The organism is Agromyces mediolanus, assembly GCF_044917495.1.
In the GTDB taxonomy this organism is placed as follows: Bacteria; Actinomycetota; Actinomycetes; order Actinomycetales; family Microbacteriaceae; genus Agromyces; species Agromyces mediolanus_B.
Window position 1 is genome coordinate 1 of record NZ_JAVSSI010000008.1, and the last position, 198,308, is coordinate 198,308.

General features: G+C 73.3%; 198 protein-coding genes and 1 pseudogene. 101 read left to right on the top strand and 98 right to left on the bottom strand.

The features are described 5' to 3' along the window. Positions 1-456: 456 nt before the first annotated feature. Genes ROT00_RS12210 through ROT00_RS12220 form a run of 3 tightly spaced genes read left to right on the top strand, consistent with a single transcriptional unit; the run spans position 457 to position 4,140 of the window. On the top strand, positions 457-1,812 hold the full coding sequence (locus tag ROT00_RS12210; RefSeq protein ID WP_404775215.1) for an MFS transporter: 1,356 nt from the start codon (positions 457-459) through the stop codon (positions 1,810-1,812). After that, a complete protein-coding gene (locus tag ROT00_RS12215; protein ID WP_404775217.1) occupies positions 1,809-3,353 on the top strand; it encodes a sulfatase family protein in 1,545 nt (514 codons plus the stop codon). Before ROT00_RS12210 ends, ROT00_RS12215 begins: the two co-directional genes overlap by 4 nt. A gap of 28 nt (positions 3,354-3,381) precedes the next feature. Next, a complete protein-coding gene (locus tag ROT00_RS12220) occupies positions 3,382-4,140 on the top strand; it encodes a GntR family transcriptional regulator (RefSeq protein WP_404775218.1) in 759 nt (252 codons plus the stop codon). A gap of 75 nt (positions 4,141-4,215) precedes the next feature. Here the strand turns inward: ROT00_RS12220 and ROT00_RS12225 are convergent, their stop codons facing one another. Next, the gene (locus tag ROT00_RS12225; protein ID WP_404775220.1) at positions 4,216-5,016 is read right to left on the bottom strand and encodes an SDR family oxidoreductase; all 801 of its coding nucleotides are present in this window, start codon (positions 5,014-5,016) and stop codon (positions 4,216-4,218) included. A gap of 89 nt (positions 5,017-5,105) precedes the next feature. On the opposite strand from ROT00_RS12225, the gene ROT00_RS12230 reads away from it, so the two are divergent. Beyond that, positions 5,106-5,753: a TetR/AcrR family transcriptional regulator gene (locus tag ROT00_RS12230; protein WP_404775221.1), complete on the top strand. Its 648-nt coding sequence runs from the start codon at positions 5,106-5,108 to the stop codon at positions 5,751-5,753. Positions 5,754-5,796: 43 nt separating this feature from the next. Here ROT00_RS12230 and ROT00_RS12235 read toward each other — a convergent pair whose 3' ends face one another. Further along, positions 5,797-6,189, bottom strand: a complete 393-nt coding sequence (locus ROT00_RS12235) for a DUF2255 family protein (protein ID WP_404775223.1) — start codon at positions 6,187-6,189, stop codon at positions 5,797-5,799. A 137-nt stretch (positions 6,190-6,326) separates the two neighbouring features. Between ROT00_RS12235 and ROT00_RS12240 the strand changes: the two genes are divergently transcribed. The 3 genes from ROT00_RS12240 (at position 6,327) to ROT00_RS12250 (ending at position 8,217) form a co-directional block, all read left to right on the top strand. Then, a complete protein-coding gene (locus ROT00_RS12240; protein ID WP_404775225.1) occupies positions 6,327-6,878 on the top strand; it encodes a bifunctional nuclease family protein in 552 nt (183 codons plus the stop codon). Further along, positions 6,875-7,675, top strand: coding sequence for an alpha/beta fold hydrolase (locus ROT00_RS12245; protein WP_404775227.1), 801 nt, complete (start codon positions 6,875-6,877; stop codon positions 7,673-7,675). Before ROT00_RS12240 ends, ROT00_RS12245 begins: the two co-directional genes overlap by 4 nt. Positions 7,676-7,752: 77 nt before the next feature. Further along, positions 7,753-8,217: a recombinase family protein gene (locus ROT00_RS12250; RefSeq protein ID WP_404775229.1), complete on the top strand. Its 465-nt coding sequence runs from the start codon at positions 7,753-7,755 to the stop codon at positions 8,215-8,217. Between the two features lie 48 nt (positions 8,218-8,265). Here the strand turns inward: ROT00_RS12250 and ROT00_RS12255 are convergent, their stop codons facing one another. From ROT00_RS12255 to ROT00_RS12290, 8 genes are all read right to left on the bottom strand, one after another. Beyond that, positions 8,266-8,469 carry a hypothetical protein gene (locus ROT00_RS12255; RefSeq protein ID WP_404775231.1) on the bottom strand — a complete coding sequence of 68 codons (204 nt, stop codon included), beginning with the start codon at positions 8,467-8,469 and terminating at the stop codon, positions 8,266-8,268. 55 nt (positions 8,470-8,524) lie between these two features. Then, positions 8,525-9,799, bottom strand: a complete 1,275-nt coding sequence (gene ectB, locus ROT00_RS12260) for a diaminobutyrate--2-oxoglutarate transaminase (protein WP_404775233.1) — start codon at positions 9,797-9,799, stop codon at positions 8,525-8,527. Between the two features lie 115 nt (positions 9,800-9,914). Beyond that, complete coding sequence (locus tag ROT00_RS12265; RefSeq protein WP_404775235.1) at positions 9,915-10,994, bottom strand: ABC transporter ATP-binding protein; 1,080 nt, start codon at positions 10,992-10,994, stop codon at positions 9,915-9,917. Next, positions 10,991-11,824 carry an ABC transporter permease gene (locus ROT00_RS12270; RefSeq protein WP_404775237.1) on the bottom strand — a complete coding sequence of 278 codons (834 nt, stop codon included), beginning with the start codon at positions 11,822-11,824 and terminating at the stop codon, positions 10,991-10,993. Before ROT00_RS12270 ends, ROT00_RS12265 begins: the two co-directional genes overlap by 4 nt. After that, complete coding sequence (locus tag ROT00_RS12275; RefSeq protein ID WP_404775239.1) at positions 11,821-12,747, bottom strand: ABC transporter permease; 927 nt, start codon at positions 12,745-12,747, stop codon at positions 11,821-11,823. Before ROT00_RS12275 ends, ROT00_RS12270 begins: the two co-directional genes overlap by 4 nt. A gap of 2 nt (positions 12,748-12,749) precedes the next feature. After that, on the bottom strand, positions 12,750-13,877 hold the full coding sequence (locus ROT00_RS12280) for an ABC transporter substrate-binding protein (RefSeq protein WP_404775241.1): 1,128 nt from the start codon (positions 13,875-13,877) through the stop codon (positions 12,750-12,752). Positions 13,878-14,003: 126 nt separating this feature from the next. Continuing rightward, complete coding sequence (locus tag ROT00_RS12285; RefSeq protein WP_404775242.1) at positions 14,004-14,294, bottom strand: DUF4287 domain-containing protein; 291 nt, start codon at positions 14,292-14,294, stop codon at positions 14,004-14,006. Positions 14,295-14,323: 29 nt separating this feature from the next. Next, entirely contained in the window at positions 14,324-14,659 is a 336-nt protein-coding gene (locus ROT00_RS12290) for a cupin domain-containing protein (protein WP_404775244.1), read from the bottom strand. Between the two features lie 46 nt (positions 14,660-14,705). Between ROT00_RS12290 and ROT00_RS12295 the strand changes: the two genes are divergently transcribed. After that, complete coding sequence (locus ROT00_RS12295; RefSeq protein ID WP_404775246.1) at positions 14,706-15,695, top strand: ArsR/SmtB family transcription factor; 990 nt, start codon at positions 14,706-14,708, stop codon at positions 15,693-15,695. Here the strand turns inward: ROT00_RS12295 and ROT00_RS12300 are convergent. Beyond that, positions 15,692-16,606, bottom strand: coding sequence for a LysR family transcriptional regulator (locus ROT00_RS12300; protein ID WP_404775248.1), 915 nt, complete (start codon positions 16,604-16,606; stop codon positions 15,692-15,694). The genes ROT00_RS12295 and ROT00_RS12300 overlap by 4 nt on opposite strands. An 83-nt stretch (positions 16,607-16,689) precedes the next feature. Here ROT00_RS12300 and ROT00_RS12305 point away from each other — a divergent pair, with 83 nt between their 5' ends. Beyond that, positions 16,690-18,231: an aminotransferase class I/II-fold pyridoxal phosphate-dependent enzyme gene (locus ROT00_RS12305; RefSeq protein ID WP_404775250.1), complete on the top strand. Its 1,542-nt coding sequence runs from the start codon at positions 16,690-16,692 to the stop codon at positions 18,229-18,231. Here the strand turns inward: ROT00_RS12305 and ROT00_RS12310 are convergent. The 4 genes from ROT00_RS12310 to ROT00_RS12325 form a co-directional block, all read right to left on the bottom strand. Beyond that, positions 18,224-18,799, bottom strand: coding sequence for a GNAT family N-acetyltransferase (locus ROT00_RS12310; RefSeq protein WP_404775252.1), 576 nt, complete (start codon positions 18,797-18,799; stop codon positions 18,224-18,226). The genes ROT00_RS12305 and ROT00_RS12310 overlap by 8 nt on opposite strands. A 63-nt stretch (positions 18,800-18,862) precedes the next feature. Beyond that, the gene (locus ROT00_RS12315; protein WP_404775254.1) at positions 18,863-19,075 is read right to left on the bottom strand and encodes a hypothetical protein; all 213 of its coding nucleotides are present in this window, start codon (positions 19,073-19,075) and stop codon (positions 18,863-18,865) included. 10 nt (positions 19,076-19,085) lie between these two features. Continuing rightward, a complete protein-coding gene (locus ROT00_RS12320) occupies positions 19,086-20,003 on the bottom strand; it encodes a hypothetical protein (RefSeq protein ID WP_404775256.1) in 918 nt (305 codons plus the stop codon). A gap of 167 nt (positions 20,004-20,170) precedes the next feature. After that, complete coding sequence (locus ROT00_RS12325; RefSeq protein ID WP_404775258.1) at positions 20,171-20,728, bottom strand: TetR/AcrR family transcriptional regulator; 558 nt, start codon at positions 20,726-20,728, stop codon at positions 20,171-20,173. A gap of 129 nt (positions 20,729-20,857) precedes the next feature. Between ROT00_RS12325 and ROT00_RS12330 the strand changes: the two genes are divergently transcribed. The 8 genes from ROT00_RS12330 to ROT00_RS12365 all read left to right on the top strand — a co-directional run bounded on the left by ROT00_RS12330 (position 20,858) and on the right by ROT00_RS12365 (position 29,178). Further along, a complete protein-coding gene (locus ROT00_RS12330) occupies positions 20,858-21,871 on the top strand; it encodes an SDR family NAD(P)-dependent oxidoreductase (protein WP_404775260.1) in 1,014 nt (337 codons plus the stop codon). A 130-nt stretch (positions 21,872-22,001) separates the two neighbouring features. Further along, the gene (locus tag ROT00_RS12335; protein ID WP_404775261.1) at positions 22,002-23,105 is read left to right on the top strand and encodes an alpha/beta hydrolase; all 1,104 of its coding nucleotides are present in this window, start codon (positions 22,002-22,004) and stop codon (positions 23,103-23,105) included. A 228-nt stretch (positions 23,106-23,333) separates the two neighbouring features. Next, positions 23,334-23,822, top strand: a complete 489-nt coding sequence (locus ROT00_RS12340) for an FBP domain-containing protein (RefSeq protein WP_404775263.1) — start codon at positions 23,334-23,336, stop codon at positions 23,820-23,822. 47 nt (positions 23,823-23,869) lie between these two features. After that, positions 23,870-24,349, top strand: coding sequence for a GNAT family N-acetyltransferase (locus ROT00_RS12345; protein WP_404775265.1), 480 nt, complete (start codon positions 23,870-23,872; stop codon positions 24,347-24,349). Positions 24,350-24,432: 83 nt separating this feature from the next. Then, positions 24,433-25,011 carry a TetR/AcrR family transcriptional regulator gene (locus tag ROT00_RS12350; RefSeq protein ID WP_404775267.1) on the top strand — a complete coding sequence of 193 codons (579 nt, stop codon included), beginning with the start codon at positions 24,433-24,435 and terminating at the stop codon, positions 25,009-25,011. Between the two features lie 92 nt (positions 25,012-25,103). Further along, complete coding sequence (locus tag ROT00_RS12355) at positions 25,104-26,471, top strand: cytosine permease (protein WP_404775269.1); 1,368 nt, start codon at positions 25,104-25,106, stop codon at positions 26,469-26,471. Further along, positions 26,468-27,595: a DUF917 domain-containing protein gene (locus tag ROT00_RS12360; protein ID WP_404775271.1), complete on the top strand. Its 1,128-nt coding sequence runs from the start codon at positions 26,468-26,470 to the stop codon at positions 27,593-27,595. Before ROT00_RS12355 ends, ROT00_RS12360 begins: the two co-directional genes overlap by 4 nt. Beyond that, positions 27,595-29,178: a hydantoinase/oxoprolinase N-terminal domain-containing protein gene (locus ROT00_RS12365; protein ID WP_404775273.1), complete on the top strand. Its 1,584-nt coding sequence runs from the start codon at positions 27,595-27,597 to the stop codon at positions 29,176-29,178. Before ROT00_RS12360 ends, ROT00_RS12365 begins: the two co-directional genes overlap by 1 nt. A 25-nt stretch (positions 29,179-29,203) precedes the next feature. On the opposite strand, the gene ROT00_RS12370 is transcribed toward ROT00_RS12365, so the two are convergent. Then, entirely contained in the window at positions 29,204-29,593 is a 390-nt protein-coding gene (locus ROT00_RS12370) for a RidA family protein (RefSeq protein WP_404775275.1), read from the bottom strand. A gap of 104 nt (positions 29,594-29,697) precedes the next feature. Here ROT00_RS12370 and ROT00_RS12375 point away from each other — a divergent pair, with 104 nt between their 5' ends. Continuing rightward, entirely contained in the window at positions 29,698-30,117 is a 420-nt protein-coding gene (locus ROT00_RS12375) for a pyridoxamine 5'-phosphate oxidase family protein (RefSeq protein WP_404775277.1), read from the top strand. A 69-nt stretch (positions 30,118-30,186) separates the two neighbouring features. Here the strand turns inward: ROT00_RS12375 and ROT00_RS12380 are convergent, their stop codons facing one another. The 4 genes from ROT00_RS12380 to ROT00_RS12395 all read right to left on the bottom strand — a co-directional run bounded on the left by ROT00_RS12380 (position 30,187) and on the right by ROT00_RS12395 (position 33,164). Then, a complete protein-coding gene (locus tag ROT00_RS12380; protein WP_404775279.1) occupies positions 30,187-30,828 on the bottom strand; it encodes a GntR family transcriptional regulator in 642 nt (213 codons plus the stop codon). A gap of 53 nt (positions 30,829-30,881) precedes the next feature. Then, the gene (locus ROT00_RS12385; RefSeq protein WP_404775280.1) at positions 30,882-31,745 is read right to left on the bottom strand and encodes a cytochrome c biogenesis CcdA family protein; all 864 of its coding nucleotides are present in this window, start codon (positions 31,743-31,745) and stop codon (positions 30,882-30,884) included. Between the two features lie 3 nt (positions 31,746-31,748). Then, positions 31,749-32,615, bottom strand: a complete 867-nt coding sequence (locus tag ROT00_RS12390; RefSeq protein WP_404775282.1) for a DsbA family protein — start codon at positions 32,613-32,615, stop codon at positions 31,749-31,751. Positions 32,616-32,714: 99 nt separating this feature from the next. After that, complete coding sequence (locus ROT00_RS12395) at positions 32,715-33,164, bottom strand: DUF6389 family protein (RefSeq protein WP_404775284.1); 450 nt, start codon at positions 33,162-33,164, stop codon at positions 32,715-32,717. 156 nt (positions 33,165-33,320) lie between these two features. Here ROT00_RS12395 and ROT00_RS12400 point away from each other — a divergent pair, with 156 nt between their 5' ends. After that, positions 33,321-34,286 (top strand): hypothetical protein, encoded by a 966-nt coding sequence (locus tag ROT00_RS12400; RefSeq protein WP_404775286.1) that lies wholly within the window; start codon positions 33,321-33,323, stop codon positions 34,284-34,286. A gap of 10 nt (positions 34,287-34,296) precedes the next feature. Here the strand turns inward: ROT00_RS12400 and ROT00_RS12405 are convergent, their stop codons facing one another. From ROT00_RS12405 to ROT00_RS12415, 3 genes are all read right to left on the bottom strand, one after another. Then, a complete protein-coding gene (locus tag ROT00_RS12405) occupies positions 34,297-34,764 on the bottom strand; it encodes a VOC family protein (protein ID WP_404775288.1) in 468 nt (155 codons plus the stop codon). A 79-nt stretch (positions 34,765-34,843) separates the two neighbouring features. After that, entirely contained in the window at positions 34,844-35,356 is a 513-nt protein-coding gene (locus ROT00_RS12410) for a hypothetical protein (RefSeq protein ID WP_404775290.1), read from the bottom strand. Positions 35,357-35,427: 71 nt separating this feature from the next. Further along, on the bottom strand, positions 35,428-36,444 hold the full coding sequence (locus ROT00_RS12415; RefSeq protein WP_404775292.1) for a LacI family DNA-binding transcriptional regulator: 1,017 nt from the start codon (positions 36,442-36,444) through the stop codon (positions 35,428-35,430). 309 nt (positions 36,445-36,753) lie between these two features. Here ROT00_RS12415 and ROT00_RS12420 point away from each other — a divergent pair, with 309 nt between their 5' ends. Genes ROT00_RS12420 through ROT00_RS12435 form a run of 4 tightly spaced genes read left to right on the top strand, consistent with a single transcriptional unit; the run spans position 36,754 to position 40,824 of the window. Then, positions 36,754-38,046 carry a sugar ABC transporter substrate-binding protein gene (locus ROT00_RS12420; RefSeq protein ID WP_404775294.1) on the top strand — a complete coding sequence of 431 codons (1,293 nt, stop codon included), beginning with the start codon at positions 36,754-36,756 and terminating at the stop codon, positions 38,044-38,046. Beyond that, positions 38,043-38,987, top strand: coding sequence for a carbohydrate ABC transporter permease (locus ROT00_RS12425; protein ID WP_404775296.1), 945 nt, complete (start codon positions 38,043-38,045; stop codon positions 38,985-38,987). The genes ROT00_RS12420 and ROT00_RS12425 overlap by 4 nt, the downstream gene beginning before the upstream one ends. A gap of 1 nt (position 38,988) precedes the next feature. Continuing rightward, positions 38,989-39,876: a carbohydrate ABC transporter permease gene (locus ROT00_RS12430; RefSeq protein ID WP_404775298.1), complete on the top strand. Its 888-nt coding sequence runs from the start codon at positions 38,989-38,991 to the stop codon at positions 39,874-39,876. Positions 39,877-39,933: 57 nt separating this feature from the next. Further along, entirely contained in the window at positions 39,934-40,824 is an 891-nt protein-coding gene (locus ROT00_RS12435; RefSeq protein WP_404775300.1) for a nucleoside hydrolase, read from the top strand. A gap of 209 nt (positions 40,825-41,033) precedes the next feature. Here ROT00_RS12435 and ROT00_RS12440 read toward each other — a convergent pair whose 3' ends face one another. The 5 genes from ROT00_RS12440 to ROT00_RS12460 form a co-directional block, all read right to left on the bottom strand. Then, a complete protein-coding gene (locus ROT00_RS12440) occupies positions 41,034-41,273 on the bottom strand; it encodes a hypothetical protein (protein ID WP_404775301.1) in 240 nt (79 codons plus the stop codon). Positions 41,274-41,384: 111 nt separating this feature from the next. After that, a complete protein-coding gene (locus ROT00_RS12445; protein ID WP_404775303.1) occupies positions 41,385-42,464 on the bottom strand; it encodes a hypothetical protein in 1,080 nt (359 codons plus the stop codon). A 271-nt stretch (positions 42,465-42,735) separates the two neighbouring features. Then, positions 42,736-43,359 carry an HD domain-containing protein gene (locus ROT00_RS12450; protein WP_404775305.1) on the bottom strand — a complete coding sequence of 208 codons (624 nt, stop codon included), beginning with the start codon at positions 43,357-43,359 and terminating at the stop codon, positions 42,736-42,738. After that, complete coding sequence (locus ROT00_RS12455) at positions 43,356-44,537, bottom strand: DUF4303 domain-containing protein (RefSeq protein ID WP_404775307.1); 1,182 nt, start codon at positions 44,535-44,537, stop codon at positions 43,356-43,358. Before ROT00_RS12455 ends, ROT00_RS12450 begins: the two co-directional genes overlap by 4 nt. Next, complete coding sequence (locus tag ROT00_RS12460) at positions 44,537-44,923, bottom strand: VOC family protein (RefSeq protein ID WP_404775309.1); 387 nt, start codon at positions 44,921-44,923, stop codon at positions 44,537-44,539. The genes ROT00_RS12455 and ROT00_RS12460 overlap by 1 nt, the downstream gene beginning before the upstream one ends. A 161-nt stretch (positions 44,924-45,084) precedes the next feature. Here ROT00_RS12460 and ROT00_RS12465 point away from each other — a divergent pair, with 161 nt between their 5' ends. From ROT00_RS12465 to ROT00_RS12475, 3 genes are all read left to right on the top strand, one after another. After that, entirely contained in the window at positions 45,085-45,570 is a 486-nt protein-coding gene (locus ROT00_RS12465; RefSeq protein WP_404775311.1) for a hypothetical protein, read from the top strand. A 338-nt stretch (positions 45,571-45,908) separates the two neighbouring features. Continuing rightward, positions 45,909-46,538, top strand: coding sequence for a hypothetical protein (locus ROT00_RS12470; RefSeq protein ID WP_404775313.1), 630 nt, complete (start codon positions 45,909-45,911; stop codon positions 46,536-46,538). Beyond that, positions 46,535-47,368 (top strand): hypothetical protein, encoded by an 834-nt coding sequence (locus ROT00_RS12475; RefSeq protein WP_404775315.1) that lies wholly within the window; start codon positions 46,535-46,537, stop codon positions 47,366-47,368. Before ROT00_RS12470 ends, ROT00_RS12475 begins: the two co-directional genes overlap by 4 nt. Here the strand turns inward: ROT00_RS12475 and ROT00_RS12480 are convergent. Beyond that, positions 47,355-47,702, bottom strand: coding sequence for a hypothetical protein (locus ROT00_RS12480; RefSeq protein WP_404775317.1), 348 nt, complete (start codon positions 47,700-47,702; stop codon positions 47,355-47,357). The two genes, ROT00_RS12475 and ROT00_RS12480, sit on opposite strands and share 14 nt — an antisense overlap. A gap of 285 nt (positions 47,703-47,987) precedes the next feature. On the opposite strand from ROT00_RS12480, the gene ROT00_RS12485 reads away from it, so the two are divergent. Next, entirely contained in the window at positions 47,988-49,148 is a 1,161-nt protein-coding gene (locus ROT00_RS12485; RefSeq protein WP_404775319.1) for a Cmx/CmrA family chloramphenicol efflux MFS transporter, read from the top strand. A 56-nt stretch (positions 49,149-49,204) separates the two neighbouring features. On the opposite strand, the gene ROT00_RS12490 is transcribed toward ROT00_RS12485, so the two are convergent. Then, a complete protein-coding gene (locus ROT00_RS12490; RefSeq protein WP_404775321.1) occupies positions 49,205-49,480 on the bottom strand; it encodes a hypothetical protein in 276 nt (91 codons plus the stop codon). A 111-nt stretch (positions 49,481-49,591) separates the two neighbouring features. Between ROT00_RS12490 and ROT00_RS12495 the strand changes: the two genes are divergently transcribed. Continuing rightward, entirely contained in the window at positions 49,592-49,999 is a 408-nt protein-coding gene (locus ROT00_RS12495; protein ID WP_404775323.1) for a VOC family protein, read from the top strand. Here the strand turns inward: ROT00_RS12495 and ROT00_RS12500 are convergent, their stop codons facing one another. Then, positions 50,000-50,248, bottom strand: coding sequence for a hypothetical protein (locus tag ROT00_RS12500; RefSeq protein ID WP_404775325.1), 249 nt, complete (start codon positions 50,246-50,248; stop codon positions 50,000-50,002). It abuts the gene before it with no gap. 47 nt (positions 50,249-50,295) lie between these two features. Then, positions 50,296-50,781 (bottom strand): DUF6993 domain-containing protein, encoded by a 486-nt coding sequence (locus ROT00_RS12505; RefSeq protein ID WP_404775326.1) that lies wholly within the window; start codon positions 50,779-50,781, stop codon positions 50,296-50,298. Between the two features lie 153 nt (positions 50,782-50,934). Between ROT00_RS12505 and ROT00_RS12510 the strand changes: the two genes are divergently transcribed. Next, a complete protein-coding gene (locus ROT00_RS12510) occupies positions 50,935-52,527 on the top strand; it encodes an ABC-F family ATP-binding cassette domain-containing protein (protein WP_404775328.1) in 1,593 nt (530 codons plus the stop codon). Between the two features lie 30 nt (positions 52,528-52,557). On the opposite strand, the pseudogene ROT00_RS12515 reads toward ROT00_RS12510, so the two are convergent. Beyond that, positions 52,558-53,400: pseudogene (locus ROT00_RS12515) on the bottom strand (EamA family transporter); the annotation flags it as partial. Between the two features lie 72 nt (positions 53,401-53,472). On the opposite strand from ROT00_RS12515, the gene ROT00_RS12520 reads away from it, so the two are divergent. The 6 genes from ROT00_RS12520 to ROT00_RS12545 all read left to right on the top strand — a co-directional run bounded on the left by ROT00_RS12520 (position 53,473) and on the right by ROT00_RS12545 (position 60,157). Next, on the top strand, positions 53,473-54,438 hold the full coding sequence (locus ROT00_RS12520; protein WP_404775330.1) for a LysR family transcriptional regulator: 966 nt from the start codon (positions 53,473-53,475) through the stop codon (positions 54,436-54,438). 568 nt (positions 54,439-55,006) lie between these two features. Continuing rightward, on the top strand, positions 55,007-55,150 hold the full coding sequence (locus ROT00_RS12525) for a hypothetical protein (RefSeq protein ID WP_189085807.1): 144 nt from the start codon (positions 55,007-55,009) through the stop codon (positions 55,148-55,150). 8 nt (positions 55,151-55,158) lie between these two features. Then, positions 55,159-55,596, top strand: a complete 438-nt coding sequence (locus ROT00_RS12530; RefSeq protein ID WP_404775485.1) for an HIT family protein — start codon at positions 55,159-55,161, stop codon at positions 55,594-55,596. A gap of 465 nt (positions 55,597-56,061) precedes the next feature. Then, positions 56,062-56,553: a TIR domain-containing protein gene (locus ROT00_RS12535; RefSeq protein ID WP_189085985.1), complete on the top strand. Its 492-nt coding sequence runs from the start codon at positions 56,062-56,064 to the stop codon at positions 56,551-56,553. A gap of 13 nt (positions 56,554-56,566) precedes the next feature. Next, positions 56,567-57,043, top strand: a complete 477-nt coding sequence (locus ROT00_RS12540) for a hypothetical protein (RefSeq protein WP_404775333.1) — start codon at positions 56,567-56,569, stop codon at positions 57,041-57,043. Between the two features lie 468 nt (positions 57,044-57,511). Further along, on the top strand, positions 57,512-60,157 hold the full coding sequence (locus ROT00_RS12545) for an ATP-dependent Clp protease ATP-binding subunit (protein WP_404775335.1): 2,646 nt from the start codon (positions 57,512-57,514) through the stop codon (positions 60,155-60,157). 90 nt (positions 60,158-60,247) lie between these two features. Here the strand turns inward: ROT00_RS12545 and ROT00_RS12550 are convergent, their stop codons facing one another. Then, a complete protein-coding gene (locus tag ROT00_RS12550) occupies positions 60,248-60,766 on the bottom strand; it encodes a response regulator transcription factor (protein WP_404775337.1) in 519 nt (172 codons plus the stop codon). 831 nt (positions 60,767-61,597) lie between these two features. Between ROT00_RS12550 and ROT00_RS12555 the strand changes: the two genes are divergently transcribed. Then, positions 61,598-62,137: a TlpA family protein disulfide reductase gene (locus ROT00_RS12555; protein ID WP_404775339.1), complete on the top strand. Its 540-nt coding sequence runs from the start codon at positions 61,598-61,600 to the stop codon at positions 62,135-62,137. 67 nt (positions 62,138-62,204) lie between these two features. Here ROT00_RS12555 and ROT00_RS12560 read toward each other — a convergent pair whose 3' ends face one another. Then, complete coding sequence (locus ROT00_RS12560) at positions 62,205-62,426, bottom strand: DUF2283 domain-containing protein (RefSeq protein ID WP_404775341.1); 222 nt, start codon at positions 62,424-62,426, stop codon at positions 62,205-62,207. Between the two features lie 119 nt (positions 62,427-62,545). Here ROT00_RS12560 and ROT00_RS12565 point away from each other — a divergent pair, with 119 nt between their 5' ends. Then, on the top strand, positions 62,546-62,920 hold the full coding sequence (locus tag ROT00_RS12565) for a hypothetical protein (RefSeq protein WP_404775343.1): 375 nt from the start codon (positions 62,546-62,548) through the stop codon (positions 62,918-62,920). A gap of 9 nt (positions 62,921-62,929) precedes the next feature. Here the strand turns inward: ROT00_RS12565 and ROT00_RS12570 are convergent, their stop codons facing one another. Further along, positions 62,930-63,481, bottom strand: coding sequence for a hypothetical protein (locus ROT00_RS12570; protein ID WP_404775345.1), 552 nt, complete (start codon positions 63,479-63,481; stop codon positions 62,930-62,932). Beyond that, positions 63,478-64,128 (bottom strand): TetR/AcrR family transcriptional regulator, encoded by a 651-nt coding sequence (locus ROT00_RS12575; RefSeq protein ID WP_404775347.1) that lies wholly within the window; start codon positions 64,126-64,128, stop codon positions 63,478-63,480. The genes ROT00_RS12570 and ROT00_RS12575 overlap by 4 nt, the downstream gene beginning before the upstream one ends. Positions 64,129-64,198: 70 nt before the next feature. Between ROT00_RS12575 and ROT00_RS12580 the strand changes: the two genes are divergently transcribed. Both ROT00_RS12580 and ROT00_RS12585 read left to right on the top strand, forming a co-directional pair. Further along, a complete protein-coding gene (locus ROT00_RS12580; protein ID WP_404775349.1) occupies positions 64,199-65,605 on the top strand; it encodes an amidase in 1,407 nt (468 codons plus the stop codon). A 66-nt stretch (positions 65,606-65,671) separates the two neighbouring features. Beyond that, positions 65,672-66,118 (top strand): hypothetical protein, encoded by a 447-nt coding sequence (locus ROT00_RS12585; protein ID WP_404775351.1) that lies wholly within the window; start codon positions 65,672-65,674, stop codon positions 66,116-66,118. 10 nt (positions 66,119-66,128) lie between these two features. Here ROT00_RS12585 and ROT00_RS12590 read toward each other — a convergent pair whose 3' ends face one another. After that, positions 66,129-66,599: a DUF805 domain-containing protein gene (locus ROT00_RS12590; RefSeq protein WP_404775353.1), complete on the bottom strand. Its 471-nt coding sequence runs from the start codon at positions 66,597-66,599 to the stop codon at positions 66,129-66,131. Between the two features lie 150 nt (positions 66,600-66,749). Between ROT00_RS12590 and ROT00_RS12595 the strand changes: the two genes are divergently transcribed. Then, a complete protein-coding gene (locus ROT00_RS12595) occupies positions 66,750-67,115 on the top strand; it encodes a hypothetical protein (RefSeq protein ID WP_404775355.1) in 366 nt (121 codons plus the stop codon). Positions 67,116-67,172: 57 nt separating this feature from the next. Here the strand turns inward: ROT00_RS12595 and ROT00_RS12600 are convergent, their stop codons facing one another. After that, positions 67,173-67,877 carry an endonuclease/exonuclease/phosphatase family protein gene (locus tag ROT00_RS12600; protein ID WP_404775357.1) on the bottom strand — a complete coding sequence of 235 codons (705 nt, stop codon included), beginning with the start codon at positions 67,875-67,877 and terminating at the stop codon, positions 67,173-67,175. A gap of 92 nt (positions 67,878-67,969) precedes the next feature. Here ROT00_RS12600 and ROT00_RS12605 point away from each other — a divergent pair, with 92 nt between their 5' ends. After that, positions 67,970-68,683, top strand: coding sequence for an NUDIX hydrolase (locus tag ROT00_RS12605; protein ID WP_404775359.1), 714 nt, complete (start codon positions 67,970-67,972; stop codon positions 68,681-68,683). Positions 68,684-68,703: 20 nt separating this feature from the next. Then, positions 68,704-69,129 carry a pyridoxamine 5'-phosphate oxidase family protein gene (locus tag ROT00_RS12610; RefSeq protein WP_404775361.1) on the top strand — a complete coding sequence of 142 codons (426 nt, stop codon included), beginning with the start codon at positions 68,704-68,706 and terminating at the stop codon, positions 69,127-69,129. 14 nt (positions 69,130-69,143) lie between these two features. Here ROT00_RS12610 and ROT00_RS12615 read toward each other — a convergent pair whose 3' ends face one another. The 11 genes from ROT00_RS12615 to ROT00_RS12665 all read right to left on the bottom strand — a co-directional run bounded on the left by ROT00_RS12615 (position 69,144) and on the right by ROT00_RS12665 (position 81,778). Continuing rightward, entirely contained in the window at positions 69,144-69,428 is a 285-nt protein-coding gene (locus ROT00_RS12615; RefSeq protein WP_404775363.1) for a DUF1905 domain-containing protein, read from the bottom strand. A 51-nt stretch (positions 69,429-69,479) separates the two neighbouring features. Beyond that, positions 69,480-69,905: a VOC family protein gene (locus ROT00_RS12620; RefSeq protein ID WP_404775365.1), complete on the bottom strand. Its 426-nt coding sequence runs from the start codon at positions 69,903-69,905 to the stop codon at positions 69,480-69,482. A 139-nt stretch (positions 69,906-70,044) separates the two neighbouring features. Continuing rightward, complete coding sequence (locus tag ROT00_RS12625) at positions 70,045-70,962, bottom strand: ROK family protein (protein WP_404775367.1); 918 nt, start codon at positions 70,960-70,962, stop codon at positions 70,045-70,047. Beyond that, a complete protein-coding gene (locus ROT00_RS12630; RefSeq protein ID WP_404775369.1) occupies positions 70,959-71,765 on the bottom strand; it encodes a copper homeostasis protein CutC in 807 nt (268 codons plus the stop codon). Before ROT00_RS12630 ends, ROT00_RS12625 begins: the two co-directional genes overlap by 4 nt. Next, positions 71,762-73,543 (bottom strand): ABC transporter ATP-binding protein, encoded by a 1,782-nt coding sequence (locus ROT00_RS12635; protein WP_404775371.1) that lies wholly within the window; start codon positions 73,541-73,543, stop codon positions 71,762-71,764. The genes ROT00_RS12630 and ROT00_RS12635 overlap by 4 nt, the downstream gene beginning before the upstream one ends. Further along, positions 73,540-74,433, bottom strand: coding sequence for an ABC transporter permease (locus ROT00_RS12640; RefSeq protein ID WP_376933884.1), 894 nt, complete (start codon positions 74,431-74,433; stop codon positions 73,540-73,542). The genes ROT00_RS12635 and ROT00_RS12640 overlap by 4 nt, the downstream gene beginning before the upstream one ends. Further along, complete coding sequence (locus ROT00_RS12645; RefSeq protein ID WP_404775373.1) at positions 74,430-75,437, bottom strand: ABC transporter permease; 1,008 nt, start codon at positions 75,435-75,437, stop codon at positions 74,430-74,432. The genes ROT00_RS12640 and ROT00_RS12645 overlap by 4 nt, the downstream gene beginning before the upstream one ends. 47 nt (positions 75,438-75,484) lie before the next feature. Continuing rightward, a complete protein-coding gene (locus tag ROT00_RS12650) occupies positions 75,485-77,290 on the bottom strand; it encodes a peptide ABC transporter substrate-binding protein (protein ID WP_404775375.1) in 1,806 nt (601 codons plus the stop codon). 443 nt (positions 77,291-77,733) lie between these two features. Then, positions 77,734-79,209 carry a M81 family metallopeptidase gene (locus tag ROT00_RS12655; protein WP_404775377.1) on the bottom strand — a complete coding sequence of 492 codons (1,476 nt, stop codon included), beginning with the start codon at positions 79,207-79,209 and terminating at the stop codon, positions 77,734-77,736. An 80-nt stretch (positions 79,210-79,289) separates the two neighbouring features. Next, on the bottom strand, positions 79,290-80,501 hold the full coding sequence (locus tag ROT00_RS12660) for an ROK family transcriptional regulator (protein WP_404775379.1): 1,212 nt from the start codon (positions 80,499-80,501) through the stop codon (positions 79,290-79,292). 194 nt (positions 80,502-80,695) lie between these two features. Then, positions 80,696-81,778 carry a LacI family DNA-binding transcriptional regulator gene (locus tag ROT00_RS12665; protein ID WP_404775381.1) on the bottom strand — a complete coding sequence of 361 codons (1,083 nt, stop codon included), beginning with the start codon at positions 81,776-81,778 and terminating at the stop codon, positions 80,696-80,698. A 205-nt stretch (positions 81,779-81,983) separates the two neighbouring features. Here ROT00_RS12665 and ROT00_RS12670 point away from each other — a divergent pair, with 205 nt between their 5' ends. Further along, complete coding sequence (locus ROT00_RS12670; protein ID WP_404775383.1) at positions 81,984-82,856, top strand: PfkB family carbohydrate kinase; 873 nt, start codon at positions 81,984-81,986, stop codon at positions 82,854-82,856. 38 nt (positions 82,857-82,894) lie between these two features. Here ROT00_RS12670 and ROT00_RS12675 read toward each other — a convergent pair whose 3' ends face one another. The 4 genes from ROT00_RS12675 to ROT00_RS12690 all read right to left on the bottom strand — a co-directional run bounded on the left by ROT00_RS12675 (position 82,895) and on the right by ROT00_RS12690 (position 88,328). Beyond that, on the bottom strand, positions 82,895-84,049 hold the full coding sequence (locus tag ROT00_RS12675; RefSeq protein WP_404775385.1) for an FAD-dependent oxidoreductase: 1,155 nt from the start codon (positions 84,047-84,049) through the stop codon (positions 82,895-82,897). Further along, positions 84,034-84,798 (bottom strand): DUF2306 domain-containing protein, encoded by a 765-nt coding sequence (locus ROT00_RS12680; protein WP_404775387.1) that lies wholly within the window; start codon positions 84,796-84,798, stop codon positions 84,034-84,036. Before ROT00_RS12680 ends, ROT00_RS12675 begins: the two co-directional genes overlap by 16 nt. Before the next feature lie 66 nt (positions 84,799-84,864). Further along, complete coding sequence (locus ROT00_RS12685) at positions 84,865-86,631, bottom strand: ABC transporter ATP-binding protein (protein ID WP_404775389.1); 1,767 nt, start codon at positions 86,629-86,631, stop codon at positions 84,865-84,867. Next, complete coding sequence (locus ROT00_RS12690; RefSeq protein ID WP_404775391.1) at positions 86,628-88,328, bottom strand: ABC transporter transmembrane domain-containing protein; 1,701 nt, start codon at positions 88,326-88,328, stop codon at positions 86,628-86,630. The genes ROT00_RS12685 and ROT00_RS12690 overlap by 4 nt, the downstream gene beginning before the upstream one ends. A gap of 55 nt (positions 88,329-88,383) precedes the next feature. On the opposite strand from ROT00_RS12690, the gene ROT00_RS12695 reads away from it, so the two are divergent. From ROT00_RS12695 to ROT00_RS12720, 6 genes are all read left to right on the top strand, one after another. After that, entirely contained in the window at positions 88,384-89,211 is an 828-nt protein-coding gene (locus tag ROT00_RS12695) for a helix-turn-helix domain-containing protein (RefSeq protein WP_404775392.1), read from the top strand. Between the two features lie 77 nt (positions 89,212-89,288). Further along, positions 89,289-90,257: an ABC transporter substrate-binding protein gene (locus ROT00_RS12700; RefSeq protein WP_404775393.1), complete on the top strand. Its 969-nt coding sequence runs from the start codon at positions 89,289-89,291 to the stop codon at positions 90,255-90,257. Continuing rightward, complete coding sequence (locus ROT00_RS12705) at positions 90,254-91,153, top strand: siderophore-interacting protein (RefSeq protein WP_404775394.1); 900 nt, start codon at positions 90,254-90,256, stop codon at positions 91,151-91,153. Before ROT00_RS12700 ends, ROT00_RS12705 begins: the two co-directional genes overlap by 4 nt. Positions 91,154-91,160: 7 nt before the next feature. Beyond that, positions 91,161-92,273 carry an iron chelate uptake ABC transporter family permease subunit gene (locus tag ROT00_RS12710; RefSeq protein WP_472974911.1) on the top strand — a complete coding sequence of 371 codons (1,113 nt, stop codon included), beginning with the start codon at positions 91,161-91,163 and terminating at the stop codon, positions 92,271-92,273. After that, positions 92,270-93,331 (top strand): FecCD family ABC transporter permease, encoded by a 1,062-nt coding sequence (locus ROT00_RS12715; protein WP_404775396.1) that lies wholly within the window; start codon positions 92,270-92,272, stop codon positions 93,329-93,331. The genes ROT00_RS12710 and ROT00_RS12715 overlap by 4 nt, the downstream gene beginning before the upstream one ends. Further along, on the top strand, positions 93,328-94,227 hold the full coding sequence (locus ROT00_RS12720; protein ID WP_404775397.1) for an ABC transporter ATP-binding protein: 900 nt from the start codon (positions 93,328-93,330) through the stop codon (positions 94,225-94,227). The genes ROT00_RS12715 and ROT00_RS12720 overlap by 4 nt, the downstream gene beginning before the upstream one ends. Positions 94,228-94,275: 48 nt before the next feature. Here the strand turns inward: ROT00_RS12720 and ROT00_RS12725 are convergent, their stop codons facing one another. Further along, positions 94,276-95,256, bottom strand: a complete 981-nt coding sequence (locus ROT00_RS12725) for an NAD(P)/FAD-dependent oxidoreductase (protein ID WP_404775398.1) — start codon at positions 95,254-95,256, stop codon at positions 94,276-94,278. 79 nt (positions 95,257-95,335) lie between these two features. On the opposite strand from ROT00_RS12725, the gene ROT00_RS12730 reads away from it, so the two are divergent. Then, positions 95,336-95,953: a helix-turn-helix domain-containing protein gene (locus ROT00_RS12730; RefSeq protein ID WP_404775399.1), complete on the top strand. Its 618-nt coding sequence runs from the start codon at positions 95,336-95,338 to the stop codon at positions 95,951-95,953. 127 nt (positions 95,954-96,080) lie between these two features. Beyond that, complete coding sequence (locus tag ROT00_RS12735) at positions 96,081-96,758, top strand: GyrI-like domain-containing protein (protein ID WP_404775400.1); 678 nt, start codon at positions 96,081-96,083, stop codon at positions 96,756-96,758. Positions 96,759-96,850: 92 nt separating this feature from the next. On the opposite strand, the gene ROT00_RS12740 is transcribed toward ROT00_RS12735, so the two are convergent. Continuing rightward, complete coding sequence (locus tag ROT00_RS12740) at positions 96,851-97,480, bottom strand: TetR family transcriptional regulator (RefSeq protein WP_404775401.1); 630 nt, start codon at positions 97,478-97,480, stop codon at positions 96,851-96,853. Positions 97,481-97,692: 212 nt separating this feature from the next. Here ROT00_RS12740 and ROT00_RS12745 point away from each other — a divergent pair, with 212 nt between their 5' ends. Further along, the gene (locus tag ROT00_RS12745; RefSeq protein WP_404775486.1) at positions 97,693-99,126 is read left to right on the top strand and encodes a purine-cytosine permease family protein; all 1,434 of its coding nucleotides are present in this window, start codon (positions 97,693-97,695) and stop codon (positions 99,124-99,126) included. After that, positions 99,123-100,295 (top strand): serine hydrolase domain-containing protein, encoded by a 1,173-nt coding sequence (locus ROT00_RS12750; protein WP_404775402.1) that lies wholly within the window; start codon positions 99,123-99,125, stop codon positions 100,293-100,295. Before ROT00_RS12745 ends, ROT00_RS12750 begins: the two co-directional genes overlap by 4 nt. A 14-nt stretch (positions 100,296-100,309) precedes the next feature. On the opposite strand, the gene ROT00_RS12755 is transcribed toward ROT00_RS12750, so the two are convergent. Together ROT00_RS12755 and ROT00_RS12760 are read right to left on the bottom strand one after the other, a co-directional pair. Beyond that, positions 100,310-102,148: a DUF222 domain-containing protein gene (locus tag ROT00_RS12755; RefSeq protein ID WP_404775403.1), complete on the bottom strand. Its 1,839-nt coding sequence runs from the start codon at positions 102,146-102,148 to the stop codon at positions 100,310-100,312. Between the two features lie 308 nt (positions 102,149-102,456). Continuing rightward, positions 102,457-103,044 carry a helix-turn-helix domain-containing protein gene (locus ROT00_RS12760; protein WP_404775404.1) on the bottom strand — a complete coding sequence of 196 codons (588 nt, stop codon included), beginning with the start codon at positions 103,042-103,044 and terminating at the stop codon, positions 102,457-102,459. 170 nt (positions 103,045-103,214) lie between these two features. Here ROT00_RS12760 and speB point away from each other — a divergent pair, with 170 nt between their 5' ends. The 4 genes from speB to ROT00_RS12780 all read left to right on the top strand — a co-directional run bounded on the left by speB (position 103,215) and on the right by ROT00_RS12780 (position 106,936). After that, complete coding sequence (gene speB / locus ROT00_RS12765; RefSeq protein ID WP_404775405.1) at positions 103,215-104,231, top strand: agmatinase; 1,017 nt, start codon at positions 103,215-103,217, stop codon at positions 104,229-104,231. A 77-nt stretch (positions 104,232-104,308) separates the two neighbouring features. Then, positions 104,309-104,710 carry a nuclear transport factor 2 family protein gene (locus tag ROT00_RS12770; RefSeq protein ID WP_404775406.1) on the top strand — a complete coding sequence of 134 codons (402 nt, stop codon included), beginning with the start codon at positions 104,309-104,311 and terminating at the stop codon, positions 104,708-104,710. A gap of 44 nt (positions 104,711-104,754) precedes the next feature. Next, a complete protein-coding gene (locus tag ROT00_RS12775; protein WP_404775407.1) occupies positions 104,755-106,305 on the top strand; it encodes a purine-cytosine permease family protein in 1,551 nt (516 codons plus the stop codon). Then, positions 106,298-106,936 (top strand): cyclase family protein, encoded by a 639-nt coding sequence (locus ROT00_RS12780; RefSeq protein ID WP_404775408.1) that lies wholly within the window; start codon positions 106,298-106,300, stop codon positions 106,934-106,936. Before ROT00_RS12775 ends, ROT00_RS12780 begins: the two co-directional genes overlap by 8 nt. Before the next feature lie 40 nt (positions 106,937-106,976). On the opposite strand, the gene ROT00_RS12785 is transcribed toward ROT00_RS12780, so the two are convergent. Further along, entirely contained in the window at positions 106,977-108,701 is a 1,725-nt protein-coding gene (locus tag ROT00_RS12785) for an ATP-binding cassette domain-containing protein (protein ID WP_404775409.1), read from the bottom strand. Between the two features lie 253 nt (positions 108,702-108,954). After that, complete coding sequence (gene sigJ, locus ROT00_RS12790) at positions 108,955-109,878, bottom strand: RNA polymerase sigma factor SigJ (RefSeq protein WP_404775410.1); 924 nt, start codon at positions 109,876-109,878, stop codon at positions 108,955-108,957. Positions 109,879-109,995: 117 nt separating this feature from the next. Between sigJ and ROT00_RS12795 the strand changes: the two genes are divergently transcribed. From ROT00_RS12795 to ROT00_RS12805, 3 genes are all read left to right on the top strand, one after another. Next, positions 109,996-110,736 (top strand): SDR family oxidoreductase, encoded by a 741-nt coding sequence (locus ROT00_RS12795; RefSeq protein ID WP_404775411.1) that lies wholly within the window; start codon positions 109,996-109,998, stop codon positions 110,734-110,736. Between the two features lie 181 nt (positions 110,737-110,917). Next, positions 110,918-113,581, top strand: coding sequence for a purple acid phosphatase family protein (locus tag ROT00_RS12800; protein WP_404775412.1), 2,664 nt, complete (start codon positions 110,918-110,920; stop codon positions 113,579-113,581). A 139-nt stretch (positions 113,582-113,720) separates the two neighbouring features. Next, complete coding sequence (locus ROT00_RS12805; protein ID WP_404775413.1) at positions 113,721-114,932, top strand: amidohydrolase; 1,212 nt, start codon at positions 113,721-113,723, stop codon at positions 114,930-114,932. Here ROT00_RS12805 and ROT00_RS12810 read toward each other — a convergent pair. Both ROT00_RS12810 and ROT00_RS12815 read right to left on the bottom strand, forming a co-directional pair. Then, positions 114,929-115,810, bottom strand: a complete 882-nt coding sequence (locus ROT00_RS12810) for a 3-methyladenine DNA glycosylase (RefSeq protein ID WP_404775414.1) — start codon at positions 115,808-115,810, stop codon at positions 114,929-114,931. The genes ROT00_RS12805 and ROT00_RS12810 overlap by 4 nt on opposite strands. Beyond that, complete coding sequence (locus ROT00_RS12815) at positions 115,807-116,862, bottom strand: helix-turn-helix transcriptional regulator (RefSeq protein ID WP_404775415.1); 1,056 nt, start codon at positions 116,860-116,862, stop codon at positions 115,807-115,809. The genes ROT00_RS12810 and ROT00_RS12815 overlap by 4 nt, the downstream gene beginning before the upstream one ends. A 94-nt stretch (positions 116,863-116,956) precedes the next feature. On the opposite strand from ROT00_RS12815, the gene ROT00_RS12820 reads away from it, so the two are divergent. Both ROT00_RS12820 and ROT00_RS12825 read left to right on the top strand, forming a co-directional pair. Beyond that, on the top strand, positions 116,957-118,102 hold the full coding sequence (locus ROT00_RS12820) for an epoxide hydrolase family protein (protein ID WP_404775416.1): 1,146 nt from the start codon (positions 116,957-116,959) through the stop codon (positions 118,100-118,102). A gap of 100 nt (positions 118,103-118,202) precedes the next feature. Continuing rightward, a complete protein-coding gene (locus ROT00_RS12825) occupies positions 118,203-119,729 on the top strand; it encodes an ATP-dependent DNA ligase (protein WP_404775417.1) in 1,527 nt (508 codons plus the stop codon). A 10-nt stretch (positions 119,730-119,739) separates the two neighbouring features. Here the strand turns inward: ROT00_RS12825 and ROT00_RS12830 are convergent, their stop codons facing one another. Then, on the bottom strand, positions 119,740-120,351 hold the full coding sequence (locus ROT00_RS12830) for a dihydrofolate reductase family protein (RefSeq protein WP_404775418.1): 612 nt from the start codon (positions 120,349-120,351) through the stop codon (positions 119,740-119,742). 126 nt (positions 120,352-120,477) lie between these two features. Here ROT00_RS12830 and ROT00_RS12835 point away from each other — a divergent pair, with 126 nt between their 5' ends. From ROT00_RS12835 to ROT00_RS12850, 4 genes are all read left to right on the top strand, one after another. Beyond that, positions 120,478-121,269, top strand: coding sequence for a siderophore-interacting protein (locus tag ROT00_RS12835; RefSeq protein WP_404775419.1), 792 nt, complete (start codon positions 120,478-120,480; stop codon positions 121,267-121,269). 146 nt (positions 121,270-121,415) lie between these two features. Further along, positions 121,416-121,841: a VOC family protein gene (locus ROT00_RS12840; RefSeq protein ID WP_404775420.1), complete on the top strand. Its 426-nt coding sequence runs from the start codon at positions 121,416-121,418 to the stop codon at positions 121,839-121,841. A gap of 78 nt (positions 121,842-121,919) precedes the next feature. Further along, positions 121,920-122,858 carry a dioxygenase family protein gene (locus ROT00_RS12845; RefSeq protein WP_404775421.1) on the top strand — a complete coding sequence of 313 codons (939 nt, stop codon included), beginning with the start codon at positions 121,920-121,922 and terminating at the stop codon, positions 122,856-122,858. 91 nt (positions 122,859-122,949) lie between these two features. Next, the gene (locus ROT00_RS12850; protein ID WP_404775422.1) at positions 122,950-123,549 is read left to right on the top strand and encodes a class I SAM-dependent methyltransferase; all 600 of its coding nucleotides are present in this window, start codon (positions 122,950-122,952) and stop codon (positions 123,547-123,549) included. Between the two features lie 29 nt (positions 123,550-123,578). Here the strand turns inward: ROT00_RS12850 and ROT00_RS12855 are convergent, their stop codons facing one another. Then, positions 123,579-124,661 (bottom strand): trans-sulfuration enzyme family protein, encoded by a 1,083-nt coding sequence (locus ROT00_RS12855; protein WP_404775423.1) that lies wholly within the window; start codon positions 124,659-124,661, stop codon positions 123,579-123,581. Positions 124,662-124,743: 82 nt separating this feature from the next. Further along, on the bottom strand, positions 124,744-125,232 hold the full coding sequence (locus ROT00_RS12860) for an NUDIX hydrolase (RefSeq protein ID WP_404775424.1): 489 nt from the start codon (positions 125,230-125,232) through the stop codon (positions 124,744-124,746). Positions 125,233-125,285: 53 nt separating this feature from the next. Here ROT00_RS12860 and ROT00_RS12865 point away from each other — a divergent pair, with 53 nt between their 5' ends. Further along, on the top strand, positions 125,286-125,924 hold the full coding sequence (locus ROT00_RS12865) for an SDR family oxidoreductase (RefSeq protein ID WP_404775425.1): 639 nt from the start codon (positions 125,286-125,288) through the stop codon (positions 125,922-125,924). Positions 125,925-126,189: 265 nt separating this feature from the next. Here ROT00_RS12865 and ROT00_RS12870 read toward each other — a convergent pair whose 3' ends face one another. Continuing rightward, the gene (locus tag ROT00_RS12870) at positions 126,190-127,221 is read right to left on the bottom strand and encodes a PHP domain-containing protein (RefSeq protein WP_404775426.1); all 1,032 of its coding nucleotides are present in this window, start codon (positions 127,219-127,221) and stop codon (positions 126,190-126,192) included. A 194-nt stretch (positions 127,222-127,415) separates the two neighbouring features. Here ROT00_RS12870 and ROT00_RS12875 point away from each other — a divergent pair, with 194 nt between their 5' ends. Beyond that, the gene (locus tag ROT00_RS12875) at positions 127,416-127,718 is read left to right on the top strand and encodes a DUF1540 domain-containing protein (RefSeq protein WP_404775427.1); all 303 of its coding nucleotides are present in this window, start codon (positions 127,416-127,418) and stop codon (positions 127,716-127,718) included. A 100-nt stretch (positions 127,719-127,818) separates the two neighbouring features. Here ROT00_RS12875 and ROT00_RS12880 read toward each other — a convergent pair whose 3' ends face one another. Continuing rightward, a complete protein-coding gene (locus ROT00_RS12880) occupies positions 127,819-128,337 on the bottom strand; it encodes a MarR family winged helix-turn-helix transcriptional regulator (protein WP_404775428.1) in 519 nt (172 codons plus the stop codon). A 102-nt stretch (positions 128,338-128,439) separates the two neighbouring features. Between ROT00_RS12880 and ROT00_RS12885 the strand changes: the two genes are divergently transcribed. Beyond that, positions 128,440-129,012: an NADPH-dependent F420 reductase gene (locus ROT00_RS12885; protein WP_404775429.1), complete on the top strand. Its 573-nt coding sequence runs from the start codon at positions 128,440-128,442 to the stop codon at positions 129,010-129,012. A 21-nt stretch (positions 129,013-129,033) separates the two neighbouring features. Here the strand turns inward: ROT00_RS12885 and ROT00_RS12890 are convergent, their stop codons facing one another. Next, on the bottom strand, positions 129,034-129,759 hold the full coding sequence (locus tag ROT00_RS12890; RefSeq protein WP_404775487.1) for an MBL fold metallo-hydrolase: 726 nt from the start codon (positions 129,757-129,759) through the stop codon (positions 129,034-129,036). Between the two features lie 121 nt (positions 129,760-129,880). Between ROT00_RS12890 and ROT00_RS12895 the strand changes: the two genes are divergently transcribed. Next, complete coding sequence (locus tag ROT00_RS12895) at positions 129,881-130,621, top strand: NUDIX hydrolase (protein ID WP_404775430.1); 741 nt, start codon at positions 129,881-129,883, stop codon at positions 130,619-130,621. A 1-nt stretch (position 130,622) separates the two neighbouring features. Continuing rightward, positions 130,623-132,089, top strand: coding sequence for a phytoene desaturase family protein (locus ROT00_RS12900; protein WP_404775431.1), 1,467 nt, complete (start codon positions 130,623-130,625; stop codon positions 132,087-132,089). Positions 132,090-132,132: 43 nt separating this feature from the next. Here the strand turns inward: ROT00_RS12900 and ROT00_RS12905 are convergent, their stop codons facing one another. Beyond that, positions 132,133-133,515 carry an MDR family MFS transporter gene (locus tag ROT00_RS12905; protein ID WP_404775488.1) on the bottom strand — a complete coding sequence of 461 codons (1,383 nt, stop codon included), beginning with the start codon at positions 133,513-133,515 and terminating at the stop codon, positions 132,133-132,135. Between the two features lie 217 nt (positions 133,516-133,732). Between ROT00_RS12905 and ROT00_RS12910 the strand changes: the two genes are divergently transcribed. Together ROT00_RS12910 and ROT00_RS12915 are read left to right on the top strand one after the other, a co-directional pair. Continuing rightward, positions 133,733-134,875: an AI-2E family transporter gene (locus tag ROT00_RS12910; RefSeq protein ID WP_404775432.1), complete on the top strand. Its 1,143-nt coding sequence runs from the start codon at positions 133,733-133,735 to the stop codon at positions 134,873-134,875. A gap of 56 nt (positions 134,876-134,931) precedes the next feature. Further along, positions 134,932-135,588, top strand: a complete 657-nt coding sequence (locus ROT00_RS12915) for a hypothetical protein (RefSeq protein ID WP_404775433.1) — start codon at positions 134,932-134,934, stop codon at positions 135,586-135,588. Here the strand turns inward: ROT00_RS12915 and ROT00_RS12920 are convergent. Then, on the bottom strand, positions 135,572-136,924 hold the full coding sequence (locus ROT00_RS12920) for a GNAT family N-acetyltransferase (protein WP_404775434.1): 1,353 nt from the start codon (positions 136,922-136,924) through the stop codon (positions 135,572-135,574). The two genes, ROT00_RS12915 and ROT00_RS12920, sit on opposite strands and share 17 nt — an antisense overlap. 282 nt (positions 136,925-137,206) lie before the next feature. Here ROT00_RS12920 and ROT00_RS12925 point away from each other — a divergent pair, with 282 nt between their 5' ends. Continuing rightward, positions 137,207-138,490 (top strand): multidrug effflux MFS transporter, encoded by a 1,284-nt coding sequence (locus tag ROT00_RS12925; protein ID WP_404775435.1) that lies wholly within the window; start codon positions 137,207-137,209, stop codon positions 138,488-138,490. A gap of 23 nt (positions 138,491-138,513) precedes the next feature. Beyond that, positions 138,514-139,323, top strand: coding sequence for a phosphatase PAP2 family protein (locus ROT00_RS12930; RefSeq protein WP_404775436.1), 810 nt, complete (start codon positions 138,514-138,516; stop codon positions 139,321-139,323). Here the strand turns inward: ROT00_RS12930 and ROT00_RS12935 are convergent. The 4 genes from ROT00_RS12935 to ROT00_RS12950 are packed head-to-tail and all read right to left on the bottom strand — an operon-like array spanning position 139,311 to position 141,848. Then, a complete protein-coding gene (locus ROT00_RS12935) occupies positions 139,311-139,820 on the bottom strand; it encodes a MogA/MoaB family molybdenum cofactor biosynthesis protein (protein WP_404775437.1) in 510 nt (169 codons plus the stop codon). The genes ROT00_RS12930 and ROT00_RS12935 overlap by 13 nt on opposite strands. Then, positions 139,817-140,302, bottom strand: coding sequence for a cyclic pyranopterin monophosphate synthase MoaC (moaC, locus tag ROT00_RS12940; protein ID WP_404775438.1), 486 nt, complete (start codon positions 140,300-140,302; stop codon positions 139,817-139,819). Before moaC ends, ROT00_RS12935 begins: the two co-directional genes overlap by 4 nt. After that, entirely contained in the window at positions 140,295-141,569 is a 1,275-nt protein-coding gene (locus tag ROT00_RS12945; RefSeq protein WP_404775439.1) for a molybdopterin molybdotransferase MoeA, read from the bottom strand. Before ROT00_RS12945 ends, moaC begins: the two co-directional genes overlap by 8 nt. Before the next feature lie 33 nt (positions 141,570-141,602). After that, complete coding sequence (locus ROT00_RS12950; RefSeq protein ID WP_404775440.1) at positions 141,603-141,848, bottom strand: MoaD/ThiS family protein; 246 nt, start codon at positions 141,846-141,848, stop codon at positions 141,603-141,605. 71 nt (positions 141,849-141,919) lie between these two features. On the opposite strand from ROT00_RS12950, the gene ROT00_RS12955 reads away from it, so the two are divergent. Beyond that, on the top strand, positions 141,920-143,068 hold the full coding sequence (locus ROT00_RS12955; protein ID WP_404775441.1) for a ThiF family adenylyltransferase: 1,149 nt from the start codon (positions 141,920-141,922) through the stop codon (positions 143,066-143,068). Next, on the top strand, positions 143,065-143,535 hold the full coding sequence (locus ROT00_RS12960; protein ID WP_404775442.1) for a molybdenum cofactor biosynthesis protein MoaE: 471 nt from the start codon (positions 143,065-143,067) through the stop codon (positions 143,533-143,535). Before ROT00_RS12955 ends, ROT00_RS12960 begins: the two co-directional genes overlap by 4 nt. A gap of 27 nt (positions 143,536-143,562) precedes the next feature. Here the strand turns inward: ROT00_RS12960 and moaA are convergent, their stop codons facing one another. The 5 genes from moaA to ROT00_RS12985 all read right to left on the bottom strand — a co-directional run bounded on the left by moaA (position 143,563) and on the right by ROT00_RS12985 (position 148,043). Then, positions 143,563-144,654 (bottom strand): GTP 3',8-cyclase MoaA, encoded by a 1,092-nt coding sequence (gene moaA / locus ROT00_RS12965; RefSeq protein ID WP_404775443.1) that lies wholly within the window; start codon positions 144,652-144,654, stop codon positions 143,563-143,565. Positions 144,655-144,749: 95 nt separating this feature from the next. Further along, positions 144,750-145,907 (bottom strand): ABC transporter ATP-binding protein, encoded by a 1,158-nt coding sequence (locus ROT00_RS12970; RefSeq protein WP_404775444.1) that lies wholly within the window; start codon positions 145,905-145,907, stop codon positions 144,750-144,752. Continuing rightward, a complete protein-coding gene (locus tag ROT00_RS12975) occupies positions 145,904-146,740 on the bottom strand; it encodes an ABC transporter permease (protein ID WP_404775445.1) in 837 nt (278 codons plus the stop codon). The genes ROT00_RS12970 and ROT00_RS12975 overlap by 4 nt, the downstream gene beginning before the upstream one ends. Then, entirely contained in the window at positions 146,737-147,618 is an 882-nt protein-coding gene (modA, locus tag ROT00_RS12980; protein ID WP_404775489.1) for a molybdate ABC transporter substrate-binding protein, read from the bottom strand. The genes ROT00_RS12975 and modA overlap by 4 nt, the downstream gene beginning before the upstream one ends. A 2-nt stretch (positions 147,619-147,620) precedes the next feature. After that, entirely contained in the window at positions 147,621-148,043 is a 423-nt protein-coding gene (locus ROT00_RS12985; RefSeq protein WP_404775490.1) for a TOBE domain-containing protein, read from the bottom strand. Positions 148,044-148,277: 234 nt separating this feature from the next. Between ROT00_RS12985 and ROT00_RS12990 the strand changes: the two genes are divergently transcribed. The 3 genes from ROT00_RS12990 (at position 148,278) to ROT00_RS13000 (ending at position 151,645) form a co-directional block, all read left to right on the top strand. Next, entirely contained in the window at positions 148,278-148,808 is a 531-nt protein-coding gene (locus tag ROT00_RS12990) for a nucleoside deaminase (protein ID WP_404775446.1), read from the top strand. Between the two features lie 56 nt (positions 148,809-148,864). Beyond that, positions 148,865-150,310: an NCS2 family permease gene (locus ROT00_RS12995; protein ID WP_404775491.1), complete on the top strand. Its 1,446-nt coding sequence runs from the start codon at positions 148,865-148,867 to the stop codon at positions 150,308-150,310. A 147-nt stretch (positions 150,311-150,457) separates the two neighbouring features. Further along, positions 150,458-151,645 carry an MFS transporter gene (locus tag ROT00_RS13000; protein ID WP_404775447.1) on the top strand — a complete coding sequence of 396 codons (1,188 nt, stop codon included), beginning with the start codon at positions 150,458-150,460 and terminating at the stop codon, positions 151,643-151,645. 35 nt (positions 151,646-151,680) lie between these two features. On the opposite strand, the gene ROT00_RS13005 is transcribed toward ROT00_RS13000, so the two are convergent. The 7 genes from ROT00_RS13005 to ROT00_RS13035 all read right to left on the bottom strand — a co-directional run bounded on the left by ROT00_RS13005 (position 151,681) and on the right by ROT00_RS13035 (position 160,369). Next, entirely contained in the window at positions 151,681-152,910 is a 1,230-nt protein-coding gene (locus tag ROT00_RS13005; RefSeq protein ID WP_404775448.1) for a hypothetical protein, read from the bottom strand. Continuing rightward, complete coding sequence (locus ROT00_RS13010) at positions 152,900-153,463, bottom strand: RNA polymerase sigma factor (protein WP_404775449.1); 564 nt, start codon at positions 153,461-153,463, stop codon at positions 152,900-152,902. The genes ROT00_RS13005 and ROT00_RS13010 overlap by 11 nt, the downstream gene beginning before the upstream one ends. Positions 153,464-153,558: 95 nt before the next feature. Beyond that, positions 153,559-154,305, bottom strand: coding sequence for an SDR family oxidoreductase (locus ROT00_RS13015; protein ID WP_404775450.1), 747 nt, complete (start codon positions 154,303-154,305; stop codon positions 153,559-153,561). Next, entirely contained in the window at positions 154,302-155,243 is a 942-nt protein-coding gene (xdhC, locus tag ROT00_RS13020; RefSeq protein ID WP_404775451.1) for a xanthine dehydrogenase accessory protein XdhC, read from the bottom strand. Before xdhC ends, ROT00_RS13015 begins: the two co-directional genes overlap by 4 nt. 10 nt (positions 155,244-155,253) lie before the next feature. Further along, the gene (gene xdhB / locus ROT00_RS13025) at positions 155,254-157,632 is read right to left on the bottom strand and encodes a xanthine dehydrogenase molybdopterin binding subunit (protein WP_404775452.1); all 2,379 of its coding nucleotides are present in this window, start codon (positions 157,630-157,632) and stop codon (positions 155,254-155,256) included. After that, on the bottom strand, positions 157,629-159,266 hold the full coding sequence (locus ROT00_RS13030; RefSeq protein WP_404775453.1) for a xanthine dehydrogenase small subunit: 1,638 nt from the start codon (positions 159,264-159,266) through the stop codon (positions 157,629-157,631). Before ROT00_RS13030 ends, xdhB begins: the two co-directional genes overlap by 4 nt. Positions 159,267-159,619: 353 nt before the next feature. Beyond that, positions 159,620-160,369, bottom strand: a complete 750-nt coding sequence (locus tag ROT00_RS13035; RefSeq protein ID WP_404775454.1) for an IclR family transcriptional regulator — start codon at positions 160,367-160,369, stop codon at positions 159,620-159,622. 328 nt (positions 160,370-160,697) lie between these two features. On the opposite strand from ROT00_RS13035, the gene aceB reads away from it, so the two are divergent. The 13 genes from aceB to menC all read left to right on the top strand — a co-directional run bounded on the left by aceB (position 160,698) and on the right by menC (position 175,805). Next, positions 160,698-162,299 (top strand): malate synthase A, encoded by a 1,602-nt coding sequence (aceB, locus tag ROT00_RS13040; protein ID WP_404775455.1) that lies wholly within the window; start codon positions 160,698-160,700, stop codon positions 162,297-162,299. Next, complete coding sequence (locus ROT00_RS13045; RefSeq protein ID WP_404775456.1) at positions 162,299-163,603, top strand: DUF6986 family protein; 1,305 nt, start codon at positions 162,299-162,301, stop codon at positions 163,601-163,603. The genes aceB and ROT00_RS13045 overlap by 1 nt, the downstream gene beginning before the upstream one ends. Beyond that, a complete protein-coding gene (locus ROT00_RS13050; protein WP_404775457.1) occupies positions 163,600-164,412 on the top strand; it encodes a bifunctional allantoicase/(S)-ureidoglycine aminohydrolase in 813 nt (270 codons plus the stop codon). The genes ROT00_RS13045 and ROT00_RS13050 overlap by 4 nt, the downstream gene beginning before the upstream one ends. A gap of 365 nt (positions 164,413-164,777) precedes the next feature. Then, positions 164,778-165,563: a hydroxypyruvate isomerase family protein gene (locus ROT00_RS13055; RefSeq protein ID WP_404775458.1), complete on the top strand. Its 786-nt coding sequence runs from the start codon at positions 164,778-164,780 to the stop codon at positions 165,561-165,563. A gap of 91 nt (positions 165,564-165,654) precedes the next feature. Further along, complete coding sequence (locus ROT00_RS13060) at positions 165,655-166,536, top strand: 2-hydroxy-3-oxopropionate reductase (RefSeq protein ID WP_404775492.1); 882 nt, start codon at positions 165,655-165,657, stop codon at positions 166,534-166,536. Positions 166,537-166,589: 53 nt separating this feature from the next. Then, positions 166,590-168,383, top strand: a complete 1,794-nt coding sequence (gcl, locus tag ROT00_RS13065) for a glyoxylate carboligase (protein WP_404775459.1) — start codon at positions 166,590-166,592, stop codon at positions 168,381-168,383. Between the two features lie 2 nt (positions 168,384-168,385). After that, positions 168,386-170,905 carry an allantoinase AllB gene (allB, locus tag ROT00_RS13070; RefSeq protein WP_404775460.1) on the top strand — a complete coding sequence of 840 codons (2,520 nt, stop codon included), beginning with the start codon at positions 168,386-168,388 and terminating at the stop codon, positions 170,903-170,905. A gap of 144 nt (positions 170,906-171,049) precedes the next feature. Beyond that, positions 171,050-171,526: a peroxiredoxin gene (locus tag ROT00_RS13075; RefSeq protein WP_404775461.1), complete on the top strand. Its 477-nt coding sequence runs from the start codon at positions 171,050-171,052 to the stop codon at positions 171,524-171,526. Between the two features lie 171 nt (positions 171,527-171,697). Beyond that, positions 171,698-172,195: a 2-oxo-4-hydroxy-4-carboxy-5-ureidoimidazoline decarboxylase gene (uraD, locus tag ROT00_RS13080; protein WP_404775462.1), complete on the top strand. Its 498-nt coding sequence runs from the start codon at positions 171,698-171,700 to the stop codon at positions 172,193-172,195. A gap of 82 nt (positions 172,196-172,277) precedes the next feature. Beyond that, the gene (gene uraH / locus ROT00_RS13085) at positions 172,278-172,619 is read left to right on the top strand and encodes a hydroxyisourate hydrolase (RefSeq protein WP_404775463.1); all 342 of its coding nucleotides are present in this window, start codon (positions 172,278-172,280) and stop codon (positions 172,617-172,619) included. 3 nt (positions 172,620-172,622) lie between these two features. Continuing rightward, on the top strand, positions 172,623-173,570 hold the full coding sequence (gene pucL / locus ROT00_RS13090) for a factor-independent urate hydroxylase (RefSeq protein ID WP_404775464.1): 948 nt from the start codon (positions 172,623-172,625) through the stop codon (positions 173,568-173,570). A gap of 118 nt (positions 173,571-173,688) precedes the next feature. Next, entirely contained in the window at positions 173,689-174,519 is an 831-nt protein-coding gene (locus ROT00_RS13095) for a hypothetical protein (protein ID WP_404775465.1), read from the top strand. After that, entirely contained in the window at positions 174,516-175,805 is a 1,290-nt protein-coding gene (gene menC / locus ROT00_RS13100) for an o-succinylbenzoate synthase (protein ID WP_404775466.1), read from the top strand. The genes ROT00_RS13095 and menC overlap by 4 nt, the downstream gene beginning before the upstream one ends. A gap of 124 nt (positions 175,806-175,929) precedes the next feature. Here the strand turns inward: menC and ROT00_RS13105 are convergent, their stop codons facing one another. Next, the gene (locus ROT00_RS13105; RefSeq protein ID WP_404775467.1) at positions 175,930-176,916 is read right to left on the bottom strand and encodes an AraC family transcriptional regulator; all 987 of its coding nucleotides are present in this window, start codon (positions 176,914-176,916) and stop codon (positions 175,930-175,932) included. 86 nt (positions 176,917-177,002) lie between these two features. On the opposite strand from ROT00_RS13105, the gene ROT00_RS13110 reads away from it, so the two are divergent. Both ROT00_RS13110 and ROT00_RS13115 read left to right on the top strand, forming a co-directional pair. Next, positions 177,003-177,455, top strand: a complete 453-nt coding sequence (locus ROT00_RS13110) for an SRPBCC domain-containing protein (RefSeq protein WP_404775468.1) — start codon at positions 177,003-177,005, stop codon at positions 177,453-177,455. Positions 177,456-177,538: 83 nt separating this feature from the next. Further along, on the top strand, positions 177,539-178,156 hold the full coding sequence (locus tag ROT00_RS13115) for a GNAT family N-acetyltransferase (protein WP_404775469.1): 618 nt from the start codon (positions 177,539-177,541) through the stop codon (positions 178,154-178,156). On the opposite strand, the gene ROT00_RS13120 is transcribed toward ROT00_RS13115, so the two are convergent. Further along, positions 178,081-178,719, bottom strand: a complete 639-nt coding sequence (locus tag ROT00_RS13120) for a hypothetical protein (protein ID WP_404775470.1) — start codon at positions 178,717-178,719, stop codon at positions 178,081-178,083. The genes ROT00_RS13115 and ROT00_RS13120 overlap by 76 nt on opposite strands. A 274-nt stretch (positions 178,720-178,993) precedes the next feature. Between ROT00_RS13120 and ROT00_RS13125 the strand changes: the two genes are divergently transcribed. Next, positions 178,994-180,481 (top strand): MFS transporter, encoded by a 1,488-nt coding sequence (locus ROT00_RS13125; RefSeq protein WP_404775471.1) that lies wholly within the window; start codon positions 178,994-178,996, stop codon positions 180,479-180,481. A gap of 16 nt (positions 180,482-180,497) precedes the next feature. On the opposite strand, the gene ROT00_RS13130 is transcribed toward ROT00_RS13125, so the two are convergent. Continuing rightward, on the bottom strand, positions 180,498-181,226 hold the full coding sequence (locus ROT00_RS13130) for an NADPH-dependent F420 reductase (RefSeq protein ID WP_404775472.1): 729 nt from the start codon (positions 181,224-181,226) through the stop codon (positions 180,498-180,500). A gap of 101 nt (positions 181,227-181,327) precedes the next feature. Between ROT00_RS13130 and ROT00_RS13135 the strand changes: the two genes are divergently transcribed. Next, a complete protein-coding gene (locus ROT00_RS13135; RefSeq protein WP_404775473.1) occupies positions 181,328-182,434 on the top strand; it encodes an LLM class flavin-dependent oxidoreductase in 1,107 nt (368 codons plus the stop codon). A 67-nt stretch (positions 182,435-182,501) separates the two neighbouring features. Here the strand turns inward: ROT00_RS13135 and ROT00_RS13140 are convergent, their stop codons facing one another. The 8 genes from ROT00_RS13140 to ROT00_RS13175 all read right to left on the bottom strand — a co-directional run bounded on the left by ROT00_RS13140 (position 182,502) and on the right by ROT00_RS13175 (position 189,767). Beyond that, the gene (locus ROT00_RS13140; protein WP_404775474.1) at positions 182,502-183,692 is read right to left on the bottom strand and encodes a cation:proton antiporter; all 1,191 of its coding nucleotides are present in this window, start codon (positions 183,690-183,692) and stop codon (positions 182,502-182,504) included. Between the two features lie 13 nt (positions 183,693-183,705). Continuing rightward, the gene (locus tag ROT00_RS13145) at positions 183,706-184,200 is read right to left on the bottom strand and encodes a cation:proton antiporter regulatory subunit (RefSeq protein WP_189085917.1); all 495 of its coding nucleotides are present in this window, start codon (positions 184,198-184,200) and stop codon (positions 183,706-183,708) included. A gap of 41 nt (positions 184,201-184,241) precedes the next feature. Then, complete coding sequence (locus ROT00_RS13150) at positions 184,242-185,123, bottom strand: alanyl-tRNA editing protein (RefSeq protein ID WP_404775475.1); 882 nt, start codon at positions 185,121-185,123, stop codon at positions 184,242-184,244. A gap of 7 nt (positions 185,124-185,130) precedes the next feature. Continuing rightward, a complete protein-coding gene (locus ROT00_RS13155; protein WP_404775476.1) occupies positions 185,131-185,307 on the bottom strand; it encodes a hypothetical protein in 177 nt (58 codons plus the stop codon). 113 nt (positions 185,308-185,420) lie between these two features. Further along, entirely contained in the window at positions 185,421-186,578 is a 1,158-nt protein-coding gene (locus tag ROT00_RS13160) for an acyl-CoA dehydrogenase family protein (protein ID WP_404775477.1), read from the bottom strand. Between the two features lie 9 nt (positions 186,579-186,587). Further along, positions 186,588-187,463 (bottom strand): DUF4349 domain-containing protein, encoded by an 876-nt coding sequence (locus ROT00_RS13165; RefSeq protein WP_404775478.1) that lies wholly within the window; start codon positions 187,461-187,463, stop codon positions 186,588-186,590. A gap of 223 nt (positions 187,464-187,686) precedes the next feature. After that, the gene (locus ROT00_RS13170) at positions 187,687-188,514 is read right to left on the bottom strand and encodes an aldo/keto reductase (protein ID WP_404775479.1); all 828 of its coding nucleotides are present in this window, start codon (positions 188,512-188,514) and stop codon (positions 187,687-187,689) included. A 44-nt stretch (positions 188,515-188,558) separates the two neighbouring features. Beyond that, positions 188,559-189,767 (bottom strand): MFS transporter, encoded by a 1,209-nt coding sequence (locus tag ROT00_RS13175; RefSeq protein WP_404775480.1) that lies wholly within the window; start codon positions 189,765-189,767, stop codon positions 188,559-188,561. Between the two features lie 245 nt (positions 189,768-190,012). On the opposite strand from ROT00_RS13175, the gene ROT00_RS13180 reads away from it, so the two are divergent. Genes ROT00_RS13180 through ROT00_RS13190 form a run of 3 tightly spaced genes read left to right on the top strand, consistent with a single transcriptional unit; the run spans position 190,013 to position 192,728 of the window. Beyond that, positions 190,013-190,909, top strand: a complete 897-nt coding sequence (locus ROT00_RS13180) for an ABC transporter substrate-binding protein (protein ID WP_404775481.1) — start codon at positions 190,013-190,015, stop codon at positions 190,907-190,909. Positions 190,910-190,911: 2 nt separating this feature from the next. Beyond that, positions 190,912-191,919, top strand: coding sequence for an amino acid ABC transporter permease (locus ROT00_RS13185; protein ID WP_404775482.1), 1,008 nt, complete (start codon positions 190,912-190,914; stop codon positions 191,917-191,919). 56 nt (positions 191,920-191,975) lie between these two features. Continuing rightward, positions 191,976-192,728, top strand: a complete 753-nt coding sequence (locus ROT00_RS13190; RefSeq protein ID WP_404775493.1) for an amino acid ABC transporter ATP-binding protein — start codon at positions 191,976-191,978, stop codon at positions 192,726-192,728. A 55-nt stretch (positions 192,729-192,783) separates the two neighbouring features. On the opposite strand, the gene hrpA is transcribed toward ROT00_RS13190, so the two are convergent. Continuing rightward, a complete protein-coding gene (hrpA, locus tag ROT00_RS13195; protein WP_404775483.1) occupies positions 192,784-196,791 on the bottom strand; it encodes an ATP-dependent RNA helicase HrpA in 4,008 nt (1,335 codons plus the stop codon). Positions 196,792-196,911: 120 nt separating this feature from the next. On the opposite strand from hrpA, the gene ROT00_RS13200 reads away from it, so the two are divergent. Further along, positions 196,912-197,742 carry an aldo/keto reductase gene (locus ROT00_RS13200; protein WP_404775484.1) on the top strand — a complete coding sequence of 277 codons (831 nt, stop codon included), beginning with the start codon at positions 196,912-196,914 and terminating at the stop codon, positions 197,740-197,742. Positions 197,743-198,308: the final 566 nt, after the last annotated feature.

The window sequence follows — 198,308 nt, forward strand, 5'->3', positions numbered from 1 at the left end:
CGACTATTAGAAAAACACAAAACAAAAAAAAAATATATTTTGTTTTTTTTTTTTTTATTTTTTTTTTTTTAAATTACGGCGGGAGGTTTTAAAAACCGGGGGGGGGGGGGGTTGGTTGTAGAACTGGGTTTTGTTGTTTAACACGTGAACAAACCCCCCCCCGCGGTGTGGGGCAAGGGGGGGGGGGGGGTTGTGGGTTTGGGTTTTTTGCGGGGTTTATTGGGCGGGGGGGGGGGGGGGGAGGGGGGGGGGCCCCCCCCCCCCCTTCCGCGTGCGCAGACGCCGCGTGCACGGACACCGCGTGCATGGGCTCCGCGTGCACGGACACCGCGAGGCGGAGACATCCATACCTCTTCGAATCATCCTGCGAGAGGTCTTGACGTCCTCGTGCAGAGCGCTTACGCTCGCTCTGCACAAGACGTCTATACCTCTCGGCTTCGAATCGAAGGAGATTCCGTGACCAGCCAGCAAGCTTCCCCCGGCTCGCGCACCCCCATGGGTCGGCTCACCGCCGCCACGGTGGTCGGCAACGCGATCGAGTTCTACGACTTCAACGTCTACGGCACCCTCACCGCCGTCGTGTTCGGTCGGCTCTTCTTCTCCGCCGAGGACCCGGTGCTCGGCACCTTCCTCGCCTTCACGACCTTCGCCGTCGGCTTCCTCGCCCGCCCCATCGGCGGCATCGTCTTCGGGCACTTCGGCGACCGGATCGGCCGCAAGCCCATGCTCGTCGCGAGCCTGCTCACCATGGGCATCGCGACGATGCTGATGGGCCTCCTGCCGACGTACGCGCAGGTCGGCGCGCTCGCCCCCGTGCTCCTCGTGCTGCTGCGCTTCGTGCAGGGCCTCGGCATCGGCGGCGAGTGGGGCGGCGCCATCACCCTCATGATGGAGTCCGCGCCCGAACGCCGCCGCGGCATCTTCGGCTCTGCCGTGCAGACCGGCAGCGGCCTCGGCATCATGCTCTCCACCGGCGTCGTCACCCTGCTCTTCGTGCTGCTCACCCCCGAGCAGATCGACGCGTGGGGCTGGCGCATCCCGCTGCTGTTCAGCGTCGTGCTCGTCGCGGTGGGCCTGATCATCCGCTCGAAGATCGAGGAGTCGCCGGCGTTCCGCGAGCGCGAGGCCGTGGCCGCCCCGCCGAAGGTCCCCGTCCTCGAGACGCTCCGCAAGCACTGGCGCATGGTGCTCGTCGCGATCGGCATGTACATCTCCGTCGCCGCGTTCGGCTTCACCCAGGGCGTGTTCTTCGTCTCCTACCTCGTGAACCAGATGCAGATCGCCCCGGCGACCGCGACCCTCGCGAACCTCGTCGCGGCCGCCGGCTACCTGCTCGCCACGCTCCTCGGCGGCTGGCTCTCCGACCGGCTCGGCCGCACCCGCGCATACCTCGTCGGCGCCGTGCTCATCCTCGTCGCGCCGTTCCTCATGTTCGGCATCGGCTCGACCGGCTCGGTGCCGCTCATCCTCGCCGTGATGCCCGTGGTGGGCGCCCTCGGCGGCGTCGCGTACGGCGCGCAGGCCGCGCTCTTCTTCGAGCTGTTCCCCGCCCGGGTGCGCTACACCGGCATCTCGCTCGGCTTCCAGATCGCCGCGGTGCTCGGCGGCGGGCTCACCCCGCTCATCGCCGCGAGCCTCACCGAGGCCACCGGCACGACGACCTCCGTCTCGCTCTACCTCGGCGTGCTGACGCTCCTCATGATCGTCTGCACCCTCCTCGCGCCCCGGGTCGTGCGCGCCGAGGCGCGTCGCGACGACGCGGACCCGGATGCCGCAGCCGCCCGCCCGCTCTCCGAAGGGACCACCGTATGACCCGCCCCGCCGAGCCGCGCACGATCGTGCTGCTCATGGTCGACCAGCTCGCCGCCAAGTGGCTGGAGACGGCCCGCTCGGGCATCGTCGAGCTGCCGAACTTCGACGCGCTGCAGGCCGCGGGGGCGACGTTCCGGAACGCGTTCAGCACCAACCCGGTGTGCAGCCCCTCCCGGGCGAGCATCGCCACGGGCCTGTCGAACGCGAGCCACGGCGTCACCGAGTGCGGCTACGACCTCGACCCCGGCGTGCCGACGTTCATGCGGGGGCTCCAGCAGGCGGGCTGGCGCACCGGCGCCTTCGGCAAGCTGCACCACGTCACGCAGCTCGAAGAGCTCGTGCCCGATTACACGGTCTACGGCTACGACGTCGTCGCGAACACCGAGGACCTCCGCGCGGGCGAGTGGATCGACTGGGTTGAGCGCGAGCACCCCGAGCACTACGAGGCGGCGCTCTCGACGGTGTGGATGACGATGTCCGAGGACCTCCTCGACTACGGACCCGAGCACGTCGACCTGCGCGCACGCATCCTCGCCGCCCAGGAGCGCTTCCCCGAGTCGACCGAGGAGGCGTACGAGCTGCCCTTCCCGGCCGAGGTCTCGCAGACGGCGTGGATCACCGATCGGGCGTGCGCCTTCCTCGCGGAGGGCGGCGAGCGCGACCTCTTCGCGCACGTCTCCTACGTGCAGCCGCACAACCCCTTCGCACCGCCCGCCGAGTTCGTCGACCGGGTCGACGTCGACGCCATCCCCGCGCCGGTGCCCGCCGAGTGGGCCGAGCGGCCCATCCCGTACTTCGATCAGGAGCGCTACCGCGAGCCGAGCTACGCCCGCGACGACTGGCGCCGGCACCGCCGGCTCTACTTCGCCGACCTCGCGCACCTCGACCACGAGCTCGGCCGCATCCGGCAGGCGCTCGCCGACGCCGGCCGGCTCGACGGCGCCCTCCTCCTGTTCACCTCCGACCACGGCGAGATGCTCCACGACCAGGGCCTCCTCGGCAAGTGGGAGCGGCACTACGACCCGTGCATCCGCGTGCCGCTCGTGGTCGTCGCGCCCGGCGCCGTGCCGGGCGAGCGGCCGGAGCTCGCCGAGCACACCGACATCGCCGCGACCGTGTACGACTGGGCCGGGGTCGAGCCGCCGACCCTGCCGCAGCACACCCGGGACGGGGAGCGGCGGCTGCCGATGCTGCACGGGCGCTCCCTGCTGCCGAGCGTGCTCGGCCGGACGGACGTCGCGGCCGGGGCATCCGCCCGCGACGCCGTCTACGTGCAGTCGAACAACAGCCACGTCGAGGCGCGGCCGTCGTCGTGGGCGCGCACGGTGCGTACCGAGCGGTTCCGCTTCACGTACTACCCCGACGGCGGCGGGGAGCAGCTCTTCGACCTCGTCGCGGATCCCGACGAGCAGCGGAACCTGGCCGCCGATCCGGCCTGGCGGACGACCCGCGACGAGCTCTTCGCCCGGTTGACGGAGCTCATCATCGCCGAGGGCTTCCCGAACACGCCGCGCGAGCTCTTCCGCATCGGCGCCTGGTGAGCGGCGGGCCGCCGCGATAATGGGAGCCATGCCCGCCTCGAGCAAGGTCACCGCCGCCGAAGCCGCGATCCGCGCCCTGCTCGACGCGGGTGGCGCCGGCGAGCGGCTGCCGAGCGAGGCGGAGCTCGCCGAGCTGGCGGGCGTCAGCCGGGTCACGGTGCGCGAGGTGCTGGACCGGCTCTGGTACGAGGGCGCGATCGTGCGCCGCTGGGGCGCCGGCACCTTCATCGCGCCGCGCGAGCGGGATGCCTCGGCGGGCCCGTTCCGGCGCATCTACGTCGCGCTCGACGACATCGGCTCGCTCCCCGGGCAGATCGATGCGAGCGGTCGGGAGGCGAGTCTCGCGGCGTTCGCCGTCGATCACCTCGCGCCGCCGGAGTGGGTGGCCGCGGCCCTCGGGGCGGAGCGTCTCGGCGCCGACGGCAAGGTGTGGCGGGTCACCCGCACGCTCGCGATCAACGGGGCTCCCGCGATGGTGATGCGGGACTTCCTGCCGCGCGAGCTCGGCGGCGGACGGCTGAACCCCACCGAGCTCGCCGACCTCGGCATGGACCTGCCGCGATTCCTCCGGCTGAACGGCGCGCGCATCGTGAAGTACGAGTCGACGCTCGAGGCGGTCGCGTGCGACGAGGAGACCGCGCGGCTCCTCGGCCGCGAACCGGGCGCCCCGCAGCTGCGCACGCGGCAGCTCGCCATCTCCGACACGGGTGAGACGGTGAGCTGCGCCGAGCTCGCCTTCCGCGAGGACGCGATCAGCACGACCCTGGTGCGCGCGATCGGCGGCTGAGCCGGCACCGCTCCAAAGCGAGTTGCCCGACTTCCAGGAAAGTCGGGCAACTCGGAGGCGAGGTGGGAGTGCGGCTCAGGCCGGGTCGTTCCAGGACCAGATGTCGTCGCCGCGGAGCGTCGCGTCGGCGCCGCCGTCGCAGTAGATCGTCTGGCCGGCCATGTGTGTGTTCTGCTCGCTCGTGAGCCAGACCAGGAGGTTCGCGATCGACTCCGGCGGCTGGTGCGAGTTCAGCGGCATCGGCACCGCGGCATCCACCATCGCGCGGCCCTCGGGCGTCTCGAGGAGGCCGGCCGTCATCGGGGTGAGCACCGTGCCGGGGGCGACGGCGTTCAGCGGGATGCCGGCGCCGGCCCACTCGGGCGTGATCGAGGCGCGGCGCACCCAGCGGGAGAGCGCGCGCTTCGACGAGGGGTACACGAGGTAGCCGACCTCGGGGCCCTGAGCCGCGAGCTCGCCCGCGATGGCCCGTGCGGCCTCCTCGTCGCCCGCGAGCGCGGCCTCGACCAGCTCGGCGGAGTTCGGCTGCAGCGAGGCCATCGAGGAGACGACCGCCGCGCGCGGGGCGTCGGACTTCGCGAGCCCGGGCAGGAGCTGGGTGAGCAGCTCGACGACGCCGAAGTAGTTCACCGAGATCGTGGCGGGGACGGGCGCGGAGATGCCGGCGCAGGCGATGACGCCGTCGACGACGCCGCCGGCCAGCTCGAGCGCGCGTGCGGCGGCGTCGGTGCGGCCCTCGGGTGCCGAGAGGTCGGCTTCGACCTCGGCGCCGCGCAGGTCGATGCCGATGACGCGGTGGCCTGCGGCCTCGAGCGCGCCCTTCGTGGCGGCGCCGATGCCGGAGGCCGAGCCGGTCACGACGTAGGTGCGAGTCATGGGGAGTCCTTCCGATTTCGCGAGAACGGCGGGGTGGTGCCGTATATTTGACACGATACGCCAATAATCGTGGTGCGGGGGAGGTTCGCATGGAATCGGCAGCAGACGCAGACCCGGATGCCGCGACCGGCCCTGGTGCCACGACCGGCCCGGGCGCCACGACCGGCCGCGGCCGGGGCCGCCCGAGCATCGTCGACGTCGGTGCCGTGAGCGAGGCCGCGTTCCTGCTCTGGTCGGATCGCGGCTACGCCGAGACCGGCTGGAAGGAGCTCGCCGAGGCGACCGGTGTGAGCGCCCGCACCCTGATGCGCCACTTCGGCACCCGCGACCGCATCGCCTGGGCCGGCGTCGAGGCGGCGAACGAGCGCCTCGAGCAGGCCATCGCCGAGCTCCGCGCCGAGCCCGACCCCGCGGTCGCCGTCCGCCGGGCGATCGTCGCCTCCGTCTCGCACGACGAGCACGTCGCCCGGAGCGCCGCCGCTTGGTTCCGCCTCATCGCCGCGGAGCCCGAGCTCGTCGCCACCGCCGCCGCGGCCAACCGGCTCTGGACCGCCCGGCTCGCCGCGCACCTCGCCGAGCGGCTGCCCGGGGCGACACCCGCCGTGTGCGCCGCGCTCGCCGCGGCCTACGAGGCGGCGACCTTCGCCGCCCTCAGCGCCTGGGCCGAGGGCGGCGTGCCGGGCGACCCGGCCGACGCGGTCGACGCCGCGCTCGCCTGGATCCGGCTGGCGCGCTGAGCCGCAGGGGCGGGCTCCGCGCTCAGCCGTCGAGTCTCCCGGCTCAGCCGTCGAGCGGATCGAGACGCAGCGTCACGTCGTAGCGGTGCGGCCCGACGACCGTGCCCACGATGGCGGGGCCGAAGCGGTCGTACTTGCGGTGGTACTCGGCGTCGAGCGGCTCCTGCACCTCCGCCGCCGGCTCGGCCGGGACGACGGCGAAGCGGGCGTCGCGTTCGATCCCGTCCGCGACGATCCGCCCGTGCCCGCTCGCCACGGCGCGGCGGTACCAGCCGGCATCCGCGCCGTAGGCGGAGCGCACGTACAGCCCGTCGCCCACCCGGGCGACCCACATGATCACGAGCGGACGCACCGAGCCGTCCGCCCTGGTCGACGCGAGCTGCAGCTCCTCCGCCGCGCCGATCCGCTCCAGCTCCTCGTCCGTCCAGCCGCTCATCGCATCCCCCTCGCGCTCGGCGTCGCGCCCGCCGGGGTCGAGGGGCGCCCTCCCATCTCAGCGCATCCCGGCCCCGAGCGGGAGGGGGCTGACCGCATCCGCACCGCTCCGCCTACCATGGGAGGGGAGGTGGCGGCATGATCATGATGCGCGTGCTCGGGGTCGCGCTCGACCAGGCCGGGCAGCATCTCGTGCTGCTGAAACCCCTCGTCGACGGGCCCGGCGAACCGCGGGTGCTGCCCATCTGGATCGGCGCGCAGGAGGCGAACTCGATCCTCGTCGCGATCAACGACGAGCAGACCCCGCGGCCGCTCACGCACGACCTCACCACCACCCTCATCGACCTCCTCGGCGCGCGCATCGCCCGCGCCGAGGTGACGAAGCTCGACGCCGGCACCTTCTACGCCGAGCTCACCCTCGTCACGCCGAGCGGCCCGCGCCTCGTCGATGCCCGGCCGAGCGACGCGATCGCCCTCGCCGTGCGGGCGGGCGCCGACATCGTCGTCGACGAGTCCGTCTTCGAGGACGCCGCCATCCCCGCCGCGCTCACGGCGGGCGCCGACGAGGACGACGAGGACGCCGCATCCGCCGCCGATCCCGACGCGCCGCCCTCGGCCGCCGACGAGGCGAAGCTCGAGGAGTTCAAGCGCTTCCTCGACGACGTCGACCCGGAGGACTTCCAAGGATGACCGAGCAGAGGGTGCCGGCGCGCACCGAGCTGCCCGCGCCGCAGTTCGTGCTCGCCGCCGACGGAACGCGCATCGCCACCTACTCCTGGGGCGAGGACGACGCCCCGACCGTGCTCTGCGTGCACGGCTTCGCCTCGAGCTGCCGTGACAACTGGGTCGAGACCGGCTGGGTGCGGGAGCTCCTCGCCGCCGGCTTCCGCGTGCTCGGCGTCGACCAGCGCGGGCACGGGGCGAGCGGGCATCCGCACGACCCTGAGGCGTACCGGATGTCGGCCTTCGTCGCCGACCTCGTGACCGTGCTCGACACCTACCTCGTGGACGAGGTCCGCTACGCCGGGTACTCGCTCGGGGCGCGGGTGGGCTGGCAGCTCGCGGTGCAGGCGCCCGAGCACGTCGCGCGCGCGGTGCTCGGCGGCATCCCCGACGGCCGACCGCTCGCCCGGCTGAAGACCGAGCAGGCCCGCGCCTACGCCGAGCACGGCACCCCGGTCGAGGACCGGGTGACCCGCAGCTACGTCTCGCTCGCCGAGCGGGTGCCCGGCAACGACCTCCTCGCGCTCATCGCGCTCGCCGAGGGGATGGCCGGCGGCGACGCCGATCCGGATCCCGCCCGTCCGCCGCGTCAGCCGGTGCTCTTCGCGACCGGCTCGGAGGACGCCATCCTGCCGCAGTCCAAGCGCCTCGCCGAGGCGACGCCCGCCGCGAGCTTCCTCGAGGTGCCCGGCCGGCACCACTTCAACGCGCCGGGATCGAAGGTCTTCCGCGAGGGGGCGGCGGCGTTCCTCGCCGAGGGCTGAGCGGCGGATGCCCCGGGCGGGTGTCGGCCGGAGGCCGTACCCTGGAGGGGAGCGCGGAAACTGACGAGGAGCGGGCGATGAGCGAGACGAACACGGGATCCATGGCCGAGGCCGAAGCGATCCACGCCGCCATCGAGTGCCCCGACTGCTTCGTCGAGCTGCAGCGCGACGGGCACTGGTGGATGGCCCGCCCCGCGGGCTCCCGGCTCGTCGGGCTCGTCGTCTCGCGCGACGACATGCCGTCGATCGTCGAGCAGCGCGACGACCTGGCGCACTTCGGCGTCGCCATTTCCGACTTCCGCCACCCCGCGCCCGAGAACCTCTCGGAGTCGTGGGAGCAGCGCCTCGCCCGCTTCTTCGGCACGCTGAAGTCGGGTGACGTGCTCGTCGTCGCCACCGTGCACGCGCTCGGCCGCGACGTCGACGAGGAGCTCCGCACGCTCGCCGAGCTCCGCCGTCGCGGCGTCGTCGTCAAGGTGCTGAGCCACGGCGCCCGGCACCTGAGCGACACCGGGCTCGAGAGCACCGGGCTCGAGGCCTAGCGGCGCGCAGTTCTGAGGCCTAGCTCGGCTCGGGCAGCAGTGTCGGCGTCAGCCGAGCGCGATCGACCAGCTCACGCCCGCCACGATCACGAGCAGCAGTGCCCCGAGCGCGATGCCCGTGCGCACGATGCGCCGACGGCTGAGCGTGCCGGGGTCGAGCGACGAGCGCGAGAAGCGGTCGAGGTTTGGGCTGACGGCCTGGAACGGCGGCTCGGCCGACGGCGGAATGCCGCCGCCCTCGTTCCGGTCCATGCGTGCATGGTAGCTCCAGAACGGGGCGCGCGGTATCCTGCCGCGCGAGCCGGGGCTACTTCCCCTTCGCCTCGGCGAGGCTCTCGCGCACGATGTCGAGGCCGCGACGCAGCTCGTCGTCGGAGATCGTGAGCGCGGGCAGGAACTTCAGCACCTCGTCGTGGGCGCCCGAGGTCTCGATCACGAGCCCGCGCGCGAACGCCGCCTTCGAGATGCGGCCGGCGAGCCCGCGGTCGAGCTCGCAGACGAGCCCGTACATGAGGCCGCGACCGCGCACGCCGAACTCGAGCTCGGGGTGCTCGGCGGCGATCGCCTCGAGCTCGCTGCGCAGCAGCGCCGACTTGCGCGCGACCTCGCGCGTGAACGCGTCGTCGGCCCAGTAGCGCTCGAGCGCGACGCGGGCGGTGACGAAGGCGAGGTTGTTGCCGCGGAAGGTGCCGGTGTGCGCGCCCGGCTGCCACACGTCGACCTCGGGGCGCAGCAGCACGAGCGACATCGGCAGGCCCGAGCCCGAGATCGACTTCGAGACGGTCACGAGGTCGGGCACGATGTTCGCGGCCTCGAAGGCGAAGAAGGTGCCGGTGCGGCCGACGCCCGCCTGGATCTCGTCGAGGATCAGCAGGATGCCGCGCTCCGCCGTGATCGCCCGGAGCCGCTGCAGCCACGGCACGCTCGCGACGTTGATGCCGCCCTCGCCCTGCACCGCCTCGACGATGACGGCGGCGGGCAGGTCGAGCCCCGAGCCCGGGTCGTCGAGCATCTTCTCGAGCAGGTCGAGGGTGTCGACGCCGTCGCCGAGGTAGCCGTCGTAGGGCAGGCGCACGATGTCGTCGAGGCCGACGCCGGCGGCGCCGCGGTAGTGGCTGTTGCCGGTCGCGGCGAGCGCGCCGAGGCTCAGGCCGTGGAAGGCGTTCGTGAACGCGACGACCGTCTGCCGGCCCGTCGCCTGGCGAGCGACCTTGAGGGCGGCCTCGACGGCGTTCGCGCCGGTCGGGCCGGTGAACTGCAGCTTGTGGTCGAAGCCGCGCGGCTCGAGCACGAGGCGCTCGAAGGCCTCGATGAAGGCGCGCTTCGAGGAGGTGGCCATATCGAGGCCGTGCATGATGCCGCCGCGCTCGAGCTCGGCGATGAGGGCCTCGGTGAACGCCGGGTTGTTGTGCCCGTAGTTCAGCACGCCCGCGCCCGCGAAGAAGTCGAGGTACTCGCGCCCGTCGGCGTCGACGATGGTCGAGCCGCTCGCGCGGTCGAACACGGTCGGGAACGCCCGCACGTAGCCGCGCACCTCGGACTCGCGGCGGGTGAAGACGTCAAGGTTCGCGGCATCGCTCATGGCGGACGGGCTCCTCTGCAGGGTCGATCGGAAGGCGGTGCTCCGAGCCTAGAGCCTCACCCTGGGAGCGGGCGCGCAGCGGCCGGCGCCGGCTCGCGTCATCCGCCCGCCCGCCTCATCCCTCCCTGGCGCGCACCGCGACCGGGGCCGGCTCGATGCCGAGCGACACCCGCTCGCCGAACTCCACCCGCTCGCCGACGGAGTGCTGCATCCGGAGCAGCTGCCCGCCCTCGGTGCGGAGCACCGTGCGCCGTACGCTGCCGAGGAAGGTGCTCTCCAGCACGACGGCGTCGATCGGTCCGCCGAGGCGCACGTTCTCGGGCCGGACGAAGGCCTCGGCCGGCCCGTCGGCCTGCTCGCCGACGATCGGGAGGCGGACCCCGAGCACCTCGGCGACCCCGCCGGCGACCGTGCACGGCAGCACGCTCGAGAGGCCGACGAACTCGGCGACGTTGGCCGTGGCCGGGCGGAGGTACAGCTCCTCGGGGGTGCCGATCTGGTCGATCCGGCCGGCGTTCATCACCGCGATCCGGTCGGAGACGGCGAGCGCCTCCTCCTGGTCGTGGGTGACGAACACGGTGGTGATGCCGAGCCGGAGCTGGATGCGCCGGATCTCGTCGCGGAGGGCGACGCGCACCTTCGCGTCGAGCGCCGAGAGCGGCTCGTCGAGGAGCAGCACCCGCGGCTCGGTGACGAGGGCGCGGGCGAGCGCGACGCGCTGCTGCTGGCCGCCGGACAGCTGGTGCGGGAAGCGGTCGCCGAACCCCTCGAGCCCGACGAGGGCGAGGGCGTCGCGCACCCGCCGCGCGGCCTCGCGCTTCGCGACCTTCCGCATCCGCAGGCCGAACGCGGTGTTCGCCGTGACGTCGAGATGCGGGAACAGCGAGTACGCCTGGAACACCATGCCGAGGTCGCGCCGGTTGGTCGGCACGGCCGAGACATCCGCTCCGCCGATCCGCACGGTGCCGCCGTTCGCGCGCTCGAGGCCGGCGAGCACGCGCAGCGCCGTCGTCTTCCCGCAGCCGGAGGGGCCGAGGAGGGAGACGAACTCGCCCGGCTCGATGGCGAGATCGAGGCCGTGCAGCACCCGGGTCTGGCCGTAGTCCTTCACGACGCCCTCGAAGGCGACGGCGGTGCCGTCGCGGGCCCCGGCAAGGATCGCGTTGTCGGCGGTCGCGATGGCGGTGTCGGTCATGGCTGGTCCTTCGGGGGTCGGGTGCCGGTGCGCCGGGCGCGGGGCGTCCCGCCGCCGATGCGCCCGATGACGACGAGCAGCACGAAGGCGAAGACGAGCGCGAGGAGCGAGAGGATCACGGAGGCGTACGGGTCCTGCTTGCCGACGACGACGAGCGCCGTCTGCAGGTTCTGGCGGTTCAGCAGGGAGGCGATGGTGAACTCGCCGAGCACGACCGCGACGGAGATGAGGGATGCCGCGAGGAGCCCCGAGCGGAGGTTCGGCGCGAGCACCCGGAGGAGCACCGCCGGCCAGCTCGCGCCGAGGGAGCGGGCCGCCTCGGCGAGGGTGCGCAGTTCGGTCGCGTCGATCGACGCCTGGATGGCCCGGTAGGCGAACGGCAGCACGGTGACGCCGTAGGCGAAGGCGAGCGGCCAGATGCCGGTGCCGATCGTGCGGCCGATGGCGAGGTAGATCGGGGCGAGCCCCACGACGAGCACGATCGCGGGGATCGAGATCGGCAGCAGCGCGAGGAACTCGAAGGGGCGCTTCAGCTTCGGGAACCGGAGCTCGACGAGCACCATCGTCGGGGCGAGCAGCAGCAGCACGATCGCGACGGTGACGACCGCGAGCACCGCCGAGTTGCCGAGACCCGTCCAGATCGGCCGGTACGTGCCCGCCTTCGCCGGGTCGAACAGCGCGAACCAGTGCACGAGCGAGTGACCGCCCGTGGTCGCGTCGCGCAGGGTGTACTCGGCCATCGACACGATCGGGATCGCGAAGAGCACGATGAGCACGAGCCCGATCGTCCAGCGCACGGCCGGATGCGGGGCGAAGCCGCGGGCGCTCATCGCTGCCACCTCGCGGCGCGGCGCTGGATGAGCGCGTAGAGCGACATCGTCACCGCCATCACGACGATCATGCCGAGGGCGAGCGCGCCCGCGAGATTCTCGCGGCCGAGCAGGGTCTCGCTCGTGAGCGCGGTGCGGATCTGCAGCGGCACGATCTGCGAGCCCTGGCTCGCGAGGGCGGCCGCGGTCGCGTAGGAGGAGAACGCGTTCGCGAAGAGGAGCAGCAGGCTCGCGAGGAACGAGGGCGCGAGCACGGGGATGCCGATGTACCGCCAGAAGCCCGCGCGGGTTCCGCCGAGCGTGAGGTTCGCCTCCGCCCACTGCGGGCGCAGCGCGCTCATCGCGGGCATGAAGGTGATCACCATGAGCGGCACCTGGAAGAACAGGTAGGGGAGGATGAGCCCGGGCAGGCCGTAGATCCACGCGCCCTCGGCGAAGAGGTCGATGCCGAAGCGGTCCTTCAGGGTGAGGGTCACGAGCCCCTGCAGGCCGATGGTCGCGATGAAGGCGAAGGCGAGCATGACGCCGCCGAACTGCGCGAGCACGCCGCTCGCGGCGTCGACGAGGCGGCGGGTGCGGCCCGTCTCGGGGAGCCCGGCCATGGCGTAGCAGGCCAGGGCGCCGAGCAGGGCGCCGCCCGCGGCCGTGAGCGCCGACAGCCAGGCGGAGTTCGCGAAGGTCTGCACGATCACCGGGTCGGCGAGGGCGGCGACGTTCGAGAGCGTGAAGCTCCCGTCGGCGTCGACGAAGCCGCTCGCGACGGTGAGGATCGTGGGCAGCGCGAGGAAGATCAGCAGGTAGGCGGCGAAGGGCACGAGCCCGAGCACCGCCGCGGCGCCGGAGCCGACGCGCCGCCGGGGCGGAGGGGTCTCCTCCGTCCCGGCGGCGGCGACGAGCGGTGCCGCGGGAGCGGCGACGGTCATGTTCAGCCGACCGCCGCAGCCCACTTCTCGCCGAGCAGCGTGCCGGCGTTCGTCGACTGCTCCTCGGTCGGCACGACCGTGTCCTCGGGCGCCGCGGGGAGGGCGTCGAAGAGCTTCTGGTCGATGGTGCCGGCGTCGGCCATGGCCTCGGCGCGGACGGGGCGGGCGCCGCCCTTCAGCCAGAGGTTCTGCACCTCGTCGCTGTAGAGGAACTCCTGCCAGAGCCGGGCCGCCGCCGGGTTCGGGGCGTCCACGTTGATGGCCTGGTTGTAGTACCCGGCGTAGCCGGTGCCCGGGAGGATGACGGTCTTCCAGTTGGGGTTGTCGGCCGTGTGGGCGGCGTTCAGGTAGTCCCAGTCGAAGACGACGGGCGTCTCGCCCGAGGTCACCGTCGCGGTGGTGACGTCGACCTTCAGGAGGTTCCCGGCCTGGTTCAGCTGCTGGAAGAAGTCGATGCCCGGCTGGAAGTCGTCGAGCGTGCCGTCGGACTGCACGGTGGCGAGGCCGACCGCGGCGAACGCGGCGCCCGCCTGGGTCGGGTCGCCGTTGATGGCGACGGCGCCCTTGTAGTCGCCGCCGAGGAGCGCGTCGAGGCTCGACGGCTCGGCGAACTTCGACGAGTCGTAGCCGATGGACATGTACCCGCCGTAGTCGCCGACGAACAGTCCGCTCGGCTCCTTGAGCTCGGCGGGGATGTCGTCCCAGCTCGCGACCTGGTACGGCGCGAACTGCTTCGTGCTCTGCAGGGCGACCGTGAGGCCGACGTCGAACACGTCGGGCGCGGTGTCGAGGCCCGCGTTCGTCTCGGCGGCCTGGATCTCCTCGGCGCTCGACGCGTCGGGGGAGGCCTCGTTGATGGTGATCTCCGGGTACTTCTCGGCGAAGAGGTCGAGGATCTCGCCGTAGTTCGCCCAGTCGCGCGGGAGCGCGATGACGTTCAGCTGACCCTCGGCCTTCGCCGCCTCCTCGAGCGCGGCGAGGTCGCCGAAGTCGGCGAGGCTCGTGGCCGTCGCGGCATCCGTGCCTCCGTCGCCGCCCGCGGCGTCGGCCGATCCGCCGGCGCAGCCGGCGAGGCCGAGCACGACCGCGGTCGACAGGGCGAGCGCACCGAGTGCGTACTGCTTCTTCAACGCGTGTCCTCCGTCTGGCGCCGGGCCGCCCGCGCTGTGGATGCGGGCGTCGGGACCGCGGCGCCAGAGCGAAGCTAGGAGCCGAAGGAGGACGGTCGGGGGTGCCGCGGTGAATGCCCGGTGAACTCAGCCGTTCGGGTTCGTGTCCTTGCCGTCGAGCCAGAGCATGTCGGAGGCGTCGCTGTGGGTGCCGTCGGTGCCGACGTGCTTCTGGCTGATCTTCGGGCCCTTGGTGATGACGTGCACGAGCGCCATCGCGTGGCCCTGGCCGAGGCCGTAGTCGGCCTTCAGCCAGGCGACGATGGGCGTCGCCTTCGTCGACTCGTCGAAGCCCTGCTCGCGGGCCAGCTCGATGAACTGGCGGGGGGTCAGCCCGGTCTTCGTCTCGATGTTGTCGAGGTAGCTCTGGAACGACATGCGGTTCTCCCTGGTGGGTCGGCGGATGGTCAGGAGGTCTGGATGATGGTGTCGGACGCGTGGATGCCGATGAGCCGCAGCCGCCCGGGCCCGGCGTTCACGAAGCCGTGCCAGGTGTTCGGCGGCACGGTGGCGGTGTCGCCGTCGCGGAGCACGAGCTCCTCGTCCCCGATCGTGGCACGGGCGGTGCCCTCGATGACGACCCAGGTCTCGTGGTACGGGTGCCAGTGCCGCTCGGCGCCCTCGCCGGGACGGTTGTCGACGAAGAAGTACGAGACGGCGGCCTCGTGCTCGCGGCCCTCGAAGCGGCGCGTGCCGCGGGTGCCGATGCGGAGCTCCTCGGCGGTGACGACGTGTGATGACATGCCATGAGCTTCCGCCCGAGGCATCCGCGCTCGGTAGTCTTTCGATGTGGATCGAAACTTCGTCGACTTCCGGCTCGCGCCCGGCGACGTCTCGGCGATCCGTTTCGGCGTCTCGCCCGGCCACGAGCTCGCGCACGCGGTGCGAGTGCTGCAGCGGCCGGCGGAGCATCCCTTGCAGTGGGGCTGGCTGCGCGCGGTGCGCGAACGGCTGCCGCGCGAGCCCTTCGAGCTCCTCGCCGTGCTCATCGGCGTCGACGGCTACCTGCCCGACTTCCTGACGAGCGACCCGGCGTGGGACCTCGAGCCGGCCGACGAGGCCGAGGCCATCCGCCGCGCGCCGATCGCGCCCATGCTCGTCGACCTGGAGAAGATGGTCGTCCGTTCGGAGGGCGCCAGGCAGGCCGCGCTCCGGCGCATGATCGCGGCGCCCGAGCGCGCACGGGCGATGGTCGCCGACGCCTGGGACGCGGTCTGGGATGCCGCGCTCGCACCCGTGTGGCCGCAGCTCGAACGGATCCTCCGCGCCGACATCGCCGTGCGCTCGCGGCGGGTCGCGACGGCCGGGCTCGCGAGCATGATCGACGAACTGCACCCCTCGGTGCGCTGGAGCGAGGGCTCGGTGCGGGTGCAGCTGCGTCTGCACCGCGAGGCGCTCGACTGCCGGGGGAGCGGCCTCGTGCTCGTGCCCTCGGTGATGAGCTCCCTCGGCTGCATGGTGCTCACCGAGCCGCCCGCGCAGCCGACGGTGTTCTACCCCGCGCAGGGGGTCACCGAGCGCTGGGCGCGCGACCCCGCCTCGATCGAGTCCGCGCTCGGCGCCCTGCTCGGACCCGCGCGCGCCGGCATCCTGCTCACCGCGCACAGCCCGCGCAGCACCTCGCAGGTCGCCGCCGAGGCGGGCCTCGCCGTCTCGACCGCTTCGCACCACCTCGGCGTGCTCCGCGAGGCCGGACTCGTCACGAGCCGGCGCGAGGGCGCGAGCGTGCTGCACCTGCGCACGCCCCTCGGCGAGGCGATGATCGGCGCGGTGCTCTAGGCGGGCGCGCGCTCGCCGGCCCCGGCCGCGCCCGCGCCGAGCGCCGTCGACAGGGCCTCGCGGAGCAGCGGGTCCATCGTCGCGGCCGTCACGAGCGACACCTCGCGCGACAGCCGCAGCCCCGCGGGCGGCGCGAGCACGAGGTCGTCGCGCCAGACCGGCAGGGCCAGCTCGGGCACGAGCGCCACCCCGAGCCCCGCCGCCACGTACTCGACGACTACGCGGTAGTCGTCGCTGCGCGGACCGATCACGGGCTCGAAGCCGGCCCGCCGGGCGGCGGCCCGGAACGCGGCATCCACCGGGTCGTCGTCCTTCGTGCCGATGATCCAGGGGGTCTCGGCCAGCGCGCGCAGCGGCACCGGCCCGCCGTCGGTGAGCGGATGCCCCGCCGGGAGCACGAGCGAGAAGCGCTCGGTGAAGAGCCGGGTGCGGGTGAGGCCGGGCATCGCCTGCGGCGCCTCGCCCGGGGTGTCGTAGACGACGGCCGCGTCGAGGGTCATCCGTTCGAGCTCCGCCTCGATGGCGTCGAGCTCGGCCTCGAACGACTCGACCTGCCAGCCGCTCTCGTCGAGCGCGCGGACCAGCCGGGGGAGGAGCCGCGCGGCCGCCGTCGGGAATACCCCGAAGCGCACCGTGCGCCGCCCGGACTCGACCGTCTCCCGCACCTCCGCGAGCGCGCGGTCGGCGCGATCGGTGAGCGCGACCGCGTGCGGCAGCCACGCGAGGCCCGCCGCCGTGAGCCGGGTGCCGGCCGAGTCGCTCGCGATCACGGGCGCACCGGTGACCCGCCCGAGCGCGGCCAGATGGTGCGAGACGGTGGGCTGGCTCCAGTCGAGCGCCCGGGCTGCCTGGGCGAGCGAGCCGTGCTCCTCGACCGCCCGCAGGGCGCGCAGCTGACGCAGGTCGAGCATCGTTGCTCACCTCCATACCAGATATTGAGATATGCAGCCTACCCGCTATTCCGTATCGAAGCGCTGCGGAGGATGATCGAGGCATGACCGCCCCCTACGCCGACGCCCTCGCCCAGTACGCCGCCCGCGACGATCGGGTGCGCCTCTACGTGCCCGGGCACGGTGCCGACGCGCAGGCGGCGCCCGCGCTCGCCGAGTACTTCGGGGCCGAGCTGCTGCGCCACGACGTGACGCCCCTCCTCTCCGGGCTCGACAAGGGCCCCGGCAACGCGCTCGACGAGGCCCAGCGGCTCGCCGCCCGCGCCTGGGGCGCGAAGCGCACCTGGTTCCTCACGAACGGCGCCTCGCAGGCGAACCGGATGGCCGCGATCGCGCTCGGCTCCCTCCGCGCCGCGGACGAGCCCGTGCTCGCCCAGCGCAGCGCCCACTCCTCGTTCATCGACGGCATCATCCTCGCCGGCCTCGTGCCCGCCTTCGTCTCGCCCACGATCGACCCCGTGCTCGGCATCAACCACGGCGTCTCGCCCGCCGCGCTCCGCGACGCTATCGAGCGCGGGGAGACGCGGCCGAAGGCGGTCTACCTCATCTCGCCGAGCTACTTCGGCGCGGTCGCCGACGTCGCCGCGCTCGCCGAGGCCGCGCACGCGGTCGGCGCCCCGCTCATCGTCGACGCCGCCTGGGGCGCGCACTTCGGCTTCCACCCGGATCTGCCCGAGAACCCGCTCGCCCTCGGCGCCGACCTCGTCGTGTCGAGCACGCACAAGCTCGCCGGCAGCCTCACCCAGTCGGCCATGCTGCACCTCGGCGACGGTCCCTTCGCAGCCGAGCTCGAGCCGCTGCTCGAGCGCGCGTTCGCGCTCACCCAGTCGACGAGCACGAGCGCCCTGCTGCTCGCCTCGCTCGACCTCGCCCGCGATGGCATCGAGCACGGCGAGGCGCGGATCGGCGCCTCGATCGAGGCTGCCGACCGGCTGCGCGAGGAGGTTCGGGCACGTGGCCGCTTCGGCATCGTGAGCGACGGCTTCGGCCGCTTCGACGACATCTTCGCCGTCGACCCGCTGCGGGTCTCGATCGACGTCGGCGCCGCCGGGCTGAACGGGCACGAGGTGCGCGAGCGGCTCGAGCACGAGGGCGTCTCCTTCGAGATCTCCACCGACTCGGCGATCGTCGCCGTGCTCGGGGCGGGCGCCGTGCCCGATGTCGACCGTGTCGTCGCGGCGCTCCACGCGCTCCCCGTGGTGGAGCCCGCGGCCGGCGACGCCCTCGTGGAGCGCGCCGGCGCACTCGCGCTGCCCGCGCCCGGGCCGCTCGTGATGCGCCCCCGCGACGCCTTCCTGGCCCCCGGCGAGGCGGTGCCGATCGAGCAGGCCATCGGCCGGGTGTCGACCGACTCGCTCGCGGCCTACCCGCCCGGCATCCCGAACGTGCTGCCCGGCGAGCGGATCACGGCCGAGGTCGTCGCGTTCCTCCGCCGGATCGCGGCGATGCCCGGCGGGCACGTGCGCGGCGCGGCCGATCCGGCGCTGTCGGTGCTGCGCGTCGTGCGCGCCGATCACGGGCAGCCCGACGCGGCGCGCGGCGCCGACGCGGCGCTCGACTCCGACCGGGAGCTCGCGCTCAGCTGAGGTCGAGCCGCATGATGACGCGCGGATGCCCCGACAGCACCGATTGCGTGTCGGCGGCCTTCTCGAAGCCGGCCGCCTCGAACACCGCGCGAGTGCCGACGTAGGCCATGGTCAGGTCGACCTTCTCGCCGCGGTTGTCGACGGGGTAGCCCTCGATCGCGGGCGCACCGCGCTCGCGGGCGAACTCGACGGCGCCGGTGAGCAGGTGATGCACGAGCCCCTGCTTGCGGTGGCCGGGCCGCACCCGGAAGCACCACACCGACCACACGTCGAGCTCGTCGACGTGCGGGATGCGCCGGTTCTTCGCGAAGCTCGTGTCGGCGCGCGGGTGCACCGCGGCCCAGCCCACCGGCTCGTCGCCGTCGTAGGCGAGCACGCCGGGCGGCGGGTCCTGCGCGCAGAGCTCGCGCACCCGCGCCGAGCGGGCCGGCTCCTTCAGCGAGACGTTCTCCTTCGAGGACAGCAGACGGTAGCTCAGGCAGAAGCACACGTTCGACGTCGGCTTCTTCGGCCCGATGACGGCGGCGACGTCGTCGAAGACGTCGGCCGGGCGGACTTCGATCCCCATGCGCCGAGTCTGGCACCCGCCGCCGACAGTGCGACGGCGGGTGTGGGAGCAGTGCGTACCGGTCTAGCTTGCGTCGTGACGGCGTCGCCTGGCGATGCTCGCGCCGAGGAGCAGCAGACCCAGCACCGCGAATGGAATCCAGCCGATCGCGGCGCCACCGACGAGTCCTGCGGCGAAGAGGACCATGAAGGCCAGTCCGATTCCGAACACCGCCACGGTTGCGATCAGGTAGGGGCCGTGCAGCAGAACGGCGCGGAGCTCACGTGCGGTGATCATCGGGCACCTCCTAGCGGCAGCGGGCGTCATCGTAGATGAACGGGTATGGAGTGTAGAGGCCGTACCTCGACGCGCGGAACGCAAGACAGTCGCCTTGATTTCTTGCCTGGATCGCCACGATAGTCAGCGCGGCACCGTATGCGCCGCATACAAGCCCGCCGATACCACTCAGGAACGCCATCGCTCCGCACAGGAGGCCAGCGGCGGCGGCGGCCCCCTCAGATGCGGTTTTCGTCTCGGATTTGTTGAAGAAGATCGTGCATGAGAGGGCATCGCATGCGCCGGCTGGGTCCGCAACAACGGGGTACGTGGCCGTTCTGTGGTCGACAACCTGGATGATCTCGTTCCCCTCGATTTCGTAGTGGGTCGGGAGGGAGGTGCCACTGGCGTCGATCGCCCAAGCTGGGTTGATGACGTTTACGATTTCGCCGTCTGCGTTGCGCACGAGAATGGCGCCACCGAGTTCGACGAGGAGTGCGGGGTAGCCGTCGGCCGTTACCTCATAGCGATATGAGTCGGGGGCATCCGGACCGGACAACACCGCATACATCGCGTTCGCGACGCCGGACGCGGTTGTGGTGGCCACAATGCTGTAGGTATCCGCCCGATATTGGAGCACGCCGCCCACTTCGTCGGACTCAGGCAAGCCTGCGGGAACAAGCGACATGGTTCCCTCAGGAGTGGGGATCGTGAGTCCGTCTGGGCTGTCGACGCTCGCCGACGAAGGCTCGACCTCCGCTGTGCCAGTGCGCGTCATGCCCTCCAGGTCATCGGGTGGGGTGAGCAGACCATGTTGTTCGAGCGCGGCCACTTCCGGCTCGACGGACTCGGCGGCCGCAGCCGGACCGGGGGTGGACACCGCAATGAGTGCCGCGACGATGGACAAAACGGACAGCGTCGTGAGTGTCCGCGGTGGTGCGAATGACACGATGGCTCCTTCTCGATGTGAGGAGCGGGTCGAACGCCAGCACCGAACTGGCCGCTTGTTTCAGTTTCCAGGGTGCACGCCTCAATGGCAGTCCGCACTTTGGCTGACTACAAACGGTCGGACGGTTTGATATGTCGCAGTGTGCGTGCCGTGCCGTGCCGCACGGCTCAGCGGGTGTCGCCGGGGCCGAGCACCATGCGCCACACCCATTCGCCGGCGACGTCGACGTCGGGGAGCGGGTCGAGCTCCAGCCAGGCGGTGATGACCCCGACGATCGATCCGGCGATGCCGGCCGCGGCGAGCTCGAGCGGCATGTCGTCGAAGGCGTGCGAGTGGGTGTGCTCGACGCCCTCGCGGACGAGGCCGGCGACGCGGTTGCGCAGGCGGGCGGCGACGAGCGCGGAGCCGCGCGGGCCGAGGGCGCGCCGGTACAGCTCGGCGTGGTCGGCGAAGTGGGTGAGGAAGTGCGCCATGCCGGCCGGCGGGCGTCCGGTGGGGATGAGTTCCAGGGCCGGGGCGTCGGCTCCGGCCGCCGCTGCGGCGGCGTCGAGCGCGTCGGCGAGCAGCTCGTCGCGATCGCCGTAGTGCTGGTAGAAGCTGCTGCGGTTGACGCCCGCGCGCTCGGCGATCAGGCTGACGCTCAGTTCGTCGAACGGGCGCTCGTGCGCGAGCTCGAGCAGTGCGCCCTGCAGTGCGCGCCTGGTCCGTTCGATTCGTGCGTCCACCGTGCGATTCTGCCAGGCCTCGGCCCAGGAGTCTGGGAGATTTCCGACATTCGTCGGATATCCGACACCTGTCGGATATTCTGGAGGGGACGCGAGATCACGCGCCTGGGACCGAAGAAGGAGACCCCGATGTCGCACCACCCCCTGACCGCGAACAGCTCGATCGAGCAGTGGCTCGAGCACCCGGAGGGCGGCCCGCTCGTGCGCGGCCTCCTCGCCGCGAGCGGCGCCTCGGAGGAGACCCTCGCCCCGATCAAGGGGCTTCCGCTGCAGCAGCTCGTCGCCCTGAGTCAGGGCCAGCTCCCGCAGTCCGTGATCGACGACCTCGTGCTGAAGGCGAACGGCGGCGTCATGCCCGAAGACGACGCCGAGGCATCCGGCTGGACCGAGCGCATCACCTCCGGCCGCTTCGACGGCCGCACCATCGTCGTCACCGGCGCCGCGTCCGGCATCGGCCGGGCGACGGCCTCCCGCATCGTGCGCGAGGGCGGCCGGGTCGTCGCCGTCGACATCTCCGCCGAGCGCCTCGAGGAGTTCGCGGCGTCCGCCCCGGAGGGGCAGGTCGTCGCGGTCGCCGCCGACGTCACGAAGCAGGAGGACATCGAGCGCGTCGTCGCCGCGGCGGGCGGACGCATCGACGGCCTCGCGAACGTCGCCGGCGTGAACGACGACTTCTCGCCGCTCGCCGAGACGAGCGACGCGATCTGGGACCGCGTCATCGGCATCAACCTGACCGGCGTCTTCATGCTCACCCGGGCGGTGCTGCCGGCCATGGTCGAGGCCGGCCGCGGCTCGGTCGTGAACGTCGCGAGCGAGGCGGGCATCCGCGGCAACGCCTCGGGCAACGCCTACACCGTCTCGAAGCACGGCGTCGTCGGCCTCACCCGCAACGCCGCGTTCATGTACGGCCCGCAGGGCATCCGCGTGAACGCCGTCGCCCCGGGCGGCGTCGCGACCGGCATCCCCTTCCCGCCGCACGTCTCGGAGGCAGGACAGGCCCGGCTCACCCCGTTCCAGCAGCAGATCCCCACGATCGCGACGGCCGAGCAGCTCGCCGCCTCGATCACCTTCCTGCTGAGCGACGACGGCGTGAACATCAACGGCGCCGTGCTGCCGAGCGACGGCGGCTGGTCGGTGCAGTAAGGCCCTGCCTCCGCGACGCGCCGGAGCCGCTTCCCCCGCGGCTCCGGCGCGTCGCGCGTCTCACCAGCCGGTGGCGGGGCATCCGGCGCGCCGCACGGGTGAACGCGGGGCGCCTGCCAGCATGTGAGGCGTGACCCGTCGATCGCGCACCGACTCAGCCGCCGACCGTCCCGCCGCCGACCCGGACGCCGCGGTCCTCGATCGGCGCCCGCCACTCTCGCGACGTGCGCGGCGCTGGACGCTCGCCGGCCTCATCGCCGCCTTCGCGCTCATCGCGGTCACCGGCATCACCTCGGCGACGCCGTGGCCCTCGGCGATGCTCATCCGCTCGGTCTTCGAGCAGGGCGGGGCCGCGACGGTGCAGGAGATGCTCGAGTACGGTCCGGAGCCCGGCGGCCCGGTCGACGCGCGGCTCGACCAGGCGACCGACGTCGCCGGCGGCCCGGGCACCGGCTTCGACGTGTTCACCCCGGCGGGCGCGACCGGGGCGCACCCCACCGTCGTCTGGATCCACGGCGGCGCGTGGATCTCGGGCTCGAAGGAGAACGTCGCGCCGTACCTCAGCCTCATCGCGAGCCACGGCTACACGGCGATCGGCGTCGACTACACGGTCGCGCCCGAGGCGGTCTACCCCACGGCCGTGAACCAGCTGAACGACACCCTCGGCTACCTCCTCTCCCACGCCGAGGAGTACGGCGTCGACCCCGACCGAATCGTGCTCGCGGGGGACTCCGCCGGTGCGCAGCTCGCGAGCCAGCTCGCCGTGCTCACCACGAACGAGAAGTACGCGAACCTCCTCGGCATCGAGCCCGCGCTGCAGCCGCAGCAGCTCTCGGCACTCGTGCTGAACTGCGGCGTCTACGACCTGCCCGCCATGGCCGAGCTGAACGGCATCGGCCAGTGGGGGCTGAAGGTCGCGCTCTGGGCGTACACGGGCACGAAGAACTGGTCGAGCGACTACGCCGGCAGCACGATGTCGACGATCGACTTCGTCACCGACGAGCTCCCGCCGACGTACCTCAGCGGCGGCAACGGCGATCCGCTCACCTGGATCGAGTCGGTGCCGATGTCGAAGGCCCTGCAGGACGCCGGGGTCGAGACGACCGAGCTGTTCTGGCCGGCCGACCACGAGCCGAAGCTGCCGCATGAGTACCAGTTCCACTTCAAGCTGGAGGAGGCGCAGGAGGCCTTCGTGCAGACGATCGACTTCCTCGACCGCTACGCCGGACGCTGAGCCGGCCGGACTTCGCCCCAGGGCACCGGAGTACACTCGACCCCGTGCTTCGATCCGTCTGCATCCAGGAGGTCTCCGGCGCCCCACGCGCCGCGATCAGGTGACCCCGCCCCCGGTTCCTCCGCGCGCGAGCAGGAGGGGCCGCAGTCCGGCGCGCCCGCGCGCCGAGGTCATCGATTCCTCCGGTCGCCCGCTTGCGGGCGCCACGCAGACAAAGGTCTCTTCATCATGCTTCCCCTGAACGACGCGCAGATCCGCGCCTCTTTCGTCAATGCGAGCGTGCGCGAGCGCGCCGCCGTCACCCTGCCGCCCGGCTTCGCCGAGCTCGACTGGGATCGCCTCGACTTCCTCGGCTGGCGCGATCCGAAGCTGCCGCTCGTCGCCTACGCCGTCACCGCGGGCGACGACGGCCCGGTCGGCATCATGCTGCGCCGTGCCGAGGGGCGGTTGCGCTCCCGGCCGCAGTGCGCCTGGTGCGAGGACGTGCACCTGCCGAACGACGTGCTCTTCTACGTCGCGAAGCGCGCCGGTCAGGCCGGCCGCCGCGGCGACACCGTGGGCACGCTCGTCTGCGCCGATTTCCAGTGCTCGAAGAACGTCAGGAAGCGTCCGCCGGTCGCCTACCTGGGCTTCGACGTGGAGGCGGCCCGCGAGCGCCGCATCGAGGCGCTGCGCGAGAACGTCGCCGGCTTCTTCCGCGCGGTCACGGCCGACTGAGCCGGGCGCGGCCCGCCGGATGCCTCGGTGCGTGGCATCGTGGACGCGTGACGCTCACCACGATCGAGGCATCCGGTTCCCGCTACGCCCTCCGCCGCGCCCGTCGCGACGACGTGGCGGCGATCCTCGCGCTCCTCGCGGACGACGTGCTGCGCCGAGAGGAGTCGCGCAGCGACGACGCGGGGGCGCTGCGCGCCTTCGACGTCATCGACGCGGATGCCGCGCAGCTGCTCGTCGTCGTCGAGGGGCCGGGCGGGGCCGTCGTCGGCACGATGCAGCTCACGCTCATCCCGGGCCTCTCGCGCGGCGGGGCGACGCGGATGCAGATCGAGGCGGTGCGGGTCGACGAGTCGCTCCGCGGCGGCGGGATCGGCGCGGCGATGATCGAGTGGGCGATCGCGCACGCCCGGGAGCGCGGCGCCCGGCTCGTGCAGCTCACGAGCGACGCGCGCCGGGAGGCGGCGCACCGCTTCTACGAACGGCTCGGCTTCTCGCCGTCGCACGTGGGATTCAAGCTCGCCCTCTGAACTCCGACGCCCGGCGAAACCGACCTTGCGCGAGGTCGAATCGCGGACTAGCCTCTGCCTAACTAATGATCGTTAGGCAGGCCATGACCAGAGCGCAGATCCTCACCGAAGCCCGTGCGGTGTTCGGGCGACGAGGCTACGCCGAGGCCAGCCTGCGCGAGATCGCCGGGGCCGTCGGAATCAAGACGCCCTCCCTGTACGCGCACTTCCCCAGCAAGGAAGCGCTGTACGAGGCGGTCTACGCCGAGGTCGTCGTCGAGCACACCGCGTTCTTCGACGAGCTCGTGCAGCGAAGCGGCGAGCTGCCGCCCCTGGACCGGCTCCGGCACTTCCTCGGCGGCATCGAGTCCTACTACCGCGACCGACCCGACCTCGCCGAATTCAGCCTGCGCGCCGCGCTCGCCGAGTACGGCCCCGACGGGCAGGCCCTCCGGCAGATCTTCCTCGACACCGAGTCCGAGCTCGCCGCCGCCGTGCGGCGGGCGTACGACGACGGCGTCGCGGCGGGCAGCTTCGCCCCCGGCGACCCCGACGGCTTCACCGCCCTCGTCTTCGTCATCATGGACGGCCTTTTCCTGCAGCTCACCCACTACGCGCCCGAGGTCTACCGCGAGCGCTTCGAGCTCGCCTGGCGGCAGCTCGCCGCTGCGCTGTCCGCCTGACCGTCATCCCCCGCTTCCTCCCCCGAACTCCCGAGTTGCCCGATGTTCATGAACGTCGGGCGACTCGGCCACACGCTTCCGAAAGAACCCCCATGGACTCCACCGACTACGAGCACGGAACCGTGCCCGCCGACCAGCGCAAGAGCTGGATCTCCATCGCCGCCGTCTGGATCGCGATCGGCATCGACCTCTCCGGCGCCTTCCTCGGCATCGCGCTCGCCTCCGGCATGGCGTTCTGGCCGGCCATCCTCGCGACCGTCACCGGCTCGCTCCTGCTCGGCCTGCTCGCCATGGCGTGCGCCTACGTCGGCGCCGCGACCGGACTGTCGACCGCGATGATCTCCCGCGCCGTCTTCGGCAAGATCGGCGGCGCCGTACTCGCCCTCGCGCTCGCGATCAGCCTGCTCGGCTGGTTCGCGGTGCAGGCCGGCTTCTTCGGCTCGAACGCGCAGATCGCCTTCACCGAGCTCACCGGGCTGGAGCTGCCCGTGCAGCTGTTCACCGCGATCGGCGGCGCGCTCATGGTGCTCACCGCGCTCTGGGGCTATCGCTCGATCTCCCGGCTCAGCACGCTCGCCGTGCCGCTCCTGCTCATCCTGCTCGTCGTCGGCGTCATCGTCGCCTTCGCGATGCACGGCGCGAGCGGCCTGGACGCCCCGGTCGTGGCGACCATCACCTTCGGCGGGGCGGTCTCGCTCGTCATGGGCATCTTCATCCTCGGCGTCGTCTCGGCCCCGGACATGGCGCGCTGGGCGAGGACCCCGAAGCAGGCGATGGCCGCCGGCTTCGTCGGCTTCTTCTTCGGCAACTCGATCATCATCGTCGTCGCGATCCTGCTCGCCCGGGTGATGAACCAGTCCGAGCTCATGACGATCTACTTCGCCCTCGGGCTCGGCGTCATCGCCGTCGTCGTGCTGATCCTCGCGCAGTGGACCACGAACACCACCAACATCTACTCGGCCGCGCTCAGCTTCGCCTCGATCAACGGCCGGCTGAACCGCCGCACCCTGACGATCATCGGCGGCGCCATCGGCATCGTCATCGCCGTCGCGGGCGCCGCGGACTTCTTCGTGCCCTTCATCCTCGCGATCGGCGTCGTGATCGCGCCCTACGGCGGCGTCTACCTCGCCGCCTACCTCACGGGGCGCCGCAGCGCCCGCTGGAGCGCGGGGGCCGCCGTTCCCACCGTCGACGGCTGGGCGATCGCGGCGTGGGCGGTCGGCATCCTGGTCGCCCTCGCGACGACGAACCCGGCCGACGGCCTCGGCTTCGGCTGGTTCAGCCTCACCACCATCTCGGCGCTCGACGGCCTCGTCGTCGGCTTCGTGGCCTATCTCGCCCTGCTGCCGCTGCGCCAGCGCGAGCTGCCGGAGCACGTCGAGCCCGCGGCGGACGGCACCGCCGGCTCCGCCGGTGCCACCGGCTCCGCCACCGATCAGCAGGAGGGGGCCCGCGCATGAGCGAGCGGCTCATCACCGAGTCCGACATCGACGAGATCGCCCTCGGCGCGGCCGTGCTCGGCACGGGCGGCGGCGGCGACCCGCACGTCGGCTCCCTCATCGCGAAGCGCCTCATCCGACTCCACGGCCCGGTGCGCCTCATCGACGTCGACGATCTCGAGGACCGCGACTTCGTGGTGCCCATCGGCGGCATCGGCGCCCCCTCGGTGAGCGTCGAGCGGATCCAGGCGGAGTCCGAGCTGCTCGCCGCGCTGGAGGCGATCGAGGGCGCCGTGCGCCGAGTGCCGACGGCGATCATGCCGATCGAGGTCGGCGGCGGCAACTCGATGCTGCCGATCGCGGCGGCCGCGCTCGCGGGGCTGCCCGTGGTCGACGGCGATGCGATGGGCCGGGCCTTCCCCGAGGCGCAGATGGTGACCTTCCACCTCGCGGGCTACGGCCCCGGCGCGACGGTGCTCGTCGACCACCACGGCAACGAGGTCGTCAGCCGGCCGGTCGACGGCGCCTGGTCGGAGCGGCTCGCCCGCGCCGCCACCGTCGAGATGGGCGGGGCCGCCACGATGATCGACTACGCCTACGGCGGCGAGGTGGTGCGCGAGTGCGCCATCCCGGCGACGCTCACGCAGGCGCAGCGGATCGGCCGCATCCTCCGTGGCCGGGATGCCTCGGGCGCGGAGCTGCGCGACGACGAGAAGATCGACGCGCTCTGCGCGGAGCTCGACGCCGTGCGCCTGTTCGACGGGAAGGTTGCCGATTTGCAGCGCGAGGTCGTCGGGGGCTTCACCCGCGGCGCGGCCGAGCTCGACGGGGTCGGCGACGACCGGGGGAGCGGCTTCCGGCTCGACTTCCAGAACGAGATGCTCCTCGCCCGCCGCGACGGCGAGCTCGCCGCGGTGACGCCGGATCTGATCGCGGTGCTCGACCTCGCCACCGGCATGCCGATCACGACGGAGGCGCTGCGCTACGGCGCCCGCGTCACGGTGATCGCGATGCCCTGCCACGAGAAGTGGCGCACCGAGGCCGGTCTCGCCACCGCGGGCCCCGGCCACTTCGGCTACGACGTCGACTGGGTTCCGGTCGAACAGCTCGCCCGGCAGCGGCGCGAGCGGAAGGAGGCGGCGTGATGACCGCAGCGCAGGGGTACCGCATCGGCATCGACGTCGGCGGCACCAACACCGACGCGGTCGTGCTCGACGGCCGGCTCGGCGTCGTCGCCTCGGTGAAGCGGCCGACCACCGCGGACACCGGCGACGGCGTCGCCGCTGCGATCGACGCGGTGATCGAGGCCGCCGGCATCGATCCGGCGCTCGTCACCCACGCCATGCTCGGCACCACGCACTGCACGAACGCCATCGTCGAGCGCCGCGGCCTCGGCCGGGTCGGCATCCTCCGGCTCGGTGCGCCCGCGACGACCGCGGTGCCGCCGCTCGAGGGCTGGCCGGAGGACCTGCGCCGGGCGATCGGCGACCACGCGTATCTCATCGCGGGCGGGTACGAGGTCGATGGTCGACTGCTCGCCGCACTCGACGAGGACGCCGTGCGCGCGGCCTGCCGCGCCATGCACGGCGAGGTCGACGCGGTCGCCGTGGTCGGCGTGTTCTCGCCGGTGGACGAACGCCAGGAGGAGCGGGTCGCCGAGATCGTCGCCGAGGAGCTCGGCGTGCCGGTCTCGCGTTCGGCCCGCATCGGCTCGCTCGGGCTGCTCGAGCGCGAGAACGCGACCGTGCTGAACGCCGCGCTGATGCGCACGCTCACGCAGATGGCGGAGGGCTTCGTCGGGGCGCTCCGGGCCCGCGGCATCGAGGCGGTGCCGTACTTCGGGCAGAATGACGGCACGCTCATGCAGCTCGAGTACGCGCTCGAGTTCCCGGTACTCACGATCGGCTGCGGCCCGACGAATTCGATCCGCGGCGCGGCGCACCTCTCCGGCGCCACCGACGCCCTCGTCGTCGACATCGGCGGCACCACGACCGACATCGGCGTGCTCGTCGGTGGCTTCCCCCGGCAGTCCGCGCACGCGGTCGAGATCGGCGGCATCCGCACGAACTTCCGCATGCCCGACGTGCTCTCGGTCGGCCTCGGCGGCGGCACCGTCGTGCGTCGCCGCGCCGGCGACGCGGGCGGTGCCGCTGCGTCGGCCGGAGTCACCGTCGGACCGGACAGCGTCGGCTACCGGCTGCCGCAGGAGGGACTCGCGTTCGGCGGCGGCACGCTGACCGCGACCGACGTGGCGCTCGCGGTCGGCGGCGCGGAGATCGACGGCCTCTCGGCCCCCGAGCTGGATGCCGAGACGGGCGCGGCCGCGTGGGCGGGCATCCGCGAGCTGCTCGAGGACTCGATCGACCGGATGAAGCCGAACGCCACCCCGGTGCCCGTCATCCTCGTGGGCGGCGGCAGCATCATCGCGCCCGACGAGCTCGACGGGGTGGCCGAGCTGATCCGCCCCAAGCACTTCGGCGCGGCCAACGCGGTCGGCGCGGCGCTCGGCGAGATCGCCGGTCAGGTCGAGAAGATCTATCGGCTCGAGGGCACCGATCGGCGGGCGTCGCGGGCGGATGCCTCCCGCGAGGCCGCCGAGCGGGCGCGGCTCGCGGGCGCCGACCCCGAGACGATCGAGCTCGTCGCGGTCGAGGAGCTGCCGGTGGCGTACCTCGACGGGCAGGCGGTGCTCATCCGGGCACGGGCCGTAGGGCGGCTCGCCGCCTGAGCCGGGCCGCCCGGCCGATGCGGGCTCAGCCCGCCGGCACCGCGGCGATCGCGTCGATCTCGACGAGGGCGCCGGGACGGGCCGGCGCGACCGCGAGCACGGTGACGGCCGTGCGATGGTCACCCCAGACCTCGCGGGTGGCGGCGTAGGCGTCGGACGGGTCGATGCCGGGGGCGAGGTGGATGGTGAGCTTCACCACGTGCTCGGCGTCGGTGCCGGCTTCGGCGAGCACGGCGAGCACGTTGCGGAGCGCCTGCTCGGTCTGGGCGCGGAGGCCCTTCAGCAGGGCGCCCTCGGCGTCGGTGCCGTTCTGCCCGCCGACGTAGAGCACGGGGCCGGCCGGGGCCAGCATGCCCTGCGCGAACGCCGGGCTGCGGAAGAGCTGGGGCGGATCGATCTGCGTGGGCTTCGTCATGGCCCGATTCTGCCGCGCCCCGCCGACATCGGCGGCGAGGCAGCCGCCGTCGATGACGCGTCCCGGCTCTGGCCCTGCCGATCCGATCGGCCTAGCCTCGGAGCATGAGCGAACAGGTCGACGAACGGCATCCGACCAGGCACCTGAGCGACGAGGAGTGCTGGCAGCGTCTCCGGGCGGCGCCGTACGGCCGGGTCGGGCTCGCCGTCGCGGGCGAGGTCGACATCTTCCCGGTGAACCACAAGGTCGACGGCACCTCGATCGTGTTCCGCACGGCGGCGGGGACGAAGCTCCTCGAGCTCACGATCCGCGACCACGTCGCCTTCCAGATCGACGGCTTCACCGAGCGCGAGGCCTTCAGCGTGGTCGCGAAGGGCACCGCGCGCGAGTTCGACCGGCAGGGCGAGGTCGAGGCCGCCGAGCGGCTCGGCATCGAGCCGTGGGCGCCGGAGCAGAAGGACCGCTGGGTGCGCATCGACGTCACCGAGGTGCAGGGCCGCTGGTTCGAGCGCGCCGCGCAGTAGCCGTCCCGTCCCGTCCCCGACCCCTTGGGCGCAGGTGAGAGCGGGAGAGCGGCGCCGGGCCGGGCCGGGTTAGACCGGGCCGAGCTCCGCGCCGTGCGTGCCGGTGAGGTGCCCGCGCAGCGCCTCGGCGAAGCCGGCCGGATCGTCGGCGCGCAGGCGTTCGACGAGCGCCCGGTGCTCGGCGATCGTCTCCTCGACGCGGGTGAAGAGCGTCTCGCGGTGCGCGCTCAGCAGCAGTCGCTGCCGGTCGGTCAGCCGGTCGGCGATCTCGGCGAGCACGGCGTTGCCCGCGGCCTCCACGAAGGAGCGGTGGAACGCGATCGTGAGCGTCACGAAGCCGTCCAGGTCGCGGGCGAGGAGGGCCGCGCGCTGCGCGTCGAGCTGCGACTCGAGGCGGTCGGCGAGGGCGCGCCGCACCTCGGACGAGGCCCGCTGCACGCCCATCGACTCGAGGATGAGGCGCGCGTCGGCGAGCTCCGCGATGTCGCGGTCGCCGAGCTCGCGCACGAGGGCGCCGCGCTTCGGGTAGATCGTGATCCAGCCCTCGTCCTGCAGCCTGGTGAGGGCCGAGCGCACCGGGGTGCGGCTCATGCCGAGCCGCTGGGCGAGCTCGTTCTCGCTCAGCATCTCGCCGGGGCGGTGCGTGCCGTCGAGGATCGCCCGGCGGATGGCGGTGTGCGCGCGGAGCGCGGCGCTCTCCGGGGTCGGCATCCGCCCATCATCGCGGGTGGGAGCCGCCGCCGCATGCGTCCGCGCCGCGCGCGTCATGCGGCGGTCCCGCCGTCGCCCGCGGCGGCGTCCGCCGGACTCCCGTTCGCGGCATCCGCCCGCCGCCGGCTCCGCCGGTGCAGCAGCCACGCGCCGAGGAGCACCGCCAGCGCGACGCCCGCGACCGCGAGATCGGGCACCGCCGAGGTCACCCGGAGCGCGGAGGCCTCGAGCTCGAACTGCGCGGTCGCGCCGAGCACGCCGCCGAGCGCCGCCGTGCCGTCGGTGACGAGGAGCAGCACGCCGATGCCGATGCCGAGGAGTCCGGCGACGATCTGCGTCCAGGTGTTCGTCCAGCGGCCGATGCGCACCGTCCGCGGGCGCACGAGCCGGCGCACCCACGCCGAGCGGGACCACGCGAAGGCGAGCACGAACAGCGGCACCGTCATGCCGAAGGCGAACACCGCGAGCGCGATGCCGCCGTGCAGCGGGCTCCCGCCGAGCGCGGCGAGGGCGAGCACCGAGCCGAGCACCGGGCCCGCGCACACCCCGGCGAGGCCGTAGACGGTGCCGAGCAGGTACACCGAGGCGATCGAGCCCACCTCGCCGGGCTGCTCCCGGGTGAACGCGGGCAGCGGGATGCCGAGGAGCTGCACGAGCCCGAGCACGATCACGACGACCGCGGCGATCGTGACGAGCAGCACGCGGTTCGCGCTCACGAACGCGCCGACGGTGCCGGCGAGCACGCCGATGGGGACGAGGGTCGTGATCAGCCCGAGGTAGAACACGCCGGTGCGCGCCATGAGCTTCGCCGGCGTCGTGAAGGCGTAGGCGAAGAACGCGGGCAGCAGCATCACCGAGCACGGGCTCAGCAGCGTCAGGATGCCGCCGACGAGTGCGCCGGCGAGGCCGAGTTCCACGGGCTAGTCCGCCTGGCCGGCCCCGGGGGCGTCCACGCCGGCCTCGGCGAGGCGGGTGTCGAGGAACTGGCGGAACGCGTCGACCGGCTGCGCGCCCGCCATCGCCTGGGTGCCGACGACGAAGAACGGCACGCTCGAGACGCCGAGCGCCTGCGCGTCGGCGGTGCTCTTCGCGACGGCGTCGCGGAGGTCCTGCCGGTCGAGGTCGGCCTCGAAGCGGGCGAGGTCGGGGACGCCGGCCGTCTGTGCGAAGCCGACGAGCTTCTCGCGCGGCATGTCGGGGTGGCCCGACTCGGGGGCGGCCGCGTAGAGCGCGGCGAGGTACTCGGGGAAGCGGCCCTGCTCGCCGGCGGCGCGGGCGGCCACGGCGGCGTCGACCGACTCGTCGCCGAAGAACGCGACGTCGCGGAACTCGTAGCGGACGAGGCCCGAGTCCACGTACTCGTCGAGGATGACGGGCATCGTGTCGTTCGTGAACACCGCGCAGAACGGGCAGCGGAAGTCGGCCCACTCGACGAGCACGATCGGCGCGTCGACGCTGCCGATGGCGAAGGGGTCGTCGGGGTCGCGCTTCGCGATGGCCGGGTTCTCGGGGTTCGTGCCGGCGGCGGGGGCGCCGGTCGCCGGTGTGTCGCTGCTCGCGGGCGGGGCGTCCGCCGCGGCGCCGCCCGCGGAACCCGGCAGCGACTGCGCGATGACGACCACGGCGAGGAAGGCGGTGATCGCGCCGAGCACGACGTTCAGGATGCGGGAGCGGCGCAGCCGCCGTTCGAGCCCCGCGGCGTGCGCGGTGGCGTGGCCGGGGCCGGCGGCTGCGGGGCCGCTCGCGTCGGCGGGCTGGGCGGGCTTCTCGGGCTGCGTCTTGGACATCGCGCCCAGGATACAACTTGTATCCAAGCTGGAGGTGAACGGCAGCTGGGCGCCTGCGGCGTGCGCCGCGATCGCGGCCGGATGCGCGAGGGGACCGGCTCAGGCCTCCAGCTCGACGGGGTCGACCGTGCCCCAGCCGTCGATGCCGGCGATGTACCCGGGGACCGGGCTCCGCCCGCGCGCCGCGCGCTCCCACAGCTCCTCGAGCCATCCGCTGGCCGCGTCGACGATGGCGTCGCGCACCTCGAAGCCCGCCCGTCCCGGCGCGAACATCGGCACCGGGGGCGTCGGCCCCTGCGCGCCATGCACGACCTCGAAGAGCGTGCGATCGTCCTCGATGGCGCGGTTCAGCACGTAGGAGTCGGGGCCCTCGAGCGTCGCGACGATCGAGAAGCCGCCCTCGCCGTCCTGGTCGGGGAAGACGAGGAGCTGCAGCTCCTCGGCGGCGTCGGGAACCGCGGCGACGATGCGGGCGAGCTTCTCCTCGGCGGCCCCGGAGGCGCGGTCGAGCTGGGTGCGGAGCGCGGCGGCGTAGGCGGAGGCATCCATTCGCCCAGGCTATCCGCCGCGGCCGGGCGGAGCGCGGTGGATGCCGGTTCGGCTGGTGATGTGGCGGCCTCACCCTCCGGGGTGATGCGCCCGGGCGCCTGCCGCCGCGAGTCTCGTTGCCGGGCGCGCCGATCGGGCGTGCGGACGGAGGCCAGCATGGAACACGAACCGACACCGGGCGAGCGGCCGGGGCCGAGCGGCGGCCGCCGGCGACTGCTTCGATGGCTGGTGCCGGTCGCCGTGGCCGCGCTGCTCGTCGGCATCGGGGTGCCGCTCGGGCTCTGGGCGGCCGATCGCGCCGCGGTCGGCGAGCAGGCCGCGGCGGATGCCGAGCGGCTCCAGGTGGCCGTCGCCGCAGCGACGGAGGCGTCGGCGCGCTTCGAGGCGACGGCCGGGCTCGCGAGCGAGTACTCCGAGTCCACCGCCGCGGGCGTCGGGGAGCTCGTCGCCGGGAAGGCCGCGGAGTTCTCCGCCGACGCGGCCGGCTCGCTCACCGGGGCGGTGGAGGCGCTCGCCGCCAGCCTCACCCCGAGCGCCGTGCAGGATGCCGCGCCCGGGTCGGCGCTCGACTGGGCCCCCGGGGCCGAGGCGGCCGAGGTGCGGGCGCACTACGAGGCGATCGACGGCCCCGCGCGGAACGCCGCGCGGGGCGAGCTCGACGCCGAGGTCGCGCGGCTCGATGCGCTCGCCGACGAGTTCGACCTCGCCGACGGCGCGGTCCGCGAGGCGGTCGACGGCGTCGACGCCGCGATCGTGGCGGTCGCCGCCGCGGGCGCTGCGGCCGGGACCGCCACGATCGCCGCCTCGGGCTACGCGACCGCGGAGACCCGGGCCGCCATGGAGCAGTCGGTCGCCGGCCTGCAGGCGATCGCCGAGACCTCGCTGCCGGTCGCGTGGGCGGGCCGCGCCGAGGCTCCGCCCTTCGCCGAGCTCGCGAGCACGGCGCAGGGCTACGTCGACGCCGCGGCGGCCGTCCGGGCCTCGAACACCGCGAACACGCCGGCGCCGGAGCCCGAACCGGAGGAGTCGTGGGACGACGACGGCGGCGACGGCACCGGCAGCGAGTACCGCTGGTGCTACCTGCCCGACCCCTTCGGCTTCACCTACCAGGTGCCCTGCTGAACCGCGGCGGCTAGGCCTGCTCGAGCTCGGCGATCACGACCTTCTTCTGCCCCATCATCACCTGCACCTGGGCGGGCGTGCGCGTGAGCTCCGACATGTTCGCCGGGATGATCTGCCAGCTCACGCCGAAGCGGTCCTTGCACCAGCCGCACTGCTCCGACTCGGGCACGTGGGAGAGCTTCGACCAGTAGTGGTCGATCTCGTCCTGGTCTGCGCAGGAGACGACGAAGGAGATCGACTCGTTGAAGGTGAAGAGCGGGCCGCCGTCGAGGCACACGAAGTCGACCCCGTTCAGCGTGAAGCTGCCGTTGATGACCTTGCCGGCCATGCCCGCGAAGTGCTCGTCGAGCGACTCGTCGGGGTAGGCCTCGACCGCGTTGATGCGCGAGTCCGGGAACACCCCGACGTAGTACTCCATCGCCTCGCGCGCCTGGTCGTTGAACCAGAGACAGGGCTGGATCGGTGCGAGTTCGGCCATCGTGGTCCCCCTTGATCGAGTCGCGGCACAGCGTACGCCGACCGGGCGCGCGCGGCATCCCCTCGGCTGAACCGGCGGTTCAGCCGCTCGTCTGCATCGGGGAGACGTCGATGTCGACGTTGCCGAAGGTGAAGGGGATCCAGAACTGCTCGCCGCCGTCCCAGCTGTCGAGGGGGATCGACATGAACGACACGAGGGTCAGCGCGAGCCAGGCGGCGGTGACGGCGACGATGAGGATGACGGCCCGGTCGAGGGTGCGGAGGGCGGATGCCTCGTCGACCGCCCGCCGCAGCACGAGCGTGAGCGCGATGAGCACGATCGCGGCGATCGCGACGTAGACGATCGGGCTCGGCCGCAGCACGAGGTTCACGCAGAGCGGCACGGCGGAGCTCGTCTGCCCGTCGCCGTCGACGAAGCCGCCGTCGCCCGAGACGCCGCCGCGGCAGAGCCCTTTCGATGCGGCGCTCAGCCCGGCGTAGACGAGCGCGGTGCCGAGGCCCCAGAGCAGGAGTCGGCGGATGCGCCGGATGATCGTCGCGCCGGGCAGGGTGGACAGTCGTGCGTCGGGGGAGTGGTGCAGCGTGTCTCGCATGGCGGCCTCCCGACTCGTCGGTGAGGACATGCTGGCACGGCCGGGAGCTCCGGGGCTAGGGGGCGGGCGGTTCAGTCCCGCGCGCACCCGCACGAGGCCCGCACGATGAGCTCGTGCCCGGCCAGTTCGCGGACCCGGTCGAACCGCTCGCCGTCGGCGTCGTCCGCGTCGGCGGCGCCGACGACGAGCTCGATCGCGCGGGCGGCGATCGCCCGGATCGGCTGCCGCACGGTGGTGAGCGGCGGCACCGCGTACTCGGAGTGCTCGGTGCCGTCGAAGCCGATCACCGCGAGGTCCTCCGGCACCCGGAGGCCGAGCAGGTAGGCGGCGTGCAGCACGCCGTAGGCCTGTTCGTCGGTGGCGCAGGTGATCGCGCGGGGGCGATCGGGTTCGGCGAGCCAGCGCAGCGAGACGGCCGAGGCATCCGCCCGGGAGGTGCCGCTGTTGCGTTCGTCGTGCCGCAGCTCGCGGCCGGCCTCGCCGAGCGCGGCCTCGAAGCCGCGCCGGTGCTGGCCGGCGCCGACGGAGTGGGCCGGGCCGTTCAGGAGGCCGATGGAGTCGAAGCCGTGCGCGACGAGGTGCGCCGCCGCGGTGCGCGCGGCCAGCTCGTAGTCGATCGTGAGGGAGGCGGCGGGGGCGTCGTCGGCGATCGGGTGCAGGGCGATCACGGGGATGGATGCCTGCGCGAAGGCCGTGAAGTCGGGCTCGTCGAGGAGCGAGACCATGACGACCGAGTCGACGCGGCGTTCGACGAAGGCGGCGATGTGCCGGCGCTCGCGCTCGGGGTCGAGGCTCGAGTCGCCGATGAGGAGCAGCTCGCCGCGCTCCATCGCCGCGTCCTCGAGGGCGCGGGCGAGCTCGCCGAAGTAGGGGTTCGCGATGTCGGGCACGATCAGCCCGATCGTGGAGGTGCGGCCGAAGCTGAGCGCGCGGGCGAGGGCGTTCGGCCGGTAGTTGAGCTCGGCGGCCGCGGCGAGGACCCGCTCGCGGGTCGCGGGGGAGACGTTCCGCGGACCGTTGTTGAAGACGTAGCTCACGACCGCCGTGGAAGTGCCGGCGAGCTGGGCGACGTCGCGTCCGGTGGCCATCGCGGGCTCCCTCCTGCTAAGCGGTTAGACCTGCATGGATGCTAGCAGTGCGGCGAACCGGTGGAGGGGACCGGATGCCGCGGAGCCGGCATCTTGCGCACCTGGAGGAGGTAGCCTAGAGTGCCATCTAACCGCTTCGTCTATCCGCTTAGATCCGTTCCCAGCAGACGCGATCACGGCGCAGGCGATCCGTCCGGCGCCGGGGCCCCCGCCCCGGCACTGGCCAGGAACCGGCATCCCCGCGATCCTGGAAGCGCAAGCCCGGCGCGGAAGACGGAAGCGAGAATCCCCCGACGGAAGGTGCACCCAATGAAGCGTTCACGAGCGTTGCTGCTCGCGGGAGTCGCGGCGAGCGCCGTGCTCCTCGCCGGCTGCTCGGCCCCCGCCGACTCCGGCTCGGCCGGCGACGGATCCGGCACGGTCCGGTTCCTCGGCCCGGAGGACCCGGCGACCTTCGCCCCGGTCATCGAGGCGTTCGAGGCCGAACACCCCGACATCACCATCGACTACACCCAGGTGCCGTTCGACCAGTACTCGAGCACGCTGCAGCAGCGGCTCGGCGCGAAGGACGACACCATCGACGTCTACGCCGTCGACCAGCCGAACCTCTCCCAGCTCGCCGCGCAGGGCTTCCTCGAAGACCTGAGCGACCTCTCCGACGAGGCGAAGGCCGCCACGAGCTCCGCGCAGTTCGAGATCAACCAGTACGACGGCAAGATGTGGGCCCTCTCGGTCTGGAACTCGACCCAGATGCTCTTCTTCAACCGCGACGCGCTCGCCGCCGCCGGCGTCGAGGCGCCCACCGCCGACCCCGCCGCCCGCTGGACGTGGGAGCAGACCGCCGACGCGGGCCGTGCCGCGCAGGCCGCCGGCACCCAGTACGGCCTCCTCCTCGAGCAGGTCGAGGCGTACTACCAGCTGCAGCCCCTCGCTGAGTCCCTCGGCGGCGGCTCGGGCATCACCGGCGACGACATGCTCACCGTCGACGTCACGAACGACGGCTGGCAGCAGGCCATGGCCTGGTACGGCGACACCTTCGAGAGCGGCCTCTCGCCGCGCGGCGTCGGCGGCTTCCAGACCGCTCCCGTGTTCATCGACGGCAACGTGGCGTTCTTCGTCGGCGGTCCCTGGGACGTCGGCCGCTTCGCCTCCGACGCGAGCTTCGATTGGGGCGTCGCCCCGATGCCGTACTTCGAGGGCGGCGAGGTCGCGACCCCGACCGGCTCCTGGTCGTGGGGCGTGAACACCGCGTCGAAGAACAAGGACGCGGCGCGCGAGTTCATCGAGTTCGCCGCGCTCGACCCGGCCGGGGCGCTCGCCACGACCGAGGCGACGACGATCATCCCGTCGAACACCGAGGCCGCGGCGAAGTACCTGCCCGGGCTCGAGGAGCTCGGCGGCGCGCACGCCGCGGGCGTCGCCGACCTCATCACCTACGAGATCGAGGAGACCGCCGTGCCCCGGCCCGTCTCGGTCGGGTACGTGCAGTTCGAGTCGGCGATGAACACCGCCTTCGCGGACATCCGCAACGGCTCCGACCCGGCCGCCCGCCTCGAGCAGGCGACCACGCAGATCCTGGACGCCTGGAAGAAGTTGCGATGACCACTCCCACCACCCGGGCGGGCGCGGACTCCCGCGCCCGCCGGGCGGTGCGGCCGGCGCCGCCGGCCCGCCCCACGCGGCGCGGGCGGCGGCATCCCGCCCTCATCGCCCTCGCCTTCCTCGCGCCGGCGCTCATCGCGCTGCTCGTGCTCCGGCTCGCGCCCGCGGCCGTGGCCCTCTGGGACAGCCTGTTCCGCACGAGCCTCCTCGGCGGCACCCAGTTCGTCGCCCTCGGCAACTACCTGGAGCTGTTCGGCAACCCCGACTTCCAGAACGCGCTGCTCGTCACGCTCGTCTTCACGATCCTGATCAACCCGCTGCAGGTCGCGACCGCGTTCCTGCTCGCAGTGCTCTACACCCGCAAGGCGGCCGGCTCGAAGATCTGGCGCTCGCTCGTCATCCTGCCGATCGCCGTGCCGCCCGCCGTCTCCGCGGTGATCTGGAGCGTCATCTACCGGCCCGACGGCCTCGCCAATGCGTTCCTCGACCTCCTCGGGCTGCCCGCGCAGCCGTTCCTCACCTCGCCGCAGCAGGCGCTCGCCTCGATCATGGTGCTGCTGTCGTGGATCGGCGTCGGCTACTGGATGATGTTCCTCATCGCGGGCATCAACGACATCCCGCGCTCCTACTACGAGGCCGCCTCGCTCGACGGCGCCTCCGCGTGGCGGCAGCTGTGGACCATCACCTTCCCGCTCGTGCGCCGGCCGCTCGCCTTCGTGCTCGTCGCCGACACCGTGTCGAACCTGCTCGTCTTCGCCCCGGTGCAGATCCTCACGAAGGGCGGACCGGAAGGGTCGACGAACCTCCTGATGTACGACATCTTCACCAGGGCGTACACGCTCGGCGACCTGAACACGGCGCAGGCCGAGGTCGTCATCCTCGTGCTCATCACGCTCGTGATCGTCGCGCTCCAGTTCCGCCTGCTGAAGACGGAGGACTGACATGACCGCATCCCTCGCCCCGTCCCCGTCGCCGTCGCCGGCCGGCCGTCGCCGCTCGAGCCGACGCCGGCTCGGCCCCGTCGGCGCCTCGGTGCTCGGCGCCGTGATCGGCCTCGCGTTCCTCATCCCGCTGTGGTGGACGGTCGTGAACTCGCTCCGCCCCGGCGACGAGACGTTCCGCTACCTGAACCCGCTCGAATGGCGCACGTTCTTCACGCTCACGCCGACGTTCGACAACTACTTCGCGCTCCTCGACACCGACCTCGGCCGGGCCATCCTGAACTCGCTGTTCATCAGCCTCGTGACCGTCGTCGTCGGGCTCGTGATCTGCGCGACCGCCGCCTACGGGCTGTCGGCGTTCAAGTTCCGCGGCCAGGGCCTCGTGTTCTCGGTCATCATCCTGTCGTTCCTCATCCCGTTCGACGCGATCGCGATCCCGCTCGCCGACATGTTCCGCGACTGGAACCTGCAGAACACGTTCTTCGGGCTGATCCTGCCGGGCCTCGGCAACGGCATGGCGATCTTCCTGCTGCGCACCTTCTTCCTCGCGATCCCCGAGGAGCTCGTCGAGGCCGCCCGCCTCGACGGCCTCGGACCGTGGGGCGTGTTCCGCCGGATCTACCTGCCGCTGTCGGTGCCGGCGCTCATCGGCGCGGGGCTCATGCTGTTCCTGTTCCAGTGGCAGGCGTACGTGTGGCCGCTCCTCATGGGCACCGACCGCGACCACATCGTCGGGCCCGTCGCCCTGTCGAACCTGCAGGGGCAGTTCGCCGTCGACTACGGGGTGCTGTTCGCGGCATCCGTGATCCTCATCCTCATCCCGCTGGCGATCATCATCGGCTTCCAGCGCTACTTCATCCAGTCCGTCTCCACGACCGGGCTCAAGTAGCCGGTTCGTTCTCGCACTTCCCGCACTTCCCGCACCACCCCGAAAGGAGCACCGCCGATGCGCGCTGCCCACCGAGTCATCCTCGACACCGACCTCGGCTCCGACGTCGACGACGCCATGGCGCTCAGCCAGCTGCTCGGCCTCCCCGCCGTCGAGCTCGTCGGCGTCACCACCGTCTACGGCGACACCCTGCTGCGCGCCCGGCTGAGCCGCCGGCTCATCGAGCTCGCCGGCCGCGACGTGCCCGTCTACGCCGGCCGCGCCGAGACCCGCTCCGGCCGCGAGATCTGGTGGGCCGGCCACGAGGGCGCGCTGCACGACGAGCTCGAGCGCGAGCGCGTCGAGCCCGGTGACGCCGTCGAGTTCCTCGTCGAGCAGGTCGTCGGCAACCCCGGCGAGATCGACGTCGTCGCGATCGGGCCGCTCACGAACATCGCCGCCGCGATCGAGGCGGACGAGCGCTTCGCCGGCGCAGTGCGCCACCTCTGGATCATGGGCGGCGCCTTCACCGACGACGAGCCGGAGCACAACCTGCGCAGCGACTCGGCCGCCGCCGAGCTCGTTTTCGCCGCCGGCATCCCGACGACCGTGACCGGGCTCGAGGCGACGCGGAAGGTCGAGATCCGCCGCGACCAGCTCGAGCGGATCGGCGCGGCCGGCCCGCTCGGCGGGGTCATCGTCGCCGAGATCGAGCAGTGGTGGCGCTACTGGAACGTCGAGTGGAACGTGCCGCACGACCCCGTGACCGTGCTCACCCTGACCGAGCCGGGGCTGTTCGAGCTCTCCGAGCCGGGACGGGTCGCGATCGAGCGCGAGGGCGAGGGCGAGGGGCGCAGCACCTTCACCCCGGGCGGCGGCGCGACCCGGGTCGTCCGCGAGCTGGATGCCGAGGCCGTGGCCGAGCACATCGTCACCGCGATCGTGGCCGCCGGGAGCTCCGCGGCCTGAGCCGGGGGCCGGTGCGCGGTCGGTGTCGGGCCCGGCGGGAGGTGTTGCCCGTGCTCGGCCGGGCGGGTGGTGTTGCCGGTGCTGGGTCGGGCGGGCGGTGTTCCCCGTGCCGGATCCCGGCGGGAGGAGATCGTCGCCCCGGGAGGTCGTTTCGCTGCCCGGAGGCCTCCCTCGGCGACAATCTCCTCCCGCCAGGGGCCGGGGCCTGGTCAGTTGATCCAGTAGTAGGAGAACGCCCACTTCTGGTCGTACGAGCGCTTGTGGCAGGCCGTCACGATGCGCGCCCCGAGCCCGCGGTACTGGTTCGAGATGCGCTGGCAGTCGGTCTGGCTGTATCCGGTGATGTAGTACCAGGTCTGGGGTGCGGCGTTCGCGACGGCCGAGCCGCCGAACACCATCGCGAGGCTGACTCCGAGAGCCGCCAGGGTCTTCACTCCACGTCCACGCATCTGCGTTCCTTCCCCCGAGGGTTCCACCGGGGCGGTCGCCCGCGGTGGCGTGGCCCCAGGCTAGTGAGGAGCAGCCCTCAGCGGAATGGGCAGCGCTGCCCATGCGCTCGCTCAGCCGGCGAGTGCGTCGGGTCGGGCGCGACGGCGGGCCGACCAGGGGCGCACCGCGCTCAGCACGAGGGTGAGCACGGTGGCGACGGAAGCGAGGCCGTTGAGCCAGGCGGGCACGGCGTCGAGCGGCATCGCGACTGCATCGCCGCGCTCGGCGGTGATGATGAGGCCGGACGCGATCGCCGCCACGAGCCCGGCGGAGGCGATGACGATCGCCGACCTCAGGAACGGATCGAGTCGGCGCTCGATCGCCCCGCCGGTGCCGGGCGGGCTCGGCCTGCGAAGCCGCAGCCGGGGTGCGGTTCTGCCGGTGAGGGTGAGCCGCGACGCCGCCTCCACGTAGTGGTCGACGAGTGCGGCGCCGCTCGTGCGCCGGGCACGTTGCTCGCCGACGGCTCGGCCGAGCTGGCGCGAGCCGAGCCGCCAGCGCTCGGCGAGCACGGCGTCCGAGGTCGTGATGCGCGGCAGCTCGCGGTGCTCGACGAGTTCCTCGAGCGCCCGCGTCGGAGGCACGTCGCCCCGGCCGGGTGCCGGGTTCGCGACCGCCTGTTTTGCCCGTTCCACCGCCTGCGCGGCGAGGATGCAGAAGCGCCACTCGAACGGCGCGCGAGCGCGCCACGCCCGTTCGCGGAGGGAGAGGGTCACGAGCATCGGAACGACGGTGAGCGCGAACACGCCCAAGGCGAGCAGCACCCACCCGGTCGAGCGCGACCCCACGAACGTCAGGAGCGTCCAGACCGCCTGCGCGGCGCCGAGCCCGAACACGAGCCAGGCGAGCAGCGTCGGTGCACTCCAGATGCCGAGCCAGGCGTCGTGCGCGGTGCGAGCGGCACGCCCGATCGCCGCTTCGAGCCGCGCATGGCTCGGACCGACCGCCGCGCGGCGCGGAGCCGGTGGAGCCGTGCATGCCCGCCACCACCGCGGCAGCCGCGCCGCGCGCCGCTCCCATCGCCCGAGTCGGGACCCCCGGCCCCACGGCGCCATGCCGACCATGACCGTCCAGCCCCACACCAGCACGAACAGGAAGAGGAGCGTCAACGAGGCGAGCCAGTACTGGCTCCAGAACAGGGCGGGCAGCATCGTTCCACCTTCGCTCAGACGCCCGACATGCGCCGCGAGTCATCCACAGCCGTGTGCGCCGCCGAGCTTCCGCCGGCTTTCCCTTCACGGCGGGAGGAGATCTTCTCCGCGGGAGGTCGCTCGGGCATCCGGAAGCCTCCCTGCGCGTCAATCTCCTCCCGCAGCGACGCCGGCCGGTGATGGAGCAGGGGCAGAGGTAGGAGTGCAGGGGTAGGAGTGCAGAGCGGGCAGGTGCAACAGGCGCAGCGTCGGGCGGGGAGGCCGGCCGGTCTCAGCCGAGTTCGGCGGCGACCCGCAGCCAGGGGAGCGAGGCATCCGGGCGCGCCGCCGCGCCGCGGGCCTCACCGTCGCAGCGCACCACGACCGCCCAGTCGGCGAGCGAGGCATCCGCGGTCTCGAGGCGGGTGCGCAGTCGGCGAACCGCGCGCCGCGTGGGCTCGCCCTGCACCGAGACGTGCGCCATGTGCGTCTCGACGAGCGCGGCGAGCGGACGAACGAGCGAACCCGGCCAGCCGAGACGCCCACCCAGCTCGCGCACGAGCGCGCCGCCGTGCTCCGCGTGCCCGAGCGAGGTGATCCGCCCCTCGTGCGCGCGCGTCGTCGCGGGCTTGCCGACGTCGTGCAGCAGCGCGGCGAGGACGAGGAGCCGTCGGCGATCCGGCTCAGCGCCCTGCTCGTCGGCGAGCCGGGCCGCGAGGTCCGCCGCGCCGAGGGAGTGCACGAGCACGTCGCCCTCGGGGTGCCACTGCGGATCCTGCGGCGTGGCGGCGAGTGCCGCGAGCTCGGGGACGGCGTCGATGAGCCCGGCGTCGCGCAGCGCGGCGGACGGGACGGATGCCTCGGCCGCGACCCTGAGCAGTGCGGCGCCGAGCGCAGCGTCGGGCGCCGCGCTCATGCTGACCGCCGTGCGTCCTCCAGCACCGCCCGCGCGTGCCGGCGCACGACCTCGAACGAGGAGCCGAGCGCGGCGCGGGCGGTGTCGGCTTCGTCGGGGTCGATGGTGCAGTAGCCGCTGCCGGGCCGGAGCTCGTCGAGCATCGCCTCGGCGAGCTCGGGGTGGGCGCCGAGCGCGGACTCGAGCGGGGCGTAGTCGAGCGGCAGGTGCCGCACCGCCCGGTCGCGGAACGAGGTGTAGGGCGCGGCGAGCCCGCGCAGCAGCACGGAGCGAGGCATCCGCTCGGCCTCGGCGAGCACCAGGTCGAGGCGACCGAGTCGGGCGAGTGCGGCGGCCGCCCAGGCGCGGTCGGGCTCCGGCAGCTTCTTCGCGCGCAGCACGCTCGCGAGCGCGTCGATCGCGTCGGCGCGGGGGATGCCGAGGTCGGCGAGCAGCTTCGCCCACTGCCAGCGGCGGTGCGAGCGGGGCATCCGTTCGAGCGCGACGTCGACGGATGCCTCGCCGAGCCCGCGCAGTAGCCGTTCTGCGTCCTCGGTGGAGACGATGCCCGGCACGTACGCGTCGAGGAGCTCGCCGAGGGCGGAGGCGCGCTGCGGCACGGGCAGCGCCTCGAGGCGGGCCAGCTCCTGCGCCTCCTCGCCGAGCTCGGGGAAGTGCCGCTCGAGCTCGGCCTTCGTGAGGCTCAGGGGGACGAGCTCCCACGCCTCGTCCATCGCGACCGCGATGAAGCCGCGCGCGACGTCGCCCTCAGCGCGAAGCCGCTTGAGTGCGAGCTTCGCGGCCGTCGCAAAGCTGCGCAGGAAGCGGGCATACACCGCTTCCCAGTGCGCGTCGTCACCAGCACAGGCGGCCGCCTCGACGAGGGCGGCCCAGGCGTCGTCGGCGTCGCTCGGGTCGAGCTGGAACGCCCAGTCGGCGGGGCTCCAGCGCAGCTTCTCGGGGCTGAAAGTCGACCCCTCGGCGGCCGCGGCGAGCGACTCCTCGCTGCCCACCGCGAGCGCGGGCCACGCGACGACCCCGCCCGTCTCGCCGTAGAAGACATGGGCGGCGACGCCGTAGACGCGCTCGCCGGGGCGGGCCGCGAGGAAGGCGCCGACCGCCTCGACGTAGCGGTCGGCGATGTGCGCTTCGAGGGCGCGCCAGTCGGCGGGCATCATGCGGCTCGCGTCCTTCTCCATCAGCGGTCGCTCACGGCGAGGCGGTTGCCCTCGCTGTCGGTGAACTCGGCGACGGTCTGCCCGTCGGGCAAGATCGTCGCGGGGTAGAGCTCGACCGCGCCGTGCGCGAGTGCCGCGGCGAGGGTTGCGGGCACGTCGTCGACAGTGATGTAGACGCGGGTGCCGGCCAGGGCAGGTTCGTAGCTCTCACCGCTCATGAGCGCGATGAGCGCGCCCTCGGCCAGGACGGCATCGTCGGGCGTCGCCTCGTCGAGCACGGCGGCCGGATGTCCGTCGATGACGGTGCGCCGCGCCCTCGCGCCGAACACCTCGGCATAGAACGCGACCGCTCGGTCGAGGTCGGTCGCCGGAATCTCGACGTACGTGGCGCGGACGGCTGGGCTCATATGCCGATCCTCGCATGCGCCTCCGACCGGCGGAAGCGACGAACCGCGGACCGGGCGCGTTGGGGGCGCCGTGTACCGATTCCGAGACGATCGCGCATCGCTTCGGCAACGGATGCCCCGGCCCGCCCGTGCGCGCGGAGGCATCCTGGCAGGCTCGAGACGTGTCCACGACGAAGACGACCGCCGCCGCCATCGCCGCACTCGCCGGCGGCCTCGCCCTCGTGCTGAGCGGATGCGCCGGCCCCGGCGCCGTCGCCTGCCCCGCGGTGGGGTACCTCTACACCGGCCCCGCGGTGGTCGCCTTCGACCCGGTGCTGCCCGACTCGGCGGAGGTCTCGGCGTGCTTCGGCGCCGACTGCGTGCCCGCGTCCGTCGAACGCGGCGCGGAGCCGACCGTCGGTGCGACGATGCCGGGCGGCGTGTGGCGGGTGCCGCAGGAGGCGCAGCACCTCGGCGACGGGGTGATGGGCGACGGCGGCGAGCGGATGCTGCGCGTGCTCGTCGAGTCGGGCGACGCTGGCGCGGTGGCGCCGCTCGTGGACGGCGACTTCGAGATCCCGGTGACCGTCGAACGGACGGGCGCGTTCGGCGAATGCCCCGGCCCGTTCCGCTTCGAGACGCTCGTGGTCGAAACGGGAGCCAGCTGAGGGCACGGTGTCAGAGCCGACGGCGCATCGCGGACGTCGTACTGCTACGACTACACGGATCGGCTCCTGTCGACCGCGGTGACTGGAGCGCACTGAGGCTCCGGCCGGTAAGGGGGGAATAGTGTCGAGTGCGCACCGTGATGCGTTCGCTCGGCAGGTCGAGAGCGGTCACACTCGCCAAGCGAAGTTCTTCGGAACGCCCCCTATGCCAGGCTGGGCGTTGTCCTGCTGTGGTGGATACTGACGGGCATGGGAACGTGATGGAACCGAGCGGTGTGCTCCTTCGGCGACGAAGACGACCGGGACTCCCGCGACGGCGCCGCATCGCCGCGGTCCATGTGGCCTACCTCGCGCTGGTCGTCGCTGCCGTTGCGCTTGTCGAAGGCCGCGACGGCGGACTCTCCGCTGCGCTCGGGGCAGCGGTCGCGGTCACCGTGATGGCGCTGGTCTCCTTCGCTTTGTGGCCGCTGTACTTCGCGATGGGACGGGCGAACCTCCGGTCTGCAGCGCAGTCGGCCGATGACCATCGCGCCATCGCAGTGCGCACGACCGCTGACTTCTCGACCTTCCCACCCGCGGAACTGAGCATTCTCCTCAGCTGGCTGCGGCCCTGGATCAGCTACCAGATGATGACCCTGGACGACCGCACCCTCACCTTGCACACCGCTGGGCGGCGGCGACGCTGGTCGGCCGGCGCGCGGTTGCGCCTCGATCGAGTCGAGTCGATCGAAGTCGGGACCGCGAACTTCGGCACTCTCGTGGAACGTGCGATTCTCGTCGCCGGGTCCGCGAATGGCGAGAGGTACGAGCTCGGAATCGTGCCGGTGGATGCGACATCACGAGCGCTTTCCCCGGTCGATGATCTCGTGTACCGAGAGCTCATCGAAGAACTGATCGCACGTGCGCGCAGCGCGGAGCCCTCGGGTAGCGGGGTGTGTTCCGAGCAACCGCAGGGTGATCCTCGATGAGTGTTCCGGTCACCCGACCCGCGCCACCGTCCACCGTCCGCTGGGCGACGCTCCTCCTCTCCGCGTGCGCCGGCCCGAGTCTCATCAACGCCGTCCCGCTCTTCCTCCCGTCCGTGTACGCGGGGCTTCCGGCCGATGTCGTGGCGCCGACCGCCGTGCTGCTCGCCCTCGTCTCGGTCGGGGCCGTCGCGGTTCCGGCCAGCGCCGCGCTGGCGGTGCGGCGACGGAGGCGGTGGCCGAGGATCGTCATCGCCGTGTACGCCGCCCTGATGACCGTGTCGGTGCTGAGCGGTGCCAGTCCGAATCTGGTGCTGCTCGGCGCGGCTGCGGCGGCGCTCGCCGCGGTGATCCTGCTGTGGATGCCGGCGGCGCGGCGCTTCGCGGTGTCTGCCGAGATCGAGCGACCCGAGCGTGCGAGGCGTCCGGCGGGCTGGAACGCAGTCCCGTCGCGCGCGGTTCCGGCACCGGTGGCCGCGGCGAGCGGCGTGGTGACGTTCGCGGGTGCCTTCTGGACGATCCCGATCGCGTTCATCCTCTTCCCGGGCCCGCAGCCCGGGCCGTCGGCGAGCGACTGGCAGACGGTGGTGCTCGCGGCCGTGTGCGCCGCCGCGCATTTCGCGGTCGCCTTCGCCTGCTGGCGCGGGCAGACGTGGGTCTGGGCCGGCGTGCCGATACTGCTGATCGCGGCTGCAGTGGTGTCGCTCCGGGTGACGCCGGTCGCACTCCTGGACGTCGGGCTGCTCCTCGTCGCCCTCATCCTCCTGCTCACCCGAGACGCACGCGCGTACCTCGGGACCTCCGCGACGCGTCGAGCGTCTACGAGGTCGTGATGAGGAACAGCACGACCACGAAGGGCACCAGCAGCACCACCGCGATCGGGAGCGCGAGCGCCGCCAGCAGCTGAATGGCGGTGGGCTGAACGCGGCGGCGCAGATTGACGATGCCGAAGATGGTCGCGGCGAGCAGGAACGCGAGCGAGAATGCGTGCAGCGCGATGGCGACGAAGGTGAGCGCGACGGCCGGCGGGGAGCCCTGCTCGAGGAGCGCGACCCCGAACCACGCGCCGAGGGCGACGAGCTCCGCCACGAGCCCGACGATGAGGTACCGGAATGCGAGGCGCGGGTTCGGCGTCGCCGCTCGGGCGTCATTCGGTGAAACGCTCATCGTGGCCCCCGGGTTCCTGCGTCGTCCCTGGTTCGCGACGCGCGTGTCCCGGCACCCTATCAACCGACGCACGCTAGCTCGTCGAGGCATCCGCTAGCCTGGCCGGGTGAGTTCTCCCGAAGCATCCAGAGTCGAGCTGCCGGCCCGCCGGTAGCTCCAACCTCCATCGCGCCTTCTGAGTGGCGCGCGCTTCGCTGCATCGCCTCGCGCTGCGCCGAGCCCGGTTCGGGGCTCCGGTGTGCCGGTCCGTCATCGACCGACCGTCACCACCATCGGAGTTCACTCATGCCAATCCTCATCGTGCTGCTCGCCGTCGCGGTCTTCGCGCAGGGCACCTCGGAGTTCATGCTCGCCGGCCTCCTGCCGACCATCGCCGCGGACCTCGGCGTCACCGTGCCCGAAGCGGCGCTCCTCACCACCGCCTTCGCCGTCGGAATGATCGTCGGCGCGCCGCTCATGGCGGCGCTCGCCCGGCGCTGGTCGCCACGGATCGCGCTCTCGGCGCTCCTCCTCGGCTTCATCACGATGCACGTCGTCGGCGCCCTGACCGAGCACTTCGGCGTGCTGCTCGCGACGCGCGTGGTCGCGGCGCTGTGCAACGCGGGCTTCCTCGCCGTCACCCTCTCGACCGTCTCGGCGCTCGTGCCGCCGCACCGGCTCGCCCGCGCGCTCGCCGTGATCCTCGGCGGGACGACGCTCGCGCTCATCGTCGGGGTCCCGGCCGGGGCCGCGGTCGGCGCGCTCCTCGACTGGCGGGCGTCGCTCTGGGGCGTCGCCCTGCTGTCGCTGCCGGCGCTCCTCGGCGTCGCACTCGCCGTGCCGACGCGGACGGATGCCTCGACGGCATCCCGCGGCGACGGACCCGCCGCGCCGCCGCTCCGCGGCGAGCTGGCCGAGCTCCGCCGCCCGGCGCTGCTCCGTCCGCTCGCGCTCGGGGCGCTCGTGAACGGCGCGACGTTCTGCGCGTTCACCTTCCTCGCGCCGCTCGTCACCGAGCGCGCCGGACTCGCCGAGTCGGCGGTGCCGCTCGTGCTGGCGCTGTTCGGGCTCGGATCGTTCCTCGGCGTGTGGGCGGCGGGTCGCTTCGGCGACCGGCACGCACGAGCCATCCTGCGTGTCGGGGGAGTCGCACTGCTCGCCGGTTGGTGCGCCTTCGCGGCGCTCGCCGCGCACCCGGCTGCGCTCCTCGTGCTGGCCTTCGTGCAGGGGGCGCTGTCGTTCGCGGTGGGGAGCACGCTCATCGCCGCGTCGATCCGCGTCGCGGCGGGAGCACCGACCATGTCGGGCTCGTACGCGACCGCGTCGCTCAACGTCGGCGCGGCCGTCGGACCGGTGCTCGGCGGCGCGGCCTACGCGAGCGCGCTCGGCGCGGTCGGCCCGTTGCTCGTCAGCGCGGGGCTCGTCGCGGTCGCCGGGGTGGTCGCGGCGGTGCGGCGGCGGGGATGAGTCGAGGGCCGCCCCGATCCCGGGGCGGCCCTCAGCTCGTTCGGCTCAGTGCCGGCTCAGATGAACCAGACCTGGAACATCCACTTCCGCTTCGAGTCCTGGTAGTGGCACGGCGTGTACGCGGTGCGCGTGTGGCCGGTCGCCGCGATGCGCTGGAAGGCGTACGTCTGCTCCGACTGGCAGCGCTGCTTCGTCGGGTAGTTGCTGTACGTCTGCATCTGTTCGTAGGCGGCGTTCGCGGGGGCGGCGGCGGCGAGCGCGAGCCCGCCGCCGAGGACGAGGCTCGCCGCGGTCGCGAGCGCCGCGGTCTTCGTGCGGATGGTGGTGCGCATCGGTGTTCCCTTCGATCGTGCGTGCGGCCAAGCTATCCCCGCGCTCGCGTCGGGGGAATGGGGAGCGCTGCCCATCCGCGGGGGTCGCCGGCATCCGTCAGACTGGTGCGCATGCCAGTTTTCGACCACCTCGGGATCTCCGTCGCCGACCTCCGCCGCGGCATCGACCAGTTCGACGCCGTGCTCACCGCCCTCGGCTTCGAGAAGGAGGGCGAGCACGACGACTCGGCCGCCTGGTACAAGGAAGGCGAGACGGAGTTCATCGTCTTCGCCGCGCGCGAGCCCGAGTCGGGGCCGCACGAGCACGGCCGGGTGGGCTGGCAGCACCTGGCCTTCGCGGTCGACTCCCGCGACGAGGTCGACCGGTTGCACGCGGTCGCGACGGATGCCGGGTGGAACGTCGTCCGCGAGCCGAAGCTCTACCCGCGCTTCAACGAGCGGTACTACGCCTCGTTCGTCGAGGACGACAACGGCATCCGCATCGAGTTCATGCACAACCCGCCGCGCGACGCGGGGTGATTACGCGAGGATGTTCGTGACCGCGCCCCACGCCACGAAGGGCATCATGAGGGTCAACACCCACCCGGTGTAACGGATGCGGCCCGTCGAGAACATCTTGGCGGCCAACCGGGGGCCAAGAAGCGGGCCTCCGCCCACTTGGAAGAACCGGCCGACTCGGCGCGGGACGACGATCGAGGCGATGCCCAACGCGAAGAAGCCGACGAAACCGATGCTTGCGAACACGAGTTCGGCGGTGGTCTGACTCACAGGAGTGACCGCGGGTTCCGTGGCGAGGCGGGGTGCATGGTGCGACCCTATCCGGTCTGTTCGGGGCTCTCAGCTTGAGAGGCCACGAGGCAACGGCCGCGCACGAGCGGTGCCTCGGCGCTGAGGTACTGCCGATCGGGGTCCGGTTCGAGCGGCCGGAACTGGCCGACGAGGCATCCGTCGTCGAACCGCACCGCCCAGAAGTACGCATCGACCGGTTTTCCCTCGGTCGTCAGGTCCGTGCCGAACTCAAGGCGCTCGTCGGTTGCGCCTGCTGTTCGCAGCGCGTCGACGAAATCTGACGTCGTCGTCGGCGCATCCCGTGCGATGACCTCATGAGCGAGAGCGTCGAAGGATTCGAGGTTGCCGGCGGGTGGCGTGCTCAGGTCGAGCGCGGGTGGTGTCGCCGACGTCGACGGCGGAGGAACAGACACCGGCGTGCTCGGCGACGCGGGCGTAGCGGTCGGGGTGCATCCGACGAGCAGCGTCAGCGCGATCATGGATGCCGCGACGGCGAGCACTCGTTGGGGCATCCGCATCTCCCTCCGATCTACGTTCGCGCGACCTGGAGCCTCGCACATTCCGTCGCTCGGCGTCGCCGCCCGTGCACAGCCGCGCTCGGTAGAGTCGACTGGCGGCTCGAGGCATCCGTCTCGCCGCTCCCGACCCCCGACGCGAGGACACCCGTGAGCCTGATCCGCCTGAACGACGTCAGCATGGACTACGACGGGCGACCGGTGCTCAAAGAGGCGTTTCTGAAGCTCCGGAAGGGCGACCGCGTCGGCCTCATCGGCAAGAACGGCACGGGGAAGTCGACCTTCCTCGAGATCGTGCTCGGTCGGCGCGAGCCGACGGGCGGCACCGTCGACGTGACGCAGGGCACGACGATCGGCTACTTCTCGCAGTTCTCCGAGCTCGACGGCGAGCGCAGCGTGCAGCACACGCTGAGCGACCACTTCACCGAGGTGCACGCGACGCAGGCCCGGCTCGACGAGATCGGCGTGCAGCTCGCGGAGCCGATGGATGCCTCCGCCATGGACAAGCTGCTCACCGAGCAGGGCGCGTTGTTCGAGCGCATGGACGCCATCGGCGGCTGGACCTACGAGACCACGATCGACACGGTGCTCACCCGGCTCGGCTTCGACGAGGAGCGCCGGCACCTCCCGGTGGACCGGCTCTCGGGCGGATGGCGCAACCGCGCCGCGCTCGCGCTGATCCTCGTACAGGCGCCCGACGTGCTGCTGCTCGACGAGCCGACGAACTTCCTCGACCTCGACGGCGTGAAGTGGGTCGAGAACTGGCTGCAGGGCTTCGCCGGGGCGGTGCTCGTGGTGTCGCACGACCGGCAGTTCCTCGACGGCGTCGTCGACCGCATCATCGAGATCGAGAACTACCGCCTGCAGGATTACGAGGGCGACTATTCCGCGTACGTGCACGCGAAGCAGTCCCGCCTGAAGATGCTGGAGCGCCAGTTCGCGCACGAGGAGGAGCTGCTCGCCTACGAGCAGGCCGCGGCATCCGCCCGTCGCGAAGCGGCGCGCAACCCCTCGAACGCCGTCGCGCGCCGCCTCGCCGACATCAAGAAGCGGCAGGCGCCGCGCCCCATCGATCAGATCATCACCTCGATCTACGACGGGCTGAAGGTGTCGAACGACCTGCTCACCGTCACCGGGCTGTCGAAGTCGTTCGGTGGCGCGCCCGTGTTCGACGGGCTCAGCTTCGATCTGCAGCGCGGCGACCGGGTCGCGGTGATCGGGCCGAACGGATCCGGCAAGTCGACCCTCCTCGACGTGCTCACCGGGGTGACGTCGCCCGACGCGGGCACCGTGCGCTGGGCGAAGGGCGCCCGCTTCGTGTCGTACAACCAGGTGTACGCCGAGCTCGACCTGACCGACACCGTCGGGCACGCGGTGAACGCGTACCCCGACTCGCTCGCGTTCACGGCGACGAAGAAGAGCGTGGCGCGGTTCCTCGCCATGCTGCAGTTCTCCGACGCCGACCTGCAGCAGAAGATCGGCACCCTCTCGGGCGGGCAGCGGGCGCGCGTCGCGATCGCGCAGTGCCTGCTCTCAGGCGCCGCGGTGATCGTGCTCGACGAGCCCACGAACCACCTCGACATCACCTCGACGCAGGTGATGGAGCGGGCGCTGACGCACTTCCCCGGCGCCGTCGTCGTGGTCTCCCACGACCGCTTCTTCGTCGACAAGCTCGCCGACCGGCTGCTCTCCTTCGAGGGCGGCGGACGCGTCGTCGAGAAGCCGGCGACCGGGGCGCTGTAGGCGCCGCCGCGCCGGCGCGTTCGCGATGAAGACGCCGGCGACGAGCACCACGCCGCCCGCCGCCTCCCACACGTTCGGCACCTGCCCGAGCAGCAGCGCCGCGGACGCCATCGCGACGACGGGTGCGAGCAGCACCCACGGCACGACCGCGGCGGCCCGGTTGCGCGCGAGCAGGGCGTTGAAGATCGCGTAGCCGATGAGGGTGCAGAGTCCGGCGGTGTAGAGCGTCGAGAGGATCGGGCGCCAGCCGAACGCGGCGAGGCCCGCGGCAATGGCGTCGGGCCCCTCGATGAGCGCCGACAGCGCGAGCGCCGGCAGCGGCACGACGAGCGACGACCACACCGTGAGCGACAGCGCGCCGAGCCGTTTCGCGGGGGCGACCGGTCCCGCCTTCCGCGAGATGACGTTGCCGATCGCCCAGGAGAGGGCGGCGAGCAGGGCGAGCACGACGGCGAGGGCCGGGGCATCCCCGCCGCGTCCGAGCGCGACGACGCCGAGCCCGACCGTGCCGACCAGCACGCCGATCGTCTGCATCCGCGTCGGCCGCTCGCGGAGCGCGAGCGCCGCGACGACGATCGTGAGCACGACGTGCGCCTGCAGCAGCAGCGCCGCGATCCCCGGCTGCAGCCCGAGCGCCATCGAGGTGTAGAGCAGCGCGAACTGGCCGAGGCTCATGAAGAGGCCGACGCCGACGATCGTCTTCCAGCTCGCGAGCGGGCGCGGCACGACGACGACCGCGAGGGCGACGACGGCGAAGCGGATGGCGACGAAGAGGAGCGGCGGGATGCCGGTCATGCCCCAGTCGATGACGACGAAGTTGAAGCCCCACATCGTCGCCACGAGGGCGGCCAGCAGCATGTCTCGTCGCGTCATCCTCCGAGTTCAGCGCGAAGCATCCGGAAACACCAGCGATCATTTCTGTGGCTGATTCGGTAGCATCCGTGCATGATCGATCTCGAAGCCGTGGTCGCCCTGCGCGCCGTGGCCACCAATGGCAGCGTCGCAGCGGCGGCCGACGCGCTCGGGTTCACGCCATCCGCGGTGTCGCAGCAGATCAAGCGGCTCGAGCGCGGCACCCGCGTCGCGCTGCTCGAGCGGGCGGGCCGCGGGGTGGTGCTGACGGATGCCGGTCGGCAGCTCGTGACCTCGTCGGCGACGGTGCTCGCCGAGCTCGAACGGATCGAGGCCGACCTGCATCTCGCCGGTGGTCCCGCCGCCGATCGCGGACCCGTCGTCGGCGAGGTGCGCATCGGCGTGTTCTCGAGCGCGGTGCGCGGGCTGCTCGTCGACGTGCTGCCGAAGCTGCGGACGGAGCATCCCGAGCTGCGCGTGCCCCTGCGCGAGAGCGAGCCGTGGGAGACGATCGCGCTCGTCGCGTCGGGGCAGCGCGACCTCGGCATCGTGCACCGCTGGGGCGGTGTCGCGCTCGCGATGCCCGATCACCTCGTCGAGACGCCGCTGTTCACGGATGTCGCGGACGTGATCCTGCGCCGCGACCACCCGCTCGCGCGGGCAGGGCTCGCTTCGCTTACGCCCGTCGATCTCGCCGAGGAGGACTGGATCGCGACCTTCGACTCGACCATCTGCCGCCAGTGGCTGCGGCGGTTGTTCGACGGCGTCGCGAACGCGCCCCGCATCGTGCACGAATCGATGGAGTTCGAGAACCACCTGGAACTCGTGCGCGCCGGCCTCGGGGTGGCGTTGGTTCCTCGGATGGGGCGGCCAGAGCTGCATCCGGACCTCGTCGCGATCCCGACCGCGCAGCCCGCGTCGACCAGGGGAGTGTCGGCCGTGCACCGGAGGAGTCAGGCGGACTCGCCGGCGCTGCAGGTGGTGCTGGAAGGGGTGCGGGCGGTGGTGGCTGCGCGCCTCGGTAGCTCCCGAGGTTCTTACGGAGAGAATGCCCTGTGACCTCTCCGACCCCGACGCGCACGAGATCATCGTGCGGAGGATGGCGCCGCCCGCTCTTGGGCTTCAACACCTTGAAAGGGACCGGGAGCCCGACAGCTAGAACGATGACGATCGAGTCTTTGAGTAGATCGACACTCCAGAGACCGACTCGCCAAGCAAGAAAGATCCAAGCAGCGCACCACCCGAGGTACAGCGCGAGGACGCGGAGAATCGCCCGGTTCGGTGCAGCAAGGGCGACGTCGGTTACGCCAGCCAGAACTGGGCGGCGGACTTTCGGAAAGACGAGGACCAGGAGGATGCCAGCCAGAATCAGGATGACCGTCGCAATTTCGCGACTGTTCGGCATTGTGACCTCCAGCGCTGTGTAAAGCACTCTCGTGGCCCCTCGCCGCGCTTTGCGCGCCGGACTGCTGGCGCCCGAGAGCGAGCCGTGGCTCCGAACTCACCTGTTGCGGGCGGGCCACTAGCCGCGTTCTGCGCCATTGTCGCGGCTGCCCAAGAAACCCAGTCGCTCCCGGTACCGTGGCCCTGAGCGCACCGACTATGCACATCCGAAAAGGACTACGAAATGGCCAAGTCCGCCTTCTATAGCTTCTACTACGACCGTGACGCGTGGCGGATCAATACGGGAACGTCTGGCATGAGCCAGCTGGTGCACGCGAGCATCAAGGTCAACCTTGTCATGTGGGTGGACAAGGACTACCAGTGCTGATGAGTGGTATGCACACCGATTGCCCGTTCTGCGAGATCGTAATGAACGAGGATCCCGACGCCCGAGAGATCTACCGTGACACGGGAACAGTAGCCTTCTTCCCCACCGAGCCGGCAGTCCTCGGGCACACCATGGTCATTCCTAGGCGCCATGTGCCTGATGTGTGGGAGCTCGACGCGCACACTGCATCCCGTGTCGCCAGCACCACCCTCGTTGTCGCATCGGCAATCAGGGTGGCCTTGAAGCCTGACGGGCTGAACATAATCCAGTCCAACGGCCACGCTGCAAGCCAGACGGTGATGCATCTCCACGTCCACATAGTCCCGCGGTGGGAGAACGACAGGATCGGCCGCATCTGGCCGCCCGAGAGTGACTACAGCGAAGCGCAGAAGGACGACGCTTGGGAAGCTCTGCGCGAAGCAGTACGCGGCTTCAGAACCCGGTGATTCCAACTCATAGGATCTGCCCGCAACGACGCTCACGCCGCAGTACTTGCGTGTTGACCAGGACAATATCGCGTCTGCCATCCTGAGAGTCGTGCGCCCACGTACCCGCGACCCGTCGACTAGGTCCACGTGTTTCCGGTAGCTCGGTAGACGGATCACAAGAGCTTGGGTGCATTTCGGCCGACTTAGATGTGTGCCGCTCCGAGCGGTCCGCCACGTGCTGCAATCACGTCGTAGATCAACTTCTTCAGGACGCGGCCGAGCTCTCGCTGCGTCACTCTGCGGGCTCCTGTCGTTGTTCGCTCGATCGTCGGACAACTGCCGAGGTGTGGCGATGGGTGCGGAACTGGCGGGAGAAAGGAGTAATCCCCCCGTTTTGGGGGTCTATTTGATGAGGATGTGTCGCGGCGTTGCCTGAGACCCTGAGTTAGTGCCGACGGTCGGCGCGATCAGTCAAAGGTGAACATGGTGCGCAAGGTCTTCTACAGCTTTCACTACAAGCGAGACTCCCAAAGGGTTTCTCAGGTTAAGAACATGGGAGTAGTTGAAGGGCAGCCAATTCTCTCGGCAAACAAGTGGGAGGAAGTCGAGGGCGGCGGTGAAGCGGCGATCAAGGAGTGGATTGCCACCGAGATGAGCGGCAAATCGTGCTTGGTGGTTCTCATCGGGGCCCAAACGGCTGGGCGGAAGTGGGTGAACTACGAGATCATTAAGGCGTGGAACGACCGCAAGGGCGTGCTCGGCATTCACATTCATAACTTGAAGAACCTCAACGGCGACCAAGACACCAAGGGTGGAAATCCATTCGGTGGGATCTCCGTGGGAGACAAGTCACTTAGTTCAATTGTGAAGACGTATGATCCGCCCTACAGCACGAGCACTTACGTCTATTCGCACATCAAGGACAACCTCGAGGCGTGGGTCGAGGATGCCATTGCCATCCGGGCGCGCTACTAGTCGAGGACTCGCGGTGGAGTCAGATCGCGTCAAACACCTGGAGCTTGTTCAGGCGGTAATCACTCGCCAGGCCGGCAACTCCTTCGTGATCAAAGGCTGGTCGCTGACGGTTTCGGCGGCCTTTTTGGCGTTCGCCGCCGATCGTGGTGACCCGCTCGTCGTGACGCTTGCGTTCCTCCCGATCTTTGGTTTCGCATTTCTGGACGCGTACTTTCTTCGGCAGGAGAGGTTGTTTCGCGAACTCTACAAGGACGCGATCTCGGCGTCGCCAGCGATGCGAACCTTCGATATGGATACGTCTGGCTTTCAGGACCCTGAAGCCTTCCCTCGGTCCCGTTGGAGTTCGGTGCTTACGTCGGGCCAGTTCGTTGTTTTCCACGGCGTCATAGCACTGGTGGCGTACGGGCTACTACTTGCGACGCTTACTCCGTGCCTCGTTGAATTCATCGTCAACTTCCGCTGCGAGTTTGGCCCCCCGTTTGGAGGATGACGGTTTTCAGTGGCCACATCCCGCTAATAGCATCGCTCGCCCGTTGACCGAGCAGTAAGCTTGGGAAGACGATCTGGCCAACAGCCCACCCGGAGGCGATCGCGGATCATTCACCGTGGGCATCACACGTGGGCATCACAAGAGTCCGGGAGTAGCTGGCAGTGTCGGCCGGCCCAGTTCGCGGGATCTAGCGATGTGACGCTTCGAGGCGCCCAGGTATGTTCGAGGTCGTTTGGGTTGCCAGGAAAACGATCTTCTTGGTGGTGACGCGCGGGCTACCTCAGCTTCGGAGCCTACTTCGGCGACGCTGCATGGCGGGTAATCACAGTTGGCTATTATCGCCTGCGTTCGCACCGCGATGGGGGTGGATTGGTAATCGTGCGCCTCGCGCTCGATGTTAGGGGAATACTCAGCGCAGCTTCGCGTTGAACTTGAGCGAACCACACTCAACTTCAACCAGGAGGCCAGGTGCCCAACGACTTCAACGAGGCCGGCGCGAGCTCGTTCGACGAGTTCCTCGCCCGATACCTCGCGGGTGAGCAGGCCCGTCAGGCGCGGTCGATCGACCTCAGCCGGTTCCTGACGGCCCGCACCCAGAGCATTCTTCAGCAGGCGGGACGCTTCGCCCTCGAGCGCGGCCAGACCGAGCTCGATGCGCTGCACATCCTGCGCGTCATCGTCGAGGACGAGAGCGTGCAGGCGGCGATCCGCCGCGTCGGCGCGAGCCCCGAGCGCATCATCACCGCGACCGAGACGCGCCTGCCGGCATCCGGCGACGTCCCCTTCGACGAGCTCGGTGAGCGCCGCGACGCCGCGACCATCACGCCCTCGGCATCGCGCGCGCTGTTCCACAGCTACCAGGTGGCGCGCTCCTCGGGGGCGACGTACATCGACCCCGAGCACCTCTTCTTCGCGCTCGTGCTGGGTCAGGATGCCCCGGCCGGACAGGTGCTCGCCCGCGCGGGCGTCACCGCCGAAGCCCTGACGCAGACGATGCGGGACGGGGTGGAGGATTCCCTTCGACAGGCTCAGGGAACCAGCGATGAGGATTCCCTTCGACAGGCTCAGGGAACCAGCGAGCAGGCTCAGGGAACCACGCCGACGCTCGACAAGTTCGGCATGGACCTCACCGAGCGCGCCCGCAACGGCGAGCTCGACCCCGTGATCGGCCGCGCCGACGAGATCGAGCAGACCATCGAGATCCTCTCCCGCCGCACGAAGAACAACCCCGTGCTCGTGGGCGAGGCGGGCGTCGGCAAGACCGCGATCGTCGAGGGCCTCGCGCAGGCCATCGTCGACGAGCAGGTGCCCGAAGCCCTCCTCGGCAAGCGCGTCATCGCGCTCGACCTGCCGGGCATGCTCGCCGGCACCCGCTACCGCGGCGACTTCGAGGAGCGCCTCACCAAGACGATGGAGGAGATCGCCGCCCACCGGGGCGAGCTGATCGTCTTCATCGACGAGGTGCACACCGTCGTCGGCGCAGGAGGCGCGGGCGAGGGCGGCATGGACGCGGGCAACATCCTGAAGCCGCGCCTCGCGCGCGGCGAGCTGCACCTCATCGGGGCGACCACGCTCAAGGAGTACCGCCAGATCGAGAAGGACCCCGCCCTCGAGCGCCGCTTCCAGCCGGTGCGCGTCGGCGAGCCCTCGATCGAGGACGCCGTGCGCATCCTCCAGGGCCTGAAGCCCGCCTACGAGGAGCACCACGGCGTCGAGTACACGGATGACGCGCTGCGCGCCGCCGTGGAGCTCGGCAGCCGCTACCTGCCCGACCGGGTGCTGCCCGACAAGGCGATCGACCTCATCGACCAGGCCGGCGCGCGACTGCGCCTCCGCCTCGGCGTGAAGACTGACGTGCCCGCGCTCATGGCGCGGCTCGCCGAGCTCGAGTCCGAGAAGAACGCCGCGGTCGCCGCCGAGCACTACGAGGAGGCATCCCGCATCCGCGACGAGATCGCGAAGGTGCAGGGGAAGCTGGATGAGGTGGGGGCGGATTCCCTTCGACAGGCTCAGGGAACCAGCCAGGACTCCCTTCGACAGGCTCAGGGGACCACGGTCGACGAGGCGCAGATCGCCGCGGTGATCTCGCGCGCCACCGGCATCCCCGTGAACCGCCTCACCGAGGGGGAGCGCGAGCGCCTCGCGACCCTCGAGGACGAGCTGCACGCCCGCGTGATCGGGCAGGACGACGCGGTCACCGCCGTCGCCAAGTCCGTGCGTCGCAACCGCACCGGCATGGGCGACGCGAAGCGGCCGGTCGGCTCGTTCCTGTTCCTCGGACCGACGGGCGTCGGCAAGACCGAGCTCGCCCGCGCGCTCGCCGACCGCCTGTTCGACGACGAGTCCGCCGTGATCCGCTTCGACATGTCGGAGTTCGGCGAGCGACACACCGTGTCGCGGCTCGTCGGCGCCCCTCCCGGGTACGTCGGCTACGACGAGGCGGGCCAGCTCACCGAGCGCGTGCGCCGCAACCCGTACTCGATCGTGCTGTTCGACGAGATCGAGAAGGCGCACCCCGACGTGTTCAACCTGCTGCTGCAGGTGCTCGACGACGGACGCCTCACCGACGGGCAGGGCCGCACGGTCGACTTCCGCAACACGGTCGTCGTGATGACCTCGAACCTCGGGTCGGAGTTCCTCGCCTCGCGGTCCGGCGCACTCGGCTTTGTCGCGTCGGCGGATGCCTCGGCGAACGGCTTCTCCTCGGAGAAGGACCTGCGCGACCGAGTCATGGGCAAGCTGCGCGAGGCGATGCGTCCCGAGTTCCTGAACCGCATCGACGAGATCGTGCTGTTCAAGAAGCTCACGAAGGACGAGATCGCCCGGATCGTGTCGCTCATGCTCGGCGCCACCAGTGCCCGCCTCGGCGCGCGCGAGATCGGCCTCGAGGTGACCGACGCGGCCGTCGCGTGGATGGCCGAGCACGGCTACGAGCCCGAGTTCGGCGCGCGGCCGCTGCGCCGCCTGATCCAGCGCGAGGTCGACGACCGCATCTCCGACCTGCTCGTCTCCGGCGAGCTCGGCGACGGCGGACTCGTGCGGGTGGATGCCTCGGGCGACGAGCTCGTCGTGGCATCCGCGGTCCCCGCCACCGGGATGCCGCAGGCCGCGTAACCCGCACCGCACGCACGCGATCGCGTAACCCCATCGACCGGAACGCCCGGCCCTCCGCGGAGGGCCGGGCGTTCCGCTTCTCTCGCGTTTCTACACCACTTGGTGCGCGAGTTCAGGGACCGTCTCGATGATCCCGAGCTGATGGGCTCGGATGATCACGTCGAGTCGAGTGCTCGCTCCCAGCCTCTCGAAGCAGTCGTGGATATGCCGCTTGACGGTACCGGTGGTGATCTTCAGGCGCTCGCCGATCTCAGAATTGGACATGCCGGACGCGACGAGGTGGAGAACCTGCTGCTGTCGGTCGGTCAAGACGAGCGACTCATCGCCGTACTCGGAGCGGACGATCGAGTTGACGATCGAGCGCAGCTCATCAAGACCGGCTTCACCACTCGCGATACGCCAGCCACGGCGTCGTAGCCGCAGCGCGGTTTGTCGGAATCGCATCTCAGCACTCCTGCACTGCGCTGTGGCGAGTCCAACTACCGCTTCGAGAGGAGACTCCATGAGCGAGTCCACCATGCGTGGATTGCCGAGAGGGTGGCGGGCGTCGAGGTCGACAATCAGGATGGAGGCAGCAGACGCGCCTGCTTCCGCTTCGAACTGTGCCAAGGATTCAAACGACCCGCTCGGGACCGCCCCACTCGGTATGAGCGCGAGATGCACAGAGTCTCGAAGCAAGCGGCGGGGCGAGACTACGGCGAGTCCGTAACGTCTGCGAAAGCGCTGCGCTGCAGGGGCTTGTCTCGACATCCGGACTACACGCAGAATGTCGTCTGGCTCGAGATGTCCGCGGTCGATTCCAGAGCATCGACAGCCCACAGTCCACCGCCACGGGCTCCGCGGAACGTCACGGTCTGGTATCCAGTAGAGTTCATCGTCTCACCATATGCCGAGCGATCGCCTGGTGCGTAGACGCGCACCGATCCCTTCGCGGTTACGGTGATCTGTCCATACCAGGACGCCGGGCAATTGTGGACTCCGCTTGCATATCCGTATGCGACGGCTGGGCCGGAAGGGCTTGCGGCGAGGACGAGGGTCGCTGCCGCTGCCGTTGCGATCAACCTCGAGAATTTGGGCATCTTCTTCTCCTGTCCTTCCGGGCTGAGGTCGCTGCGCCGCCTTGTTGGCGGTGCATTGCTTCGTTTCTACGGCGCGAGTTCGGGCGCGTGAATGCACCCATGGATACAAGCGGTCAACTGGGCCATCTTCCGCGGTAGCGCGGTCGTGAGGTAGGTTGAGGAGATGGCTCCAATCTGGGATCCCAAAGCTTCGCGCCGTGTTCGGAGGGGGAGGGCCCTCGCTGCGGCGGCACTCGCCCTCTCCTTGGTCGGCTGCGCCTCTGAGCCGCTGGCGGAACAGCTTGCGGAGGCGGAGCCGAAGGGGTATGTCTCCGGTGACGGGACGATCACCGAGGTCCCGCTCGTGGAACGGGGGAGTCCAGTGGACTTCGCCGGTGAAACCGTCGGCGGCACCTTCTCGTCTGCCGACACTGCGGGGCGAGTGACGGTCGTCAACTTCTGGTTCGCTGCGTGCGCGCCATGCCGCACGGAAGCGCCGATCCTTGCCGAGGTGCATGCCGAACTCCCCGACGTGGTGTTCGTGGGCGTCAACGTGCGCGATTCGGCCGAGAACGCCGCCTCGTTCGAACGGGACTACGGAATCGCGTATCCCTCGATCCTTGACCGTGACTCCGGCGCCGCGCAGCTCGCGTTCGCCGGGGAGGTCGCGCCCAATGCTGTGCCCTCGACGCTCATCCTCGATGAAGAAGGACGCGTCGCCGCCCGGGTGCTCGGTGCCGTCGAGAGCGTGAGCGTCCTACGGGCGTTGATCTCGGCGGCGAGCAGTTCCGCCATCCCGGAAGGCGGCGTCGCCTCCGCAGCGATTCCGGCTGTCGAGTACCCCGAGAACGCCGACGGTCAGACGTTCGGCTCGACAGTCGATATCGCCTCCTCCCCTGAACTCGCGCACCAAGTGTTGTAGAACTGCTCTACGCGCGGAACGCCCGGCCCTCCGCGGAGGGCCGGGCGTTCCGCGTGTGCGGGGCGGTCTACGGGAGCGGTGCGTCGCGGAGCAGCGCCGGGTCGAGGAGTCGCCGGGCGCCGATGAACTCGAAGCCGAGGATGCGCCCGCTCGCATCGACGTCGGCGAGCAGCATCGTGCCTTCGATCGGCGGCTCGAGCTCGACGGTGCGATCGATCGAGCCGGGCGCGATCGCGTCGCCGAGGGTGAGGTACGCGGCGTCGACCTCGGGGTCGTGGGTGAGTCTCACGGCGGCGCCTCCTTGTTCCGTCCAGATCGTAGGCGATGCAGCTCGTTCGCTGGCCGAGGGACGCGAGCGGGCGGCACGGTGTTCGCCCGGTCCTGCCCCGATTCGCCTAGCCTGAGGGCATGAACGTGCTCGGGCTCGTGGTGCTCGGTCTCATCTTCGCGTTCGCGGCGGTGATGGGCTGGCACGAGCTGCGCGGACCGCGCGTCGAAGCGCCGCAGCCGACGTCTCGGACGCGCGCCGACCGCGTCGAGGCGGGGCTGCGGGCCGCGGGCTACGCCGATGACGAGGTCGCCTACGCCCTCGCGGATATCGAACCGGAAGTGGTGCGGGTGCGCACGAATCGGGCGGGACCGTTGATCGTCGTGTCGGCGCCGGAGTTCGGGGTGCGCGCCGTCGCGTTCACCGTGGATGCGGCCGAGCGGCGGGCTCGGGACCGCGTCGCACGGCGGGCGGGCGTTGAAGCGCGCGCCATCCTGTTCGACGAGCTGGACTGATCCGCCCGCCTAGTCCTCAGGCTCATTGTCGTTCGAGACGAAGTGCTCCGCCTGCTCGCGTGTCACGGAGCAGGCGCCGTCGGCCGAGAAGACCTCGCCGCTCAGGGGTTGATGCGCGAACCACGAGCCGGCAGCAGCCGGCTGCTGCTCCCAGAACGCCCGCTCCTCCGCGGCGGCCCGAGCAAGCCCGGTGAAGTGGGCCGCTGCCGCCGGGTTCGTCGCCGGAGCGCTCGATCGGTAGTGGGCCGTGCGCGGACCGAACCAGACGCCGTGCGGCACATCGAACTCCACTTCGAAGCCCTCGCCGAGTTCGTCTCCCAGACGGTGCGCGAGCCGCTGTCGCGCTCGGTCGATGCGGTCCGGATAGTCGGGCGAGCGCCAATGGAAGTCCTCGTCGAGGCCCTCCTCGTAGAGCGCGCTCCACGCGCGCAGCTCGGCGACGAGTTCGGCGCTGAGCCCGCTCGCGTCGTAGTCGACGGGATCCGGGAACCACACCACCGAGTCCGTGTAGTCGTACATGATCCGCACGAGGTCGACGTCGTAGCGGTACGCGCGGGTCATGCCCGGCCGTCCTGCCCGCCCCGCACGAGCGTGGCGTCGAGGCCGGCGATGATCGCGTCGATGCCGCGGTCGTACATGTCGAGGTCGCGGAGCGCGGCGACTCCGGTGGGCGACTCGCCGACGGCCTCGCCGTGCGCGCCGCCGCCCGGTCGGCCGCTCCGCGCCCAGACCACGAGGAACCCCGAGGCGTAGCCGTCGATGATGCCGAGGATCTGCCGGGCGGCCTCCGCTCCGAGCCCGGCCGCCTCGAGCCGTTCGATCGTCGCCTGCAGGTGCGGGGCCACGGGCGCGGCGTCGTAGGGTGCGAGCGCGAGCAGCTCGAAGGAGCGGGGGAGGGCGACCGCGAGATCGCGGTACGAGCCGAGCGTCCGGCGCACGAGCTCGCGCCAGTCGGCGGCGGGCGCGCTCGGCTTGCCCCCGCTCAGGTCGAGCCGCTCGATGAGCTGCTCGACGATCGCATCGATGAGGTCGTCGCGGCTGCGCACGTGCGTGTAGAGGCTCATCGGGGCGAAGCCGAGCTCGGCGGCGAGGCGACGCATTGTGAGCGCGTCGAGGCCGTCGCGCTCGATGAGCGCGATGCCCGCGGCGGCGAGCTCGCGGCGGCTGAGCGCGGGGCGCGCGGCGGGCGCCTCTTGACGGGACGGCATGGATGAAAGAGTATCGTCCGTACACTGTACGGAGCCGTACGTTGTACGGCCGCGCGAAGGGCACCCGCCGATGGACCTGCACCACCTCACCGCCACCGAGGCATCCGAGCTGTTCCGACGCCGGGAGCTCTCCCCGGTCGAACTGCTCGACGCCGTGCTCGCCCGCACCGCCGCGGCCGAGCCCGCCATCAACGCGGTGACCGAGGAGTGGATCGACGAGGCCCGCGCCGCGGCCGCCGCCTCCGAGGCGCGGTTCTCGGCGGCGGCCGGCGGTGGTGCGCCGCTCGGCTCGCTCGAAGGCATCCCGCTGATGCTGAAGGACGAGCAGCCGATCGCCGGGCGCCTCCTCGAAGACGGCTGCCTCCTCGAGCGGGGCAACGTCGCCGACCAGACGCATCCCATCGTCGACCGCATCCTGGCGGCCGGCGCCGTCGTCCACGCGCGCACCACCACCCCCGAGTACTGCTGCGCCCCGGTCACGCACTCGAAGCTCTGGGGCGTCACCCGGAACCCGTGGAACCCCGACTACACGCCCGGCGGCTCCTCGGGCGGCTCGGGCGCCGCGCTCGCTGCGGGCGAGACGATTCTCGCGACCGGCTCCGACATCGGCGGATCGATCCGCATCCCCGCCTCCTTCTGCGGCGTGGTCGGCTTCAAGCCGCCGTTCGGCCGGGTGCCCGGCATGGCCCCCTTCAACTCCGACACCTACTGCGCCGACGGCCCGATGGGGCGCAGCGTCGCCGACGTCGCCCTGCTGCAGAACGTCCTCTCCGGGCCGTGGGTCGGCGACGCGGCCTCCCTCCGCGAGATCGCCGAGGTCTCCGGACGGGTCGGATCGCTCGACGGCGTGCGCGTCGCCCTCTGCCTCGACCTCGGCGGTTACGACGTCGATCCCGCCGTCGAGGCGAACACCCGGGCGGCGGCCGCCGCGCTCGCCGCCGCCGGCGCGACGGTCGTCGAGGTCGCGCTGCCCTGGGGGCCCGACCGCGTGCTCGAGACCGCATGGCCGCACTTCGGCGCGGTGATGGGCCCGTTCATCGAGCAGATCGTCGAGGGCGACGCCGCGCGCGCCGCCCAGCTCATGCCGTACACGCGCGCCTTCGCGGAGCAGGCGGCGGGCGGGGGCGGCTACGTCGACGGCCTCGTCGCCGAGTCGGCGTTCTACCGGCCCTTCGCCGAACTCATGACGGGGTACGACGTGCTGCTCTGCCCGACCGTCGCCTCGATCGGGCTCGCCGCCGAGGAGCCCTGCACCGACAGCACCGCGATCTTCTCCCAGCTCATGACGCTGCCGTTCAACGTGATCGGCCGGGTGCCGGTGCTCGCCGTGCCCTCGGGGATCGCGCCGAACGGCGTGCCGACCGGGGTGCAGCTCGTCGGGCGCACGTACGACGACGCGGCGGTCTTCCGGGTCGGTGCGGCGCTCGAGCAGGAGCTCGGGCTCTGGACGGATGCCTCGTGGTGGCCCGCGATCTGAGCGGGTCCGACGCGGGGTGAACCGCGCCCCGGGCGCAGCTGCTCGCGCCGGGTGCACAATCGGAGCATGACCGCCGAGCCCGTGCACCTGATCCCCGTGCGCCTGATCGTCGACGTCGCGAACGTCATGGGTTCGCGCCCGGACGGCTGGTGGCGCGATCGGGCGGGCGCGGCGACGCGGCTCCTCGCCGGGCTGCCGGGGCTCGTCGGCGCCGAGGTCGCGGGGCCCGAGCCGGGCGCAGCGGAGCCGGGCGCGGCGCTGCCGGGCGCGCCGCTGCGCCTCGACGCGATCACCGCCGTCGTCGAGGGCGCCGCGCGCACGGCGACGGCGCCGGCAGGCATCCTCGTCGTCCCGGCGCCGGCCGACGGCGACACGACCATCGTCGAGCTCGCCGCGGCCGAGGCATCCCTCCGGCCCCTCGTCGTCACCGCGGACCGCGGCCTGCGCGCACGCCTCCCACCGGCCGCGCTCGTCGCGGGGCCGGGCTGGCTGAACCGGCTCCTGGGGCGCTGAGGCGCGGCGCTCAGCGCGCGGCGCTCGCGCCCCGGTCGAAGCGCGCGCCCGCGGGGTCGCTCGGCATCAGGAAGAACACCAGCAGGATGATGCCGCCGACGATCGGGATGAGCCCGATGAACCACCACGGACCCGGGCGGTTCGAGTCGTGCAGCCGGCGCCAGCTGAGCGCGAGCCACGGGATGAACGTCGCGAGCCCCCAGAGCCCGAGGATCGAGGCGAAGACGACGTAGCCGCCGCTCGGCGGGGTCATCGTGTTCGTCGTCGCGTCGTACATCCAGCCGCCCGACAGCGACATGGCGAGCGAGAGCGCCCCGTTCACGATGATGCTCGCGAGGTACCACCACCAGAACTCGCTGCGGCTCGCGCGGCCGGAGAAGGTGGCGTACTTCGTGAAGAATCGGGAGACCGCCTGCCCGAACGTCGCTCCGGGGAGCGGACGGTCGAGGGCGGGGTCGGTGGTCGTCGCAGTGGTCGTCATCATCGTGCTCCTCGTAGGGGTGGAACCGGATGCGCCGCGGCGCAACTGCCCGCGAACGGCGCCAGCGTAGCGCCGGGGGAGGCGCGCGGCACGCCCCCGTGCGAGGGGCGATCCCAGCGGGTGCAGGGCGCACCGCGTAGGCTTCCGAGGATGAGCTCCCGCACCGACGGCCCCGTGAACGATCCGCTCACGAACGTGCTGCTCACGGTGTTCGTGCTCATCCTGATGTTCGTCGTCGCCGGGGCGGCGCTCATCGCGGGCGCCCTGGTCGGCGTCGGCGCGATGGAGTGCACGGGCGAGGTCTGCGCGGTGCTGAAGCGCTCCGGCAGCTGGTTCGCGATGCTCGCCACCGCGATCGCGCTCATCGTCGGCATGGTCGTCGCCATCGTGCGGCTCGCCCGGCGCGGGAGCCGTCAACGCAGCCGCCGGCCGCTCGTCGCGGCCATGACCGTCATGGTCGGGGCGGTGCTCCTCGGGGCGCTCGTCGGAGCGGTCGGCGGTGCGCTCGACGGGTGACGGGTCGGGTCCTCGGCGGCGCCGCGGGGCGCCTGCTGCGCGCGCCGCTGCCGCCGCTCAGATGACGACGTCGATGTCCGCCTCGACCTCGGCGCCCGTGTAGTGCGCGTCGACGAGGATCGGCAGGTGGTCGGACTCGCCGCGCGGCAGCGTCTCGATGCTGCGCAGGTCGAGCCCCGCGGAGGTCGCGAAGTCGAAGTGCCCGCGGAAGTAGCGGTAGCGGGTGTACGTGTACCGGTCGCTGAGCGTCAGCTCGTACCCCGCCTCGCGCACCTTCTCGGCGAGGTTGTCCTTGAAGACGGGGTAGTTGTAGTCGCCGACCATGAGCGCGGGCAGGTTCGGGCCGAGCAGCTGCAGCTCGCCGAGGGCCGCGTTGATCTGCGCGCGCCGCAGCGAGTTCAGCGCCGTGAGCGGGGCCGCGTGGAACGAGGCGATCGTGAGCTCGCGGTCGTGCTCGAGATCGTCGAAGCGCACCGCGAGCAGCCGCTCGTGCGCGGGCCGGAGCACCCGGTCGTGCAGCGACTTCTTCAGCGCGAAGGCGCGCACGTCACGGGGGAGCAGGCGGTCGGGGCGGTAGTACATCGCGAGCCCGAGGCGGTTGCCGGTCGTCGAGTGGGCGAGCTGCATCCGCCCGATGTCCTCGGCGAGGCCCGCCGTGTCCACCTCTTGCAGGCAGATGGCGTCGGGCGAGTAGCGCTCATCGAGCGCCGCGAGCTCGGAGATCGCGCGGTGCTTCCGCAGGTTGTAGCTGATGATCAGCATTCTCCACAGCGTACGCGCGGTTTCGTGGATGACGGCTGAGGGTTGCGCGGCGCTCGGGTGAACGGTATTCATCGCTTCGCTACGCTGGGGCCGTGGATGCCCGTGCCGAACTGCTCGCGCTCTGCGAGCGCGGCCTCGACTGGTTCCCGGGGCCGGATGCCCCGACGACCCGCATCCCGGGGCTCGTGATGCCCGACCCGTCGGAACTGCGTCCCGCCGCGGTGCTCGTGCTGTTCGGCGTGCTGGACCGCGTGCCGGCCGCACCCGTGGACGCCGCCGCGACGATCGTGCCGGCCGATCTCGACGTGCTGCTGCTCCGCCGGGCGGCGACCCTCGGCACCCACGCCGGGCAGATCGCGTTCCCGGGCGGGCGGCTCGAGGCATCCGACGACGGCGCGGTGGCCGCCGCGCTCCGCGAGGCCCGCGAGGAGACCGGCGTCGAGACGAGCGGGGTCGAACCGCTCGGCGAGCTGCCGCCGATGCCGGTGCCGCTCAGCCGCCATCTCGTGACGCCCGTGCCCGCGTGGTGGACGCAGCAGTCCCGCGTCGCGGCGGTGGATCACGACGAGTCGGTGGACGTGTTCCGGGTGCCCGTCGCCGAGCTGCTCGCGCCCGCGAACCGGGCGATGACGGTCCTGCGGCGCGACGGCTTCGTGCACCGCTCGCCGGCGTTCACCGTCGGGGAGCGGCTCGTGTGGGGAGTGACGGCGCTGATCCTCTCGCGCATGTTCGACGAGCTCGGCTGGGCCGAGCCCTGGGACACCGGCCGCGAGGTCGTGCCGCCCGCGCGCGAGCTGTCGCGCTGAGGCGGCGCTACGCTGGCGCGATGGAGCTCGCCGAACTGATCGCGTACGTCCGGGCGCAGCGGGCGGGCGTCGTCTCGACGCTCGGACCGGATGCCTCCCCGCAGGCCGCCTACCTCGCGATCACCGCGAATGGACGCGGCGAGCTGCTCTTCGATGCGAAGCCCGACTCGCGCAAGATCGCGAACCTCCGCCGCGACGGACGTGTCGCCGTCGTCGTGGGCGGCGCGGACGGCACGACGCTGCAGGCCGAGGGGCGCGCCGAGCTCCCGGCGGGAGCCGAGCTCGAGCGCTGCACCTCGGAGTACCTCGACGCCTTCCCCGAGTTCGCGGGCTCCTTCGAGGCGGGTGCCGTCGTGCTCGTGCGGATCGTGCTCGAGTGGGCGCGGCACGGCGACTTCCGCGGCGGGACGCCGGTCCTGCGCGAGGTCGCGCTCGGGGCCCGGTGAGCTCGGCTCCGGACTCAGCCGATCCGCAGGCGCACCGCGACGGGGTCGCCGATCTCCAGCCGCTCGGCCTCGCGCACCCACGTCTTCACGGGCACCACGTAGCCGCCATCCTTCGGCCAGAGCGAGGTCGTCCACTCGCTGCCGCCGATCGTGACCGTCGCCGGGATCATGCCCCAGCCGTAGCTCACGCCGGGCGCGAGCTCGGCGATCAGCTCGGCCTGCTCGGGCGGCACGCTGAGGAAATGCCACGGCGCCGGTCCGCGCCAGTACCAGAGCTCGTCGGTGAAGCGGAGGTCCACGCGGCGAGCCTACGCCAGCGGGCGGGGACGGCTCGCCGTCACGCCTCGGGGCTACGCCTCGTCGAGCTCCTGGAACAGGGTGAGCTGGAGCCCGGCCGGGCCGTTCAGCCGCGAGTTCATCGAGCGCCACGGCGTCTCGCGGGCCTCGGCGACGAGCTCGGCGCCCCCGGCGACCGCCTCGTCGGTCGCGGCGACTGAGTCGTCGACCTCGAGCGCGACCCGCAGGGCGGCGCTCGGCTTGCCCTCGGCCTCGACCCGGTCGATGAAGCGCACCTGGGCGGCGTTCGACAGCTCGAGCGTGGCGCGCCCGGCATCCAGGATCACGACCCGGGCGTCGCCCTCGGCCTCGTAGGACTCCTGCACCGGCATGCCGAGCACGTCGCGGTAGAACGCGAGCGTCGCCTCGAAGTCCTCGCCCTCCGGAACGGATGCCACGAGCCGAAGCTGCCTGACCCGACCCTCGCCCTGTGCTGCCATGTGGTGCCTCCCCGTCGATGCCGGCGCGCCCTCGCGGCGCCCGTGCTTGGTGGCAACGCGGAAGTGGCGCAAACCATTCCGCCGGGGATGGGCGGAGGCGGCGCGGGCATGTGTGGGCGCCCGGCCGCCTCCGCCGGTCTCAGGCGGCGATGACGCGCGCGGCGAGCGCGCGGGCCTCGGCCGCGGTCCCGACGGCCCCGGCCCAGCGGCCGAGCTCGGCGGGCACGATCGGGGGCACCCGGTGGAACGTCGCCTGCTCGGCGACGTACCCGGCGGCGAGCTCGACCAGCCGGTGCGGCGCGCTCGCGAGTCCGCCGCCGACCACCACGACGCCGGGGTCGACGAGGGCGAGCAGCGTGAGCACGGCGTCGGCGAGGTGCTGCGCCGCCGTCCGCACGATCGGCACGGCCCGGTCGTCGCCCTCGTCGTACGCGGCCAGCAGCTCGCGGGCGGAGCCCTCGCCGCCGGCGGCGTTCCAGGCCCGGCGGAGCGCCGGGGCGCCGAGGAGCGTCTCGAGGCAGCCGCGCTGCCCGCAGGAGCAGAGCCGCCCGCCGGGCTCGACGACGATGTGCCCGAGTTCGCCGGCCGAGCCGTGCGCGCCGTCGGCGATGACGCCGTCGACGAGGTGCGAGCCCGCGATGCCGGTGCCGAGGGCGAGGGTGAAGACGTCGGACTGCCCGGCCCCGGCACCCCAGCGGGCCTCGGCGACCGCGGCCGCGCGGCCGTCGTTCAGGATCCGCACGGGGACGCCGAGGAGCGTCGAGAGCTCCGGCCCGAGCGCGCTGCCGTCGAGCGCGGGGACGTTGGACGAGCGGATGACCGTGCCCGTCGCCTCGTCGACGAGCCCGGGGATCGCGACCGCCACCGCCGCGAGCCGGTGACCGGCCGACACGGTGCGGGCGAGCTCGGCGAGCGTCGCCGGCAGATCGTCGGCGAGAGCGGGCGCGACGCCCTCGGCGATGGCGTCGGGCATCCCGTCCGCCTGGCCCGCCGAGGCAAGCCGGTACTTCACGCTCGAGCCCCCGACATCGAGACCGAGCACGGTGGAGCCGATCATCGAGCGGCACCGCCGAGGTCCGCAGGCACGAGGCTCGCCGCGGCGCGCGCGGCCTCGGCGATCTCGCGGGCGATCGCGGCATCCGCGACCTCGTAGTCGCCGACCCCGCTGCCCGCGGAGCCCATGCGCACGCCGCCGGCGTCGCCCGTGACCGTGCGCTTCGCCGAGAAGTGCAGATCGCGCACCCCGGAGGCGAGGATGCCGGGCGCATCCGCCGCGGTCACCCCGCCGCCGGCCATGACGACGAGGCGGCCCTCGGCACGCTCCACGAAGGCGCGCAGCGTGTCGCGCCCGGCGAGCGCGGTCGGCGCGGCGCCGGAGGTGAGCACCCGGTCGAGGCCGAGCTCGATCAGGGCGTCGAGCGCCTCGAGCGGGTCGGCCGAGACGTCGATCGCCCGGTGGGCGGCGACGCCGGCGCCGCCCGCGGCATCCCGCAGCCGGCGCATCCCGTCGAGGTCGAAGCGGCCCGCCTCGTCGAGGCAGCCGATCACCACGCCCGCCGCGCCCGCCGCGACCGCGGCGCGCACGTCGGACTCCATCACGGCGAGCTCGTCGGCCGTGTAGCGGAAGCCGCCGCCGCGCGGGCGGATGAGCACGTGCACGCCGACCAGCTCGCCGGCCGTCTGCACCGCCGCCTCGATCGTGCCGAGGGACGGGGTGAGGCCGCCGAGCGCGAGCGCCTGGCAGAGCTCCACCCGCGCGGCGCCGATCGACGCCGCGACCCGGACCGCCGCGGCATCCTGGGCGATGAGTTCGAGCGTCACCGCGCCCGCCGCGGACCCGGCCGTCGTCGCCCCGCTCATGCGGCGCTCCGCGCGGCGAGGCGGGCGATGCGCCGCTCGCGCTGCGCGATCGGGTCGGGCACCGGCACCGAGGCCAGCAGCCGCTGCGAGTACGGGTGCTGCGGGCGCAGGAGCACGTCGTCGGTGGCGCCGAGCTCGACGATCCGGCCCTGGTGCATGACCGCGACGCGGTGCGAGAACTCGTGCACGACGGCGAGGTCGTGGCTGATGAAGAGGCAGGCGAAGTCCATGCGCTCCTGGAGCTCGCGGAGCACCTTCAGCACGGCCGCCTGCACCGAGACGTCGAGGGCCGAGGTCGGCTCGTCGGCGATGATCAGCTCCGGCTCGAGCGCGATCGCGCGGGCGAGTCCGATGCGCTGGCGCTGCCCGCCGGACAGCTCGTGCGGGAAGCGGCTCGCGTACGAGGCGGGCAGCTCGACCGCCTCGAGCAGCTCGCGCACGCGGGCCGCCCGGTCGCGGCCCGACATCGGGCGCACGGCGCGGTGCACGACGAGGGGCTCCGCGATCGCCTCGCCGACCGTGATCCGCGGGTCGAGGCTCGAGCCCGGGTCCTGGAAGATCGCACCGACGCGGCCGCGCAGGCGGCGCTCCGCGCGACCGCGCAGGCCGCCGCGACCGAGCTTCTGGCCGAAGAGGCGCATCTCGCCGCCCGAGGTGGGGGCGAGGCCGAGGGCGACCTTGCCGAGCGTCGACTTGCCCGAGCCCGACTCGCCGACGAGGCCGAGGATCTCGCCCGCCGCGATGTCGACCGTCACCTCGTCGAGGGCGGTGAAGCTCTTGCCCGCCTTGCGGTAGGTGACGCTCGATCCGCGGAGCGAGAGCACCGGCACGGGCAGCGCGACGCCGCCGGGGGCGGTGCCGCCGGGGGTGGTGCCGCCGGGGGCGGTGCCGCCGGGGGCGGTGCCATCCGGCTCGCCCGCGGGCGGCACCGTCTCGCCGCCCTCGGGCAGCCGCGGCACGGCGTCGAGGAGCCGCTTCGTGTAGTCGGCGCTCGGCTCGCGGAGCACCTGCATCGCGGTGCCGTGCTCGACCATCTCGCCGCGGTACATCACGGCGACGCGGTCGGCGATGTCGGCGACGACGCCCATGTTGTGCGTCACGAGCAGGAAGGAGGTGCCGCTCGAGTGCGCGAGCTCCCGGATGAGGTCGAGGATCTCGGCCTGCACCGTCACGTCGAGCGCGGTCGTGGGCTCGTCGGCGATGATCAGCTTCGGCTCGCAGGCGAGCGCGATCGCGATGACGACGCGCTGGCGCTGCCCGCCGGACATCTCGTGCGCGTAGCCGGCGGCGCGGCGCGCGGGCTCGGGGATGCCGACCCGCTCGAGCAGCTCGACGGCGCGCCGCGCGGCCTCCTGCTTCGAGCCGACGCCGTGGTTCAGCAGCGCCTCGGCGATCTGGTCGCCGATCCGCATCGACGGGTTCAGCGCGGTCATCGGCTCCTGGAAGACCATCGAGATCTCCTTGCCGCGGACGCCGTTCAGCTCGTGCTCGCTCAGGGTGGTGAGCTCCCGCCCGTCGAGCTCGATCGAGCCCGTGCGGGTCGCGGTCGCCGGCAGCAGCGAGAGCACCGCCATCGCGGTGACCGACTTGCCCGAGCCGGACTCGCCGACGAGGGCGAGCACCTCGCCCCGGCGCACGTCGAGGTCGATGCCGCGTACCGCCTCGACGGGGCCGTCGTCGGTGCGGAAGGTCACGGCGAGGTCGCGGATGCGGAGCATGGGCGTCTCCGCGTCATCCGTCGCGCCCTCCGGGGCGGCGATGCGGTCGGTGGCGCTCAACGGTCGCGTCCCTTCACGTCGAAGAAGTCGCGCAGGCCGTCGCCGATGCTGTTGAAGGCGCAGACGGTCAGCACGATGCAGAGGCCGGCGGGGAAGATCAGCCACCACGCGCCGGCGTAGGTGTACGTCATCCCGCCCGTGAGCATCGCGCCCCAGTCGGTCGCGGGCTTCTGCAGCCCCATGCCGAGGAAGGAGACGTACGCGACGAGGAGGATCGCGTCGGCGACCTGGAACGTCGCGTTCACGACGATCGTGCCGACCGTGTTCGGCACGATGTGCTTCACCACGGCGCGGCCGTGGGTGCCGCCCATCGCGCGGATCGCGAGCACGTACTCGCGGGACTTCAGCGAGATCGACTCCGCGCGCACGAGGCGGGCGGGCACGAGCCAGGAGACGAGGCCGATGACGACGATCATGAGCGGCACGCTCGGCCGCATGATCGCCGAGAGGATGAGGAGGAGGAACGTCGCCGGGATCGCGATGCCCGCGTCGACGATGCGCATCATCACGGCGTCGACGGTGCCGCCGACGTAGCCGGCGATCGCGCCCCAGAGGGTGCCGATCACGGTGGCGAGGATGCCGGCGGCGAGGCCGATGAGGATCGACACCTGTCCGCCGATCATGAGCCGGCCGAGCACGTCGTAGCCGACGTCGTCCGTGCCGAGCGGGTGGCCGGGGGAGCCCGGCGGGAGCATCGTGCTCTTGAGGTCGGTGTGCACCTGGTCGGTCGGGTGCAGGATCGGCCCGAGGAAGCAGAACAGCAGGAACAGCACGATCGTGACGACGCCGAAGAGGGCGAGCTTGTTCTGCAGGAAGCGGCGGAGGCCGCGGCGGAACGGCGAGCGGGCGGCCGGCTGCGTCGCCGGCTGGGCTGCGGTGGCGGTCGTCATGCGAGCTCTCCTCGGGTGCGCGGGTTGAGCAGGGCCTGCACGAGGTCGGCGAGGATCGAGCCGACCACGGTGGCGACGGCGATCACGAGGACGCAGCCGAGCAGCACCGGGTAGTCGCCGGTCTGCGCGCTCGTCCAGAAGAGGAGGCCCATGCCGGGGTAGTTGAAGAGGGACTCGACGACGATCATGCCGCCGAACATCACGGGGAGGTAGTAGCCGAGCATCGCGATCACGGGCGTCAGGGAGTTGCGCACCACGTGGCGGCGGATGACGACGGGCATCGGCGTGCCCTTCGCGCGGGCGGTGCGGACGTAGTCCTCGGAGAGGTTGTCGATCGTCGCCGAGCGCATGTAGCGGGAGATCGTCGCGATGATCCCGAGCGCCGCGGTCGCGACGGGGAGCACGAGGCCCGCGGGCTTCGCGAGCACCTGCGCCACGGTGTCGCCCTGCGGGGCGAGCGCGGGCACCAGGTGCAGCCACTGGGCGAAGACGATGACGAGCACGAGGCCGAGGAAGAACGACGGCGTCGAGTAGATGATGAAGTTCATCGTGGTGAAGACGTAGTCGCCGGTCTTGCCGCGACGGACGGCCTGGTAGATGCCCATCGGGATCGCCACGATGAGCGCGACGACCATCGAGATGAGCGCGAGCACCAGCGTCTTCGGCAGACGCTGGCCGATCGCGTCGGCGACCGGGCGGTTCAGCTTGAACGAATCGCCCAGGTCGCCGACGGCGATCTGCGAGAGGAACGTGAAGTACTGCTGCCAGAGCGGCCGGTCGAAGCCGTTCGCGCGGTTGAACGCGTCGATCTGCTCCTGCGTGGCCTGCATGCCGAGGATGCCCTGGGCGGGCCCCTGCGGCATGGCCAGGTGGAGCAGCGCGAACACGATCAGGGTGACGATCAGGATCACGATCACCCCCTGAACGATGCGCCGTGCCAGGAACCTCAGGATCCCGGCGCCGTTCGACGCGGTTCGGACCGCGGTCCGCGCTGCTTCCACCATTGCTGCTGCCTTACTTCACTTCACGGTTCGTGCCGGGACGGGCCCGGTCACTCGCTCCAGGACCAGCGCTGCGGGAAGAACGACGCGCCCGGGTCCTGGTGCCCGATGTCGAGGCCGTCCTTGATGACCGAGACCTGGTAGACCGGGTTCGGCATCCACATCACCGGCAGGTCCTGCGCCAGCAGGGCCGAGTACTTCTGGGCGATCTCGCTGTCGGTCGAGGCGGTCATCTGGGTGATGAGCTCCTCGGCCTCCGGGTTGTCGTACTGGCCCGCGTTCCACTTGGTGTCCTTCGCGAAGACGCGCTCGCCGGTCGGGTAGGCCGGGAAGTACCACGAGCCGGCCGTGCCGAAGAAGACGAGCTGCCACGTGCACGTGGTCGAGCCCTCGGTCTTGCAGGACTGCGCCTCGGTGAGCACCGAGTCGAGCGGCTTCGCGTCGATCGTCATCGCGACGCCGATCTTGCCGAGCGAGGACTGGATCTCGCTCATCATGTTGTCGGTCTCCTGCGAGCCGTTCTGCGTGGTGACGACGATCTCGAGCTTCTTGCCCGCCGCGATGCCCTCACCGCACTGGTCGGCGCCGGTGCCCGGGTTGGTGCACTCGAGGGTGCCGCCGGAGCCGGCCGTCCAGCCGTGGTCGGCGAGGAGCTTCGACGCCGCGTCGAGGTCGAAGGGGTAGGGGTTGTCCTTCTGCTCGCTCGAGAGGTAGGCGCTGTCCTGCGTCTGCGGGACGGGGCCGTAGTCGGGCGTCGCCGCACCGTGCCAGATGACGTCGGAGATGGTCTCCTGGTCGACGGCGTGCTGCAGCGCCTGGCGGATGTAGAGCTGATCGAAGATCGGCCCCATCTCCGGGTTCGCGAAGTTGTACGGCATGTACGTGATCGACCAGCCGGCCCACGGCTCGACGCGGTAGCCGAGGTCGGTGAACTGGGCCTCGTTCGTGAGCTGCGCGCTCGTGACGTAGCCGTAGTCGACCTCGCCGGAGCGGACGACGTTCATCTCGGCGTCCGCCGAGGTGAAGGGCAGGAAGGTGACGTTCGGGATGGAGGGCGTGTCCTCACCCGTGTACTTCGTGTTCGCGGTCAGCTCGACCTGGCCGGAGTCCGACCAGCTCTTCACGACGTACGGGCCCGAGACGGTCTGCCAGAGCTCGTTCGTGGCGTAGGTCTTCATGTCCTTCGCCTCGGAGAAGAGGTAGTCGAAGACCTGGACGGCGGATGCCTCGTCGCGGTCGAAGTCGCCGACCTCGCCGTCGGCGCTCGTCTTGTCCCAGGCGTGCTGGGGCATGGGGTAGACGAGGCTCAGCTGGTTCGCGAGGAGGAACTCCTCGTTGTAGACCTGGTTGAACGTGAGCGTGAAGGTCTTCTCGTCGACCGTCTCGAAGTTCGTGATGTTGTCGGGGATCAGGCCGGCCGAGTAGCCGCCGGTCTTCTCGGCGTTGAAGCGCACGAGGTTGTACCAGAACTCGACGTCGCGCGAGGAGACGGGCTCGCCATCGGACCAGTCGAGGTCGGCGAGGGTGATCGTCACCGAGAGGTGGTCGTCGGAGAACTCGTACTCCTTGGCAGCGGAGGCCTTCTGGTCCCACTCCATGGTGCCGCTCGTGCCGTTGTACTCGAACAGGCGCGGCCACATCGTCGCCTTGATGGCGCTGTTGTGGGTGGCCATCGTGTCGGGGCTCGAGATCGGCAGGATCCAGTTCGGGCCCGTGCCGGCCGGCAGCGCGTAGCTGACGGAGTCCTTGCCGCTCGACGCCTCGTCGCCCTGCGCGGTGCAGCCGGTGACCACGAGGGCCGCGGCAGCGGCGAGCCCGAGGGGGGCGAGCAGGCGCCGCATCACTGTCGTACGCATCAAACCTCCTTGTTTCTTCGTCGAGGGATGGAATTCGTGCAGAATCTCGACGCAAATTCATCCTGCACGAAGGAACAACGCCAACAATCACGAACTTGTTACGTTTGAGTAACTAAGTTTTCATGAAATTGGAGTAAGTGGGGTTCGGGCGGGAGCTCGGCGGTCGGCCGGAGGACACGTGCGGGCCGTGTGCGCCACTTCGCCTGCGACGCGCCACGTGTGCTGGCGCAACGCGGGTGAAGTGGCGCGGACGCCGACGGGGGCGCTGACGAGGCATCCGCCGTCCGGCCCGGAGGCCGCACCCGAGCGCCAGCGCCACTTCCGCCGCGACGCGCCACGTGTAGTGGCGCAACGCGGGCGAAGTGGCGCTGACGCTGGCGCGGGCGAAGTGGCGCTGGCGCCCGGGCGAAGTGGCGCCGACGCCGACGCCGACGCCCGCCGACTTAGCCGAACAGGCGCGCGGTGAGCGCCGGGTCCGTCTCGAACGCGTCGAAGGGGAACATCGGGCGCTGGATGCGGTGGTGCCCGAGCCGGCCGAGGTCCTGGTCGACGCCGCCCGGCGTGAGCGCGAGCGTCCAGCCGCGCTGCGCGTCGTAGAGCGTCGGCTCGAGGTAGCCGATCTTCGTCACGACGATCTGCGCCGCGAAGGGGTCGAGCCCGATCGAGGTGAAGTCGGCGATGTCGTGGTACGCCTTGCGGTACTCGGTGATGATCGCGTGCAGCCCGCCGACGCGGATGACCGCCACGCCGCCGGCGTCGGGGTCGCCCTCGTGCAGCGAGTGCAGCACGCCCGTGATCTCGACCGGGCCGTGCGGGCCGTGGTCGACGCGCGCGCCCGCGGTGACGGTCACGGTCTCGCCGACGGTCGCGCCGCGGAGCTCGGCGAGCGCCTCGTGGTCGAAGATCGAACCGACGAGCACGGTCGGCGCGCCCTCGGCGGTGAGCCGCTCGTCCTGCAACAGCTGGGCGAGCGTCCACGTGACGTCGCCGGTGCCGCCGGCGCCCGGGTTGTCGCCCGAGTCGCTGATGAAGTAGGGGGTGTCGCTCGCGGCGAGGCCGGCGTCGACGCCCTCGGCGAGGGTCCCGGGCGGGCCGACGAACTCGAACTCGTCGCGGACGTCCCAGAAGGCGCGGCCGAGCTCCTCCGCCGCCGCGGTGATCGCGGCGTCGTCGTCGCCGGTGACCACGACGACGCCGTGGCAGCGGGGCTCGTCGGCCCAGGCGTAGCCGATCCAGATGGCGGCGTCGATGATGCCGGGGCGCTGCTCGACCTCGTCGATGCGGGCGTAGAGGCTCTTCGCCGGCTCCACGCGGGTCGAGGTCTTCTCGCCGGGCAGCAGGATCGGCACGGTGACGTGCGCGCGGCGCGGGGTGCGGCCGTCGCGGAGCGTCTCGACGAGATTCCGGATGGCCCGGTCGCGCGTCTCCCAGGTGTCCTCGTGCGGGGCGAGGCGGTAGCAGGTGATGAGGTCGACCTGCGAGACGAGCGCGTCGGAGACGTTGCCGTGCAGGTCCATCGAGGCGGAGACCATGACGTCGCCGCCGATGACCTCGCGGATGGCGGTGATGAGGTCGCCCTCGGCGTCGTCGAGGCCGTCGACGCTCATCGCGCCGTGGATGTCGAAGAAGAGCCCGTCGAGGCCGCCGTCGGCCATGAGCGCGCGGAGCCCGTCGAGGATGCGGCCCTTGATGTCGTCGTAGACCTCGCGGAGCACCGCGCCGCCCGGGATCGAGCGCGCGTAGTACACCGGCAGCCACTCCGCGGCATCCGTCATCGTGCCGTCGCGGAGCGAGGAGTAGCGCTGGATCAGCTCCGCGCCTTCGGCGCGCTGGAAGTCGCGTGCTCCGGCGCGGTGCGGGGAGAAGGTGCTGGACTCGATCGCCATGCCGGCGATCGCGATGCGGGGGCGCTGGGTCATGCCGCCCAGCTTAGATCACCGGTCGAGTGAACCCGGAGTCGACTTCGCGAAAGTCAGCATACTTTCTTCGATCATTGGATTTACTGGCCGGATGCCTCGGCGATCGCTGCAGCGCCGGCTCCGCTGCTCGCCCCGACGATCGCCTCGTCGATCCGCGCCGGCTCCAGCAGGCGCGCGAGGAGCGAGCTGCCGACCCCGCGCGCGCCGGCGAGCGGGCCGGCCGCGCTCACGCCGATCTCGAGCAGGTCGGTCGACATCGGCAGGCAGAGCGTGTAGATCGCCTGTCGGACGCCCGCGACGAAGGCGTCGGCGGTCGAGAGCTGTCCGCCGAGCGCGAGCAGCTGCGGGTTGTAGAAGTTGATGATCGTCGCGAGCACCTCGCCCGTGCGCTGGCCCGCCTCCCGGAGGAGCGCCGTCGCCCGCGGCTGGGCGTCCTGCGCGAGCCGGAGCACGTCGTCGAGGTGCTCGACCTCGACGCCGGTGCCGCGGAGGGCGTCGACGATGGCGGTGCCGCTCGCGACGACGTCGAGGCAGCCGACCCGGCCGCAGGAGCAGACGACGGGCGGCGCGCCCGCGAGCGCGACGTGGCTGATGTCGCCGGCGACGCCGCGGTAGCCGCGGTACAGCTCGCCGCCCGCGATGATGCCGCAGCCGATGCCGCTGCCCGCCTTCACGAAGACGAGCTCGCCCACCGACTGCCCGCGCTCGACGAACTCGCCGACCGCCATCGCGTTCGCGTCGTTGTCGACGTGGGTCGGCAGCCCCGTGACGCGGGCGAGCATGTCGCCGACGACGAGCCCGTTCCAGCCCGGCATCCGCATCGGCGCGAGGAGGCGGCCGTCGCGCGAGTCGACCGGTCCGGGCAGGCTCATCGCGATGCCCTCGATGCCGGGCGCGGGGGAGAGGCCGGCGGCGAGCGCCTGCGCGGCGGCCCAGACCGACTCGATCACGGCGGCGGGCTCGTCGCGGAGCGTGATCGGCTCGACCGCGTCGGCGACGACGTCGCCCCGGCGGTTCATGAGCACGAGGGTGACGTGCCGTTCGCCGAGGTCGGCGGCGGCGATCACGGAGTCGCCCTCGCGGACGGCGAGGAGCCGGGGGCGCCGGCCGCCGGTGGACTCGCCGCGGCCGGCCTCCTCGAGGTAGCCGTGCTCGATCAGCTCGTCGACCCGCATGGCGACGGTCGAGGCGCTGAGGCCGGTCAGTCGGGCGAGCTCGGCGCGCGAGTCCGCTCGGCCCGTGTGGATCAGCCGGAAGAGCTCCCCCGCCGTCGCGCTGCTCGTCGTGGCCACGCTGCACCTCTCTCCGAGACGATTGGTCCGAGAATCGATGCTGTTCCCCCGAAGTCGAACAGAAGTCTCGCCTCGGCGCTTACTCTAGCCACCCGTCGACGGGGTGCGGGCGATGCGACGGTGGATGACCCGGCCCGGCGTGGCGCCGATCGGATCGGCGATCGGGGTGCTCGACGGCGTCGCGGGCGGGACCCTCAGGCGGGGTGCGGACCGCAGGAGTCGCGCGGGACGAGCTCGGACGGCACGAGGATCCGCCGGGCGTCGACCGTGCCCGCCCGGTCGAGCAGCAGGCTCACGGCGGCCTCGGCGATGGCGTCCAGGGGTTGGCGGATGACCGACAGCGGCGGCGAGGTGAACTGCGCCTCCGTGGTGCCGTCGAAGGAGAGCACCGCGAGGTCCTCCGGCACCCGAACACCGCGCTCGGCGACGGCGCGCAGCGCCCCGATCGCCTGCACGTCGGCGCTCACGAACACCGCGCTCGGCGCGGCCGCGCGGTCGAGCAGCTCGCCGGCCGCGAGGTACCCGCCCTCGCGGGTGTAGCCGGCGGTCGCGACGAGCGCGGCGGCGAGCTCGGGGTCGAGCCGCGGTGCGACGAGCTCGGTCCAGGCGCGGCGCCGGGCGCGGGCGGCCGGAGAACCCGGCGGGCCGGCGATGAGCGCGATCCGCTCGTGGCCGTGCTCCTGGAGGTGGCGGATGCCGGCGCGCGCGGCGGCCACGTCGTCGATGCCGACGCTCGGGGCCGGCGCGACGCTGCCCGGCGCGACGCTGCCCGGCACGACGCTGCCCGGCCCGGCGCCCGGGTCGTGCTCGGCGGGGTGGTCGAGGGTGACGAGCGGGATGCCCGCCTCGTGGAGCGGTGCGAGGAGCTCCGGGGTGCCGCCGATCACGAGCACGCCGTCGGGGCGCCGCTCGGCGAGGGCGGCGAGCTGGGCGCGCTCGCGCTCGGGGTCGTACTCGGTGTCGCCGTACGTCACGGCGTGGCCGCGGGCGAACGCGGCGGCCTGCACGGCCTTCGCGAGCTCGGCGAAGAACGGGTTGCCGATGTCGGGCACGAGGAGCGCGAGCGTGCGCGTGCGGCGGAGCCGGAGGGCGCGGGCCGTCGCGTTCGGGCGGTAGCCGAGCTCGGCGATCGCCGCGAGCACGCGCGCCCGGGTGGCCGCCGCGACCGGGCGGGGCCCGTCGTTCAGCACGTAGCTGACGACCGCGCTGCTGACGCCGGCGAGCCGGGCGACGTCGTCGCGGGTCGCGGCGCGCGGGGCGTCGTCGCGTGCGGGCATCGCGCCTCCTCTGGCCGGTTCCGGAGCCGCGGGCCGGCGCCCGACGGCTTGCGTCCCGGCCATGCTATCCCTACGATCGAGGCGGATCTACTCGTGTAGATCGACGTGCGGAACGCGGGTGGAGCCCACCTGCGCGGGACGCGCGTCCAAACGCAGAACGTGCAGCGCAGAACGTGCAGTGCAGACGTGCAGAGAAGGGGTGCCCATGGACACGGACGTCCTCGTGGTCGGATCCGTCAACGAAGACCGCATGATCGCCGTGCAGCGCCAGGTGCGCCCGGGCGAGACGATCCTCGCCGACGGCGTACAGGTCTCCGGCGGCGGCAAGGGGGCGAACCAGGCCGCCGCGGTCGCCCGCGCCGGGGCCCGGGTCGCGTTCGTCGGCGCCGTCGGCGACGACGAGTCGGGTCGCACCCTCCGCGCCGAGCTCACGGCCCTCGGCATCGACGTCGCCGAACTCCGCACCGTCCCGGGCGTCACCACGGGCACCGCGTTCATCCAGGTCGCCGAGGACGGCGAGAACGCGATCATCGTCGACGCCGGGGCGAACTCGCAGGTGCGCATCGAGCTCGCCGCCGACGCCACGCGCGCGGCGGTCGTGCTCGCCCAGGCCGAGATCCCGCCCGCCGCCGTCGCCGCGGCCGCCGAGCTCGCCCGCGCGATCGGCGCCCGCTTCGCCTTCAACGCCGCGCCCGCGCCCGCCTCGCTCGACGAGGTGCCGCAGGGCGCCGACCCGCTCATCGTCAACGAGCACGAGGCCGCCGAGCTGCTCGGGTCCGCCGCGGCCGCCGGGACCCCGGCCGAGGCGGCGCTCGCCCTGCGCGAGGCGGCCGGCGCGCGTTCGGTCGTCGTCACGCTCGGCGCCGAGGGATGCCTCGTCGCCGACGAGTCCGGCGTCGACGCCGTGCCCGCGGTGCGCGTGGAGCGCGTCGTCGACACGACCGGGGCCGGGGACGCCTTCGCCGGCGCCCTCGCCGCTGCGCTCGCGCTCGGGGCATCCCTCCGCGACGCCGCTGCGGCTGCCGCGGCCGCCGGTGCCGCCGCCGTCGGCTGGGAGGGCGCCCGCCCGCCGGTGTGATCCGGGGCCGCGCCGAGCCGCGCCGCGCCCCGGCGCGGTCAGCCCGCGGTGCCGAGCGACGTGGGGGCGTCGAGGCCCGAGGCATCCGCCGCCCCGAAGCGGTCGAGGCGGAAGGGGGCGAGGTCGAGCTCGGGCGCCCGCCCCTCGGCAAGGTCGGCGAGCACGAGGCCCATGAGTGCCGAGAACTTGAAGCCCTCGCCGGAGTCGCCGCAGGCGAGCACCACACCCGGCCTCGGCGAGCCGATCACGAAGCGGCCGTCGGGGGAGTCCGTCCAGCTGCACACCTTCGCGTCGACCACCCGGGCGCCGCGCATGCCGAGCGCCTCCCGGGCGTAGTCGAGCAGGACGGCGGTGCGCGCCGCATCCGGCTCGCGGTCCTCGTCCTCGCCCCAGACCACGTCGCGGAGCGGCGCGTCGAGGCCGAGCTTGTACCCGGTGCCGGGCGTCGTCATCGCGTAGAGCGTCGGCCGCCCGCCCGCGGCGATGTCGATCACGTCGGGCAGCCCGTCCGACGGCACCGCCGGGTCGGCGACGTGCACGACCTGCTCGAGGTGCGGACGGAGGGGGATCCCGAGGCCGAGCTCCGCGACGAGCGCGGGAGCACCTGGCCCGGGCGCGGCGACGACGAGCTCCGCGTCGAGCGCACGGCCGTCGGCGAGGCGCACCCGCTGCGCACCGCCCGGGGTCTCCTCGATCCCGACGACGTGCGCGAGCACGAGCTCGCCGCCCGCGCGCTCGAAGCGGCGGCGCTGCGCGGCGAGGGAGGCCTCGGCGAGCACGGGTCCCGCCTCCGCGGTCCAGAGCGCGTCGCGGCCGTCGGGGACGAGGCCCGGGAACCGCTCGCCCACCCGCGCGGCGGGCAGCCGCTCGAAGTCGACCGCCTGCTCGGCGAGCGCGCGCTCGAAGGCGTCGAGCGCGGCGCCGTCGTCGCGCCAGAGCAGCCCGCGGCGGAGGAACACCGGTTCGCCCGCGATCGCCGAGAGCCGCTCCATGGCGGCGAGGCTCGCGGCGGTCATCCGGATCTTCGCCGGGTCGGGATCGGCGAGGCGCCAGATCCGCGTCGGTCCGTGCGAGCTCGACCAGGGGTTGCCCGGTCCGTAGCGGTCGACGAGGGTCACGCGGTGGCCGCGCTCGGCCAGCTCGGCGGCGGCGGGCAGCCCCCAGGCGCCCGCGCCGATCACGATGAGGTCCATGCCTCCATCCTCTCGCGCGGCGCGACCGCGCGGGCGAAGCGGAGCCCGGGGAGCCCGCGCCGCGCGATCAGCCACTCGGCGACGACGAGGTTCGGCAGCCAGGAGAGGAAGGGCACCGCCGCGTAGGCGTTCTGGAACACCTGGTCGAAGTCGAAGGCGCCGCTCGTGAACGGCAGCTGCACGACGATGAGCAGCGGCAGCCAGATCCGGAGCGTCACGGCGCCGTAGCTCAGGGCGAAGCAGCGCATCATCCACGCGCGGTGCGACGGCACGTCCCCGCGGCGGATGGCGCGGTAGCCGAGGGCGCCCGTGGTCAGCCAGAGCGCGGCGAGGGCGCCGAAGCCGAACAGCCCGACGAGGCCGGCCGAGTTGACGGGCGCGAGCAGGAGGCCCGCGACGCCGCCGATCGCGACCCCGCCGAGCGCGACCCGCCCCACCCAGCGGTGCAGCCGGGGCATCCGTTCGCGGAGGCCGCGCCAGAACTGCAGCGGGCCGAGCGCGAGGGCGAGCCCGCCGCCGACGACGTGGGCGTAGAAGACCGCCTGGATCATCGGCGGCTGCCCGGCGTAGTGCCCGGCGAGGCCGCCGGCCGGCGACTCCGCGAGCGAGGCGAGCGAGGCGGTCAGGTACGGCGTCACCGCGAACGCGACGATGCCGAGGGAGGAGAGGAGCACCCAGAGCCAGGCGACGCGGGTCGCGGGCCGGGCGGCCGCGGGGGCAGGCGCGGACGGGGAGGGTTCAGCGGTCATGGCTCGAACGCTAGGGGCGGCGGCGGGCGGCCCGGCATCCGGTGAACCCCCGGAACCGCGGCGGGTTCACCGCGAGGTACGTGGTTCCCCGGATCGTCCCGCCGTCCACGCCGCCCAGAGCCGGCCGTAGACCCCGTCCGCGGCGACGAGCTCGGCGTGCGCGCCCTCCTCGACGACCGCGCCCCGGTCGAGCACGATCACCCGGTCGGCGCGGGCGGCCTGATCGAGGCGGTGCGCGATCGTGACCGTCGTGCGGCCCGCCGCGACGCGGGCGATCGCGCGGTCGAGGAGGTGATCGCCGTCGCCGCCGGCCGCGGCGGTCGCCTCGTCGAGCACGAGGATCGCCGGATCGTGCAGCAGCAGCCGGGCGAGGGCGAGCTGCTGCGACTCGACGATCGTGAGCCGGTGCCCGCCCGCGCCGACGACGGTGCCGAGGCCCTCGGGCAGGCGGTCGACCCAGCCGAGCGCGCCGACCGCGTCGAGCGCCGCCCGCAGCTCGGGCTCCGCCGCGCCGGGACGGGCGAGCCGGAGGTCGTCGCCCAGCGGGCCGGCGAAGACGTGCGGCTCCTGCCCGGCGAGGCCGATGCGCGGTAGCCGCGTCTCCGCCGTCGCCGCGCCGACGTCGAGGCCGTCGAGCAGCACCCGCCCGCGCTCCGGCTCGAGCGCGCCGAGCACGAGCGCCGCGACGGTGCTCTTGCCGGCACCGCTCGCGCCGACGAGCGCGACGGTCTCGCCCGGGGCGACCGCGAAGCTCACCCCGTCGAGCGCGGTGGCCCCGTCGTAGGCGAAGCCGACGCGATCGAGCTCGAGCCCGGCGGCCCCGCCGCGGGACGGCGCAGGACGGCTGCCGCGTTCCGGCAGCTCCAGCACGCCGACGAGGCGGGCGAGCCCCGCCGCCGCCTTCTGCAGCTCGTCGACGCTGCCGAGCACCTGGCCGACCGGCCCGAACAGGGCGTGGAAGTACAGGGCGGCGGTCGTCGCGGCGCCGACGGTCGCGAGGTCGGCGCCGACGAGCAGGAAGCCCGCGCCGAGCACCGCAGCGAGCCCGAGGAACTCGGCGAGGTTCAGCTGGTTCCAGAAGCCGACGCTGATGCGCGCGGCCCGGCGCTCGAGCTCGACCGAGCGCATCGCGGCCTCGTCGACGACCCGCTCGCGCTCCGCGGAGACGCCCATCGCGCGCACGGTGTCGGCGGCGTCGACGGACTCGAGGATCCGCTGCGCCCGCTCGCCCTCGGCGGCCCGCGCCGCCCGGTAGACGGGACGCGCCCGCTTCAGGTAGGCGCGGAGCGCGAGGAGCTGCACCGGCACGGCCGCGAGCGCGGCGAGCGCGAAGCGCCAGTCGAGCGCGCCGAGGCCGACGAGGGTCACGACGACCGTGAACCCGGCGGACGCGAAGCTCGGCACGATGTTCGAGACCACGTCGCCGACGATGCGGGTGTCGGTCGAGGCGCGCGAGACCAGGTCGCCGCGGCCTGCGCGCTCCACGACCGTCGCGGGCAGGCGGATGAGCCGGGTGACGACGAGCCCGCGCAGCTCGGCGAGCACGCGCTCGCCGAGGCGGGCGACGAGGGCGCGGCCGAGTCCGGTGAGCCCGGCGTTCGCGAGGCCGACCCCGGCGATGACGAGCACGAGGGGGAGGAGCGCCGCGGGGTCGCCGCCGAGGACGGCGTCGACGATGCCGCCGAGGGCCGCGGGCAGCGCGAGCCCGGCGAGGGCGGCGAGGAGGAGCACGGCGGCGGCGAGGCAGAGCGCGCCCGCGCGTCCGCGGAAGAGGCGTCGGAGCGCGCGCCGGGTCTCGCGGGGCCCGGCGACGGGCAGGGGGGTGGTGCTCATGCGGTGACCTCGATCGCGGTCGGTGCGGTTTCGTCGGCCTCGATCAGCTGGTCGGCGACGCGCGCGAGCGCGGGGCTCGCGGCGACGAGCACGGTCGTGCGCCCGGCGGTCGCGGCCCGGAGCCGCTCGGCGATCCGCGCCTCGGTCACCGCGTCGACGGCGCTCGTCGGGTCGTGCAGCACGAGCACCGCGGCGTCGCGGCCGAGCGCCCGGGCGAGCGCGACGCGCTGCCGCTGCCCGCCGGAGAGGCTGTAGCCGCGTTCGCCGACGGGCCGTTCGAGTCCGCCGGCGCCGGAGACGACGTCGTCGAGCGCGGCGGCGCGGACGAGCTCGGCCAGCCGGGCGTCCTCGAGCGGACGGTGCAGCTCGAGGTTGTCCCGGAGGGTGCCGGCGAAGAGCGCCGCCTCGTGCGGCGGGGCGAGCACGGCATCGGATGCCTCGAGCGGCACGCCGTCGACGAGCACCCGCCCCGAGCTCGGCGTGCGGGCGCCGGCCAGCACCTCGACGAGCTCGCGGGCGGCGAGGTGGTCGGGCACGCCGAACGCGGCGATGGTGCCGGCGGGGACGACCGCGGAGACGGCCCGGAGGTGGGGCGTCGCGACGGCCTCGAGCACGAGCTCGGCGCCGCGCGGCGCGGGTGCAGCCGTCGCGGACGCGGGCGCGGCGGGTGCTGACGCCGTGGGTGCAGCCGTCGCGCCCGCCGGGGCCGGGTCGTCCACCGCGCCCGGGGCGGCGAGTACGGCGTCGACCCGCCTCGCCGAGGCGCGCACCGTCGCGAGCTCGGCGGCGACGAAGGCGAGCCCGCCGATCGGCCAGGTGACGAACTGCGCGAGGCCGAGCACGGCGATGAGCTCGCCGACGGTGATCGTGCCGGCGAGGGCCTCGGCGCCCGCCGCCCAGGCGATCGCGGCGAGCAGCAGCGCGGAGCCGCCGAGGCTCACGGCCGCGTACACCGCCTTCGCGGACACGGCGCGGGTCGCAGCGTCGAGGGAGCGGCGGTTCACCCGCTCGAAGCGGTCGACGGCGGCCTGCTCGGCCCCGAGTCCCGCGATCGTGCGGAGCCCCGTGAGCAGGTCGCTCGCGGTCGCGCTCGCCGCGGCGACGGCGGCCTGCTCATGCGCCATCCGCCGTTCGAGGGGAGCGGTGACGAGGTGCATCAGCGCGACGAAGACGGGGGCGGCGACGAGGACGACGACGCCGAGGGGCACCGAGATGGCGAGCAGCGCGACGGCCGCCGTGAGCACCGCGGCGAGCTGGGCGCCGCCGCTGCCGAGCACCCAGACGATGCCGGCGGTGCGGTCGACGTCGGTGCCGGCGACGCTGAGCAGCTCGCCGGGGCTGCGTGGCTCGGCGAAGCCGCGGCGGGCGAGCATCCGCGCGACGAGCCCGAGGCGCACGTCGCGGCCGGCGAACTCGCTCGCCCGGACCGAGGCCAGCTCGCCGAGCCGCCAGGAGAGGAGGAGCGCGACGAAGAGCAGACCGAGCGCGGCGAGCGCCCACGCGAGGGCGAGGGGATCGCCGGGCGCGATGGCGCGGTCGATGACGACGCCGATGAGCACGGGCACGAGGGCCTCGGTGACCTGATGGCCGACGAGGCCGGCGATGGAGCCGGCGACGAGGAGTCGCCGGCGGCGGAACACGGTGGCGATCGCCCGCTCGGCGCGCGGCGGCCGCCTGGCGGGGGTCGTCGCAGGCACGATCCAAAGCTTAGGATAGCCTCACCTGATCAGATCAGCGACAAGGAGCCGAAGGATGTCGCCAACCCGCCATGCTCTCGCGGCGGAGGTGCTCGACGTGCCCGTCCGGGCCGAGGGCATCATGACGAGCTCCTTCGTCGTGCGCCGCGACGAGGAATGGGGCTGGCACCGGCACGATCGGCACGAGCTCCTGTGGGGCTCGCGCGGCTCGCTCGTCGTCGAGACCCCGAGCGGCGTGCACGCGGTGCCGTGGACGGTCGGGCTGTGGATCCCCGCCGGCCTCCCGCACCGGGTGACCGCGGGCTCGGGCACCGAGTTCGCCTGCAGCTATCTGCCGGTCTCCCTGCCCGCCCCGCGACGGGACGCGGGCGCGGTCGCGGTGCCGGTCGTCGTGCGCGCCCTCTTCGAGGAGCTCGAGACGAAGTCGCTCGACCCCGAGACGCGCGCGCTCGGCGAGCAGCTCCTCGTCCGCCTGCTCGAGCGCGCCGACCTCACCCGGCTCGACCTGCCGATGCCGGACGACGACCGCACCCGCCGGGTCGCCGACGCCGTGCTCGCCGATCCGGCCGACGCACGGACCCTCGACGAGTGGGGCGCGCTCGTCGGCGCGAGCGAGCGCAACCTCTCGCGCCTGTTCCGGCAGGAGACGGGCTTCACCTTCGCCGACTGGCGCACGAAGGCGCGGATGCGGGTCGCGGTCGAGCTGCTCGCCGCCGATCATCCGGTCGGGGTCGTCGGGCGGCGGGTGGGCTACCGGACCGCGAGCGCGTTCGTGCAGGCGTTCCGGCGGGAGTTCGGCACGACGCCGGGCGCGTTCGCCGGGGCATCCGGCCAAGCTGTCGCGTTCGCCGCATCGGATGGCGGGCGGGCGACATCCGCGTGATGCAGGATCGAAGGCGGCGCTGTTAGGTAAGCCTAAGCTAATCCGGGCGCCCCATCCCCGAATCCAGTGAAGGCCACATGAAGATCGCATCCTCGCGCGCGCTCCGCAGCGCCGCCGCCGCCATCGCGGCCACCCTGCTCCTCGCCTCCTGCGCCGCCTCCTCCGCGGCCGACGACGCCGCAGCGGAGACGCTCACCGTCGACACGGAGTACGGCGAGGTCACGATCCCCGCCGAGCCGAAGGCCGCCCTCGGCTTCTACACGACCGACGTCGACATGCTCATCACCCTCGGCATCCCGCTCGCGAAGGAGCAGCCGATCCGCGACGACTTCGACCGATTCCCGACGTTCTTCCCGCAGGAGGAGCTCGAGGGCATCGGCACCTTCCACAACTACCCCGAGTTCAACCTCGAGAAGATCCTCGACGTCGGACCCGACTTCATCCTGAACGGCCTCGGCTACGAGACCGACCTCCACGACCAGCTCACCCCGATCGCGCCGACGTACACCTACAACGGCTTCGACGGCGGCGACTGGCGGGTGAAGTTCGCCCAGCTCGCGAAGGACCTCGGCCGCGACACCCAGCACCAGGCATGGGTCGACGCCTACGACGCCCGCGTCGCCGAGATCCGCGCCGAGCTCGACGCGCGCGGCCTCGACCCCGTCGTCGCCGACGCCTCCTACTGGGACGATCAGGTGCAGGTCGGCTGCTACAGCATCTCCTGCCTCGTGTTCGCCGACCTCGGCCTCTCGATCTCGACGGTCGCCGACAGCGACGGCGACGGCGAGCCCGACAGCGAGGGCCGCGCCCTGAGCCACGAGCAGCTGGGCGAACTCGCCGACGTCGACGTGATCTTCACCGGCGTCGCCGAGGACGGCTCGGGCCTCATCACCGACGAGGCGGCGCTGAAGTCGAACGCGCTCTGGACGTCTCTGCCCGCGGTCGCGAACGGCCAGGTCTTCCCCTACAACTACGAGATGAGCTACGGCTCGCCGAGCGGGCAGACCGCCCTGCTCGAGGTCATCGCGAAGGCGCTCCTCGGATGAGCCGCCCCGAAGTGAACCTGGTGCACCGCGTCGAGGTGGCCGAGGTCCGCCGGCTCACGCCCGGCATGATCCGGATCGAGTTCACCGGCCCCGGCCTCGAGGGCTTCGTCTCCTCGGGCGTCGGCGACGAGTACCTCCGCCTCTTCTTGCCGGCCGAGGGGCACGACGAGCCCGGGCTGCCGGTCGCCACCGACGACGGCTACTGGGAGTTCCCCGAGGGCGTCGAGCCCTGCGAGGTGCGCACCTACACCGTGCGCGCGTGGGACGAGGCATCCGGCCGGCTCGTCATCGACTTCGTCGTCCACGACGGCGGCGTCGCCGCGGCCTGGGCGCTCGGCGCCGAGCCCGGTCACATCGCCGGGGTGAACACGCCGCGCGGCCTCTACGCCCCCGCCGAGGACATCGAGTGGCAGCTGCTCGTCGCCGACGCGACCGGGCTGCCCGCCGCGGTGCGCCTCGCCGAGCAGGCGCCAGCCGGCGTCCGGACCAAGCTCGTGCTCGAGGTCGCCGACGACCAGGACGAGCACCGTCCCGAGCTGCCCGCGAACGTCGAGCTCACCTGGGTGCACGGTGGCAACGGCCACTCGCCGAGCCGGCTCGAGGACATCGTGCGCGCGAGCGAGCTGCCGAAGACGCCCGGCTACGTCTGGGTCGCGGGGGAGAGCGCCGTCACCCGCGCCATCCGCAAGCACCTCCGCCACGAGCTCGGGCTGCCGCCCACCGCCTACAAGGTGGTCGGCTACTGGGTGGAGCGCGCCGAGCAGTGGCGCGAGCGCTACGAGGCGCTCCCCGAGGACGTGCGCACGCGCCTGAGCGAGATGTGGGACGACGGGTCCCGCGACGAGGAGGAGCTGCAGGACGAGTACGTCGCGGTCCTCGAGTCTCACGGGCTCTGAGCCGGCGATGTCGGTGACGGAGGCCCCGGGCGCGCCGACCGGGAGCGGTGCGGCCGGAGGCGGGGCTCCAGGGGGCGAGGCCCCCGGAGGTGGCGCGGGCGAGGCGGAGCGGCGCCCGCGGGCCGGTTCGGCCGGGCGCCGGACGCTCGGCTTCGCCGTGTCCCTCGCGGTGCTCGCAGGATGCGTCGCGCTCAGCCTCGCGATCGGGTCGAAGGGCCTGTCGATCGCCGAGGTGCTCGCCGCGATCGGGGGGTCGGCCGACGAGGCCGGGACGATCGTGCGCGAGCTGCGGCTGCCGCGCACCCTGCTCGGCATCCTCGTCGGTGCGGCGCTCGGCGTCGCCGGTGCGGTGATGCAGGCCTTCACCCGCAATCCGCTCGCCGATCCCGGGCTGCTCGGCGTGAACGCGGGCGCCGCGTTCGCGGTGACGGCGGCGGCCGCGGCGTTCGGGCTCACCTCGCTCGGCGCGACCGTGTGGTTCGCCTTCGGCGGTGCGATCGTCGCGACCGTCGGCGTGTACCTCATCGGCACCGCCGGCCGCGGCGGGCCGGATCCGCTGCGAATCACGCTCGGCGGCGTCGCGATCGGCGCGTTCCTCGCGGGCATCACGAGCGGCATCACCCTGCTCCTGCCCGACGTCTTCGACCGCATGCGCGGCTGGAACGCCGGCAGCATCGTCGTCGCCCCGCCCGAGCTTCTCGGCTGGGTGACGCCGTTCGTCGTCGCCGGGCTCGTGCTCGCCGCCCTCGTCGCGGGGCCGCTGAACACCGTCGCGCTCGGCGACGAGCTCGCCGTCGCCCTCGGCTCGCGGATCGTCCGCACCAGGATCGTCTCGATCGTCGCCGTCACCCTGCTCTGCGGGGCGGCGACCGCCGCCGCCGGGCCGATCGGCTTCGTCGGGCTGATGGTGCCGCACGCGGTGCGCTGGTTCACCGGGCCCGACCAGCGCTGGATCTTCGCCGGCAGCGCGGTCGCCGCCCCGGTGCTGCTCCTCGCGAGCGACGTCGCCGGGCGGGTCGTGCTGCCGAGCGGCGAGCTGCCCGTCGGGATCGTCACCGCCTTCGTCGGCGCGCCCGTGCTGATCGCGCTCGTGCGGCGCCGGCGGGTGAGCGGGCTGTGAGCGCGCCGACGCGGGTCGACCACGGCTACCGCGCCGTCGAGCTGCACTCGCCCGGCGGCGGCCTCGGCATCCGGATCGGGGTGCGCCACGCGATCGTCGTCGCCGCCCTGCTCGCCGCCGCGCTCGCCGTGGGCGTCGTGAGCCTCGGCACCGGCGACTTCGCCGTGCCGCTCGGCGACGTCGTCGGCGCGCTGCTCGGCCAGGGCGACCGGCGCACGAACCTCGTCGTGCTCGACTGGCGGCTGCCCCGGGTGCTCCTCGCGCTCATGCTCGGCGCGGCGCTCGGCGCGGCCGGCGCGATCTTCCAGTCGATCACCCGGAACCCGCTCGGCAGCCCCGACGTCATCGGCTTCGACACCGGCGCCTACACGGGCGGGCTGCTCGTCATCATCACGACCGGCACCGGCTACTTCGCGACGGCCTCCGGCGCGCTCCTCGGCGGCTTCGCGACGGCGGTCGTCGTGTACCTGCTCGCGTACCGGCGGGGGTTCCACGGCTTCCGGCTCATCATCGTCGGCATCGGCGTCTCCGCGATGCTCGCCTCGCTGAACACCTGGCTGATCCTGAGCGCGGAGCTGAACGTCGCGCTCGCCGCCGCGGCCTGGTCGAGCGGCTCGCTGAACGCCGTCGGCTGGGCGCAGGCCGTGCCCGCGGCGGCGGTGCTCCTCGTGCTCTGGGCGGTCGCCGCCGGGATGAGCCGGCGCCTCCACCTCCTGGAGCTCGGCGACGACGCGGCGACCGCGCTCGGCGTGCGCACCGGGCGCACCCGGCTCGTGCTCGTGGTGCTCGGCGTCGCCCTCACCGCGACCTCGGTCGCCGCCGCCGGACCGATCGCGTTCGTCGCGCTGGCCGCACCGCAGCTCGCCCGGCGGCTGAGCCGCTCGGCGGGCGTGACGCTCGCGGGGGCCGCGGCGATGGGCGCGCTCCTCCTCGCCGCCAGCGACTTCGTCGCCCAGCACCTCTTCGCCCCCACCCAGCTGCCGGTCGGCGTCGTCACGGTGAGCGTCGGCGGCGTGTACCTGATCTGGCTGCTCATCACGGAAGCGAGACGACGATGACCGAGACGACGATGACCGAGACGGTGACTGGGACCACGGTGACCGGGACCACGGTCGGGACGGCGGTGCGCGCCGCCGCGACGGCGGCCGTGCGGGACGCGGGGGATGCCCCGCCCGCCCGGCTCGCGGCCGAGGGCCTCACCCTCGCCTACGACACGCGCACGATCGCGGAGGAGCTGTCGCTCAGCATCCCGACCGGATCGTTCACGGTCGTCGTCGGGCCGAACGCCTGCGGCAAGTCGACGCTGCTGCGCGCCCTCGCCCGGGTGCTCGCCCCCGCCGCGGGCCGGGTCGTGCTCGACGGCCGGACGATCACGGAGTACCCGGCGAAGGAGGTCGCCCGCCGCCTCGGCCTCCTGCCGCAGAGCTCCATCGCGCCGGAGGGGATCACGGTGGCCGACCTCGTGGCGCGCGGGCGGCATCCGCACCAGGGGCTCTTCCGGCAGTGGAGCCGCGCCGACGAGGAGGCCGTCGCCGCCGCGCTCGCCGCGACGAACACGACGGAGCTCTCCGGCCGCGCCGTCGACGAGCTCTCGGGCGGGCAGCGGCAGCGGGTGTGGGTCGCGATGGTGCTCGCCCAGCAGACGCCGCTCCTCCTCCTCGACGAGCCGACCACCTTCCTCGACATCGCGCACCAGTACGAGCTGCTCGAGCTGCTGCGGGGGCTCCACCGCGCGGGCGACCGCACGCTCGTCGCGGTGCTGCACGACCTGAACCAGGCCGCGCGCTACGCCGACCACCTCATCGTCATGCGCGACGGCGAGGTCGTCGCCGCGGGCGTGCCCGGCGAGGTGCTGACCGCCGAGCTCGTCGAGCGGGTGTTCGGGCTGCCCTGCACGATCATCCCGGACCCGCACACCGGCACGCCCCTCGTCGTGCCGCGCCTGCCCGCGTAGCCGCGTCGCTCAGCGCCTGCCCGCGTAGCTCGGCGCCTGCGACGTGGCTCAGCCGGCGACGGCGGCAGCCGCGGCAAGCCCGGCGACGGCCGCCTCGACCTCCTCCTCGACGAGGGTGGCGTTCATCGCCGCGCCCGTGAAGTTCCCGGCCGCCATGGCGAAGGGGACCGAGGAGCGCGGATCGGTCACGTTGCCCGCCGCCCAGAGGCCGGGGACGCTCGTGCGGCCCATCTGGTCGACGACGACGAAGGATCCGCCCATCGGATGCTCGGCGTGCTCCGCGCCGAGGGCGCGCAGGAGTCCGTCGCTCGGCGCCGGGACGGGTGCGACGAGGAGGGCGTCGACCGGGAGCTCTGCGCCGTCGTCGAGGTGGAGCGCGGCGAGCTCGCCCGCGGCATCCGTCGCGACCCGCGCGAGCGGGCGCTCCTCGATGCGGATGCCGCGCGCGAGGAGGCCCGCGCGGACGGCGTCGTCGACGGGACGCCCGTCGGTCAGGAAGACCACGTCGTCGGACAGCTGGCGCATGAGCTGCGCCTGGTGCGGGTTCGGATGCTCGCCGGCGAGCACGGCGATGCGCCGATCGCGCACCTCCCAGCCGTCGCAGTAGGGGCAGACGAAGACGCCGCGGCCCCAGAGCTCGGCGAGGCCGGGGACGGCGGGCAGCTCGTCGCGGAGGCCGCTCGCGACGAGGAGGCGCCGGGCGGCGACCACGGCGCCGTCGCGGAGCTCGACGCGGAAGCCGGATGCCTCGGCCGCGCCGCGCGTCGCGGCGACGATCGCGCCCTCGCGGAGCTCGACGTCCTCGTAGCGGCCGAGCTCCCGGCGGCCGTCGGCGAGGAGCTCGAGCGGCGAGGTGTGGTCGCGGCCGAGCACGCCGTGCATGTGGCCCGCGAAGCGGTTGCGGGGAAGGCCCTCGTCGACGACGAGGACGCGGCGGCGGGAGCGTCCGAGCATGAGGGCGGCGCTGAGCCCGGCGGGGCCGCCTCCGGCGATGACGACGTCGTACTGGGGCGGGGTGCGGTTCTCCATGCTCCCGATCCTGCGGCGGCCGGATGGATGTGGCAAGCTGTGTTGCTGAAGTGGCAAACATGAGCGGCGAGAGGCGACGATGGCGCAGGAATGGGATCCGGAACCCGAGCCGGGATCGCCGCACGACGAGCTCGAACGCGCCCTCGACGCGGTCGCCCCGCGCCTCCGGGCGCTCCGTCAGCGGCGCGGGGCGACCCTCGCCGAACTGTCGGAGCGCACCGGCATCTCGGTGAGCACGCTCTCCCGGCTCGAGTCCGGCGGGCGGAAGCCGACGCTCGACCTCGTCATGCGGCTCGCCGCGGCCTACCGGGTGAGCCTCGACGACCTCGTCGGGGCGCCGCAGATCGCCGACCCGCGCGTGCGGCCGAAGCCGTTCTACCGTGACGGGAAGGCGATCATCCCGCTCACGAGGGACACCCCTGGACTGCACGCCTACAAGATGGTGCTGCCGGGGCATCCGCCCGAGTCGCCGGTGCCGCAGCGCGCGCATGGCGGATACGACTGGATCTACGTCCTGAGCGGGCGGGTGCGGCTCGCGCTCGGCGACGAGGAGCTCGTGCTGGAGCCGGGGGAGGCGGCCGAGTTCGACACCCGGGTGCCGCACGGCATGGTGAGCGCCTCGCTCGAGCCGGCCGAGGTACTGAACCTGCTGAGCGCGCAGGGCGAGCGGGTGCACCTGCGCACGGTCGAGGGCTGAGGCGGCGGCTGTCTGCGGGTGCGGGTGCGGCTGCTGCGTGGCTGCGCGGCTGCGCGGTTGCGGTTGCGGCTGCGGTTGCTGTGCGGATGCGCGGTCGGCTGTCGGCGGGCGCCGGTATCGTCGCCGCATGGCCGAGGCGCAGTCCCACGGAGAGTCCGACGTGAAGTACGACGTGAAGCGCGCGTTCCGCGAGCTCTACGCGCCGAGCGCGCGCGACTTCGCCGTCGTCGAGGTGCCACCGATGCGGGTGCTCGCGATCGACGGGCACGGCGACCCGAACACCGCCCCCGCCTACGCCGCCGCCGTGCAGGCGCTCTACTCGGTGTCGTACGCGCTGAAGTTCCTGAGCAAGCGCGAGCTCGGCCGCGACCTCGTCGTCGCTCCGCTCGAGGGGCTGTGGCGCGCCGACGATCCCGCGAGCTTCGTCACTCGCGACAAGTCCGCGTGGAGCTGGACCATGCTCATCGTGCAGCCCGAGTGGATCGACGACGGGCACCTCGAGGTCGCGCGCGGGCGAGCGCTCGCGAAGGCGCCGGGCGAACTGGGCGCCACGATCGAGGCGCTCGAGCTGCGCACCCTGCACGAGGGGCGCTGCGTGCAGATCCTGCACCTCGGCTCCTACGACGACGAGGGCCCGACGCTCGCGCGGCTCCACGACGAGTACCTGCCCGAGCACGGGCTGACCTTCGCGGGCGACCACCACGAGATCTATCTGAGCGACGCCCGCCGCACGGCGCCGGAGAAGCTCCGCACGGTGCTGCGCCAGCCGGTTCGGCTGGCGGAGGCGGCGACGCGCGCCGGCTGAGTTCGAGTGCTGACGCGCTGAATGCTCCGTGCGGAGCGCTTCGTGCCGAGTGCCGTGCGAGTGGGTCGGGCGCGAGTCCCCGGTACCCGGCCTCAGCGGTCGCCGGCCGCCGCCCGGAGCTCGGCGCGGTCGAGCCCGAGTGCCCAGGCGGTCGCGTCGGTGACGAAGCGCGTGTAGGCGTCGTGCTCGAATGCGCCGAGGTTGTTCGCGTACGCGCCGTAGCCGTCGACCGCGACGAAGATCCGGATGCAGGCGTCGAAGGCGTCCTCGCAGTGGAAGGTGCCGTCGGCCATCCCGCTCTCGATCAGCCGGCGGAGCCGGGCGCGATCGAGGGCCTCCTGCTCGAGGAGGGCCGCACCGAGGGCGGGGCTGAAGCGCGAGAGGTGCCGGGCGTTCAGCCAGAGCCGGGAGACGTCGACGGCCGCCGGGCTCTCGACCCGGGCCACGAAGCGGGCGATGCGTGCGAGCGGGTCGCCGCCCTCGGTGACGAGCTCCTCGCGCTCGTCGCCGACCGCCCGCACGAACGCGGCGATGACGAGCTCGTCGGCGACCGGGAAGTAGTGGCTGATCAGGCCGGGCCGCACGCCGAGCCGGTGGGCGACCGCCCGCAGGGTCACCCGCTCGAGGCCCTCGCCGAGGGCGATGCCGGCAGCCTCCCGGATGATCTCCTCGCGCCGCTCCTCCGGGGCCTTCCTGGCCCGCGGCTGGGGTGCGCTTGACATCATGCGCTCCATGTTATTGGATAAGCGACCAATAGCCCATTGGTCGAGTGACCAATAGCCCGCGGATGGCCCGACGGGATGCGATGACGCCTCGGCTCCCTCGGCGCACCGCCGGGCCAGCCGAGAGGACCTTCGTGTCGACCCACGACCCCCTGACCCCGACGAGGGGCGAGGCATCCCGCCCCGTCGGCGAGCAGCACCCGCTCGCCGGTGTGCAGCACGCCGCCGCGTTCATCGACGCGCCCAGTCGCCCGGAGACGCGCGGCATCGAGCTCGTCGCGCCATCCGAACGCCGCGGCCGGCCGCGAGACCTCTTCTGGGTCTGGGCTGCGCCCAACGTGAGCGTGCTGAACTTCACGATCGGCGCGACGATGATCCTGCTGGGGCTGGAGCTCTGGCAGGCGATCGTCGTCATCGTCGTCGGCAGCCTGCCGTGGGTCTTCCCCGGCATCGTGGCGATCACCGGCCCCGCCGCCGGCACCTCGGGCTCCGTCATCACCCGCGCCATCTATGGGGTCGTCGGCAACAAGGTCGTCATCGCGTTCACCGGCTGGATCATCTCCGCCGTGTTCCTCGCGCTGAACTGGCTCGCCTCCTCGTTCATGGGCGCCGACCTGCTCGCGGCCTGGGGGTTCGACGACCCGGTGCTCGGGCCGGTGCTCGTCACCCTCGTCGTGTCCGCCGTGACGGTGCTCGTCGCGGTGTACGGGCACGCGCTCATCATCCGGAGCTACTCGATCATCACGATCGGGCTGCTCCTCGTCTTCCTCGCCGTGACCGCGTGCATCCTGCCCCACGTCGACTGGGCGTACCGGCCGGCGGAACCGCTCTCAGGCGTGCCGCTCTGGTCGGCGATGACGATCGGCTTCACCATCCTCGCGTCCACGCCGCTGTCGTACTCGAACAGCCCCGACATCGCCCGCTACCTGCCCCGTTCGACGAAGCCGTGGCGGATCGTCGCCGCGACCGCCCTCGGCGGCGCCCTCCCGTGCATCCTGTTCACCGTCGTCGGCGCCCTGCTCGCGACCGGGATCAGCGACGCGGCGATGGCCGCCGGCATCGAATCGGCGCTCCTCGCACTGCTGCCGAGCTGGCTCGGACCGCTCCTCGTGCTCGCCGTGATCGTGAACACGATCGCGCTGAACGGGATGACGACCTACACCTCGAGCATGGCGCTGCAGGCGGTCGGCGTGCCCATCCGGCGCATCCCCTCCGCGATCGTCGTCGGCGTGATCGGGACGGCGCTCACGCTCTACCTCGTCATGTCGACGAGCCTCCTCGACGCGGTGAATCTGATGCTCCAGTTCCTCGTCATCGTCTCCGCGCCGGCGATGGCGGTGTTCACGACCGACGTGCTGCGTCGGCGCGGCCGGTACGACGGCGCGGCGCTCTTCGACGCCGGCCGCGGCGGCCCGTTCTGGTACACGGGCGGATGGAGCATCCCCGGCATGTCCGCGGTACTGCTCGGCGGACTCGCGACCGCCCTCTGCCTGTCGACCGAGGTCTGGACCGGTCCGGTCTCGCTCGAGCTCGGCGGCATCGACCTGTCCGTGCCGGCGGGGATGCTCGTCGCGGCGGCCGTGTACGCGGGACTGTCGCGGACGCGGCTCGGCGGCGGTCGCGCCGGAACGGAGCTGGCACGATGAGCGGCGCGCACCCGCCGCGCTTCCCGGGCGCCGCACCCGGGCGGCCCACGATCGACAGCTGGCAGGAGGCCCCGGACAACCGCTGGGCGTTCGCGCACCTCGGCGAGCTCGTGCCGACCGCGACGGTCGCGAGACGGCGCCCGCCTGGCGAGGCGACGGTGCGGCTCGGCGGACCCGACGGCCTCGAGGGGCTCGTGCCCGAGCTCGAGGAGCGGCTCGTCGCGACCTTCACCGACGCGTTCCTGGTGCTCCGCGGCACGGAGCTCGTCGCCGAGTACTTCCGGCCCGGCTTCGCACCGGATGCGCCGCACCTGCTGATGAGCGTGTCGAAGTCGCTCTGCGGGATCGTGGTGGGGGCGCTCGTCGACGACGGCCTGATCCATCCCGCCGAGACCGTCACTCGATACGTGCCCGAGCTCACCGGCTCCGTGTTCGACGGGCCGACCGTGCGGCACGTACTCGACATGCTGATCGCGATCGACTACGACGAGGACTACGTGAACCCCGCCGCGGAGGTGCAGACGCACGACCGCTCCGCGGGTTGGCGCAGCCGGCGGGCGGGTGACCCGGCCGACACCTCGACCTTCCTCACGACGTTGCGGGGCAGCGGCGAGACCGGCACGTTCCAGTACTGCTCCGCGAACACCGACGTGCTCGCCTGGATCGTCGAACGGGTCACCGGGCAGCGTTACGCCGAGGTGCTCTCGGAGCGGCTCTGGGCGAAGCTCGGCGCCGACCGCGACGCGAGCATCACGGTCGACACGGCGGGGTTCGGCTTCGCCAACGGCGGTGTGTCGTGCACCGCTCGCGACCTCGCCCGCGTGGGACGGCTGATGCTGGACGGCGGCGTCGCGCCGGGCGGCCGCGTCGTCTCCGAGGAGTGGGTGCGTGGGACGCTCGCGGGCGGCGACCCTGCGGCGATGTCCGACGCGGGCTTCGCCACGGCGTATCCGAACGGCTCGTACACCCGGCAGTGGTGGTGCACCGGGAACGCGCGCGGCAACGTGAGCGGCATCGGCATCCACGGCCAGCACCTCTGGCTCGACCCTGGAACCGACTCGGTCATCGTGAAGCTGTCGAGCTGGCCCGAGCCGGACACTGCCGAGTGGCACGAGCGGCAGGGCCGACTGCTGTTCGAGGTGAGCGAGGCGCTCGATCGGCTCCCCTGATCGCTGCGGCGTCATCAGGCGGCCCGCGTCGTCTCGGCCGGCGTCGTTCCGGCCTCCTGGGTGTCGGCTGCTGCCGTCTTGGTGTGTGCAGTGTCGGTTGCCGCCGTCTCGACGGGTGGGGTGTCGGTTGCTGCCGTCTCGACGTATGCCGTGTCGGTTGCCGCCGTCTCGACGGGTGGGGTGTCGGTTGCCGCCGTCGCGACGGATGCGGTCTCGACCGCCGCCGTGTCGACCGATGCCGCCCCCGACCGCATGGTCGCGACGCGCGCGCGGACCGCGCGGTCGGCGGCGGTGCCGGCACGGATGGGTGTCGCGGTCGGGTCGACGTGCGGGGGCGGAACGAACCATCGCTCCCGTCCGCGGACGATGATGCGCCAGCCGTCGTCGTGCACCCGATGATGGTGGTGGCTGCAGAGCAGGATGCCGTTGTCGAGGTCGGTGCGCCCGTCGTCGCGGTGCCACCACGCGATGTGGTGCGCCTCGGTGTGCGAGGGCGGCCTCGAGCATGCCGGCCACGCGCAGCCGCCGTCGCGATCGGCGAGGGCGAGCTTCTGGGCGGCGCTGAACAGCCGAGCTGAGCGCCCGAGCTGCAGCGGCTCGCCCTCATTGCCGACGAACAACGGCGCGATGCCCGAGGCGGTGATCAGCGCGCGGACGCTCGCGATCGAGATTGGCTGCTCGATGCCGTCGATCGTGCCGTGGCCGTGGCCGTGGCCGCGGCCGTGGCCGTGCCAGCGCTCGCGTTCGGAGAGGAGGGCCTCGGCGTCGGCGCGCACGACGACGGTCGTCTGCCGGAGCGTCGGGATCTCGCGGCAGCCCAGCGCGTGGCGCATGAGATCGGCGAGCGCGTCGGCGTTCATCTGGGCGATCGTGCGGTCTTCGGCGGTGCGGGTGTCGTCGTGCGGTCCGAGCTCGTGCTGCGCCTGCGGCCGGGACTCCGGATGCGACGCCTGCGTGTGCGCCTGCGGCTGGGACTCCGGCTGCGCGTGCGGATGCCGGTGCCTCGCGTCGCGCGCTCGCCGCAGCTCGGCCCCGACCAGCCCCTCGACCGCCGCCTTCAGCGCGGCGCCGTTCACTGGATCGAGCGCGCCGCGGAGCTGCACCATCCCCGCTCGGTCCTCCCAGATGCGCAGGCCCCGTCCAGCTCGGAGCTCGTCTTCGCGCGGTCGCACGCCGTCCGGGTCGAGGCGGGCCTCGAGGAGTTTGATGAGCTGCCCGAGGCGTTCGGGGCTCGCCTCGGCCGCGCGCTCGACGAGGAACTCTTCGGCTGAGTCGAGGAGTTCGGGGGCGACCCGCGGGGCGACGCGATCGAGGAACCGCCGTACGAGTTCCGCCGCGTCGAGGCCGAGTTCGGCGGTCGCGAGTGCGTGCGACAGGTGGGGGAGTCTGGGCGGCTGCGGTGCGCCCAGCAGCGTGCACCGCGCGGCGGTCGCCTCGCCGACGGCGACGAGCGCGGCCGCGTCGCTCGTGCGGCGGCCGGTGAGTTCGGCGACGAAGCGGGTCGCCGAAGAGAACCCGCGATCCCGGGCGGGGTCGGCGCCCGGCTCCCCGGTGCATCGTGAGGCCAGCTCGGCGGAGCACGCCGACTCGATCGCCTCGGCGGCCCGCACGACGCCGGCGACGGCCGTGAGTACGCGCGCGAGTCCGTCGTCACTCAGACCCCGCGCGGCGTCGGCGGCGGCATGCGACGGCCCTGCGCCGATTCCCTCTGCCCCGATTTCCCCTGCGCGGATTCCTCCTGTGCCGAGCATTCCCGCGCCGAGTCGCACGGCGCCGGACCACGCCTCGGCGAGGGCGGCGAACCGCTCGCCGAGCACCGCGAGGGCGGCCGGCGGATCGGGGGTGGGTTCCATGGTTCGACGCTACGCGGAATCGAGGCGAAGATTCGAAGCTCTCTTCGATGTGTGGAGAAACGGGCGGTCTCGCAGGCTGGGGAGGAGGACCAGCGATCCGCGATCCGCGATCCGCGCCACCGCGCCACTGTGCCCGCGGCGCAACGGCGCCACCGCGCAACGGCGTCCCCGCGTCACTGCGCCGCGTGACCGCGCCACTGCGCCACCTGACCGCGCACCCGCCCCGCGCCGAACCTCGCGCCGAACCGCGCGCCGAACGGGCTTCGAACCGCGACCCGCCGCGCCCCGAACGTGCGCCGAGCCCCCGCCTAGCTCGTGCCGCTCCACGGCGCCGGCACGATCACCCACATGACCTCGGCGCCGAGCTCGTCGTCGGCCGTCCAGCTGTGGGGCTCCCGCCCCGGGAACGTCAGTGCGTCGCCGGCGACGAGCGTGACCGCGCGGTCGACGAAGCGCACCGTGAGCGCGCCCGACAGCACGTGCAGCACCTCCACGTCGCTCGAGATCGTGTAGAGCTCGGCGCCGCCGGACGCTCCGGGCGCCATCTCGGAGCGCAGCAGCTGCACGCGCGACTCGCTGCGGGGCGACATGAGCCGCTCGGCGACCCGGGTGCCGCCGAAGTTCACCCGCGGCGCCTCGGCGTAGGGGATGACCTGGATCTCGGGCTCGGCGAAGAGCGAGCCGATCGGCAGCGAGAGCACCTGGCAGAGCTGCAGCAGCGTGGCGACCGACGGCGAGGTCTCGTCGCGCTCGAGCCGGCTGAGGAACCCCTTCGTGAGCCCGCTCGCCTCGGCGAGCTGGGCGAGGGTGAGCCCCTGCGCGGTGCGCGCGTTGCGCAGGTGCGCTCCGATCGCGAGCGGGGAGGAGCTGGGGCCAGGGGGGACGGCGCGGCGCATGCGGCTCCTTCGCTCGGTTCGGATCGCGGATGACTCGGCCACGGGCCGATCGACGGCCCATCGCCCCGGATGCCTGGATCACGGATGCCGCGAACGCATGCTTGCGTCACCGCATCCCACGCCGTAGCATGGCCCGCGAGTTTTCTCCAGAATATCAAAGGTTTACCAATATGCAACCCAGCGATCTGCCCAGCGACCAAGCCAGCGATCTGCCCAGCGATCTGCCCAGCGACCTGCCCGGCGAGCGCCCGGCGCCGATCGGACCGGTCGACGCGAGCCGCGTCCCGCGATTCGCCGGCATCGCCACCTTCGCGCGCCTGCCCCGCCTCGAGGAGGTCGAGCACGCCGACATCGCCGTCGTGGGCGTGCCCTTCGACAGCGGCGTGAGCTACCGGCCGGGCGCCCGCTTCGGCCCGGCGCACGTGCGCGAGGCCTCGCGCCTGCTCCGCCCGTTCAACCCGGCGCAGGGCGTCCTGCCCTTCGCGGTGCAGCAGGTCGCCGACGCCGGCGACCTCGCCGTGAACCCGTTCAGCATCGACGAGGCCGTCGCCGACGTCGAGGCCGGCGCCCGCGCGCTCGCCGAGCACGCCGACCGGCTCGTCGTGATCGGCGGCGACCACACGATCGCCCTGCCGCTGCTCCGCGCCGTCACGGCGAAGCACGGCCCGGTCGCGGTGCTCCACTTCGACGCCCACCTCGACACCTGGGACACCTACTTCGGCGCCCCGATCACGCACGGCACCCCGTTCCGCCGCGCCTCGGAGGAGGGACTCATCGACCTGACGGCGAGCATGCACGTCGGCACCCGCGGTCCGCTCTACGGCGTCGAGGACCTGAGCGACGACGCCCGTCTCGGCTTCGCGATCGTCACGAGCGAGGACATCGAGGAGCGCGGTGTCGAAGCGGCGATCGAGCGCATCCGCGCCCGTGTCGGCGGCAAGCCGCTCTACATCTCGATCGACATCGACGTGCTCGACCCGGCGCACGCCCCCGGCACGGGCACGCCGGAGGCCGGCGGGCTCACGAGCCGGGAGCTGCTGCGCATCCTCCGCGCCCTCGCCGACCAGCGCATCGTCGGCGCCGACGTCGTCGAGGTCGCCCCGGCGTACGACCACGCGCAGCTCACCGCCGTCGCCGCCTCGCACGTCGCGTACGAGCTGATCAGCGCGATGGCCCCGCGCGGCTGAGGCCGCGACGCCGCGCCGCCACCGGCAGCCACCCCGGACCGCCGCCCGGCATCCACCCCGGATCGAAGGAGACCCAGATGACCACCCGCACCCCGAGCGCCGAGGAGGCGCTCGCCGCCGCCGACGCGATCATCGACGCGTTCGCGGCGACCGACGGCGAGCGCTACTTCGCCGGCTTCGCGCCCGACGCGAGCTTCCTGTTCCACACGGAGGCGGCGCGGCTCGACGACCGCGCCGCCTACGAGGCGCTCTGGCAGGGCTGGGTGGCTGGCGGATGGCGCGTCCTCGAGTGCCGCTCGAGCGGACGCCTGGTGCAGACGTTCCCGGGCGGCGCCGTCTTCAGCCACGACGTCGCGACCCGCGTCGACACGGGCGAGGGCGAGGACGCCTACCGCGAGCGGGAGACCATCGTCTTCCGCGTCGACGCCGAGGGGCTCCTCGCCGTGCACGAGCACCTCTCGCCGGCATCCGCCGACTGAGCGGCCCTGACCGAACCGACCCCCGCATCCCCCAGGAGCACGCAATGTCGCTGTACCGCCGTCTCGACCGCCGCCTCGCCGAGCAGTCCGACACCTCAGGGCCCGTCCGCGGCACCCTCTCCACGCCGCGCATCGGCATGATCTGGCTCGCCGCGAACCTCGTCGTGACGACCCTGCTCACCGGCACCCTGTTCGTGCCCGGCGTCGAGTACGGCACCGCGATCACGATGATCGTCGTGGGCACGGTCGCCGGCGCGGTCGTGCTCACCCTCATCGGCAACATTGGCACCCGCACGGGCCTGCCGACGATGGCGCTCGCGCGCGGGGCCTTCGGCACGCGCGGCGGGTTCCTGCCGATGGCGGCGAACCTCGTCATCCTGATGGGCTGGAGCTGGGTGCAGGCGATGCTCGCCGGCGTCACGGTCGACGCGCTCGTGTCGAGCCTCACGGGCTTCTCCAACCCGATCCTCTTCTCCGTGCTGTGCCAGACGATCGTCGTCATCCTGGCGATCTTCGGCCACGAGGGGATCGCGCGGGTCGAGCCGTGGCTCGCCGTGCTCATGCTCGCGATCATCGCCTGGATCTTCTTCATCGCCTTCACGAGCTTCGCCCCCGGCGAGTACTTCGCGATCCCCGCGGACCCCTCGATCGGCCAGACGCCGGCGATCGTGCTCGACATCGTCGTCGCGACCGCGGTGAGCTGGACGGTCCTCTCGGCCGACTTCAACCGGCTCGCGAAGACGAGCCGCGCCGGCTTCCTCGGTGCGGGCCTCGGCTACACGCTCTCGACGGTCATCGCGATGACCCTCGGCGCCACCGCGATCGGCTACGTCATCCTGAGCGGCGGGGAGCCGCTCGCCTTCGACCCGAGCGTGCTCGTGGCGGCGTTCGGCGCCCCGATCGCGATCGTCATCTTCGTCTCGGTGATGGCGACGAACTCGATGGTCGTCTACGGCATGACCACCTCGATCGTGCACGCCGCGGCCGGACGGGCGAAGCTGCGCTTCCTGCCGACGGCGCTCGTGGTCGGTGCGATCTCGATCCTCGGCGCGACCTGGCTCGCGCTCCTCGACCAGTTCACGAACTTCCTCATCGTGATCGGCGCCTTCTTCGTGCCGGTGTTCGCGATCATGATCGTCGACTACTACGTCGTGAAGCGCGCGAGCTACACGGTGGACCTCCTGCGCCGCCGCGGCGGCCGCTACTGGTACCTCGGCGGGGTGAACTGGATCGCGGTCGGCGCCTGGGCGATCGGCGCGACCGCCTCCTACCTGTGGGTGTACGTCTGGCCGAGCCCGGTCGGGGCGACGATCCCGGCGTTCGTCGTGACGTTCACGATCTACCTCCTCGCGATGCTGCCGGAGCGGGCGCGCACCCGCCGCGAGGCGAGCGTGCACCTCGCCGACGCGGTCGTGCAGGTCGACACGACGGGGATCCAGGCGATGGACGAGGCGGTCCTCGGCGACGCCGAGCGGGCGCTCGAAGCGCGGCGGCGGGCGAAGGCGGCGGATAATGGTGCGGATGCCCCGGCGGGTGCGGATGCCCCGGCGGGCGCCGAAGCACGTACCGGAAGGGGCGCCGACCGCGATGCGTGAGCTCAGCCATCCGATCGTCTCGGGCATGCGGGTCTACCCCGGCGACCCCGAGGTCGCGATCGAGTCCGCGCTGCGCCTCGACCGCGACGGCGTCGACGTCGCCCGGCTGCACCTCGGCTCGCACACCGGCACGCACCTCGACGCCCCCTCGCACACCGTCGCCGGCGGGCGCACCACCGGCGCGATCGGCCTCGACGAGCTCGTCGGCGACGCCCTCGTCGTGCACCTCGACGGCCTCGCCGCCGGGCAGCGCTACGGACTCGCCGAGCTGGCCGCGGCGCTCGGCGGGGAGCTGCCGGAACGGGTGCCGCCGATCGTGATCCTCGACACCGGCTGGGCCGCCCGCTTCGACTCGGACGAGGCGCTCGAGCACCCCGCGCTCGACCCGGCCGCCGCGGCGGAGCTCGTGCACCGCGGCCTGCACGTGCTCGCCGTCGACACCCTGAGCCCCGACCCGAGCGCGGGCGGCGGCGCGGGCTTCCCGGTGCACGAGGTCGTGCTCGGCGCCGACCGGCTCATCGTCGAGAACCTGTGCGGGCTCGCGGGGCTGCCGGAGCGGATCCGTGCGGGCTTCTTCCCGCTCCGGGTCGACCTCGACGGCGCCCCGGTGCGGGCGGTCGCCTTCGACTGACGCCGGCGCCCGCCCGATCCGGCTCAGGCGGGCCCGCGCGTCAGGCGGGAGCCATCCGCGCCCCGAGCTCCAGCCGCTCGCCCTGGAACCGCTCGCGCAGCCGCCGGTCGTGCGAGACCAGCACGACGGCCCCGGCGAACGCCGCGACGGCGGCCTCGAGCTGGTCGACGAGGAGCGGCGCGAAGTGGTTCGTCGGCTCGTCGAGGAGCAGCAGTTCGACGTCCCGGCTGACGAGCACAGCGAGCTCGAGCCGGCGCCGCTGCCCGTACGACAGCCCGCCGAGCGGGCGGCCGAGCTCGGCGGGATGGAACAGTCCGAGGGCGGACAGCCGCTCGGTCGCGGCATCCCGGTCCGCGTGGAGCTCCGCCGCGTACGCCTCGACGAGTGTCGTCCGCGGCTCGGCGACCCGCTCCGCGTGCTGGCGCAGCCGGCCGACGGACCCGGTGCGCGTCACCGTGCCGCGCTCGGGCGGCAGCTCGCCCGCGAGGACGCGCAGGAGCGTGGTCTTGCCCGTCCCGTTCGGGCCGGTGACGAGCAGCCGCCCGCCCGGTCCGAGCTCGAACCCGGGCAGCGGCGCGCCGAGCACGGTGAGCCCGGCGGCGCGCAGCAGGGGCGCCGCGGCCGCCGTCGCGCCGCCGGCGGCATCCCGACCACCCGGCGCTTCCGCCGCATCCGCCCGCGCGCCGAGCGTCCCGGCCGTGAACCGCAGCGGCTCGGGCGGGGCGGCCACCGGCTGCGCGGCGAGTCGCTCGAGTCGCTCCTTCGCGTTGCGGATGCGCCCCATGGCGCCGTGGTCGCGGCCGCGCGCGCGGAACGCGCCGGCCCCCATGCCCGGCTTGTCGAGCTTGCGCGGGATGGCGGCGAGCCGCCCGGCGTTCGCCTCCAGCAGGGCGAGGTGGCGCGCCCGCTCGGTGAGCCAGGCCTCGTGCGCGAGCCGCTGCCGCTCCCGTTCCGCGGCCTTCGCCGCGAGATAGCCCGCGTAGCCGTCGCCGTATCGGGCGACCCCGCCGTCGGCGAGCTCCCAGATCGCGCTCGTCCAGCGCTCCAGGAACGCGCGGTCGTGGGATGCGGCGACCACGGTGCCGCGATGGCGTGCGAGCGCCGCGAGGAGCCAGTCCCAGGCGGCGTCGTCGAGGTCGTTCGTCGGCTCGTCGAGCAGCAGCAGCTCCGCGTTCGAGGCGAGCGCCGCGGCGAGCACGATCCGCGCGCGCTCCCCGCCGGAGAGCGTGCGCCACTCCCGGGAGCGGTCGATGCCGCCGACGCCGAGCGCGGCGAGCCCCGCGTCGAGCCTGGTCGGCGCGCCGTAGCCGTCGCGCGCCTCGTAGCGGTCGACGAGCGCGGCGTAGCGGGCCAGGGCGGCGTCGAGCATGGCCCCGTCGCGGCCGGCGGCGTCGAGCGCGGCCCCGTCGACGACGCCGCCGTCCGGGCCGGCGAGCGCCGCGCCCGCGTCGGCGAGCTCCGCTTCGAGGGCGCGGAGCTCTCGCCAGCACGCGTCGATCGCCTCGGCGACCGTCGCCCGCTCGGGCAGTTCGAGCGACTGCTCGAGGGCGCTGATGCCGCCGGGGGCGACGAGCATCCGCTCGCCCGCGTCGGGCTGCAGCTCGCCCGCGATGAGGCGGAGCAGCGTCGTCTTGCCGGCGCCGTTGTCGCCGACGAGCGCGACGCGCTCGCTCGCGCCGAGCTCGAGGTCGACCCGGTCGAGCACGAGGTGGTCGGCGAAGCGGACGCTCGCACCGCGCAGGGAGAGTTGGATTCGGGCGGTCATGTGCGACTCGCAATCTCGATCCGTCGATCGGCGCACGGGCCGGCTTCGTCGTCGAAGCGCCGGTGGCGGGCGCGCGGAGCGGGCGCGGCGCACGATCACGGATCGGGGTGAGGATGGCCGGCATCCGAAGATGCCCGGAACGGATGCCGCGGAGCGAGGCTCGACGCGGCGGGGCCACCTCAGTGGCGGATCAGCGTACCCATAGGTGGATGACCGTAGCACCGGCCGCGCACCGGGCACAAGACGCCCGGTGCTACGCCGCGTCGTCCTGCCAGCGCGTCAGCTTCTCCGGATTGCGCACGAGCCAGAGCTCCGCGAGCCGCCCGTCCCGCACCTCGACCGAGACGACGGTGTCGACGACGCCGTTCTGGGCGAAGACCGCGACGTAGCCCGAGGCGGTGTCCCGCAGCGAGATCGAGAGCCCCTCGCCGCGCTTCGCGATGATGCCGAGCACGTAGTGCGCCACCTTCTCGGCGCCGAGCACCGGCCGCCGGGCGGCCGAGACGAGCCCGCCGCCGTCGGAGACGAGCCGGGCGTCGGGATCGAGCAACCGCACGAGCGCCTCGATCTCGCCCGTCGCCGCCGCCGCGAGGAAGGCGTGCACGACCGCGGCGTGCTGCTCGCCCGTCGCCGCGCCCGCACGGCCCGCGCGCACTCGGGCCCGGGCGCTCGAGGCGAGCTGACGGCACGCCCCGGGGGAGCGGCCCACGACCTCGGCGACCTCGGCGAACGGCATCCCGAACGCCTCGTGCAGCACGAAGGCGACCCGCTCGGCCGGGGTGAGCGTCTCGAGCACGACGAGCATCGCGGTCGACACCCCCTCGGCGAGCTCCGCGCGCTCGGCCGGGTCGGCCGGCGGTGCCGCGGCGAAGCGGCCGCCGAACGCGTCCGGCGCATCGGGCAGCGGCTCCGGCAGCCACTCGCCGACGTACGCCTCGCGGCGCTTCCTCGCCGAGCCGAGCTCGTCGAGGCAGATCCGGCCGACGACCGTCGTCAGCCAGGCGCCGGGGGAGCGGATGCCGGCCCGCTCCGCCTCCGGCAGCCGCAGCCAGCGCTCGAAACCGGCCTGCACCGCGTCCTCCGCCTCGGCGAAGGAGCCGAGCATCCGATAGGCGAGGCCGAGGAGCGCCGGGCGCTCCGCAGCCACCGCCTCGGCCGAGGCATCCACCGTGCTCATGCCGCAAGCCTGCCATGCGCCGGCTGCCCGCCTGACATTCCGGCGCGCTGCGTCGTCGGAGGAGTGACGGCGGGCACCGGGCCCGCCGAGGGCCGCAGGCCCGGAACGGAGGACACGGTGAGGATCGCCATCGCGGGAGGGACCGGCACGGTCGGCCGGCACATCGTCGAGGTCGCACGGGAACGCGGGCACGAGGCCGTCGTGCTCGCCCGCTCCGCCGGCGTCGACCTCACGACGGGGGCCGGGCTCGCCGCCGCGCTCGCCGGGGTGGCGGCCGTCATCGACGCCGCGAACGTCAACGCCATCGACCGGAAGACCGCCGAGCGCTTCTTCACCGGCACCTCCCGCACCCTCCTCGCCGCCGAGCGCGAGGCGGGCGTCGGCCACCACGTGCTGCTCTCGATCGTCGGCATCGACCGCATCCCCTACGCGTACTACGAGGCGAAGCTCGCGCAGGAGCGCGTCGTCGAGGCGGGCGGGATGCCGCACACGATCCTCCGCGCGACGCAGTTCCACGAGTTCGCCGGGCAGATGGCCGGTCGGCTGCGCGTCGCCGGCGTCCAGCTCGCCGCCCGGATGCGCACGCAGCCGATCGCGGCCCGCGAGGTCGCCGAGCACCTCGTCGCGCTCGCCGAGGGGGAGCCGCGGGGGCGGGCGCGCGACCTCGCCGGCCCCCGCGAGGAGCAGCTCGCCGAGCTCATCCGCCGGCTCGTCCGCGCCGAGGGCCGCCGCGGCCCGGTCGTGCCGGTCTCCCTGCCGATGCGCGGCATGGCCGAGATGCGGGCGGGGGCAGCGCTGCCCGGCCCCGACGCGGAGCTCGGCCGGCAGACGTTCGGGGAGTGGCTCGCCGCGCGTTGAACCCGAGGCCCCCTCGTGCACCCGGGGTTCACCGCCGGGCCATCCGGGGGCCAGCCCCGGGTCATCCGTCGCCGATTCACTGGGCGGAAGCCCGCGCTCCGCACCCGCCTGATCCCAGGCGGGTGCGGTCGCGCGCGCCCGAACGAGCGAAACGCGCGAGACGAATGAGGAAGAGACGACGATGACGATGACGACGATGCGCCGGGCCCGGCGCGGTGCGGCGACCGCCGCGCTCCTGGGCCTCGCGGTCGCCGGGCTCGCGGTGCCGGCCACGGCCGCCGCGGCGGAGCCCGCGATCGAGGTGCCGACCGCCCCGGTGGTCGACGGCACCACCACCTGGCACTACCTCGACGACGGCACCGACCCCGCCCGCGGCGACGCGAACCTCCGGGTCTGGACGACCACGGGCTACGACGACGCCGACTGGAAGCAGGCGCCCGGCAGCTTCGGCGCGAAGGGCGGCAAGCTCGCCGCCGTCGGCCCGCACCTGCCCGCCACCCTGCTGAACCACTACCTGAACGGCACCTCCGCCCCCACGGTGCCGACCTACTTCTTCCGCACGAGCTTCGAGCTCGAGCCGGGCGTCGCGGCCGAGGTCGGCCAGCTCGTCGGCGACCTCGTCTACGACGACGCCGTGCAGGTCTGGGTGAACGGCGAGAAGGTCGCCGGCTTCGTCGACGGCCGCGTCACCGGCACCACGAACCTCGAGTACGCGGGCGACAGCAACGGCGACCCGCTCGCCTCGACGTTCACGGCCGACGGCGACGTGCTCGTCGACGGCACGAACACCGTCGCGATCGCGCTCTTCCAGGACCGCGCCTCGAGCTCGGACATCTACCTCGACGTGCCGAAGATCTCGCTGCTCCCCGAGGCGGGCGCGCCCGGCGAGCCCGTCGCCGTGCCGCCGACCCGGGTCATCCTCACGCCGACCGAGACGCCCGCGACCTCGCAGTCGTTCTCGTGGCTCGCGGGCGACGTGTCGCACACGAGCGGCCAGGTGCAGATCCGGCCGGCCGAGGGCGGCGACACCCGCACGGTCGACGCCTACGCCGCGGGCACCGTGAACGGCAACCCGCTGCAGCACTTCTCGGCGACCGTCGACGGCCTCACCGCGGCGACCGCCTACGAGTACCGCGTCGGCCTCGAGGGCGCGTGGAGCGACTGGACCCGCTTCACCACCGCGAACCCGAAGGCCACCGACTTCCAGTTCGTCTACTACGGCGACGCGCAGATCGGGCTCGACTCGACCTGGCCGAACGTCGTCGCGCAGGCCGAGGCGAAGGCCCCGCGCTCGATCGGCTCCGTGCACGCGGGCGACCTGATCAACACCTCGTCGAACGAGACGGAGTGGCTGAACTGGTTCAAGGGCATGAAGACCTCGGCCGCGACGACGAACGTCATGGCGGCGCCCGGCAACCACGAGTACTCCGGCGACAAGCTGCTGAAGTCGTGGAAGGCGAACTTCGAGTACCCGCACAACAACCCCTCGACCGAGACGATCGGCGAGCTCGCCGAGCTCGCCGTCGGCGAGAGCGACGTGGCGAAGCAGTACGCCGCCTACTTCGCGCACTGGACGGCCTTCGCCACCGAGACCGTGTACTTCACGGACTACCAGGGCGTGCGCTTCATCACGGTGAACGCGACCCGCGACACCACGTTCCTCACCCCCGACGTGCTGCCCTCGTGCACCGGCGCCGAGTGCCCGCAGACGAAGGTCGGCGAGCTGTGGACCCAGTTCCAGGCGGCGTGGCTCGACCACGTGCTCACCGAGAGCCCCTCGAAGTGGAACGTCGTGACCTTCCACCAGCCCGTCTACTCGACCTCCGCGGGCCGTGACGAGCCGATCCTCCGCAAGTACTGGGTGCCGGTCTTCCAGGAGCACGACATCGACCTCGTGATGATGGGCCACGACCACACCTACGCGCGCGGCTACCACAACGACGACGTCACCGAGACCGCCGGCATCACCGACGGCCCCGTCTACGTCGTCTCCAACTCGGGCGCGAAGCACTACGAGCTCGAGACCCCCGAGAAGAACGTGTGGACGAACAACAACGCCACGCAGGTGCTCCGCGGGGCCGGGGTCACCACCTACCAGGTGGTCGACGTGACGAAGAACCAGCTCGTCTACCGCTCCTACCTCGCCGAGAAGACGGCGAACGCGACGACCGAGCTGCCCGTCGGCGCGGTCTACGACGAGTTCACGGTCACGAAGCTCGACGACGGCCGCAAGTGGGTCACGGAGGCCGGCGTCGAGCCGCCAGTCGACCCGAACCCGCCGGTCGAGCCGACCCCGGTCGACGAGTCCCTGCTCACCGAGGCGAACCGCGGCGGCGTCACCGTGCCGGCGAGCGCCGAGCCGGGCGAGGCCATCGAGATCGGCCTCGGCGCCGCGCGCGCCGAGCTCGAGGTGAACGTGTGGCTGCACTCCGAGCCGCAGCTGCTCGGCTCGCCGACGGCGGACGCCGAGGGCACCGTCCCGGCGACGATCCCCGCCGACGCGCCCGAGGGCGAGCACCGGCTCGTCGTGCAGTCGGCGGAGGGCGAGCTCATCGGCTGGGCGCCGATCCGGCTCGCGGCCGACGCGGGCACGGGTGGGCCGGGGCCGGGCACGGGTGAGCCGGGTACGGGCGAGCCGGGCACGGGTGGGCCGGGCGCGGGTGAGCCGGGCACCGGCGGCACGGGCGACGGATCCGCCTCGGCCGGCGACGGCCTCGCGCACACCGGCGCCGAGATCCAGACGGCGCTCTGGCTCGCGGGGGCGCTCCTCGCGGCCGGCGCGGTGATCGCGATCATCGCCGTGCGCCGCCGTCGTCAGCGGGCGAGCGGCGAGCCGGAGGCCTGATCGGGGCATCCGCCGCGTCCGATCGACGCACCGACCGGCGCCCGGTCCCCACGAGGGGGCCGGGCGTCGGCGCGTCGCGGCGGTGCTCCCGGCATCCCGGCCCGGCCCGCCGGCGCACCCGCCCGGCTAGGCTCGGCCCATGAGCCTCGACCTCGACGCGATCTACCGCGATCTGCACCGCAACCCCGAGCTGTCGTTCCAGGAGCAGCGCACCGCCGGCATCGTCGCCGAGGCGCTGCGCGGGCTCGGCTACGCCGTGACCGAGGGCATCGGCGTCACCGGTGTCACCGGCGTCCTCGCGCGCGGCGAGGGCCCGACCGTGCTGCTCCGCGCCGACATGGACGGGCTGCCCGTGCGCGAGGCCACGGGCCTCGACTACGCGAGCACCGCGACCGGCACCGACCACGAGGGCGCGGAGGTCCCCGTCATGCACGCGTGCGGGCACGACGTGCACGTCACCTGCCTCCTCGGCGCGGCCGAGGCGCTCGCGGCGGATGCCTCGTGGGCGGGCACGCTCGTCGTGCTCTTCCAGCCCGCCGAGGAGTGGGGCGGCGGTGCCGAGGCGATGCTCGCCGACGGGCTCTACGAGCGGGTGCCGCGCCCCGACGTCGTGCTCGGCCAGCACGTCGCGCCGCTGCCGGCGGGGCTCGTCGCCCTCCAGCCCGGGCCCGCGATGGCCGGCGCCGACTCGCTCACGATCACGATGCACGGCACCGGCGGCCACGGCTCGCGGCCCGAGACGACGGTCGACCCGGTCTACCTCGCGGCCTCGACGGCGGTGCGGCTGCAGGGCATCGTCTCGCGCGAGATCGCCGCGGGGGATGCCGCGGTCGTGACGGTCGGGCAGCTGCACGCCGGGACGAAGAACAACATCATCCCGCCCGACGCGAAGCTCGGCCTCAGCGTCCGCACCTTCGACGAGCACGTGCGGGAACGGGTGCTCGCCGCGATCGAGCGCATCGCCCGCGCGGAGGCGGCCGCCTCCGCGGCGCCCCGCGAGCCGGAGTTCGCCTACGAGGAGCGCTTCCCGGTGACGGTGAACGATCCGGCCGCGAGCGTCCGCACCGCCGAGGCGCTCCGCACGGCGTTCGGCGCGGAGCGCGTGCTCGAGCCGGGCGCCGTGTCCGGCAGCGAGGACGTCGGCGTGCTCGCGACGGCGGCCGGCGCCCCGCTCGTGTACTGGTTCCTGGGCGGCGCCGACCCGGCGCTGTTCGGCGCGGGCCTCGCCGACGGCCGGCTGCCCGAACACCTGCCGTCGAACCACTCGCCCGAGTTCGCGCCGCTGCCGCAGCCGACCCTCACCGTCGGGGTGGCGGCGCTCGTCACCGCGGCGAAGGAGTGGCTCGGCTAGCGCGCGGCGACCACCGCGGCGCCCGCACCGAACGCCGCCTCGTGCACCGCGCCGCGCAGCGCGTTCGCGCGTTCGGCGAAGCCGCGCTGCCGGCGCACGTACTCGGCCTTGCCGTCCGCGGTCTCGATGCGCACGGGCTCGCCGCTCCACGCGCTCATCTCGTACGGGGAGGCCTGCATGTCGAGGGTGCGGATGTCGCGGGCGAGCTCGAAGGCGTCGAGCAGCAGCTCGCCGGGCACGAGCGGGCCGAGCTTCATCGCCCACTTGTACACGTCCATGCCGGCGTGCAGGCAGCCCGGCTGTTCGAGCTCCGGCTGCGTCTCGCGGCTCGGCGCGAAGCGGTTGCGCGGCACCGCGTCCGGCGTGAAGAAGCGGAAGGCGTCGATGTGGGTGCAGCGCAGTTCGTGCGCCTCGACGACGGCGTCCGTCGCGGCCTGCCCGAGCCGCAGCGGCACCGGGTGGCGGTGCTCGGCCTGGCGGTAGACCATCGCCCACTCGTGCAGGCCGAAGCAGCCGAAGCTCCCCGGCCGGGCGGCGGTGAGCCGGAGCATCCGCTCGACCGCGGCGAGCAGCGGCGCCTTCTCGGCGCGCATCGCGGCGTCGTCGACCCGGAGCGATCCGGGCGCCTCGCCCGGCGCGTACCAGCGCCAGCCGGCGCGCTCCGCGTCCGTGGCCTCCGCGAGCTCGACGCCGGGGCCCGGGTGCCAGCGCCGGAGGGCCGCGGGGGAGTACGAGTAGTAGGTGTAGAGGAAGTCCTCGACGGGATGCTTCTCTCCGCGCGCGCTGCGCTCCCGGTGCCCGGCCGTGAGCGCGTCGGCGCGCTCGGCGTGCGCGCGCTCGCGGGCGCGCCAGTCGGCGGGGTCGAGCAGCCGGGTCATTCCTCCAGGGTACGCGCGTCGGCCGTCGGGCCCGCCGGGGCCGAGTCGGCGCCTCCGTCGGCCGGGCCCGCGCCGGCGTCCGCCGAGCCCGCGACGGCTCGGGCGTAGCGCGCGGTGAGCCGGTCGAGGAGCGGCACGAGCGCCGCGGGCGACTCGACCGTGAAGTCCATCTGCAGCATGCCGATGTAGACGGCCACGGTGTCGAGGCTGTCGGCCCCCGTCACGAGGACGCAGTGCGCCTCGTCGACGGGCTCGACGACGCCGACCGCGGGGTTGATCCGGGCGAGCACCGCCTCGGCCGGGGCGTCGATGCGGAGCCGGGCGTGCACCGTCCAGCCGCTCGCGGCGATCGTGCGCATGGCGAACGCCGTGTAGTCGGGGCGCTCCGGGTCGCCGCCCGGCAGCGGCTGCGGCGCGAATCGGCGGCGGGTCGGCATCCGCAGCTCCAGGAGGTCGACCCGGAACGTCGCCCACTCCTCACGCTCGGGGTCGCGGGCGACGAGGTGCCAGCGCCGCTGCCAGCTGAGCAGCCGGTACGGCTCGACGAGGCGGAGCTCGCCCGCGTGCTCGAAGCGCAACCACTCGACGTCGCGGATGGCCGCGGCGATGGCCCGCAGCGCGGCCGGATCGACCTCGGGGTCGGGGGCGTCGGTGCCGGTGTTCTCGGGGGCGCGCTCGATGGTGCCGTGCAGGGCGTCGACCACGGGGCGCAAGCGGGGCGGCAGCACCTGCTCGAGCTTCGCGAGCGCCCGCCCGCCGGACTCCTCGACCCCCGCGATGCCGGTCGCCGCGCGGAGCCCGACGGCGACGGCGACGGCCTCCTCGTCGTCGAGGAGGAGCGGCGGGAGCCGGCCGCCGGCGCCGAGCCGGTAGCCGCCGGCCGAGCCGCGGCTCGCGTCGACGGGGTAGTCGAGGGCGCGGAGGCGCTCCACGTCGTTGCGGATGGTGCGGGGCGAGACGCCCAGGCGCTCCGCGAGCTCGCGCCCCGACCAGTCGGGCCGGGACTGGAGGAGGGCGAGCAGCGCGAGCAGGCGTGCGGCGGTGTCGGCCATGGCGGATGCCTCCTCCGGACGGATCGTGGACCGATGCGATTCTCGCGGTTCATTAGGAAGTGAACGTGCCTAATGCCACCGTAGCGTCGGAGACATGACGAACTCCACCGCTCCGCTCGACCTCCGTCCTTTCACCGTCGCCGTCCCCGACGCCGAGCTCGCCGATCTGCACGAGCGCCTCGCCCGCACCCGGCTGCCGCAGCCCGCCCCGGTCGACGACTGGGACGCCGGCACCCCGAACTCGTACCTCCGCGAGGCCGTCGAGGCCTGGCTCGCCTTCGACTGGCGAGCCGCCGAGGCCAGGATCAACGCCGTGCCGAACTTCACGACCGAGATCGAGGGGCAGACGATCCACTTCCTGCACGTGCGCTCGCCGCACCCCGAGGCGACGCCCCTGCTCCTCGCGCACAGCTACCCGGGCTCGGCCGTCGACTTCCTCGGCATGATCGACGCGCTCGTCGACCCGCTCGCGCACGGCGGCCGCGCCGAGGACGCGTTCCACCTCGTCATCCCCGACGCCCCGGGCTTCGGCTTCTCCCAGCCGCTCGCCGCCGCGGGCTGGACGAACGCCCGCGTCGCCCGCGCCTACGACGCCCTCATGCGCGGACTCGGCTACGAACGCTACGGCGTGCACGGCTCCGACCACGGGGCGATGGTCGCCCGGGAGCTCGGCCTGTTGAACCCCGAGGGATTCCTCGGACTGCACGTGCTGCAGCTCTTCTCGTTCCCCTCGGGCGACCCGGCCGAGTTCGAGCGGCTCGAGCCGGCCGACTACGCGGCGCTCGAGCACATGCAGTGGTTCCAGTCGGTCGGCGGCTACAACACCATGAACGCCTCCCGGCCGCAGACGATCGCCGTCGGGCTCAGCGACTCGCCCGTGGGCCTCCTCGCCTACAGCGAGCTGTTCAACTCCTTCGGCAACGGCACCTCGCTCGTGCCGCTCGAGGCGATCCTCCTCGAGGTGAGCGTGAACTGGTTCCAGAACGCGGCCTCCGGCATGAGCCGGAGCTACCTCGAGAATGCCCGCGCCGAGGCCGAGCCGCGGCCGAACGCCGCACCGACCGGCGTCGCGGTGTTCGCCGACGACTTCCAGACCGTCCGGGTGTTCGCCGAGCGCGACAACACGAACATCGTGCACTGGAGCCGCTTCGAGGAGGGCGGGCACTTCGCCGCCCTCGAACGCCCCGAGGTGCTCGCGGGCGACCTCCGCACCTTCTTCGCCGCCCGACGCGAGGGCTGAGCCGCACCCGTCCCGTCCGCCTCGTCCGTCCCGTCCGCCCCGTCCGCGATCGGGCGAGGCGGGCGAGGCGCGTGTCGGCGGCGGATGCCACACTGGGCGCATGCTGCTCGCGGAGCTCGTCGAGACGGCCGAGGCGGTGGGCGCCACCCGCTCCCGGCTCGCAAAGCGCGCCGCGCTCGCCGCGCTGCTGCGCCGGCTGCCCGAGTCCGAGGTGGTGCCCGCCGTCGGCATCCTGCTCGGCCGGCTGCGGCAGGGGCGCATCGGCGTCGGCTGGCGCGGCTGGCAGGCGGCGAGCGCGCCGCCCGCCGCGGAGCCCACGCTCACCGTCGCCGAGCTCGACGAGGCGTTCGACCGGCTCGCCGCACTCGGCGGCCCCGGCTCGGCGGCCGAGCGCACCGCGCTCCTGCGGGAGCTCACCGGCCGCGCCACCGAGGCCGAGCAGCGCTTCCTCGGCGGAGTGCTCCTCGGCGAGGTGCGCACCGGCGCCCTCGAGGGCGTGCTGCTCGACGCCGTCGCCGAGGCGGCCGAGCGGCCGCCCGCCGAGGTGCGCCGGGCGGCGATGCTCTCCGGCGAGCTCGGCGAGACCGCCAGGCTCGCACTGCACGGGCCGCCCGGCGCGCTCGCCGAGGTGGGGCTCGTCGTCGGCCGCCCGGTGCTGCCGATGCTCGCGGCGACCGCGCCGACCGCAGCCGAAGCGGTCGCGGGCACCGGGGAGGCCTCGGTCGAGTTCAAGCTCGACGGCGCGCGCATCCAGGTGCACCGCTCCGGCGACGAGGTGCGCGTGTTCACCCGCAGCCTCGCCGACATCACCGAACGGCTGCCCGAGGTCGTCGAGACGGCGCTCGCGCTGCCGGTGCGCGACGTCATCCTCGACGGCGAGACCCTCGCGCTCGACGAGAACGACGCCCCGCGCCCCTTCCAGGAGACCATGTCCCGCTTCGGCGCCGAGACCGCGCGCGAGACGGTGCTGCGGCCCTGGTTCTTCGACGTGCTGCACGTCGACGGGCGCGACCTCATCGACGAGCCGCTCGCCGTGCGCCGCGCCGAGCTCCGTCGCATCGCGGGCGGACTCACCATCCCGGGCGAGGTCACCGCCGACCCGGAGGCCGCCGAGCGGGTGTCGCGCGAGGCCCTCGCCGCCGGGCACGAGGGCGTGGTCGTGAAGGCGATCGACTCGCCCTATGCGGCCGGCCGGCGCGGCGCGAGCTGGGTCAAGGTGAAGCCCGTCTACACCTACGACCTCGTCGTGCTCGGCGCCGAATGGGGCTACGGGCGGCGCACCGGGCTGCTCTCGAACCTCCACCTCGGCGCGCTCGACCCAGAAGGCGAGTTCGGCGAGCCCGGTGGGCTCGTCATGGTCGGCAAGACCTTCAAGGGCCTCACCGACGCGCTGCTCGCCTGGCAGACCGAGCGCTTCCCCGAGCTCGAGTCGCACCGCACCGCGCAGGCCGTGTTCCTCCGCCCCGAGCTCGTCGTCGAGATCGCGATCGACGGGGTGCAGCGCTCGAGCCGCTACCCGGGTGGCGTCGCGCTCCGCTTCGCGCGGGTGAAGCGCTACCGCGACGACAAGCGGGTCGCCGAGGCCGACACGATCCAGACCCTGCGGGCGCTACTGCCGGGGGCCTGAGTCGCGGCGCTCAGCCGTCGAGCTCGCCGATGTCGATGCCCGTGACCGGCTCGCCGTCCCGTTCGTAGACGAGCGACACGGCGCCCTTCGGCAGGGTCCGCGCGGGCTCGCTCAGCCGGAACGCCGCGGGCACGACCCCGTCGAAGAGCCGGCGGCCGCGGCCGAGCACGATCGGGTAGACGTACAGGTGCAGCCGGTCGAGGAGCCCCTCCGCGATGAGCGCGCGGGTGAGTTCGCCGCTGCCGATGACGTGGATCTCCTCGAAGCGGTCCTTCACGGCCCCGAGCTCGGCGGCGAGGTCGCGGACGACGGTCGTGCCCGCCCACCCGGGCTCGCCGAGGGTGCGGGACGCGACGAACTTCGGCACCGCGTTGAACTTCGCGCCGATCTCGTCGTCGTGCTGCGGCCAGTAGGCGGCGAAGATGTCGTAGGTGCGGCGACCGAGGAGGAGCGCGTCGAGGCGGCTGATGTCCGCGCCGACGACGTCGCCGCCCTCGTCGCTCCAGTAGGCGCCCTGCCAGCCGCCGAAGGGGAAGCCGCCCGAGGGGTCCTCGTCCGGGCCACCGGGCGCCTGGTAGACGCCGTCGAGGGTGAGGAACAGGTCTGCCGAGATGATGCCCATTCCGCCATGCTCCTGGCCTTCGAGCTCCGCGGCCAGCCGCGGCGGGACGGATGGCTCGTGGCATCGCGCGGGGCGTTCAGCTAAGGTAAGCATTACCTAACTCACTCCGTCTGGCAGGAGCACCCCGTGGCATCCAGCAACATCGCGGTCACCCACTCCGAGCTCGGCGTCGTCCAGGCCGAGGTCACCGCGGCCCGTCGCCTCTCGCCGCATTTCGTGCGCCTGACCGTGGCCGGCGAGGCGCTCGCGGGGTGGCGCCATCTCGGCTTCGACCAGTGGTTCCGCCTCGCGGTGCCGACGAACGACGACACGCGCTTCGACAATCTCGCCGACACCTTCAACATGAGCGGCTACCTCAAGTACCTGACGCTGCCGAAGTCGACGCGTCCGGTCATCCGCAACTACACGGTGCGCGAGTTCCGGCCGGACGCGCGGGAGCTCGACATCGACTTCGTCGTGCACGGCGAGGACGGCGTCGCCGGCCCCTGGGCGGGCTCGCTGCCGCTCGGCGCGACCGTCGCGCTCATCGACCAGGGCTGCGGCTACCGCCACGTCGAGAGCGCGGAGGTCGTGCTCGTCGGCGACGAGAGCGCGCTGCCCGCCGTGCTCGGCATCCTGCGGGACCTCCCGCGCGAGGCCCGCGGGCACGCGGTCGTCGAGGTGCCCGATCTCGCCGACGCCCAGCCCGACGAGGGGCCCGACGGCGTCGAGCTGCGCTGGGTCGCGCGCCGGCCGGACGCCGCCGTCGGTGCTGCGGCGCTCGAGGCCCTCCGCGAGCTGCCGCCGTTCGTCGGCGCCGTCTCGGCGTTCGCGGCCGGCGAGTCGAAGCTCGCGACGGGCGCCCGCCGCCACCTCGTGAACGACCGGGGCGTCCCGAAGGCGAACGTCGACTTCTGCGGCTACTGGCGCGCCCGCTGAGTCGGTGCGGCTCCCGCTCGGCGCGCAGGGGTGGAGGCGGCGACGCGCCCGGCGTAGCCTGGGCCGCGGCCGGCCGGCCGGTCGGCCGGCGCCCGCGGGGCGTCGAAGCAGCCGCGCCCGCAGGGCGCGGCGGTGAAGGGGAGACCATGGCCAACCTCGTCGTGCACTTCGAGATCCACGCGAGCGAGCCGCAGCGGCTCGTCGACTTCTACTCCGAACTGCTGGGCTGGCGGTTCACGCAGTTCGGCGACTACCCGTACTGGACGATCGATACGGGCGAGGGCGCGATCGGCAACACCGACGGCGCCGCCGGCCACGGCATCAACGGCGGGCTCGCCCAGCGCCAGGGGCCGCCGCCCGAGGTCGGCGCACCGGTGAACGGCTGCAACGTCGTCGTCGCGGTCGACGACGTCGACGAGACCTACCGGCGTGCGATCGGGCTCGGCGGCAGCGACGCGTTGCCGCCGGAGGACATGGCGGGCGTCGGCCGCACCGCCACGATCCTCGATCCCGACCGCAACCTGATCGGCTTCATCTCGCCGGTCCTCTCCGACGGCACGCGCGTGATGTGAGCGGACCGACGCCTCGGGCATAGCCCTCGCACAGCCGGGGCACAGCCCCGCCAGAGCCGCGGCGGCGACGCTGGGCCCATGAGTCACGAGCCGAGCGTCCCGCCCGCACCGCGCCGTCCGCCCGCCGAGCCGGATCCCGGACACCGCGAGCGGCCCGATCCCCGGTGGATCGACGAGCACGGCGTGCCGATCGACGAGGACCATCGCGGCCTCGTCTACGACATCCGCACCCTCGTCGACCGCCGCCGGGCGCTCGGGATCTTCGGCGGCATCGGGCTCACGACGCTCCTCGCGGCCTGCGCGGGAGGCGGGGCGACGGATGCCTCCTCGAGCGCGGCGCCGAGCGACACGGGCGGGGCCGGGGCGGCGAGCACGCCCGCGGCGGGCGACGGCCTCGCCGAGGTCCCCGACGAGACCGGCGGCCCGTATCCCGCCGACGGCTCGAACGGCGTCAACGTCCTCGACGATTCCGGGATCGTGCGCAGCGACCTGCGGCGGAGCTTCGGCGCGTCGACGACGACGGCCGAGGGCGTCCCGCTCGAGATCGCCCTGACCGTCCGGGACGCCGCGAGCGGCGCCGCCCTCGTCGGCGCCGGCGTCTACCTCTGGCACTGCGACCGGGCCGGCGGCTACTCGCTCTACTCCCCGGGGCTCGAGGCCGAGAACTACCTCCGCGGCGTGCAGGCGACCGACGAGACCGGCACGGTGCGCTTCACCTCGATCTATCCGGCCTGCTACTCGGGGCGCTGGCCGCACATCCATTTCGAGGTGTACGCGGACGTCGCGAACGCCGTCGCCGCGGGCCCGATCGTGAAGACCTCGCAGATCGCCCTGCCCCCGGAGTCGAACGACGCCGTCTACGCCACCGCCGGCTACGAGCAGAGCGTGCGGAACGCCGCCGCCGTGAGCCTCGCGAGCGACAACGTGTTCGGCGACGACGGCGGCATCCACCAGATCGCCTCGATGTCCGGCTCGGTCGCGCAGGGCTACACGGCGGCGCTCACGATCGGCGTCTGAGCGCGTGCCCGGCAGCGGGCGCGACGGGGGCCCCGCCGGGCGGGACGACGACGGGCTTGACGCGCGGGGCGCGGCGTGGTCGCATGGCCGGATGCCGCAGCCGGAACGCCCGCCCCTCGTCGACGACGATGCGCTCGACGAGCTCGAGCGCGAGTGGTTCGGCCGGGTCCACGGCCGGGTGCTCGAGATCGGGGCCGGCGAGGGCGAGAACTTCGGTGCGCTCGCGCTCGACGTCGTCTGGACGGGCCTCGAGCCCGACGGGCCGCGCCGCGCCGAGCTCGCCATCCGGGCCAGGGAATGGGGGCACGAGGCGGCCCCGCTCGCCGCGTCGGCCGAGCGGATCCCGGTGCCCGACGGGGCCTTCGACGCGGTGATCGCGAGCTACGTGCTGTGCACCGTGCCCGACCCCGGGGCCGCCCTCGCCGAGGTCCGCCGGGTGCTGGTGCCGGGCGGACGACTCGTCGTCGTCGAGCACGTCGGGGCGCCGCGGGGCACCGTGAAGCGCACGGTGCAGCGGCTCGCGACGCCCTGCTCGGTGCGCTGGTGCCACGGCTGCCACCTCGATCGGGACACCGAGCAGACGATCGCCGACGCGGGCTTCCGCGCCGAGGAGGTGCGCCGGGTGCGCGCGCCGTCGCTGCCGCTCGGCGCGATGCCGATCCTGCTCTTCGACGGCGTCGCACCCGCCTGACCCGCGCGACGTCGGGGACCCGGAGCCGGTCAGCTGGCCGCGTCGAGCGCCTGCAGGAGGTCGGCGGCGAGGTCGTCGATGTGCTCGATGCCGACCGAGAGTCGCACGAGGCCCGCGGGGATCGTGTCGGCCTCGGCGGCCCAGCGGCGACGGCGCTCCAGGGTCGACTCCACTCCGCCGAGGCTCGTCGCGTGCACCCACAGACGGGTGGCGGCGACGACCCGGTCGGCGCCCGCGGCGCCGCCCGCGACGACGAGCGAGATCACCGCGCCGAAGCCGGGGTAGCGCAGCTCCTCGAGCGCGGGATGGGCCGCGAGCCGCTCGGTGAGGTCGCGGGCGTTGCGTTCGGCGCGATCGAGGCGGACGTGCAGGGTGCGCAGGCCGCGGAGCGCGAGGAACGCCTCGAAGGCGGAGGGGATGGCGCCGCCGAGCGAGCGCCGGTCGACGAGGCGCCGCGACAGCTCCGCATCGGCGGTCACGACGGCGCCCATGATCACGTCGCTGTGCCCGGACAGGTACTTCGTCGCCGAGTGCACCACGAGGTCGGCGCCGTCGGCGATGGGCCGCTGGCGCAGCGGCGTCGCGAAGGTGTTGTCGATCGCCACGAGCGCGCCGCGGGCGTGCGCCGCGGCGACGAGCGCCGGCACGTCGCCGAGCTCGAGCGCGGGGTTCGTGGGCGACTCGAACCAGAGCAGTGCCGCGCCCTCGCACGCGGCGGACACGGCGGCGGTGTCGGTGACGTCGACGTAGGCGACGCGGATGCGCCCCGACTCGACGCGGGCGTCGAGCTGGAGGACGGTGCCGGTGTAGGAGTGCCGGGGCGCGACGACGAGTCCGCCGGGCGGCACGAGTTCGAGCACGGCGTCGACGGCCGCGATGCCGGACGCGAAGCTCGTGGCGAGGCCGCCCTCGAGCGCGCCGAGCGCCTCCTCGAACGCGCTCCAGCTCGGGTTGCCGTAGCGGCCGTACTCGAGCGCGCCGCCGGCGACGTAGGTCGAGGCGAGGTGCAGCGGCGTGTTCAGCGGCTCGTCGGGCTCGTGCGGCGGGCGGCCGACGACGACCGCCACGGTCTCCGGCTGGAAGTCGGCCTCGGCTCGTCGGGGCTGGGTCATGCGTTCCTCTCGTCGCTCGCGCCCGATCGGCGCTCCGTCAGGATACGCAGCCGGGCCGGCGTGTGACGCCGTGTTCCGCGGTTCAGCTCCCGCCGCCCTCCGCCGCGCCGCCGAGGTGCGCCACGAGCGCCGACAGCGCCGGCCGCTGGCCGACGACCAGGCGTTCGGCGGCGATCCCGAGCGGCATCCACTCGGCGCGGTCCACCTCGGGGAAGGCGACCCGCCGGCCCGAGTGCGGCGGCCACTCGAGCTCGAAGGTGCCGCTCACGACGCGCTCGATCGCGAACTCGGGCGCCGCGAGGGCGAAGACGTACACCGTCTTGCCCGAGGCGTAGCGCACCGCGCCGAGCTCGGCGGGTTCGCCGTCGGGCGGCGGGACGCCGATCTCCTCGGTGAACTCGCGCCGGGCGGCCGCGAGCGGATCCTCGCCCGCCTCGAGCTCGCCCTTCGGGATCGACCAGGCCGCGGCATCCTTCTTCGCCCAGTACGGACCGCCCATGTGGCCGAGGAAGACCTCGAGCCCCTCGCCGCGGTCGCGGTGCAGCAGCAGGCCCGCGCTCGTCACCGGCATCCGATCCTCCGTCCAGGCTCGCGCGCTACCGTGGAGCGCGGAAGGGAGCCGATATGACCCGCATCCTGATCATCGGCGGCCACGGCAAGGTCGCCCTCCTCACCGAGCGCCTCCTCGCCGAGCGCGGCGACGAGGTCGACGCCGTCATCCGCAACCCGGAGCACGCCGAAGCGGTGCGCGCCGCGGGCGCGAACGCCGTGCTCGCCGACATCGAGCAGCTCGACGTCGACGGGCTCGCCGAGCTCATCGCCGGCCACGACGCGGTGGTCTGGTCGGCCGGGGCCGGCGGCGGCAACCCCGAGCGCACGTACGCGGTGGACCGCGACGCGGCGATCCGCTCGATGCGCGCCGCCGAGCAGGTCGACGTCCGCCGCTACGTGATGGTGTCGTACTTCGGCTCGCCCGACCGGGTCGAGCCCGACACGAGCTCGTTCCGGCACTACGCCGCCGCGAAGGCGGCCGCCGACCGGGAGCTCGCGGCGAGCGAGCTCGCGTGGACGATCCTCGGACCGAGCACGCTCGAGCAGGGCCCCGGCACTGGGCTGATCGACACGAACGCGAGCGAGAGCGGCGCCGTCGACCGTGCCGACGTCGCGGCCGTCATCGCCGAGACGCTCGCGCAGCCGGCGACGATCGGGCGCACGATCCGATTTAACCGCGGCTCGACGCCGATCACCGAGGCGCTCGGCTGATCGATCGCGGTCGGTCGCGCACCCGACCGCACGGTCGGCCGCCGCGAGCGGGGGCGTCAGTCCTTCGCCTTCAGGAGCGACCAGAGCGCGCTGAGCAGCAGCACCCCTCCCACGAGGGCGATGAGCCCGAGCACCGACCAGAGCACCGTTTCGACCGTCATGGTTCCTCCCCGGAGTCGTTGCCGCCATTCTGCTCCTGACGACCGCACCTGACCAGGGGCGGCGCGCCGCCGGGCTCGCGCGAATCGGATCCCGGCGCCGCGGCTCAGCGCTCCCGGTGCGCCCAGGCGAGGAGCCGCTCGAGCGGCCAGGTGTTCACGATCCGCTCGGCGGGCACTCCGGCCCGCTCGGCGCGCGCGGCGCCGAGGCCGAGGAAGGCGAAGTGCCCGGGCGCGTGCGCGTCGCTGTCGATCGAGAACAGGCAGCCGGCGTCGAGGGCGAGCGCGATGAGCTCATCGGGCGGGTCCTCGCGCTCGGGGCGCGAGTTGATCTCGACGGCGACGCCGTGCTCCGCGCACGCGGCGAACACGGCGGCCGCGTCGAACTCCGACTGGGGGCGGGTGCCGCGCGAGCCGCGGACGAGCCGCCCGGTGCAGTGGCCGAGCACGTGGAGCCGCGGGTTCGCGATCGCGCGGAGCATCCTGGGCGTCAGCTCCTCGCTCGGCATCCGCAGCTTCGAGTGCACGCTGCCGACGACGATGCCGAGCCGGGCGAGGAGCTCGTCGCGCTGGTCGAGCGCGCCGTCGGCCAGGATGTCGACCTCGATGCCCGGGACGAGGCGGATGCCGAGGCCGCCGCCGTCCTCGTCGTGCCCGGTGTCGAGCGCCTCGACGAGTTCGAGCTGCGTCTCCAGCCGTTCGGCGCTGAGGCCGTTCGCCACCCGGAGGCTCGGGGAGTGGTCGGTGACGACGAGGTACTCGAGCCCGGCGTCCCGGGCGGCGGCGGCCATGACCGGCAAGCTCGTGGTGCCGTCGGACCAGTCGGTGTGGCTGTGCAGGTCGCCGCGGAGCTCCCGCCGCAGCGGGCTCTCGGCCTCGCCGCCGCCGAGCTTCGTGCGGAGCTCGGCGAGGTAGCCGGGCACTCCGCCCGCCGCGGCCTCGACGATGACGGTGTAGCTCGTGTCGCCGATGCCCTTCGTGCGGCGGAGGGAGCCGTCGGCGATGCGCCGGTCGAGCTCCTCCGCGTCGAGCCCGGAGATCGCGGCGGAGGCGCGCCGGAACGCCTTCGCCTTGAACGGGTTCGCCAGCTCGCGCTCGAGCAGCAGGGCGATCTCGTCGAGCGCGGCGGCGGCATCCATGCCCCCATCCTCGCGCCGCCGAGCGCGCGGCGGAAGCCCTCCCGCGCGCCGGACCCGAGCGCCGGAGGGCTCGGCAAGGTGAGGCAAACCTAAGCAAGAAATCTCGTCTGATCTGCGGAAAAACACCGCGGAATGCGTGGTGGGATGCCCCTCGCCGGAGTAGCATCGCCCGCAACGAGACGACGGAGGCCGACATGAGCATGACCCTCGACGAACTGCCCCGCGTCACCGAGTGTTCGGTGGCCGGCTGCTCCTACAACGACCACTCGCACTGCCACGCCGCGGCCGTCACGATCGGTGGCTCGGTCGGGGATGCCGAGTGCGCGACCTTCATCCCGCTGAGCGCCAAGGGCGGGCTCGACAAGGTCGTCACCCACGTCGGCGCCTGTCAGCGCTCGGAGTGCATCCACAACGACAGCCTCGAGTGCAGCGCCACGGCGGTCCGCATCGGTGCGGGCGCCGACGACGCGGACTGCCTCACCTACGAGGTGCGCTGAGCGCCTGCCGCCCGGTGCGTCCGCACCGCCACGAACTGCCCGCCCCGGTGATCCGTCCCGGGGCGGGCGTCGTCGTTCCGGGGCCGGTGGGCCTGCGCCCTCAGGCGATGCGGGTGCGCGGGCCCTCGCTGAACTGGCAGGAGGTGGCGTTCAGCCGCTCGTCGGGGTCGAGCTTGCCGAGCACCGCGCCCGCGATGTCGTAGAGCTGCTCGAGCTGCGTGGGCGTGAGGGCGTCGAGCACGTTCGCGCGCACGGTGCGCACGTGCCCGGGCGCCGCCTGTTCGAGGAGGGCGAGTCCGGCATCGGTGATGGTGGCGTTCGTCGCCCGCCGGTCTTCGGGGCACGGGAAGCGGCGCACCAGCTCGCGGGCCTCGAGGCGTCGCATGACGTGCGAGAGCCGGGGCAGGGTCGCGTTCGTGAGCGAGGCGAGCGCCGTCATGCGCATGGTGCGCTCGGGCGCGCCCGCGAGCGACATGAGCGCGACGTACTCGAAGTGGGTGAGCCCGACCTCGGTGCCGAGCTGCGCGTCGAGCGCGGTCGGCAGGAGTTCGGCGACCGCGACGAGGCGCACCCAGGCGGCGGATTCCTCGGGCGAGAGCCAGGGGGTCGGGTCGGTCATGCGCCCAGTCTACCGCAATAGTTGACGCGACAACCGAATGGGCGTAGGGTGTTGGTTGTTGGAACAACTAATGGCGTCGCAGGGCGCACGGAAGGAACGGCAATGACCACGGTCAGCATCATCGGCAGCGGCAACATGGGCAGTGCGATCGGCGCGATCGTCGCCGCGGGCGGCAACTCGGTCGAGGTGATCGGCCGCGACGCGACCGCGATCACCGGCGAGATCGTCGTGCTGGCCGTGCCCTACCCCTCGCTCGCCGAGATCGTCGAGCGCCACCGCGCCGCCCTCGCCGGCAAGATCGTCGTCGACCTCACCAACCCGCTCGACTTCTCGACCTTCGACCGCCTCGTCGTGCCCGCCGACGGCTCCGCCGCGGTCGAGCTCGCCGCGGCCCTCCCCGAGTCGACGGTGCTGAAGGCGTTCAACACGAACTTCGCCGCGACCCTCGCCTCGAAGACCGTCGGCGGCACCGCGCCCACGACCGTCCTCATCGCCGGCGACGACGACGCCGCGAAGGGCGCGCTCGCCGAGGTCGTCCGGGCCGGCGGCCTCGAGGCCGTCGACGCGGGCAGCCTCGCCCGCGCCCGCGAGCTGGAGTCGATCGGCTTCCTCCAGCTCACCCTCGCCGTGCAGGAGCGCATCTCCTGGACCGCGGGCTTCGCCCTCGTCAAGTAAGCCCGGCCGGGCCCGCAGGGCTCAGCCGCGCTCGCCTCGCAGATACGCGAGCTGCGCACGAACGGATGCCTCGGCCGCCTGGCGGACCGAGGCATCCGTGTCCGCGTAGACGAGGTCCGTGACCGCCTCCGCCGAGGCGCCGGAACCGAGCTCGGCGAGCGCCGAGCGCACCTGCTCGAGCCGCTCGGCGCGATGCGCGAGGTACGCGTCGCAGATCGCCGCGAGGTCGGGCAGCACCGCGCCGTGCGCGGGCAGCACCGGCACGGGGGCGTCCGCCGCGAGGGCGAGCGCCCGCAGCCGGGCGAGCGAGTCCAGGTAGGGCCCGAGCGCGCCGTCCGGATCCGCGATGATCGTCGTGCCGCGGCCGAGGATCGTGTCGCCCGTGAGCACCGCGGGCCCCTCCTCGCCCTGCACGAGGAAGCAGGCCGAATCGGCGGTGTGCCCCGGCGTGTGCAGCACCTCGAGCGCGAGCCCCGCCGCGCGGATCGTCTCGCCGTCCACGAGGGGCGCCGCGCCCGCGCAGTACTCGGGATCGACCGCCCGCATCGGGGCGCCGACGAGTTCGGCGAAGGCCGCGGCGCCGGCGACGTGATCGGCGTGGTGGTGGGTGATGAGCACGAGCTCGACCGGCCCGGCCGAGGCGAGCCGAGCGAGGTGCCCCGCGTCATCGGGGCCGGGATCGACGACGATCGCGTTCGCGGCGCCCGGGGCCCGCAGCACGTAGGAGTTCGTGCCGTCGAGCGTCATCGGGCCGGGGTTCGGCGCCAGCACGATCGTCGCCTCCGACGTGGCGCTTGCGCCGTCCTGCTCGTCCCGCTCGCTCACGCAGGCAGTGTACCCGTGCGGCGCTCGGGCATAGGCTGAGGGGATGGACGCCCTGAACGAGCAGGCGCCGGCCAGCACCGCCCCGCCCGAACCGCCCGCGGCCGCCCGAGCCGTGCTCGGCGCCGCCGCGACCGTCGTGCTCCTCCGCGATGGCGAGCTCGGCCTCGAGGTGCTCCTCGCCGAGCGGCCGCACGACCGCGGCTCCTTCCGCGGCGCCTGGGTGTTCCCCGGCGGCGCGGTCGACGACGCCGACGCCCACGGCGCCGCGATCGACGACGTCGAGAGCGCCCGTCGCGCCGCCGTGCGCGAGACCCGCGAGGAGATCGGCATCGACGTCGACCCGGACGAGCTCGTCGCCTTCTCGCACTGGGTGCCGCCGATGATCGCGCAGAAGCGGCTCGTCACGACCTTCTTCGCCGCCCGGATGCCCGACGGCGAGATCCGGCCCGCACCCGAGGAGCTCGTCGCCGTCGCCTGGATCCGGCCGGGGGAGGCGCTCGCGCGGCACGCCGCCGGCGCGATGACGCTGTGGCCGCCGACGTGGGTGACGCTGCACGGGCTCGCCGCCGAGGCATCCGCCGACGCCGCCCTCGCCCGGTTCCGCCGGCGCGAGCTGCACCGCTTCGCGGGCCGCTTCGACGAGGCGGGCACCACGATCCTCTGGCAGGAGGACGCCGCCTACCTCGCGACCGACGGCGACGCCGCGAGCGGGATCGGCACCGAGGGGCCGCGGCACCGACTCGTCATGACGGGGCTGCCGTGGCAGTACCTCGCCGCGTTCTGAGATGAGCGACGTCACGGTCGTCGGCAGCGGGCCGAACGGGCTCGTCGCGGCCGTCGTCGCCGCCCGCGCCGGGCTCGACGTGCTCGTGCTCGAGGCCGAGGACACGATCGGCGGCGCCACCCGCACCGCGGAGCTCACGCTGCCGGGCTTCCACCACGACGTCGGCTCCGCGGTGCACCCCGCGGCCCTCGCGTCGCCCGTGCTGCGCGAGCTCGGCCTCCTCGGGGAGGCGGGCGCCCGGCACGGACTCCGCTGGCTCGTGCCCGAGCTGTCGTACGCCCACCCGATGCCGGGCGGCGGCGCCGGGCTCGCCTGGCGGGAGCTCGAGCGCACCGTCGTCGGCCTCGGCGCCGACGGCGGCGACTGGCGTCGACTGCTGGGGCCGCTCGTCGCCCGCATCGACGGCGTCGTCGACTTCACCGGATCGCAGTTGCTCCGGATGCCCAGGGACCCCGTCGCCGCCCTCCGCTTCGGCGCGCGGGCCGTCGACCAGGGCACGAGCCTCTGGAGCTCGCGCTTCACGGGCGCCGTCGCGTCGGCCCTGTTCACGGGGGTCATCGCGCACGCCGCCGGCCGGCTGCCGAACCTCGCCTCGGCGGGCGCCGGCCTGCTGCTCGCCGCGCACGGGCACGCGGCCGGCTGGGGCTTCCCCGCGGGCGGGGCGCAGCGCATCGCCGACGCGCTCGCCGCGGAACTCCGCCGCCTCGGCGGGCGCATCGAGACCGGGATCCGGGTGCGAGAGCTCGCCGAGGTGCGCGGCAGCCGCGCCGTGCTGCTCGACACCGGCCCGGCGCTGCTCCGCACCGCGCAGCTGCCGCGCCGCTACGCGCGGGCGCTCGACCGGTTCCGCCCGGGCAGCGGCGTCGCGAAGGTCGATTTCGCCCTCGACGGGCCCGTGCCCTGGGCGAGCGCGGAGGTCGGGCTCGCCCCGACCGTGCACCTCGGCGGCACCCGCAGTGAGATCGCCGCCGCCGAGAACGCCGTGGCGGCCGGGCGGCAGCCGGGCACCGACGGCGCGCCGCGGCATCCCTTCGTCCTCGTGACCCAGCCGAGCGTGCTCGACGAGAGCCGCGCGCCGGCTGGCAAGCACGTGCTCTGGGCGTACACGCACGTGCCCGCCGGCTCCGCGTTCGACGCGACGGAGCTCGTCACCGCGGAGGTGGAGCGCTTCGCCCCCGGCTTCCGGGACGTCGTGCTCGCGCAGGTCGCGAGCAGCGCCCGCGACCTCGAGCTCGGCAACGCGAACCTCGTCGGCGGCGATCTCGGCGGCGGCGCGACGACGCTCGCGCAGCTCGTGAAGCGCCCCGTCGTCTCGCGCACGCCGTGGCGCACGCCGATCGAGGGCGTCTATCTGTGCTCCGCGTCGACCCCGCCGGGGCCCGCCGTGCACGGCATGAACGGCTGGTACGCCGCCCGGCTCGCCCTGCGCGAGCGCTTCGGCATCCGCCTGCCCGAGCTGCGGGCCTGACGCGCCGCGCCCGCGGGCGCCCGCACGCTCAGGGCGTCACCGCTCAGGCGCTCGGGGCGCCCTCGCTCGGCGCGAGCTCCACGTCCTCGACCCGCGCCTGCGGCATCACGACGGCCGCGACGATCGTCGCCGCCGCGGCGACGATCACCGCGATGAACACGGCCGTCGCCGCCTCCTGCACCGCGACGGGGGAGTGGTCGCCGAGACCCGAGCGCTCGATCACGCCGTTCGCGACGGCGCCGAAGACGGCGACGCCCACCGCGCTGCCCACCGAGCGGAGGAACATGTTCGCCCCGGTGACGACGCCCCGCTCCGCCCAAGGCACCGAGGACTGCGCCGCGATGAGCGTCGGCGAGGCGACGAGGCCGAGGCCGAGGCCGACGATGAAGCACGCGAGCGCCGCCGTCCACGGGTTCGGCACGACGGAGGCGGCGATGAGCGCGGCGGAGCCGGCGATCGCGATCACGAGGCCGATGAGCGCCGTGGTGCGGAAGCCGAGCCGGAGGTACAGCCGCCCGGACTGGGACGCGGAGATCGGCCAGCCGAGGGTCAGCGCGGCGACCGCGAGCCCGGCGACGAGCGGACTCGTCCCGGCCGAGATCTCGAGGAACGTCGGCACGTAGGAGGTGAGGCCGATGAGCACCGCGCCGACGCCGAGCGAGACGAGCGAGGTCGTGACGATGAGTCGCCGGGAGAACACCCAGAGCGGCAGCACGGGCTCGGCCGCGCGCAGCTCGATGAACACGAACGCGACGAGGAGGGCCGCGCCGACGCCGAACGCGCCGAGCGACTGCCACGACAGCCACGACCAGGCCTGCCCGCCCTCGAGGACCGCGAGGATGAGCAGGGTCAGCCCGATCGTCAGCACGATCGAGCCCGTGACGTCGATCCGGTGCTTCTCCCGCCCGAGCGACTCGTGGTACCTGCGCCACAGCACGACCGCGGCGATGATGCAGAGCGGGATGTTGATGAAGAAGATCCAGCGCCAGCTGAGGTAGCCGGCGAAGAGCCCGCCGAGCGTCGGGCCGATCACGGAGGAGGCGGCCCACACGCTCGCGATGTAGCCCTGCACCCGCGCGCGCTCGCGCACCGTGTAGATGTCGCCGGTGATCGTGATTGAGACCGGCATCACCGCGCCCGCGCCGAGCCCCTGCACGGCGCGGAAGACGATGAGCGAGGTCATGTCCCAGGCGAAGCCGCAGAGCACCGAGCCGAGCAGGAACAGCCCGATGCCGATGAGCATGATGGGCTTCCGCCCCACCGTGTCGGCGAGCTTCGCGTACACCGGCACCGAGACGGCCTGCGCGAGCAGGTAGATCGAGAACAGCCACGGGAACTGCGCGAAGCCGCCGAGATCGCGGACCACGGAGGGGACGGCCGTCGCGAGGATCGTCGAGTCGATGGCGATGAGCCCCGTCGCGAGCATGAGCGCGATGAGCACGGGCCCGCGCTCCGAGCGGAATCCGACGGCGGTCTCTGCGGTCACGGTGCTCCTTCCGGCGGGCGCGCGTCGCCCACGGGCGCGTCTTCCCCTTGAGGTCAACGCGGTCGCCGCCGGTTCATTCCGAGCACATGAGATCCGGCCTGTCAACTCGCCGTGGGGGACCTTCCGCTGCGTCACAGGCGGGGGTTACGGTCGGAGCATGCGGATTCCGTCGAAGTCCCGATCGGCCTCCGGCCCGGCGAAGGCCGAGGCCACCGTGCGCGACGCCACGAGCAAGCCGGACGTCGTCGAGCTGCCGTCGTTCCGGGTCAACGCGTTCCGCATCGGCTTCACCGCGACGCTCGGCGTCCTCGTCGCCCTCGCGCTCGGCGGCATCGTCGGCCAGCTCTCGACGGTCATCCTCTACGTCGCCCTCGCGCTCTTCCTCGCGCTCGGCCTCGACCCCGTGGTGAGCTGGATGCAGCGGCGCGGCCTGCCCCGCTGGGCCGCCATCCTCATCGTCTTCGCCGTCGTGATCGGGCTCTTCGTGGGCCTCATCGCCACCATCGTGCCGATCGTGATCACCGAGAGCACGCGCATCGTGAACGACTGGGACCGCATCGTCGTCGCCGTGCGGGAGAGCCAGCTCGTCAGCTGGATCAACGGGCTGACCGGCGGCGACTCGATCGACCAGGCGATCCAGGCGATCGGCGACTGGCTGAGCGACCCGGCGCACATCGGCTCGCTCGGCGGCGGCCTGCTCGCGGTCGGGGCGGGCATCGCCGGCGGCTTCACGGGCGCGACGATCGTGCTCATCCTCACCCTGTACTTCCTCGCCTCGCTGCGGGCGATGAAGCGCGCCTCGGCCCGCTTCGTGCCCGCCAGCTCGCGCCGCGGCTACCTCGACGTCGCCGGCGACATCACCGGCGCCGTCGGCCGCTACGTCATCGGGCAGGTGACCCTCGGCGCCGTGAACGGCGTGCTGAGCCTCATCTACCTCACGATCATCGGGGCGCCGGCGCCGATCCTCCTGGCGTTCGTCGCGTTCCTCTGCTCGCTCGTGCCCCTCATCGGCACGCTCACGGGCGCGGTGATCATCTCGCTCGTGTCGTTCGCGGCCTCGCCCGTGACGGCGCTCGCCGCGGCGATCTACTACCTCGTCTACATGCAGGTCGAGGCGTACGTCATCAGCCCCCGCATCATGAACAAGGCGGTCGCGGTGCCGGGCGCCCTCGTCGTCATCGCAGCGGTCGCGGGCGGCACGCTCGGCGGCGTGCTGGGCGCGCTCGTCGCGATCCCGGTCGCCGCGTCGATCATCATCATCCTCGAGAAGGTCGTCTTCCCCCGCCAGGACGCCCGCTGAGCCGGCGGGCGCCGGCCGGCGGGGCGCCGGGACCGGATGCCGCGCCAGGATCGGATGTGCCGGGACCGGATGCCGCGCCAGGAGCCGCCGCGCTGCGCCACCGGGATCAGACGGCGTTCGCGGCGGCCGCCGTGTGCGCTGTCGCCGCCGCGTTGATCTGGTGGCTCTGGGTCGCGCCGATCGTGCAGTCGGTGGCGGCCGCCGATTCGCGCCCGCTCGGAGAAGCGGTGACCGTCGAGCTCGCCGCGGGCGAGCACGCCGGCGTCTGGGCCCGCGGGATCGCCGCGAACCTCGGCACCGTCGAGTGCCGTGCGACGGGTCCCGGCGGCGGCGCGCTCGCGATGCGGACGGGCCCGTCGCTCGACTGGGACGACACGCTCTGGTGGATGACCCCGAAGCCCGGGTTCGTCCAGGTGCTGCGGTTCACGGCGGACGACGCGGGCAGCTACGCCGTGAGCTGCCGCGATTCGCTCGAGACCTACGACGCCGAGGTGCTCGTCGCGGGCGACGCGTTCGGCAGCGGCGTCCTGGGCCTCGGCGCCGGAGGCGCGAGCCGGTTCCCGATCGGCAGCGTGCTCGCCTTCGGTGCGGTCGTACTGCCCGCCGTCGCGGTGCTGATCCCGGTCGTCATCCTGCTGCGACGGGCGGGCACCCGGGTGCGCGAGCGGCGACGGCGGACCGCGTCGGAGGCCGCGTTCAGAACCAGATGCTGAGGCGCGGGGCGCGGCTCGCCGAGAACAGCCGGTCGGCGACGGCGAGGGAGCCGGGGCCCGTCTCCGCGACGCGACCGGCCCGGGCGAGGAGGCTCGCGCGGGCGTCGCCGAGGTACATGGCGGCGAGCGCGTCGACACCGAGGCGGAGGCCGTGCACGGGCTTGGAGCGCCGGGCCGCCCTCGTCTCGGACGAGGGGTCCTCCGCCCCGTCGTCGAGGCGCTGCACCTCGGCGACGCCGCGGGCCGAGACCTCGAGCGCGTAGCGGCCGGCGGCGTGCCCGAGCGGATCGTCGAGCTCGAGCACGAGCGAGGCGGGGCCCTCGTAGCGGCGCGCCTCGAGGGCGGCTGCGGGGTCGAGGATGCGGAGCCAGAGGTGGTCGCCGACCGTCGTCGTGATGGCGCGCTGGTCGGCGAGCAGCCAGCGGAGGGGCTCGTCGACGGAGCGGAGCCCGGCCCGGATCGTCGACACGAAGTCCTGCTCGAGGAGGAACCGCCAGAGCGCCGCCTCCGCGTCGTCGGTCGCGGCGGCGAGGAAGTCGAACTCGACGACGCCGGCGCCCATGCCGTCGCGGGTGATCCGGTAGGAGACGAAGCCCTGGGCCTGCCCCCGTTCGTCGTCGTAGCGGGCGACGCGGGTGGCCCGGGCGCGCTCGCCCGCGGGATCGTCGAGCCCGAGCATCCGGTCGACGAGGGCGGGCCAGCGGTCGATCTCGCCCGGGGTGCGCGCGACCTGCCGCCGCACGATCTGGCCGGCGGCGCGGCGGAACGCGGCGGCGTCGGTGACGTACCGAACCCGGCCGGGCGCCTCGGCCCCCGCCCAGACGGCGCGGCGCCGGTCGACCTCGAGCGTCGCCGCCCGCGCGGCGGGGGCGAAGCCGTAGCGGCCGTAGAGCGTCGCCTCGGTCGCGGTGAGCATCGCGACCGCGGCGCCCGCGGTGACGGCGTTCGCGAGCTCGCCCTCCATCATCGCGCGGGCGATGCCCCGTCGCCGGTGCGTCGCGGCGACGGTGACGGCGGCGACGGCCCAGCCATCGACGCTGCGCCCGCCGGGGACGCTGAGGGCGGTCGGCCAGCTGGCGACCGTGGCGACGGGGATGGGGCCGTCGAGTCCAGGATCGTAGACGCCGTGGACGCGGCGCTCCTGGAGGAGCGCGACCTCCCGCTCGAGGAACTCGGGGGTCGGACGCGGGTGGTGGAAGCCGCGGTTGTCGGCCTCCGACCAGCCGGCGAGCGCGTCGCGGTCGTCGGGCGCGAGCAGCCGGTAGTCGAGGCCGAGCTCGCCGAGGCGCGCCGTCGTGGCCGGGTCTGCGGGGAAGGCTCGGAAGTCGCTCGACACGTCCGCCACCCTACCGACCTCGGCTGAGCGCCGGCTCCCCGTCCGCCCCGCGGCGCTCGCCCGCGCGGGCGTCGATGCGCTAGCATGGATGTCTCGAATCGATTCGATCCCCGGGGGCCATCGGCGCCCCGGGCGCGGGTGCTCGACCCGCGCGCGATCCGAGCCCGGTTCCAGCACCTCCGGAGCCGATCCTGACGGGCCCAGCCGCCCGCCGGTCACGCACCGCCGTTCCACTACCGCCGTTCCGCCGCCGTCCAGCCGACGCATCCGCCCAGGGAGCCCATGTCCACCGCCTCCATTCCGATCATCCGTCCCGACGACACCGGCTCGGTGTCCGCCGTCCACGTGCACCCCGGCGACCGCCTGAGCCGCCGCCAGCGCCTCGTCTACGTGCTCGTGCTCGGCGCGCTCACCGCGCTCGGGCCGTTCACGGTCGACCTCTACCTGCCCGCCTTCCCGGTGCTGCAGGACGAGCTCGGGGTGAGCGCCGCCGCGGTGCAGCTGACGCTCACCGGGACGATGATCGGCTTCGGATTCGGGCAGCTCATCGTCGGGCCGTGGAGCGACAAGGTCGGCCGGCGGCTGCCGCTCATCCTCTCCACCCTGCTGCACATCGGGGCGTCGATCGGTGCGGCGTTCGCCCCCGACATCACCTGGCTCGCCGTCTTCCGCCTGCTGCAGGGCTTCGGCGCCGCGGCCGGCGGCGTCGTGGCGATGGCGATGGTGCGCGACCTCTTCGGCGGCAAGCCGCTCGTGCGCATGCTCTCCCGCCTCGCCCTCGTGAACGGGCTCGCCCCCGTGCTCGCGCCCGTCATCGGCTCGCAGCTCCTCCAGGTCATGGACTGGCGGGGCATCTTCTGGGTGCTCGCCGCCTACGGCGTGGTCGTCGTGCTCTGCGTCTCGTTCCTCATCATCGAGACGCTGCCGAAGCAGCGCCGGCACGCCGCCGGGCACTCGACGATGCGCGAGCGCTACCGCGCGCTCTTCCGCGACCGCGTCTACCTCGGCGCCGCGATCGTCGGCGGCATGGTCTTCACCGGGCTGTTCGGCTACCTCTCGACCTCTTCGTTCCTGTTCCAGGAGGTGCACGGCTTCACCGCGCAGCAGTACGGCATCCTCTTCGGCGTGAACTCGATCGGGATCATCATCGGCGTGCAGACGAGCTCGCGGCTCATGCGCGGCCGGGTGCAGCCGCAGTGGATCCTCGCGGTGACGACCCTCGTGCTGCTCGGCTCGGCGATCGCGATCGCGGTGCTCGACCTCACCGGCGCCGGCCTCTGGGGCACGATCGTGCCGCTCTTCCTCTTCATCATGGCGTGCGGCTTCTCCTTCCCGGCCGTGCAGATCCTCGCGCTCGCCTCGCACGGGAACGAGGCCGGCACGGCGGCCTCCCTCCTCGGCGCGCTGAACTTCGGCCTCGCCGGGCTCATCTCGCCGCTCATCGGGCTGATGGGCGTCGGCAGCGCGGTGCCCATGGCGGTCGTGATGACCGCCGCGGCCGTCGTGGCGATCGCCGCGCTGTGGGCGCTCGTGCGCCCGCGCAGCGTGCCGCCGCTCAGCGACTGAGCCCGGGCGGCTAGCGTGGGCGCATGGCCCACGAGCAATCGGACATCGCGGATGCCCCGGCGGCACGCCGCCTGCACCGCCGGGTGATCGTCGCCGCCGGCGTCGGCGTGCTCCTCGTGGCGGTGCTGCTCGGCGGCCTCATCGCGGTGCGCAACGGGGTGATCGGCGTCGACGAGGTCTGGGCGGGGGAGGTCGTCGGCTTCCGCGGCGCGTTCGGCGACGCCGTCGCGTTCACGATGAACCGGCTCGGCGGCGGCGCGATCGGCGTCTTCGTGGTGCCGCTCGGCGGGGCGGTCGTGCTGCTCCTCTGCCGTCGGCCCTGGGGCGCGGCGTTCTTCCTCGTCGCCTCGGCCGCGAGCGCCGGGGTCGTGCAGCTGCTGAAGCACCTCTTCGGCCGGGCCCGGCCCGAGGACATGCTGGTCACGAGCGACTTCGGGTCATTCCCCTCGGGGCATGTGGCGAACGCCGCGACGATCGCCGTGGTGGTCGGCATCATCGCCCCGCGGCTCTGGGTGTGGGCGCTCGGCGTGGCCTACACGCTGCTGATGGCGTTCACCCGCACGTACCTCGGCGTGCACTGGCTCACCGACACCATCGCCGGCGCGCTCGTCGGCGTCGGCGTCGCGCTCGTCGGCTGGGCGGTCTTCGCGCGCCCGCTCGAGCACGAGCGGCAGCGCTGGCGACGGCGACGGGACGGCGCGACCGGCGACGCGAACAGCGCGAACAGCGCGGACGGCGCGGACGGCGCGACCGGCGACGCGGGCGACGCGGATGCCTCGATCCGACGCAGCACGGATGGCGCGCCCGGAGCCGCGCCCGATCAGGCCGGGTGATCGCCGCCGGCGAGCTGGTCGAGCACGTGGTCGAGCACCTCGTCGAGCACGCCGAGCCCGTCGCGGACCCCGCCCGAGGAGCCGGGCAGGTTCACGACCAGCGCGCCGGCGGCGATGCCGGCTCGGCCGCGGCTGAGGAGGGCCGTCGGCGTCGTCGCGGCGCCGCGGCGGCGGAGCTCCTCGCCGAAGCCGGGCAGCTCGCGGTCGAGCACCGCGGCGGTCGCCTCCGGCACGGTGTCGCCCGGGGCGATGCCGGTGCCGCCGGTCGAGACGACGACGGCGGGGCTCGTGGCGAGCGCGGTCTCGAGCGCGATCGCGAAGTCCGGGCCGTCGGCGACGACGGTCGGCCCGTCGACGGCGAAGCCGCGCTCGCGGAGCCACTCGACGATGACGGGGCCGGTGCGGTCCTCGTAGACGCCGGCGGCGGCGCGGGTCGAGGAGACGAGGACGACGGCGTGCGCGCCGCCGGGTCCCGCCTGCCGGGTGCCGGCGCTCACGCGCGGCTCCACTCGCCGCGCTTGCCGCCAGACTTCGCGAGCACGCAGAGGTCGGTGATCACGGCTTCGTGGTCGACGGCCTTGATCATGTCGTAGAGCGTCAGGGCCGCGACGCTCGCCGCGGTGAGCGCCTCCATCTCGACGCCGGTGACGCCGTTCGTGGTCGCGGTCGCGACGATCCGGACCCGGTCGCCGGCGGGCTCGAAGTCGACCGCGAGCTTCGTGAGGGGGAGCGGATGGCAGAGCGGGATGAGCGCTGCGGTCTGCTTCGCGGCCATGATGCCGGCGATGCGCGCGGTGCCGAGCGCCTCGCCCTTCGGCAGGGTGCCGTCGGCGACGCGCGCGACGACGTCGTCGCGGGTGACGAGCACGGCCTGCGCGCTCGCGGTGCGGCGGGTGACCGCCTTGTCGGTGACGTCGACCATGTGAGCCGATCCGTCGGCGCGCAGGTGGGTGAGGCCGGAATCGGGCTCGTCAGTCATCGATCCTCCAGACGTCGACGGGGGCGCCGGCCGGCAGCCGGTCGACGCCGACGGGGATGTGCACGAGCACGGTGGCCCGGGCGTAGGCGTGCAGCAGGTGCGAGCTCGGGGCGCCGACCTCGACGGCCCCGTCGCCGTCGATGACGCCCCGGCGCACCTGGTGCTTCGCGAGCGGGGAGACGAGCTCGTGGGCGAGCGGCAGCGTCGCGCGGTGGCGGTCGGGCGCGAGGCCCTCGAGCCGGCGCAGCACGGGGCGGAGGAAGAGCTCGAAGGAGACGAGGGCGCTCACCGGGTTGCCGGGGAACGCGACGACCGGAACCGCGTCGCGCTCGCCGTCGGCGGCATCGCCGAGCGGCACCAGCCCGAGCCCCTGCGGGCCGCCCGGCTGGATCGCGACCTTCTCGAAGGCGACGCCGAGGGGGCCGAGCGCCTCGCGGACGACCTCGAACGCGCCCTCGCTCACTCCGCCGCTCGTGAGGATCAGGTCGACCCTCGGGGCCGCCGAGGCGATGGCGGCGCGCAGGGAGGCGGCGTCGTCGGGCGAGACCGCCTCGACCACCTCGGCGCCGCAGCGGCGGAGCGCGGCGGAGAGCATCGTCGTGTTCGCGTCGTGGATCTGCCCGGGCCGGAGCTCGGCGCCCGGCGGTCGCAGCTCGTGGCCCGTCGAGACGAGCAGCACGCGCACGCGACGGCGCACCGGGATGCTCGTCACCCCGGCCGCGGCGAGCGAGCCGAGCTGGGCGGGGCCGAGGTGGGTGCCCGCGGCGAGGAGGAGCGCACCGGCGGCGACGTCGCTGCCCGCGGGGCGGATGAAGGCGCCGCGCTCGACCGGGGCGGTGAAGCCGACCGTCGTCTGCACGGGGGAGTCGTGGTGCCGCTCGGAGATGCCGACGAAGGCGGGCGGGTCCGCCGCCTCGATCGGGACGACGGCGTCGGCGCCGCGGGGGATCGGCGCCCCCGTCATGACGGGCGAGGCGGTGCCGGGGGCCAGTTCGAAGACGTGGTCGCCGGCGGCGCTCGTCGGGCCGATCGGCAGTTGGACCGGCGCCGTCGGGCTCGCGCCGGCGAGCTCGGCCGATCGCAGGGCGTAGCCGTCCATCTGGGAGTTGTCGAAGCCGGGCAGGTCGATCGGGCACACGACGTCGGCGGCGAGGACGCGCCCGAGGGCGTCGCCGGCGGCGAGGCTCGCCTCCTCGGCGCCGAGCCTCGCCCCGAGCGGGGCGAGCAGCTCGGTGACCGCACGACGGTGTTCGGCGTAGCTGCGCATGGGTTCAGCCTAAACGGCGGATGCCGCGACGGCTCAGCCGCCGGCGAAGGGCGGCAGCAGATCGACCGCGGCGCCGATCGGGGTGCCCGGATCGCGGCGGACGGTGCCGTCGACGAGGAAGGAGCCGTGCTGCAGCACCCGCTGCATCGGCGCCCCGTAGCGCTCGGCGAGCAGCTCGCGGAGCGCGCCCACGGTCGCCTCGCCGAGCTCGAGCCGCTCCTCCTCGCAGCCCGCCGCGTCGGCGGCCGCCGCGAAGTAGCGCACCGTCACGAGGGTCATGCGATCGATGCTACCCGACGATGGAATCCTGCATCCGCTCCGCGGAAAAGTGCCGCGGGTACACTGACCGGATGACCCAGCCGATCGTCGCGCCCGGCGCACCGCTCAGCGCCGAGCGCGTGAGCCGGCACAGCCGTCAGCTCATGCTGCCCGGCTACGGCGAGGACGCGCAACGCCGGCTCGCCGCGGCGCGCGTGCTCGTGATCGGCGCCGGCGGCCTCGGCAGCGCCGTGGTCCCCGCCCTCGCGGGCTCCGGCGTCGGCACGATCGGCATCGCCGACGACGACGAGGTGGAGCTCAGCAACCTGCCCCGGCAGCTCAGCCACGGCGTCGCCGACCTCGGCCGCCCGAAGGTCGACTCGCTCGCCGACACGGTCGCCGCGATCGATCCCGAGTGCCGGGTCGTCCGGCACCGGGTGCGGCTCACCGCGGCGAACCTGCCCGGCATCCTCGCCGACTACGACCTCGTCGTCGACGGCAGCGACAACTTCCCCACCCGCTACCTCGCGAACGACGCGGCCCACCTCGCCGGCGTCCCGCTCGTCTGGGGCGCGATCCTGCGCTACCAGGGGCAGCTCGGCGTCGCCTGGCGCGGGCACGGCCCCGGCTACCGCGACCTGTTCCCGAGCCCGCCCGCGCCGGGCGAGGTGCCCTCGTGCGAGCTCGGCGGGGTGCTGCCGACGCTGTGCCTCACGATCGGCGCGATGCTCGCGGGCGAGGTCGTGAAGCTCGTCACGGGCATCGGCGAGCCGCTCCTCGGCCGGGTGCTGAGCTACGACGCGCTGAGCGGGCGCAGCCGGGAGATCCCTTACGGCGCCGACCCCGAGGCGGCGGAGATCACCGGTCTCGTCGACTACGAGCGCTTCTGCGGGCTGCCGCCGGCCGGGGCATCCGCGGACGCCCCGGCCGAGGCGATCTCGGCGGCCGAGCTGCTGCGCCGGCTCCGCGCCGGCGACCCCCTGCGCCTCCTCGACGTGCGCGAGCCCGAGGAGGCGGCGCTCCGGCGCATCGCGGGCAGCGAGCTCGTGCCGCTCGGCGAGCTTCTCGGCGGGGCCGAGCCCGCGCCGGGCGACGCGCCCCTCGTCGTGTACTGCGAGCTCGGTCTGCGCTCGGCGCGCGCCGCCGCGGCGCTCACCGCCCGCGGGCACGCGGGCGTCGTCTCCCTCGACGGCGGCCTCGAGCGCTTCGCCGCACTCGGCCCCGACCACCTCACCCGATGACCCGCAGCGAAAGCGAGCCCGCGATGCCCCAGCAAGCCAGGCCGGACTCCGGCGCGAGCGCGCCGTACGCCCTCGTCTCGGAAGCGCCCCTCGACGCCGAGGCGGTGCGGCGCGCCGTCGAGAGCGACGCCACGGGCGCCGTCGTCGTGTTCCACGGCGTGGTGCGCGACCACGACGGCGGCCGCGCCGTGCGCGCGCTCGACTACCGTGCGCACCCCGAGGCGGAGCGCTTCCTCGCCGAGTGCGTGCGCCGCATCCGCGAGGAGACCGGCTTCGCCGTCGCCGCCGCCCACCGCGTCGGCGACCTCGCGATCGGCGACGTGGCGCTCGTCGCCGCGGCCGGCGCCGGGCACCGGGCGCAGGCCTTCGACGCGTGCGAGCGCCTCGTCGAGCTCGTGAAGCAGGAGGTGCCCATCTGGAAGCGGCAGCACTTCGACGACGGGGTCTCGGAGTGGGTCGGGCTCTGAGCCTCCGGGCACCGGGACGCGAGCGCCTCAGCCGCCGATGTAGCTCATCTCGATCTTCTGCCGTGCGGCCCGCAGCTCGGGGGTGAGCGTCGCGCGCAGCTCCGAGTAGCGGTCGTCGCGGGCGCCCCAGATGGCGCCCATCGCGCGGGCGAGCTCGACGTCGTCGGCCCCGCCGCGGAGGAGCGCCCGCAGGTCGTGCCCCTCGCTCGCGAAGAGGCAGGTGTAGAGCTTGCCCTCGGTCGAGATGCGGGCGCGGTTGCAGGTGCCGCAGAAGGCGTTCGTGACGCTCGAGATGACGCCGATCTCGCCCTCGCCGTCGGCGTAGCGCCAGCGCGCGGCCGTCTCGCCGGGGGCCGAGCGGCCGATCGGCACGAGCGGCAGCTCCGCGCCGATCCGCGCCACGATCTCGGCGGAGGGCACGACCTCGCCGAGCTCCCAGCCGTTGGACGTGCCGACGTCCATGTACTCGATGAAGCGCAGCGTGTACGGGGTGCCTTTGAAGTGCCGGGCCATGGCCACGACCTCGTCGTCGTTCAGCCCGCGCTTCACGACCATGTTCAGCTTGATCGGGCCGAGCCCGGCCTCGTGGGCGGCGTCGATGCCGGCGAGCACGCGGGCCACCGGGAAGCGCACGTCGTTCATCTCCTGGAAGCGGGCGTCGTCGAGCGAGTCGAGCGAGACCGTGACCCGGGTGAGCCCGGCCTCGCGGAGCGCACGCGCCTTCACCGCGAGGGCGGCGCCGTTCGTGGTGAGGGCGAGCTCGAGCGGCCGCCCGTCGGGCGTGCGGAGCTCGGCGAGCCGGGCGACGAGTTCCTCGACGCCGCGGCGGAGGAGCGGCTCGCCGCCGGTGAGCCGCAGCTTCTCGACCCCGTGCGCGGCGGCCACCCGGGCGATGCGCACGATCTCGTCGAAGCTCAGCAGCTCCTCGCGGTCGAGGAAGGCGTAGTCGCGGCCGAACACGGTCTTCGGCATGCAGTAGACGCAGCGGAAGTTGCAGCGATCGGTGATCGAGATGCGGAGGTCGCGCATGGGGCGGTCGAGCCGATCGGGCAGCACGCCGGACGCCGGCAGTCGCCTGGCTCCGCCCGTTCCGGCCTGCGCCGGCGTCGTGATCGTCATCGTCACCCCCTCGTGGGCGTCTACCGTAACACCGCGTCCGGGGCGGGGCGCTCCCCGGACGGGCGGCGCCTCGGTCGAGCGGGCGCCCCGGCGCCTCAGTCGAGCGGGCGGACCGAGACGTCGGCGGGATCGACGCGGAACAGGAGCGCAGCGCCGGGCTCGAGGTCCAGCGCGACGGCCGCGGCGGTCGGCACGTCGACGGCGATGCCGGGCTGCTCCGCGGTCACGATGCGCACGCCGCCGGCCGCGGGCTCGAGGCTCGCGACGGTGCCCCGCCAGCGGTTCTCGCCGTCCCCCGACGGGGCGGCGCCCGCGCCGGCGGCGGCCGGGGCATCCGCGCCCGCCGCCCGCACGTGCACCGCACCGGGCGCGAACACGGCCGAGGCCGGAGCGCCCGGCGCGAGCGCGGCGGGCTCGGCCGAGCGCAGCACGAGTCCGCCCGGCGTGCGCACCGCGGAGTCGTCGAGCGCGACGCCCTCGACGAGGTCGACGCCCGCGAGGGCGGCGATGAAGGGCGTGCGCGGGTGGCCGAGCACCCGGGCGATCGGCCCTTCGTCGACGATGCGGCCCGCCTGCAGGATCGCGGCGCGACCGGCGAGCACGAGGGCGTCGAGCGGATCGTGCGTGACGAGCAGCATCGGGATGCCGAGCGCCGCCCGGTGCTCGCGGACGAGCCGGCGCATGCCGGCGGCCGCCTCGACGTCGAGCGCCGCGAACGGCTCGTCGAGGAGGAGCGCCGCAGGGCGCGCCGCGAGCGTGCGCGCGAGGGCGACCCGCTGCTGCTGCCCGCCGGAGAGCTCGGCTGGCCGTCGGCGCTCGAAGCCGGCGAGCCCGACCCGCTCGAGCCAGCCGGCGGCGGCGGACCGCGCGGTGTGCCGGCCCGCGCCCTGCGCGCGGGGGCCGAAGGCCACGTTCTCGAGCGCGCTCAGGTGCGGGAAGAGCAGCGCCTGCTGCCCGAGGAGGCCGACCCGGCGCTCGGCGGGCGGGACCTCCCGCGCGCCCGTGCCGTCGAGGCGTCGGCCGCCGACGCGGATCACACCGCGGGTGAGCGGCACCTGCCCGGCGATCGCGCCGAGGAGCGTCGACTTGCCCGAGCCGTTCGGCCCGAGCACCGCGAGCACCTCGTCGGGCGCGACGGCGAGGGATGCCTCGAGCCGGAAGCCGTCGCGGTCGACCTCGACCCGGGCGAGGAGGCCCTGCTCGGCGCGGGGATCGGCCGCGGCATCCGCCCGGTGGTCGACTGCGGCGCTCATCGCGGCGCGTCCGCTCGCCAGCCGCGCATGAGCACGAGCACCGCGACGGCCACGGCGATGAGCATCAGGGACAGCGCGATCGCCGTGTCCTCGCTGACCCCGGCGCCGTTGAAGGCCGTGTAGATCGCGAGCGGCATCGTGCGGGTCGTGCCGGCGGCGTTGCCGGCGAAGAGCGCGGTCGCGCCGAACTCGCCGAGCGCGCGGGCGAAGCAGAGCACGGCGCCCGCGAGGAGCCCCGGCGCCACGAGCGGCAGGGTGATCCGGCGGAAGACGGTGAAGCGGCCCGCGCCGAGCCCTGCGGCGACGCCCTCGAAGCGGGTGCCGGCGGTGCGGAGCGCACCCTCGACCGAGATCACGAGGAAGGGCAGGGCGACGAAGACCTGGGCGATCACGACGGCCGCCGTCGTGAACGGGATGCGGATGCCCCAGACGGCGAGCGCCTCGCCGAGGAGCCCGGTGCGGCCGAGGAGGGAGAGCAGCGCGATGCCGCCGACGAGCGGCGGCAGCACGAGCGGGAGCGTCACGAGCGTGCGGAGCGCCGAGGCGGGGCCGGGGCGGCTGCGGGCGATGACGAGCGCGAGCGGCACGCCGAGCAGCACGCAGACGAGCGTCGCCCAGGCGGCCGTGGTGAGGGAGAGCCCGAGCGCCTGCAGCGCCTCGGGGGAGGTGATCGCGGCCGGCACGCCGGCCCAGTCGAGCCGGAGCAGCAGCGCCGCGAGCGGCAGGAGGAGCACGGCCGCGCCGAGCCCGGCCGGAACGTACAGCCACACGGGGAAGCGCCCCGCGGCGGGGAAGCCGCCGCGGGGCGCCTGCTCGCTCGCTACTCGGGTCACGGCGCTCCGAAGCCGAAGGATGCGAGCACCTTCTGGCCGGCGGCCGAGGTCACGAACGCGACGAACGCGGCGGCGGCGTCGGGGTTCGGGGCGCCGCTGAGCGCGGTCAGCGGGTAGACGTTGGTCGCATCCGCGGCGTTCGCGATCTCGACGCCCTCGACGCCCTCGACGGCGTCGCCGGCCGCCTTCACGTCGGTCACGTAGACGAGTCCGGCGTCGGCCTCGCCGGACTTCACCTTGGTGAGCACGGCCGTCACGTTCTGCTCCTCGCTCGCGGGGGTCAGGGTGATCCCGGCCGCGGAGATGAGGGTCTGCGAGGCGGCGCCGCAGGGCACCTCGGGGGCGCAGAGCACGACCGTCGCCGGGCGACCGTCGGCGGTCTTCGTGGCGCCGTCGGCGAGGGCGTCGAGCCCCGCGATGCCGAGCGGGTTGCCGGGGGCGACCGCGATCTCGAGCACGTTCGTCGCGAAGTCGTCGGCGCCGTCCGCGAGACCGGCGTCGAGCACCTTCGTCATGTTCTTCTCGTCGGCGGAGGCGAACACGTCGGCGGGGGCGCCCTCGATGAGCTGGGTCGCGAGCACGGACGAGCCGTCGTAGGTGATCGGCAGCACGTCGAGCTCGGGGTGCTCGGCCTCGAACTGCGCGGCGAGCTCGTCGAAGGCGCCGCTCAGGGACGCCGCGGCGTAGATGGTGAGCTCGCCGGTGAGGGCGGGCTCGTCGGCGCCGCTGCTCGCGGTGGGGCTCGGTTCGGCCGCGCCGCCGGCGCAGCCGGCGAGGAGCGCGACGGCGCCGATCGCGACGCCGGCGCCGGCGAAGCGGGCGCGGCGGAGGCGGGGACGTGCGGTGCTGCTGGTGCTGCGGGCGGTGCGGTGCTGCAGGGTCACGACGAGGGATCCTCTTCCGTCTCGATGATCACCGTGGTCGCCTTGACCACGGCCACGCCCCGCGAACCGATCTCGAGCTCCATCTCGCGGGCGGCCTCGGCCGACATGAGCGAGACGACCCGGTTCGGGCCGCACTGCAGCTCGACCTGGGCCATGAGCCCGGCGATCTCGACCTTGGTGACGAGCCCGACGAAGCGATTGCGGGCGCTGCGGCGCACATGGGACCGGTCGGTGATGGTCGCCGCGATGGCCTGGGCCCTCGCGGCGAGTTCACGACCGGGCACGACCTGTCGGCCGGCGTCGTCCTTGGAGACGCTCAGCACTCCGTCCTGCACCCATCGCCGAACGGTGTCGTCGCTCACGCCGAGGAGATCGGCGGCCTCACTGATCCGATATTGCGCCATAGCAGCCACAATAATTCCGCATCTGCGGATGTGCAATCAAGTTTTCCGTATTTCAGAATCAAACTTCCAAAAACGTGTAGACCCGGGGATGACCGGCTGTTAGCCTCGACCAGTCGCCGGGCCGCCACGAAGCCGCCCGGTGCGAACGCCCAGCAGACCCGAACGGATCGACGACGATCACGCCGGCGCCGAACAGACGCCGCGGACCCCAGCCGCCCGCATCGGACTCCGAGAGCAAGGATGCTTTTCATGGAATCGCTCGGTACCACCACCACGGCCGGAACGGCGCCCGACGGCGCCGAGCCGACGCCCGCCCAGTACCTCGCCAGGGCCGTCGCCCTCGCCACCGAGAACGTGCGCCGCTCCGGCGGCCCGTTCGGGGCCATCGTCGTCACCGCCGACGGCCGCGTCTTCGAGGGCGTGAACCGCGTCACCGCGAACCTCGACCCCACGGCGCACGCCGAGGTCTCGGCCATCCGCGCCGCCTGCCAGGGCATCGGCGACTTCGACCTCTCCGGCGCCGTGCTCTACACGAGCTGCGAGCCGTGCCCGATGTGCCTCGCCTCCTCGCTCTGGGCCCGCATCGACCGGGTCTACTTCGCCGCCAGCCGCCACGACGCGGCGGACGCCGGATTCGACGACGCCGTCTTCTACCGCTACTTCGAGGGCGACGACGCCGACCGCGCCGTGATGCCGGTCGCCGACATCGAGCTGCCCCCCGCCGAGCGGGTCGCCCCCTTCACCGAGTGGCAGCACACCGCCACCCGCATCGAGTACTGAGCGGAGCCGACGTGACCCAGCACACCGACAGCACCGCGACCCCGATCCCCGACCCGCTGCCCACCGGCGCGACGACCACGGTCGAGGGCGAGCCGAAGAACGCGATCGACCGCTTCTTCGAGATCACCCGGCGCGGCTCCACCTTCGGCCGCGAGATCCGCGGCGGCATCGTCACCTTCGTGACGATGGCCTACATCGTCATCCTGAACCCGCTGATCCTCGGCGGCTCCGAGGACGTCGCGGGCAACGCCCTCGACGCCGCGCAGATCGGCGCGGCGACCGGCCTCACCGCCGGCCTCATGACCATCCTGTTCGGCCTCTTCGCCCGACTGCCCTTCGCGATCGCGGCGGGCCTCGGCATCAACTCCTTCCTCGCGGTCTCGGTCGTGGGGCAGGTCACCTGGCCGGAGGCGATGGGCCTCGTCGTGATCAACGGCGTCATCATCGTGCTGCTTGGAGCGACCGGCGCCCGAACCGCGATCTTCCGGGCGGTGCCGCAGGCGCTGAAGGCCGCGATCACGGTCGGCATCGGCCTGTTCATCGCCTTCATCGGCTTCGTCGACTCGGGCTTCGTCAACCGCACCCCCGGCGGCCCGCCCGTGCAGCTCGGCGACGCCGGCTCGATCACCTCGGTGCCGACGCTCATCTTCCTGCTCGGCCTCGTGCTCATCGGCATCCTCGTCGCCCGCCGGGTGCCCGGCGGCATCCTGATCGGCATCGTGGTGACCACCATCGTCGCGATCATCGCCCAGGCGCTCCTGAAGCTCGGCCCCTCCTTCGAGGACCCGAACGGCTGGCACATGACGATCCCCGAGCTGCCGACCGCCCTGTTCACGGTGCCCGACTTCGGGCTCGTCGGGCAGTTCGACGTGTTCGGCTCGTTCGGCCGGATCGGCGCGCTCTCGGCGACGATGCTCGTCTTCACCCTCGTGTTCTCGAACTTCTTCGACGCGATGGGCACCATGACGGGTCTCGCGAAGAACGCCGGGCTCGCGCACAAGGACGGCACCTTCCCGCGGCTGCGGGCCGCCTTCATCGTCGAGGGCGCGGGCGCCATCGCGGGCGGTGCGACCTCGACCTCCTCGAACACGGTCTACGTCGACAGCGCCTCGGGCATCGGCGAGGGGGCCCGCACGGGGCTCGCCTCGATCGTGGTGGGGCTCCTCTTCCTCCTCTCCATGTTCCTCACGCCGCTCACCCTCGTGGTGCCGATCGAGGTCGGCTCGGCCGCGCTCGTCGTCGTCGGCGCGATGATGATGGGGCAGATCCGCGAGATCAAGTTCGACAAGTTCGCCGTCGCCCTGCCGGCCTTCCTCACCATCGTGACGATGCCGCTCACCTACTCGATCGCGAACGGCATCGGCGTGGGCTTCATCTCCTGGGCGCTCGTGAACGCGGCGTCCGGGCGGGCCCGCAAGGTGCACTGGCTGATGTGGGTCGTCGCGGCCGGCTTCGCGCTCTACTTCGTGCGCGGGCCGATCGAGACCCTGATCGCGGGCTGAGCCCGCGCCGATGACCGCGCCCCGGTCGGCACCGCGCCGGCCGGGGCGCGGTCGCGCGCGGCGAGCACCCGCGCCCGGCACCCGCGACGGTCGTCACACGCCCGGCGGGCGTGGTGGGATGGATCGGAAGGGAACGGTGAAGAGGACTTGACGAGCAACGCGCCGAGCGCAGGATCGGTCTGGCGGGCGCCCGGGATGCCGGCGCTCATCGTGATGACGGCCCTCGGTTTCTCGGGCTTCGCCGTGCTGATGCCGGTCGCCCCGCTCTGGGCGGTGTCGGGCGGGGCCGACGTCGCGGGCGCCGGGCTCGTGACGGGCGTGCTGATGCTCGCGACCGTCGTCGGCCAGACGATGGTGCCCGCCGCGCTCCGCCGCTTCGGCTGGGCGCCCGTGCTCGTCGTCGGCCTGCTGCTCCTCGGCCTGCCCGCCCCGGCGATGCTCGCCTCCACCGAGCTGCCCGTCATCCTCGCCTGGTCGGCGGTGCGCGGCCTGGGCTTCGCGGTGCTGACCGTCGCCGGCGGCAGCGCCGTGCCCGAGCTCATCGAGCCCGCCCGGCGCGGGCGGGCGATCGGCGCCTGGGGCCTCGCGATCGCCGGACCGCAGCTCGTGCTGCTGCCGCTCGCCCCGTGGGTCGCGGAGCACCTCGGCTACGCGCCGGTGTTCGTCGTCGCGGCGCTGCCGGTGCTCGGCATTCCCGCGGCGCTCCGCCTCGCGCGGCACCTCGCGGCGAAGCCGCCGCACCCCGCCGAGCACGCGCACGCCTCGCACGGCCCGCTCGCCGCCGCCGCGGTGCTGTTCCGCCCGGTCGCGCTGCTCCTCGCGGTGACGGTCGCCGGCGGCGCGCTCATCACCTTCCTGCCGCAGCTCGCGGGCGACCAGCTGCTCGCGGCCGTCGCCCTGCTGCTCCTCACCGGGCTCGCGGCGCTCTCGCGCTGGCTCATCGGCGGTCCGGCCGACCGCTTCGGCGCGAGGCCGTTGCTCTGGCCGCTCGTGCTCGCGACGACCGCGGGCCTCGCGATCACGGCCTGGGGCGTCGTGGACGTCTCGGCCCCGGCCGACTGGGCGCTCCTCGTCGGCGCCGGGCTCGTGGGCCTCGGCTACGGCGGGCTCCAGAACCTCACGCTCGGCGAGGCCTTCGCCGCCGTCGGGCCCCGCGACACCCTGCTCGCGAGCATGGTCTGGAACATCGGCTTCGATGCGGGCACCGGCTTCGGCGCCGTGCTCGTCGGCACGATCGCGGCCGGCTTCTCCTTCCCCGTCGCGTTCCTCTGCGCGGCGGGGCTCTCGCTCGCGACGCTCCCGCTCGCGATCATGCGGGGCCGCCGGCTGAGCTGAGCGCGGATGCCTCGGCGCGACCCGTGCCTCCGCGCTCAGCCCGCCCGATGCGCGACCACGGCTTCGGCGACCGCGATCGCCGTCGCGCGGTCGCGCCCGTACACGTTCAGCCAGTCGTCGCCGATCGCGAGGTCGACCGCGCAGGCGTTGCCGAAGCGATCATCGCAGCGCAGCGTGGCTTCGTCGCCGGCGGCGAGCCCGGCGATCGACACCGGCTCGGAACGACCCGCGAGGAGCATCCGCTCGTAGGCCCAGCGGCCGTCGGTGACCCGAGCGGCCGAAGCGAGCGATCGATCGCTCGTCGACCACTGGCAGGACAGGTCGCCGGAGTGGTACCAAGCTTCCGCCCAAGCGCTCCAGCCGCCTCCTCCGCCACCGGAGACGTCACCTTCGACGACTCCCTCGGCTCCGGTTGCCGCCGCGATCGCATCGACCGAGGGGAACGCGGAGCAGTCGAACAGCGTCCCCGCATACCCCTGGGGCGGCGTCGACGGGGCCGCGGCCTCGGAGATGGCCGCGGTGACCGTGTCGACGAAGCCCGGCCAACCGGCGGCATCGATGCGGACCCCCTGGAACTCGATCCAGGACCCTTCGGTCTCCGTCGTCGCCGAGCAGTAGTCCGTGCTGCAGCTGGTGAACAGTCGGGGCTGGCTCCGAAGCGCGGCGAGTTCGCTCCACCCGCCGTCCGGTTGCGGTACCACCGTGACGGAGACTCCGCGGTAGTCCGGGACATCTCCGTACTGATCGTTGTACGCGACTCCGTTCGACCAGGTGCAGTCGAGCCCGCCCAGGTCGAGCACCCAGGTGGTCCGGGGGATCGAGATCCCCACGCCCGACGCCTCGACCAGCGGATCGACCGCCTCGACCGGCTCGGCGAACAGCCCGGCGACCAGCTCGCGCGGCGCCAGATCCGCGCAGCCGATCGGGTACGCGCTCGCCGGCTGCACCGGACCGGGCGGCGGCCCGGGGGTCACCTCGTACTCGACCGGGGGCACGCTCGTCGTCGGGCTCGGTGCGGCCACCGCCGTCGCCCGGGGCGGTGCGCTCGGGGCGGGCTCGCCGCCGGGCAGGACGCCGAAGGCGAAGGCCGCCCCGGCGCCGATGCCGAGGAGCGCGGCGATGCCGAGCACGATGCCGGTGACGCGCTTCGCGATCGGCCCGCGGCTCGCCGGGGCGGGCTCGTCGGCGGTGCGCTCGAGCACCTGCGCCTTCATCGATTCGAGGAGGCGAGCCAGCTCGTCTCCGGTGGGGGGATCAGACCTCATCGCTCGTCACCGCCTTCCGCAGTCGTGCCCGGTTCCGGGACACCCGTTGCTTCAGGGCGCCGACGCTCAGGCCGAGGAGCTCGGCCGCCTCCGCGTAGGAGACGCCCTCGAGGAGGCAGAGCTCGCAGATGCGCCGGTCGAGCGGCTCCAGCCGTTCGATCTCGGCGAGCACCCAGCGCAGCTCGTCGCGCACGGACTCCTCGCGGTCGTGCTCGCGGAGGGCCTCGATCCCGCGCGGGGCGATCGAGTCGTCGAGCTCGTCGGCGCTCGCGCGGGCCGACTTGCGGACGGCGTTGCGGGCGAGGTTCCGGCAGGTCACGAGCAGCCACGGCAGCACCGAGCTGTCGGCGATCGCGATCTGCTCCGTCTTCCGCCACAGCGTCACGAACGTGTCCTGCACGATCTCTTCGACATCCATCCGGCTCGCAGCCAACGCCCAGGCGTAGCGCGTCACCGCGGCGGCATGCCGATCGAACACGGCCGCCAGTGCGTGCCGGTCGCCGGCGCGCAGCCGACTGAGCAACTCCGCGTCGCTCGGATCCGTCCCGTCCACGTGCACCCCCTCACCATAGGAATGTCGCGGAATCGCGAAAGGTGACACGCTCGACCGAGATCGACTCGGTGCCGCGGGCAGATGCCCCGGCCCGCTCAGCCGCGGCCGATGAACGGCATGCCCGCCGCGGTGGCGGTGAGCTGCGGCACGCTCACCGAGAGCGGCAGCTCGGCGAGGGCGAGGAACAGCCGGGCGACGTCCTCGGCGGCCATCGTCGGTTCGACGATCCGCCGGCCGTCGGCCTGCAGCGCGCCGGCGCCGACGAGCCCGTCGACGAGTTCGGTGCGGGCGTTGCCGAGGTCGAGCTCGGTGCAGACGATGCCGTGCGCGCGCCCGTCGAGCTCGATCGACTTCGAGAGCCCCGCGATCGCGTGCTTCGTCGTCGTGTAGGCCGCCGAGCGCGGACGCGGTACCTGCGCGGAGACGGAGCCGTTGTTCACGATGCGGCCGCCGGGCGGCTCCTGCGCCGCCATCCGGCGGAACGCGGCCCCGGCGCAGCGCACGGCGGCGGTCACGTTCACCGCGAGCGTCGCCGCCCAGTCCGCCTCGTCGAGCCCACCGACGTCGGCCGTCGGGCCGAAGGTGCCGGCGTTGTTGAAGAGCAGGTCGAGGCGGCCGAACCGTTCGTCGTGCCGGGCGAAGAGGCGTGCGACGTCGTCCGGGTCGGTGACGTCGGCGACCACGACGAGCGCCGTCGCGGCGCCCGCGGCGGTCTCCTCGAGGGGCGCCCGCCGCCGCCCGGCGAGCGTGACGTTCCAGCCGGCGTCGAGCAGGGCGCGGGCGCAGGCGCGGCCGATGCCGCTGCCGGCTCCCGTGACGAGGGCGGAGCGGGGGCCGCTCATCCGGCGCCCGTCGCGCCGGACGCATCCGCCCCGCCCGGGGCAGCAGCCCCGCCCGGGGCATCCACCCCCGGGGCAGCCGCCTCATCCGTCTCGTCCGCGGCATCCCTGGCCTCACCCGGGCGCTCCGCGTCCTCGATGAGCTGCAGCACGCGCGCCGCGACGCTCACGGCGATCGCGGCGGGCAGCTTCGAGCCGATGCCCGCTATGCCGATGGGCGTCGTGACCCGCGCGAGCGCCGCGTCGTCGTGCCCGAGCTCGCGCAGCTTGCCGCGGAACCTCGCCCACTTCGAACGCGAGCCGATGAGCCCGATCGAGCCGAGCCCCGGTGTGCGCAGGGCGGTCTCGACGATCGCGAGGTCCTCGACGTGGTCGTGGGTCATCACGAGCACGTGCGTCCCGGGCGGCAGCTCCGCGAGCGCGGCCTCCGGCACGGGGGCGTGGTGCACCCGCACCTCGGCGACGGTGTCGGCGAGCGGACCGCTCCGGCCCGGCTCGCCGAGGCGCTCCGGCGCGAGCATCTCCGGCCGGGAGTCGACGAGATCGAGCTCGAGCGGATGCCGCGCCAGCACCCGCGCGAGCTCGAGGCCGACGTGCCCGACGCCGAAGACGGCGACCGCGGGCACCGTGCGGACCGGTTCCAGGAGCATCGTGACCTCTCCTCCGCAGCACTGCACGCCGTACTCGGCGTTCGCCTTGTCGCTCAGGGTCAGCGTGAGCAGCTCGGGCTCGGCCGCGCCGGCGGCGAGGAGCTCCCGCGCCCGCCGCACCGCCGTCGCCTCGAGGTTGCCGCCGCCGACGGTGCCGAAGAGGGCGTCGGCGGACACGACCATCTTCGCGCCGCCGTTCCGCGGCGCATGCCCGCGGACCATCGCCATCGTGACGATGACCGCGGGCGTCCGCGCCTCGCGGAGCCGCTGCAGCGCTTCGAGCCAGTCCATCCCGGTCCCGTCAGTCCGCGCCGACGAGCTCGCGCGAGGCATCCGCCTCGGCCACGGGCTCCGCCGCCGCGCGCGCCGCCTCGACGGCCCAGTACACGGCCTCCGGCGTCGCCGGCGACGCCAGCTCGACCGCCCGGTCGCCCGAGCCGAAGGCTCCGACCGCCTCCCGCAGCGCCTCGCGGGCGCTGAAGGCGAGCATGAAGGGCGGCTCGCCGACGGCCTTCGATCCGTAGACGGCGCCCTCCTCGCGGGCGTCCTCGAAGAGGCGCACGTTGAAGACCTCGGGCATCTCCGAGAAGCTCGGCAGCTTGTAGGTCGACGCCGACTGGGTGAGCAGCCGCCCGCGGGCGGGACCGTCGGTCTCGTCCCAGCGGAGCTCCTCGAGCGTCAGCCAGCCGACGCCCTGCACGTACGCGCCCTCGATCTGGCCGATGTCGAGCATCGGCGAGAGCGAGTCGCCCACGTCGTGCACGATGTCGACCCGGCGCACCCGGTAGGCGCCCGTGAAGCCGTCGACCTCGACCTCGGTCGCGGCGGCGCCGTACGCGAAGTACTTGAACGGCGAGCCCTGCATGAGGTCGGGGTTCCAGTGCAGCCCCTCGGTGCGGTAGTAGCCGGCGGCCCAGAGCTGCACCCGCTGCAGGTACGCCGCCTCGGCGACCTCGGCGAAGCTCAGCCGCTGGTCCCGGTTGCCGAGCCCCGTGACGACGCCGCCGGAGAAGCGCACGTCGCGCTCGTCGACGCCGAGCAGGCGCCCGGCGACCTTCGCCATCCGCTCGCGGATCTGCTCGCACGCGTTCTTCACCGCGCCGCCGTTCAGGTCGGCGCCCGAGCTCGCCGCGGTCGCGGAGGTGTTCGGCACCTTGTCGGTGCGGGTCGGCGCGAGCCGCACCTGGTGCAGCTCCAGGCCGAGCGCGGTCGCCGCGACCTGCAGCATCTTCGTGTGCAGGCCCTGGCCCATCTCGGTGCCGCCGTGGTTGATCAGCACCGAGCCGTCCTTGTAGACGTGCACGAGGGCGCCGGCCTGGTTGAACGCCGCGAAGTTGAAGGAGATGCCGAACTTGATCGGCGTGATCGCGAGCGCCCGCTTGCGGTCCTCGTGGGCGGCGTTGAACGCGGCGATCCCGGCGCGCCGGGCGTCGAAGTCGCTCTCCGCCTTGAGCTCGGTCCAGATGCGCGGCATCCGCTCGGCGTCCTTCACCGTCTGGCCGTACGGGGTCGCCTGGCCCGGGCGGTAGAAGTTCTGCTCGCGGAGGAGCGCCGGCTCGATGCCGAGCTCGGGGGCGACGCGGCCGAGGATGTCCTCGATGAGGAAGACGCCCTGCGGGCCGCCGAAGCCGCGGAACGCCGTCTGCGAGGTCTTGTTCGTCTTCGCGATGCGGCCGTGCGCGTGCACGTTCGGGATCCAGTAGGCGTTGTCGAGGTGGCAGAGCGCCCGCCCGAGCACCGGCTCGGAGAGGTCGATGCTCCAGCCGCCGTCGGCGGTGAGGGTGGCCTCGAGGGCCTGGATGAAGCCGTCCTCCGTGAAGCCCGCCCGCCACTCGATGTGGAACGGGTGCCGCTTGCCGGTCATCGTGATGTCCTGCGTGCGGTTCAGCCGGAGCCGCACCGGGCGCCCGGTGAGCTTCGCGCCGAGCGCGGCGATCGCGGCGAGCCCGTGCGGCTGCATCTCCTTGCCGCCGAAGCCGCCGCCCATGCGCAGCTGCTGCACGGTGACCTCGTTCGAGGGGACGCCGAGCACGTGCGCGACGATCTCCTGCGTCTCCGAGGGGTGCTGCGTCGAGCACTGCACGAAGTACTGGCCCTCGGAGTCGCGGATCGCGTAGGAGGCCTGGGTCTCGAGGTAGAAGTGCTCCTGGCCGCCGAACTCGGTGACGCCGGAGAAGACGCGCGGCGCGTCGGCGAGGGCGGATGCCGCGTCGCCGCGGGCGACGGTGCGGGCGATGCCCTGGTACGACTCCGCGGCGATCGCGTCGCGCACGGTGATGTGGGACGGCAGCGGCGCGTACTCGACGCGCACGGCGGCGGCACCGAGCCGGGCGGCCTCCTGCGTCTCGCCGAGCACCCACACGAGGGCGTGGCCGAGGAACATCGCCTCGCTCGGGAAGAGCGGCTCGTCGTGCTTGATGCCGGCGTCGTTCACGCCCGGCACGTCGTCGACGGTGAGCACCCGGACGACGCCCGGCACCTCGTACGCCGGCGCGACGTCGATGGTGACGTGCGCGTGCGCGTTCGTCGACTGCACCGGCCAGGCGGTGAGCACGCCGTGGTCGCGCGCGGCGAGGTCGTCGGTGTACATCGCGTGGCCGGTGACGTGCAGCGCGGCGCTCTCGTGCGCGGCGCGGAGCCCGACGACCGGGTCGGCGGGGCGGTCGGCGAGGGCGCTCATGCCGGGACCTCCGTCCGGGTGCCGCGACTGGAGCCGCGGGAGGTGGCGTACAGCTTCAGGAGGGCGGTGCCGAGCATCGCGCTGCGGTAGTCGGCGCTCGCCCGGTGGTCGCTCATCGGGGTGCCGGTCGCGCGGAGCACGGCCGAGGCGGCGCGCACCGTGGTGAGGTCCCACGGCTCGCCGACGAGGGCCTGCTCGGCCTCGTAGGCCCGGAGCGGGGTGGCGGCGACGCCGCCGAGGCCGATCCGCGCGGACGTGATCACGCCCGCGTCGTCGACGTCGAGCGCGAACGCGACGGCGACGCTCGAGATGTCGTCGAAGCGGCGCTTGGCGATCTTGTGGAACGCGGTGAGCTTCGCCAGGGGGAGCGGGATGCGGATGGCGCGGATGAGCTCGCCGGGCTCGCGCACCGTCTGCCGGTAGCCGGTGAAGTACTCGGCGAGCTCGACCTCGCGCTCGACGACGCCGACCGCGCGGCCGTCGCCGTTCCGGCTGTCCCCGTTCCGGCTGGCGGCGTCGCCCGCCTTCGCCAGGACGACGCGGGCGCCGAGGGCGAGCAGGGCGGGCGGGGTGTCGCCGATGGGCGAGCCCGTGCCGAGGTTGCCGCCGATGGTGCCGCGGTTGCGGATCAACCGGGAGGCGAACTGCGGGAAGAGCTGGGCGAGGAGCGGCACCCGGCCGTCGAGGCGGCGCTCGATCTCGGAGAGCGGCAGCGCGGCGCCGATCTCGACGACATCGGCGCCGACGTGCAGGGTGCGGAGCTCGTCGAGCTGCTCGATCGCGACGACGAGGGGCGCGCGCCGGCCGCGGATGTTCACCTCGACGCCCCAGTCGGTGGAGCCGGCGACGAGGAGCGCGTCGGGCTCGTCGCGGAGGATCCCGAGCGTCTCTGCGAGCGACGCGGGACGCACGAAGCGGGCGCCGTCGTGGGCGTAGTCGGTGGGCACGGCGACGGGCGCGGGAGCCGCGCGCCGCTCGGCGAGCGGGTCGCCGGGCTCGGGGAAGCCGAGCGTGTAGGCGGCGTCGCGGATGGGCCGGTAGCCGGTGCAGCGGCAGAGGTTGCCGCTCAGCGAGTGCAGGTCGAAGCCGTTCGGGCCGTGCTCCGCGTCGGCGGCGCTCTCGGGGTCGTCGGGGGCGGCGCCGCTCGGCCGGCCGTCGTGCACGGGGCAGGGCTCGGCGTCCGGGCCCGTGTTCGTGGAGGCATCCGTCGCGGCCGAGGCACCCGCGCGCTCCGAGGCGTCCTGGGCGACGCGGTCGGCGCGGTAGAACTCGCCGGCCATGCTGCAGGCGAAGCCCGGGGTGCAGTAGCCGCACTGCGAGCCGCCGGCCTCGGCGAGCTTCTCCTGCACCGGGTGCAGGGCCTCGGGGGAGCCGAGGCCCTCGGCGGTGACGAGCTCCTGGCCGCTGAGGGCGTGCACGGGGACGAGGCAGGCGTTCACCGCGGTCCAGGCGGTGCCGCCGTCGTCGGCGGGGGTGGCGAGCAGCATGGCGCAGGCGCCGCACTCGCCCTCCGCGCAGCCCTCCTTGCTTCCGGTGAGGCCGGTGTCGCGGAGCCAGTCGAGGGCGGTCGCGTGGGCGGGAACGCCGTCGAGGGGGCGGGAGCGCCCGTTGACGGTCACGGCGTGGTGTTCCATATCGAAACTCCTCGGGTCCGGGGGGGAGGGCGACGCCTGCGGCACCGGGGCCCCGGTGGCCCCACCTCGCACCGCGCCTGCCCAGGGGCAGACACCTCCAGGGTACCGCCCGCCGAACCGGCAGTTCTTACGATCCGGAATCCGGTTTTCGCAGAATGGATATGGATACTACGCCACTCGGGCGCGATCCGGCAGAGGGCGGTCCGAGAGGATGCTCCGGCGGAGGAGTTTCGCGGTGCGGGACCTGTGCCGGGGGAGGAGTTTCGCGGCGCGGGAGGGTGCTCCGCCGCGCATCGACCTCCGCGGGGGTGAAACTCCTCCGGCGGAGCGGCGAGAGCGGGTGGCGCCGGGGCTCAGGCCGCGGCGGCGAGGGCGGCGATCTCGCGCACGGCCTCGCGGAGCACGGGGATGGCCCGTGCGGCGAAGTCCTCGTCGACGCGCGCGATCGGCCCGGAGACCGAGACCGCCGTCGGCACGGGCGCGCCGGGCACGGCCATCGCGTAGCAGCGCACGCCGATCTCCTGCTCGCCGTCGTCGATCGAATACCCGCGCTTCCGGATCTCGGCGAGGTCGGCGAGGAGCGCGTCGAGCGTCGTGATCGAGTGCTCGGTCTCGCCTGGCAGGCCGGTGCGGCCGACGATGTCGCGCACCTGCTCGTCGTCGAGCTCGGCGAGGATCGCCTTGCCGACGCCCGTGGAGTGCAGGTAGGAGCGGCGGCCGACCTCGGTGAACATCCGCATCGCGTGCGGGGAGGGGGCCTGGGAGACGTAGATGACGCGGTCGCCGTCGAGCGTCGCGAGGTTGGCGGTCTCGCCGAGGCGCTCGACGAGCTCCTTCAGCTGCGGGCGGGCGAGCTGGCCGAACTGGCGGTTCGCGACCTCGCCCAGGCGCACGAGGCGCGGGCCGAGGGCGTAGCGGCGGTTCGCGAGCTGGCGGGCGTAGCCGAGGGAGACGAGGGTGCGCAGCAGCCGGTGGATGGTCGGCAGCGGCAGTTCCGCCATCGTGGAGAGCTCGCTCAGCGTGACGTCGCCGCCCGCGTCGGCGATGAGCTCGAGCAGGTCGAAGACCCGCGCGACGGACTTGACGCCTTCAGCTTCGGCCATGCCGGGGCTCCTTGGGTTCTGCATCTCGGGGGCGAGTATCCGCATCGCGGAAAACGCGAGTGCACACAAGATACCGTACGGCTCCGCGAGGCGACGCGACCGTGCCGGGCCGCCCGTGCCGAAACGGCCGGACTGTCTCGATCTCGAGACTTGTATTTCCGTTACGCAAACATTAACATCCATAATGCGAAAACTTTCGGGATGGCCCGCTCGCATACGCGATGATGAGCGAACGCGAGCACCTCGTCCCGCCGCCCTGACGCGACCGCGTCGAGGGCGACCGCGGAGGTCAGAGCTCCGCGTCGAGCCGCGAAGGAGCAGCAGCCGCATGACCATCGAGATCACCACCCCCAGCGACGTCGAGGGCGGCGACGAGATCCTCTCGGCCGAGGCGCTCGCCTTCGTCGAGGCGCTGCACCACCGCTTCGCCGCGCGACGGCTGGAGCTGCTCGCGGCACGCGGCGAGCGGCGGGCCCAGGCCGCGGCGACCGGCCGGCTCGACTTCCTCCCCGAGACCCGGGAGGTGCGCGAGTCCGAGTGGCGCGTCGCCCCGGCGCCGCCCGCCCTCCTCGACCGCCGCGTCGAGATCACCGGCCCCGCGGCCCCGCCGAAGATGGCGATCAACGCGCTGAACTCCGGCGCGAAGGTCTGGCTCGCCGACCTCGAGGATGCCGCGAGCCCGACCTGGCACAACGTCGTCGCCGGCGTGCGGAACCTCCTCGACGCCGCCCGCGGCACCCTCGCGTACACCTCGCCCCAGGGCAAGCAGTACGCGCTGCGCAGCGACGTCGAGCGCCCCACCGTCGTCACCCGGCCGCGCGGCTGGCACCTCTCCGAGCGGCACGTGCTCGTCGACGGCGAGCGGGCGAGCGGCTCGCTCGTCGACTTCGGCCTGCACTTCTTCCACACGGCGAAGCCGCTCCTCGAGAACGGCCACGGCCCCTACTACTACCTGCCGAAGCTCGAGTCGCACCTCGAGGCCCGGCTCTGGAACGACGTGTTCGTCTTCGCGCAGGAGCAGCTCGGCATCCCGCGCGGCACCGTCCGGGCGACGGTGCTCATCGAGACCATCCCCGCCGCGTTCGAGATGGACGAGATCCTGTACGAGCTCCGCGAGCACGCCTCGGGCCTGAACGCCGGTCGCTGGGACTACCTGTTCAGCTTCATCAAGGTGTTCCGCGACGCCGGCCCGGACTTCGCCCTCCCCGACCGCGCCGACGTGTCGATGACGGCGCCGTTCATGCGCGCGTACACCGAGCTGCTCGTGAAGACCTGCCACCGTCGCGGGGCCTTCGCGATGGGCGGCATGGCCGCCTTCGTGCCGAACCGCAACGACCTCGAGGTCACCCGCGCCGCCTTCGAGAAGGTGCGCGCCGACAAGTCCCGCGAGGCGGCCGACGGCTTCGACGGCTCCTGGGTCGCGCACCCCGACCTCGTCCCCGTCTGCCGCGAGGTCTTCGACGGCGTGCTCGGCAGCCGCCCGAACCAGCTCGACCGCCAGCGCCCCGAGGTGGAGGTCACCGCCGAGGAGCTGCTCGACGCGGCATCCGCCCCCGGCCGGGCGACCGAGGCCGGGCTCCGGCTGAACCTCTCGGTGGCCGTCGCCTACACCGCGGTGTGGCTCTCCGGCGACGGCGCCGTCGCGCTGCACAACCTGATGGAGGATGCCGCGACCGCCGAGATCTCCCGCTCGCAGGTCTGGCAGCAGCTCCGCACCGGCACCGAGCTCGCCGACACGGGGCGCACCGTCACCCCGGAGCTCGTCCGCACGGCCCTCGCCGAGGAGGTCGCGGCGCTCCGCGAGCAGGTGGATGCCGAGCGCTTCGCCCGCTACTACGAGCCCGCCGCCCGCCTCGTCGAGGAGCTCTGCCTCGACGACGGCTTCGTCGACTTCCTCACCCTGCCCGCCTACGAACTGCTGGAGGGCTGATGGCCCCGGCTCGCCCCACGACCGCCCTCGGCGCCGCGGCGCTCGCCGACGCCGAGCGCCGGCTCGCCGCCACCGACGAGCTGCTCGACCGCGCCTACCCGGGCGACGACGGCTCGCGCCAGCCCGTGCACACCGTCTACGTGCCGGCCGACCGCTTCACGCCCGGGCTCGCCGCGGACTGGGGCGCGCAGGCGCTCGCCGCCGCCGAGGACGCGGGCGGCCTCGAGGCCGTCGCGCTCGTCGCCGGCCTCGACGCCGCCCTCGCGGGCTCGCTCGCGCCGCGCGTCGCCCGGAAGCTCGAGCGGGAGCCCATCGAGGACCTCCGGCTCGACTTCGAGGACGGCTACGGCGACCGCGGCGACGAGGCGGAGGACGCCGACGCGGTGCTCGCCGCCCGGCGGGTCCTCGAGGCGGTCGGCGCCGGGACGGCGCCGCCGTACCTCGGCATCCGCTTCAAGTGCTTCGAGCGCCCGACGCGGGCGCGCGGCATCCGCACCCTCGATCTCTTCGTCACCGCGCTCGTCGAGGGCGGCGGCCTGCCCGACGGGCTCGTGCTCACCCTGCCGAAGGTGACCACCGTCGCCCAGGTCGAGACGATGGCGGCGCTCGCCGCCGAGCTCGAGCGGGTGCACGGGCTCGCCGAGGGGCGGATCCGCTTCGAGGTGCAGGTCGAGACCCCGCAGCTCGTGCTCGGCGCCGACGGCCGCTCGCCCGTCGCGCAGCTGCCGCACGCGGCGCCCGGGCGCATCACGGGGCTGCACTACGGCACCTACGACTACAGCGCCTCGCTGCAGATCGCGGCCGGGTACCAGTCGATGGAGCACCCTGCCGCCGACCTCGCGAAGGGCGTCATGCAGCTCGCCGTCGCGGGCACCGGCATCCGCCTCTCCGACGGCTCCACGAACGTGCTGCCGATCGGCGAGCGCACGGCCGAGGCCTGGGCGCTGCACGCCCGGCTCGTGCGGCGCTCGCTCGAGCGTGGCTACTACCAGGGCTGGGACCTGCACCCGCACCAGCTGCCCACCCGCTACCTCGCGAGCTACGCCTTCTTCCGCGAGGGCTACGCCGCCGCGGCCGCCCGGCTCCGCGCGTACCTCGAGCAGACGCCGGGCGCGGTGCTCGACGAGCCCGCCACGGCGCGCGCGCTCGCCGACTTCGTGCTGCGCGGCGTCGAGTGCGGCGCCGTCTCCGCCGAGGAGGTCGCCGCCGACGCGGGCGTCGACCGGGCGGGCCTCGTCGCGCTCGCGCACCCGCGGCTCGCGGCGGCCGCCTCCGCCTCTTCGACCCAGGGAGCCTCAGCATGAGCTACTACACTCCGGCGGGCGGACTGCCCGCGCAGTCCGAGCTCCTCACCGACCGTGCGGTCGTGAAGGAGGCGTACACCGTCATCCCGAAGGGGGTGCTGCGCGACATCGTGACGAGCAATCTGCCGGGCTTCACCGGCACCCGCTCGTGGATCATCGCCCGCCCGATCGCGGGCTTCGCGACGACCTTCGCGCAGCTCATCGTCGAGATCGCGCCCGGCGGCGGGGCCGAGCGGCCCGAGCCGGAGGCCGGCGTCGAGGGCGTCGTCTTCGTCACCGCGGGCGAGCTCGTGCTGACGCTCGGCGGCGAGCGCCACGTGCTCGGCGAGGGCGGCTACGCCTACCTCGCGGCCGGCGCCGACTGGTCGATCGCGAACGAGGGCGCGGAGCTCGTCTCCTTCCACTGGATCCGGAAGGCCTACGAGCCGGTCGACGGCATCCCGGCGCCCGCCTCCTTCGTCACCCGGGACCAGGATGTCGCGCCGCGCCCGATGCCCGACACCGACGGCGCCTGGGCGACCACCCGCTTCGTGGATCCCGACGACCTCGCGCACGACATGCACGTGAACATCGTGACGTTCCAGCCGGGCGGGGTGATCCCGTTCGCCGAGACGCACGTCATGGAGCACGGCCTCTTCGTGCTCGAGGGGAAGGCCGTCTACCGCCTGAACGACGACTGGGTGGAGGTCGAGGCGGGCGACTTCATGTGGCTCCGGGCGTTCTGCCCGCAGGCCTGCTACGCGGGCGGGCCCGGTCCGTTCCGCTACCTCCTCTACAAGGACGTGAACCGGCAGATCCGGCTCACCTGACCGACTCCCGCGCCCTCGGGCGGCGGGGACCAGCTCCGTGCCGGGTGACTCCCGGGCGGGGCGTCCGGAGCGCCCGGCGAAGCAGACTCCCTTCGCCGGGCGCTTCGTCGTGCGCGGGCCGGCCGCCCGCTGCGCGCCCCGAACGCTGCTCGAGCCGGCTCGGCCGCGTTCCGACCGCCGCTCTGCGGCGTGCACGACGGATCTCACCCCACGCCGCCGCCGTCCGGCGCGCCCGCCGTCCCGTCGTGCAGCTCGCCGGCGGCGACCTCGTGCAGGGGGTTGACGCCGCCGACACCCTCGCCTACGCTTTCACACAGCAAAAGTATTATTCCGGAATACGGAAATGACTGGCAAGGACCTCGACGATGACCGACCCGCGCTACACCGTGAACTGCTCGATCCTCCTCACCGAGCTCCCGCTCCTCGAGCGCCCCGCCGCCGCGAAGGCCGCAGGCTTCGACGCGGTCGAGTTCTGGTGGCCCTTCGCAGGCGCCGTTCCGGCCGACCGCGACGCCGACGCCTTCATCGCCGCGATCCGCGATGCCGGCGTGCAGCTGACCGGGCTGAACTTCTTCGCCGGCGACATGCCCGCCGGCGACCGCGGCCTCGTCTCCTGGACGGGGCGCGAGTCCGAGTTCCGCGACAACGTCGCCGCCGTCGCCGCGATCGGCGAGGCCCTCGGCACCCCCGCGTTCAACGCGCTCTACGGCAACCGCCTCGACGGCGTCGACCCGGCCGCGCAGGACGAGACGGCCGCCGAGAACCTCGACCTCGCCGCGGCGGGCGTCGCCGCGATCGGCGGCACCGTGCTCGTCGAACCGGTCTCGGGCGCCCCGCGGTATCCGCTCCTCACCGCCGCCGACGCGCTCGCCGCGATCGAGCGGGTGCCGGATGCCGCGAACCTCGCGCTCCTCGCCGACTTCTACCACCTCGCCGTGAACGGCGACGACGTCGCCGCCGTCATCGAGGCGCACGCGGCATCCTTCGGCCACATCCAGATCGCCGACGACCCCGGCCGCGGCGCGCCCGGCACCGGCGCGCTGCCCCTGGCCGCCTGGATCGGCCGGAGCCGCGAGCTCGGCTACGCGGGCCCGATCGGCCTCGAGTACAAGGCCGCGGCGGCCGACGCCTTCGCCTGGCTCGCCGTCTGAGCCCCGGGGCCGGCGAGCCCCATCCCCACGACGCACGCCCCCACGACGCACGCACCACACGACGCACGCACCGCGCGGCGGAAGGACCACCATCATGAGCAAGATCGCGATCATCGGCCTCGGCATCATGGGCCTGCCCATGGCGAAGAACCTCGTCGGGGCGGGCTTCGACGTCATCGGCTACAACCGCAGCCGCGGCCCCGTCGACGCCCTCGTCGAGGCCGGCGGCGCAGGCGCCGGGAGCATCGCCGAGGCCGTGCGCGACGCCGACGTCGTCGTCACGATGGTGCCCGACTCGCCCGACGTCGCGGGCGTCGTCCGCGGCGAGGACGGCGTCTTCGCCAACGCGAAGCCGGGGGCGCTCTGGATCGACACCTCCTCCATCCGCCCCGACGTCGCGAAGGAGCTCGCCGAGGAGGCCGCAGCGGCCGGCTTCGGCGCGATCGACGCCCCGGTCTCCGGGGGCGAGCAGGGCGCCATCGACGGCGTGCTCTCGATCATGGTCGGCGGCTCGCCCGAGGACTTCGAGCGCGCCCGACCGGTGCTCGACGCCGTCGGCCGCACGATCGTGCACGTCGGCCCCTCCGGCGCCGGCCAGACCGTGAAGGCCGCGAACCAGCTCATCGTCGCGGTCAACATCCAGGCGCTCGCCGAGGCGGTCGTCTTCCTCGAAGCCTTCGGCGTCGACACCGACGCCGCGTTGACGGTCCTCGGCGGCGGACTCGCCGGCTCGAAGGTCCTCGACCAGAAGGGGCGCAAGATGCTCGACCGCGACTTCGCCCCCGGATTCCGCCTCGCCCTCCACAACAAGGACCTGGGCATCGTCACCGCCGCCGCACGACAGGCCGGCATCACCGTCCCGCTCGGCTCCGCCGTGGCCCAGCTCGTCCAGGCGACCGTCGCCCGCGGCGACGGCGGCCTCGACCACTCGGGCCTGTTCAAGCTCACGGCCGAGCTCGCCGGCCGCGAGTAGCGCCGGCGCGACCCCTCATCCTCTTCCTCCACCGTCTCCGGAAGGAGCACCCCATGACCCGCATGCGCACGGTCGACGCGGCCGTCCTGATCCTCGAGCGCGAGGGCGCCACCGAGGCGTTCGGCCTGCCCGGCGCCGCCATCAACCCCTTCTACTCCGCGATGCGCGCCCACGGCGGCATCCGGCACACCCTCGCCCGTCACGTCGAGGGCGCGAGCCACATGGCCGACGGCTACACCCGCGCCGCCGACGGCAACATCGGCGTCTGCATCGGCACCTCCGGCCCGGCCGGCACCGACATGATCACCGGCCTCTACGCGGCCTGGGCCGACTCCCTGCCGATCCTCTGCATCACGGGCCAGGCGCCCGTCGCGAAGCTGCACAAGGAGGACTTCCAGGCCGTCGACATCGCCTCGATCGCGAAGCCCCTCACGAAGCTCGCGATGACGGTGCTCGAGCCCGCGCAGGTGCCCGGCGCCTTCCAGCAGGCGTTCCAGCTGATGCGCTCGGGCCGACCCGGCCCCGTGCTCCTCGACCTGCCGATCGACGTGCAGCTCGCGGAGATCGAGTTCGACATCGACACCTACGAGCCGCTGCCCGTGGTGAAGCCGCGCGCCACCCGCGCGCAGGCCGAGAAGGCGCTCGACCTCCTCGCCCGGCACGAGCGGCCCCTCCTCATCGCCGGCGGCGGCGTCATCAACGCGGGCGCCTCCGAGCAGCTCGTCGAGCTCGCGGAGCTCCTCGGCGTCCCCGTCGTGCCCACCCTCATGGGCTGGGGCGCGATCGCCGACGACCACCCGCTGAACGCGGGCATGGTCGGCATCCAGACCGCGCACCGCTACGGCAACGAGACGCTCCTCGCGAGCGACTTCGTGCTCGGCCTCGGCAACCGCTGGGCGAACCGGCACACGGGCGGGCTCGACACCTACCGGGCCGGCCGCACCTTCGTGCACGTCGACATCGAGCCGACCCAGATCGGCCGGGTGTTCGCGCCCGACTACGGCATCGTCTCCGACGCGGGCGCGGCGATCGACGCCCTGCTCGAGCTCGCCCGCGAGCGGAAGGCCGCCGGGACCCTGCCCGACTACTCGTCGTGGGCGGACTCGGCGCAGCACCGCAAGGCGCGCCTCCAGCGCAAGACGAACTTCGCCGAGGTGCCGATCAAGCCGCAGCGCGTCTACCAGGAGATGAACCGCGCCTTCGGCCGCGACACCACGTACGTCACCACGATCGGGCTCTCGCAGATCGCGGGGGCGCAGTTCCTGCACGTCTACGGCCCGCGGAAGTGGATCAACGCCGCGCAGGCGGGCCCGCTCGGCTGGACCGGCCCCGCCGCGCTCGGCGTCGTCCGCGGCAAGCCGGGCGAGACGGTCGTCGCGCTCTCCGGCGACTACGACTTCCAGTTCATGATCGAGGAGCTCGCGGTCGGCGCGCAGCACCAGCTGCCCTACATCCACGTCGTCGTGAACAACAGCTATCTCGGCCTCATCCGTCAGGCGCAGCGCCCCTTCGACATGGACTTCCAGGTCTCGCTCGCCTTCGACAACGTGAACACCCCGCACGACGAGGGCTCCGTCGCCCACGGCTACGGCGTCGACCACGTGAAGGTGGCCGAGGGCCTCGGCTGCAAGGCGGTCCGCGTCGAGCGGCCCGAGGACCTCGCCGCGGGCTTCGCCGAGGCGAAGCGGCTGATGGCCGAGTTCCAGGTGCCGGTCGTCGTCGAGGTGATCCTCGAGCGGGTCACGAACATCGCGATGGGCGCCGAGCTCGACGCGGTGCACGAGTTCGAAGACCTCGCCGAATCCGCGGAAGACGCCCCGACGGCCATCCTCGCGTTGCAGGATTGAGCATGCGCGTCGTGATCGCCCCCGACAAGTTCAAGGGATCCCTGTCCGCCCCGGAGGTGGCCCGGCGGGTCGCCGCGGGCGCGCGCCGGGCGGATCCCGGGATCGAGCTCGTCGAGGTGCCGGTCGCGGACGGCGGCGAGGGCACCCTCGACGCCGCGCTCGCGGCGGGCTTCGCCGCACGGAGCGCGCGGGTTCCCGGGCCGCTCGGGGCCGAGCTCGAGGCCGAGTTCGGGCTGCGCGGCGGCGAGGCGGTCGTCGAGCTCGCCCGCGCCTCCGGACTCGAGCTGCTTCCGGCGGACGAGCGGGATGCCGGCCGCGCGACGAGCCTCGGCACGGGGCGGCTGATCGTGGCCGCCCTCGACGCCGGGGCGAGGCGCATCGTGCTCGCGATCGGCGGCAGCGCCTCCACCGACGGCGGCGCCGGGCTCCTCCGCGGGCTCGGCGCACGCCTGCTGGACGCCTCGGGACGGGACCTCCCCGAGGGCGGCGCCGCGCTCGCCGGGCTCGACCGCATCGAGCTCGGCGGGCTCGACCCGCGGCTCGCGGACGCCGAGTTCGTGCTCGCGAGCGACGTCGACAATCCGCTGCTCGGGCCGCACGGCGCCGCCGCGGTCTTCGCCGCGCAGAAGGGCGCGGATGCGGCGGGCATCGCCGCGCTCGACGCGGCCCTCGCCCGCTTCGTCGAGGTGCTGTCGGCCCACGACGCGGTGCTCGCCCGCTCCGCCCGATCGGCCGCCGAGGCGCCGGGCGCCGGAGCCGCCGGCGGGGTCGGCTTCGCCGCGCTCGCCGTGCTCGGCGCCGAGCGCCGCCCCGGCATCGACGTCGTGCTCGAGCTCACCGGCCTCGAGGCCGCGCTCGCGGGCGCCGATCTCGTGATCACGGGGGAGGGCAGCCTCGACGCGCAGAGCCTCATGGGCAAGACTCCGCTCGGGGTCGCGCGCGCGGCGCGCCGGGCCGGTATCCCCGTGCACGCCGTCTGCGGACGCAGCGAGCTCGACGCCGAGGCGCTCGCCGCCTCCGGCTTCGCCTCCGTCCGCTCGCTCGCCGAGCTCGAACCCGATCCGGCCGCGTCGATCGCGAACGCCGGCGCCCTGCTCACCCGACTCTCGGAGGACCTCGTGACCGAGCTCATCGCCGCCGCCGCATCCGGCGACGCGGCATCCGCCGCCCCCGCCTTCGACCTCGTGCTGCGCGCCGAGCGCGCCCTGCTCGCGGGCGACCGCGGCGCGCCCGTCGAGCGGGCCGCCGAGATCGGCGTCCGGGACGGGCGGATCGTGCAGATCTCCCCGCTCGGCACGGGGCTCGCGGGCGCCCGCCTCGTCGAGCTCGGCGCCGGCGAGGTGCTGCTGCCCGGCCTCGTCGACACGCACGTGCACGTGAACGAGCCCGGCCGCACCGAGTGGGAGGGCTTCGCCTCCGCGACCCGCGCGGCCGCCGCGGGCGGCGTCACGACGATCGTCGACATGCCGCTGAACAGCATCCCGCCGACGGTCTCGGTCGCCGCGCTCGAGGAGAAGCGCGCCGTCGCCGCGGACCAGGTCGTCGTCGACGTCGGCTTCTGGGGCGGCGTGGTGCCGGGCAACCTGGCCGAGCTCTCGCCCCTCGTCGACGAGGGCGTGTTCGGCTTCAAGTGCTTCCTGCTGCACTCCGGGGTCGACGAGTTCCCCCAGGTGACGCCCGAGGAGATGGAGCAGGCGATGGCGGTCGTCGCCGCGCGCGGCTCGCTCCTCCTCGTGCACGCGGAGGACGCGCACCTCATCGACGCGGCGCCGCACCGCGGCGGACCCGCGTACGCGGACTTCCTCGCCTCCCGGCCGCACGAGGCGGAGGACGCCGCGATCGCCGAGGTGATCGCCCGGGCCGCGAAGACCGGGGCCCGGGCGCACGTGCTGCATCTGAGCAGCGCGGACTCGCTCCCGCAGATCCGCGCCGCCAAGGCGGCGGGCGTCGACCTCACCGTCGAGACGTGCCCGCACTACCTGACGCTCGTCGCGGAGTCCGTGCCGGCCGGCGCGACGGCGTACAAGTGCTGCCCGCCGATCCGCGGCGAGGCGAACCGCGACGCGCTCTGGCAGGGCCTCGTCGACGGCACGATCGACTTCATCGTCTCCGACCACTCGCCGGCGACGCCCGAGCTGAAGTACGCGGGCGACGGCGACTTCGAGCAGGCGTGGGGCGGCATCGCCTCGCTGCAGCTCGGCCTGCCGCTCGTGTGGAGCGAGGCGCGGCGCCGGGGCGTGCCGCTCGAGCGCGTGGTCGAGTGGATGTCGTCGCGCCCCGCCGACCGCGCGGGGCTGCACGGCAAGGGCCGCATCCAGGTCGGCGTCGCCGCCGACTTCGCGGTGTTCGCGCCCGATGACCGCTTCACCGTGGATGCCGGTGCGCTCGAGCACCGGCACCCGGTCACCCCCTATGACGGGCGCGAGCTCACCGGGGTCGTCCGCACCGCGTTCCTCGCGGGCGCGGAGATCGACCGCGGGCTCCCGCGGGGCCGGCTGCTCCGGGTGGGGAACGACGAGTAGCCGGCCCACCGATGGGGCCGGGGCCGCCGCCCCGGCCCCGCCTCCGCCTGCCCAGAGCACGCCCACGCCCACGCCTTCCCGCCGAACGCCCACGCCTTCCCGCCGAACGCCTACGCCTTCCCGCCGAACGACAGGAGCACCGACATGATCGCCTCATCCGACGAGCTCGAGCCCGGCCGCCCGGCCCCCGAGCTGGAGCTGCCCGACGCCACGGGCGCCCGGCGCAGCCTCGCCGAGCACCGGGGCAGTCCCGTCATCGTGTACTTCTATCCGGCGGCGTTCACGCCCGGCTGCACGACCGAGGCGTGCGACTTCCGCGACAACCTCGCCTCGCTCCAGGGCGCCGGCTACGTCGTGCTCGGCGTCTCGCCCGACTCCGTGGACCGGCTGGCGGAGTTCGCCGCCGCGGAGCAGCTGAGCTATCCGCTGCTCTCCGACGAGGGGGCCGAGACGGCCCGCGCGTGGGGGGCCTGGGGCCAGAAGACGGTCGCGGGCCGCACCTTCGACGGCGTCATCCGCTCGACCGTCGTCGTCGACCCGGAGGGGCGGGTCGCCTCCGTCGAATACAACGTCGACCCGGTCGGCCACGTCGCGCGCCTCCGCGAGCGGCTCGGGGTCTGAGACGGCGGATGCCGCGTCGGCGACGATGCGCCGATGACGTCGCAGGCATTGCCGACGCGGCATCCGCTTGATAAAGTTGTCGCATGCTGAAATAACAGTTCCACGATATGAAAGCTAGCTTTCGTATTCCTACACCGTGGATGCCAGCAGACGAAGGAAGCGGATCAAGCGATGAAGCTTGAACAGTTCAACGGAGCCGACCGCCGGGAGGCGATCGAGCTCCTCCGACCATGCATCGACGTGCCGAGATGGTGCGACGAGCTCGCCGACGGGCGGCCCTACGGCTCCGTCGCGGAGCTCCTCGCCGCGGCGGGCGCGGCTGCGTCGCCGTTCACGCCGGAGGAGGTCGAGCGCGCGCTCGGCCACCATCCGCGCATCGGCGAACGCGCGGCGGGCGGCAGCCGGGAGGCGACCCTGTCGCGCTCCGAGCAGGCCGGGGTCGACCCGGCCGACGCCGAGCTCGCCGAGCGGCTCGCGGCGGGCAATCTCGCCTACGAGGAGCGCTTCGGCCGGGTGTTCCTCATCCGGGCGGCCGGACGCAGCGCCGCGGAGATCCTCGCGGCGCTCACCGAGCGGCTCGGCCACGACGACGCCGAGGAGGACGAGATCGTGGCGGCCCAGCTGCGCGAGATCGCCGTCCTCCGGCTCGAGGGGGCGATCGCGGCATGACCGCCCGACAGCCCGCGACGCCTGCGCCGAGCCCACCGACGCCGACCCCACCGACGCCGAACCTCCTGGAGGGAACCCTGCCATGACCGTCTCGCAGATCACGACGCACGTGCTCGACGCCCAGCGAGGCGTCCCCGGTCCGGGGATCGCCGTCGAACTCTCCCGCCGGGCGGGCGAGGGCTGGGAGCCGGTCGCGGCGGGCACCACCGACGCCGACGGCCGCGCGAAGCAGCTCGGCCCCGAGCGCGTGCCCGGCGGCGAGTACCGCCTGCGCTTCGACACCGGGGCGTACTTCGCCGCCTCCGGCACCGACACCTTCTACTCCGAGGTGCTGATCGGCTTCACCGTCGCCGACGACGGCCGGCACTACCACGTGCCGCTGCTGCTCAGCCCCTTCGCCTATTCGACCTACCGAGGAAGCTAGCTCATGACCGACATCCTGACCACCGCCACCGAGTCCGCCGACGGTGCGGGCGACGCCGGCCGCATCGTGCTCGGCCCGAACCAGTACGGCAAGGCCGAGGTCCGCGTCGTCAAGGTGACCCGCGACACCGACCGCCACGAGATCGAGGACCTGAACGTCACCTCGCAGCTCCGCGGCGACTTCGCCGGGGCGCACCTCGCGGGCGACAACTCCCACGTCGTCGCGACCGACACGCAGAAGAACACGATCTTCGCCTTCGCCCGCGACGGCATCGGCTCGCCCGAGGCGTTCCTGCAGCGCCTCGCCGAGCACTTCATCGGCTCCTTCGACTGGGTCACCGGCGGCCGCTGGCTCGCCGAGAGCTACCCGTGGGAGCGAATCGTCGCCCACGGGCAGGAGCACGACCACGCCTTCGTCCGCTCGGGCCAGGAGGTGCGCACCGCCGCGGTCGTCGCCGACGGCGAGGAGCGGCACGTCATCGCCGGGCTGAAGGACCTCGTCGTGCTGAAGACGACGCAGTCGGGCTTCGTCGGCTACCCGAAGGACCGCTACACGACGCTCCAGGAGACGACCGATCGCATCCTCGCGACGAGCGTCTCGACCCGGTGGCGCTACCGCCCCGGCGCCGAGGTCGACTACAACGCGACGTACGACAGCGTGAAGGCGATCCTCCTCGAGGCGTTCACGGAGCACTACTCGGCGGCGCTGCAGACGACCCTCTTCGAGATGGGTCAGGCGGCGCTCGAGCGGCATCCCGAGATCGCCGAGATCCGCTTCTCGATGCCGAACAAGCACCACTTCGTCGTCGATCTCGCGCCGTTCGGCCTCGACAACCCGAACGAGGTGTTCTACGCCTCCGACCGCTCCTACGGGCTGATCGAGGCGACGGTCACGCGCGAGGGCCTCGCCCCCGCACCCGCGGCCTGGGAGAGCGTCGGCGCCTTCTGCTGACGCCGGCCGCCGACCGGCCCTGCGGGCGCCGCGCACTCGCGCGGCGCCCGCAGTCGTGCCCGCTCGCTCGCCCGCCGCGGGCTCGACGGCCGGTCGTACGAGCGGATAGCGTCGAGGCATGACCCAGCCCGACGGCGCGCAGGAGGCCCGCCGCACCGCCGACGCCGCCGACGCCCGCTGCGGCATCCGCACCCGCCCGGCCGCCCTCGGCGAGATCGACGCCGTCCTCGCCCGCTTCGAGGCGACCTGGGGCGCCGGGCGCGGCCTCGACGACTCCACCATCCGGGCGCTCGCGCACGCCGGCGGCACCGTGCTCGTCGCGGTCCCCGACGACGACGGGGGCGTGGACGCCTCCGGCACGCCGCCGTTCGCGGCGCCGGGCGAGGTGCTCGGCGCGACGCTCGGCTTCCTCGGCTGGTCGGGCGGCCTGCACCTGCACTCGCACATGAACGCCGTCACCCGAGCGGCGCGCGGGCGCGGCATCGGGGCCGCGCTGAAACTCCGTCAGCGCGCGGTGTGCCTCGAGCACGGGGTCGGCGAGATCCGCTGGACCTACGATCCGCTCATCCGCCGCAACGCCAGGATGAACCTCCTGCGGCTCGGCGCGGAGGTCGCCGACTACCTGCCGGAGTTCTACGGCGTGCTCGGCGACGCGATCTCCGGCAGCGACCGCAGCGACCGCTTCGAGGTGCGCTGGCGACTCGACGCCCCGCGCGTGCACCGCGCCCTCGCCGGGGCGCCGGCGCCGGAGTGGCGCGGCGACGACGGCGTCGCGCTCGTCCCGGACTACGAGGCGCTGCGGATCGCGGACGCCTCGGCGGCGGCGCGCCTCCGCGCCGACTCGGTCGCGGCGTTCACGCGGATGGCGCGCGCCGGCCTCCGCCCGGAGCTCGACGCCGCGGGCGACTACGTGTTCACCGAGGACGACCCCGACCGGGAGGCGGCATGAGCGAGCGGACGACCGCGCCCGTGCAGCTCGAGGCGATCGAGCTGCACCGCATCGAGGTGCCGCTCGTGCGCCCCTTCGAGACCTCCTTCGGGCGCGAGACGGTGCGCGAGGCGCTCCTCGTGCGCGTCCGCACCACGGGCGGCGACGGCTGGGCGGAGTGCGTCGCGGGCCGGGAGCCGTTCTACTCCTCGGAGTACGTCGACGGCGCTGCGGCCGTGATCGAGCGCTACCTCGCGCCGGCGCTCCTCGCCGCCTCGGCGAGTGGGGCGCACGGCACCCTCGGTGCGCACGGCGGGCACGAGGCGCACGGCACCCCCGGTGCGCCCGGCGGGCACGAGGCGCACGGCGGGCCCGCGAGCCGTCCGCCGTCGCCCGGGGGCGGCGCAGCGGCGGCCATCGCGTCGGTGCCCGCGGCCGCCGCCGTCGGCCCCGCGCTCGCCGTCGTCGCCGGCCATCGGATGGCGAAGGCGGCGCTCGAGACGGCCGTGCTCGACGCCGAGCTGCGCGCGCAGGGCCGCTCGATGGCCGAGTGCTTCGGCGCCGTGCGCGACTGGGTCGACTGCGGGGTCTCGGTCGGCATCGCCCCCACCCTGGAGGAGCTGCTCGACGAGGTCGCCGGCTACGTCGAGCAGGGGTACCGGCGGATCAAGCTGAAGATCATGCCGGGCTGGGACCTCGTCCCGGTCGGCGCGGTGCGCGAGCTGCTCGGTCCGGCCGGGCTCCTGCAGGTCGACGCGAACACCGCGTACCGCCAGTCCGACATCCCGCTCCTCGCGGAGCTCGACCGCTTCGGGCTCCTCCTCATCGAGCAGCCCTTCGCCGAGGAGGACCTGGCGACGCACGTGCAGCTCGCCGCCGCGTGCGAGACGCCGGTCTGCCTCGACGAGTCGATCCTCGACCGCACGACCGCGCTCGACGCGATCGAGCGCGGCGCCACGAGCATCGTGAACATCAAGCCCGGCCGGATGGGCGGCTACCTCGAGTCCCTGCGCGTGCACGAGGCCTGCCGGGCGCTCGAGGTGCCGGTCTGGTGCGGCGGCATGCTCGAGACGGGGCTCGGCCGGGCGGCGAACGTGGCGCTCGCTGCACTGCCGGGCTTCCTGCTGCCGGGCGACACGTCCGCCTCGGACCGCTACTACGCCGAGGACCTCACCGAGCCCTTCGTGCTCGGATCCGGGGAGCATCGCGGCCAGCTCGCGGTGCCGGGCGGGCCGGGCAGCGGCGTCGAGGTGCGCGAGGAGCTCGTCCGCGCGTGGGCGAGCGCGCCGCCCGTGCTCCTGCGCTGAGCCGCGCCCCGTCCCGCCCCCGCTCACACCACTCAGGAACGGCCGTCGCGACATCCGCGTCATTCCGGGGGTGTGGGAATCTCTGCCCGCGCGTAGCTGCCACATGTTCCTGAGTTGTGTGAGGTCAGCGGGCGGTCCGCGCGGCGCGCGCGTAGCCGCCGGGCGTCTCGCCGATCACCGTGCGGAACTCCCGGGTGAAGTGCGCCTGGTCGGCGTAGCCGAGCTCGGCGGCGAGCTCGGCGAGCGGCGGCGAGCCCTCGCCCGCGAGCCGTTCGGCGGCCTCCTGCAGCCGGTACCTGCGGATCAGCCAGCGCGGGGTCAGCCCGAGCTGCTCGCGCACGAGCCGCTCGAGGCGGCGGATGCCGAGGCCCTCCGATTCCGCGAGCTGGGCCACCCGCGTCAGCCCGCGGTCGTGCTCGGCGCGCTCGACGAGCCGCCGCACGGTCAGGGCGTCGTCGTCCGGCGTGAGACCGAGGCCGCCGAACCAGTGCTCGAACGCCGCGACGGCGCCCGCCTCGTCGCCCGCGGCGGTCGCTGCGGCCACCCGCGGGAGGGCGTCGTCGGCACCCGGCACGTCCGCGAGCGGGACGCCCCGCTCGGCGCCGACGAGGGCGCGCGCGGGCAGCCCGAGCAGGAGCGGCGCGACCCCGGGCTGGAGCAGCACCCCGAACGCCCAGCCGCTGCCGGTGAGCGTGCGGGAGCCCAGGCCGGGACTCGGCCCCCAGACCGCCGCCTCGCCGCCCTCGACGACGAGGTTCGCGCTCGGGTACTCGAGTACCCGCTGGGTGACCGAGCGCCCGGGCGGGAGAGTCCAGCGGGGGATCCAGTAGTGCCGGACGAGCGCGGCGAGGGCGGGGGCGGGCGCGTGCCGGGTCATCCCGATCGGCGACCCCGCCGCGCCGATCGCCGGGTCGCCCGCTGCGGGGGCGAGCACGCCGCGGCTCCGGGGCGCGCCGGTGCGGGTGCGCCAGTACGCGTCGGCCCGGTCATCCGCCATCCGCCCAGTCTGCACCCCGCCGCCGACGCCGCGGGCGCCGCCGACGCAGCCGTCGTCGCCGTCGACGCAGCGGGCGCAGGCGCCGGCGGCCGAGCGGGCGTCGCGTTCGTTCAATCCGCGGCGGCGTCGCGTCCGTAGCGTCGATCCCGACCGCGGAGCCGACCGGCCCGCGGAACGCAGACCGCGAACGGAGCGAGTCCATGGACTTCGAGATGACCATCTACATCGCCGCAGAGCCCGAGGCCGTCTGGGACGCCATCACGGGTGAGGCGGGCAGCCGGGCCGTCATGTGGGGCAGCGTGCTCCGCGGCGAGCTCACGCCCGGCTCCCGCTACGAGTACGTCGGCCCGGGCCAGGACGGCGACGAGACCGTGCACGTCTACGGCGAGGTGCTCGCCGCGGAGCCGCCGACGCTCCTGCAGCTGAGCGAGCATCCGGGGCCGAGCTACCGCGAGAACCACGCCGAGCTGCGGAGCCGGATGACCTGGCGCCTGGAGCGCGCGGGGGAGGGGCTCACGAAGGCGAGCTTCACGAACGACGAGTGGAGCGAGGGGCACCCGGCCGCCGAGGAGACCGCGGAGACCTGGCCCCACGTGCTCTCGAGCTTCAAGAGCTACGTCGAGACGGGGCGCGCACTGCCGTTCCCGGGCTGAGTCGAGCGGCGCCCGCGCTCCGAGCGGCGGCCGGCCGTCACCGGCCGCCGCTAGGATCGCGGCATGGCCGAAAGCGCGACGCGATGACCCTGCTCATCCGCCAGTACCAGCCGGCCGACCGCGACGACATCGCCGACGTCTGCCTCCGCACCGCGATCGCGGGCGGCGACGCGAGCGGGCGCTACTCGGACGACGCGCTCATGCCCGAGGTCTTCGCCCTGCCGTACCTCGCCTACGACCCCTCGCTCGTCTTCGTGGTCACGAACGGGCATCGCGTCGTCGGCTACGTGCTGGGCGTCGCCGACACCCGCGCGTTCGTCGACTGGTGGCGCCGCGAGTGGGCGCCCGGCTTCGCGGCGCGGCATCCGCACCCGGGGCCGCCGACGGGCCGTGAGCCCGCCTTCAGCGAGGAACGGCTCCTCGAAGCCGGGCGCGAGCCGGACCGCATGCTCGTCGCCGAGCTCGACGACTACCCCGCGCACCTCCACATCGATCTGCTGCCGGAGGCGCAGGGCCAGGGACTCGGCCGTCGGCTCATCGACGTGCTGCGCGCGGCGCTGCACGGGCGCGGCGTGCCCGGCGTCCACCTCGGCATCGATCCGGCGAACGCGCAGGCGCGGGCGTTCTACGAGCGGCTGGGCTTCGTCGAGCTGCCGTCGAGCACGCCGACGGCGCCGGTCTTCGGCATCAGCACGGCCTGATCCTCCCCGGCGCGCAGCTTCGGACGGCGCTCGAACCAGTAGAGCAGCCGCGGGTCCGTGCGGCGGAGCTCCGCCATCGTGACGGGCTCCTCGCGCACCACTTCGTCGACGCCGAGCACCGGGGCGACGAGGTTCATCGTCCCCTCGTCCCAGAAGCCGCCGCGCATCCGGAACACCGAGTGCCCGCGGCGGTCGACGACGAAGAGCTGGGAGCTCGTCTCCGAGCTCGCGCCGCGGTACAGCTGCACGCGCAGCACGCCCGAGATGTCGCGCGCCGCGATCGTCTTGGTGCCGCCGAAGAAGCCGCGCTCGACGATGCCCGCGGGGCTCACCGAGGCCTGCGTCCGGCGGTACTGCAGGAACGCGAGGGCGACGGCGCCCGCGATCAGCACCGCGAGCACGCCGACGAGGAGGAACGGCCGGGTGCTGCCCGGGCGGTAGAGCACCCAGAGCGCGAGGCCGAGGAGCGGCAGGGCGAGCGTCGCGATCGGCAGTCCGATGGACCAGCCGAGCGTGCGGCGCGGACGGAGGGTCCGCACTCGCAGGCCCGCCCGGTCGATCACGGGAGGCAGGGTGGATGAGTCCCCAACACCTTCGCTCCCCTCATCCACCGGTGCCCTCGACATAACCCGTTCATCATGCGCCCGGTCCGCGGTGTGCGCTATTCCTCATTTATGAGGACATCGCCCGTTTTCTCCCGGCCGGCGCGGCACGAATCGCAGCGGATGTCGCGCGGGCGACAGGATCTCCGCGGGTGTGTCGCGGGCGCGCCATCCGCCCGCCGTCCGATTCGCCGCGACCGGGCCGGTGCGCGCCCGCGGGCCTAGTCTGGAACGGATGTCGAATCCACCGCTGACCCAGTCGATCCCGCTCAGCCCCGACAAGCGCTGGCGCGCCTACTGGGTGTGCGTGTCGGTCGCGGCGCTCACGATCCTCGACCTCTCGAAGGTGAACGTCGGCCTGCCCTCGATCGAGTCGGCCCTCGGGGCGAGCCCGACGGAGCTGCAGCTCGTCGTCGCGGGCTACGTCCTCACCTTCGGACTCACGCTCGTGCCGGCCGGCCGCATCGGCGACCAGCGCTCGCGCAAGGCGATGTTCCTCATCGGGCTCTCGCTCTTCCTCGTGACGAGCGCCATCTGCGCGCTCGCGCCGAACGGCGCGGTGCTGCTCGTCGGCCGGCTCCTGCAGGGCGTCGCCGCGGGCATCCAGATGCCGCAGGTGATCGGCCTCGTGCAGCAGCTCTTCCAGGGCGCCGAGCGCGGGAAGGCCTTCGGGCTCTTCGGGGCGACGATCGGTCTCGCGACGGCGTTCGGCCCGACGCTCGGCGGCCTCGCGATCGCGGTGGGCGGCCCGAGCGACGGCTGGCGCTGGATCTTCTGGATGAACGTCCCGCTCACCCTCGTCGCGATCGCGCTCGCCGTCTGGCTGCTGCCGCAGACCCGGCTGCCCTCGCCCGGGCGGCTGGAGCTCGACCCGGTCGGCGTGCTGCTCTTCGCGGTGACCGTGCTCTCGCTGATGTGGCCGTTCCTCTTCACGACGGGCTCGCCCGACGACGACCCGGCCCGCTGGTGGACCCTCGTCGTCTTCGTCCTCGGACTCATCGCCTTCGTCGCCTGGGAGCGGCGCTACGCGGCGACGGGGCGGCATCCGCTCGTCCCGCTCGCGCTCTTCCGGGTGAGTTCGTTCCGCAACGGCACGGTGCTCGCCGCGGTGTACTTCGCGGCGATGCCGTCGATGTTCCTGCTCACCACCCTCTACCTGCAGCACGGCCTGGGCCTCCAGGCGGTGTACGCCGGCATGGTGGGCATCGGCTTCGCCCTCGTGAGCGCCGTGACCTCGATGATCGGCGGGCGTCTCGTCGATCGGCTCGGCCGGCCGCTCGTCGTCTGGGGCATCGCGCTGCTCCTCGCGGGCGTCGGGCTCCTCGTCCTCGCGGCCGTCTCGACCCCCGAGGCGTGGACGCCCTGGGCGATGGCCGCCGCGATGGTGCTCGCCGGTGCCGGCGGCGGATTCGTCGTCTCGCCGAACCAGACGCTGACCCTCGCCGACGTGCCGGTGAAGCAGGGCGGGCTCGCGGGCTCGGTCGGGCAGCTCGGTCAGCGCATCGGCACGGCGATCGGCACCGCGCTCACGCTCTCGATCTTCTACGCGACGATCTACCGCGAGTCGGGCGGCGACGGCAGCAGCGGGGGCGCGGGCATCGACGTGTACCACGACGCCTACGCGCTCGCGATGCTCGCGGTCGCGGTGCTCCTCGCCGTGGCCCTCGCGGTCGGCCTCGTCGACCTGGGCGCCCGCCGACGCCGGCGCAGCGCGCTCGGCTAGCGGGAGCCCGGTTCGACTAGGCCGCGGCGCGTGCGGCCGCGAACATGCCCTCGAGCTCGGCCGCGGACAGCTCCCGGCCGAAGGCCGGGTTGCCGGGCTCGAGCACCCGGCCGTTCGCGAGCGGCCCGCCGTCGACGGCGTCGAAGCCGATCGCGTCGATGATGCCGGCGAGCGTCGCGCGGGCGTCGGGGTCGTCGCCGACGACGGCGAGCGCGCGGCGGAGCGGGTCGCCCGCGGGGAGGGCGTCGTCCTCCATGTCGTGGTACCCGAGGTGGTTCAGCGACTTCACGAGCCGCATCTCGGGGTTGCGGGTCTCGTGCTGCTCGCTGGTGGAGCGGGGGTCGGCGTCGACCTCGGGCAGTTGCCCGTCGATCGGCGGCCAGTAGTTCATCGCGTCGACGACGATGCGGCCGTCGAAGCTCGCCCACGGCACCGTGCCGGCCTTGCCGAACGGCACGGCGACGATCACGACGTCGGATGCCGCGACGAGCTCGTCGGGGGTGGCGACGCGCGTCCCGGGCGCGACGACGCCGACGAGGAGTTCGAGGGCCGTCTGCCGGGGCGAGCCGGCGATGCGCACCTCGTAACCCGCCTCCACGAGGAGACGCGCCAGGGCGGTGCCGACCTTTCCGGCGCCGAAGATGCCGATCGTCGGCCGCTGCTCCACCTGCGTTCCACTCCCTCTGCTCGGTCGGGCGCTGGGCCCGTTCGTCATGCGGTGCAACGTCCGGGGGCCGGGCGGCATTCCCCGGGTGCGCCGCCCGCCGGGCGCCCCCGCCGGGCGCTCGGGGATTCCGCTCCGCGCCGTTCGGGAATAGTCTCAGCGCGGGGGAGGTTCCGCAAAGCATGCAGACGTATGAATTCGGCCTCGACACCTTCGGCGACGTGACCGTCGGATCCGATGGTGCGACGCTCAGCCACGCCCAGGTGCTCCGCAACATCGTCGAGGAGGCCGTCCTCGCCGACCGTCTCGGGCTCGACTTCTTCGGCATCGGCGAGCACCACCGCCACGAGTTCGCCGTCTCGGCGCCCGAGGTCGTGCTCGGCACCATCGCCGGCCGCACGGAGCGCATCCACCTCGGCTCCGCGGTGACCGTGCTCTCGAGCGACGACCCCGTGCGCGTCTTCCAGCGCTTCGCGACGCTCGACGGGCTCTCCGGCGGACGCGCCGAGGTCATCCTCGGCCGCGGCTCCTTCATCGAGTCGTTCCCGCTCTTCGGCTACGACCTCGCCCAGTACCAGGAGCTCTTCGAGGAGAAGCTCGAGCTCTTCGCCGCCCTCCTCGAGCAGGAGCCGGTCACCTGGTCGGGCGCGCTCCGCGCCCCGCTCACCGAGCAGCGCGTCTTCCCGCCCGTCGAGCACGGCCGGCTGAAGACCTGGATCGGCGTCGGCGGCAGCCCCGAGTCCGTGGTGCGCGCGGCCCACTACGGCCTGCCCCTCGTGCTCGCGATCATCGGCGGCAGCCCCGCGCGCTTCGCCCCGCTCGCCGATCTCTACCGGAAGGCGCTCGCGCAGTTCGGCAAGCCCGAGCAGCCCGTCGCGATCCACTCGCCGGGCTTCATCGCCGACAGCGACGCGGAGGCGCTCGACGTGCTCTGGCCGCACTACCAGGTCATCATCGACCGGATCGGGCGCGAGCGCGGCTGGGGCGCGGTGACCCGGGAGCACTTCGAGGCGGAGGCCTCCGCCCACGGCGCGCTCTTCGCCGGCTCGCCCGAGACCGTGGCGCAGAAGATCGCCGCGGCGATGCGCAACGTCGGCGCGGTGCGCTTCGACCTCAAGTACTCGAACGGCACGCTGCCGCACGAGGCCATGATGGGCAGCATCGAGCGCTACGGCAGCGAGGTGGTCCCGCGCGTCCGGGAGCTGCTCGCGGCAGCCGAGGGGGCGTCCGAGACGGATGCCGAGCGCCTCGCGCGCGCCGATCGCGCCGACGCCGCCGCCGAGGGCTGAGGCGCCCCGACCCGGTCGCGCCCGCACCGGCAGCGCCCGGCGCAGGCCGCCGCCGTGCACCCATGCCTCAGCTCGGCGCCGGCTCCTTCGCGAGCCGGCGCCGGCGCACCGCCTGGCGGAACCACATGGCATCCGGCATCCGGGCGAGGAAGGTGCCCAGGATGATCGTGAGCAGCACGTAGTCCGTCGCGAGCGACGCGAGGGCCGGCGTCACCCCGGCGGTCACCGCGAGCCCGGCGATGACGATCGAGAACTCGCCGCGGGGGATGAGGCTGAAGCCCGCCCGCCACTGGCCGAGCGCGGCCACGCCCGCCCGCCTGGCCGCGAACGCCCCCGTCGCGACCTTCGTCGCCGAGGTGACGACCGTGAGCACGAGCGCGGGCACGAGCATCGACAGCAGGTTCGACGAGTCGGTCGTGAGCCCGAAGAACACGAAGAACGTCGCCGCGAAGAGGTCCCGGAGCGGGGTGAGCACCTGGCTCGCCGCCGCCGCGACCCGCCCGGACAGCGCGATGCCCACGAGGAACGCGCCGACCGCGGCCGACACCGACACCTCCTGCGCCACGCCCGCGACGAGCATCGTGAGGCCGAGCACGCCGAGCAGCAGCGGCTCGGCGTGGTCGGCCGGGAAGAGCTTCGAGACGATGTTGCCGTGCCGCAGCGCGATGTAGAGGATCACGACGACCACCGAGACCGCGATCGCCACCGCGATCGCGCCCTGCCAGAGGCTCACGCCGATGACGATGGCCGAGAGCACCGGCAGGTAGAACGCCATCGCGAGATCCTCGAGCACGAGCACCCCGAGGAGCGCCGGCGTCTCGCGGTTCGACAGGCGGCCGAGATCGCGGAGCAGCTTCGCGATGACGCCGGAGGAGGACACCCAGGTCACGCCGGCGAGCGCGACCGCCGCGATCGGCCCCCAGCCGAGGAGCAACGCGATCGCGGCGCCCGGCAGGGCGTTCAGCAGGCCGTCGACGATGCCCGCCGCGCGCGCCAACTTCAGGCTGTCGAAGAGCTCGCCCGCCGTGTACTCGAGGCCGAGCAGCGCGAGCAGCAGGATGACGCCGATCTCGGAGCCGGTCTGCAGGAACTCGATGCTCGCGTCGAACGGCACGATGCCGCCCTGGCCGAAGGCGAGGCCGAGCAGCAGGTAGAAGGGGATGGGAGACAGGCCGATGCGGAGGGCCAGCCGCCCGAGCAGACTCATGCCGAGAAGCAGCGCGCCGACTTCGATCAGGAGCAGCGTGGTCTCGTGCATACGGGGCGCGGACTCAGTCTGGTCCGTTGGCCAGCAGCCGCGAGACGCCGTCGAGGCCCTCGCGCGTGCCGACGGCGACGATCACGTCGCCGGCGCGGAGCGACTCGGCCGGGGTGGGCGAGGGGATGACCTGGCCGTCGCGCACGATCGCGACGATCGAGGCGTGCGTGCGGGTGCGCGCCTTCGTGTCGCCGAGGGTGCGGTTCAGGAACGGCGAGTCCGTCGGCAGCGCGATCTGCTCCGTGTAGAGCCCGGCCGTCTCGTCGGAGAGGCTCGTCAGCCGCGAGAGCATGACCGAGGCGCCGAGCACGTCGGCGAGGGCCGCGGCCTCCTCGTCGTTCAGCGGAACGGAGTTGCGGCAGGCGTCCGGGTCGTCCTCGTCGAAGACCCCGAGGTCGCGTTCGCCGTCGCGGTGCGAGACGACGCTGATCCGGCGACCGTGCTCGGTCACGAGATCGTGCCGGACGCCGATGCCCGGCAGGTCGACCTTCTCGATGCGAATTCCCACGTCGGCAATGGTACTCCCGCCGGAGGGGTGCTCCGGCAGGCTCAGCCCCGCGGCGTCGCGCGCGTCGTCATGACGAGCACGGGGGTGCCCGCGTCGTCGCCGAGCTCGAACCCCACCTCGACGGTGCCGAGCGCGCCGGTCGACCCGGCGTGCGTGCCGCCGCAGGGGATCCGCGCGGCACCGCCCGGCAGCTCGCAGACCCAGAAGCGGCGGTCGGTGAGCGTCTCGCCCTCCGCCTCGATGCGCACGGGCGCGTCGGCGGCGACCCACTCGGCGAGGGTCGCCTGCACCTCCGCCGCGAGCGCGGGGAGGGCTGCCTCGTCGAGCGAGGCGGTGTCGAAGCCGGCGCGGCGCAGCGACTTGTTGAGCCGGTACCGGTCGACGGAGCCGTCCGCCTCGATGCGGGAGGACTGGATGGCGGTGCCGTCGAAGTCGGGGGAGCCGAGCGCGTCCTGCCGGGGCTCCTTCGACCATCGGGTCGCGAGCGCCCGGTTCAGCGCGAGGGAGGCGAGGTGGCATGCCGTGTGCCCGACGCTGAGCCCCGCGCGGACGGCCGGGTCGGCGAGGATCTCGACGGGGTCGCCCTCCGCGGGCGCGACGTCGGCGTCGACGAGGTGCGCGACGAGGAAGGTCCAGCCCTCCGTGCCCTTGCGCACCGGGATCTCGTCGCCGAGGTGCAGCGCTTCGCCATCCGTCGCCGCGACCACGGCGTCGACGATCGTCAGCTCCCGCCCGACCGCGCGGAGGACGCCCCGGTCGGCCGGCTGGTCGGGCCAGGCGGCGTCGACGGGGTGGAAGCTCGTGACGTCGGTCACGACCGCGGCGCGGCCGTCCCCGGCGGGCGCGACGTGCAGCACCGTCGCGGTGCTCGCGAGCGCACCGGCGGGATAGGAGACGCGGGTCGCGGTGGCGGGCAACGTCATCGGCGGGTCAGGCGCCGCCGCGACGGCTGAGCAGGTTCATCGGGATCGCCATCGCGAGCGCGATGCTGACGATGCCCGCGAAGAAGACGATCGCCTCGACGCCGGCGAGGTGCGGCGCGGTGCCCATGAGCCACATGCCGAAGAGGAACAGCCCCATGGCGATGAGGAAAGCGACGACGTTCACAACGACCTCCAGAGTGCGAGTGCGGGCGGATGCCGCCTCCTCCAGTCTAGCCAGCGGCGCGGGCGGCCCGCGGCCCTCGCGGCCGGTGGCGCCCCGTCCGTGCGGACCGGCGCTCAGTCCTCGGCCGGGCCGAGCAGCGCGTTCGCGACGGTGCCGTGCGCCGACTCGTCGTCGGAGGGGTGGAAGATCCCCGCGAGCACGTCGCGGTAGAGCCGGCCGAGCTCGTTGCCGGCGAAGTAGCTCGAGCCGCCGGCGACCCGGACCGCCTGATCCACGACCCGCTTCGCGGTCTCGGTCGCGCGCACCTTCGCCCCGGCGAGCTTCGGGTACCACTGCGCGCCGTGGTCGACGAGCTCGTCGACGTCGCGGGCGAGCGAGCGCAGCTGGGGCTCGATCGCGTCGTGCGCGATCGCGGCGTCGGCGATGCGCCAGCGGATGTCCGGATCGTTTGCGAGCGAGCGCCCCTCGTGCTTCATCGAGGTGCGTCGCCGCGCCGCGGCGACGGCGAGCTCGATGGCTCGGCCACCGATGCCCGTGTAGACCGCCGAGAGCAGCAGTTCGAAGTTCGCGAAGATGCCGAAGACGAGCGGGTCGGCGTTCGGGCCCGGGTCGAGGCGGCGCACGATGCGGTCGGGTGCGGCGTAGGCCCCGTCGAGCACGGTCGTGCGGCTCTGGCTCGCGCGCATGCCGAGGGTGTTCCAGTCGTCGAGGATCTTGACGTCCGGGTCCTCGCGGTCGATGAAGGCGTAGACGAGCTTCGGCGCGTCGGCCGAGACGGTGTCGAGGCCCATCGTGCCGAGCCGGGTCCAGGCGGGCGAGAGGGAGGTGAAGATCTTCCGCCCGGTGAAGCGGTAGCCGCCGTCGGGCTGCGGGTCGGCCTCGGAGCGCGAGCCGAACAGCATCAGGTCGTTGCCGGCCTCGCTGATGCCGAAGCCGAAGAGCTCGCCTTCGCCGGCCTCGCGGAGGAGGAAGTCGAGGGTGTCGTCGCCGCGCTCGTGCAGCACCTTCGCGACACCGGTCCAGACGAGGTGCATGTTGACGGCGAGCGCCGTCGCCGGGGCGGCGCCGCCGAGGCGGATCTGGCCGCGCACCGCGTCCTCCAGGCTCCAGCCGAGTCCGCCGAGCTCGACGGGCACGAGCGCCCGGAGGTATCCGCTCTCCCGGAGCTCCGCCAGGTCTTCGGTGAAGAAGCCGTTGTCGCGGTCGTAGCCGGCCGCGCGCTCGCGGATGCGGTCGAGCAGGGTGTCATCGAGCAGTGTCTCAGGGCCCACACCCGAAGCCTACGCCTGCCGGCCGCCCCGACGCCTGGTCGCGAGGAGCACGATGCCGACGACGAGCGCGCCGAGGACGGCGAGCGCCCCGAGCCAGGGCAGCGCGACGCCGAGGGCGACGAGCGCGGCGGCGGTGAACGCGGCGAGCGCCTCCCAGCCGGTGGCGAGTCCCGACCAGAAGTCGTCGGGTCCCGCGCTCGGCGCCACCCCCTCGGTCACGAGCTCGAGGCTCACGGTGGCGTACTCGATCTGCTCGACGAGGGCCGCCCGCTGCTGCACGAGGCTGTCGAGCTCCGCCTGCCGGGTGGTCAGCTCGGATTCGATCTCGATGAGCTCGGCGGTCGTCGCGGCCCCGGCGAGCAGCTGCTGCAGGCGGGCGACCGAACCGGTGAGCGCCTCGACGCGCCCCTCGAGGTCCTCGCGCTGGAGGGTCACGTCCGAGGCATCCATCGACAGCTGGTCGACGCGGCCGAGCTTCCGGAGCTCCGTCATCGTCTCGTCGAGCGCGTCCGCGGGGATCCGGAGCACGAGCGAGGCGCGCGCCGCCTGGGTGTCGGTGCCCGGGGTCTCGGAGCGATGGTCGAGGTGGCCGCCGGCGCCGTCGACGATGGCCGCGGCATCCGCCGCCGCGCGCAGCGGGTCGTCGACCGTGAGCTGCAGCCATCCCGTCGTGACGACGCTGCGCTCGCTCGTGCCGTCCGCCGCCGCGTCCACGTCGCCCGCCGCAGCGCCGGACTCGTCGGCGAGCGGAGCGCCGGGCCCGACCGGCACGGCCGGGGCCGAGCCGCCGCCGCCCTGCGCGGTGCAGCCGGCGAGGAGGAGGGCGGCGAACGCCGCCGCGGCGAGGGCCGCGAGGGGCCGCCTGGATCGCGTCGTCGTGGTCATGGCCCACACGCTAGGGCGGCGGCGGGGCGCCGTGGCTGACCGGGCGCTGGGAGTCCGGTCACGATCGCGTTGCCGTCTGCTGGGAGTCGTGCAACGGGCCCAACCGCGCGCCGCGCTCGTTCGTCCAGCGGCGGTGCGCGTGCCGGAGGCGGTGCGCCGCCGGCGCCCCTCGGCCGAGGCCCGGTTCAGCCGAGGCCCGGTTCATCAGTCGAGGCCCGGTTCATCAGTCGAGGTCGGGGTCGCGCCCGGTCCGCTCGCCCGACTCGAGCGCGGCGATCGCGGCGAGGTCCGCCGCGTCGAGCGCGAAGCCGAACACGTCGAGGTTCTCGCGGATCCGCTCCGGCGAGGACGCCTTCGGGATCACCGCGTTGCCGAGCTGCACGTGCCAGCGCAGCACGACCTGGGCCGGCGTCCGGCCGTGCTTCGCGGCGATGGCGGCGAGCGTCGGGTCGTCGAGCACCCGGCCGCGGGCGAGCGGCGACCACGCCTCGGTCAGGATGCCCCGCGCGCGGTCGTCGGCGCGGAGCTCGCGCTGCGGCAGCCAGGGGTGGAGCTCCACCTGGTTCACGACCGGCGCCTCGCCGGTCTCGTCGACGAGTCGGTCGAGGTGGTGCGTGTGGAAGTTCGCGACGCCCACCGAACGCACCCGGCCCTCGTCGCGGAGGCGGAGGAGCGCCCGCCAGCTGCCGACGTAGCGGTCGGTGGACGGCACCGGCCAATGGATCAGGTAGAGCTCGATCCGCTCGAGCCCGAGCCGCGCCATCGAGGCGTCGAAGGCGCGGAGCGTCTCGTCGTAGCCGTTGTCGTCCTTCCAGACCTTGCTCGTGACGAAGAGCTCCTCGCGGGGCACCGGGGCCTCCCGCACCGCGCGGCCGACCTCCGACTCGTTCGCGTAGAACGCGGCCGTGTCGAGGTGCCGGTAGCCCGCGGCGATCGCGTCGAGGGCGAGCCGGCTCGCGTCCTCGGCGGGCACCTTGTAGAGGCCGTAGCCGAGCTGCGGGATCGCAGCGCCGTCGGCGAGCGGGAGCAGGGGGACCTGGTGGGCGGGCATCTGGGCCTCCTCGTCGTTCATCGGCTGGATCGCTGCGCGGGCCGTCAGCTCGGGGTGACCTGCACCGGCTCGGTGTCGGGGATCGGGCTCGCGTCGCGGCCGCGGAGATCGGGGTGCCAGCGTTTCGCGAGCGCCGGCACGAGGGTGCCGAGGAAGGCGAGCGCGGCGGCGGCCCAGAACGCGCCCTGCGCGCCGTTGCCGTCGATGAGGAAGCCGGCGAGCGCCGAGCCGAGCGCGGCGCCGATGAGCTGCCCGGTGCCGACCCAGCCGTACGCCTCGGCGGTGTCGGAGAACTTCACGCTCGCCGAGACGATCGCGAACAGCACGGCGAGTGCGGGGGCGATGCCGATGCCAGCGACGAACAGGGTGGCCGCGAGCCACCAGAAGTCCATCGCCGCCGCGGCGAGCGCGGTGCCGGCGAAGACGATGAACATGCGCCGGGCCGTCGACCACGGACTGATCGGCGCGTGGCCGAGGAAGAGGCCGCCCGCGAGGCTGCCGATCGAGAAGATCGCGAGCACGATCCCGGCCTCCGGGCCGCCGTGGCCGAAGACGGCGACGACGCCGGCCTCGATGGCGGCGCACGCCCCGACGAGGAGGAAGCCGACGACGGTGGCGAGGAGCACCGGCGGGCGGGAGAGCACGGCGCCGAAACGGCGCTTGGAGCGGGGGATCCGCACGCGGCCGAGTTCGGGGGAGGAGATGAACCAGGCGCCGCCGACGACCATCAGCGCGGCGGCGAGGAGGATGCCCCAGATGGTGCCGATCTGGGTGGAGACGAAGGTGGTGACGACCGGGCCGACGACCCAGATGATCTCCTGCGCCGAGGCGTCGAGGGAGAAGAGCGGGGTGAGCTGACGGGAGTTCACCATCTTGGGGTAGATGGTGCGCACGGCGGGCTGGACCGGCGGCGTCGAGAGCCCCGCGAGCAGGCCGATGCCGAGGTAGAGCGGCATGATCGGCGGGATGACGCCGATCGCGACGATCGCGGCGACGCAGATCGCGAGCGTGGTGATGAGCACGGGCCGCATGCCGAAGCGGCCCATCATGCGGCTGGTGAGGGGTCCGGCGACCGCCTGTCCGATCGAGGTGGCGGCGAGCACGAGCCCGGCGGAGCCGTAGGAGCCGGTCTGCTGCTCGACGTGCAGGAGGAACGCGAGCGAGAGCATGCCGGAGGGGAACCTGGCCGTCAGCTGCGCCGCGATGATACGGGCGACGCCCCTGGTCTTCAGCAGTTCCGAGTAGCTCCCCACAGTTGCACCAGCCTAGCGACGACGAGCCCAAGTGGAAGTGATCGCGAGATGAACGAATTGCTGCGCTCGAATCCTCATTGATGGCAAATTCGTGCGTTTGAACGCGGGATCGCGGCGTATTCGGTCGCGCAGCCCGGCCGGCGTGAGCGGGCGGGCTATGCTCGGGCCACGGCGACGGAGCCCTGGAGATTACGCTACGTCGTCGTACGTGTCCCCAATCACTTCGTGACGACAGAGGTCCCACCATGAACACCCGACGTCTGCTCCTCCCGGCCGCCATCGCATCGGCGGCCGCGCTGCTGTTCACCGGCTGCGTCGACAACAGCACACCGCCGACCGACGCCCCGGGCGGCGACACGGGCGCATCCATCGCCGTGGATGACGCCGCGGTCGCGCTCCTGCCCGAAGAGATCAAGAGCGCGGGCGTGCTCGTCGTCGGTACCGACGCCGCCTACCCGCCCAACGAGTACAAGGACGCCGATGGCAACCCCATCGGCTGGGACGTCGACCTCGTCGACGCGCTCGGTGCCAAGCTCGGGCTCAAGATCACCTACGAGATCGCGAGCTTCGACAAGATCATCCCGTCGATCACGGGCGGCACGATGGACATGGGCATGTCCTCCTTCACCGACAACGCCGAGCGCCAGAAGCAGGTCGACTTCGTCGACTACTACAGCGCCGGCATCCTCTGGGCCGCCCCGAAGGGCAGCACCGTCGACCCCGACGACGCCTGCGGCCTGAAGGTCGCCGTGCAGGCCACCACCTACGAGCACACCGACGAGCTCCCGGCGAAGAGCCAGGCCTGCGTCGACGCCGGCAAGCCCGCGATCGAGATCACCCCGTTCGACACGCAGGAGGCGGCCGCGAACGCCGTCGTCCTCGGTCAGGCCGACGCGATGAGCGCCGACTCCCCGGTGACCGGGTACGCCATCGCCCAGACCGACGGCAAGCTCGTGCAGGCCGGCGAGGTCTTCGACTCCGCCCCCTACGGCTTCCCGGTGAAGAAGGGCTCCGAGCTCGCGAAGGCCGTGCAGGCCGCGATGCAGTCGCTCATCGACGACGGCACCTACGGCGACATCCTCGCCAAGTGGGGCGTCGAGGCCGGCGGCGTGAAGACGATCGACATCAACGCGGGCACCTGACGATGAGCGACTCGTCGGCCGGCCGGGCAGCATCGCCCGCGCCGGCGGGCGGGGCGCCGGCCCCGTCTGGCATGCCCGAGAAGGTCGTGAAGCTCCGGCATCCGTGGCGCATCGTCGTCGCGGTGCTGCTCCTCGCGGCGGTGGCGGTCTTCGTGATCGACGCGGCGCAGCGGGAGGCCTTCGACTGGCCCTCCGTCGGCAAGTACGTCTTCGACAAGCGCGTCACCCAGGCGGCCGGGTTCACCCTGCTGCTCACGGTGCTCTCGATGATCATCGGCGTGGTGCTCGGCATCATCCTCGCGGTGATGCGGCAGTCGCCGAACCCGGTGCTGAAGTCGGTCGCCTGGGTGTACCTCTGGATCTTCCGAGGCACCCCGGTCTACGTGCAGCTCGTGTTCTGGGGCCTCCTCGCCACGATCTACTCCTCGATCGACCTCGGCGTCCCGTTCATGGAACCGTGGGTGTCGTTCCCGACGAAGGTCCTCTTCAACGCCTTCTGGCTGACGGTCATCGGCCTCGGCCTGAACGAGTCGGCCTACATGGCCGAGATCGTGCGGGCGGGCCTGCTCTCGGTCGACCCGGGCCAGCACGAGGCCGCGACGGCGCTCGGCATGGGCTGGGGCAAGACGATGCGCCGCGTCGTGCTGCCCCAGGCGATGCGCGTCATCATCCCGCCGACCGGCAACGAGGTCATCTCGATGCTGAAGACGACCTCGCTCGCGACGGCCGTCCCGTTCACGCTCGAGCTGTACACCCGCACCCGAGATATCTCGGTCGAGATCTTCAACCCGATCCCGCTGCTGATCGTCGCGTCGATCTGGTACCTCGCCATCACCTCGGTGCTGATGGTCGGCCAGTTCTTCCTCGAGAAGCGCTTCGCCCGCGGGGTCGGTGCGCGGCCCGATGCCGGGCCGGGCCCGGTCACGGCCTCGATGTCGGCCGTCGAACTCGACGAGAGCGAAGCCGGCGACGCGGGCATCGCCGCCAAGCACGGAGGAGACGCACGATGAGCGAGCAGACGACGGCGCCCGCCGGCGTCGCGGCGACCGGGGACGCCTCGGTGCCGATGGTGCGCGCCGAGCACGTGTCGAAGAGCTTCGGCTCGAACGAGGTGCTGAAGGACATCTCCCTCGAGGTGAAGCGCGGCGAGGTGCTGTGCCTCGTCGGGCCGTCGGGCTCGGGCAAGTCGACCTTCCTGCGCTGCATCAACCACCTCGAGCAGGTGAGCTCCGGTCGGCTCGCGGTCGACGGGCAGCTCGTCGGCTACCGCGAGGCGGGCGGGCGACTGCACGAGATGCACCCGAAGGAGATCTCGAAGCAGCGTCGCGACATCGGCATGGTGTTCCAGCGCTTCAACCTGTTCCCGCACATGACCGCCCTCGAGAACGTCATGGAGGCGCCGACGCAGGTGAAGGGGCTCTCGAAGGCCAAGGCGAAGGCCAGGGCGCTCGAGCTCCTCGCCCGGGTCGGGCTCGCCGAGCGCGCCGACTACTACCCGGCGCACCTCTCCGGCGGGCAGCAGCAGCGCGTCGCGATCGCCCGGGCGCTCGCGATGGACCCGAAGCTGATGCTCTTCGACGAGCCGACCTCCGCGCTCGACCCGGAGCTCGTCGGCGAGGTGCTCGACGTCATGAAGGAGCTCGCGAAGACGGGCATGACGATGGTCGTCGTGACCCACGAGATGGGCTTCGCCCGCGAGGTCGCCGACACCCTGGTGTTCATGGACGGCGGCGTCGTCGTCGAGACCGGCGACCCCCGCGAGGTCCTCGCGAACCCGCAGCACCAGCGCACCAAGGCCTTCCTCTCGAAGGTCCTCTAGCCGCGGTACGCGCGACGCCCGAACGGCGGCCGCGACCGGAGGGCGCTCGCCCGGCTCAGCCGGCGAGCGCCTTCCGGATCCGCTGCACCGAGACCGTCTCCGCGGTGCGGAGCTCCTGCGCGAAGAGCCCGACGCGGAGCTCCTCGAGCAGCCAGCGCACCCGCACGAGGGCGGGATCGGCCTCCGGATCGATCGGCGTCCGGCCACCGGCATTCGCGAACGCCTCGGACGCCTGGGCGAACTCCGTCATGAGCTGGCGGTCGCGGCCGGGGTTCTCCTGCATCCGCCGCACGCGCACGGTGATCGCCTCGAGGTAGCGCGGCAGGTGGCGGAGCCGGTCGAGCCCGGTGGCCGAGACGAAGCCGGCCGGGGTGAGCGCCTCGAGCTGCTCCCGCGCGTCGGCGAGCGCCGACATCAGCTGGAGGCTCGACGCCTTCGCGATCGCCCGGTCGGCCTCGCGGGCCGCCTTCAGGATCCTCGCGACGAGGGCCGCGGTCTCGAACATCCGCTCGACGACGACCCCGCCGATCGCGGCGAGCGCCGCGTCGAACTCCTCGCGGCTCGCGAGGAGGCCGTCGGGATGCCGCAGGCGCAGCTCGGCGTCGACGACGGCCGCGAGGCAGTCGTCGAGGAGTGCGCGCGGGCCCTGGTAGGCGCTCTGGCCGAGCGAGAGCTTCTCCTCGTTGGAGAGGTGCTCCTGCACGTAGGCGGCGGGCGTCGGGGTCTGCAGCATGAGCAGCCGCCGGATGCCGCGGCGCGACGCCCGGTCGCGCTCCTCGGCCGTCGGCACGAGCACGAGCGCGACGCTGTCGCCCTCGTCGACGATCGCCGGGTACGCGCGGATCGTGTTGCCGCCCTGGCGCGTGTCGACGTGCGCCGGCAGGCGGTCCCACGCCCAGCGGGTGAGGCCGCGCTCGGGCTTCGGCCCCTCGTGCGCGGCGGCCGCGACGGCGGCGGGCCCGCGGCGCTCGCCGTCACCCGGGCCGCGCTTCGGTCGATCGGCGGCGTTCCGGCCGTCGCCGGCGAACGTCGCGGCGACCGCGCGCCCGGCCCGGTCCTGGAGGCGGGCCTGCAGCTCGGCGAGCTCCTTCGCGTCGCCGAGGCCGCGTCCTCGCTCGTCTACGGCGCGGTACGTGACGCGCAGGTGCGGCGGGATGCGCTCGAGCTCGAAGTCCTCGGCCGACACGGGCGCGTAGGTGAGGCGTTTGATGGTCTGCGCAACGATCTCGGCGAACGGCGGGCGCGCCTCGCCCGCCTCCGGACCGGCGGGGAGCTCCGCGGCGATCTTCGCCGCCCACTCCGCGGCGGGCACGACCTGCCGGCGGAGCACCTTCGGCAGGGTGCGGAGCATCGCCGTGATGAGCTCGTCGCGGAGGCCGGGGACCTGCCAGTCGAACCCGTCGGGCTCGAGCCGGGGCAGCAGCACGAGCGGGACGAGCACGGTGACGCCGTCGTCCGGGGCGCCCGGCTCGAAGCGGTACGCGAGCCGGAGCCGCTGGTCGCCCTGCACCCACGCGTCGGGGAAGCCGTCGGCCGCGGCATCCGCCTCCTCCTCGCCGAGGAGGTCGGCGCGCGACATGGTGAGGAGCTCCGGGTGCTCGCGGTGCTCGGCGCGCCACCAGCGCTCGAAGCTGCGGGTGTCGACGACGTCGGCGGGCACGCGCGCCTCGTAGAACGAGACGGCGGCCTCGTCGCCGAGCAGCAGGTCGCGCCGCCGGGTGCGCTCCTCGACCTCGCCGAGCTCGCGGCGGAGCTCGCGGTTCGCGCGAACGAAGCCGTACACGCGCCGGTCGAGGCGGTTCCAGTCCCACTCCTCGAGCACGAGGGCGTGGCGGATGAAGAGCTCGCGGGCGAGCCCGGCGTCGGCGCGGGCGAGCTGCATGCGCCGCTTCGGCACGATGGCGAGCCCGTAGAGCGTGACCTTCTCGTCGGCGACGGCCGCGCCCTGGCGACGCTCCCACCGGGGTTCGGAGTAGCTGCGCTTCGCGAGCGGCCCGGCGAGCTGCTCGGCCCAGGCGGGGTCGATGGCGGCGTTCGTCCGGGCGAACAGGCGGCTCGTCTCCACGAGCTCGGCGCTCATGACGGCCGCCGGCGGCTTCTTCGCGAGCGCCGACCCCGGGAAGATCGCGAAGCGCGCGCCTCGGGCGCCGAGGAACTCCGCCTGGGTGCGCCGTCCCTTCCGCTCGGCGTCGCGGGCCTGGCCGGCGCCGCCGCGCCCGGAGGAGGTCCTGCTGTCGTCGCGGAGGCCGAGCTGGGACAGGAGCCCGGCGAGGAGGGAGCGGTGGATGCCGTCGGCGTCCGCCCCGGCGTCGGCCGCGCCGCTCGTGGCGACCGGACCCGACGCGATCTCGAGGCCGAGCGGCTTCGCGAGCCGCACGAGCTGGCGGTAGAGGTCCTGCCACTCGCGCACCCGCAGCGAGTTCAGGAACTCCGCCTTGCAGCGGCGGCGGAAGGCGCTGCCGGAGAGCTCGCGCTGCTGCGTCTCGAGGTGGTTCCAGAGGTTCAGGAGGGTGAGGAAGTCGCTCGTCGGGTCGACGAAGCGGGCGTGCGCCTGGGTGGCCTCCTCGCGACGGTCGAGCGGTCGCTCCCGGGGATCCTGGATCGTGAGGCCGGCGACGATCGCCAGGACCTCGCGCGAGACGCCGTGCGTCTTCGACTCGAGCACCATCCGGGCGTAGCGCGGCTCGATCGGCAGCCGGGAGAGCTGCCGGCCGATGCGGGTGAGCCGCGGGCCGCGCCCGTCGTCGCGCCCGCCGGGCTCGAGCGCGCCGAGCTCGCCGAGGAGCTCGAGGCCGTCGCGCACGCCCCGGGTGTCGGGCGGGGTGAGGAAGGGGAACTCCTCGATCGGCCCGAGCCCGAGCGCCGCCATCTGCAGGATGACGGCGGCGAGGTTCGTGCGCAGGATCTCCGGGTCGGTGAACTCCGGGCGGCGCTCGAAGTCGTCCTCGCCGTAGAGCCGGATCGCGATGCCGTCGCTCGTGCGGCCCGAGCGGCCGGAGCGCTGGTTCGCCGAGGCCTGCGAGATCGGCTCGATCGGCAGCCGCTGCACCTTCGAACGCGCGGAGTAGCGGCTGATCCTGGCCGTGCCGGCGTCCACCACGTAGCGGATGCCGGGCACGGTGAGGCTCGTCTCGGCGACGTTCGTGGCGAGCACGACCCGGCGCCGGAGGCCCGCGACCGTCGAGCGCTCGAACACCCGGTGCTGCTCGGCGGAGGACAGCCGGCCGTAGAGCGGCAGCACCTCGGTGCTCTGCCCGCGGCCGCCGCGGCGCTCGGCGTGCGCGCGCACCGCCTGCTCGGCGTCGCGGATCTCGCTCTCGCCCGAGAGGAACACGAGCACGTCGCCCGCCGCCTCCCGGTCGAGCTCGTCGAGGGCGTCGAGGATGCCCTGCTGCACGTCGCGGTCGTCGGCCGCGGCGCCCTCGTCGTCGTCGCCCGCGGCGTCGCCGACGAGCGGGCGGTACCGGATCTCGACCGGGTAGGTGCGCCCCGACACCTCGACGACCGGGGCGGGCGTGCCCGAGGCATCCGCGAAGTGCGTCGCGAAGCTCTCGGGGTCGATCGTCGCGCTCGTGACGATGACCTTGAGATCGGGGCGGCGGGGGAGGAGCTGCTTCAGGTAGCCGAGCAGGAAGTCGATGTTGAGGCTGCGCTCGTGCGCCTCGTCGATGATGATCGTGTCGTAGCGGCGGAGCTCGCGGTCGCGGTGGATCTCGTTCAGCAGGATGCCGTCGGTCATCACTTTGATGCGGGTCGACTCGCCCGCCCGGTCGGTGAAGCGCACCTGGTAGCCGACGAGGCCGCCGAGCTCGGTGCCGGTCTCCTCGGCGATGCGCTCGGCGATCGTGCGGGCCGCGATCCGTCGAGGCTGGGTGTGCGCGATCTGCTCCCGGCCGAGCTCGAGGCAGAGCTTCGGCAGCTGGGTGGTCTTGCCGGACCCGGTCGCGCCGGCGACGATCACGACCTGGTGGTCGCGGAGGGCGCGCGCGATCTCCTCCCGCTGCGCCGAGACGGGGAGCTCGGGCGGGTAGGTGATCGTCGGCACGGGGGCGAGTCGGGACATGAGCCCTCCATCGTATGACGCCGGCACGCCCGCGCGGGCGGGTCCGCGGGCGGGCGGGGCGATGATCGCGGGCAGCGAACGGGCCTCCCCGGTGTCGGCGGGGCGTGGTGGGATGGGGGCATGACGCAGCTTCCCGTGGTGCAGCTCAACGACGGACGATCGATCCCGCAACTGGGGTTCGGGGTGTTCAAGGTCGATCCGGTCGAGACCGAGCGCATCGTGAGCGATGCGCTCGAGGTCGGGTACCGCCACCTCGACACCGCGCGCATCTACGACAACGAGGCGGGGGTCGGCCGGGCGATCGCCGCGTCGGGCATCCCGCGCGACGAGCTCTTCATCACGACGAAGCTCTGGAACGACGACCAGGGCACCGACTCGGTCTTCGACGCGTTCGAGGCGAGCCTCGAGCGGCTCGGGCTCGACGAGGTCGACCTCTACCTGATCCACTGGCCGTCGCCGGCGCGCGACCGCTACGTCGAGACGTGGAAGGCCTTCGAGCGCATCCGCGAGTCGGGTCGTGCGCGTTCCATCGGCGTCTCGAACTTCCTCGTGCCGCACCTCGAGCGCCTCCTGTCGGAGACGAGCGTGGTCCCCGCGGTCGACCAGATCGAGCTGCACCCGGCGCACCAGCAGCCGGCGACCGTGGCGTTCGCCCGCGAGCACGGCATCGCGATCGAGGCGTGGGGGCCGCTCGGCCAGGGCAAGTACCCGCTGCTCGAGTTCCCGGAGGTCGCGAGCGCGGCCGCGGCGCACGGCAAGACGCCGGCGCAGGTCGTCATCCGCTGGCACCTGCAGCGCGGCAACATCGTCTTCCCGAAGTCGAACCGTCGCGAGCGCATGGCGGAGAACTTCGACGTCTTCGACTTCGCGCTCGACGAGGCCGAGATGCAGGCCATCACCGCGCTCGAGCGGGAGGGGCGCGTGAGCGCGCACCCCGACGAGGTCGAGTAGCGGCTGCGCCACCAGGCGCACCTGAGTACCGGGAGGCCCGTTCATCCGTGGAGGATGGCGGGCCTTTCGTCGTCCCGGGACGGTGCTCCCGGGCGGGCAGTGCTCCCGCCTTCAGGGCAGAACCGCGGAAATCCGGGCGACACGCCCGGGATGCAGGCCCGATTTTGCTGTGGCGGCCGGAGCCGCGTAAGTTATTCCATGTCGCCACGGCGGCCGGAAAACGCGAGAAGCGAACGGGCCCCGAACGGCGAAGATCTTAGCCAAATAACCTCGAAGGCGCAGCATTGCGACTCGGTGATTTCAAGCCTAAGATGAAACCCCCTCCTCTGTGAATCTCGATCCAGATCTCTCTGGTTCGAATCGCTCGGTCTCGACCGGCTGACAGAGGTGGTACGGTAGACAGGTTGCCCTGATTGAAGGTCTGATTGACCGGAGCTCAGGTGCGTCCGTTTCTTGAGAACTCAACAGCGTGCACTATGTTCAATGCCAATTTATTGAACCCCAGCCTGTTTTTGCAGGTGGGATTCCTTTGATTGATGGACAATTTGATTTTGATTAGTCAGTTG

Excerpts from the sequence above, each read along its gene's own strand:
- moaA (WP_404775443.1), bottom strand. The coding sequence starts at position 144,654 with ATGACGATCACGACGCCGGCGCAGGCCGGAACGGGCGGAGCCAGGCGA.
- ROT00_RS12775 (WP_404775407.1), top strand. The coding sequence starts at position 104,755 with ATGTCGCTGTACCGCCGTCTCGACCGCCGCCTCGCCGAGCAGTCCGAC.
- ROT00_RS12650 (WP_404775375.1), bottom strand. The coding sequence starts at position 77,290 with ATGCGTACGACAGTGATGCGGCGCCTGCTCGCCCCCCTCGGGCTCGCC.
- ROT00_RS12705 (WP_404775394.1), top strand. The coding sequence starts at position 90,254 with ATGAGCCGCCCCGAAGTGAACCTGGTGCACCGCGTCGAGGTGGCCGAG.
- ROT00_RS12805 (WP_404775413.1), top strand. The coding sequence starts at position 113,721 with ATGAGCCTCGACCTCGACGCGATCTACCGCGATCTGCACCGCAACCCC.
- ROT00_RS12340 (WP_404775263.1), top strand. The coding sequence starts at position 23,334 with ATGCTTCCCCTGAACGACGCGCAGATCCGCGCCTCTTTCGTCAATGCG.
- ROT00_RS12675 (WP_404775385.1), bottom strand. The coding sequence starts at position 84,049 with ATGGACCTCATCGTGATCGGCGCGGGCGCCTGGGGGCTGCCCGCCGCC.
- uraH (WP_404775463.1), top strand. The coding sequence starts at position 172,278 with ATGACCGTCTCGCAGATCACGACGCACGTGCTCGACGCCCAGCGAGGC.
- ROT00_RS12740 (WP_404775401.1), bottom strand. The coding sequence starts at position 97,480 with ATGTCAAGCGCACCCCAGCCGCGGGCCAGGAAGGCCCCGGAGGAGCGG.
- ROT00_RS12505 (WP_404775326.1), bottom strand. The coding sequence starts at position 50,781 with ATGCCCCAACGAGTGCTCGCCGTCGCGGCATCCATGATCGCGCTGACG.
- ROT00_RS12710 (WP_472974911.1), top strand. The coding sequence starts at position 91,161 with ATGTCGGTGACGGAGGCCCCGGGCGCGCCGACCGGGAGCGGTGCGGCC.
- ROT00_RS13005 (WP_404775448.1), bottom strand. The coding sequence starts at position 152,910 with ATGAGGTCTGATCCCCCCACCGGAGACGAGCTGGCTCGCCTCCTCGAA.
- ROT00_RS12580 (WP_404775349.1), top strand. The coding sequence starts at position 64,199 with ATGGACCTGCACCACCTCACCGCCACCGAGGCATCCGAGCTGTTCCGA.
- ROT00_RS12245 (WP_404775227.1), top strand. The coding sequence starts at position 6,875 with ATGACCGAGCAGAGGGTGCCGGCGCGCACCGAGCTGCCCGCGCCGCAG.
- ROT00_RS12520 (WP_404775330.1), top strand. The coding sequence starts at position 53,473 with ATGATCGATCTCGAAGCCGTGGTCGCCCTGCGCGCCGTGGCCACCAAT.
- ROT00_RS12770 (WP_404775406.1), top strand. The coding sequence starts at position 104,309 with ATGACCACCCGCACCCCGAGCGCCGAGGAGGCGCTCGCCGCCGCCGAC.
- ROT00_RS12645 (WP_404775373.1), bottom strand. The coding sequence starts at position 75,437 with ATGGTGGAAGCAGCGCGGACCGCGGTCCGAACCGCGTCGAACGGCGCC.
- ROT00_RS12825 (WP_404775417.1), top strand. The coding sequence starts at position 118,203 with ATGCTGCTCGCGGAGCTCGTCGAGACGGCCGAGGCGGTGGGCGCCACC.
- ROT00_RS12360 (WP_404775271.1), top strand. The coding sequence starts at position 26,468 with ATGAGCGAGCGGCTCATCACCGAGTCCGACATCGACGAGATCGCCCTC.
- ROT00_RS12485 (WP_404775319.1), top strand. The coding sequence starts at position 47,988 with ATGCCAATCCTCATCGTGCTGCTCGCCGTCGCGGTCTTCGCGCAGGGC.
- ROT00_RS13150 (WP_404775475.1), bottom strand. The coding sequence starts at position 185,123 with ATGACGTTGCCCGCCACCGCGACCCGCGTCTCCTATCCCGCCGGTGCG.
- ROT00_RS12535 (WP_189085985.1), top strand. The coding sequence starts at position 56,062 with ATGGTGCGCAAGGTCTTCTACAGCTTTCACTACAAGCGAGACTCCCAA.
- ROT00_RS12240 (WP_404775225.1), top strand. The coding sequence starts at position 6,327 with ATGATCATGATGCGCGTGCTCGGGGTCGCGCTCGACCAGGCCGGGCAG.
- ROT00_RS12665 (WP_404775381.1), bottom strand. The coding sequence starts at position 81,778 with ATGCCCGCACGCGACGACGCCCCGCGCGCCGCGACCCGCGACGACGTC.
- ROT00_RS12480 (WP_404775317.1), bottom strand. The coding sequence starts at position 47,702 with ATGAGCGTTTCACCGAATGACGCCCGAGCGGCGACGCCGAACCCGCGC.
- ROT00_RS12830 (WP_404775418.1), bottom strand. The coding sequence starts at position 120,351 with ATGGGCATCATCTCGGCAGACCTGTTCCTCACCCTCGACGGCGTCTAC.
- ROT00_RS12230 (WP_404775221.1), top strand. The coding sequence starts at position 5,106 with ATGGAATCGGCAGCAGACGCAGACCCGGATGCCGCGACCGGCCCTGGT.
- ROT00_RS12570 (WP_404775345.1), bottom strand. The coding sequence starts at position 63,481 with ATGACCCGCGCGTACCGCTACGACGTCGACCTCGTGCGGATCATGTAC.
- ROT00_RS13035 (WP_404775454.1), bottom strand. The coding sequence starts at position 160,369 with ATGGCCGAAGCTGAAGGCGTCAAGTCCGTCGCGCGGGTCTTCGACCTG.
- allB (WP_404775460.1), top strand. The coding sequence starts at position 168,386 with ATGCGCGTCGTGATCGCCCCCGACAAGTTCAAGGGATCCCTGTCCGCC.
- ROT00_RS12300 (WP_404775248.1), bottom strand. The coding sequence starts at position 16,606 with ATGCTCGACCTGCGTCAGCTGCGCGCCCTGCGGGCGGTCGAGGAGCAC.
- ROT00_RS12810 (WP_404775414.1), bottom strand. The coding sequence starts at position 115,810 with ATGACCCGGCTGCTCGACCCCGCCGACTGGCGCGCCCGCGAGCGCGCG.
- ROT00_RS12950 (WP_404775440.1), bottom strand. The coding sequence starts at position 141,848 with ATGACCCTCGTGACGGTGCGCTACTTCGCGGCGGCCGCCGACGCGGCG.
- ROT00_RS13180 (WP_404775481.1), top strand. The coding sequence starts at position 190,013 with ATGAACACCCGACGTCTGCTCCTCCCGGCCGCCATCGCATCGGCGGCC.
- ROT00_RS12865 (WP_404775425.1), top strand. The coding sequence starts at position 125,286 with ATGACCCGCATCCTGATCATCGGCGGCCACGGCAAGGTCGCCCTCCTC.
- ROT00_RS12455 (WP_404775307.1), bottom strand. The coding sequence starts at position 44,537 with ATGGAGAAGGACGCGAGCCGCATGATGCCCGCCGACTGGCGCGCCCTC.
- ROT00_RS13125 (WP_404775471.1), top strand. The coding sequence starts at position 178,994 with ATGTCGAATCCACCGCTGACCCAGTCGATCCCGCTCAGCCCCGACAAG.
- ROT00_RS12440 (WP_404775301.1), bottom strand. The coding sequence starts at position 41,273 with ATGCGTGGACGTGGAGTGAAGACCCTGGCGGCTCTCGGAGTCAGCCTC.
- ROT00_RS12925 (WP_404775435.1), top strand. The coding sequence starts at position 137,207 with ATGTCCACCGCCTCCATTCCGATCATCCGTCCCGACGACACCGGCTCG.
- ROT00_RS12860 (WP_404775424.1), bottom strand. The coding sequence starts at position 125,232 with ATGCCGGTGACGAGCGCGGGCCTGCTGCTGCACCGCGACCGCGGCGAG.
- xdhB (WP_404775452.1), bottom strand. The coding sequence starts at position 157,632 with ATGAGCGCCCTCGCCGACCGCCCCGCCGACCCGGTCGTCGGGCTCCGC.
- ROT00_RS12400 (WP_404775286.1), top strand. The coding sequence starts at position 33,321 with ATGGAACACGAACCGACACCGGGCGAGCGGCCGGGGCCGAGCGGCGGC.
- ROT00_RS12450 (WP_404775305.1), bottom strand. The coding sequence starts at position 43,359 with ATGAGCGCGGCGCCCGACGCTGCGCTCGGCGCCGCACTGCTCAGGGTC.
- ROT00_RS12725 (WP_404775398.1), bottom strand. The coding sequence starts at position 95,256 with ATGGAGAACCGCACCCCGCCCCAGTACGACGTCGTCATCGCCGGAGGC.
- ROT00_RS12780 (WP_404775408.1), top strand. The coding sequence starts at position 106,298 with ATGCGTGAGCTCAGCCATCCGATCGTCTCGGGCATGCGGGTCTACCCC.
- ROT00_RS12590 (WP_404775353.1), bottom strand. The coding sequence starts at position 66,599 with ATGACGACCACTGCGACGACCACCGACCCCGCCCTCGACCGTCCGCTC.
- ROT00_RS12395 (WP_404775284.1), bottom strand. The coding sequence starts at position 33,164 with ATGGATGCCTCCGCCTACGCCGCCGCGCTCCGCACCCAGCTCGACCGC.
- ROT00_RS12785 (WP_404775409.1), bottom strand. The coding sequence starts at position 108,701 with ATGACCGCCCGAATCCAACTCTCCCTGCGCGGTGCGAGCGTCCGCTTC.
- ROT00_RS12600 (WP_404775357.1), bottom strand. The coding sequence starts at position 67,877 with ATGCTGATCATCAGCTACAACCTGCGGAAGCACCGCGCGATCTCCGAG.
- ROT00_RS12305 (WP_404775250.1), top strand. The coding sequence starts at position 16,690 with ATGACCGCCCCCTACGCCGACGCCCTCGCCCAGTACGCCGCCCGCGAC.
- ROT00_RS13140 (WP_404775474.1), bottom strand. The coding sequence starts at position 183,692 with ATGCACGAGACCACGCTGCTCCTGATCGAAGTCGGCGCGCTGCTTCTC.
- sigJ (WP_404775410.1), bottom strand. The coding sequence starts at position 109,878 with ATGAGCACGGTGGATGCCTCGGCCGAGGCGGTGGCTGCGGAGCGCCCG.
- ROT00_RS13200 (WP_404775484.1), top strand. The coding sequence starts at position 196,912 with ATGACGCAGCTTCCCGTGGTGCAGCTCAACGACGGACGATCGATCCCG.
- ROT00_RS12275 (WP_404775239.1), bottom strand. The coding sequence starts at position 12,747 with ATGACCGTCGCCGCTCCCGCGGCACCGCTCGTCGCCGCCGCCGGGACG.
- ROT00_RS12930 (WP_404775436.1), top strand. The coding sequence starts at position 138,514 with ATGGCCCACGAGCAATCGGACATCGCGGATGCCCCGGCGGCACGCCGC.
- ROT00_RS12670 (WP_404775383.1), top strand. The coding sequence starts at position 81,984 with ATGGACACGGACGTCCTCGTGGTCGGATCCGTCAACGAAGACCGCATG.
- ROT00_RS12460 (WP_404775309.1), bottom strand. The coding sequence starts at position 44,923 with ATGAGCCCAGCCGTCCGCGCCACGTACGTCGAGATTCCGGCGACCGAC.
- ROT00_RS12855 (WP_404775423.1), bottom strand. The coding sequence starts at position 124,661 with ATGACCCAGCCCCGACGAGCCGAGGCCGACTTCCAGCCGGAGACCGTG.
- ROT00_RS13115 (WP_404775469.1), top strand. The coding sequence starts at position 177,539 with ATGACCCTGCTCATCCGCCAGTACCAGCCGGCCGACCGCGACGACATC.
- ROT00_RS13190 (WP_404775493.1), top strand. The coding sequence starts at position 191,976 with ATGGTGCGCGCCGAGCACGTGTCGAAGAGCTTCGGCTCGAACGAGGTG.
- ROT00_RS12265 (WP_404775235.1), bottom strand. The coding sequence starts at position 10,994 with ATGACCGACACCGCCATCGCGACCGCCGACAACGCGATCCTTGCCGGG.
- ROT00_RS12945 (WP_404775439.1), bottom strand. The coding sequence starts at position 141,569 with ATGCGCAGCTACGCCGAACACCGTCGTGCGGTCACCGAGCTGCTCGCC.
- ROT00_RS12585 (WP_404775351.1), top strand. The coding sequence starts at position 65,672 with ATGACCGCCGAGCCCGTGCACCTGATCCCCGTGCGCCTGATCGTCGAC.
- ROT00_RS12380 (WP_404775279.1), bottom strand. The coding sequence starts at position 30,828 with ATGCCGACCCCGGAGAGCGCCGCGCTCCGCGCGCACACCGCCATCCGC.
- ROT00_RS12910 (WP_404775432.1), top strand. The coding sequence starts at position 133,733 with ATGCGGATTCCGTCGAAGTCCCGATCGGCCTCCGGCCCGGCGAAGGCC.
- ROT00_RS13030 (WP_404775453.1), bottom strand. The coding sequence starts at position 159,266 with ATGGAACACCACGCCGTGACCGTCAACGGGCGCTCCCGCCCCCTCGAC.
- ectB (WP_404775233.1), bottom strand. The coding sequence starts at position 9,799 with ATGAGCGATGCCGCGAACCTTGACGTCTTCACCCGCCGCGAGTCCGAG.
- ROT00_RS12610 (WP_404775361.1), top strand. The coding sequence starts at position 68,704 with ATGGAGCTCGCCGAACTGATCGCGTACGTCCGGGCGCAGCGGGCGGGC.
- ROT00_RS12370 (WP_404775275.1), bottom strand. The coding sequence starts at position 29,593 with ATGACGAAGCCCACGCAGATCGATCCGCCCCAGCTCTTCCGCAGCCCG.
- ROT00_RS12685 (WP_404775389.1), bottom strand. The coding sequence starts at position 86,631 with ATGAGCACCACCCCCCTGCCCGTCGCCGGGCCCCGCGAGACCCGGCGC.
- ROT00_RS13165 (WP_404775478.1), bottom strand. The coding sequence starts at position 187,463 with ATGACCACGACGACGCGATCCAGGCGGCCCCTCGCGGCCCTCGCCGCG.
- uraD (WP_404775462.1), top strand. The coding sequence starts at position 171,698 with ATGAAGCTTGAACAGTTCAACGGAGCCGACCGCCGGGAGGCGATCGAG.
- ROT00_RS13110 (WP_404775468.1), top strand. The coding sequence starts at position 177,003 with ATGGACTTCGAGATGACCATCTACATCGCCGCAGAGCCCGAGGCCGTC.
- ROT00_RS12895 (WP_404775430.1), top strand. The coding sequence starts at position 129,881 with ATGGACGCCCTGAACGAGCAGGCGCCGGCCAGCACCGCCCCGCCCGAA.
- ROT00_RS12640 (WP_376933884.1), bottom strand. The coding sequence starts at position 74,433 with ATGACGACCGCCACCGCAGCCCAGCCGGCGACGCAGCCGGCCGCCCGC.
- ROT00_RS12445 (WP_404775303.1), bottom strand. The coding sequence starts at position 42,464 with ATGCTGCCCGCCCTGTTCTGGAGCCAGTACTGGCTCGCCTCGTTGACG.
- ROT00_RS12960 (WP_404775442.1), top strand. The coding sequence starts at position 143,065 with ATGACCCGCAGCGAAAGCGAGCCCGCGATGCCCCAGCAAGCCAGGCCG.
- ROT00_RS12815 (WP_404775415.1), bottom strand. The coding sequence starts at position 116,862 with ATGGCCGACACCGCCGCACGCCTGCTCGCGCTGCTCGCCCTCCTCCAG.
- ROT00_RS12235 (WP_404775223.1), bottom strand. The coding sequence starts at position 6,189 with ATGAGCGGCTGGACGGACGAGGAGCTGGAGCGGATCGGCGCGGCGGAG.
- menC (WP_404775466.1), top strand. The coding sequence starts at position 174,516 with ATGAGCGAGCGGACGACCGCGCCCGTGCAGCTCGAGGCGATCGAGCTG.
- ROT00_RS12350 (WP_404775267.1), top strand. The coding sequence starts at position 24,433 with ATGACCAGAGCGCAGATCCTCACCGAAGCCCGTGCGGTGTTCGGGCGA.
- ROT00_RS12680 (WP_404775387.1), bottom strand. The coding sequence starts at position 84,798 with ATGACCGCTGAACCCTCCCCGTCCGCGCCTGCCCCCGCGGCCGCCCGG.
- ROT00_RS12840 (WP_404775420.1), top strand. The coding sequence starts at position 121,416 with ATGGCCAACCTCGTCGTGCACTTCGAGATCCACGCGAGCGAGCCGCAG.
- ROT00_RS12420 (WP_404775294.1), top strand. The coding sequence starts at position 36,754 with ATGAAGCGTTCACGAGCGTTGCTGCTCGCGGGAGTCGCGGCGAGCGCC.
- ROT00_RS12845 (WP_404775421.1), top strand. The coding sequence starts at position 121,920 with ATGAGTCACGAGCCGAGCGTCCCGCCCGCACCGCGCCGTCCGCCCGCC.
- ROT00_RS12750 (WP_404775402.1), top strand. The coding sequence starts at position 99,123 with ATGAGCGGCGCGCACCCGCCGCGCTTCCCGGGCGCCGCACCCGGGCGG.
- ROT00_RS12415 (WP_404775292.1), bottom strand. The coding sequence starts at position 36,444 with ATGGCCACCGGACGCGACGTCGCCCAGCTCGCCGGCACTTCCACGGCG.
- ROT00_RS13015 (WP_404775450.1), bottom strand. The coding sequence starts at position 154,305 with ATGAGCGGCCCCCGCTCCGCCCTCGTCACGGGAGCCGGCAGCGGCATC.
- moaC (WP_404775438.1), bottom strand. The coding sequence starts at position 140,302 with ATGACTGACGAGCCCGATTCCGGCCTCACCCACCTGCGCGCCGACGGA.
- ROT00_RS12530 (WP_404775485.1), top strand. The coding sequence starts at position 55,159 with ATGCACACCGATTGCCCGTTCTGCGAGATCGTAATGAACGAGGATCCC.
- ROT00_RS12365 (WP_404775273.1), top strand. The coding sequence starts at position 27,595 with ATGACCGCAGCGCAGGGGTACCGCATCGGCATCGACGTCGGCGGCACC.
- ROT00_RS13045 (WP_404775456.1), top strand. The coding sequence starts at position 162,299 with ATGGCCCCGGCTCGCCCCACGACCGCCCTCGGCGCCGCGGCGCTCGCC.
- ROT00_RS12330 (WP_404775260.1), top strand. The coding sequence starts at position 20,858 with ATGTCGCACCACCCCCTGACCGCGAACAGCTCGATCGAGCAGTGGCTC.
- ROT00_RS12315 (WP_404775254.1), bottom strand. The coding sequence starts at position 19,075 with ATGATCACCGCACGTGAGCTCCGCGCCGTTCTGCTGCACGGCCCCTAC.
- ROT00_RS12850 (WP_404775422.1), top strand. The coding sequence starts at position 122,950 with ATGCCGCAGCCGGAACGCCCGCCCCTCGTCGACGACGATGCGCTCGAC.
- aceB (WP_404775455.1), top strand. The coding sequence starts at position 160,698 with ATGACCATCGAGATCACCACCCCCAGCGACGTCGAGGGCGGCGACGAG.
- ROT00_RS12870 (WP_404775426.1), bottom strand. The coding sequence starts at position 127,221 with ATGGATGCCGCCGCCGCGCTCGACGAGATCGCCCTGCTGCTCGAGCGC.
- ROT00_RS12390 (WP_404775282.1), bottom strand. The coding sequence starts at position 32,615 with ATGTCCAAGACGCAGCCCGAGAAGCCCGCCCAGCCCGCCGACGCGAGC.
- xdhC (WP_404775451.1), bottom strand. The coding sequence starts at position 155,243 with ATGGACTGGCTCGAAGCGCTGCAGCGGCTCCGCGAGGCGCGGACGCCC.
- ROT00_RS12720 (WP_404775397.1), top strand. The coding sequence starts at position 93,328 with ATGACCGAGACGACGATGACCGAGACGGTGACTGGGACCACGGTGACC.
- ROT00_RS12655 (WP_404775377.1), bottom strand. The coding sequence starts at position 79,209 with ATGACCCAGCGCCCCCGCATCGCGATCGCCGGCATGGCGATCGAGTCC.
- speB (WP_404775405.1), top strand. The coding sequence starts at position 103,215 with ATGCAACCCAGCGATCTGCCCAGCGACCAAGCCAGCGATCTGCCCAGC.
- ROT00_RS12820 (WP_404775416.1), top strand. The coding sequence starts at position 116,957 with ATGACGAACTCCACCGCTCCGCTCGACCTCCGTCCTTTCACCGTCGCC.
- ROT00_RS12885 (WP_404775429.1), top strand. The coding sequence starts at position 128,440 with ATGACCACGGTCAGCATCATCGGCAGCGGCAACATGGGCAGTGCGATC.
- ROT00_RS12755 (WP_404775403.1), bottom strand. The coding sequence starts at position 102,148 with ATGGAACCCACCCCCGATCCGCCGGCCGCCCTCGCGGTGCTCGGCGAG.
- ROT00_RS12695 (WP_404775392.1), top strand. The coding sequence starts at position 88,384 with ATGTCGCCAACCCGCCATGCTCTCGCGGCGGAGGTGCTCGACGTGCCC.
- pucL (WP_404775464.1), top strand. The coding sequence starts at position 172,623 with ATGACCGACATCCTGACCACCGCCACCGAGTCCGCCGACGGTGCGGGC.
- ROT00_RS12905 (WP_404775488.1), bottom strand. The coding sequence starts at position 133,515 with ATGCTCGCGACGGGGCTCATCGCCATCGACTCGACGATCCTCGCGACG.
- ROT00_RS13055 (WP_404775458.1), top strand. The coding sequence starts at position 164,778 with ATGACCGACCCGCGCTACACCGTGAACTGCTCGATCCTCCTCACCGAG.
- ROT00_RS12595 (WP_404775355.1), top strand. The coding sequence starts at position 66,750 with ATGAGCTCCCGCACCGACGGCCCCGTGAACGATCCGCTCACGAACGTG.
- ROT00_RS12425 (WP_404775296.1), top strand. The coding sequence starts at position 38,043 with ATGACCACTCCCACCACCCGGGCGGGCGCGGACTCCCGCGCCCGCCGG.
- ROT00_RS12220 (WP_404775218.1), top strand. The coding sequence starts at position 3,382 with ATGCCCGCCTCGAGCAAGGTCACCGCCGCCGAAGCCGCGATCCGCGCC.
- ROT00_RS12575 (WP_404775347.1), bottom strand. The coding sequence starts at position 64,128 with ATGCCGTCCCGTCAAGAGGCGCCCGCCGCGCGCCCCGCGCTCAGCCGC.
- ROT00_RS12700 (WP_404775393.1), top strand. The coding sequence starts at position 89,289 with ATGAAGATCGCATCCTCGCGCGCGCTCCGCAGCGCCGCCGCCGCCATC.
- ROT00_RS12355 (WP_404775269.1), top strand. The coding sequence starts at position 25,104 with ATGGACTCCACCGACTACGAGCACGGAACCGTGCCCGCCGACCAGCGC.
- ROT00_RS12625 (WP_404775367.1), bottom strand. The coding sequence starts at position 70,962 with ATGATCGGCTCCACCGTGCTCGGTCTCGATGTCGGGGGCTCGAGCGTG.
- ROT00_RS12990 (WP_404775446.1), top strand. The coding sequence starts at position 148,278 with ATGGAATCGCTCGGTACCACCACCACGGCCGGAACGGCGCCCGACGGC.
- ROT00_RS12800 (WP_404775412.1), top strand. The coding sequence starts at position 110,918 with ATGACGATGACGACGATGCGCCGGGCCCGGCGCGGTGCGGCGACCGCC.
- gcl (WP_404775459.1), top strand. The coding sequence starts at position 166,590 with ATGACCCGCATGCGCACGGTCGACGCGGCCGTCCTGATCCTCGAGCGC.
- ROT00_RS13185 (WP_404775482.1), top strand. The coding sequence starts at position 190,912 with ATGAGCGACTCGTCGGCCGGCCGGGCAGCATCGCCCGCGCCGGCGGGC.
- ROT00_RS12970 (WP_404775444.1), bottom strand. The coding sequence starts at position 145,907 with ATGAGCGCCGCAGTCGACCACCGGGCGGATGCCGCGGCCGATCCCCGC.
- ROT00_RS13170 (WP_404775479.1), bottom strand. The coding sequence starts at position 188,514 with ATGCCCGCCCACCAGGTCCCCCTGCTCCCGCTCGCCGACGGCGCTGCG.
- ROT00_RS12435 (WP_404775300.1), top strand. The coding sequence starts at position 39,934 with ATGCGCGCTGCCCACCGAGTCATCCTCGACACCGACCTCGGCTCCGAC.
- ROT00_RS12630 (WP_404775369.1), bottom strand. The coding sequence starts at position 71,765 with ATGAGCGGGGCGACGACGGCCGGGTCCGCGGCGGGCGCGGTGACGCTC.
- ROT00_RS12310 (WP_404775252.1), bottom strand. The coding sequence starts at position 18,799 with ATGGGGATCGAAGTCCGCCCGGCCGACGTCTTCGACGACGTCGCCGCC.
- ROT00_RS12255 (WP_404775231.1), bottom strand. The coding sequence starts at position 8,469 with ATGGACCGGAACGAGGGCGGCGGCATTCCGCCGTCGGCCGAGCCGCCG.
- ROT00_RS13050 (WP_404775457.1), top strand. The coding sequence starts at position 163,600 with ATGAGCTACTACACTCCGGCGGGCGGACTGCCCGCGCAGTCCGAGCTC.
- ROT00_RS12405 (WP_404775288.1), bottom strand. The coding sequence starts at position 34,764 with ATGGCCGAACTCGCACCGATCCAGCCCTGTCTCTGGTTCAACGACCAG.
- ROT00_RS13135 (WP_404775473.1), top strand. The coding sequence starts at position 181,328 with ATGCAGACGTATGAATTCGGCCTCGACACCTTCGGCGACGTGACCGTC.
- ROT00_RS12880 (WP_404775428.1), bottom strand. The coding sequence starts at position 128,337 with ATGACCGACCCGACCCCCTGGCTCTCGCCCGAGGAATCCGCCGCCTGG.
- ROT00_RS12285 (WP_404775242.1), bottom strand. The coding sequence starts at position 14,294 with ATGTCGTTCCAGAGCTACCTCGACAACATCGAGACGAAGACCGGGCTG.
- ROT00_RS12525 (WP_189085807.1), top strand. The coding sequence starts at position 55,007 with ATGGCCAAGTCCGCCTTCTATAGCTTCTACTACGACCGTGACGCGTGG.
- ROT00_RS12730 (WP_404775399.1), top strand. The coding sequence starts at position 95,336 with ATGGCGCAGGAATGGGATCCGGAACCCGAGCCGGGATCGCCGCACGAC.
- ROT00_RS12620 (WP_404775365.1), bottom strand. The coding sequence starts at position 69,905 with ATGGCAGCACAGGGCGAGGGTCGGGTCAGGCAGCTTCGGCTCGTGGCA.
- ROT00_RS12430 (WP_404775298.1), top strand. The coding sequence starts at position 38,989 with ATGACCGCATCCCTCGCCCCGTCCCCGTCGCCGTCGCCGGCCGGCCGT.
- ROT00_RS12565 (WP_404775343.1), top strand. The coding sequence starts at position 62,546 with ATGAACGTGCTCGGGCTCGTGGTGCTCGGTCTCATCTTCGCGTTCGCG.
- ROT00_RS13130 (WP_404775472.1), bottom strand. The coding sequence starts at position 181,226 with ATGCCGCCCGGCCCCCGGACGTTGCACCGCATGACGAACGGGCCCAGC.
- ROT00_RS12215 (WP_404775217.1), top strand. The coding sequence starts at position 1,809 with ATGACCCGCCCCGCCGAGCCGCGCACGATCGTGCTGCTCATGGTCGAC.
- ROT00_RS13095 (WP_404775465.1), top strand. The coding sequence starts at position 173,689 with ATGACCCAGCCCGACGGCGCGCAGGAGGCCCGCCGCACCGCCGACGCC.
- ROT00_RS12495 (WP_404775323.1), top strand. The coding sequence starts at position 49,592 with ATGCCAGTTTTCGACCACCTCGGGATCTCCGTCGCCGACCTCCGCCGC.
- ROT00_RS12375 (WP_404775277.1), top strand. The coding sequence starts at position 29,698 with ATGAGCGAACAGGTCGACGAACGGCATCCGACCAGGCACCTGAGCGAC.
- hrpA (WP_404775483.1), bottom strand. The coding sequence starts at position 196,791 with ATGTCCCGACTCGCCCCCGTGCCGACGATCACCTACCCGCCCGAGCTC.
- ROT00_RS12225 (WP_404775220.1), bottom strand. The coding sequence starts at position 5,016 with ATGACTCGCACCTACGTCGTGACCGGCTCGGCCTCCGGCATCGGCGCC.
- ROT00_RS12900 (WP_404775431.1), top strand. The coding sequence starts at position 130,623 with ATGAGCGACGTCACGGTCGTCGGCAGCGGGCCGAACGGGCTCGTCGCG.
- ROT00_RS12270 (WP_404775237.1), bottom strand. The coding sequence starts at position 11,824 with ATGAGCGCCCGCGGCTTCGCCCCGCATCCGGCCGTGCGCTGGACGATC.
- ROT00_RS12290 (WP_404775244.1), bottom strand. The coding sequence starts at position 14,659 with ATGTCATCACACGTCGTCACCGCCGAGGAGCTCCGCATCGGCACCCGC.
- ROT00_RS12890 (WP_404775487.1), bottom strand. The coding sequence starts at position 129,759 with ATGACGCTCGACGGCACGAACTCCTACGTGCTGCGGGCCCCGGGCGCC.
- ROT00_RS12760 (WP_404775404.1), bottom strand. The coding sequence starts at position 103,044 with ATGCGCCGCGCCGTCCCCCCTGGCCCCAGCTCCTCCCCGCTCGCGATC.
- ROT00_RS12410 (WP_404775290.1), bottom strand. The coding sequence starts at position 35,356 with ATGCGAGACACGCTGCACCACTCCCCCGACGCACGACTGTCCACCCTG.
- ROT00_RS12735 (WP_404775400.1), top strand. The coding sequence starts at position 96,081 with ATGGCCGAGGCGCAGTCCCACGGAGAGTCCGACGTGAAGTACGACGTG.
- ROT00_RS12955 (WP_404775441.1), top strand. The coding sequence starts at position 141,920 with ATGACCCAGCCGATCGTCGCGCCCGGCGCACCGCTCAGCGCCGAGCGC.
- ROT00_RS12475 (WP_404775315.1), top strand. The coding sequence starts at position 46,535 with ATGAGTGTTCCGGTCACCCGACCCGCGCCACCGTCCACCGTCCGCTGG.
- ROT00_RS12490 (WP_404775321.1), bottom strand. The coding sequence starts at position 49,480 with ATGCGCACCACCATCCGCACGAAGACCGCGGCGCTCGCGACCGCGGCG.
- ROT00_RS12875 (WP_404775427.1), top strand. The coding sequence starts at position 127,416 with ATGAGCATGACCCTCGACGAACTGCCCCGCGTCACCGAGTGTTCGGTG.
- ROT00_RS12250 (WP_404775229.1), top strand. The coding sequence starts at position 7,753 with ATGAGCGAGACGAACACGGGATCCATGGCCGAGGCCGAAGCGATCCAC.
- ROT00_RS13075 (WP_404775461.1), top strand. The coding sequence starts at position 171,050 with ATGATCGCCTCATCCGACGAGCTCGAGCCCGGCCGCCCGGCCCCCGAG.